The organism is Chitinibacter sp. FCG-7, assembly GCF_040047665.1.
GTDB classification, from domain to species: Bacteria; Pseudomonadota; Gammaproteobacteria; order Burkholderiales; family Chitinibacteraceae; genus Chitinibacter; species Chitinibacter mangrovi.
The window spans coordinates 2,577,890-2,802,393 of sequence record NZ_CP157355.1; the positions used below are offsets into that span (position 1 = coordinate 2,577,890).

The 224,504-nt window shown below is 53.7% G+C and carries 225 protein-coding genes, 2 tRNA genes and 1 riboswitch (2 of these 228 running past the window's edge); of the genes, 138 read left to right on the forward strand and 89 right to left on the reverse strand.

The window, feature by feature from the left end; translation table 11 throughout:
- Together glgP and ABHF33_RS12150 are read left to right on the forward strand one after the other, a co-directional pair.
- Positions 1–609, forward strand: the end of a protein-coding gene (glgP, locus tag ABHF33_RS12145; RefSeq protein ID WP_348944204.1) for a glycogen/starch/alpha-glucan family phosphorylase. 1,845 nt of this gene lie to the left of the window's left edge; 609 of the gene's 2,454 nt are visible here — the last part of the coding sequence; its start codon lies beyond the left edge, outside the window; it ends in the stop codon at positions 607–609.
- A gap of 186 nt (positions 610–795) precedes the next feature.
- Positions 796–1,347 carry an NUDIX hydrolase gene (locus tag ABHF33_RS12150; protein ID WP_348944205.1) on the forward strand — a complete coding sequence of 184 codons (552 nt, stop codon included), beginning with the start codon at positions 796–798 and terminating at the stop codon, positions 1,345–1,347.
- A gap of 82 nt (positions 1,348–1,429) precedes the next feature.
- Here ABHF33_RS12150 and cysB read toward each other — a convergent pair whose 3' ends face one another.
- Positions 1,430–2,374, reverse strand: a complete 945-nt coding sequence (gene cysB / locus ABHF33_RS12155; RefSeq protein WP_348944206.1) for an HTH-type transcriptional regulator CysB — start codon at positions 2,372–2,374, stop codon at positions 1,430–1,432.
- 113 nt (positions 2,375–2,487) lie between these two features.
- Between cysB and ABHF33_RS12160 the strand changes: the two genes are divergently transcribed.
- The 13 genes from ABHF33_RS12160 (at position 2,488) to ispF (ending at position 14,876) form a co-directional block, all read left to right on the forward strand.
- Positions 2,488–3,273, forward strand: coding sequence for a sulfite exporter TauE/SafE family protein (locus ABHF33_RS12160; RefSeq protein ID WP_157669721.1), 786 nt, complete (start codon positions 2,488–2,490; stop codon positions 3,271–3,273).
- A gap of 20 nt (positions 3,274–3,293) precedes the next feature.
- Positions 3,294–3,980: a phosphoadenylyl-sulfate reductase gene (locus ABHF33_RS12165; protein ID WP_348944207.1), complete on the forward strand. Its 687-nt coding sequence runs from the start codon at positions 3,294–3,296 to the stop codon at positions 3,978–3,980.
- Positions 3,981–4,251: 271 nt separating this feature from the next.
- Complete coding sequence (locus ABHF33_RS12170) at positions 4,252–5,130, forward strand: BadF/BadG/BcrA/BcrD ATPase family protein (RefSeq protein ID WP_348944208.1); 879 nt, start codon at positions 4,252–4,254, stop codon at positions 5,128–5,130.
- Positions 5,131–5,161: 31 nt separating this feature from the next.
- Positions 5,162–5,902: a GntR family transcriptional regulator gene (locus ABHF33_RS12175; protein ID WP_198314569.1), complete on the forward strand. Its 741-nt coding sequence runs from the start codon at positions 5,162–5,164 to the stop codon at positions 5,900–5,902.
- Between the two features lie 724 nt (positions 5,903–6,626).
- Positions 6,627–7,874, forward strand: coding sequence for an ABC transporter substrate-binding protein (locus ABHF33_RS12180; RefSeq protein ID WP_348944209.1), 1,248 nt, complete (start codon positions 6,627–6,629; stop codon positions 7,872–7,874).
- Between the two features lie 386 nt (positions 7,875–8,260).
- A complete protein-coding gene (locus ABHF33_RS12185; RefSeq protein WP_232522560.1) occupies positions 8,261–9,136 on the forward strand; it encodes a carbohydrate ABC transporter permease in 876 nt (291 codons plus the stop codon).
- Between the two features lie 24 nt (positions 9,137–9,160).
- A complete protein-coding gene (locus tag ABHF33_RS12190) occupies positions 9,161–10,096 on the forward strand; it encodes a carbohydrate ABC transporter permease (protein WP_348944210.1) in 936 nt (311 codons plus the stop codon).
- 56 nt (positions 10,097–10,152) lie between these two features.
- Positions 10,153–11,259 (forward strand): ABC transporter ATP-binding protein, encoded by a 1,107-nt coding sequence (locus tag ABHF33_RS12195; RefSeq protein WP_348944211.1) that lies wholly within the window; start codon positions 10,153–10,155, stop codon positions 11,257–11,259.
- A 165-nt stretch (positions 11,260–11,424) separates the two neighbouring features.
- On the forward strand, positions 11,425–12,162 hold the full coding sequence (gene dnaQ / locus ABHF33_RS12200) for a DNA polymerase III subunit epsilon (RefSeq protein WP_157669715.1): 738 nt from the start codon (positions 11,425–11,427) through the stop codon (positions 12,160–12,162).
- Between the two features lie 16 nt (positions 12,163–12,178).
- On the forward strand, positions 12,179–13,006 hold the full coding sequence (locus ABHF33_RS12205) for a tetratricopeptide repeat protein (RefSeq protein ID WP_348944212.1): 828 nt from the start codon (positions 12,179–12,181) through the stop codon (positions 13,004–13,006).
- Positions 13,003–13,839, forward strand: a complete 837-nt coding sequence (locus ABHF33_RS12210; protein ID WP_348944213.1) for an IspD/TarI family cytidylyltransferase — start codon at positions 13,003–13,005, stop codon at positions 13,837–13,839. The genes ABHF33_RS12205 and ABHF33_RS12210 overlap by 4 nt, the downstream gene beginning before the upstream one ends.
- A 49-nt stretch (positions 13,840–13,888) precedes the next feature.
- A complete protein-coding gene (locus ABHF33_RS12215) occupies positions 13,889–14,341 on the forward strand; it encodes a hypothetical protein (protein WP_348944214.1) in 453 nt (150 codons plus the stop codon).
- A gap of 49 nt (positions 14,342–14,390) precedes the next feature.
- A complete protein-coding gene (gene ispF, locus ABHF33_RS12220) occupies positions 14,391–14,876 on the forward strand; it encodes a 2-C-methyl-D-erythritol 2,4-cyclodiphosphate synthase (protein ID WP_348944215.1) in 486 nt (161 codons plus the stop codon).
- Between the two features lie 51 nt (positions 14,877–14,927).
- On the opposite strand, the gene ABHF33_RS12225 is transcribed toward ispF, so the two are convergent.
- On the reverse strand, positions 14,928–17,624 hold the full coding sequence (locus tag ABHF33_RS12225) for a cation-translocating P-type ATPase (RefSeq protein WP_348944216.1): 2,697 nt from the start codon (positions 17,622–17,624) through the stop codon (positions 14,928–14,930).
- A 118-nt stretch (positions 17,625–17,742) separates the two neighbouring features.
- Here ABHF33_RS12225 and ABHF33_RS12230 point away from each other — a divergent pair, with 118 nt between their 5' ends.
- Positions 17,743–18,549, forward strand: a complete 807-nt coding sequence (locus ABHF33_RS12230) for a hypothetical protein (RefSeq protein WP_348944217.1) — start codon at positions 17,743–17,745, stop codon at positions 18,547–18,549.
- On the opposite strand, the gene ABHF33_RS12235 is transcribed toward ABHF33_RS12230, so the two are convergent.
- The 3 genes from ABHF33_RS12235 to ABHF33_RS12245 form a co-directional block, all read right to left on the reverse strand.
- Positions 18,527–19,276 carry a UDP-2,3-diacylglucosamine diphosphatase gene (locus tag ABHF33_RS12235; RefSeq protein WP_348944218.1) on the reverse strand — a complete coding sequence of 250 codons (750 nt, stop codon included), beginning with the start codon at positions 19,274–19,276 and terminating at the stop codon, positions 18,527–18,529. The genes ABHF33_RS12230 and ABHF33_RS12235 overlap by 23 nt on opposite strands.
- Before the next feature lie 61 nt (positions 19,277–19,337).
- Positions 19,338–19,841, reverse strand: coding sequence for a peptidylprolyl isomerase (locus ABHF33_RS12240; RefSeq protein ID WP_157669706.1), 504 nt, complete (start codon positions 19,839–19,841; stop codon positions 19,338–19,340).
- Positions 19,842–19,877: 36 nt separating this feature from the next.
- Positions 19,878–20,486, reverse strand: coding sequence for a peptidylprolyl isomerase (locus tag ABHF33_RS12245; protein WP_348944219.1), 609 nt, complete (start codon positions 20,484–20,486; stop codon positions 19,878–19,880).
- Positions 20,487–20,592: 106 nt separating this feature from the next.
- Between ABHF33_RS12245 and coq7 the strand changes: the two genes are divergently transcribed.
- A complete protein-coding gene (coq7, locus tag ABHF33_RS12250; RefSeq protein ID WP_348944220.1) occupies positions 20,593–21,228 on the forward strand; it encodes a 2-polyprenyl-3-methyl-6-methoxy-1,4-benzoquinone monooxygenase in 636 nt (211 codons plus the stop codon).
- Positions 21,229–21,333: 105 nt separating this feature from the next.
- Here coq7 and ABHF33_RS12255 read toward each other — a convergent pair whose 3' ends face one another.
- Positions 21,334–22,290: an IS1595 family transposase gene (locus ABHF33_RS12255; RefSeq protein ID WP_348944221.1), complete on the reverse strand. Its 957-nt coding sequence runs from the start codon at positions 22,288–22,290 to the stop codon at positions 21,334–21,336.
- Positions 22,291–22,512: 222 nt separating this feature from the next.
- On the opposite strand from ABHF33_RS12255, the gene ABHF33_RS12260 reads away from it, so the two are divergent.
- From ABHF33_RS12260 to ABHF33_RS12275, 4 genes are all read left to right on the forward strand, one after another.
- Positions 22,513–23,787: an L-lactate MFS transporter gene (locus ABHF33_RS12260; RefSeq protein WP_348944222.1), complete on the forward strand. Its 1,275-nt coding sequence runs from the start codon at positions 22,513–22,515 to the stop codon at positions 23,785–23,787.
- Between the two features lie 150 nt (positions 23,788–23,937).
- Positions 23,938–24,771 carry a formate/nitrite transporter family protein gene (locus ABHF33_RS12265; RefSeq protein ID WP_348944223.1) on the forward strand — a complete coding sequence of 278 codons (834 nt, stop codon included), beginning with the start codon at positions 23,938–23,940 and terminating at the stop codon, positions 24,769–24,771.
- Positions 24,768–25,382 carry a cytochrome b/b6 domain-containing protein gene (locus ABHF33_RS12270; RefSeq protein WP_348944224.1) on the forward strand — a complete coding sequence of 205 codons (615 nt, stop codon included), beginning with the start codon at positions 24,768–24,770 and terminating at the stop codon, positions 25,380–25,382. The genes ABHF33_RS12265 and ABHF33_RS12270 overlap by 4 nt, the downstream gene beginning before the upstream one ends.
- Positions 25,383–25,390: 8 nt before the next feature.
- Positions 25,391–26,050: an MCP four helix bundle domain-containing protein gene (locus ABHF33_RS12275; protein ID WP_348944225.1), complete on the forward strand. Its 660-nt coding sequence runs from the start codon at positions 25,391–25,393 to the stop codon at positions 26,048–26,050.
- 21 nt (positions 26,051–26,071) lie between these two features.
- Here the strand turns inward: ABHF33_RS12275 and ABHF33_RS12280 are convergent, their stop codons facing one another.
- Positions 26,072–26,491, reverse strand: a complete 420-nt coding sequence (locus tag ABHF33_RS12280; protein ID WP_157669699.1) for an OsmC family protein — start codon at positions 26,489–26,491, stop codon at positions 26,072–26,074.
- Positions 26,492–26,858: 367 nt separating this feature from the next.
- Between ABHF33_RS12280 and rplM the strand changes: the two genes are divergently transcribed.
- The 8 genes from rplM (at position 26,859) to ABHF33_RS12320 (ending at position 31,892) form a co-directional block, all read left to right on the forward strand.
- On the forward strand, positions 26,859–27,287 hold the full coding sequence (gene rplM, locus ABHF33_RS12285) for a 50S ribosomal protein L13 (RefSeq protein WP_157669698.1): 429 nt from the start codon (positions 26,859–26,861) through the stop codon (positions 27,285–27,287).
- A 22-nt stretch (positions 27,288–27,309) separates the two neighbouring features.
- Positions 27,310–27,702 (forward strand): 30S ribosomal protein S9, encoded by a 393-nt coding sequence (rpsI, locus tag ABHF33_RS12290; protein ID WP_157669697.1) that lies wholly within the window; start codon positions 27,310–27,312, stop codon positions 27,700–27,702.
- Positions 27,703–27,866: 164 nt separating this feature from the next.
- Positions 27,867–28,910 (forward strand): N-acetyl-gamma-glutamyl-phosphate reductase, encoded by a 1,044-nt coding sequence (argC, locus tag ABHF33_RS12295; protein ID WP_348944226.1) that lies wholly within the window; start codon positions 27,867–27,869, stop codon positions 28,908–28,910.
- Positions 28,911–29,036: 126 nt separating this feature from the next.
- A complete protein-coding gene (locus tag ABHF33_RS12300; protein ID WP_348944227.1) occupies positions 29,037–29,636 on the forward strand; it encodes a DUF6776 family protein in 600 nt (199 codons plus the stop codon).
- Between the two features lie 9 nt (positions 29,637–29,645).
- Positions 29,646–30,059 (forward strand): bactofilin family protein, encoded by a 414-nt coding sequence (locus ABHF33_RS12305; RefSeq protein ID WP_157669694.1) that lies wholly within the window; start codon positions 29,646–29,648, stop codon positions 30,057–30,059.
- Positions 30,060–30,155: 96 nt separating this feature from the next.
- Positions 30,156–30,506: an iron-sulfur cluster insertion protein ErpA gene (gene erpA, locus ABHF33_RS12310; RefSeq protein ID WP_157669693.1), complete on the forward strand. Its 351-nt coding sequence runs from the start codon at positions 30,156–30,158 to the stop codon at positions 30,504–30,506.
- 70 nt (positions 30,507–30,576) lie between these two features.
- Positions 30,577–31,254, forward strand: a complete 678-nt coding sequence (locus ABHF33_RS12315; protein WP_348944228.1) for a 4'-phosphopantetheinyl transferase superfamily protein — start codon at positions 30,577–30,579, stop codon at positions 31,252–31,254.
- 71 nt (positions 31,255–31,325) lie between these two features.
- Positions 31,326–31,892, forward strand: a complete 567-nt coding sequence (locus ABHF33_RS12320; protein ID WP_348944229.1) for a hypothetical protein — start codon at positions 31,326–31,328, stop codon at positions 31,890–31,892.
- Between the two features lie 61 nt (positions 31,893–31,953).
- Here ABHF33_RS12320 and gntU read toward each other — a convergent pair whose 3' ends face one another.
- The 8 genes from gntU to gpmI form a co-directional block, all read right to left on the reverse strand.
- Entirely contained in the window at positions 31,954–33,291 is a 1,338-nt protein-coding gene (gntU, locus tag ABHF33_RS12325) for a gluconate transporter (protein WP_348944230.1), read from the reverse strand.
- A 4-nt stretch (positions 33,292–33,295) separates the two neighbouring features.
- The gene (gene gntK / locus ABHF33_RS12330; protein WP_348944231.1) at positions 33,296–33,817 is read right to left on the reverse strand and encodes a gluconokinase; all 522 of its coding nucleotides are present in this window, start codon (positions 33,815–33,817) and stop codon (positions 33,296–33,298) included.
- 230 nt (positions 33,818–34,047) lie between these two features.
- Positions 34,048–35,049: a substrate-binding domain-containing protein gene (locus ABHF33_RS12335; protein WP_348944232.1), complete on the reverse strand. Its 1,002-nt coding sequence runs from the start codon at positions 35,047–35,049 to the stop codon at positions 34,048–34,050.
- A 4-nt stretch (positions 35,050–35,053) separates the two neighbouring features.
- Positions 35,054–35,842 carry a HesA/MoeB/ThiF family protein gene (locus ABHF33_RS12340; protein ID WP_348944233.1) on the reverse strand — a complete coding sequence of 263 codons (789 nt, stop codon included), beginning with the start codon at positions 35,840–35,842 and terminating at the stop codon, positions 35,054–35,056.
- Positions 35,843–35,938: 96 nt separating this feature from the next.
- Complete coding sequence (locus ABHF33_RS12345; protein ID WP_348944234.1) at positions 35,939–36,337, reverse strand: hypothetical protein; 399 nt, start codon at positions 36,335–36,337, stop codon at positions 35,939–35,941.
- A gap of 224 nt (positions 36,338–36,561) precedes the next feature.
- Positions 36,562–38,004, reverse strand: a complete 1,443-nt coding sequence (locus ABHF33_RS12350; protein ID WP_348944235.1) for a S41 family peptidase — start codon at positions 38,002–38,004, stop codon at positions 36,562–36,564.
- A 21-nt stretch (positions 38,005–38,025) separates the two neighbouring features.
- Positions 38,026–39,396, reverse strand: coding sequence for a murein hydrolase activator EnvC family protein (locus ABHF33_RS12355; protein ID WP_348944236.1), 1,371 nt, complete (start codon positions 39,394–39,396; stop codon positions 38,026–38,028).
- A gap of 76 nt (positions 39,397–39,472) precedes the next feature.
- The gene (gene gpmI, locus ABHF33_RS12360; protein WP_348944237.1) at positions 39,473–41,005 is read right to left on the reverse strand and encodes a 2,3-bisphosphoglycerate-independent phosphoglycerate mutase; all 1,533 of its coding nucleotides are present in this window, start codon (positions 41,003–41,005) and stop codon (positions 39,473–39,475) included.
- Between the two features lie 442 nt (positions 41,006–41,447).
- Between gpmI and ABHF33_RS12365 the strand changes: the two genes are divergently transcribed.
- A complete protein-coding gene (locus ABHF33_RS12365; protein ID WP_157669682.1) occupies positions 41,448–41,753 on the forward strand; it encodes an ArsR/SmtB family transcription factor in 306 nt (101 codons plus the stop codon).
- A 42-nt stretch (positions 41,754–41,795) separates the two neighbouring features.
- Here ABHF33_RS12365 and ABHF33_RS12370 read toward each other — a convergent pair whose 3' ends face one another.
- The 3 genes from ABHF33_RS12370 to cutA are packed head-to-tail and all read right to left on the reverse strand — an operon-like array spanning position 41,796 to position 44,192.
- Positions 41,796–42,266 carry a TlpA family protein disulfide reductase gene (locus tag ABHF33_RS12370; protein WP_348944238.1) on the reverse strand — a complete coding sequence of 157 codons (471 nt, stop codon included), beginning with the start codon at positions 42,264–42,266 and terminating at the stop codon, positions 41,796–41,798.
- Between the two features lie 13 nt (positions 42,267–42,279).
- Positions 42,280–43,845 (reverse strand): protein-disulfide reductase DsbD, encoded by a 1,566-nt coding sequence (gene dsbD, locus ABHF33_RS12375; protein ID WP_348944239.1) that lies wholly within the window; start codon positions 43,843–43,845, stop codon positions 42,280–42,282.
- A complete protein-coding gene (gene cutA / locus ABHF33_RS12380; protein ID WP_348944240.1) occupies positions 43,842–44,192 on the reverse strand; it encodes a divalent-cation tolerance protein CutA in 351 nt (116 codons plus the stop codon). The genes dsbD and cutA overlap by 4 nt, the downstream gene beginning before the upstream one ends.
- Here cutA and ABHF33_RS12385 point away from each other — a divergent pair.
- Positions 44,191–44,622 carry an FxsA family protein gene (locus ABHF33_RS12385; RefSeq protein ID WP_348944241.1) on the forward strand — a complete coding sequence of 144 codons (432 nt, stop codon included), beginning with the start codon at positions 44,191–44,193 and terminating at the stop codon, positions 44,620–44,622. The two genes, cutA and ABHF33_RS12385, sit on opposite strands and share 2 nt — an antisense overlap.
- Before the next feature lie 135 nt (positions 44,623–44,757).
- On the opposite strand, the gene ABHF33_RS12390 is transcribed toward ABHF33_RS12385, so the two are convergent.
- The 3 genes from ABHF33_RS12390 to ABHF33_RS12400 are packed head-to-tail and all read right to left on the reverse strand — an operon-like array spanning position 44,758 to position 46,892.
- On the reverse strand, positions 44,758–45,345 hold the full coding sequence (locus ABHF33_RS12390) for a YggT family protein (protein WP_348944242.1): 588 nt from the start codon (positions 45,343–45,345) through the stop codon (positions 44,758–44,760).
- 24 nt (positions 45,346–45,369) lie between these two features.
- The gene (proC, locus tag ABHF33_RS12395; RefSeq protein WP_348944243.1) at positions 45,370–46,188 is read right to left on the reverse strand and encodes a pyrroline-5-carboxylate reductase; all 819 of its coding nucleotides are present in this window, start codon (positions 46,186–46,188) and stop codon (positions 45,370–45,372) included.
- Between the two features lie 8 nt (positions 46,189–46,196).
- Positions 46,197–46,892, reverse strand: a complete 696-nt coding sequence (locus ABHF33_RS12400; RefSeq protein WP_348944244.1) for a YggS family pyridoxal phosphate-dependent enzyme — start codon at positions 46,890–46,892, stop codon at positions 46,197–46,199.
- A 92-nt stretch (positions 46,893–46,984) separates the two neighbouring features.
- On the opposite strand from ABHF33_RS12400, the gene ABHF33_RS12405 reads away from it, so the two are divergent.
- The 4 genes from ABHF33_RS12405 (at position 46,985) to ABHF33_RS12420 (ending at position 51,978) form a co-directional block, all read left to right on the forward strand.
- Positions 46,985–48,028 (forward strand): type IV pilus twitching motility protein PilT, encoded by a 1,044-nt coding sequence (locus tag ABHF33_RS12405; RefSeq protein WP_157669675.1) that lies wholly within the window; start codon positions 46,985–46,987, stop codon positions 48,026–48,028.
- 19 nt (positions 48,029–48,047) lie between these two features.
- Positions 48,048–49,184 (forward strand): PilT/PilU family type 4a pilus ATPase, encoded by a 1,137-nt coding sequence (locus ABHF33_RS12410; RefSeq protein WP_348944245.1) that lies wholly within the window; start codon positions 48,048–48,050, stop codon positions 49,182–49,184.
- Between the two features lie 3 nt (positions 49,185–49,187).
- Positions 49,188–51,437, forward strand: a complete 2,250-nt coding sequence (locus ABHF33_RS12415; protein WP_348944246.1) for a type IV pilus assembly protein FimV — start codon at positions 49,188–49,190, stop codon at positions 51,435–51,437.
- Between the two features lie 139 nt (positions 51,438–51,576).
- On the forward strand, positions 51,577–51,978 hold the full coding sequence (locus ABHF33_RS12420; protein WP_348944247.1) for an SMI1/KNR4 family protein: 402 nt from the start codon (positions 51,577–51,579) through the stop codon (positions 51,976–51,978).
- Between the two features lie 912 nt (positions 51,979–52,890).
- Here the strand turns inward: ABHF33_RS12420 and ABHF33_RS12425 are convergent.
- Positions 52,891–53,388, reverse strand: a complete 498-nt coding sequence (locus ABHF33_RS12425) for a hypothetical protein (RefSeq protein WP_348944248.1) — start codon at positions 53,386–53,388, stop codon at positions 52,891–52,893.
- 199 nt (positions 53,389–53,587) lie between these two features.
- Complete coding sequence (uvrA, locus tag ABHF33_RS12430; protein ID WP_348944249.1) at positions 53,588–56,446, reverse strand: excinuclease ABC subunit UvrA; 2,859 nt, start codon at positions 56,444–56,446, stop codon at positions 53,588–53,590.
- Between the two features lie 307 nt (positions 56,447–56,753).
- Between uvrA and ABHF33_RS12435 the strand changes: the two genes are divergently transcribed.
- The 5 genes from ABHF33_RS12435 (at position 56,754) to ABHF33_RS12455 (ending at position 60,996) form a co-directional block, all read left to right on the forward strand.
- On the forward strand, positions 56,754–58,118 hold the full coding sequence (locus ABHF33_RS12435; protein WP_348946635.1) for an MFS transporter: 1,365 nt from the start codon (positions 56,754–56,756) through the stop codon (positions 58,116–58,118).
- Positions 58,119–58,628 carry a single-stranded DNA-binding protein gene (ssb, locus tag ABHF33_RS12440; RefSeq protein ID WP_348944250.1) on the forward strand — a complete coding sequence of 170 codons (510 nt, stop codon included), beginning with the start codon at positions 58,119–58,121 and terminating at the stop codon, positions 58,626–58,628.
- 308 nt (positions 58,629–58,936) lie between these two features.
- Positions 58,937–59,581 carry a hypothetical protein gene (locus ABHF33_RS12445; RefSeq protein ID WP_348944251.1) on the forward strand — a complete coding sequence of 215 codons (645 nt, stop codon included), beginning with the start codon at positions 58,937–58,939 and terminating at the stop codon, positions 59,579–59,581.
- A 3-nt stretch (positions 59,582–59,584) separates the two neighbouring features.
- Positions 59,585–60,295, forward strand: coding sequence for a hypothetical protein (locus ABHF33_RS12450; protein WP_348944252.1), 711 nt, complete (start codon positions 59,585–59,587; stop codon positions 60,293–60,295).
- The gene (locus tag ABHF33_RS12455) at positions 60,292–60,996 is read left to right on the forward strand and encodes a hypothetical protein (RefSeq protein ID WP_348944253.1); all 705 of its coding nucleotides are present in this window, start codon (positions 60,292–60,294) and stop codon (positions 60,994–60,996) included. The genes ABHF33_RS12450 and ABHF33_RS12455 overlap by 4 nt, the downstream gene beginning before the upstream one ends.
- A 289-nt stretch (positions 60,997–61,285) precedes the next feature.
- Here ABHF33_RS12455 and ABHF33_RS12460 read toward each other — a convergent pair whose 3' ends face one another.
- The 5 genes from ABHF33_RS12460 to ABHF33_RS12480 all read right to left on the reverse strand — a co-directional run bounded on the left by ABHF33_RS12460 (position 61,286) and on the right by ABHF33_RS12480 (position 64,049).
- Positions 61,286–61,540, reverse strand: a complete 255-nt coding sequence (locus ABHF33_RS12460; RefSeq protein ID WP_348944254.1) for a hypothetical protein — start codon at positions 61,538–61,540, stop codon at positions 61,286–61,288.
- The gene (locus ABHF33_RS12465; RefSeq protein ID WP_157669663.1) at positions 61,524–62,087 is read right to left on the reverse strand and encodes a sigma-70 family RNA polymerase sigma factor; all 564 of its coding nucleotides are present in this window, start codon (positions 62,085–62,087) and stop codon (positions 61,524–61,526) included. The genes ABHF33_RS12460 and ABHF33_RS12465 overlap by 17 nt, the downstream gene beginning before the upstream one ends.
- 10 nt (positions 62,088–62,097) lie before the next feature.
- Positions 62,098–62,877 (reverse strand): DNA-binding domain-containing protein, encoded by a 780-nt coding sequence (locus ABHF33_RS12470; protein WP_348944255.1) that lies wholly within the window; start codon positions 62,875–62,877, stop codon positions 62,098–62,100.
- Positions 62,877–63,716: an MNIO family bufferin maturase gene (gene bufB / locus ABHF33_RS12475; RefSeq protein ID WP_348944256.1), complete on the reverse strand. Its 840-nt coding sequence runs from the start codon at positions 63,714–63,716 to the stop codon at positions 62,877–62,879. The genes ABHF33_RS12470 and bufB overlap by 1 nt, the downstream gene beginning before the upstream one ends.
- Before the next feature lie 90 nt (positions 63,717–63,806).
- On the reverse strand, positions 63,807–64,049 hold the full coding sequence (locus tag ABHF33_RS12480) for a BufA1 family periplasmic bufferin-type metallophore (protein WP_348944257.1): 243 nt from the start codon (positions 64,047–64,049) through the stop codon (positions 63,807–63,809).
- A 148-nt stretch (positions 64,050–64,197) separates the two neighbouring features.
- Between ABHF33_RS12480 and ABHF33_RS12485 the strand changes: the two genes are divergently transcribed.
- Complete coding sequence (locus ABHF33_RS12485; protein WP_348944258.1) at positions 64,198–64,461, forward strand: TfoX/Sxy family DNA transformation protein; 264 nt, start codon at positions 64,198–64,200, stop codon at positions 64,459–64,461.
- A 6-nt stretch (positions 64,462–64,467) separates the two neighbouring features.
- On the opposite strand, the gene ABHF33_RS12490 is transcribed toward ABHF33_RS12485, so the two are convergent.
- Positions 64,468–65,478 carry a response regulator gene (locus ABHF33_RS12490; protein ID WP_348944259.1) on the reverse strand — a complete coding sequence of 337 codons (1,011 nt, stop codon included), beginning with the start codon at positions 65,476–65,478 and terminating at the stop codon, positions 64,468–64,470.
- Complete coding sequence (locus ABHF33_RS12495) at positions 65,475–68,510, reverse strand: PAS domain S-box protein (RefSeq protein WP_348944260.1); 3,036 nt, start codon at positions 68,508–68,510, stop codon at positions 65,475–65,477. The genes ABHF33_RS12490 and ABHF33_RS12495 overlap by 4 nt, the downstream gene beginning before the upstream one ends.
- Positions 68,511–68,781: 271 nt before the next feature.
- On the opposite strand from ABHF33_RS12495, the gene ABHF33_RS12500 reads away from it, so the two are divergent.
- The 3 genes from ABHF33_RS12500 to ABHF33_RS12510 all read left to right on the forward strand — a co-directional run bounded on the left by ABHF33_RS12500 (position 68,782) and on the right by ABHF33_RS12510 (position 75,622).
- On the forward strand, positions 68,782–71,637 hold the full coding sequence (locus ABHF33_RS12500; RefSeq protein ID WP_348944261.1) for an HD domain-containing phosphohydrolase: 2,856 nt from the start codon (positions 68,782–68,784) through the stop codon (positions 71,635–71,637).
- A 32-nt stretch (positions 71,638–71,669) separates the two neighbouring features.
- A complete protein-coding gene (locus ABHF33_RS12505) occupies positions 71,670–72,215 on the forward strand; it encodes a molybdopterin-dependent oxidoreductase (RefSeq protein WP_348944262.1) in 546 nt (181 codons plus the stop codon).
- 149 nt (positions 72,216–72,364) lie between these two features.
- Positions 72,365–75,622 (forward strand): carbohydrate-binding protein, encoded by a 3,258-nt coding sequence (locus ABHF33_RS12510; protein ID WP_348944263.1) that lies wholly within the window; start codon positions 72,365–72,367, stop codon positions 75,620–75,622.
- Between the two features lie 170 nt (positions 75,623–75,792).
- On the opposite strand, the gene ABHF33_RS12515 is transcribed toward ABHF33_RS12510, so the two are convergent.
- Positions 75,793–76,671 (reverse strand): LysR family transcriptional regulator, encoded by an 879-nt coding sequence (locus ABHF33_RS12515; RefSeq protein ID WP_348944264.1) that lies wholly within the window; start codon positions 76,669–76,671, stop codon positions 75,793–75,795.
- 191 nt (positions 76,672–76,862) lie between these two features.
- On the opposite strand from ABHF33_RS12515, the gene ABHF33_RS12520 reads away from it, so the two are divergent.
- The 7 genes from ABHF33_RS12520 to ABHF33_RS12550 all read left to right on the forward strand — a co-directional run bounded on the left by ABHF33_RS12520 (position 76,863) and on the right by ABHF33_RS12550 (position 84,788).
- Complete coding sequence (locus ABHF33_RS12520) at positions 76,863–77,882, forward strand: putative 2-aminoethylphosphonate ABC transporter substrate-binding protein (protein WP_348944265.1); 1,020 nt, start codon at positions 76,863–76,865, stop codon at positions 77,880–77,882.
- Positions 77,883–77,937: 55 nt separating this feature from the next.
- The gene (locus ABHF33_RS12525) at positions 77,938–78,510 is read left to right on the forward strand and encodes a phosphonate degradation HD-domain oxygenase (protein WP_348944266.1); all 573 of its coding nucleotides are present in this window, start codon (positions 77,938–77,940) and stop codon (positions 78,508–78,510) included.
- A 9-nt stretch (positions 78,511–78,519) separates the two neighbouring features.
- Positions 78,520–79,608: a putative 2-aminoethylphosphonate ABC transporter ATP-binding protein gene (locus ABHF33_RS12530; RefSeq protein ID WP_348944267.1), complete on the forward strand. Its 1,089-nt coding sequence runs from the start codon at positions 78,520–78,522 to the stop codon at positions 79,606–79,608.
- On the forward strand, positions 79,605–81,290 hold the full coding sequence (locus ABHF33_RS12535) for a putative 2-aminoethylphosphonate ABC transporter permease subunit (RefSeq protein ID WP_348944268.1): 1,686 nt from the start codon (positions 79,605–79,607) through the stop codon (positions 81,288–81,290). The genes ABHF33_RS12530 and ABHF33_RS12535 overlap by 4 nt, the downstream gene beginning before the upstream one ends.
- A gap of 122 nt (positions 81,291–81,412) precedes the next feature.
- On the forward strand, positions 81,413–82,513 hold the full coding sequence (locus ABHF33_RS12540; RefSeq protein WP_348944269.1) for a 2-aminoethylphosphonate--pyruvate transaminase: 1,101 nt from the start codon (positions 81,413–81,415) through the stop codon (positions 82,511–82,513).
- A gap of 26 nt (positions 82,514–82,539) precedes the next feature.
- The gene (phnX, locus tag ABHF33_RS12545; protein ID WP_348944270.1) at positions 82,540–83,376 is read left to right on the forward strand and encodes a phosphonoacetaldehyde hydrolase; all 837 of its coding nucleotides are present in this window, start codon (positions 82,540–82,542) and stop codon (positions 83,374–83,376) included.
- On the forward strand, positions 83,373–84,788 hold the full coding sequence (locus ABHF33_RS12550; RefSeq protein WP_348944271.1) for an FAD-dependent oxidoreductase: 1,416 nt from the start codon (positions 83,373–83,375) through the stop codon (positions 84,786–84,788). Before phnX ends, ABHF33_RS12550 begins: the two co-directional genes overlap by 4 nt.
- A gap of 105 nt (positions 84,789–84,893) precedes the next feature.
- Here ABHF33_RS12550 and phnF read toward each other — a convergent pair whose 3' ends face one another.
- The 3 genes from phnF to ABHF33_RS12565 all read right to left on the reverse strand — a co-directional run bounded on the left by phnF (position 84,894) and on the right by ABHF33_RS12565 (position 86,206).
- Positions 84,894–85,604 (reverse strand): phosphonate metabolism transcriptional regulator PhnF, encoded by a 711-nt coding sequence (gene phnF / locus ABHF33_RS12555; RefSeq protein ID WP_348944272.1) that lies wholly within the window; start codon positions 85,602–85,604, stop codon positions 84,894–84,896.
- A 72-nt stretch (positions 85,605–85,676) separates the two neighbouring features.
- Positions 85,677–85,907 (reverse strand): hypothetical protein, encoded by a 231-nt coding sequence (locus ABHF33_RS12560; RefSeq protein ID WP_348944273.1) that lies wholly within the window; start codon positions 85,905–85,907, stop codon positions 85,677–85,679.
- A 222-nt stretch (positions 85,908–86,129) separates the two neighbouring features.
- Positions 86,130–86,206 (reverse strand) — tRNA-Arg (locus ABHF33_RS12565).
- A 144-nt stretch (positions 86,207–86,350) separates the two neighbouring features.
- On the opposite strand from ABHF33_RS12565, the gene ABHF33_RS12570 reads away from it, so the two are divergent.
- Positions 86,351–87,100, forward strand: coding sequence for a c-type cytochrome (locus ABHF33_RS12570; protein WP_348944274.1), 750 nt, complete (start codon positions 86,351–86,353; stop codon positions 87,098–87,100).
- A gap of 83 nt (positions 87,101–87,183) precedes the next feature.
- Here the strand turns inward: ABHF33_RS12570 and glmS are convergent, their stop codons facing one another.
- Positions 87,184–88,923: a glutamine--fructose-6-phosphate transaminase (isomerizing) gene (gene glmS, locus ABHF33_RS12575; RefSeq protein WP_348944275.1), complete on the reverse strand. Its 1,740-nt coding sequence runs from the start codon at positions 88,921–88,923 to the stop codon at positions 87,184–87,186.
- Positions 88,924–89,145: 222 nt separating this feature from the next.
- Here glmS and ABHF33_RS12580 point away from each other — a divergent pair, with 222 nt between their 5' ends.
- The 4 genes from ABHF33_RS12580 to ribB all read left to right on the forward strand — a co-directional run bounded on the left by ABHF33_RS12580 (position 89,146) and on the right by ribB (position 93,191).
- Complete coding sequence (locus ABHF33_RS12580) at positions 89,146–89,382, forward strand: exodeoxyribonuclease VII small subunit (protein WP_348944276.1); 237 nt, start codon at positions 89,146–89,148, stop codon at positions 89,380–89,382.
- Entirely contained in the window at positions 89,383–90,282 is a 900-nt protein-coding gene (locus tag ABHF33_RS12585) for a polyprenyl synthetase family protein (protein WP_348944277.1), read from the forward strand. It begins immediately after the preceding gene.
- 44 nt (positions 90,283–90,326) lie between these two features.
- Entirely contained in the window at positions 90,327–92,228 is a 1,902-nt protein-coding gene (dxs, locus tag ABHF33_RS12590; RefSeq protein WP_348944278.1) for a 1-deoxy-D-xylulose-5-phosphate synthase, read from the forward strand.
- Between the two features lie 45 nt (positions 92,229–92,273).
- A riboswitch (FMN riboswitch) is annotated at positions 92,274–92,421 on the forward strand.
- Positions 92,422–92,516: 95 nt separating this feature from the next.
- Entirely contained in the window at positions 92,517–93,191 is a 675-nt protein-coding gene (ribB, locus tag ABHF33_RS12595) for a 3,4-dihydroxy-2-butanone-4-phosphate synthase (RefSeq protein WP_348944279.1), read from the forward strand.
- 71 nt (positions 93,192–93,262) lie between these two features.
- Here ribB and ABHF33_RS12600 read toward each other — a convergent pair whose 3' ends face one another.
- Positions 93,263–93,538 (reverse strand): cupin domain-containing protein, encoded by a 276-nt coding sequence (locus ABHF33_RS12600; RefSeq protein ID WP_348944280.1) that lies wholly within the window; start codon positions 93,536–93,538, stop codon positions 93,263–93,265.
- Between the two features lie 133 nt (positions 93,539–93,671).
- On the opposite strand from ABHF33_RS12600, the gene ABHF33_RS12605 reads away from it, so the two are divergent.
- Positions 93,672–93,887: a (2Fe-2S)-binding protein gene (locus tag ABHF33_RS12605; RefSeq protein ID WP_157669631.1), complete on the forward strand. Its 216-nt coding sequence runs from the start codon at positions 93,672–93,674 to the stop codon at positions 93,885–93,887.
- Positions 93,888–94,070: 183 nt separating this feature from the next.
- Here ABHF33_RS12605 and bfr (ABHF33_RS12610) read toward each other — a convergent pair whose 3' ends face one another.
- Together bfr (ABHF33_RS12610) and bfr (ABHF33_RS12615) are read right to left on the reverse strand one after the other, a co-directional pair.
- A complete protein-coding gene (bfr, locus tag ABHF33_RS12610) occupies positions 94,071–94,541 on the reverse strand; it encodes a bacterioferritin (protein WP_348944281.1) in 471 nt (156 codons plus the stop codon).
- Positions 94,542–94,568: 27 nt separating this feature from the next.
- Positions 94,569–95,042: a bacterioferritin gene (gene bfr, locus ABHF33_RS12615; RefSeq protein WP_348944282.1), complete on the reverse strand. Its 474-nt coding sequence runs from the start codon at positions 95,040–95,042 to the stop codon at positions 94,569–94,571.
- A 296-nt stretch (positions 95,043–95,338) separates the two neighbouring features.
- On the opposite strand from bfr (ABHF33_RS12615), the gene hisN reads away from it, so the two are divergent.
- The 4 genes from hisN (at position 95,339) to ABHF33_RS12635 (ending at position 99,257) form a co-directional block, all read left to right on the forward strand.
- A complete protein-coding gene (gene hisN / locus ABHF33_RS12620) occupies positions 95,339–96,115 on the forward strand; it encodes a histidinol-phosphatase (RefSeq protein WP_348944283.1) in 777 nt (258 codons plus the stop codon).
- Positions 96,116–96,521: 406 nt separating this feature from the next.
- Positions 96,522–97,355, forward strand: a complete 834-nt coding sequence (locus tag ABHF33_RS12625; protein WP_348944284.1) for a sulfurtransferase — start codon at positions 96,522–96,524, stop codon at positions 97,353–97,355.
- A gap of 117 nt (positions 97,356–97,472) precedes the next feature.
- Positions 97,473–98,195 carry a substrate-binding periplasmic protein gene (locus tag ABHF33_RS12630; protein ID WP_348944285.1) on the forward strand — a complete coding sequence of 241 codons (723 nt, stop codon included), beginning with the start codon at positions 97,473–97,475 and terminating at the stop codon, positions 98,193–98,195.
- Positions 98,196–98,666: 471 nt separating this feature from the next.
- A complete protein-coding gene (locus ABHF33_RS12635) occupies positions 98,667–99,257 on the forward strand; it encodes an acetate uptake transporter (protein WP_348944286.1) in 591 nt (196 codons plus the stop codon).
- A 69-nt stretch (positions 99,258–99,326) separates the two neighbouring features.
- Here the strand turns inward: ABHF33_RS12635 and ABHF33_RS12640 are convergent, their stop codons facing one another.
- Complete coding sequence (locus tag ABHF33_RS12640; protein WP_157669625.1) at positions 99,327–100,208, reverse strand: hypothetical protein; 882 nt, start codon at positions 100,206–100,208, stop codon at positions 99,327–99,329.
- 193 nt (positions 100,209–100,401) lie between these two features.
- Here ABHF33_RS12640 and ABHF33_RS12645 point away from each other — a divergent pair, with 193 nt between their 5' ends.
- From ABHF33_RS12645 to ABHF33_RS12680, 8 genes are all read left to right on the forward strand, one after another.
- Positions 100,402–101,007 (forward strand): peroxiredoxin, encoded by a 606-nt coding sequence (locus ABHF33_RS12645; protein WP_157669624.1) that lies wholly within the window; start codon positions 100,402–100,404, stop codon positions 101,005–101,007.
- 260 nt (positions 101,008–101,267) lie between these two features.
- Positions 101,268–102,419 carry a cell division protein ZapE gene (zapE, locus tag ABHF33_RS12650; RefSeq protein ID WP_348944287.1) on the forward strand — a complete coding sequence of 384 codons (1,152 nt, stop codon included), beginning with the start codon at positions 101,268–101,270 and terminating at the stop codon, positions 102,417–102,419.
- 103 nt (positions 102,420–102,522) lie between these two features.
- Positions 102,523–102,798, forward strand: coding sequence for a DUF1330 domain-containing protein (locus ABHF33_RS12655; RefSeq protein ID WP_348944288.1), 276 nt, complete (start codon positions 102,523–102,525; stop codon positions 102,796–102,798).
- Between the two features lie 132 nt (positions 102,799–102,930).
- Positions 102,931–103,215: a DUF7660 family protein gene (locus ABHF33_RS12660; protein WP_348944289.1), complete on the forward strand. Its 285-nt coding sequence runs from the start codon at positions 102,931–102,933 to the stop codon at positions 103,213–103,215.
- A gap of 187 nt (positions 103,216–103,402) precedes the next feature.
- Positions 103,403–103,915: a GNAT family N-acetyltransferase gene (locus ABHF33_RS12665; RefSeq protein ID WP_348944290.1), complete on the forward strand. Its 513-nt coding sequence runs from the start codon at positions 103,403–103,405 to the stop codon at positions 103,913–103,915.
- Between the two features lie 243 nt (positions 103,916–104,158).
- Positions 104,159–105,394 (forward strand): putative hydroxymethylpyrimidine transporter CytX, encoded by a 1,236-nt coding sequence (gene cytX / locus ABHF33_RS12670; RefSeq protein WP_348944291.1) that lies wholly within the window; start codon positions 104,159–104,161, stop codon positions 105,392–105,394.
- A 783-nt stretch (positions 105,395–106,177) separates the two neighbouring features.
- Positions 106,178–106,564, forward strand: coding sequence for a DUF7668 domain-containing protein (locus ABHF33_RS12675; RefSeq protein ID WP_348944292.1), 387 nt, complete (start codon positions 106,178–106,180; stop codon positions 106,562–106,564).
- A gap of 154 nt (positions 106,565–106,718) precedes the next feature.
- The gene (locus ABHF33_RS12680; RefSeq protein ID WP_348944293.1) at positions 106,719–107,705 is read left to right on the forward strand and encodes an NAD(P)H-quinone oxidoreductase; all 987 of its coding nucleotides are present in this window, start codon (positions 106,719–106,721) and stop codon (positions 107,703–107,705) included.
- A 74-nt stretch (positions 107,706–107,779) separates the two neighbouring features.
- Here the strand turns inward: ABHF33_RS12680 and ABHF33_RS12685 are convergent, their stop codons facing one another.
- The 3 genes from ABHF33_RS12685 to ABHF33_RS12695 form a co-directional block, all read right to left on the reverse strand.
- Positions 107,780–107,971: a hypothetical protein gene (locus ABHF33_RS12685; protein WP_157670116.1), complete on the reverse strand. Its 192-nt coding sequence runs from the start codon at positions 107,969–107,971 to the stop codon at positions 107,780–107,782.
- Between the two features lie 247 nt (positions 107,972–108,218).
- Positions 108,219–108,854 (reverse strand): hypothetical protein, encoded by a 636-nt coding sequence (locus tag ABHF33_RS12690; protein WP_348944294.1) that lies wholly within the window; start codon positions 108,852–108,854, stop codon positions 108,219–108,221.
- A gap of 87 nt (positions 108,855–108,941) precedes the next feature.
- On the reverse strand, positions 108,942–109,778 hold the full coding sequence (locus ABHF33_RS12695) for a substrate-binding periplasmic protein (RefSeq protein ID WP_348944295.1): 837 nt from the start codon (positions 109,776–109,778) through the stop codon (positions 108,942–108,944).
- A 190-nt stretch (positions 109,779–109,968) separates the two neighbouring features.
- Here ABHF33_RS12695 and dinB point away from each other — a divergent pair, with 190 nt between their 5' ends.
- On the forward strand, positions 109,969–111,018 hold the full coding sequence (gene dinB / locus ABHF33_RS12700; RefSeq protein WP_348944296.1) for a DNA polymerase IV: 1,050 nt from the start codon (positions 109,969–109,971) through the stop codon (positions 111,016–111,018).
- On the opposite strand, the gene ABHF33_RS12705 is transcribed toward dinB, so the two are convergent.
- The 4 genes from ABHF33_RS12705 to ABHF33_RS12720 form a co-directional block, all read right to left on the reverse strand.
- A complete protein-coding gene (locus tag ABHF33_RS12705) occupies positions 111,004–111,630 on the reverse strand; it encodes a phosphatase PAP2 family protein (protein WP_348944297.1) in 627 nt (208 codons plus the stop codon). The two genes, dinB and ABHF33_RS12705, sit on opposite strands and share 15 nt — an antisense overlap.
- A 71-nt stretch (positions 111,631–111,701) precedes the next feature.
- On the reverse strand, positions 111,702–112,412 hold the full coding sequence (locus ABHF33_RS12710; protein ID WP_348944298.1) for an SAM-dependent methyltransferase: 711 nt from the start codon (positions 112,410–112,412) through the stop codon (positions 111,702–111,704).
- A gap of 16 nt (positions 112,413–112,428) precedes the next feature.
- A complete protein-coding gene (locus ABHF33_RS12715) occupies positions 112,429–112,740 on the reverse strand; it encodes a hypothetical protein (RefSeq protein WP_348944299.1) in 312 nt (103 codons plus the stop codon).
- 48 nt (positions 112,741–112,788) lie between these two features.
- Entirely contained in the window at positions 112,789–113,391 is a 603-nt protein-coding gene (locus tag ABHF33_RS12720; RefSeq protein WP_348944300.1) for a Maf family protein, read from the reverse strand.
- A 61-nt stretch (positions 113,392–113,452) separates the two neighbouring features.
- Between ABHF33_RS12720 and ABHF33_RS12725 the strand changes: the two genes are divergently transcribed.
- From ABHF33_RS12725 to ABHF33_RS12765, 9 genes are all read left to right on the forward strand, one after another.
- Positions 113,453–113,980 (forward strand): YceD family protein, encoded by a 528-nt coding sequence (locus tag ABHF33_RS12725; RefSeq protein ID WP_348944301.1) that lies wholly within the window; start codon positions 113,453–113,455, stop codon positions 113,978–113,980.
- A gap of 25 nt (positions 113,981–114,005) precedes the next feature.
- A complete protein-coding gene (rpmF, locus tag ABHF33_RS12730) occupies positions 114,006–114,185 on the forward strand; it encodes a 50S ribosomal protein L32 (RefSeq protein WP_157670101.1) in 180 nt (59 codons plus the stop codon).
- A 108-nt stretch (positions 114,186–114,293) separates the two neighbouring features.
- Entirely contained in the window at positions 114,294–115,355 is a 1,062-nt protein-coding gene (plsX, locus tag ABHF33_RS12735) for a phosphate acyltransferase PlsX (RefSeq protein ID WP_348944302.1), read from the forward strand.
- 46 nt (positions 115,356–115,401) lie between these two features.
- Positions 115,402–116,361 carry a beta-ketoacyl-ACP synthase III gene (locus ABHF33_RS12740; protein WP_348946636.1) on the forward strand — a complete coding sequence of 320 codons (960 nt, stop codon included), beginning with the start codon at positions 115,402–115,404 and terminating at the stop codon, positions 116,359–116,361.
- 70 nt (positions 116,362–116,431) lie between these two features.
- Positions 116,432–117,367: an ACP S-malonyltransferase gene (fabD, locus tag ABHF33_RS12745; protein WP_348944303.1), complete on the forward strand. Its 936-nt coding sequence runs from the start codon at positions 116,432–116,434 to the stop codon at positions 117,365–117,367.
- Positions 117,368–117,454: 87 nt separating this feature from the next.
- Positions 117,455–118,198 carry a 3-oxoacyl-ACP reductase FabG gene (gene fabG / locus ABHF33_RS12750; RefSeq protein WP_348944304.1) on the forward strand — a complete coding sequence of 248 codons (744 nt, stop codon included), beginning with the start codon at positions 117,455–117,457 and terminating at the stop codon, positions 118,196–118,198.
- 197 nt (positions 118,199–118,395) lie between these two features.
- Positions 118,396–118,635, forward strand: coding sequence for an acyl carrier protein (acpP, locus tag ABHF33_RS12755; protein ID WP_028449818.1), 240 nt, complete (start codon positions 118,396–118,398; stop codon positions 118,633–118,635).
- A 173-nt stretch (positions 118,636–118,808) separates the two neighbouring features.
- A complete protein-coding gene (gene fabF, locus ABHF33_RS12760; RefSeq protein WP_157670093.1) occupies positions 118,809–120,050 on the forward strand; it encodes a beta-ketoacyl-ACP synthase II in 1,242 nt (413 codons plus the stop codon).
- 246 nt (positions 120,051–120,296) lie between these two features.
- A complete protein-coding gene (locus ABHF33_RS12765) occupies positions 120,297–122,708 on the forward strand; it encodes a DUF1631 family protein (RefSeq protein WP_348944305.1) in 2,412 nt (803 codons plus the stop codon).
- A gap of 351 nt (positions 122,709–123,059) precedes the next feature.
- On the opposite strand, the gene ABHF33_RS12770 is transcribed toward ABHF33_RS12765, so the two are convergent.
- Positions 123,060–123,587 carry a lipocalin family protein gene (locus tag ABHF33_RS12770; protein WP_348944306.1) on the reverse strand — a complete coding sequence of 176 codons (528 nt, stop codon included), beginning with the start codon at positions 123,585–123,587 and terminating at the stop codon, positions 123,060–123,062.
- A gap of 103 nt (positions 123,588–123,690) precedes the next feature.
- On the opposite strand from ABHF33_RS12770, the gene ABHF33_RS12775 reads away from it, so the two are divergent.
- The 8 genes from ABHF33_RS12775 (at position 123,691) to nagZ (ending at position 132,777) form a co-directional block, all read left to right on the forward strand.
- Complete coding sequence (locus ABHF33_RS12775) at positions 123,691–125,073, forward strand: aminodeoxychorismate synthase component I (protein WP_348944307.1); 1,383 nt, start codon at positions 123,691–123,693, stop codon at positions 125,071–125,073.
- On the forward strand, positions 125,070–125,891 hold the full coding sequence (pabC, locus tag ABHF33_RS12780) for an aminodeoxychorismate lyase (RefSeq protein ID WP_348944308.1): 822 nt from the start codon (positions 125,070–125,072) through the stop codon (positions 125,889–125,891). Before ABHF33_RS12775 ends, pabC begins: the two co-directional genes overlap by 4 nt.
- Complete coding sequence (locus ABHF33_RS12785) at positions 125,892–126,140, forward strand: hypothetical protein (protein ID WP_348944309.1); 249 nt, start codon at positions 125,892–125,894, stop codon at positions 126,138–126,140.
- Between the two features lie 120 nt (positions 126,141–126,260).
- Positions 126,261–127,148, forward strand: a complete 888-nt coding sequence (locus tag ABHF33_RS12790) for an ankyrin repeat domain-containing protein (protein ID WP_348944310.1) — start codon at positions 126,261–126,263, stop codon at positions 127,146–127,148.
- 265 nt (positions 127,149–127,413) lie between these two features.
- Positions 127,414–128,871 (forward strand): membrane-bound lytic murein transglycosylase MltF, encoded by a 1,458-nt coding sequence (gene mltF / locus ABHF33_RS12795; RefSeq protein WP_348944311.1) that lies wholly within the window; start codon positions 127,414–127,416, stop codon positions 128,869–128,871.
- Positions 128,872–129,009: 138 nt separating this feature from the next.
- Positions 129,010–130,398: a glutamate--tRNA ligase gene (gene gltX, locus ABHF33_RS12800; protein ID WP_348944312.1), complete on the forward strand. Its 1,389-nt coding sequence runs from the start codon at positions 129,010–129,012 to the stop codon at positions 130,396–130,398.
- Positions 130,399–130,457: 59 nt separating this feature from the next.
- Positions 130,458–131,141: a hypothetical protein gene (locus tag ABHF33_RS12805; RefSeq protein ID WP_348944313.1), complete on the forward strand. Its 684-nt coding sequence runs from the start codon at positions 130,458–130,460 to the stop codon at positions 131,139–131,141.
- Positions 131,142–131,211: 70 nt separating this feature from the next.
- Entirely contained in the window at positions 131,212–132,777 is a 1,566-nt protein-coding gene (nagZ, locus tag ABHF33_RS12810) for a beta-N-acetylhexosaminidase (protein ID WP_348944314.1), read from the forward strand.
- 59 nt (positions 132,778–132,836) lie between these two features.
- Here the strand turns inward: nagZ and ABHF33_RS12815 are convergent, their stop codons facing one another.
- Positions 132,837–133,619, reverse strand: a complete 783-nt coding sequence (locus tag ABHF33_RS12815) for an AraC family transcriptional regulator (protein WP_348944315.1) — start codon at positions 133,617–133,619, stop codon at positions 132,837–132,839.
- A gap of 144 nt (positions 133,620–133,763) precedes the next feature.
- Between ABHF33_RS12815 and ABHF33_RS12820 the strand changes: the two genes are divergently transcribed.
- Positions 133,764–134,648: a DMT family transporter gene (locus tag ABHF33_RS12820; RefSeq protein ID WP_348944316.1), complete on the forward strand. Its 885-nt coding sequence runs from the start codon at positions 133,764–133,766 to the stop codon at positions 134,646–134,648.
- Here the strand turns inward: ABHF33_RS12820 and ABHF33_RS12825 are convergent.
- Both ABHF33_RS12825 and ABHF33_RS12830 read right to left on the reverse strand, forming a co-directional pair.
- Positions 134,645–136,297, reverse strand: a complete 1,653-nt coding sequence (locus ABHF33_RS12825; RefSeq protein WP_348944317.1) for a methyl-accepting chemotaxis protein — start codon at positions 136,295–136,297, stop codon at positions 134,645–134,647. The two genes, ABHF33_RS12820 and ABHF33_RS12825, sit on opposite strands and share 4 nt — an antisense overlap.
- 135 nt (positions 136,298–136,432) lie before the next feature.
- Positions 136,433–138,196, reverse strand: coding sequence for a glycoside hydrolase family 19 protein (locus ABHF33_RS12830; protein ID WP_348944318.1), 1,764 nt, complete (start codon positions 138,194–138,196; stop codon positions 136,433–136,435).
- Positions 138,197–138,579: 383 nt separating this feature from the next.
- On the opposite strand from ABHF33_RS12830, the gene ABHF33_RS12835 reads away from it, so the two are divergent.
- Positions 138,580–139,080 (forward strand): hypothetical protein, encoded by a 501-nt coding sequence (locus tag ABHF33_RS12835; RefSeq protein WP_348944319.1) that lies wholly within the window; start codon positions 138,580–138,582, stop codon positions 139,078–139,080.
- A 121-nt stretch (positions 139,081–139,201) separates the two neighbouring features.
- Here ABHF33_RS12835 and aroA read toward each other — a convergent pair whose 3' ends face one another.
- The 5 genes from aroA to ABHF33_RS12860 form a co-directional block, all read right to left on the reverse strand.
- Positions 139,202–140,503, reverse strand: coding sequence for a 3-phosphoshikimate 1-carboxyvinyltransferase (gene aroA / locus ABHF33_RS12840; protein WP_348944320.1), 1,302 nt, complete (start codon positions 140,501–140,503; stop codon positions 139,202–139,204).
- 5 nt (positions 140,504–140,508) lie between these two features.
- Entirely contained in the window at positions 140,509–141,471 is a 963-nt protein-coding gene (gene waaF, locus ABHF33_RS12845) for a lipopolysaccharide heptosyltransferase II (RefSeq protein WP_432803984.1), read from the reverse strand.
- 133 nt (positions 141,472–141,604) lie between these two features.
- A complete protein-coding gene (locus ABHF33_RS12850; protein ID WP_157670077.1) occupies positions 141,605–141,805 on the reverse strand; it encodes a zinc-finger domain-containing protein in 201 nt (66 codons plus the stop codon).
- 289 nt (positions 141,806–142,094) lie between these two features.
- Positions 142,095–143,015 carry a branched-chain amino acid transaminase gene (locus tag ABHF33_RS12855; RefSeq protein WP_348944322.1) on the reverse strand — a complete coding sequence of 307 codons (921 nt, stop codon included), beginning with the start codon at positions 143,013–143,015 and terminating at the stop codon, positions 142,095–142,097.
- A gap of 141 nt (positions 143,016–143,156) precedes the next feature.
- Positions 143,157–144,050: a LysR family transcriptional regulator gene (locus tag ABHF33_RS12860; protein ID WP_348944323.1), complete on the reverse strand. Its 894-nt coding sequence runs from the start codon at positions 144,048–144,050 to the stop codon at positions 143,157–143,159.
- A 224-nt stretch (positions 144,051–144,274) separates the two neighbouring features.
- Here ABHF33_RS12860 and htpX point away from each other — a divergent pair, with 224 nt between their 5' ends.
- On the forward strand, positions 144,275–145,153 hold the full coding sequence (gene htpX / locus ABHF33_RS12865) for a protease HtpX (RefSeq protein ID WP_348944324.1): 879 nt from the start codon (positions 144,275–144,277) through the stop codon (positions 145,151–145,153).
- A gap of 313 nt (positions 145,154–145,466) precedes the next feature.
- On the forward strand, positions 145,467–147,038 hold the full coding sequence (locus ABHF33_RS12870) for a methyl-accepting chemotaxis protein (protein WP_348944325.1): 1,572 nt from the start codon (positions 145,467–145,469) through the stop codon (positions 147,036–147,038).
- 421 nt (positions 147,039–147,459) lie between these two features.
- Here ABHF33_RS12870 and ABHF33_RS12875 read toward each other — a convergent pair whose 3' ends face one another.
- Positions 147,460–148,623, reverse strand: coding sequence for a glycoside hydrolase family 18 protein (locus ABHF33_RS12875; protein ID WP_348944326.1), 1,164 nt, complete (start codon positions 148,621–148,623; stop codon positions 147,460–147,462).
- Between the two features lie 425 nt (positions 148,624–149,048).
- Between ABHF33_RS12875 and ABHF33_RS12880 the strand changes: the two genes are divergently transcribed.
- Positions 149,049–149,384 carry a hypothetical protein gene (locus ABHF33_RS12880; protein ID WP_348944327.1) on the forward strand — a complete coding sequence of 112 codons (336 nt, stop codon included), beginning with the start codon at positions 149,049–149,051 and terminating at the stop codon, positions 149,382–149,384.
- A gap of 259 nt (positions 149,385–149,643) precedes the next feature.
- Here ABHF33_RS12880 and rlmD read toward each other — a convergent pair whose 3' ends face one another.
- Entirely contained in the window at positions 149,644–150,951 is a 1,308-nt protein-coding gene (rlmD, locus tag ABHF33_RS12885; RefSeq protein ID WP_348944328.1) for a 23S rRNA (uracil(1939)-C(5))-methyltransferase RlmD, read from the reverse strand.
- A gap of 174 nt (positions 150,952–151,125) precedes the next feature.
- On the opposite strand from rlmD, the gene ABHF33_RS12890 reads away from it, so the two are divergent.
- From ABHF33_RS12890 to ABHF33_RS12900, 3 genes are all read left to right on the forward strand, one after another.
- Complete coding sequence (locus ABHF33_RS12890; RefSeq protein ID WP_348944329.1) at positions 151,126–153,732, forward strand: hybrid sensor histidine kinase/response regulator; 2,607 nt, start codon at positions 151,126–151,128, stop codon at positions 153,730–153,732.
- An 86-nt stretch (positions 153,733–153,818) separates the two neighbouring features.
- Entirely contained in the window at positions 153,819–154,721 is a 903-nt protein-coding gene (locus ABHF33_RS12895; protein ID WP_348944330.1) for a DMT family transporter, read from the forward strand.
- Positions 154,722–154,799: 78 nt separating this feature from the next.
- Entirely contained in the window at positions 154,800–155,309 is a 510-nt protein-coding gene (locus ABHF33_RS12900) for a bifunctional adenosylcobinamide kinase/adenosylcobinamide-phosphate guanylyltransferase (RefSeq protein WP_348944331.1), read from the forward strand.
- A gap of 60 nt (positions 155,310–155,369) precedes the next feature.
- Here ABHF33_RS12900 and hisC read toward each other — a convergent pair whose 3' ends face one another.
- The 3 genes from hisC to purB form a co-directional block, all read right to left on the reverse strand.
- Positions 155,370–156,440, reverse strand: coding sequence for a histidinol-phosphate transaminase (gene hisC / locus ABHF33_RS12905; RefSeq protein ID WP_348944332.1), 1,071 nt, complete (start codon positions 156,438–156,440; stop codon positions 155,370–155,372).
- Positions 156,441–156,644: 204 nt separating this feature from the next.
- Complete coding sequence (locus tag ABHF33_RS12910) at positions 156,645–158,105, reverse strand: YdgA family protein (RefSeq protein ID WP_348944333.1); 1,461 nt, start codon at positions 158,103–158,105, stop codon at positions 156,645–156,647.
- A gap of 98 nt (positions 158,106–158,203) precedes the next feature.
- Complete coding sequence (purB, locus tag ABHF33_RS12915; protein ID WP_348944334.1) at positions 158,204–159,574, reverse strand: adenylosuccinate lyase; 1,371 nt, start codon at positions 159,572–159,574, stop codon at positions 158,204–158,206.
- A 337-nt stretch (positions 159,575–159,911) separates the two neighbouring features.
- Between purB and ABHF33_RS12920 the strand changes: the two genes are divergently transcribed.
- Positions 159,912–160,118 (forward strand): hypothetical protein, encoded by a 207-nt coding sequence (locus tag ABHF33_RS12920; RefSeq protein ID WP_157670064.1) that lies wholly within the window; start codon positions 159,912–159,914, stop codon positions 160,116–160,118.
- Between the two features lie 100 nt (positions 160,119–160,218).
- Here the strand turns inward: ABHF33_RS12920 and xseA are convergent, their stop codons facing one another.
- On the reverse strand, positions 160,219–161,544 hold the full coding sequence (xseA, locus tag ABHF33_RS12925; RefSeq protein WP_348944335.1) for an exodeoxyribonuclease VII large subunit: 1,326 nt from the start codon (positions 161,542–161,544) through the stop codon (positions 160,219–160,221).
- Positions 161,545–161,939: 395 nt separating this feature from the next.
- Here xseA and ABHF33_RS12930 point away from each other — a divergent pair, with 395 nt between their 5' ends.
- From ABHF33_RS12930 to ABHF33_RS12975, 10 genes are all read left to right on the forward strand, one after another.
- Positions 161,940–162,551 (forward strand): MotA/TolQ/ExbB proton channel family protein, encoded by a 612-nt coding sequence (locus ABHF33_RS12930; protein WP_348944336.1) that lies wholly within the window; start codon positions 161,940–161,942, stop codon positions 162,549–162,551.
- Between the two features lie 159 nt (positions 162,552–162,710).
- Positions 162,711–163,130 carry an ExbD/TolR family protein gene (locus ABHF33_RS12935; RefSeq protein ID WP_348944337.1) on the forward strand — a complete coding sequence of 140 codons (420 nt, stop codon included), beginning with the start codon at positions 162,711–162,713 and terminating at the stop codon, positions 163,128–163,130.
- A gap of 65 nt (positions 163,131–163,195) precedes the next feature.
- The gene (locus ABHF33_RS12940) at positions 163,196–163,825 is read left to right on the forward strand and encodes a hypothetical protein (protein WP_348944338.1); all 630 of its coding nucleotides are present in this window, start codon (positions 163,196–163,198) and stop codon (positions 163,823–163,825) included.
- A 593-nt stretch (positions 163,826–164,418) separates the two neighbouring features.
- A complete protein-coding gene (gene lpxK, locus ABHF33_RS12945) occupies positions 164,419–165,501 on the forward strand; it encodes a tetraacyldisaccharide 4'-kinase (protein ID WP_348944339.1) in 1,083 nt (360 codons plus the stop codon).
- A gap of 3 nt (positions 165,502–165,504) precedes the next feature.
- Complete coding sequence (locus tag ABHF33_RS12950) at positions 165,505–165,684, forward strand: Trm112 family protein (RefSeq protein WP_157670058.1); 180 nt, start codon at positions 165,505–165,507, stop codon at positions 165,682–165,684.
- Between the two features lie 27 nt (positions 165,685–165,711).
- A complete protein-coding gene (gene kdsB / locus ABHF33_RS12955; protein ID WP_348944340.1) occupies positions 165,712–166,485 on the forward strand; it encodes a 3-deoxy-manno-octulosonate cytidylyltransferase in 774 nt (257 codons plus the stop codon).
- A 139-nt stretch (positions 166,486–166,624) separates the two neighbouring features.
- Positions 166,625–167,281, forward strand: a complete 657-nt coding sequence (gene adk / locus ABHF33_RS12960; protein ID WP_348944341.1) for an adenylate kinase — start codon at positions 166,625–166,627, stop codon at positions 167,279–167,281.
- Positions 167,282–167,419: 138 nt separating this feature from the next.
- Entirely contained in the window at positions 167,420–167,854 is a 435-nt protein-coding gene (locus ABHF33_RS12965) for a BLUF domain-containing protein (RefSeq protein ID WP_348944342.1), read from the forward strand.
- Between the two features lie 116 nt (positions 167,855–167,970).
- Entirely contained in the window at positions 167,971–168,639 is a 669-nt protein-coding gene (locus tag ABHF33_RS12970) for a MarC family NAAT transporter (RefSeq protein ID WP_348944343.1), read from the forward strand.
- A gap of 168 nt (positions 168,640–168,807) precedes the next feature.
- Positions 168,808–169,218 (forward strand): hypothetical protein, encoded by a 411-nt coding sequence (locus tag ABHF33_RS12975; RefSeq protein ID WP_348944344.1) that lies wholly within the window; start codon positions 168,808–168,810, stop codon positions 169,216–169,218.
- Between the two features lie 53 nt (positions 169,219–169,271).
- Here ABHF33_RS12975 and miaA read toward each other — a convergent pair whose 3' ends face one another.
- The 4 genes from miaA to mutL form a co-directional block, all read right to left on the reverse strand.
- Positions 169,272–170,210 carry a tRNA (adenosine(37)-N6)-dimethylallyltransferase MiaA gene (gene miaA, locus ABHF33_RS12980; RefSeq protein ID WP_348944345.1) on the reverse strand — a complete coding sequence of 313 codons (939 nt, stop codon included), beginning with the start codon at positions 170,208–170,210 and terminating at the stop codon, positions 169,272–169,274.
- Entirely contained in the window at positions 170,207–170,920 is a 714-nt protein-coding gene (locus ABHF33_RS12985; protein WP_348944346.1) for an NYN domain-containing protein, read from the reverse strand. The genes miaA and ABHF33_RS12985 overlap by 4 nt, the downstream gene beginning before the upstream one ends.
- A 147-nt stretch (positions 170,921–171,067) precedes the next feature.
- Positions 171,068–171,838 carry a hypothetical protein gene (locus ABHF33_RS12990; RefSeq protein WP_348944347.1) on the reverse strand — a complete coding sequence of 257 codons (771 nt, stop codon included), beginning with the start codon at positions 171,836–171,838 and terminating at the stop codon, positions 171,068–171,070.
- Positions 171,838–173,850 carry a DNA mismatch repair endonuclease MutL gene (gene mutL, locus ABHF33_RS12995; protein ID WP_348944348.1) on the reverse strand — a complete coding sequence of 671 codons (2,013 nt, stop codon included), beginning with the start codon at positions 173,848–173,850 and terminating at the stop codon, positions 171,838–171,840. Before mutL ends, ABHF33_RS12990 begins: the two co-directional genes overlap by 1 nt.
- Before the next feature lie 85 nt (positions 173,851–173,935).
- On the opposite strand from mutL, the gene ABHF33_RS13000 reads away from it, so the two are divergent.
- Entirely contained in the window at positions 173,936–174,316 is a 381-nt protein-coding gene (locus ABHF33_RS13000; RefSeq protein ID WP_348944349.1) for a response regulator, read from the forward strand.
- Positions 174,317–174,601: 285 nt separating this feature from the next.
- Positions 174,602–175,771, forward strand: a complete 1,170-nt coding sequence (locus tag ABHF33_RS13005) for an NAD(P)/FAD-dependent oxidoreductase (protein WP_348944350.1) — start codon at positions 174,602–174,604, stop codon at positions 175,769–175,771.
- Between the two features lie 548 nt (positions 175,772–176,319).
- Here the strand turns inward: ABHF33_RS13005 and dapB are convergent.
- Together dapB and ABHF33_RS13015 are read right to left on the reverse strand one after the other, a co-directional pair.
- Positions 176,320–177,120 (reverse strand): 4-hydroxy-tetrahydrodipicolinate reductase, encoded by an 801-nt coding sequence (gene dapB, locus ABHF33_RS13010; RefSeq protein ID WP_348944351.1) that lies wholly within the window; start codon positions 177,118–177,120, stop codon positions 176,320–176,322.
- On the reverse strand, positions 177,121–177,600 hold the full coding sequence (locus tag ABHF33_RS13015; RefSeq protein WP_348944352.1) for an outer membrane protein assembly factor BamE: 480 nt from the start codon (positions 177,598–177,600) through the stop codon (positions 177,121–177,123).
- A gap of 87 nt (positions 177,601–177,687) precedes the next feature.
- Between ABHF33_RS13015 and fur the strand changes: the two genes are divergently transcribed.
- The 4 genes from fur to ABHF33_RS13035 all read left to right on the forward strand — a co-directional run bounded on the left by fur (position 177,688) and on the right by ABHF33_RS13035 (position 180,685).
- Positions 177,688–178,113: a ferric iron uptake transcriptional regulator gene (gene fur / locus ABHF33_RS13020; protein ID WP_157670049.1), complete on the forward strand. Its 426-nt coding sequence runs from the start codon at positions 177,688–177,690 to the stop codon at positions 178,111–178,113.
- 17 nt (positions 178,114–178,130) lie between these two features.
- On the forward strand, positions 178,131–178,835 hold the full coding sequence (aat, locus tag ABHF33_RS13025) for a leucyl/phenylalanyl-tRNA--protein transferase (RefSeq protein WP_348944353.1): 705 nt from the start codon (positions 178,131–178,133) through the stop codon (positions 178,833–178,835).
- Between the two features lie 24 nt (positions 178,836–178,859).
- The gene (locus tag ABHF33_RS13030; RefSeq protein ID WP_348944354.1) at positions 178,860–179,585 is read left to right on the forward strand and encodes an arginyltransferase; all 726 of its coding nucleotides are present in this window, start codon (positions 178,860–178,862) and stop codon (positions 179,583–179,585) included.
- A 143-nt stretch (positions 179,586–179,728) separates the two neighbouring features.
- A complete protein-coding gene (locus ABHF33_RS13035; RefSeq protein WP_348944221.1) occupies positions 179,729–180,685 on the forward strand; it encodes an IS1595 family transposase in 957 nt (318 codons plus the stop codon).
- Positions 180,686–180,698: 13 nt separating this feature from the next.
- Here the strand turns inward: ABHF33_RS13035 and ABHF33_RS13040 are convergent, their stop codons facing one another.
- From ABHF33_RS13040 to ABHF33_RS13050, 3 genes are all read right to left on the reverse strand, one after another.
- A complete protein-coding gene (locus ABHF33_RS13040) occupies positions 180,699–181,238 on the reverse strand; it encodes an NADPH-dependent FMN reductase (RefSeq protein WP_348944355.1) in 540 nt (179 codons plus the stop codon).
- 86 nt (positions 181,239–181,324) lie between these two features.
- On the reverse strand, positions 181,325–182,068 hold the full coding sequence (locus ABHF33_RS13045; protein WP_348944356.1) for an alpha/beta fold hydrolase: 744 nt from the start codon (positions 182,066–182,068) through the stop codon (positions 181,325–181,327).
- Positions 182,065–183,075 (reverse strand): M14 family zinc carboxypeptidase, encoded by a 1,011-nt coding sequence (locus tag ABHF33_RS13050; protein WP_348944357.1) that lies wholly within the window; start codon positions 183,073–183,075, stop codon positions 182,065–182,067. The genes ABHF33_RS13045 and ABHF33_RS13050 overlap by 4 nt, the downstream gene beginning before the upstream one ends.
- Positions 183,076–183,234: 159 nt before the next feature.
- On the opposite strand from ABHF33_RS13050, the gene ABHF33_RS13055 reads away from it, so the two are divergent.
- Positions 183,235–184,314, forward strand: coding sequence for an enoyl-CoA hydratase/isomerase family protein (locus tag ABHF33_RS13055; RefSeq protein WP_348944358.1), 1,080 nt, complete (start codon positions 183,235–183,237; stop codon positions 184,312–184,314).
- A gap of 112 nt (positions 184,315–184,426) precedes the next feature.
- Positions 184,427–185,107 (forward strand): Bax inhibitor-1/YccA family protein, encoded by a 681-nt coding sequence (locus ABHF33_RS13060; protein WP_348944359.1) that lies wholly within the window; start codon positions 184,427–184,429, stop codon positions 185,105–185,107.
- Between the two features lie 75 nt (positions 185,108–185,182).
- Here the strand turns inward: ABHF33_RS13060 and ABHF33_RS13065 are convergent, their stop codons facing one another.
- Positions 185,183–185,617, reverse strand: coding sequence for a hypothetical protein (locus ABHF33_RS13065; protein WP_348944360.1), 435 nt, complete (start codon positions 185,615–185,617; stop codon positions 185,183–185,185).
- 89 nt (positions 185,618–185,706) lie between these two features.
- Between ABHF33_RS13065 and ABHF33_RS13070 the strand changes: the two genes are divergently transcribed.
- From ABHF33_RS13070 to ABHF33_RS13095, 6 genes are all read left to right on the forward strand, one after another.
- A complete protein-coding gene (locus tag ABHF33_RS13070) occupies positions 185,707–186,651 on the forward strand; it encodes a Nudix family hydrolase (protein WP_348944361.1) in 945 nt (314 codons plus the stop codon).
- Positions 186,645–187,076 (forward strand): hypothetical protein, encoded by a 432-nt coding sequence (locus ABHF33_RS13075; RefSeq protein WP_348944362.1) that lies wholly within the window; start codon positions 186,645–186,647, stop codon positions 187,074–187,076. Before ABHF33_RS13070 ends, ABHF33_RS13075 begins: the two co-directional genes overlap by 7 nt.
- Positions 187,077–187,123: 47 nt before the next feature.
- Positions 187,124–187,597, forward strand: coding sequence for a DUF4124 domain-containing protein (locus tag ABHF33_RS13080; protein ID WP_348944363.1), 474 nt, complete (start codon positions 187,124–187,126; stop codon positions 187,595–187,597).
- 190 nt (positions 187,598–187,787) lie between these two features.
- On the forward strand, positions 187,788–188,555 hold the full coding sequence (gene xth / locus ABHF33_RS13085) for an exodeoxyribonuclease III (protein WP_348944364.1): 768 nt from the start codon (positions 187,788–187,790) through the stop codon (positions 188,553–188,555).
- An 8-nt stretch (positions 188,556–188,563) separates the two neighbouring features.
- Positions 188,564–189,232, forward strand: a complete 669-nt coding sequence (locus ABHF33_RS13090) for a Crp/Fnr family transcriptional regulator (protein ID WP_348944365.1) — start codon at positions 188,564–188,566, stop codon at positions 189,230–189,232.
- A 338-nt stretch (positions 189,233–189,570) separates the two neighbouring features.
- Positions 189,571–190,050, forward strand: coding sequence for a YHS domain-containing (seleno)protein (locus ABHF33_RS13095; RefSeq protein WP_348944366.1), 480 nt, complete (start codon positions 189,571–189,573; stop codon positions 190,048–190,050).
- 111 nt (positions 190,051–190,161) lie between these two features.
- Here ABHF33_RS13095 and ABHF33_RS13100 read toward each other — a convergent pair whose 3' ends face one another.
- The 13 genes from ABHF33_RS13100 to ABHF33_RS13160 all read right to left on the reverse strand — a co-directional run bounded on the left by ABHF33_RS13100 (position 190,162) and on the right by ABHF33_RS13160 (position 202,616).
- Positions 190,162–190,704, reverse strand: coding sequence for a type II secretion system protein (locus tag ABHF33_RS13100; protein WP_348944367.1), 543 nt, complete (start codon positions 190,702–190,704; stop codon positions 190,162–190,164).
- Positions 190,664–191,056, reverse strand: a complete 393-nt coding sequence (locus ABHF33_RS13105) for a type II secretion system protein (protein WP_348944368.1) — start codon at positions 191,054–191,056, stop codon at positions 190,664–190,666. The genes ABHF33_RS13100 and ABHF33_RS13105 overlap by 41 nt, the downstream gene beginning before the upstream one ends.
- Complete coding sequence (locus ABHF33_RS13110; protein WP_157670853.1) at positions 191,031–191,504, reverse strand: type II secretion system protein; 474 nt, start codon at positions 191,502–191,504, stop codon at positions 191,031–191,033. The genes ABHF33_RS13105 and ABHF33_RS13110 overlap by 26 nt, the downstream gene beginning before the upstream one ends.
- 3 nt (positions 191,505–191,507) lie before the next feature.
- Positions 191,508–193,496, reverse strand: coding sequence for a secretin N-terminal domain-containing protein (locus tag ABHF33_RS13115; protein WP_348944369.1), 1,989 nt, complete (start codon positions 193,494–193,496; stop codon positions 191,508–191,510).
- Positions 193,493–194,035 carry a hypothetical protein gene (locus tag ABHF33_RS13120; protein WP_348944370.1) on the reverse strand — a complete coding sequence of 181 codons (543 nt, stop codon included), beginning with the start codon at positions 194,033–194,035 and terminating at the stop codon, positions 193,493–193,495. The genes ABHF33_RS13115 and ABHF33_RS13120 overlap by 4 nt, the downstream gene beginning before the upstream one ends.
- Positions 194,035–194,559: a hypothetical protein gene (locus ABHF33_RS13125; protein ID WP_348944371.1), complete on the reverse strand. Its 525-nt coding sequence runs from the start codon at positions 194,557–194,559 to the stop codon at positions 194,035–194,037. Before ABHF33_RS13125 ends, ABHF33_RS13120 begins: the two co-directional genes overlap by 1 nt.
- Positions 194,556–195,134: a hypothetical protein gene (locus tag ABHF33_RS13130; RefSeq protein ID WP_348944372.1), complete on the reverse strand. Its 579-nt coding sequence runs from the start codon at positions 195,132–195,134 to the stop codon at positions 194,556–194,558. The genes ABHF33_RS13125 and ABHF33_RS13130 overlap by 4 nt, the downstream gene beginning before the upstream one ends.
- Entirely contained in the window at positions 195,131–195,922 is a 792-nt protein-coding gene (locus ABHF33_RS13135) for a hypothetical protein (RefSeq protein WP_348944373.1), read from the reverse strand. The genes ABHF33_RS13130 and ABHF33_RS13135 overlap by 4 nt, the downstream gene beginning before the upstream one ends.
- Positions 195,903–197,561 (reverse strand): GspE/PulE family protein, encoded by a 1,659-nt coding sequence (locus tag ABHF33_RS13140; RefSeq protein WP_348944374.1) that lies wholly within the window; start codon positions 197,559–197,561, stop codon positions 195,903–195,905. Before ABHF33_RS13140 ends, ABHF33_RS13135 begins: the two co-directional genes overlap by 20 nt.
- On the reverse strand, positions 197,558–198,736 hold the full coding sequence (locus ABHF33_RS13145) for a type II secretion system F family protein (protein WP_348944375.1): 1,179 nt from the start codon (positions 198,734–198,736) through the stop codon (positions 197,558–197,560). The genes ABHF33_RS13140 and ABHF33_RS13145 overlap by 4 nt, the downstream gene beginning before the upstream one ends.
- Before the next feature lie 13 nt (positions 198,737–198,749).
- A complete protein-coding gene (gene gspG / locus ABHF33_RS13150; RefSeq protein ID WP_348944376.1) occupies positions 198,750–199,184 on the reverse strand; it encodes a type II secretion system major pseudopilin GspG in 435 nt (144 codons plus the stop codon).
- Between the two features lie 270 nt (positions 199,185–199,454).
- Positions 199,455–201,443 (reverse strand): glycosyl hydrolase family 18 protein, encoded by a 1,989-nt coding sequence (locus tag ABHF33_RS13155; protein WP_348944377.1) that lies wholly within the window; start codon positions 201,441–201,443, stop codon positions 199,455–199,457.
- Between the two features lie 579 nt (positions 201,444–202,022).
- Positions 202,023–202,616, reverse strand: coding sequence for a superoxide dismutase (locus tag ABHF33_RS13160; protein WP_348944378.1), 594 nt, complete (start codon positions 202,614–202,616; stop codon positions 202,023–202,025).
- Positions 202,617–202,811: 195 nt separating this feature from the next.
- On the opposite strand from ABHF33_RS13160, the gene ABHF33_RS13165 reads away from it, so the two are divergent.
- Both ABHF33_RS13165 and ABHF33_RS13170 read left to right on the forward strand, forming a co-directional pair.
- Positions 202,812–203,732: a CobD/CbiB family protein gene (locus ABHF33_RS13165; protein ID WP_348944379.1), complete on the forward strand. Its 921-nt coding sequence runs from the start codon at positions 202,812–202,814 to the stop codon at positions 203,730–203,732.
- Positions 203,733–203,745: 13 nt separating this feature from the next.
- Complete coding sequence (locus ABHF33_RS13170) at positions 203,746–204,393, forward strand: fumarylacetoacetate hydrolase family protein (protein WP_348944380.1); 648 nt, start codon at positions 203,746–203,748, stop codon at positions 204,391–204,393.
- A 52-nt stretch (positions 204,394–204,445) separates the two neighbouring features.
- On the opposite strand, the gene ABHF33_RS13175 is transcribed toward ABHF33_RS13170, so the two are convergent.
- The 3 genes from ABHF33_RS13175 to tsaD all read right to left on the reverse strand — a co-directional run bounded on the left by ABHF33_RS13175 (position 204,446) and on the right by tsaD (position 206,828).
- Positions 204,446–204,697 carry a hypothetical protein gene (locus ABHF33_RS13175; protein WP_348944381.1) on the reverse strand — a complete coding sequence of 84 codons (252 nt, stop codon included), beginning with the start codon at positions 204,695–204,697 and terminating at the stop codon, positions 204,446–204,448.
- Positions 204,698–204,776: 79 nt separating this feature from the next.
- A complete protein-coding gene (locus ABHF33_RS13180) occupies positions 204,777–205,541 on the reverse strand; it encodes an IS4 family transposase (RefSeq protein ID WP_348944382.1) in 765 nt (254 codons plus the stop codon).
- Between the two features lie 261 nt (positions 205,542–205,802).
- Positions 205,803–206,828, reverse strand: coding sequence for a tRNA (adenosine(37)-N6)-threonylcarbamoyltransferase complex transferase subunit TsaD (tsaD, locus tag ABHF33_RS13185; RefSeq protein ID WP_348944383.1), 1,026 nt, complete (start codon positions 206,826–206,828; stop codon positions 205,803–205,805).
- A 175-nt stretch (positions 206,829–207,003) separates the two neighbouring features.
- Between tsaD and rpsU the strand changes: the two genes are divergently transcribed.
- The 6 genes from rpsU (at position 207,004) to ABHF33_RS13215 (ending at position 212,336) form a co-directional block, all read left to right on the forward strand.
- Positions 207,004–207,216 carry a 30S ribosomal protein S21 gene (rpsU, locus tag ABHF33_RS13190; protein WP_157670867.1) on the forward strand — a complete coding sequence of 71 codons (213 nt, stop codon included), beginning with the start codon at positions 207,004–207,006 and terminating at the stop codon, positions 207,214–207,216.
- A 124-nt stretch (positions 207,217–207,340) separates the two neighbouring features.
- On the forward strand, positions 207,341–207,781 hold the full coding sequence (locus ABHF33_RS13195; protein ID WP_348944384.1) for a GatB/YqeY domain-containing protein: 441 nt from the start codon (positions 207,341–207,343) through the stop codon (positions 207,779–207,781).
- A 3-nt stretch (positions 207,782–207,784) separates the two neighbouring features.
- Complete coding sequence (locus tag ABHF33_RS13200; protein ID WP_348944385.1) at positions 207,785–208,219, forward strand: GNAT family N-acetyltransferase; 435 nt, start codon at positions 207,785–207,787, stop codon at positions 208,217–208,219.
- Positions 208,220–208,223: 4 nt separating this feature from the next.
- Positions 208,224–210,158, forward strand: a complete 1,935-nt coding sequence (gene dnaG / locus ABHF33_RS13205) for a DNA primase (RefSeq protein ID WP_348944386.1) — start codon at positions 208,224–208,226, stop codon at positions 210,156–210,158.
- 119 nt (positions 210,159–210,277) lie between these two features.
- A complete protein-coding gene (gene rpoD / locus ABHF33_RS13210; protein ID WP_348944387.1) occupies positions 210,278–212,212 on the forward strand; it encodes an RNA polymerase sigma factor RpoD in 1,935 nt (644 codons plus the stop codon).
- Between the two features lie 47 nt (positions 212,213–212,259).
- Positions 212,260–212,336 (forward strand) — tRNA-Ile (locus ABHF33_RS13215).
- Positions 212,337–212,383: 47 nt separating this feature from the next.
- Here ABHF33_RS13215 and ABHF33_RS13220 read toward each other — a convergent pair.
- Positions 212,384–213,385, reverse strand: coding sequence for a phage integrase (locus tag ABHF33_RS13220; RefSeq protein WP_348944388.1), 1,002 nt, complete (start codon positions 213,383–213,385; stop codon positions 212,384–212,386).
- A complete protein-coding gene (locus ABHF33_RS13225) occupies positions 213,375–213,740 on the reverse strand; it encodes a hypothetical protein (protein WP_348944389.1) in 366 nt (121 codons plus the stop codon). The genes ABHF33_RS13220 and ABHF33_RS13225 overlap by 11 nt, the downstream gene beginning before the upstream one ends.
- Positions 213,741–213,805: 65 nt before the next feature.
- On the opposite strand from ABHF33_RS13225, the gene ABHF33_RS13230 reads away from it, so the two are divergent.
- The 10 genes from ABHF33_RS13230 to ABHF33_RS13275 all read left to right on the forward strand — a co-directional run.
- The gene (locus tag ABHF33_RS13230) at positions 213,806–214,090 is read left to right on the forward strand and encodes a hypothetical protein (protein ID WP_348944390.1); all 285 of its coding nucleotides are present in this window, start codon (positions 213,806–213,808) and stop codon (positions 214,088–214,090) included.
- Positions 214,074–215,012 carry a plasmid replication initiator TrfA gene (trfA, locus tag ABHF33_RS13235; RefSeq protein ID WP_348944391.1) on the forward strand — a complete coding sequence of 313 codons (939 nt, stop codon included), beginning with the start codon at positions 214,074–214,076 and terminating at the stop codon, positions 215,010–215,012. Before ABHF33_RS13230 ends, trfA begins: the two co-directional genes overlap by 17 nt.
- 642 nt (positions 215,013–215,654) lie before the next feature.
- Positions 215,655–216,116, forward strand: coding sequence for a hypothetical protein (locus tag ABHF33_RS13240; RefSeq protein WP_348944392.1), 462 nt, complete (start codon positions 215,655–215,657; stop codon positions 216,114–216,116).
- A gap of 500 nt (positions 216,117–216,616) precedes the next feature.
- A complete protein-coding gene (locus ABHF33_RS13245) occupies positions 216,617–218,071 on the forward strand; it encodes a type I restriction-modification system subunit M (RefSeq protein WP_348944393.1) in 1,455 nt (484 codons plus the stop codon).
- An 11-nt stretch (positions 218,072–218,082) separates the two neighbouring features.
- Positions 218,083–219,219, forward strand: a complete 1,137-nt coding sequence (locus tag ABHF33_RS13250) for a restriction endonuclease subunit S (protein WP_348944394.1) — start codon at positions 218,083–218,085, stop codon at positions 219,217–219,219.
- Between the two features lie 64 nt (positions 219,220–219,283).
- The gene (locus ABHF33_RS13255) at positions 219,284–219,526 is read left to right on the forward strand and encodes a hypothetical protein (RefSeq protein ID WP_348944395.1); all 243 of its coding nucleotides are present in this window, start codon (positions 219,284–219,286) and stop codon (positions 219,524–219,526) included.
- Positions 219,519–220,478, forward strand: coding sequence for a RhuM family protein (gene rhuM, locus ABHF33_RS13260; RefSeq protein WP_348944396.1), 960 nt, complete (start codon positions 219,519–219,521; stop codon positions 220,476–220,478). Before ABHF33_RS13255 ends, rhuM begins: the two co-directional genes overlap by 8 nt.
- 228 nt (positions 220,479–220,706) lie before the next feature.
- The gene (gene hsdR / locus ABHF33_RS13265; RefSeq protein WP_348944397.1) at positions 220,707–223,106 is read left to right on the forward strand and encodes an EcoAI/FtnUII family type I restriction enzme subunit R; all 2,400 of its coding nucleotides are present in this window, start codon (positions 220,707–220,709) and stop codon (positions 223,104–223,106) included.
- Between the two features lie 166 nt (positions 223,107–223,272).
- The gene (locus ABHF33_RS13270; protein WP_348944398.1) at positions 223,273–224,304 is read left to right on the forward strand and encodes a nuclease-related domain-containing protein; all 1,032 of its coding nucleotides are present in this window, start codon (positions 223,273–223,275) and stop codon (positions 224,302–224,304) included.
- A gap of 90 nt (positions 224,305–224,394) precedes the next feature.
- Positions 224,395–224,504: the 5' portion of an ABC-three component system protein gene (locus tag ABHF33_RS13275; protein WP_348944399.1), read on the forward strand. Its footprint extends 856 nt past the window's final position; only the first 110 of its 966 coding nucleotides appear in the window; its start codon is at positions 224,395–224,397; its stop codon lies beyond the right edge, outside the window.

A 224,504-nucleotide genomic window follows, 5' to 3' on the forward strand; every position in this document is an offset into this window, starting at 1 on the left:
AATGACCCGCGTGTTGGCGATAAGCTCAAAGTGGTGTTCCTGCCCAACTACAGCGTGAGTCTGGCCGAGATTATTATTCCGGCGGCGGATTTGTCCGAGCAGATCTCAACGGCGGGTACCGAAGCATCGGGCACCGGCAATATGAAGTTTGCGCTCAATGGCGCATTGACGATTGGTACGCTAGACGGTGCCAATGTTGAAATGCTCGATGCTGTGGGCGAAGAGAATATCTTCATCTTTGGTAATACCACCGAGCAGGTCAATGCTTTGCGTCGCGACGGCTACAATCCGCGCGCCATTTACGAGAGCAATAGCGAATTGCGCGAAGTGCTCAATCAATTGGCGAACGGCTTCTTTAGCCCGAGCGAGCCTGAACGCTATCGCGTGATTTTCGACGTGCTGGTGAACTGGGGCGATCATTATCAGCTGCTGGCTGATTATGAATCCTACGTTGCGACGCAGGATAAAGTCGATGCCTTGTACGCCAAGCCGGAAGAATGGGCCAAGAAAGCGATTCTGAATGTGGCTGGTATGGGGCATTTCTCGTCGGATCGTACGATTGCTGAATACGCTGAGAAGATCTGGCATACGACGCCGGTCAAATTGTAAGAGTTAAAGCAAAAGTCCCCACACTTCGTTGCCTCGCCTTGCTGTACGACTTGTACTATCTGCGGCTCGGCGTCTTGTGTGAGAACTTTTGCAGGAATAGGTGTGAGGTGTTAGGTGTAAAATCTAGCTACCTTATCGCCACTGGCGGCTACCGATGAGGTAGCCGTTTTTTATTGGGAACACCGAATGTCGACTGAAGATCTCCACCTGTTTGAAGCACCAGTAAGCAGCCAGCGCGTTTTTGATGGCAATTTATTACATGTGAACCGCGATACGGTGCGCCTGCCCGATGGCGCCGAGGCGACGCGCGAATATATCCTGCATCCGGGCGCGGTGATGATCATTCCGCAATTACCGGATGGCCGCCTGTTGCTGGAGCGCCAGTACCGCTATCCGCTGCACCGCGTATTTATCGAGTTTCCGGCTGGCAAACTCGAAGCGGGGGAAGACCCGCTTGAATGCGCCCAGCGCGAATTGCTTGAAGAAACCGGCTACACCGCAAGTAGCTGGGAATATCTTGGCGTTCTGCACCCCATCATCAGCTACACCGACGAAGAAATTAAACTCTTTCTGGCACGCGATTTAAGCGCTGGCGAAGCGCAGCTCGATGCCGGTGAGTTTGTTGAGTGCATCAGCATGAGCATCGACGAGATGGTAGCAGGTGTGATCGACGGCTCGATCACCGACGCTAAAACGGTCAGCGGAATTTTCTGGGCGCAGCAGAAGGGTTTGAAGTGATGTTAGGGTATATCCCTGTAGCGCTTCTTGAATAAGCTCTGCAGAGATATACCCTTGGGTTTGAATTGGCTATCGGTTTGGCCTACTCATAACCTTCTTCGCCTTCGCACAGCAGTGCGTCCTGCACGACAGCGCGCGTCAGGTGCGGAGCAAACAGCGCGATAAAGTCGTAGGCGTAGCCGCGCAAATAGGCATCCTTGCGCATACCGATGTGCGTGGTTGATGCTTCAAACAGGTGCGCGGCGTCGATGGCTGTTAGTGCGGTATCGCGCTCGGGCTCGTAAGCCATTCCTGCCAGAATACCGATACCCAGCCCCAGCTCGACATAGGTTTTGATCACGTCCGAGTCGATGGCGGTGAGCACGACATTGGGCGTGAGATTTTGCTCTTCAAAGGCGCGGTTGATTTTGGAGCGGCCGGTAAAGGCAAAATCATAGGTGATCAAGGGCCAAGCAGCGATGTCGGCGATGGTGAGTGGGCGGTTCAGCATGGTTAGCGGATGCGCTTTGGGCACAATAATGCAGCGGTTCCAGTCGTAGCAATTGAGCATGGCCAGCTCGGGGTAGTGATCGATCCCTTCGGTGGCAATGGCTAGATCGGCGCTGCCATCGACGACCATTTCACTGATCTGCAGCGGGCTGCCCTGCTTGATCGATAGGCGTACTTTCGGGTAGCGCTGCAAAAAGGACTGAATCACTTTGGGCAGGGCGTAGCGGGCTTGCGTGTGCGTGGTGGCAATGGTCAGACTGCCGTTTTCGACCTGCACAAATTCTTCGCCAATGCGCTTGAGATTTTGCGATTGCATCAGAATGCGCTCAGAAATGCGTAGAATCTCGCGGCCCGGCGCGGTAATATCGACGACGCGTTTGCCGTTGCGGATAAAAATCTGCACGCCCAGCTCGTCTTCCAGCAGACGGATTTGTTTGGAAATGCCCGGCTGGGAGGTATGCAGCTTTTCTGCGGCTTCCGAGACATTCAGCCCCTGTTTGGCGACTTCAACCAGATAACGCAATTGTTGCAGCTTCATCGTTTGCCCTCCCGACATAACCATTGGTTCTAAAATGATAACAGAATAGTATATAGGGCACTATTGCTGCGCGTTATCATTGGACGCTTAAGAAAAAAGCTTTGGGGTTGGGGATGGATGCAGTCTGGTATGGCTTTGTAATTGCAGGGCTGGTGGTGGGTTTTATTGTCGGCATGACCGGTGTGGGCGGTGGCTCATTGATGACGCCGATTCTGCTGTATTTTGGCATCAACCCGGCCACGGCAGTCGGCACCGACCTGCTGTATGCCGCGATTACCAAGGCCGGTGGCGTGCATGCCCACCAGAAAAACAAGAATATCGACTGGACGATCACCGGCTGGCTGGCCTTGGGTAGCGTACCGGCTGCTGCGTTAACGCTGCTGGTGTTGCATAATCTGCATGCCGATACCGAGGCGCTGAACCGGGTAATCAAGCAGGGCCTTGGCTTTGCGCTGCTGTTTACTGCGGTAGCGATTGTGTTTAAAAAGCAGATGATCGCTTTTTCGCAACGTCATGCGGGCGACGCGTTTCATGTGGCTGGCCCGCGACTGAATCTGCTGACTGTGTTGACGGGTGTGCTGCTGGGCGCGATTGTGACGCTAACTTCAATTGGCGCAGGCGCTTTGGGTACCGTGGCCTTGTTTGTGCTCTATCCGCTGTTGCCGACCAAGCGTCTGGTGGGCACCGAAATTGCGCATGCGGTACCGCTGACCTTAGTGGCTGGCTTGGGGCATGCCGGAATGGGGAATATGGATTGGGGCTTGCTCGGTTATTTGCTGCTGGGCTCTTTGCCTGGTATTTATCTGGGTAGCCATCTGTCAGGGCGGGTGTCGGACACGGTTTTGCGCCCCTGTCTGGCGGTAATGCTGGCGATGATAGGCTGGAAACTGGCTTTTTAAATTGACGATGGATTGTTGCAATGAACTTTGAACAAAAATTAAGCGAATCAATTGCCCTGCTGCAACGCATTGCGGCGGAATATTCGCCTGCAGTATTTGCCAATTCATTTGGCGCCGAAGATATGGTGATTACCCATTTGCTGGCCAAACATCAGGTGGCGATTGATATTTTCAGTCTGGATACCGGCCGCTTGCCTGCCGAGACCTATACTCTGATGCAGGAAGTGGCCTTAGCTTATCCATCACACCCGATCCGGGTATATTTCCCTGATACTGCGGCCGTTGAGCAGTATGTCAACCAGAACGGTATCAATGCTTTCTATGATTCGGTTGAGCTGCGCAAATCTTGCTGCCATATCCGCAAAATCGAGCCGCTGCAGCGTGCACTGAAAGATCGCAAAGCATGGGTAACCGGTTTGCGCCGTGAGCAGTCGCCAACGCGCACAGATCTGGGCTATCAGGAGTTTGATGCTGGCAATGGCCTGGAGAAATTCAACCCGCTGATCGAATGGACCGAAAAAGAAGTCTGGGCGTATATCCGTGCCGAGAATATTCCATACAATAAATTGCACGATCAGCATGTGCCATCGATCGGCTGTGCGCCCTGTACGCGGCCCATTGCAATGGGCGAGGATATTCGCGCCGGACGCTGGTGGTGGGAAAACCCCGAAAACAAGGAATGCGGTCTGCACGTTAAAAAGATTTAATGTTGCGCAGATTTGGCTAAAAACAAAACGCCCACAGATTTGGGCGTTTTTTTATGCCAGCCAATTGACACTACTTGCCAGCATCACTAAATTGGTATGCTTGTATGGCCAATTGCATTGGCTATATTGCAGTTGAATTTTCCCGATTTTGTTAGCGTTGCGCCGGTTTTGCGGATGGAGCATGGTGCAACTGGTCTGATTTTTCCAAACCAAATGGGTTTGAGCCCTGATCGGCCCAGCCTGAATTTAATGCAGTGGAGGGGAGTGAGTAATGAGTCAAATCGAGTTTTTGATTGGTGTTGATGGTGGCGGTACTGGGACGCGTGTAACGATTGCAGGCCTAGATGGCGTGGAAAAAGTCCGCGCCGAAGGTGGCCCATCAGCGCTGGGCCAAGGCGTGGACAAGGCCTGGACCAATATTACGCTGACGATCCGGGAAGCATTCAAAAAACTGGGCATCGACAAATGCGACTTCAGCAAGTGCGCAGTGGGTTTTGGTTTGTCAGGTGTGACGGTAAAAGCCTGGGCGCAGGAATTTGAAAACAAAAATCCCGGCTTTGCCCGCATTATTGTTGAAACCGATGGCTACTCAACGCTGCTGGGCGCGCATAACGGCGCGCATGGGGCCATTATTGCGATTGGTACCGGCTCGATCGGCGAAGCATGGTTGCCAAGTGGTGAACGCCTTGAAGTGGGTGGCTGGGGCTTTCCAACCTCAGACGAAGGCTCGGGCGCTTATCTGGGTCTGAAGGCGATTAATCATGTGCAGCGCATTATGGATGGCCGTCGTCCGCTGACCGACTTTGGTCGCAAATTGCTGACGGTCACTGGTGATACGCGCGAGAAAGTTTTTGAATGGATGGGCGCAATGAAGCAGACCGAATGTGCTTCTCTTTCGCCTATTGTGGTTGAGTTTGGCGCTAGTGATGAAGTGGCACGCAGCTTTTTGAATGACGCAGGCCAGGAAATCGTCAATATCGCCGCTGCTTTGCGCTCAACTGCACCTGATCTGCCGATTGCCATTTGTGGTGGCGGCTTGTCCGAAGCGCTGCGTCCCTATATTCCGGCTGATTTTCTGGCTAGCACTGCCCGACCACAAAAAGATTCATGTGCCGGAGCTTTGATTTTGGTCGCGCGTGAATACAAATAAGTAATACATCAAAGCGGGAAGGTGGTGTGGTATGCAAAACCTGAATAAATTGCTGGTCTTAAAACCGGATAATGATAGTGCGACACCGTTGTATCTGCAGTTCGGCCACAAGCTGGCTGCCGCAATTCATGCCGGTTTCTGGAAAGCAGACGATCCCCTTCCTTCCGAGCGTACATTCTGCGAAGTGCTCGGCATTTCGCGGGTGACGGCACGCAAGGCGCTCGATTTGCTTTTTGATCAGGGGCTTATCCTGCGCCGTCAGGGGTCGGGTACCTATATCACGCCCAAGCTTGAGCAGCCGCTCACGCGCTTGACCAATCTGTCCGAGATGCTTAAGCAGCGCGGTTTCCGCCCGGCATCAAAATGGCTTAAGCGTGAAATCATGCTGGCCGGTTCAGAGGAATTGCTGCGGCTGAATCTGAGCCCGAATAGCCGGGTGGCACATCTGGAGCGTTTGCGTCTGGCCAATGATGTCGTTATGGCGGTCGAGCGAACCTCGCTGCCATATCACTATGTGCCTGAGCCCGAGAAAATCGGCGAGTCTTTGTATGATTTTATGCGTGATGCCAATCTAAGCGTGGTGAGGGCGATCCAGAATATTGGCGCAGTTAATGCCACTCCCGAGCTGGCGGCTTTAACTGGCGTTGAAGTGGGGGCCGCAATGCTGCACCTGACCCGGGTTGGCTATCTGGAGGATGGTGCCGCAGTCGAATTGACTCACTCCTGGTTCAGAAGCGACTACTACGACTTTGTCGTTGAGCTTTATCGTTAAAACAGTGTGAATCTCGTCACCTAAAAGCGTGTGAACTTCGGTTTGCACGCTTTTTTTTTCAAAATGTTGCGTTGATGATACAAAAATACACAGAGGATGTAGCATTTTCTGGGGCTATTTTGGGGAATAAAAACGGTGTTGTTGATCTGGCGCGCTTTGGCCGATTAGGGTTTTTTTGTACTTTGTGCCGGCTCTAAAAAGTAAAAAACAACATTTTTCAAGGTTTGTAGGCTTCTGTTTTGAGTTTATTGTGCTGATTTGAAAGGATAAAAAATGCAGATAAGTTCCATTGCGTGTAGTTTTTGAAAACCATTCGGGTTTTTGCCTACAGATTTTTGATGGAAATGATTTACGGCTCGCCCGGTGCCAAACTTCGCAGCTCGTTTCCGTCTGGCAAAGAGGGGCTTTTTTGACCGAACCGAGGTTCACCCTGCTAATGAATTGCGGTACTCTTGCCGCTATGGTTTCAGACAGCAGATGCTTTACCGCTTGAAATGCAACTGAATGGTTGCCGGTTTCTTGGTGTTGGGCTTCATGCCGCAAATCGATGCATGTTCGAAGTAGTTGTACGCAGATCAGCTGGTTTTTGCGTCATTTTGACAACTTGGAAATTCGTGTTGACTCTGAAATTTGTTGTGATTTAAAGTAGTTTTGCAGTTGTAAATCTTGTGTATTTTTCTGCGACCCAGTGTTGCGCGTATTCATGTCCATGTTAGGAGTTGTTATGAACTTTAAGCGTTCTGTTATCGTTGGTGCTACTTTGTTCGCTGCATCAATCATGTCTGCTCAAGCTGCAACTAAAGTTGAGTTCTGGTCTCACTCTTTGGCTCCAACTTACGATGCATACCACAAAGAAGTTGTTGCTAAATTCAACTCTTCACAAAAAGACGTTGAGCTGGTTCATAAAGATCTCGGCTGGGGCGCAATGAAGCCAGCTATCGTTGCTGCAGTTGCTGAAGGTAACGTTCCAGGCTTGGCACTGGTTCCAACTAACTGGATGGTTGAAATGGCTCCTAAGCTGTTGACTCCAGTTGACAGCATCATCAACAAAGCTCAATTCACTGGCGCTGCTTTGGCTAACGCGACTACTGATGGCAAACTGTACGGTTTCCCTTCATACCAAGTTACTGCCGTAATGGTTTACAACAAAGATTTGTTGGCTAAATCTGGCGTGAAACCAGACTTCAAATCTCTGGACGACGTATTCGCTGCTGCTAAGAAAATCCACGCAGCTACTGGCAAACCAGGCTGGGCTCCTAAACTGCAAGACGGCTTCACTGGCTGGTTCATGTTCGAAGGTCTGCCAGTTATCCAGAACGGCAAAGCTGTTTACAACAGCCCTAAACACGTAGCTCTGGTTCAAAAATTTGCTGATGCTTACAAAGCGGGCACAATCGTTAAAGACACTAACCTGACTTTTGACGAACAAATCGCTATGTTTGCTAACGGCGGCGTAGGCATGTTCGCTGAAGGCGGCCACGCAGTTAAGAAAATTAAAGATGCTAACCCAGCTGCTTACAAGGCTGCTGACGTTACTACCTTCCCATTGGGCGACAACGGCAAATTGGCATTCGGCGGCTGGACTACTATGTATGTAGTTCCAAAAGGCCAGAAAGACATGAAATCTGTAGGCGTTGCTGGTAACTTCATTACTGGTGAGTGGGCTCAAGAGCAATTCGCTAAAGCTTCTTACACATTTGCTTCTACTAAGACCGCAAATGCTGCAGCTTCTAAAGATCCATCTTTGAATGACATGACTGATCCAGGCAAAAAAGCATTCAAAATGGGTGGTCTGGTTATCGACAAAACTCGTCACCTGTTCCTGAAAGACTTGCCAGGTAGCGTTGATGAAGGCGCATTGTCTAAAGCAATGGACGCTAAAATCGAAGCCGCTCTGCAAGGCCGTATTTCTGTAAAACAAGCGTTGGACGAAGCTGTTGCTGATTCTAACAAACGTCTTTCTGCTAAATAATATTAGCTAGCAAGATTGAGGCGGTAAGTGCTTAATTGCACTTACCGCTTTTTGTTTTTATTCTCGGATAATTCAAATTAATTGCCGTCGCCATTTGCACCATTTTTGGGAATCATCGATGATCAGGCTATTAATTAGATTTATCTAATGTTTTGTTTTCTTGTGTCCGAGCTTTGTTGTTTTGTAAGTCATTGGTTGGTATGCCATATCTGCTGATATGCCGGACTGTTTCGCCATAAAAGAAGCAAGCAAATATGTGATTTTTGGATGGCCTCGGTTATAATGCCAGCACTGTAAATGCGGCTGTTTTTGGTTAATATCAAGTCACAAACGCTGTGTATTGAGTTATTATCTATCCTGTCTGTAACGCACCGAAGAGTCGAAACGTGAAAAACTCCAACTTTATGGCCTATTTCTTCTTGGCCCCCGCCTTGATCCTGATGGGTGTTTTTGTATTTTGGCCCGTGGGCTTCAACACCTATTTGGCTTTCAATCATTATGAGATCGCAGGGGGTGCTGTCGAATGGAATAACTTCGAGAACTTCAAACGAATCTGGGAAGAAGATTTATTCCATCAGGCCGTTAAAAACTCTTTATTCTTCTTGCTCGTTGTGCCGGCCATCCAGCTTGGTTCTCTGCTGATTGCCAAACTGGTTAATAACAAAATGCCGGGCATGACTTTCTTCCGTGCGGTTTATTACATTCCGGTTATTACTGCCATTTCGATTGCCGGTATTGTTTGGCAGTTCGTTTTCAAATACGACGGTATGCTCAATTCGTTCCTGACAGAAATTGTGCATTTCCTGCATATTTATCCTAAGGAACAATTGGTTGATATCGACTGGCTGGGCGATCCTGATATTGCCATGTACTCAATCATGATCTTCACCCTGTGGAAAGGTCTGGGTTACTACATGGTTCTTTACCTCGCAGGCCTGCAAGCAATTCCTGCTGAAGTTGAAGAAGCTGCGATTCTGGATGGTGCAAATGCCTGGGATCGTTTCTGGAAAATCACGATTCCAATGGTAAAACCAACCATCTTGCTGTGTACGATGCTGTCAACAATTGGTGCGTTGAAAGTGTTCCTTGAAGTGCTGGTGCTGACTGATGGTAAGGCTGAGACTTACACCGCCTTGTATTATGTTTACGATCAAGCCTTCCGTAACTATGACTTTGGTGTTGCGGCAGCAGCTGGTTTGGTGGTGACATTCTTCTGCATGATCTTGGCAGCCATCCAATTCCGCTTCTTCGGCGAAAAATAATCAGCCTTCTGGGAGAAAATTAGCATGTTTAAAAGTAAGGAATTGAATCGCATCCTTAGCGTGGTGCTCCAATATGCCAGCTTGTCTGCATTTGGTTTGTTTACCATGTTTCCGTTGTTGTGGGCTTTGTCGTTTGGTTTGTCGAGCGATGGCTCTTATGCTTACCTGTTTCCGGACAGCTTCTTGCCGCACGTTACTGATGAAGCCGGTGGCTATGGTATTGGTGCAACGCTGGTCTGGTTTGAGCGCGTTTTCGTTGAAATTCCGTTTTCAACTTATTTTAAAAACTCGGTCATTATCACCACGCTGGCCGTTGTTGGCACTGTAGTGATCTCTGTTCTGGCTGCGTACCCACTGTCGCGGATGCGTTTCTTTGGTCGCAACTTTATCTTCGTTGCGATTATTGCCACGCTGATGCTGCCACAGGAAACCGCGTTGGTACCTAACTACATCACGATTGTGAAGCTGGGTGATTTTGCGAACTGGCTTCAATTGATGCTGACTGGCAGTGACGCAGAAACATGGAAAAAACTCATTGGTATGAATAGCTACTTGGGCGTGGTATTGCCAGGTGTAGCGGGTGCCTTTGGTATTTTCCTGATGAAACAGGCTTTTGAAGCGGTACCACAAGATCTGATCGATGCTGCCCGTGTTGACGGCGCGACCGAGATGCAAATTCTGTGGCGCGTGATGTTGCCAGTAACGACGCCTTCTATTGCAGCTTTGGCGATCTTTACGCTGGTGAATCAGTGGAATGAATACATCTGGTCTTCAATTGTGATGCGTGCCAAAGACATGCAACCATTGGCTGTGGGTGTATTTAACGATTTGACTGGCCCGCTGTCTGGTTCGCAAAACACTTTGATGGCTGCGATTGTGTTGACGGTTATTCCTGTACTGGTCTTCTTCGCCTTCACCCAGCGCTACTTTATCTCCGGCATGGATGGTGCTGTTAAATAAAATGCCCGTGCATTGGCGCTTTACAAAATACCCAATTCAGAATTAAGGAAATCAAAATGGCTAGCGTAACTCTTAAAAATATCAAAAAGAACTACACCAAAGACGTATGTGTCATCAAAGGTGCAGACCTTGAGATTAAAGACGGTGAATTCGTTGTATTCGTAGGCCCATCAGGCTGCGGTAAATCAACCATGATGCGGATGATCGCTGGTCTGGAAGAAATTACCTCAGGCGAGTTGTACATCGGCGACACACTGGCCAATGATGTACACGCGTCAAAACGTGGTATTGCGATGGTGTTCCAGTCTTACGCCCTGTACCCGCACATGACTGTGTACGATAACATGGCTTTCGCGTTGAAACTGGCTGGCACGCCAAAAGCGGAAATCGACCAGCGCGTGAAAAAAGCCGCTGAAATTCTGCAAATGACCCATTTGCTTGAGCGCAAGCCAAAAGCCTTGTCAGGTGGTCAGCGTCAGCGTGTAGCGATTGGTCGCTCTATCGTGCGTAACCCGAAAGTCTTCCTGTTTGACGAGCCATTGTCGAACTTGGATGCTTCATTGCGGATGAATATGCGCGTTGAATTGTCTAAATTGCACCAAGAATTGAAAACCACCATGCTGTACGTAACGCACGATCAGGTTGAGGCGATGACCCTTGCTGACCGTATCGTGGTATTCAATGCCGGCATTATTCAGCAAGTTGGCACGCCGCTGGAAATGTACGAGAACCCATCTAACCTGTTCGTTGCGGGCTTCCTGGGTTCACCGAAAATGAACATTTTCGAAGCGCAAATCGTTGGCGTTGAGCAAAGCGCTGCGGTTGTTCGCTTGCCAAAAGGCATTAGCGTACGTGCTGCTGTGAATGCATCAACGGCTAAAGTGGGCGATAAAGTGACTCTGGGTATTCGTCCTGAACACATCCAATTGTGCGAAGAAAACGATCCGGAGGGCATCCCAGCGCGTGTTGACTTGACCGAACACTTGGGCGACATCGTTCTGGCTTACGTTGAAATTCCTGGCATCAACGAAATCATTTGTGCCAAATTGCCATCGAATATGACTGGCCTGAAATACGGTGATTCAGTACGCATCAAATTCCCGGAAAAACACAGCATGCTGTTTGACGCTGAAGGTCAGGCATTCAAACGCGTACGCAGCTAATTACCGCTGTGTGTTGCAAAAACCCGCACTTCTTATGAAGGCGGGTTTTTTTTATGGCTGCGCAATCTGTGTGCTGCCGACACGCAAACCTGCTGCAGTATGAAACCGTGTCGCGCGGAGCCTGATCCATTACAATACCGCTTCATTGAATTGAGCAGATCGGCTATGGGCAATAGACAAATTTTCCTCGACACTGAAACCACAGGTTTACGCGTCGAAGACGGCAACCGCATTCTGGAGATTGCTGCGGTTGAAATGATAGACCGCAAGTTATCCGCTCCAGATCGCCATTTGCACCGCTATATCAATCCGGGGCGCGATTCGGAAGAGGGCGCGTTGAATGTGCACGGCCTGACCACGCAGTTTCTGGCCGACAAGCCCAAATTTGCCGCCATCGTCGATGAGTTTTTGGAGTTTGTGCGCGGCAGCGAGCTGATTATTCATAATGCGCCGTTTGACGTCGGCTATCTGAATATGGAGCTGGGCAAGCTCGGGCGCGGCAAAATCGAAGATTACGTCGAAAGCGTCACCGACACGCTAAAAATGGCCAAAGACCTGTGGCCGGGCAAGCGCAATAGCCTCGATGCCTTGTGTGACCGCTACGAAGTCGATCGCTCAGGTCGTACTTTGCACGGCGCTTTGATCGACTGTGAGCTGCTCGCCGAAGTCTATATGGCGATGACCCGTGGGCAGGATAGCCTGCTGATCGACTTTGCGCCCACGCAAGAAGAAGCCGCCGCCGACGCCGCTCGCCGCAGCCTGCGCGCGCCGCTGATTCGTACCCAGCCTAGTGCAGAAGATTTGGCGCTGCACCACGCCTATCTGGATGAGCTCGATAAAATCAATAAAGCCGATTGCCTGTGGCGCACTTTAGAACCCAAACCGGCCGCACCTGAGGCTTAACATCATGAGTGTTTGCATGAATACCACCGAATTAAAAACTGCCGCGCACGCCGCCTGGGAAGAGGGCGAGCTGACGCAGGCCGAGCAACATTTTCTGGCCGCTTTGGCGATTGACGAGCAAGACGCACAAACGCATTACGATCTGGCGCTCTTGTATAAAAACAGCGAGCCAAGCAACTGGCCGCTGGCGCAACGCCACAATGCGCGCGCGCTCGAAATCAAACCTGACGACGAAGCAGCATGGTGGAATCTAGGCATTGCCGCCACCGCCAATCAGGATTGGGTCACGGCGGCGCAAGCCTGGGCCAAGTTTGATCAAGCATTCAGTGCCGAGCAATTGGCCGCGCTAACTACCGGCAACGAACGCGTCGCGATTAGGATTCGCGTGGGTAAGCAACAGGAAGTGATCTGGGGCGAGCGGCTAGACCCGGCGCGGGCGCGCATCAATGGCGTGCCACTGCCCGATCTGGAAATCGGCCACGGCGATATTCTGCTGCTCGATGGCGTACCGCGCGGCGCACGCGAGTTGGATGGCGTGAGTTTCCCTGTGCATGAAGTGCTGGAACGTATTTATCAGCATACTGCGGCCACGTATGTGATTGAAGCCGAAGTACCCGATGAGCTTGCACAAGATACCCTCTTTAAAGTCGCCACCGATGCGTGTTTGCCGATTGCCGACTTTGATTTCAATGTCGCCAGCGAAGCACCCAAATGGTTAGTCGTACGCCAATACGGCGTCGCCGCAATTGAAGATCAACCCGTCGCCGACCTGATCGCCGCGTGGCTCACCGCGCGCAGCGACGTGATTATCCGCGATGTGTATGTAGCCTACCCTGAAGAATGAAAAAAATCGCCCTCGTTCCCGCCGCCGGTAGTGGCAGCCGCATGGCCAGCTCCACGCCGAAACAATATATCGATCTGCTCGGCCAGCCGCTGATCGCGCACACGCTACGCGCTTTGCTGGGTGCTGGGCAGATTGATCAGGTTGTCGTTGTGATTTCGCCCGAAGATGAATGGTGGGGTAGCTATGACTGGGCGGCTTTGCTTGGTGAAGCGTTGCGACTGCACGTGCTGCGTGTCGGCGGCGCGAGTCGTGCCGAGTCGGTGATGAATGGTTTGGCCGCGATGGTCGAAATCCCCCCTAGCCCCCCTTTTTCAAAGGGGGGAATTGGTGGCGTTGATTCTGGCGGTCATGCATCAGTCGCCAGCGATCGAGTTCCCCCCTTTGAAAAAGGGGGGCTAGGGGGGATTTCTGCCATTGCTGAAATTGCCGCTGATGAAGATTGCTGGGTGCTCGTCCACGACGCCGCCCGCCCATGCCTGAGCAGCGCGCAAGTTGATAGCATGATTACCCAGCTGAAGTATGACGCTGTAGGCGGCATATTGGCTGTCCCTGTTGCAGATACCCTCAAGATCTCCGCTGCCGATCAACGCATCGCCCGCACCACGCCACGCGATGGCCTGTGGCAAGCTCAGACCCCGCAAATGTTCCGCCGTGGCGAATTACTTGCCGCGCTACAAGATGCCTTGCCCGATCATGTGGCCGACATTACCGACGAAGCGAGCGCGCTCGAACGTTTAGGTAAATCACCCAAACTCATCATGGGCAGCCCGTGGAATTTGAAAGTGACGTATCCGCAGGATTTACACTTGGCAAAGTTATTATTACTTGCTTGATTCTTAAGTTGTTAATGTTTACTTAAAAATTTCTTTTGGGATGATGATTATGATGATGCGTAAATTTTGTGCTGTGATTGGATTTTCTCTTTGTTCCTCGCTGGCGTTTGCAGGTCCATTTGGCGAAGATTTGCAACGCTGTATGATTAATTCGACGACGGAAGAGGAAAAAAGCGAGCTGGTAAAAATGTTGTTTTTCGCTTTTAGCGCTCATCCAACTTTGGCTGATTTACAGGTGGATAACCCTGAACTCAAGATGCAGACAGAGCAAAACGTAGCGAAAATTTTACAGCGATTACTCACGATGCAATGCGCAAAACAGGCGCGAATTGCGCTGGCAAATGAAGGTATGCAAGGATTCCAGCAAGGTTTTGAAGCGCTAGGAAAAGCCGCGGCATTTAGCTTGAACCGAGATCCGAATGTTCATAAAGCGCTAGGTGGTTTTATGCAGTATGTCGATTTGACCAAATTGCAAGAAAGTCTACGGCCAAAAGATAAGTAATATCTAGCACGGAGTTCAGTTAACTCATTCAAACCGGAGTCTAAACCTCATGTCATTACCCTTTCGTATCGGCCAAGGCTGGGATGTTCACCGTATGGTGTTGGAGCGCCCGTTAATATTGGGTGGGGTGCATATACCCTATGAAAAAGGTCTGCTCGGCCATTCGGATGCCGATGCGCTCTTGCATGCGATTACCGACGCGGTGCTGGGCGGGGCGGGGCTGGGTGATATTGGGCGGCATTTTCCTGATACTGCGGTCGAGTTCAAGGGCGCTGATAGTCGCGTGTTACTGCGGGAGGCGGTGGATCGGGTGCGGATCGCTGGTTGGCGCGTCGGTAATGTGGATGCGTCGATTTTGATTCAGCAGCCAAAAATGGCGCCGCATATTCCGGCGATGGTCGCCAATATTGCCGCTGATTTGGGTATTGATCCGACTTGTGTGAATGTCAAAGCCAAAACCTATGAAAAGCTCGGCCCGGTGGGTGAGGGCGATGCGGTTGAAGCGCAAGCCGTAGCTTTGCTGTTGCCGGCATAAAGTTGCGGATGGGTATAGCCTTGTAGCCATTATTTATATTGATCTGCAGGTCTATACCCTTGAGGCGAAAAGCAGCCGGAACAGCCATTTCCGGCCTTCTTCCAGCAGCCAGATGCTGGCGGCAACGGCGATGCAGAGTGGCCAGTCGCTCCACTCCATGCCGTGCGTGGCAAACAGCGCTTGGGCGGGCGGCCAGTGGACGGCGATGATTTGCAGTGCCAGCACGCCCAGCAGCGATAACCACAACATCCGATTGCTGAAAAAATGCTCGTTCAGCGCGCTGTGGCGTTCATTACGCGCGTTAAATACATTAAAAAACTGAAACAGCACAAAAGTGGTAAACGCCATCGTCGCGGCGCTTTCCTCACTGCCACTGTTAAGCCCCCACGCCAAAACGCCGAGCGTGCCGACCATCATCGTGCCGCCATAAGCCAGAATGCGTAGCAGGCGTGGTGGGGTGAGGACGGCTTCGGATTGGCTGCGTGGCGGCTGATTCATAATGTCGGCGCGCGCCGGATCGAGCGCCAGCGAAATGGCCGGTGGGCCATCCATAATGATGGCGATCCATAAAATCTGGATCGGCGTAAACGGCGCGGGCAAGCCCAGCAGTGGGGCGACAAACACCGTGAGCACTGCGCCGATGGTCGTTGAGAGCTGAAAGCGCACAAATTTCAGGATATTTTCATACAGCGTGCGCCCCTGATGAATAGCGCTGACAATGGTGGCGAAATTGTCGTCGGTCAGCACCATCGTCGCGGCTTCCTTGGCGACGGCGCTGCCGTTTTTGCCCATGGCGATGCCGATGTCGGCGGTTTTGAGCGCGGGCGCATCGTTCACACCATCGCCCGTCATCGCCACCACATGCGCTTTGGCTTGCAGCGCGGCGACGATTTTCACCTTGTGCACGGGCGAAACGCGGGCAAAGACGGCGATTTCGTCGACTTTGGCGGCCAGCTCCGCGTCGCTCATGCTGTCCAGCTCGGCGCCGGTGATGCAGTGCCCCCTTAGCCCAAGCTGATTGGCGATGGCCAGCCCCGTGCTTTGGTGATCGCCCGTGATCATTTTGACGGCAATGCCCGCCTGCTTGCAGTGCGCAATGGCGCTACCCGCTTCCTGACGCGGCGGGTCCTGCAGGCCGATCAGGCCGAGCAAAGTGAGATGCTGAACGTGCGCCATCTGTGCGGCTTGTTCATGCTGCGGTGCAAACTGTTCTGGCGTTAGCTGGCGGCAGGCAATCAGCAAACCGCGCAGGCCTTGAGCGGCCAATTGCTGATAATGCTGCAGCGCCGCTGCGCGCCCGGCCAGATCCATTTGCTGCACCTGATCGCCCAGCTGAATGTGGCTGCATAAATCGAGCAGTACATCGGGTGCGCCTTTCACATACAGCAGCACGCCCTGCGCGTTGGCATGAAAGGTCGCCATGTATTTATGCTGGCTATCAAACGGCACTTCGGCCAGCCGTGCCGGGCTGGAGGTGGGGGCGGACAGCTTGCTCGCCAGCACGCGCAAAGCCGCTTCCATCGGGTCGCCAATCACTTGTTCGTCGTTCAGATGGCTGTCGTTGCAGGCGGTAAGCGCGCTGCTCAGCACGGAAAAATCCGGCAGCGGGGCGGTGTCTTGCGCGTTGACTTCGCCTGCGCGCTGATAGCCCTGGCCGCCAATGACAAAATGGCGTTGCTGATACCACAGCGTGCGGGCGGTCATCTGGTTCAGCGTCAGCGTGCCGGTTTTGTCCGAGCAGATCACTGTGGTGCAGCCCAGCGTTTCCACGCTGGCCAGCCGTTTGACGATGGCGTGCCGCTTGGCCATCTGGTGCATGCCCAGCGCCAGCGTCACCGTGACGACCACCGGCAGTCCTTCCGGAATGGCCGCGACGCCCAGCGCGATGGTGTTGATGACGATATGCGCCAGTTGTTCGCCGCGCAGCCATTCGAGCACCGCCAGCATGCCCACCAGCACAATGGCGATCAGGCCGAGTTTTTTGCCCAGCCGGTCGAGCTGCTCCTGCAGTGGCGTCGGCGCTTCCCGGCTATTGGCCAGCGCCAGCGAAATTTGCCCCATTTCGCTCGCCAGCCCCGTGGCGCTCACCATCATTTCGGCCCGGCCACGCGTTAGCAGCGTGTTCATGTAGGCCATATTGTGCCGCTCGGCCAGCGTGGTGTGCAGGTTGAGCGCCGCGCTGGCTTCTTTGCGCGTCGGGATTGATTCGCCGGTGAGTGTTGATTCGTCAATTTCCAGCCCGGCCGCCACGATAATCCGCCCATCGGCAGGGACGCGATCACCCGCCTCCAATAGCACAATATCGCCGGGCACCAGCTCGCTGGCATCGACGCTGCAGCGCAAGCCGTCCCGGCGTACGCAAGCTTGCGGTGGCAGCATGGCCTTGAGCGCCGACAGGCTTTGCTCGGCGCGATATTCCTGATAAAAGCTCACCAGCGCATTGATCAGCACCACGGTCAGGATGATGGCGGCGTCTTTCAGATTGCCGATCAGCGCCGAGAGCAGCGCTGCGCCAAGCAGCACCAGAATCAGCGCGCTGCGAAACTGGCTAATCAGCACCCGCCAGCGGCTGCGGATGGCCGTTTGTGGCAGTGTATTGTCGCCAAATACGCTGCGCTGCTGCCGTACTGCGGCGGCATCCAGCCCTTGCGCGGGCGTGACGCCCAATCGCGTGCTAATCTCATCGACATCCAGCGCATGCGCGTGGCTGAGTGCGGGCGGGTGTGCGGAAACGGATGGAATGGGCATGATGAGCAAGAGCCAAAGCGCAGATGATTCAGTTTAGCCCCCGGCGGCGCTTTGGGCTGCTGAATCTGCTCTGGGCGTGCAGTGATGGTGTAGTCGATAAATTGAGTGGGGTATGTGTATGAAGAGCAAGTTGATTATTGGCTATATGGCAATACTGCTGCTGGGTATCTCAATGTCATTGCGCGCAGAATATGTCGAGACCTTTACGCCCCGGCACCAGCTGGCGACGCAGCTGGCTGCGGCCTTGCAGGACGCTTTTCCGGCAGCGGCGGTGCGCTCATTTTCCGGCCAGATTATTATCACTGCGCCTAACGAAGCCAGCTACCGGAAAATTCGAGCGCTGGCCGCGCAGCTGGATCAGCCAGTGCGCAGTTTAACAATCACCGTCGAGCAGCGCTCGCTGGCCGAGCGGCAGGTGCAGGCGCTTGATGCACAAGGCCAGGTGGTGATCGGTACTCAGGGGAGCGAGGCCCGGCTTGATCTTGGGCTGGAGCAGCAACACAGCCGCACCACGGCTGTTAGTCAGCAGACTTTGCGCACGCTCGATGGTGGTACGGCGATGATTATGCTGGGGCAGCAGCGTTTTGTGCCGCAACTGAGCTTTATCCACCGCCCGGTTTACCAGATACGCCAATACGGCGGCGTCTGGCAGGTGGCGGGCAGCGGCTTTTATGTCGCCCCAGCCTTGCTCGGCGATCAGCGCATCAGCCTGAAAATTGCCCCGCAGGCCAGCAGCTTGCAGCGCGATGGCCGCGTGAATGTGCATGAGGTGTATAGCGAAGTGGAAGGGCGGCTGGGCGAATGGCTGCCGATTGGCGAGACGCAGGCCGAAAGCTCCAGTGATCGACGCCGCCTGGCCGGGGTCGATCAGCGCGCCAGTCAGACGCGTTACAGTGTCTGGGTTAAGGTTGAACTGGCGCAGTAAGCGGATGGCCATCGAGCCGGTGCAGGCTGAGTGTGCTGCCATCCAGTTGCAGATAGCCGCCTTGCCCCTGATGCCAGTCGGGCAAGACATAGCGCGTACCTGATGGGTATATGTGTACAGCTGGCTTGTGTGTATGGCCGTGGATCAATACCCTGCTGGTGTATTTTTGCATTGCGGCCTCAATCGCGGCATCGTTCACATCCATGATCATCATGGCTTTGTGCTGGTTCATCGCTTGCGATTTCTGCCGCAATTTGGCCGCTTCGCGGTCGCGAATCCGGCGTGGCAGATGCAGCCAGATCCATTGCACCAGCCGGTTGCGCGCCAGCTTGCGATAGCGCTGATAGGCCAGATCGTCGGTGCAATACGCATCGCCATGCGCCAGCAGCAACGCTTGCCCGGCAGGATTGATCACGCTCGGGTCGGCAATAATGCGCAGGCGCGCCTCGCGGGCAAAGCGCTGGCCGGGCAGAAAATCGCGGTTGCCTGGCATAAAGTACAGCGCCACCCCGCTGTCGGCCAGTTGCGCCAGCTCGCGCGCTATCTCGCCATAAAAGGTGTCGTCCAGCTGATCGTCGCCCAGCCAGTATTCAAATAGATCGCCCAGGATATACAGCGCTTGCGCCTGCTTGGCGGTGCGCGCCAGAAAATGCCGAAATGCCGCTACGGTGGCCGGGTCTAGCGGGCTCAGGTGTAAATCCGAGATGAAAAGCGTAGGACGGTTCATGGTCTTGGCATGTAAAAAAAGCGCGGTGAACCGCGCTTTGGATCAGATGATGGATCGGTAATTAAGCCAGCACTTCAGCTTTGACGATGATCACGTCTTCTTTGGGTACGTCCTGATGAAAGCCATTGCTACCGGTTTTCACTTTTTCAATTGCATCTACCACGTCCTGGCCTTCAACCACCGCGCCAAATACCGCGTAGCCCCAGCCTTGTGCTGTTTTGCTGCGGAAATTCAGGAAGTCGTTGTCGGCTGCATTGATAAAGAACTGCGCCGAAGCCGAATGTGGATCAGGCGTGCGTGCCATGGCGATGGTGTAAATATCGTTTTTCAGACCGTTGTCCGCTTCATTCTGAATGCTGGCGCGACCGTCTTTTTTCTCTTTCATGCCTGGCGCAAAGCCGCCACCCTGAATCATAAAGCCATCAATCACGCGGTGGAAAATCGTGCCATCGTAATGGCCGTCGTTCACGTATTGCAGAAAGTTGGCCACGGTAATCGGCGCTTTTTCAGCGTTCAATTCCAGAACGATATCGCCTTTGCTGGTGCTCAGTTTTACTTTGCTCATCAGAGTCTCTCCGGTTGGTATGAAGATGGATTTGTATTATTTGCTGTTTGTTTTTGGTGCCGCGACTTTGGACGCTGCTTTGCCCGGTTTGGCGGGTAGCTCGCGTGCGCTGATCAGCTTGACGGCTTCGGCGGGTACATCGCCCGGCAGTGTCGGTACTTTGGCGATCTGGTCGATCACTTCAATCCCGCTGACAATTTTGCCAAAAACGGTGTAGCCCCATTTGTCAAACGAAGGGTAGTTCAGCGAGTCATTATTGACCAGATTGAAATAAAACTGGCTGGTGGCCGAGTGCGGTGCGCCGGTGCGCGCCATGGCAATGCTGCCCCGGTCATTTTTCAGGCCTTTCTCGAACGCCATCTGGGCTTCGTTTTCAATCGCGGCTTTGGTTGGTTTTTGCTCCATTTGCGCGTTAAAACCACCACCCTGGACGACAAAATTATTAATCACACGGTGAAAAACTGTGTCGTCATAATGCTTGGCTTTGACGTATTGCAGAAAGTTGGCCACCGTTTTGGGCGCGGCTTCCGGGTAAAGCTCGACGACGATTTTGCCCTTGGAGGTCACCATTTCGATTTGCGGGTTGGCTGCGAATGCGGCCAGGCTAGAAAGTGCCAGTGCGGCGGCTGCGACAAAGCGTTTCATGGGGCGTCCTGCTGATTGAAATTCCGCAAGGGAATCAAAGATGAAAAATATCAACGAATCATACCACGGCGGCGGTGTAGAATTGTGCGTCTGATGGAGCTCACTCATGTTCAAACTACCCACTCTGGACCAATTTATTGGCGAATTCGACACGGTTTTGCGCACTCTGGCGGCACCAGCGACGAGTGTTCGCCCCCATCCTGATCGCGAGCTGGCCGAGGCCGAGCTGAGCGAGGCAGAAAAAACCCACGCAGCGGGCCTGATGCGGGTGAATCATTGCGGCGAAGTGTGCGCTCAGGCGCTGTATCAGGGGCAGGCACTGACTGCGCGTGAGCCTGCGGCGCGTGAGGCTTTAAAGCAAGCCGCGGCCGAAGAAGTCGAGCATCTGGCCTGGACGCGGCAGCGGCTCGATGAGCTGGGCAGCCATCGCAGCCTGCTCAATCCGCTGTGGTACGCCGGCTCGTTTGCCATGGGCGTCACCGCAGGGCTGATTGGCGATAAATGGAATCTGGGCTTTCTGGCCGAGACCGAGCGCCAGGTGACGGCGCATCTGGAAAGCCATCTGGCGCAGTTGCCCGAGCAGGACGCCAAAAGCCGCGCAATTGTGACGCAAATGGCGATTGATGAAACCAGCCACGCCGAGCAGGCGATCGCCCTAGGCGCAGCGCCACTGCCTATGCCGGTGGTGAAGCTGATGAGCGCCACCTCCAAAGTAATGACCAGTTTGTCCTACCGCATTTAAATCAAGGGCTTGATAGGGGTATTGCTCTGTAGCTATTGTTAGTTAATGGCTGTATGGCAATACCCCTATTTATTTGATTCTCGTCTATCCCATCCGGGTTCCTGATTAGGTAGTCACCTCAGCTTTCTTACGCAGCCAGCGTTCGGTTTTTGGTTCGCAAGTTACGGCCGCCGTGAGTAAGTGCAGGGGCAAGGTGTCCAGTCGAAAGCGGCGATTGAACCGGTAGGCAATCGCTGCTAAATACCGATCCGCATATTTACTAAATGCGAATGCATGATACGTCCCCGATAAGCTGGTTTTTACATTCCCCAGTACCGTATTGATCCAGTGAAACATCGGCAAATCTTTCGGTTTCCTACCGCCAGCCACATACGGCTGGTGAGTACAGCCCACTTCGCTGACCGCTGTGAAGCAATACAAGCCATCAGAAATCACCTGCGTACCCGGCGTTAAACACGCCTTCGCCCATTCGATGATGGCTTGCTGACTAAACCCAGCCACTGGCGTGAGCTTGAGATAGATGGGGTGCTGCTGTTCATCCAGCGAAACCGCCGCCACAAAGGGCACTTTATTTTCCGAACCTCGCCCAACTTTGCCGCCTGAGCGCTCGCCGCCTAGATAGGCGTCATCGATTTGCACCGTGCCACTGAGCGTATAGGCTGAATCTCGTTGTTGCATGGCCTGCATGATTTTATGTTGCATCAACCAAGCAGTGCGGTAATTGATGCCGAGCTGCCGTTTCAGTGCCAAGGCCGACAAACCAGTTTTGGCTTCACCAATCAAATACAGCGCCAGAAACCAGATCCGCAGTGGTAGCAAGGTTTTTTGCAGCAAGGTGCCTGCGGTGAGCGAGGTTTGTTTGCGACAAGCGGCACATTGGAACAGCGGATGAGTGCGGCCCTGAATGCGATAGCAGGCGGTATGCTGGCAATGTGGGCAGCGAAACCCTTGTGGCCATCGGGCCCGTTCCAGCGCGGTACGGCACTGATCTTCGGTAGCAAATTGACGATGAAACTCGGGGAGCGATAAACCGGGTTGGAACTGAATGCGATTCATAGCCATGATGTCGACTCCTGATAGGCGCTACATACTGTCAGTATGATTCAGCAAATCAATGTTTGCTGAGATGGCTACCTAATCAGGTCCGGGTTTGTTGTAGCCTCTGTGTAATAGTGCCTTGTTGATTACAGTCAAGATGTGCTCGTAAGCAAAATGGCAATCTAGTCCTGACGCAAAAATCTTTATCAATAAAGACCCGCGCAATTTCAGTGACTGGAGGTCGTGATGGCTAAGAATCGGTGGTTAATGGCAGCAGCAGGGGTCGGGATTCATATCTCGATTGGCTCCGTGTATGCATGGAGCGTTTTTTCCAAACCTTTGATGGCGCAATTTGGCTGGAGCCTGAAAGAAGTCGGCTTCACCTTTGGTCTGGCCATCTTTATGCTCGGCATGTCGGCGGCCGTGATGGGGCATGTGGTCGAAAAACGCGGCCCGCGCTTTTCCGGCACGATTTCGGCCATCTGCTGGTCGCTCGGTTTGCTCGGCGCGGGTTTTGCCGTCTCGATCGGTAATTTATGGATGCTGTACTTGTGCTACGGCGTACTCGGTGGGGTGGGGCTGGGGACGGGTTATGTCACGCCGGTTTCAACGCTGATGAAATGGTTTCCTGACCGTCGTGGTCTGGCGACCGGGTTGGCGATCATGGGCTTTGGCTTTGCCTCCTTCTTTGGTGCGCCGCTGATGGCTGAGTTGATCCAGACCGTCGGCATTGCCAATACCTTCTACACGCTGGGTATTTTGTACGCGGTGGTGATGTTATCGTCGGCCCGCTATCTGGAGCCGCCACCTGCAGGCTGGAAACCGGCTGGCTTTGAAGAAAGCCAGGCGTCTGGCAAAGCCAAAGTGGCGATGGATCTGATGCCAATGACGGCTAATGAGGCGGTGAAAACCAAACCGTTCTATGGTTTGTGGATCATGATGTTTATTAATATCACTTGCGGGATTGCGGTGATTTCGGTGGCCTCGCCAATGACACAGGAAGTCACTGGCATGAGTCCGTTGGCTGCCGGTGCCGTGGTCGGGATGATTGGTCTGTTTAATGGTGGCGGCCGTCTGGTCTGGGCGACGATGTCCGATTATCTGGGGCGCCCGAATACCTACATCACCTTCTTTACCATTGAAGTAGTGGCATTTTATTTCCTGCCTTCAATGCGCGACGCGCTGGTGTTTCAGGCGGTGCTCTATCTGATCATGACGTGCTACGGCGGCGGCTTCTCTACACTACCTGCGTATATCGGTGACTTGTTTGGTACCAAGCAAGTGAGTGCGATCCACGGCTATGTGCTGACCGCCTGGGCAATGGCAGGGCTGGTGGGCTCGTCATTCGCGTCCTTCCTGCGTGAAGCATCAGGCAGCTACGCGGCGATGACGGTGGTATTTGCAGTGATCTTCCTGTTTGCTTTTGCCGTATCGGTGGCGATGAAGCTCTTTGTCAATCGCGAACTGGCGAAAAAGCAGGCGCAACTGGGCGATGTGGCCCTGAGCGCAGCAGGGCGCTAGTTCCGGGAGCAGAAGTTTCATAAGTTTGATTTGCCGCAAAAAGAGCCGATTGTTCGGCTCTTTTTGCTGGTTTTAGGTAATTGTGGTGATCTTTTGCGCTGGCTAAGCGCCTAGAATATGATCTCTGCATGTCTTTGCTGGTAAGAAAAAATGGCCGCTTCCAATATTTTAAGCCCCGACCATCTGGTCAATTACATCGACGACGCTGCGCTCAGCAAAGCCGCGCTGCGCCCTCCGCGCTTGCTGGTGATGGCCTTTCTGGGCGGGATTTTTATTTCGCTGGGTGCTTTGCTGGCCGTGGTGGTGGCAGGGGGCGCGACCAAACTGCTGGCAGAAAACCCCGGGCTGGATAAATTGCTGTTTGGCGCCGTTTTTCCAATCGGCTTTATTGCGGTTGTGCTCACCGGGGCGGATCTTTTTACCTCCAATTGCGCAACGCAAATGGTGCCCTGGTATCGCCGTAAAGTGCGCCTGCAGGAAGTGGTGCGGGTGTGGGGCGTGTCTTATCTGGGTAATCTGTTTGGCGCATTGTTTGCTGCCTGGGCGTTTGCCTATATGACTGGCCTGCTCAGCGCCCATCAACCCTGGACGGCCTACATTATCAATCTAGCCGAACACAAAGTTCACCAGCCGTTTCAGGTGGTCTTTATGAAAGGCGTGCTGGCCAATATGCTGGTCTGTGTGGCGGCCTGGCAAGGCTATTCGGCCAAGGATACGCTGGGCCGCATGGTGGGTATCTGGGCGCCGGTCATGACTTTTGTTGCACTGGGCATGGAGCACAGTATTGCCAATCTGTTCTTTATTCCAGCGGCGATTCTGGCCGGAGCTGATCTGGCGGTGGCTGATTTTGTGACGCTGAATCTGATTCCGGCCACGCTGGGCAATATTGTGGGCGGCGCTTTGCTGATCGGCTTGCCCTACGCCTGGCTGTATTCCGAAACCGACGGCAAGATTAACAACCCGACGGATATCGACTTGCCATGACCCCGAATATTCGCCCAGAGGCAGAGCAGTATCATCCGTTCTCGGTCCTGATGCACTGGCTGACGGTGCTGCTGGTGCTGGGAATCGTACTGGCGCTGGGGCTGGCGCAATGGTTTGGCCGTGGCAGCAGCGCCCATGCGTTCTGGCTGCAGGCGCATTCTGTGCTGGGGCAAATGACCTTCGGCGTGAGCCTGCTGCGTTTGCTGGTGCTGAACCACTATGGCGCGCCTGCGCCGTGCGGCGAGGATGAAGCGCAGGTGCTGGTGGCTAAAGTGATGCACGCCTTGCTGTATGGTCTGATCGGCTTTCTGGCCTGTAGCGGCGTGTTGCTGAGTGTGGCCTATCTGGCCGGGCAAAGTGTGCTGGGCATGACGGTACCGATGACGCTCAACCCGCAAGCCATGGGTTTTGTGCGCCAACTGCATGTGCTGGTGGCCATGGGGTTTGTGTTTATTGCCCTGGCGCATGGCCTGTATGCCAGTGCCATGCATTACTTTGCCGGGCGCGTGGCTTTGCGTCGCCTTGCTGTGCGTGATTTAACCGTGGTGGATGCAATTGCAGCGCCGCAGATTGATGCGCACTACATCCAGCTAGAGCAGGAGCGGGCCTAGTCGGCGTTATGGCTAAAACGGTCAATCAGCGTTTTCTGGCCATTGTGTTTGGCGCGATTTCAGCGCTGATTCTGATCGGGCTGATTGGCGTGCTCAGCACGCAACGCATGGCCGACGATCTGGAGTTTACTGACGAAAGTATTATCCGCAGTCTGGCCATTCTTTCCGGGATCGAGCGTGATTTTCTGCTAATTCGCGTGAACGCTTTGTATCATCTCTCGTACGCCGAGACGGCAAAAAAAGCGCCGCATGAGGCCACGATCCGGCGCAATATCACCGAAACCCAGAGCTTGCTCGAAGAGTATCAGCGCACTTTGGTGGTTAATCCGCGCGACAAAGAGCTGATCGAGCAGGATATCCGGCTCTTTAAGGTGTATCTGGCTGCGCTGGAAAAAGTGCTGCACCATTCCAATGCCAATCAGCGCGAAGCCGCGGTTGTGGTGGTCGAAAGCGAGTGGAAACCTGCCGGTGAGAGTCTGACCACGGCGCTGGCGCAGCATGCCCACTTCAAAGAGCAATTTGTCGAGCAGGCGGTGCAGCGCTCGATGCAGTCAGGGCGTCGCCAGACCTGGATGATTATCTTGCTAACGCTACTGGGAGTGGCAGGTGTGCTGGTGGCGGCGTATTTCTTTCGCAAGAGTCTGGCCGCCACCGCCCAGCCGCACTGATCGGACGATCAGTCTGGAAGACTAGTTGGCTTCGCGTACTTCAAAATCATGCGTAATCGGTACGACTTGCCCCAGCATGATGGAGGCCGAGCAGTATTTCTCAGCCGAGAGCTTGATGGCCCGCTCAACCACTTCAGGCTTGAGCGCTTTGCCCGTCACGATAAAGTGCAGATGAATCTTGGTAAATACCTTAGGATCGGTCTCTGCACGCTCAGCATCCACTTCGACGACGCAATCGCGCACATCCGCACGGCCTTTTTTCAGGATATGGATCACATCGTAAGTCGAGCAGCCGGTCATGCCCATCAGCAGCATTTCCATCGGTCGCGGCCCCAGATTGCGGCCACCTCCGCTTGGTGGGCCATCCATCAGTACGGCGTGGCCCGATTCCGATGTCGCCAGAAAACTTACTTCCTCTACCCATTTGACACGAACTTTCACGTATTTCTCCTTTTGGCCTTACGCGGCGGTTTGATCGGTGGTTTTCATATTTTAACGGTAAATCAATTCCGATGCCTGTAGATCTGCGCCGACTCTTTTTGGTGCGCCCGTTTATCGCGTTGCACCAAATCCGCTTGCCTTACGTGGATATGTCATAGATAATCGGCGGTGACATCAGGCCTGCTTGGTGTCGTCTCCTCCATCCTCCATTTTTGGTGGATTTCGCGCAATCTGGGTCAAACTGGATTGCGTTTTTTTTGCCCCTGTCCCGTATCTGCACACCAATTGAATAAACTCTTTGACAGGGTGCTCACTTCTTCGTTAGAATTCTCGACTTTCTCAAAATCAAAAACGTGGACTAGCAGTCATGAAAACCTTTTCTGCCAAGCCGCACGAGGTGAAGCGCGAGTGGTTCGTTGTGGACGCCACAGACTTAGTGCTGGGCCGTCTCGCTGCCGAGATCGCCAAACGCCTGCGTGGCAAACATAAAGCTGAATACACCCCGCACGTCGATACTGGCGACTACATCGTTGTGGTAAACGCAGACAAGCTCCGCGTTACTGGCGATAAAGCTACATCGAAAAAATACTACCGTCACACGGGTCACCCAGGTGGTATCTACGAGCGTACCTTCACTGAAATGCAAAACAAATTCCCTGGCCGTGCTTTGGAGTTTGCTGTTAAAGGCATGCTTCCAAAAGGTCCATTGGGCTACGCAATGATCAAGAAGATGAAAGTTTACGCAGGCAGCGAACATCCGCACGCCGCGCAAGAACCTAAATCTCTTGCTATCTAAGCAGAACTAAAGGAATTGCATCATGGTAGGTAAATACAACTACGGTACCGGTCGTCGCAAGAGCTCAGTAGCTCGTGTGTTCATCACCAAAGGTACTGGCAATATCGTGGTAAACGGTAAAGATCTGGATCAGTACTTCGCTCGCGAAACTGGCCGCATGATCGTTCGTCAGCCACTGGAAATCACAAGCAACCTCGAAGCTTTCGATATCATGGTAAACGTAGTCGGCGGCGGTGAATCTGGCCAAGCTGGTGCGGTTCGTCACGGTATTACTCGTGCTTTGATCGAATTCGATGCAGCTCTGAAGCCAGCATTGAAATCAGCAGGTCTGGTTACTCGTGACGCTCGTGAAGTTGAGCGTAAGAAAGTCGGTCTGCGTGGCGCGCGTCGTCGCAAACAGTTCTCAAAACGTTAATTCGTTTTTGGGTTCTGCAGAAAAGCCATCCTTCGGGGTGGCTTTTTTATTGCCTGCTGTTTTTGCATTTCTTTCACCCTTACGCCTCGGTTTTGCGCCTCACACCTCACACCTGACTCCTTTTTTGTTTTATGATCGTGCTGATATTTACTGAGGATAAAGGCATGATCAAAGTAGGGATTGTTGGCGGTACGGGATACACCGGTGTTGAATTATTGCGACTCTTGTCGCGTCACCCTGATGTAGAGCTGCGTGCTGTTACTTCGCGCAAGGAAGCCGGCATGAAAGTCGCGGAGATGTTCCCTAGCTTGCGCGGCCGTGTCGATATTGCCTTTTCTACGCCTGAAGAAGCCTGCCTGACCGAGTGTGATGTGGTGTTCTTTGCCACGCCGCATGGCGTTGCGATGGCGCAGGCGCGCGAATTATTGGAAGCGGGCGTTAAAGTGATTGATCTGGCGGCGGATTTCCGCCTGAAAGATCCGGTCGAATTTGCCAAATGGTACGCGATGGAGCACAGCTGTACCGATTTGCTCGCTGAAGCGGCATATGGTTTGCCAGAAGTGAATCGCGACGCGATCAAACAAGCTCGCCTGATCGGCATGGCCGGCTGCTATCCGACTTCAGTCCAGCTTGGCCTGCTGCCATTGATCGAAAATGGTGCAAAACTCATTGAAACGAGCGGCATTATCGCCGATTGCAAATCCGGCGTTTCCGGCGCGGGCCGTAAAGCCGAAGTCGGCACGCTGTTTGCTGAAAGCGCAGACAATTTCAAAGCCTATGGCGTCAAAGGTCATCGTCACTCACCCGAGATCATGCAAGGCTTGAGCGCCATTCATGGCGCACCAGTTGAGCTGACTTTTGTGCCACACCTGACGCCGATGATTCGCGGTATTCACTCGACGATTTACGCGCGTTTAACCGAGGCGGGCAAAGCGGCCGATATTCAAAAACTGTTTGAAGAGCGCTTTGCAGGCGAGCCTTTTGTCGATGTGATGCCAGCAGGTTCATGCCCGGAAACGCGTTCAGTGCGCGGCAGCAATACCGCACGCATTGCGGTGCACCGCCCCGGTAACGGTGATTTGCTGGTGATTCTGGTGGTGGAAGACAATCTGGTGAAGGGCGCTTCGGGTCAATCAGTGCAAGTGATGAACCTGATGTTTGGCCTGCCAGAGCAGCATGGTCTGGACGTAGTCCCTTTGTTGCCATAATCGGGCATGCCGATCAAGCGTTTATATCGGGCTCACCGGGCGCGGCTTACTGCCGCGCCGCTGGCGCTACGGCCGCAAGACAGCTGGCGACGCATATTGCTTCGGTGGGTATTGCTCGCTAGCCTAATGCTGGCAATGCTTGTAGCCGGATACTGGCTGGGGCAGCGTCAGCTGCTCACCTTGCAGGCGCAGGTGCAATCCGAGCATCACTCCTCGACGCAAAAAACACAGGCGCAGATTGCTTCCCTGGCGGCGCAGTCGGCCTTGCTTGCGCAGCAAGTGACCATTCTAAGCTCCGAACGCGATGCCCTGGTGCGCCAGCAGAATCAGGCGCAGCAGGATCTGTCGGCCATGCGTGAGACGGTCTCGTTTTTTGAATCGCTGCTGCAAAGCAATGATCGCGCGCGTATCGCCAATTTTGTGGCCTGCGACTTGCAAGCCATCGAGCCGGGGAAATACCGCTACCGCTTGCTGTTGGTGCAGGGGACGAATCGTACTGACGAACTGCTTGGCCGCCTGCAGGTAAATTTGCAATATCTGGATGCGGGCAAGAAAGGCCGGATCAGTCAGGGGCTTGATCCGCTGATTCCGGTGAAAGCCAAGCACTACGCCAAGCTGGAAGGCGAGCTAGCTCCGCCCGCTGGCGCAAGCAACTTGCTGATGGATGTGCAGTTTTTTGGTGAAGAAGGGAATCAGGTTCAGGCCAGTTGCCAGAAAAAAATCTAAGGAGACGGTATGTTTAGCAAGAAAAAAGGCAGCACCAAAATTGATAGCCTGATTGGTCACGGCACCACTTTGACTGGCGATGTGCAGTTTGCCGGTGGTTTGCGCGTTGATGGCATTATTGTTGGGAATGTAAGCATGGCTGACGAAAAAAATGGCACGCTGGTGATCAGCGAAAAAGCACGAATCGAAGGCAAGGTGCAGTGCAGCCATCTGATTCTGAATGGCGAAATCCGCGGCCCGATTGAAGTCAGTCACTATGTCGAGCTGCAGGCCAAATCACGCATTGTGGGTGATCTGGCGTACAAGACGCTGGAAATGCACCCGGGCGCGGTGATTGAAGGGCATCTGGTTCATGTACACAATGGCAAGCGCGAAGAAGTATCGCCTGCCGACGTGCCGCGCACCGAGCCGAAAAAAGCGTAAATTTGTCTCGGCGGTGCAAGCTGCAGATTGACCTTGCCCGTGTTCGAGCGGATAATCCATAGTGTTTTAGTCAACTATTATTTCTTCGGAGCTGTAATGACCACCGAAACCGACATGCCCCTACCGTTTGTTTTCACCGATAACGCTGCTGCGAAGGTGAGCGAGCTGATCGCCGAGGAAGGCAACCCAGATCTGAAACTGCGCGTGTTTGTAACGGGCGGTGGCTGTTCAGGCTTCCAGTATGGCTTTACCTTTGACGAAATCGTTAACGAAGACGACACGCCAATCAGCAAAAACGGCGTTACCCTCCTGGTTGACCCGATGAGCTACCAATACCTCGTTGGCGCGGAAATTGATTACGTGGAAAGCCTGGAAGGCTCTCAGTTCACAATCAAAAACCCGAACGCACAATCAACTTGCGGCTGCGGATCGTCGTTCTCGGTATAAACCAGAGCGGGCTTGCCGATAGTAAAAAGCGACCAGAGCTGGTCGCTTTTTTTATGCAGAAAGGAAAACCATGGCGCAATTGGCTTTGATGTCGCTGAGTGAAGCGAGCGAGATTCCCCCGGTGGCTCATTGGCTGGATCAGGCGCAGCAAGAGCGGCTGGTCAGAATCAGCCATCCGGCCCGACAAAGGCAATTTTGCGCTGCGCGGCATCTGGCAATCAGTTTGCTTGAGGGGCAAGGCCTCGAACCTGCGTTGCTGACGCAAGCCAGTGGTCGTCCGCAGGCCGTGAATTGGCCGGCCCCCAATGGTTTGTCATGGTCACATACCGCCGCTTGGGCAGGCGCGGCTTTGGGTAAGGGTAGGGTAGGGATTGATATTGAATCCATCCAGCTCAGACGCAATGCGCTGGCGATTGCCGGGCAATATTTCTCCGTGCGGGAGTGCGCCGCGCTGCACGCGAGGGCTGGCGAGGCGCAGCTGAGTCTCTTTTATCATATGTGGGTGGCCAAAGAGGCCTTGTTAAAAGCGCTGGGGACAGGCCTGGTCGGCGGCCTGAGCCGTTTTGAGCTGTTGCCGGATGAAGGCGGCTGGCGATTATTTAGCGCTGATCCGGTGTGCTGGCACTTGGCCATCTGGCATTTGCCGGGCCAGGCCTTGTGCGCTGTGGCCAGCGATACCGCCCAGAGCTGGAATGTGCCGCATGATTTTGCCCGGCTGCAGTTACAGATTGTGGCAGAGGCGTGCTGATCAGCTTAGCAAGCTCACCGGATGGCTTCTATAACGCTTGTATTGCAGCGTTTTTTGACAAGGCAGACATCATGGTTGAGATACCCAAAGGCGGCTCTGCCGCACAAAATCCGGATTTAAGCTGGAGCCAAGTGCAAGAGACCATATTGATGCTGGGGATTGTGGTGGCCCAGATTCGCCACGCCATGGAGGACAGCAGCAGCTCGCTCAATCAGCTGGCGACCTCGTTCTCCACCACATCCGAACAAATTCACGCTTTAAAAAGTGATTTGATTGAATTTGTCCATCAATTGCCTGATGACTTAAACCTCGAAGAGCGCGTCACACAAATTAGCGAGCAGAATATCAAATCGGTGGTGGCATTCCAGTTTTATGACCGGCTTTCGCAGCGGCTGGAGCATGTCTGCGGCACGTTGAGCGCGCTAGCGGGGCTGGTTTCCGATCGTCAGGCGATGTTTGTGCCCGCCGAGTGGTTAAAACTGCAGGAAAGAATCCGTTCGCAATACACCATGGAGCAGGAAAAAATCCTGTTTGACGCCATCTTGCGCGGCGTTGCGATCAACGAAGCGATCGAGCTGGCTGGCAATGTGAGGCTGCTTGAATCGAGCGAGCTGGACGACGGCATTGAATTTTTTTAAGCCCGTTGGAGAATGTGGCCATCAGTGCCCGGCGGGGCAGCACTGACGGCCAGAGTCCGTTTTAGAGCAGACTAAATGCAATCATTCCGACCGCCGCACCGGTGCTACCCAGAATGGTTTCCATCACCGTCCAGGTTTTCAGTGTTTGTGCTTCGCTGGCACCGGTAAATTTGCCGAATAGCCAGAAGCCCGAATCATTCACATGGCTTAATACAATCGAGCCACCCGCGATACAGATCGACAGTGCCGCCAGTTGCGCTCCCGAGTAGCCTGCCAGCTCGATGACTGGCAAGACTAGCCCCACGGTTGTCAGGCAGGCGACGGTGGCTGATCCCTGAATCACCCGCACCGCTGCCGCCAAGACAAAACACGCCAGAGCAATTGGCAGGCCCGCGCCGATCAGCGCATTCCCTAGCGCTGGGCCGACACCTGAATCAACCAGTACTTGCTTAAACACACCACCAGCACCAGTCACCAGCAGGATAATCCCTGCCGGTTGTAGCGCTGCGCTACAGACTTCCATCACTTTTTCCCGGCTCATGCCACGGCGTAGCGCCAGGCCATAAATGGCCAGCATGCAGGCCGCCAGAATCGCGGTGAAAGGATGGCCGATGAGCTGCAGCCACGGATAGAGCGCGCTATCGCTATCAATAAAACGCGCCACGATGGTTTTGAGCCCCACCAGAATCAGCGGGAACAAGACCAGTGCGATGCTAAAGCCAAACGACGGCATCTGGCCTTTGCCAAGGCTGGGCTCGCTCACATCGGCGGGCAAAGCCAGCGTGACATGCTTGCTGATAAAGTTGCCAAACAGCGGCCCTGCCAGCAGCATGCCGGGAATCGCGGCGGCCAGACCCAGTACAATCATCCAGCCAAAATCGGCCTTCATTTGTGAAGCGAGCAGCATCGCCGTTGGGCCGGGGAGTAAAAAGGCTGCCGAGGCGGCCACACCGGCAAAGAGCGGAATGGCCAGCTTGATCACATTGCCCCCGGTGCGGCGCGCCACAGCAAACACCACGCCGATCAGCAGCACAATCGCCACGTCAAAAAACAGCGGCAGCGTGCAGATTAGACCCGCAATCCCTAGTGCATAATTGGCGCGGCTATGGCCAAATTGGTCGAGCAATTTGACGGCAATCTGATCGAGTGCGCCGGTTTCATGCAGAATTTTGCCAAACATTGCGCCTAGCGCGACGACCACGGCCAGAAAGCCCAGGGTGCCACCCATGCCTTTTTGCATGGTATCGGCAATTTTATCCACTGGCATGCCGGAAAAAATCCCCGCGCCAATCGACACCAGCATCAGCGCGACAAAAGCGTGCAAGCGCGCTTTCATCACCAAAAATAGCAGCAACAGCACCGAACCCAGCGCCGTGAAAATCAGAGTAAAAGTATCCATGATCTTATTCCTGTGACTGAATGGCCAAACGGGCTGCGGCGGCGACATCGGCCAGCGGCGGCGCGATGTCGATGCGAACTACATCGGGTTCGCTCGCATCCGGGCGTTCCAGCGTGACAAATTGTGATTGCAGCATGCCTGCCTTTTGAAAATGTCCTTGTCGGGCTTGCAAACGTGCGGCAATGAGATCGTATTCGCCATCCAAAAACAGGAAGCTCAGATTGGGATTGCCTTGCCGCAGACGATCGCGATAGGCCTTTTTGAGCGCCGAACACACAATCAGCGACACCGGATTGGTGCGCTGCATGGCAAAGGCGGCGTCGTTCAGCGCTGCTAGCCACGGCGCGCGGTCATCGTCATTGAGCGGCTGGCCCGAGGCCATTTTTTCGATATTGGCGCGGGGATGCAAGAAATCGCCATCGAGCAATGCAGCGTTCAGCTCGTGCGCCAGCCGGGTGGCCAGCGCTGATTTGCCGCAGCCCGAGACGCCCATCAGGACATAGATTCTGGATTTTACGGGGTTCATATTCGACTCCAAGCGAAAATGTTACTGGTAACATGTTATGCGTAACATTTTGCGCTATTCCAGTTTGTAGTGGCAATAGCTTTTGCTACATTTTTGACCAAAATCAGACTAGGGGTTGTACTTAGAGCAAATCAGTGTTCTGAATTTTATGGGGTATATTGCTGAAGGTGATATTTTTATTGCCTTGCAAAGCAATACACTGTTGGGTATGTGGTGCGGTCTGAAGAGCGCTAAATGCTGCCGCCGAGAAACAGCTCAAAACCGAGGTCTTGCACGGGCGCGGTGAATGTCTCGCCGTTGATACGGGCAATCAAGCGCTGTGCCGCGCTGCGGCCGATGGCATGCCGCGGCGTGATGACGCTGGCCAGCTGCGGTTGCAGTGCCAAGCCAATATCCAGATGGTTAAAGCCAGCAATGCTGATGTCGTCTGGCACGCGCAAGCCTTGCGCCTGCGCGGCGAGCAAGGCACCGGCGGCAATATCGTCATTGGTGCAGAAAACGCCGTCGAGCTGTGGTACAGCCAGCTGCGCGCGGGCGAGCAATTCGCCGCCCAGACTGAATGTTGAAGCGGCATTGGTGTGAATTACATGGCTGGGTAAACCTGCCGCATCCATGGCCTGCCGATAGCCGCTTTCGCGCATGCGCGTGCGCTGATCCAGCCGTGCTGCCAGATACACAATCTGCCGCTTGCCACGCGAGAGCATGGCGTAGACCATGGCGGCCGCTGCCGCCCGGTGATCTAGACCCACGGCCTGATCAATCGGACTGGCGGGTAGATCCATCATTTCAACCACCGGAATGGCTGCGACACCTAGTATTTTCAGCGCTCGCTCGGTGTGATTCGATTCGGACAGAATTAGGCCGTCGATATGAAACGACAATAATTGCGCAATTTGTTCGGCTTCGCGCTCGGCATCGTAGCCGTAATGGCCGTACAGCACGTGGTATCCCGCTGGCACGGTGACTTCTTCAATGCCTTGTGCCACGGCGGCAAAGACTTGATTGGACATCGAAGGTAGTAGGACGCCGATGGCACGGCTGCGATCATTGGCCAGCATTTCTGGCACGCGGCTGGGGATGTAGCCCAATTGCGCCATTACTTCGGCAATTCGCGTGGCCGTTGCGGGGGCAACCAGTTCCGGGGCGCGCAAATAGCGGCTGATGGTCATTTTGGAGGTGCCGACCAGATCGGCCACGTCCTGCATCGAAGGCCGGCGATGTTTATCGTTCATGCGTTCAGACTCGTGCGCTGCAGACCGGGCAGGCGGGGTCTTTTTTGTAGCGCATTTCGCGCCAGCGCGCCGTACGGGCGTCGTACAGCTGTAGCCTGCCGTGCAGAATATCGCCGCAGCCGGTGATCACTTTCAGCGTTTCTGCGGCCTGTGCCGCACCGATAATGCCCACCAGTGGGGCAAAGACGCCAAAGGTGGCACAGGGGCTGTCGTTGGCTTCGCCTTCGTCGCCAAACAGGCAGTGATAGCACGGGGCATCGGCCATACGCGGATCAAAGGTGGTGATCTGCCCGTCAAAACGCACTGCTGCGCCTGAAACCAGCGGTTTTCTGGCCTGTACGCTGGCGCGATTGACCGCATGACGCGTTTCAAAATTGTCACAGCAATCGACCACCACATCGGCGGCCTGTACCAGATCCAGCAGGCGCTGCTCGTTGGCGCGTTCGCCAAGCGCATGGATGGTAATGTCGGGGTTCAGTGCGCTGAGCGTTGCCTTGGCCGATTCGGCCTTGTTGCTGCCCACGCGTGCCTGAGTGTGGACAATCTGGCGCTGCAGATTGGTTAGATCTACCTCGTCGTCGTCGATGATAGTTAGCGTGCCGATGCCGGCGCTGGCCAGATACAGCGATAGCGGCGAGCCCAGCCCGCCCGCGCCGATAATCAGCACATGCGCGGCGCTGATTTTCTCCTGCCCTTCGATACCCAGCTCGTCGAGCAGAATATGGCGGCTGTAGCGCAGTAATTTGGCGTCATCCAGCTCGATGCGGGCGCTGCGGGTCGGGCAAACTGTCATGGTAGGGCCGCTACAGAAGTTGAAAAAGTTGAAGCCCTGATTATAACCATCAGGGCTTCGCTTGGCTTAAGCCATATCAAGGTGGTGCATGCTCTCTTAAAGATAGCGGCGCAATTCTTCCGGTGTTTCGTCATGATCACCGTGCGGGTGCTTTTCCCAGACTTTGACGTAGATATCGCGGCTTTTGATATTGTGCTCAGGAATCGCGCGGTTGTCGTAATGAACTTCTTCACAATAATGCGCCAGCGCGCGTTTGATTTTTTGCAGGATGCTGTTGTCCAGATGAAAACCAGCTTCTTGCAGGCGGGTTTCTAGCTCAATCAGGGTGTGCTCATCGATATGGTACTGCACCGAGATGCGGTTTTGGCTGGCGAAAACCTGGCTTTCAACGCCGGGGATGCGATTGAGCAGGCGGGCGGCCTGGCTGGCCTGATCCAGAGGCTGGGCACTGAATACAATTTCGCGGTGCTTGATGTCGTCGTGATGTTGTTTCATGTTGCGCCCCCTCGATAAGTCTTATCGTTGTTTTAGATTAAACCTTTTTCGGGCTTTGTGCAGCAGGTTTTTGCTTGGTAATGGTGTTGGCTCGCAGCGATACTTATTTGACGATGGGTAGGGTATTGCCTCGTAGATTAGGTTGGATATGCTCTGCAATGAAATACCCCCTATAGGGCTGCGCCGTATAGGGGGTAGGGGTGAAGCTGCTGGATAATGCCAGACTATTTGCTGGCAGGTTTGCTCAGCAGTAGATGTTGCACTTTGAGCACGTTCAAAGCCTGCTGCAGCTGGTAATCCGATTTGGATGCCAGCTCGCGTGGATTTTCTTCGCTCTCTGCACTGCTAGCGGCTTTGGCTGCCGGTTTGGCGGTGGCTTTTGGTGCTTCGCTTGGTGCCGGGCTGGTTTTGCCGGCCTCTTTGTCGGTCGGGTTATCCAGATGGCGGCCCAGATCGGCTTCGCGCAAACGGAAACCGTTGTCTTCCTTGCCATTGAGTGTTGCTTCTTCGGCTACGATATCCGGTGTAATGCCTTTGGCCTGGATCGAGCGGCCATTTGGCGTGAAGTAGCGGGCTGTGGTGAGTTTCAGCGCGCTCTTGGCGTCAATCGGCAAGATGGTTTGCACCGAGCCTTTACCAAAGGTTTGCGTACCGACAACCAGTGCACGTTTATGGTCTTGCAGCGCGCCCGCGACAATCTCGGAAGCCGATGCTGAGCCGCCATTGACCAGCACCACCACCGGTACGGTTTTCACGTCTTTAGGCGTGTTTTTAAAGTAATCCTTGCCGCTGTCGCGCTGATAATACTGCGGGCTGGCCGTCAGCTTGATTTTGGCATCGGCAGTCCGCCCTTCGGTATAAACAACCAGTGCGTCTTTGGGCAGGAAGGCGGCAGATACGCCGACCGCGCCATCGAGCAAGCCGCCCGGATCGTTACGCAGATCCAGCACCAGCCCTTTCAGGGGCGTTTTGTTTTCCTTGTACAGCGCTTCAATAGCCAATGCCAGGTTTTCCGTGGTTTTTTCCTGGAACTGGGTAATACGGATATAGCCATAGCCCGGCTCGGCCAGTTTGGATTTCACGCTCTGGGTTTTGATAATCGCGCGTTTTAGCGTCATCACCAGTGGTTTTGGTTCGCCTTTGCGCAAGATGGTCAGTGTCACCGTCGTACCTGCTTTGCCACGCATTTTTGACACGGCGTCGTTGAGCGACAGGCCCTGTACTTGCAGATCGTCAATTTTGACAATGTAATCGCCCGTTTTGATGCCGGCGCGATAAGCTGGTGTGTCTTCAATCGGCGAGACAATCCGCACCAGCCCGTCTTCCATATTCACTTCTAGGCCCAGGCCGCCAAATTCGCCTTGGGTATTGACCTTGAGGTCTTTAAACGCTTCTTCGTCCAGATAACTTGAATGTGGATCAAGACCGCTAACCATGCCTTTGATGGCTTCGTTGATCAGCTTTTTATCTTCAACGGGTTCGACATAGCTTTGCTTGATCAGGCCAAATACCGTTGAGAAAGCGCGCAATTCATCAATCGGCAGCGGATTGCTGCTGGCTTCTTTGTCTGCAGTGGCATTGAACGACAAGCTCAAAACGGCGCCGAGACCGGCTCCCGCAGCCAAAAGACTTACTTTTTGCCAGCGGCTATAGGGTTTGTTGGACATCCCGGGATTTTCCTATTTGTGTTATTTGGCCCACTGCAATGGGTCGAGTGGACGACTGTTTTGGCGGATTTCAAAGTATACGCCAGATTCTGCCATGCCACCGCTGTTGCCGACGGTGGCGATGACATCACCCGGTTTGACGGTGTCGCCAACGCGTTTCAAGACACTTTCGTTGGCGCCATAAAGACTCATATAGCCGCCGCCATGGTCAATAATCAGCAAATTACCAAAACCACGCAGCCAGTCGGCAAAGACTATCCGTCCGCTGGCAATGGCATGCACAGACTGGCCGCTGCCAGCCTTGATCATCAGCCCTTTCCAGCTACCACCTTCGCCACGTGGCGCACCAAACCGTCCAATTACCACGCCTTTCACCGGCAAACTTAGCTTGCCTTTGAGTGAGGCAAATTTGGCCCCTGCTTGTGCCGGATCGGGTAGTGCGTCATTGACGCTGGCGACTTCTTCTTTAGGGGCCGGCTCTGGCGTTGGTGCCGGTTTGCCAGCCGCTTTGGCTTTTTGCTCGGCTTTCGCCTGCCGTGCAGCGCGTTCAGCTTTGGCCTTGGCCAACTGCTCGGCCCGTTTTCTGGCTTGTTGTCGCTGTATTTCCAGTTGACGTGCACGCGCTGCTTCTTGCTGACGGATCAGGGCATTAAGGCGCTCGGTGAGCTGGGTCAGGCGTTTCTCATCGGCGGCGAGTTTTTGAATCTGGTTACGCTGCGTGGCGATTTCTTTGGAGAGCTGGTTCACGACCGCTTTCTTTTCCAATTGCTCGCTAAGCAACTGCTGACGCTGGCGTTGCTTGTTATTAGCGATTTCCTGCAGCTCGGCATTTTTTTGCTGGATTTGCTCGGCCAGTACATTAAGTTCGTTCAGCTGACTTTCCAGCTGTTGCGCCAGCTGCTGTTGCGAGCGCGCAAGATGCTTGTAATACGTCAGGTCGCGGCTGAGCTGATTGGGGTCTTTCTGATTCAGTAGCAGTCGCCAGGCTTCAAGCTGGCCTAGCTTGTAGCGGCTTTTAAGTAAATCACCCAGACGCTGCTGGCTGGCACGGATGTTGACCCGGGTACGGGCAATATCGGCCTCCAGTCTGGCCAGCTCATTGCTGGTCAAGGCGCGTTCGTGTGCCAGCTCGTTCAGGACACGGTTGGCTTCGGAGATGGATTGTTCGGATTGTTTTAGCGCGTCGGCAGCTTCATTGCGCGAGGATTCGTTCTGGCTGAGATCTTTTTGTAGCTGCTGAATCTGATTGCGCAGATCTTTGAGCTCTTCCTGTTTGGCGGCTCGCTCAGAAACGGTCGCCTGGGTCACTTTACTGGCCGCAGGGGCCGCAAAGCTGCCCGTGCTGGCGATCAGGCAGGTGAAAAGCAGCGAAGCAAGTAAACGTACACGCACAACTTAGACTCGGGATACCGACAGAGTGCATCACTTTACTTGATTCGCTGCATTCACTAAACCCAAATTATGTCATTTACAGAAAATTGATCAGTGATTGACCGGTCATCTCTGTCGGTTGTTCCAGGCCCATCATGGCCAGCAATGAAGGTGCGATGTCTTTGAGTGCGCCACCCGGTGAGAGGCGGGCAGGGCGACCGATATAGCAGAACGGTACCAGATCGGTGGTGTGTTGCGTATGTGGCTGGCCTGAGTTCTTGTCGAACATCATTTCGCAATTGCCATGATCCGCGGTGATCAGCACCTCGCCACCGATCGCCAGTTGCGCCGCAACGACACGGCCTACGCATTCGTCCAGTGCTTCAACGGCTTTGACGGCCGCATCAAAAATACCACTATGACCCACCATATCACCATTGGCATAGTTACAAATGATGGCCGCGTACTGCTTGCTATTGATTGCAGCGATCATTTTGTCAGTGACTTCGGCGGCTGACATTTCCGGTTTCAAGTCATAGGTCGCGACCTTAGGCGATGGCACCAGAATGCGGTCTTCGCCGGCGAATTCTTTCTCTTCGCCACCCGACAGGAAGTAAGTGACATGCGGGTATTTTTCGGTTTCTGCAATCCGCAGCTGTTTCAAGCCCAAGCTAGCGATGTATTCGCCAAAACCGTTTTTCACTTTTTCTTTGGTGTAGGCTACCGGATGGCTGTAAGCCGAACCGTAGTCTGTCGCAGTGCAGAAATAGGCAAATTTGGGCTGGCGTTGCGGATGCTCAAAGCCGCCAAAGTCCGCTGCGGTCAATGCTGTAGTGAGCTGACGGGCACGGTCGGCACGGAAATTCATAAAGATCACCGCATCGCCATCTTCCATGCGCGTCGGTGTGCCGATCACCGTGGCTGAAACGAATTCATCGTTTTCATCGCGTTTATAGGCGTTTTCTAGTCCGTCAATTGCGCTCTCTGCGCTATAAAGGCCGATACCATCAACGATCAGTTTGTATGCAGGTTCTACACGTTCCCAACGGGTGTCTCTATCCATCGCCCAGTAGCGGCCGACAATCCCGACGATGCGGGCGTTATTTGCATCACAGACAGTTTGCAGGCGCTGCAGGTAGAGTTCGGCGCTGCGCGGCGGCGTATCGCGGCCATCGAGGAAGGCGTGGATGCGAATGTCTTTCACGCCAGCCTGACTTGCTGCTTCGATCAGGCCAAACACGTGATTTTCATGGCAATGAACGCCGCCATCGGACATCAGTCCCATAATGTGCAGCGCTTTGCCACTGGCTTTAACGCTATCAATTGCCTGTTTGAAAACCGGATTGTTGCCTATTGTTTTGTCGGCAACGTCACAGTCGATACGGCTGATGTCCTGTTGCACAATACGCCCCGCACCAATATTGAGGTGACCCACTTCAGAATTGCCAAATTGGCCAGCAGGCAAGCCGACGAACTGCTCGGACGCATTAATCGTTGTAAATGGATATTGCGAGAACAGACGATCAAAATGATGCTTGCGTGCATGCAAGATGGCATTGTCATCGCCGCCAGTGCGGTAACCAAAGCCGTCAAGAATAAGAAGTAATACGGGAGTGATTTGTTGTGGCATGACAAAGTCCTATGGTGATTCGCGCCGAACTTGCTAAAATAGTTGCGGTCCTAGGTTGCGAATAGTTTTCAAACACGGTTAGTATTCTAACTCAAGCTGATGTTGGATCGTCGTAATTTGGCACAAAGCTGATTCGGCTCAAGTCTGAGAGGGTCTGTTGACGTTTGGTTTACGAATCCCGTTTAAGCTGATTTTGGCCTGAAACAAGGCGCGAAAACCGAAGCATAGCCATTCTATGTAAGGTTTTCGCAACGCAGGATCAGGCCAAAAGCAGCTAAACCCTTCGGGCTGGGCGATTTTCGCGGCGACTCTGCGTTGTTTCGTGCTTGTATAGCGGGCTATACGTCGCACAAAACGTCTTGATTCGCCACGAAACTCGCGCCAGCGGGATCGCAAACCAAATGTCATCAGACCCTGAGCATAATAAATAAAAGAATTGAAAATGATTGAATCAATTGAAGAGATGGATGATGAGCACATCGACCAGGCATCACGGGCGATGAAGGCAATGTCGCACCCGCTGCGCCTGAAGATTCTGTGCGTGCTGGCCGATCAGGAAGTGAGCGTGCAGGATATTGTCGAGCGGGTTGGCACGACGCAATCAAATATTTCGCAGCACTTGGCGCTGATGCGGGAGAAAGGCGTTTTGCGCACGCGCAAAGACGCGAACCGGGTTTATTACCGTGTGGGTGATATCCGCACGCTGGTGGTGATTGCGATGCTGCGGGATGTGTTCTGCGGCTTCTAGGCTTTTCGAGTCCCCCACACCCACCAGCACACACATACGCCCTTAGCGGGCGTATTTTTTTATCTGTGCTTCCAGTTGTTCATGGCTGATTTTGCCTAGCTGCTGGGCAACCTGCTTGCCTTTGGCATCAAAAAATACGGTAAAAGGCAAGCCGCCTTGTTGATTGCCCTGTTGCCGCATCATATTCATCGCACTATTGCCGCCGATCAGAATGGGGTAGTTGACGCCCAGCTCTTTGGCAAAACGCGCGGTTGGCACTGGTTCATCAATCGCAATCCCGACAAATTGTACGGTTTTGCCATATTTTTTCTGCAGTGCGATCATCTCGGGCATTTCCTGCCGACATGGTCCGCACCAGGTAGCCCAGTAGTTCACGATCAGCATTTTTCCCTGCCATTGAGCAAGTGCTTGCGTTTTGCCCTGTGGGTCGGGCAAGCTCATGCGCCAGAATGGATCGGCGGCCTGACTTAAGGGTGAACAAAGTAGCGCCAGTAACAAAAGCCATTTTTTCATATTTGATGAAACCTTAACAAAGCTGAGTGGTGCACGATATGGATTGGTTGTTGCTCAAGGTGGCCAGAAATTGTGGCGCATCCTGAAAGCCAATCACCTTGTTTTTGATTTCAAAGCCCTGTGGGCTGTAAAAAATCAGCGCTGGTGGCCCGTACAATTGATAGCGGGCCAGTAGTGCAGCGTCGGCGGCGGTGTTCTGTGTAACATCAACCCGCAAGAGTTTGTGATCTTTCAGCGCGGCTTGGACAGCCGGTTGGCTCAGCGTTTTGCGCTCGAATTCAATACAGCTCACGCACCAGTCTGCATAAAAATCAATCATCACAGCCTGGCCTTTGGCCGCGAGCAAAGCCTGATCAAGCTCGGCATTGCTACGGACTGTTTTAAATGCCAATTGATGAGGTGCTTCTATACCCAGGTGGGGTTCCCATAGTGGACGCGAGACCCAGAGCGCCATAGCGAGCAATACTATGCCAAAAATAATTTTAACGCCTTGCATCACCTTGCCGGACACTTTGGGCAGAATGGTCGAACCGAATGCGCCGATCGCCAGCAGCGGCAGCCCCAGACCCAAAGCCATGCTGTAGAGCGCTGCGCCGCCGAGCCATACATCGCCGGTTTGGCCGATGTATGCCAATGCTGCCGCCAGCGGTGGCGCAATGCAGGGGCCAATAATCAGTGCCGAGAGTAACCCCATGAGTAGCACGGAAGTCCATTTGCCGCCCGGCAGCTTCATGCTGGCGCTATTTAAACGGCTCTGCCAGCTGCTGGGCAGCTGAACGCTGAAAACGCCAAACATGGCCATCGCCATGGCGAGGAAAAACAGCGCAAAAGCTGCAATCACCCACGGTTGCTGTAGCGCTACGACCAGCAAAGTGCCTGTGGCTGCGGCAGCAACGCCGATGGCTGTATATGAAATGGCCATGCCTTGCACATAGACAAAACTAAGGCTTAAAGCGTGCCAGCGTTTTACGGGCTGATGCCCGATGACAATACCTGAGACAATCGGGATCAGCGGATACATGCACGCCGTTAGCGCCAGACCGATGCCGGCCAGGAAGAAAATACCCAGTGTGCCAAAAAAACTACCCCCGAAAAACGCTGACTCGGGGGTATTGCTGCTGGTGTTACTGTCGGAACTGGCGCCAAACAGCGCTTTGAGCGCGGGGGTTTTGCTCTCCCCCAGCTTGAGTATCTGGGTTTGTGGTGGGTAGCAGATGCCGGCTTCCGCACAGCCCTGAAATTTGATGGTGAATGCCTGCTGTTTTGATATTGCCTGTGGGCTAGTGAGTTTGACGATCAACTGATCATGAAAAACGGCAACCTTGCCAAAGCTCGGGTCATCCTTGATTTCGCCTTTGGGTAGCTGGGTTTTGATCGCTAGGGGAGTAGCACTAACCTGAATGCGATCCCGATATAGATAATAGCCGGGGGCAATGGCAAAACGCAGCTCGACCGTATTGGCATCCAGTTGGACGATGCTGGGTTTAAAGGCTTTTTCTGGTGGTAAAAATTCCGTATTGCCCCAGGCAAGCATTGAAAAAAGTGCCATCAGCAGGCAAGTAATAAAACGCGACATCATTGAGTGGAGCCTTGTTCAACACCGTTGCTTTCCTGAGCCAGCCAGGCCAGATAATCCGGCGCTCCCGCAACGATGGGCAGCGCAATAATTTCGGGTACATCGTAAGGGTGATGCTCAAGCAGCCATTGTTCCAGCTGCGGATACATCGCCAGGGTGGTTTTGATCATCAGCGGAACTTCCTGTGCGGATTCGATTCCACCCTGCCAGTGATAAACAGACTGTACCGCGCCCATTTGGTTCACACAAGCGGCCAGCCTTGCGGTAATAATGCCCTTTGCCAGCGTTTGCGCGCTGGTCTGGTCGGGGCAATTGCACCATACTACGAGCGATTGAGAAGGAGTATTCATGCCGTATTTAGTTTTTGCCAGCGTGCTGGCTTATCCGTTTCTTGAAATCATGTCGCTGGTCTGGCTGGCAGACATGGTTGGGGTTGTACCGACCTTGCTCGCCGTTCTGCTCAGCTTTGGCCTGGGTGTCCTGATGCTGCGTCACCAGCGCTTGGGCATAGGCTTAACGTTGATGAATGACATTCGTAGTGGCCGTTTGGGCCTGCATAGCCTGTTTAGCGTGGCGCGTTATTATATTGCCGCTGTGCTATTGATTATTCCCGGGCTGATGGGCGACGTTATCGCGTTGATTTTACTCCTGCCCTGGGGAAAATCAGCGCCAGCGGTCGGATCGGCTAGCCCTTCACAAGAAGGTGTGATCGACGGCGAGTATCGCCGGGTTGATCCGCAAAATCAGAATGACTATACCCAGCGACGTATTGACCGCTAAGACATAGTGTGTAATTGATTTAGAGATATACCCCTGTTTGCGTGGTTGATTGGGTAGCCAGAGCTACCCAATCTGCCTGCGTAATCAATAAGCCCACCGCCTGACTATCTACTACAACCTTCGATTGCCTAAAAACTAGCCGATGAGTTTGACGCCCTGCAGGATATAGGGCTCAAGCTGGGCGATCACCACGCTGAGCACCAGCTGGATAAACAGCAGCAGCAGCATAGGGGAAATATCAATCCTGCCAATCGGCGGAATGATCTTCTGAATCGGGCGTAAAAACGGCGCGGTCAGGCCTGTGAGCATCGGCATCAGCGGATTATACGGCGCCAGCCAGCTCATCAAGACCTGGGCAATCACCGCGGCAAACAGCAGATAGAATGACATTTTGACCAGCTCCAGCGTCGCTGACAAAACCAGTGCCAGCACCGACGAGCCGGAATAAAAATCAAATGGCCAAGGCGTGATAGCCAGCAAAACCGAATGCATCACCAGCGCGGTGATCCAGGCCAGTGCCAGGCTGGTGCTGTCGTAACCTTTGAACGACGGAATCAGCTTGCGCACCGGCAGTACCAGCCAATTGGTCAAGGCCAGCACAAACTGGCCCAGCGGGTGACGAAACGAGACTTTGGCTGCTTGCAGATAAAACCGTGCCAGCAGCAGCAAAATCAGGAACTCAAGCAGATTGCGGATCAGAAAATCCAGAACGCTGGTCAGCATGCTCCACCTCTTTGGGTTGACGGCTTAGGGTTCGATATCACGGCCAAGTTCTTCGCCCAGCTCGCGCGAGCGGGCGGCGGCGGCGGCGGCGGCAGAAATGATCGTGGTACGCACTTCGCTGTATTCCAGCGCCTTGATGGCGCGCTCGGTGGTGCCGCCTTTTGAGGTGACTTTCTGTTGCAATGTACCCGCGTCATCGTCCGAGCTGAGCGCCAGTTTGACTGCGCCAGCAAAGGTTTGATACGCCAGTTTGTGCGCCACATCCGGCGCAAAGCCCTGTGCACGCGCTGCAGCTTGCAGTGCTTCCATGAAATAAAACACGTAAGCGGGGCCGCTGCCGGAGATGGCGGTAATACCATCAATCTGGTGCTCGTCGTCAACCCAGACCTGTTCGCCAATCGACGACAAAATACGATTGGTCAGCTTGCGATCTGCCTCGTTGACCGCTTCGCTGGCGTAGACGCCCGAAATCCCAGCTTGCACTAGGGCAGGGGTATTGGGCATGACGCGAATAATACGTTGGTGTCCATCCAGAAACCGGGAGAGGGTATCGACACGAATCCCGGCAGCAATCGAAATCACTAGCGCATTGCCGATCTGGGGCAACACCTCGGCAGTCACTGCCTTGAATTGCTGGGGCTTGACCGCAAACAGAATGGCCGTGCTGGCCGGAATGGCCTCGCCGGGGGCTGATGTTGAAATGCCGTATTGTGCGGTCAGTTCGGCCCGCTTGGCTTCGTTCGGCTCAACAACATGAATTTCGCTGCCGCTAAATCCTTGCGCCAGCATGCCGCCAATCATGGCGGTGGCCATATTGCCGCCACCAATAAAGGTAATGATCATTGCAATTCCTACTGAGGGTAATGGCGGGCGCCAAAAATGGCACTGCCCACACGTACTAAAGTTGAACCATTCGCGATAGCCAGCTCCAAATCGGCTGACATGCCCATCGACAAAGTATCAAGCTCAAAGCCGTTTTCTTGCAGCTTAAGCTGACATTGTTTCAGGATTTGAAACTGTTTGGCGAGCTTTACCGCATCATCCGTTGCCTCGGGGATGCACATCAGGCCGCGCAATTGCAGCCGCGGCATCCGGGTAATCGCCTCGGCCAGCGTGATTAATTCGTCGGGGCTGATGCCCGACTTACTTTCCTCGCCGGAAACATTGACCTGCAAACACAGATTAAGTGCCGGTAAATGTGCCGGGCGCTGGGCAGAAAGGCGCTCGGCAATTTTGAGGCGGTCTATGGTGTGTACCCAGTGCGCGCATTCGGCAACGATGCGAGTTTTATTGCTTTGCAGCGGTCCGATAAAGTGCCAGACCAGATCGGCGCAATCGCCTAGCTCAGCCTGCTTGCTGCCCAGCTCCTGCGCATAGTTCTCGCCAAAATGGCGCTGACCCAGCTGGTATAATTGCCTTACATCTTGAGCCGGAAAGGTTTTGCTCACCGCCAGTAAGGTGATTTCTGTCGTATTTCTCGCGCAGGCTGTGCATGCAGCAGCTATCCTGCCTTGTACGCCTTGCCATGCTTCAAATAACGTTGCCATAATGAACAAAACTTTGTCAGGATGTTTGCGAGTATTGCCACCGACGGCAGCAAAGTGCAAGCCTGATTCGTGAATAAGAGGAAGAATTATAAATGGAAATCTCGGAACTCTTAGCGTTTTCGGTCAAGAATAAGGCATCGGACTTGCACCTGTCGGCAGGGTTGCCACCGATGATCCGGGTTCATGGCGATGTGCGCCGCATCAATCTGCCTGCAATGGATCATAAAGACGTACACGATATGGTGTACGACATCATGAACGATGGTCAGCGCAAGATTTATGAAGACACGCTGGAATGCGATTTTTCGTTTGAAATTCCCAATTTGGCGCGTTTTCGGGTCAATGCCTTTGTGCAAAACCGGGGTGCTGGCGCAGTATTTCGGACCATTCCGTCCAAGGTGTTGACGCTGGAAGAGCTCAATGCGCCTAAAGTGTTCCAGGATATTGCCATGAATCCGCGCGGGCTGGTGCTGGTGACCGGGCCGACTGGCTCGGGTAAATCCACCACGTTGGCGGCGATGATCAACTTCATCAATGACAATGAATATGGCCATATTCTGACGGTGGAAGACCCGATCGAGTTTGTCCACCAATCCAAAAAATGTCTGGTCAACCAGCGTGAAGTCGGCCCGCACACCCTGTCATTTGCCAACGCCTTGCGCTCTGCCTTGCGTGAAGACCCGGATATTGTACTGGTCGGCGAGATGCGCGATCTGGAAACAATCCGTCTGGCTTTAACTGCGGCGGAAACCGGGCATTTGGTGTTTGGTACTTTGCATACCAGCTCGGCAGCGAAAACGATTGACCGTATCGTCGACGTATTTCCTGCTGCTGAAAAAGAAATGGTTCGCTCGATGTTGTCCGAATCATTGCGCGCTGTTATTTCGCAAACGCTGCTCAAGACCAAGGATGGTACAGGCCGCGTGGCCGCGCATGAAATCATGATCGGGATTCCGGCGATCCGTAACCTGATCCGTGAAAATAAAGTAGCGCAAATGTATTCGTCGATTCAAACCGGCTCTGCACACGGCATGCAAACTTTGGATCAATGTCTGCAGAATCTGGTACAGCGCAATATTGTGTCGGTTGCAGAGGCGCGCAATAAAGCGGCCATTCCGGATAACTTCAAAGGTTAATCGCTGGGGCAGGTGAAAAATGGAAAAAGAACAAGCAGCCAAGTTTATGCATGATTTGCTGCGACATATGCGCAGCAAAAATGCCTCGGATTTATTTATTACGGTGGATTTTCCGCCTGCAATGAAAATTGATGGCCGTGTAACACCGGTGTCGAATCAGATGTTGACTGCGCAGCACACCAAAGAGCTGGCGCGGGCGATTATGAACGACCGACAGTCGGAAGACTTTGAAGCCAATAAGGAATGCAATTTCGCCATCAGCCCGGGCACGATGGGGCGCTTCCGGGTGAATGCCTTTATGCAGCAAGGCCGGGTTGGCATGGTGCTGCGGACGATCAACTCCGAAATTCCCAAACTCAAAGAACTGAATCTGCCGCCGGTACTGGAAGACATTGCGATGACCAAACGTGGTCTGGTAATTTTTGTCGGCGGTACAGGCTCGGGTAAATCGACTTCGCTGGCGGCCATGATCGGCCATCGAAATGAAAATGCATACGATCATATTATTACGATTGAAGACCCGATCGAGTATGTGCACGAGCACAGAAACTCGATCATTACCCAGCGCGAAGTCGGTGTGGACACCGATTCATGGATGGCCGCGCTGAAAAATACGCTGCGGCAAGCCCCGGACGTCATTCTGATCGGTGAGATTCGTGATCGCGAAACAATGGATTACGCGATTGCTTTCGCCGAAACCGGCCACTTGTGCATGGCAACGCTGCACGCCAACTCGTCCAACCAGGCGCTGGACCGGATTATCAACTTTTTCCCCGAAGAGCGTCGCCAGCAATTGCTGATGGATTTGTCACTCAATTTGAAAGCGTTTGTTTCGCAACGCTTGGTGCCGCATGCATCGGGCAAAGGCCGAGTTGCTGCAGTTGAAGTTATGCTCAATTCACCGCTGATTTCCGAGCTGATCTTCAAGGGTGAAGTTCATGAAATCAAAGAAATCATGAAAAAATCCCGCGAGCTGGGGATGCAGACATTTGATCAGTCTCTGTTTGATTTGTTTGAAGCTGGCTGGATCACTTATGAAGATGCATTACGCAATGCCGACTCGGTGAATGATTTGCGTCTGCAGATCAAGCTCAATGGTTCGGATGCGAAACAGCGTGATGTGTTGGCAGGGCTTGACCATTTGGATATCGTTTAGGTGATGGGCGCTGTCTTGACCGTGTTGACGACTGCCAAATCCATTCCTGTTTTCCCGCTGCGGCGTATTGCTGTGGTGCTGATGGCCGGGCTCAGCTTCTCGTCCGTGCAGGCGGCCATGCTGGGCGAGATCAGCGTGCGCTCAGCCTTGGGCGAGCGCTTTAACGCGTCGATTACCGTGGCTGCAGCGGAAGACGAAGACCTGAATGCCAACTGCTTTCGTTTGGTGTCTCCGCAGGATGAAAATGCCAGCGGTGTTTTGCGTCGTGCCCGTCTGGTCTATCAGTATGAAGTAGGCGGCGGTCGTCTGCTTATCCGTGGCGAGGAAAGCACCAGTGAGCCCTTGGTCACGCTGGGCGTTAAAGTCAAATGCCCTGGTGAAGACGAGCGGGTTTTTCAGCGGGACTACCGGATTTTCCTCGATCCGCCTGAGTATCGCTCGGGTATCACGCAGCAAGCCACAGACACGGTGCTGCCCACCGTAAAAAACACCGTCCGGCGCAAACTGCCCGCGCTCGGCGGGAGCTGGCTGAGCGAAGAGGGTGATTCGGTCGCCAAGATTGCGGCCAGCTATTATCCGCGCGATAAAGCGCGCCAGCAGGCAATGATCGAAGCCATTTACGAGCTGAACCCCGATCTGCCACAAAATACCAATGCGCGCTTAAATGGCGATTGGCGTATCCAGCTGCCCATGCCGCAGCAAAAAGCGACTCCGGTCCCCGCGCCGCTGATTCCAGCTCTGCAATTTGATCTGCCTGCCGCTAAACCGCTGGAAAGCCTGCCGCGCTTGAGTTTGGAAAGCGATCCATCCACGCCCGACAGTGCCAATATGGCGCGCGGTTCCGGCGAGTTCAGATTGCGCCTGTCCGAAATCAATCTTGATACGCAAAGACCGAATACGCTGACCCCTGAGCAAACGCTGCAGTTGCGTGAGCGTTTGCTCTCGCTTGAGTCAGACGATCAGGCGGCGCAGATGCTGCAGCTGAAATATCAGGTGACCGAGCTGGAAAAACAGCTGGCCAGTCTGAGAAATAGCGGTAGCACAAATAGCGACAATCAAGCGGATGAGGACGGTAAAAAAGCTACCGATTCCGCTCTGGCAGGCTGGCTATGGCCTTTGCTGGCGCTGTTGCTGATTCCCGTGGCCTATCTGGGCTGGCGTCGCTGGCAGGGCCGAAATAGCGAGCCGGATGAACTCTACACTGTGATCTCGCCATCTACCGCCTATTTGCGTTCTCATTCGCGGCTTGATTCTGATACCGGATACGCCCAGTCGGTGACCTTTGGCGGGCTCGATACCCATCAGATCGGTACGCCTATTCACCGCGATCAGAACGAAGAATGGCATAGCGAAGACATGGACGTGGTTTCTCCGGGCAATGTGACCGAAGAAGCCCAATTGCTGCTTGATCACGGCCTAGTACCGCAGGCGATCAATTTGCTCAGCCATGAAATCCAGCAATACCCGGCCGCCTTGGCCTTATGGATGAAATTGTTCGAGATTTTCCAGCGCAATGGCATGCCAGAGGCTTTCCAGGAAAAAGCGGTGGCATTCCGGCTGCAATTTGCCAGCGATGCCTTATGGAAAAATGTGCAGGAGCTGGGCTTGTCCATCGACCCGGCCAATCCTTTGTACCAGTCGCTTGATCTGAATAATGAGCCTCAGCTCATGCCCGAAGAGCCGCGCTTTGCCAACAATGAAGACCTGGCCTTTGCCAACGCCCTGCACGCTGGAGCTGGGCTGGATATGCCCGATGAAGTCGCCGTTCTGGAGCCGGCTCCGGTGCAATCTACGCCCCAGACCGGCCATGAGTTCGACTTTGACCTCGATAGCCCCGCCACCCAAGTAGAGTACGAAGCGCCGACTTTCGAGCTGGTCGCCGACTCCGCTGAGGATGAGTCGGATGCCAATGACGTGACTCAATATCAAGGCGGTAGCGCACTTGACGCAATCGCCGCCACTGAAGTGGACGAGATTCAAATTGATGCCGTTGAAACGGTCGACGAAATTGAGTTAAGCCCGCTCGCTCCAGCCACGCCAACGCCACTGGAGCCGCCAATGCCGACCTCGGCGGCCGGTATTTTCAAATCGGACGACCCTGCCTTGCAGGAAATCGCCCGCTGCATCGAAAACGGCCAGCGCAAGGAAGCTTTTGCCCAGCTCGAAGAAATGCTCTACAAAGGCACCATGCCGCAACGCCTCACCGCCTCCAAGTGGCTGGACAAATTGCTGGGGATGTTCGGCAGCAATTAATGGATTGGCGGATGGCTTGTAGCAAGTGGTGAAGTTGTGCGATTGCGCTGGCAAGATTGATCACCAGTAAAAAGGCCTTGGATTCGTCCAGGGCCTTTCTGTTATGCATACATTGATTTCAATTTTATGGTTCAAGAATATGTCTTTTAATCTCGATGAAAAATACATCCAGGTGGCCGAGCTGGAGCTGGGAGCCGCGCTCCCAGAGTCTTACCGCCTTGCCATGCAAAAAGAAAATGGCGGCAGTATTAAGGTCTCTGGCGATATATGGCAGCAATATCCAATTGCAGATACATCGGAGCGTAAACGTCTTGTGCGTAGTTGCAATCACATCATTAAAGAAACGGCTTTTTATCGCGACTGTGGTTTTTTCCCTGAGCATGCTATTGCCATCGCAAGCAATGGCTGTGGTGACCAGCTTGTTTTTATTCATACAGATAATGAAGATAATGAATTTTTACCAGCCGTTTATATCTGGGCGCATGAATCGGGTGAGTTAGACATGGTGGCGGATGACTTTTCGAATATCAAGTCGGTATGAGAAGGGAAACGTCTGATTACGCATCACTGATCGGAGCTGCTAGACCAATCAATGGTAGGGTATATCAATGATGGTTAATTAGGCATTGATCTGCAGATGTACACATACGGTATGTATATGCCGCACTGGTTGCTTCGCGTGAATTCCTTTACAGCTGCGCCGAGCGCGATAATTGTGGTTGTTTGACGTTTGTATAGCCTGCTAGCGCAGGCGGTGAACCGGCCGTTTCGCCGGCCTGACGAGCAAGGGACGGGTCTTGCTCCGTCCCTTGCAACCCTCGCGCGCCCGATCGCCGCGAAGCCCCGTCCGTCCGGCAATTGGCAAGGCGCCGCAAAACTCGCTGCGCGCTAGCGTCGCGCAGCTCAAACAGGTTGCGGCTTAAAACCTTGCCAACCGCCTCCCGAACGGCGCGGCTCCACGGGCAAGCCGGTCTAATTGTCATTTGTGTAAATTTGCTAAAGCAAAAGCAAAGTCGCGGCAAATATCTAGCGGATTCATTCGGTGCAATTCGCTACGCTCAGTGCACCCTACAGGGTATGTCGATACAGATCAATTTGAAGCTAGCCTTCAGGGTTACACCGTGGCATGTATATCCTGAAATCGTTGGTCTGCACCAATTCCCCTGCGTCTGCGCCGAGCGAGGAACGGGCGGGGCGGGGTTTCGGCGGGGCCTGTTTTGTTAAGCCCCGCCGCCGCCTTGATCCGTCCGCAGTCGAGGGCATCGGCGTAGCCGACGCAGATGTGGGGTCGCCTTTCTTTGCTTACTTTCTTTAGGCGAAGCAAAGAAAGTCAGTGCCGCGGCGCATAGCCGCCAATCCGTGGTGGATAACAAATTGCAGGCAAATAAAAACCGCCGTGGATGGCGGCCTTGAGCTTTGATTAATCCGGCGTAATGCCTTCGATGAGTACGTCCTACGTGGGGCTTTCCAAATTAATTTGATTCAATTGAATGTGTGAAAGGACGTTGCGCATTTGCTTAGCCATTGCACTGGCCTCAAAACCTGCGGGTTTCCGTTTTGCGGTTGAAATGCGTTCTATACAGTCAATGACTTGTTCCAATAGTAATAAATATTGATACTCAAGGCTTTGGTCTTTTACCACAAGCCAATCGATTTGGGCTACGGAGACAATTGCTCGTATTTTGGGGCGTAAACTGACGTAGTCACGTGTTTTTATAAATGAATTTCCCCATCCTTCAATATCGGCAATTTCCAAACCACAATAAAATTCATCAACGTAACCACCAAAGTGCAAATCCCGCAAGCCATCATTGATCAATTTCTCAAGTGCATTGAGATCAACCCGCCAACGCCCATGCTCTTCTGGTTCGCCATAATAAACAATTTGCGTATGTTCACTGCCTAAAAAAATAACTTCACCACCTGTTCTTATTCTGAAGCTAAATTTCATGCAATACCTCAAGTTGAATGAAGTTGAGTGGTTTTATTAGCCATGTAGGGCGGGTCTTGATCCGCGCCGACCTGCATTTGAATCAATCGCTAAATTGGCGGGTTACGCCTTCGGCTAACCCGCCCTACGCTGGTGCTGATGGGTATATGGTTGTAGTCCAATCTAATAATTGGCTACAACCATATACCCGTCATGAAAATTATTCTCTCGGAATCCCCAACGCCCTCGCCAAATACAGCCCCGTATGACTCGCCTTATTATGCGCGACATCTTCCGGTGTACCGGTAGCGATGATTTGGCCGCCGCCTGCGCCGCCTTCTGGCCCCAGATCAATCACCCAATCCGCCGTTTTAATCACATCCAGATTGTGCTCGATCACCACCACGGTATTGCCGTGGCTAGCTAGTCGCTGAACGACTTTGAGCAGCAGGTCGATGTCGTGGAAATGCAGGCCGGTGGTCGGCTCGTCGAGGATATACAGCGTGCGGCCGGTGTCGCGTTTCGAGAGTTCGAGCGCGAGTTTCACGCGCTGCGCTTCACCACCTGATAGCGTGGTGGCGCTTTGGCCGAGGCGGATGTAGCCAAGGCCGACGTCGAGCAGCGTTTGCAATTTGCGTGCGACGGTGGGTACGGCGTTGAAGAATTCGAGCGCGTCTTCGACGGTCATATTCAGCACTTCGGTGATGCTCTTGCCTTTGTATTGCACTTCCAGCGTTTCGCGGTTGTAGCGCAGGCCGTGGCAGACGTCGCATGGTACGTACACGTCGGGCAGAAAGTGCATTTCCACCTTGATCACGCCATCGCCCTGACACGCTTCGCAGCGCCCGCCTTTGACGTTGAACGAGAAGCGCCCCGGGCCGTAGCCGCGCTCGCGCGCGACTGGTACGCCAGCAAATAGCTCGCGGATTGGTGTAAACAGGCCGGTGTAGGTGGCGGGGTTGGAGCGCGGTGTGCGGCCGATTGGCGATTGATCGACGTTGATGACTTTGTCGAAATGCTCCAAGCCAGTCACTTCGCGATACGGCGCTGGCTCGCATCCAGCGCCATTCAGATCGCGCGCGGCGATGCTGTACAGCGTGTCGTTGATCAGCGTGGATTTGCCCGAGCCCGATACGCCGGTGATACAGACCATCAGACCCACCGGCAATTCGAGCATCACGTCTTTCAGATTATTGCCCGTTGCACCGATCAGGTGCAGCCAGCGTTCTGGGTCAGGCACGCGGCGGCTTTCAGGCTGGGCGATTTTGCGTTTACCGGTCATAAACTGGCCGGTGATCGAATCGGGATTGTTGAAGACTTCTTCCGGCGTGCCGGCGGCGATGACTTGCCCACCGTGCACACCCGCGCCGGGGCCCATATCGACCAGATAATCGGCGGCGCGCATCGCGTCTTCGTCGTGTTCGACGACGATCACGGTGTTATCCAGATCGCGCAAATGCATCAGCGTACCGATCAGGCGGTCGTTATCGCGCTGGTGCAAGCCAATCGATGGCTCGTCGAGGACATACATCACGCCGGTCAAGCCCGAGCCAATCTGGCTGGCGAGGCGAATCCGCTGTGCTTCACCGCCCGATAGCGTATCGGCGCTGCGCTCTAGGCATAGATAATCGAGACCGACATTCACCAAGAAGCCAAGACGTTCGCTGATTTCCTTGACGATTTTTTCGGCAATTTGCGCCTTGTTGCCTTCGAGAACCAGAGTTTGGAAAAAGTGGAGTGTGTCTCGCAACGCCAATCTAGATAAGGCGTGTAGATTATTACCCCCCACCCGTACATGGCGAGCTTCTTTGCGCAGGCGCGCGCCGTCGCAGACTGGGCAGACTTGATTGTTTTGATATTTGGCGAGCTCTTCACGTACCGACATTGAGTCAGTTTCGCGGTAGCGGCGCTCCAGATTTGGGATGATGCCTTCAAAATTATGCACGCGCTCGAACTTGCTGCCGCGCTCGTTCATATAAATAAACGCAATTTCCTCGCGGCCAGAACCGTGCAAAATCACTTGCTGCAAATCACTCGTCAATTCTTCCCAAGGTGTTGCGGTGTCAAAACCATAATGCGTCGCCAGACTGGTGAGCATCTGGAAGTAAAACTGATTGCGCTTGTCCCAGCCCTTGATCGCGCCAGCGGCGAGGCTGATTTCGGGGTGCGCGACGACGCGTTTTGGGTCGAAGAAAGTTTTTTGCCCCAAACCATCGCAGCTTGGGCACGCGCCCATTGGGTTGTTAAACGAGAACAGGCGCGGTTCGAGTTCAGGCAGGCTGTAGCTGCAGACCGGGCAGGCAAATTTGGCCGAGAACCAATGCTCGTTGCCAGAATCCATCTCAACTGCAATCGCGCGGCCATCGGCGTGGCGTAACGCAGTTTCAAATGATTCAGCCAAACGTTGTTGCAAATCGGCGCGCACTTTTAAGCGGTCGATCACCACTTCAATCGTGTGTTTTTTGTTTTTATCGAGTTTGGGCGTTTCATCGAGCTCGAACACTTCGCCATCGACACGAACGCGCACAAAGCCTTGCGCACGCAGCTCTTCAAATAGATCGACGTTTTCACCTTTTTTGCCGATGACCACCGGCGCGAGCACCATCAATTTGGTGTCTTCGGGCAGCGCCAGCACATGATCGACCATCTGGCTGACGGTCTGGCTTTGCAGTGGCTGATCGTGGTCGGGGCAGTAGGGCGTGCCGACGCGCGCGAACAAGAGACGCAGGTAATCGTGAATTTCGGTGACGGTGCCCACGGTTGAACGCGGATTGTGGCTGGTGGCTTTTTGCTCGATCGAGATCGCGGGGGAGAGGCCTTCGATCAAATCAACGTCGGGCTTTTCCATCAATTGTAAGAATTGCCGTGCGTAGGCCGACAGCGATTCCACATAGCGACGCTGGCCTTCGGCGTACAAGGTATCAAACGCCAGCGATGATTTGCCCGAGCCGGACAGACCGGTAATCACGACTAACTTGCCACGCGGCAAGTCGATATTGACGTTCTTCAGGTTGTGCGTCCGCGCGCCGCGAATGCGGATCATCGGCTGGTCTGGCTCTAATGCAGCAGGGCGATACATGGCGTTGTCCGGCGATTAAAAACAATCAAAGATTGTAGCGCTTTATGCTGGCGCAAGATAGTACATAGTACGTTTGTTCACCATGCAAACGCGTGCCTTTGCCGTGCCGGAATAGAGCCTGGAAAATCAAGGCCGGGGTATTGCTCTGTAGCGATTATTGGCTTTTGTTTAGATGGCAATACCCGGTGTCGTTTAAATATAAATTGCGCTAAAAGTGGTGATGCGGCGCAATCGGGTAAAATGGGCGCCTTGATGACGTGGCCCGTGTTTTCGCGGGTTGCGGGCCAGCCGGATGTAATGCGAGATGATGAGTAAACTGGAATTGCGCGCCGCCAGTGGTTTGGCGGGTTTGTATGCCTTGCGGATGCTGGGCATGTTTTTGATTTTGCCGGTGTTTGCCGTGTACGCGGGCAAAATGCCCGGTGGTGAAAACCATGCGCTGGTCGGGCTGGCTTTTGGTGCCTATGGCTTGACGCAAGCCCTGCTGCAATTGCCATTCGGTATGTGGTCTGACCGGGTTGGCCGCAAAAAGGTGATTTATATCGGGCTGGCGCTGTTTGCGCTGGGCTCGATCATGTGCGCGCTGGCCGACCATATTATCTGGCTGATTCTGGGCCGGGCCGTGCAGGGCGCGGGGGCGATCTCGGCGGCGGTCACGGCGCTGCTGGCTGATCTAACGCGCGAAGAAAATCGCACCAAGGCCATGGCGATGGTCGGGGCCAGCATTGCCACTACGTTTGCGGTCTCACTGGTGGCTGCGCCCAAGCTGGCGCAATGGATAGGCCTGCCGGGGATTTTTCTGCTAACCGCTGCGCTGGCTGTGTCGGCGCTGATCGGCGTGTGGAAGGTGATTCCCAATCCGGCCATCAGCCGCTTTCATTCGGATGCCGAGGCCAATACGTCCCGTTTGCCGCTGGTGTTGCGCCATCCGCAATTATTGCGCCTGAACTACGGCGTATTTGCGCTGCATGCCGCGCAAATGGCGATGTTTACCGTAATGCCGCTCTTGCTCAAAGACATTGGCGGCATTGATGTGGCACATCACTGGTATGTGTACCTGCCGGTGGTGCTGGTTGGCTTTGTGCTGATGGTGCCAGCGATTATTTACGGCGAGAAAAAACGCCACCTGAAAGAAGTCTTCGTGTTTGCCATTGCGCTGATGTTGCTGGCGCAGCTGGGCATGACGCTGTGGTTGCCCAGCCTGACGGCGATTGTGCTCTGGCTGGGGATTTATTTTATCGCCTTCAATGTTCTGGAAGCGACGCAGCCTAGCCTGATTTCCAAAATAGCCCCCACCGAGGCCAAAGGCACGGCGATGGGCGTTTACAATACCTGCCAGTCGGCCAGCATGTTTATGGGCTCAGCGCTGGCGGGCTGGCTTTACCAGCATTACCACAGCGCCACGCCGGTGTTTGCGCTGTGTACGGCCTTGATGGCGATCTGGTTGCTGGTGGCCTGGGGCATGCAGCCACCGCTGCCGGTGAAGAGCCAAATGTTTCACATTGGCGAAGATTGGTCGGGCAATGCGGCCGAACTGTCTGCTAAACTAGGCGCCATTCGCGGCGTAAAAGAGGCCGTGGTATTAATTGAAGAACGTGTTGCCCTGCTCAAAGTCTTGCAAGACGGCTGGGATGAAGCGGCAGCACAACAACTGATTGCGGAGACCAACTAAATGGCATCGTTAAACAAAGTGTTGCTGATCGGTAACCTGGGCAAAGACCCTGAATCTCGCTTCCTACCGAGCGGCGGCGCAGTGTGCAATTTCTCAATTGCCACCACCGAGAGCTGGAAAGACAAAAACACCGGTGCCAAACAGGAAAAAACCGAATGGCACAACATCACTATGTACGGCCGTCTGGCTGAAATCGCCGGTGAATACCTGAAAAAAGGCAGCCAGGTTTACATCGAAGGCAAACTGCAAACGCGTAAATGGCAAGATAAGCAAACCGGCGCAGACCGTTACACCACTGAAATTATCGCCGACGAGATGAAAATGCTCGGCGGTCGTGCAGGTGGTGGCATGGGTGGCCAGCAAGGTGGTCAGGGTAGTTACGGCGGTGATGATTTCAATCAGGAATACAGCGCACCAGCAGCCCCACGCCAGGCCCCGCAAGCCGCACCACAGCCAGCAGCACGCCCGGCAAAAAGCTTTGACGACTTTGAAGACGACATCCCGTTTTAATCGTCCAGCTGCAAAATAGTAAAGGCCGCAAAGCATTAGCTTGCGGCCTTTATTATTTCTAGTCTAGACATCAACATCTCGGCCTAAGCGGACAGACAAAACTGCTGCGTAGCTGGCGAAATCAGTAGCGTCACTACAATCGGACTCTAAAATCACGTGCAGCTCAATACCGGGGGGGTCGATAAGGTTGTTTCCCGCTAGAGGCCTATTCATGCAAAGTTCAGCAATAAAAATGTTGACAAATCTCCTTGGTCACTAAAAAATTAGTCCACGGTCCATGGACGGTGGACTAATTGGATTAATGAAAAATGAAAAGTCAAGATATCCTATTGTTACTCAAGTTAGTGTCCCTTGAGCAGCAGGGGACTGTGCACAAGAAGGCAGGCCTCCTTGCGATCCACCAATTGATGGATCTGTCGTGGAAAGATTGGGACGAGGATAGCACCTTAGACTTTGAATCAACGCAAGATCCAACGCCAAGCGGCGACAGCAGCCCATATAGCGTCAGGGGGCTTGCTCAGCTAACCGGGATCGGCAAGTCAGAAATCAGCAATGCCTTGTCACGTTGTTTTTTTAGCGGGCTAGCTAAACAGGGCAGGGGTGACAGTTCGCTAACAGTGAACACCAAGGCGTTGTTGGAGTTTCTTGTTTATGGCATCCGCTACGTCTTCCCTGTCAAATTACAAGAAAATACGCGAGGCATCGCTACCTGCCTGACTGCACCGATCTTTGGAGGAGAGCTACGTTCGACGGAGCAATCCCCAGTTTGGCCATATGCAAAGGGCAACTCATCCGGCCCAGCCATTGAGCCCCTTTACAAAACGGTGCCGGTCGCTGTGAATCAGGACCCTCAGCTTTATGCAATGCTAGCATCGCTTGACTCTATCCGGCTGGGGCTGCCTAGGGAACGCAATCTGGCTGTCAAGAAATTGGAAACACTCCTTCGAGGCTAAGAAATGGCGACCAAAGAAGATCACATAGTGATGATCACCGCAGTGGCTAAGGCAATGGGGCAGGAACTCTGCAATGAAGTCGCTTTTGTCGGAGGGTGCACCACAGCTTTGCTTGTGACAGACTCCTATTCTCAAGGGCAAGTCCGTCACACCGATGACGTTGACCTGATTGTTCATGTCATCAGCACAGCTGGATGGCACAGTTTGTGCGAAAAGTTGCTTACTCGTGGATTTAAGGCGTCTATGGAGACAGATGCTGTTCCGATCTGTGCCATGCTCTTGGGCCAATTGCGCGTAGATTTCATGCCAGACGATGAAAGCATCTTGGGATTTACAAATCAGTGGTACAGAGAAGCCTTCCAGAAGGCTGTGCCATACCGACTTCCAATCGGCATGAACATCCGACTAATCCCTCCAACCTACTTTATCGCCACAAAGCTTGAAGCTTACTTACAGCGCGGTGATGATGATCCGATCGCAAGTCGGGATGTTGAGGATATCTTGACGCTGATTGATGGTCGCACCGAGCTGCTGGAAGAGCTACTGGACGCCCCCGAAATGCTCAAGACATATGTCAGCGTACAAATGGCCGCGCTGCATAAACACCGGGACTTCGAGTATGCCGTGCAGGCGGCGACCAACAATGATCCTTCAAGAGAGGATGTCCTTTTTGAACGTATCAAGCTAATCATTTCACAAGGCATCAGAGCATGAATGCCATTCCCCACTTTGACTGCTCATGGGTCAGTATCAAGGGATTTGATCAAGCCGAAAACCGCGATGCCGGGGGCGTGTTTGCCTGCGGCACTTATACGTTTGCCGTCATCATGGATGCGTCAGGGCATGGCACCAAGGCTATCTCATTCACTGCAATCTGGCTGAAGGCGCTGCTAGCACTGCTACCCGAATCAACTCCCACTGCTGACAGCGTTGTCCAGCTTATGCGGGAAGCCCATCAAAAACTTCGAGAAGCACGATTGTTTCAGGAACGGGCTTGTTTTGCTGCGTTGCTCATCCCACATGATCGTAGTCCCTGCACGGCGTTCATTAGTGGCGATTGTCGAATCGGATCTCAGCCCAAAGTTGAAGAAGTACATTGGCTGACTCCCGTCCACACTCTTGAAGCAGCCTCTGCCAAAGTCTTTAACGATGTGGGTGGGCTCGTAAACCGCCAACTTGTGACTCGGGTCTTGAAAGCCCGTAGGTTTGATCCGCCGGAACTGATGCAACTCAGCCATGACATAGGGCAAGCCTGGATTCTCGCAACAGATGGATTCTGGCGCTCAGATTGTTCTGCAGAAAAGTTGCCATCGGATGATTGTAGTTTCTTGCGCTTGCACCATGAAGGCACCAGCTCTGTCCAGCAGCATCACGATGATGATAACTTGCATCTCGTCGGTATATACGCGACCTAATTTTGTGTCCGTAAGATGTATGGCTGTATTAGTCGCCTCTAGTTTGCTAGATGCCTTTTGTGCTGCTTTGAACATGAAAGCAGCCACCATTTACCTGGTGTCCTAAGGACAGCTTTGGCCGAACTCCAGCCGCTGTGCGGGGTTGATTGAATGGTCGCTGTATTTCGTTAGCTGCTTCAAATAACAAGCAACTTTATCCACCACCCGAGCCCCTCACACTAGGGGCTTTTGTTTGTTTTTAGTGGGGAACATTTTTCGGTCAAACCAAGGCCATCAATTGCCAATCTGATCAGCGCTTGTCTTGGGCGTCCAGCTGTTGTGCAATGCGCTCGCGCATGTCTGCGGGGAGGGGATGGTCGGCGTGTTCGGCTTCGGCGGTGGATTGCTGTGCCAGCCATTGGCGGATGGTTTGTAGTTGCTGCTGGTTGCGGCGGCAGTGTTTGCACATCATCAGGTGCAGGCCCAGGCCGATTTTGCGGTAACGGCTAATCGGCTCTTCGGGGGCGAGCGTGAGCATATAGCTGACTTCACGGCAGTTCAACATGGCGGCCTCCTTCGCTTAGGCACTGGCGCAGGCTTTGGCGTGCGCGGTACAGCAGTTGGTACAGATTGGCGCTACTGATGCCCAGCTGCGCACAAACTTGCTCGGCGGGTTCGTCATTGAGTTCGCGCAGCCAGAATAATTGCGCCATGCGGCGCGGCAACCGAGCCAGACAGGCGTCGATTTGCTGTTTGATCTGCTTGCTGTCGAGTAGCCGCGCCGGGTCGTGCCAGTCTTGCGGTGGCACGGCCCAGTGGCCTTTTTGATCGAACAGATCGTCTTCGCCCACTGTTTGCCACTCCATCTGTTCGTCGTCCAGCTGGGTGACTTTTTGCTGGGCGCGGAATAGATCAATGATTTTGAATTTCAAAATGCCGATCAGCCAGGTGCGCGGGCTGGATGCGCCGCTGAATGCGGCGCTCTGCTCAATGGCGGCCAGCAAGGTGTTCTGCACCGCTTCTTCGGCCAGGTGCGGGTCGCGCAGGCGGCGCAGGGCAAAGCTGTAAAGTACATCGCCGTGTTCGGTCAGCCAGTTCAGTGCTTGCGTCATTGCGCGGCTCTTATGCGTGGTGTGGGCGTGTATCTTCGCAAACTGCGCCGCTGCGGTCTGCTGCGCAGACCAGTTGTTGCTGAAATAGCCACAGCAGCGCCTGATTGATGTCGGTGCGCTCGTCCACCGCCAGCGCTTGCTCCAATGCATCGCCCACGCTGGCCTGCTGTTGCAGCGCGCTAAAAAAAGCCCATTGCCCGTCGCTAACGGTTTGCCACTGGTAGCGGCTGATCATGATTTTCTGCCCGCCAGCGTCCAGATTGGCGCTTGGGCCGCCATCGTGCATGGCCAGAATGTCGGCGATGGGCCAGTTGGCCGAGGCCACCAGTTGCATGGCGGGGTGCAGCTGCAGGCGGTAGCTGGCAAAGTCGTCGCTGGCGACAAAAGCCAGTTGGTCGGCGGCCAGCTCTGGTGCGTCGGGTGCCAGCCAGGCTTGCCAGCGCGCCCAGTCGAGCAGTGCCACATCGGGCAGATAGGGCAGGGCGGCGGCGGGGGTAAATTGCGCAATGAAGCCGGGAAAATCGTCGCCCATGTCGTGCAGATTGGCCGAGGTGGCTGGGGTGACATCGACGTATTCGCGCGCCATGGCGCGAAAAAAATCAGCCCCCAGTAATTGCTCGACGGTGCTGAATGTCGCTTGCAGTGCTGCAATGCGGTTCAGGCGGCAATTGGCACGGTAGTGCCGCATCCTCTGCGCAAAGTGCAGGCCGCTGGCCGCAGGCGGCTGATTAGTGTCGCCTTCATGATTGAGTGCATGGGCAAATGCGCTGATGGCCTGAACGTAGTTCATTAATACACCCCACAGGTATTAGCTTGGGGGCTTTTTATTATTTGTTCTAACTGCATATACTCCTGGTGCAACTCGGCAAAGCTACCTAGCTGGGTGTCGCGTTCGAGCAAAACGGGTTTGTGCCCCCAGCGCTGCAGGGCGCTGCCCAGCAGTTGGCATACTTCGGCGCTGACTGCTGTGCCGTGCGTATCAACGGCGGTGCCTTCAAACCATTCAAAACCGGCAATGTGAATCTCTTCAACCAAGGTGCCGGGTATCCGGGCTAATTCGGCTTCGGCATCCAGCCCCAGGTTGAGCGTATTGACGTAAAAATTGTTCACATCCACCAGCAGACCGCAGCCGGTTCGCCGCGCCAGCTCGACCATCAGCTCGGCCTCGGACATGATTTCATCGGCAAAGCCGACGTAGGCCGAGACATTTTCAATCAGAATGGGGCGCTGCAGCGCATCCTGCACCTGCACAATGTGGCTGGCCAGATGTTCGACCACACCTTGCACACGCGGCACGGGCAGCAAGTCGTTAAAATAGCGGCCAGCAAAATGATTCCACGCCAGATGTTCGGAAATGGCCGCAGGCTCGACGCGCTCGGCCAGCTGTTTAAGCTGCGCCAGATGTCTATCATCCAGTTCACCCAGCCGCCCCAGCCCCAGCCCGACGCCATGCAGGCTGAGCGGGTAATCGCGGCGGATTTGCATCAGCTGCGCCAGCGCTTGCCCGCCGCCAAAATAATTCTCGCTATGCACTTCCCACCAGCCAACGTCCGGGCGGGTTTCCAGTACGGTAGGCAAATGGGGCGAGCGCAAGCCCAGCCCTCTCAGTTGTGGTAGTGTTGTTTTCATGGGGTATATCTTGCAAGGCTAATTATATTCTTGGTTGGGTGGCAATACCCTTGGTTGTATCCCTGGTATTGCCCCCGATCTGCACCGCGCTTACATCGGTTTTAGCGTGCCTTTCATCTCGACGCAAGTGCCTGCCGCGACGTATTTCCATTCTTTGCCATTGTTATCGCTTTTGGCTTGCCCGGCGCAAGCGTGGCCGTTGGCTGCACAATCGTTTTTGCCCGCTTTGGCAACGCCATAGCATTTTTCCTTGTCGGCAGCGAGGGCAGTACCGGAAACCCCGGCAGCCAATACAGCGGTCAGGGCAGTGCTCAGGATGAGTTGTTTATTCATGATCGTTTGCTCCAGAAGTGGTTTAAGCGACACCGTGATTGGCGTCTGATGCTTGGTCGGATAAGGTGATGGCTTTCTGACAGGGGCTGGCAAATTTTTTTGCGCCCCTCATAGATTAGTACGCGAAATGAACATCGTCGGAGGCAAAATGGAGATCACCAACTTGAAAGGCCTGGGGCCAAAAAGCCAGCAGATGCTGGCGCAAATCGGCATAGAAAATGCGGCGCAATTGCTGGCGGCAGATCCGTTCGAGTTGTACGCCCAATTGCGACGCCAGCAGGCTGGTGTATCGCTCAATCTGCTGTATGCCATGATCGGCGCACAAGAAAACTGTGCTTGGCAGCAGATCAAGCGCGATAGAAAAACCGAGATTTTATTGCGGCTGGACGAGATGGGGTGTGCGCCAGATTAAGCGGCTTTATCTTTGCAGCATCTCTTTTTCAAAGGTCAGGCTATCTTGCTCTTCCCATTTGTTTTTCAGCGCAATCAGCGCGTCCAGATTCGCCATAAAGGCCTCCACCAGCCGTGGATCAAAATGCGTACCCGAGCCGCGCTGGATTTCGGTGACTGCGGCGTCTATGCTCCAGGCTTGTTTGTACGGGCGCTTGGTAGTCAGTGCGTCAAACACATCGGCCAGCGCGACAATGCGCCCCGATTCCGGGATTTGCTCACCTGCCAGCCCAGCCGGATAGCCGCTGCCGTCCCATTTTTCGTGGTGGGTCAGCGCGATTTCGGCGGCCAGCGCAAACAGCGGCGAGTGGCCGCGGCTGAGAATCAGATGGCCGATCTGCGCGTGTGTTTTCATAATGTCCCATTCGTCCGGGTCCAGCGGGCGGGGAGCTTTCAAAATGTTATCGGGAATGCCGATCTTGCCGGTGTCGTGCATCGGTGCTGCCAGCTCGATGCGTTCGGCCATGTCTTCGTCCCAGCCAATGGCGCGGGCCAGAAAGCCGCTATACGCCGCCATGCGCCAGATATGCTGGCCCGTATCGTTGTCATTGAAATGCCCGGCCATTCCCATCATGTAAATGGTTTCCCGCTGGCTGTCTTCCAGTGATCTGGCACGCACCAGCGACAGATGCGTTTGAATGCGCCGCAGAACCACGGGGCCGGAAATCGGTTTCTGGATGTAATCAACCGCGCCCACATCAAAGCCGCGTGCTTCGTCCTCGTATTCGCACATGGCCGTGATGAAAATCACCGGTATTTCGCGCGTTTCTTTTTGCTGCTTCAAGCGGCTGCAGACTTCGTAGCCGTCCATCTCGGGCATCATGATGTCGAGCAAAATCAGGTCTGGCCGGTAGCGTAAGGCCGCTTCCAGCGCTTTTTCGCCATCGGTGGTGAAGTAGAGCTGAAAATGGCTGCGCAAGATTTGCCGCAAGACTTGCAGATTATTGGGCTCGTCGTCGACGATCAGGATTTTTTTCATGTTGTCAGCCCCAAAGTTTCGCCCAGTGTAGCCAGGTGGGCTTGTGCGGCATTGAAATCAAACGATTCGAGCATGCGCGATAGCGGTGCCACCTGTTCGGGCGGCAAAAATTTGCGCAAATCTTTTAGCAGTGGCTCGACCGTATCCGGGTTGAGCTGGGCCAGCTCTTCGTGCAGCCGCTTCATTAGCTCGCGAACCTGTTCTGCATCATAGCAAGCGGTTTGTTCTTCGGCCTGCTCGCGCTGCACATGCGTTTCAATCGATGTAATGGCCTGCTGCATGGCCTGTTCCAGCTGAGTTAGCGTGCGCAGATCCAGCGTGTTTTCGCTGCTCTCGCCAGCGGTGAGCAGCGGCTTGACCTGTGCATCCAGCTGGCAAACCAGATTAAAGACCTGGCTCAGGTAGAGATTGCCCGCCATGCCCTTGAGCGCGTGCAGCAAGCGGTAGGCATCGCCATAATCGGGCGGGTTGCGCCCCAGTGCCGATTGCAGCGCGGACATGGTATTGGCCTGCTGACGGGAAAACAGCAGCAAAGCGTCTTCATAGATTTGCGGGTCCTGCCAGACTGACAGCGCTTTTTTCAGATCGACAATGTCGGCCAGCTCGACAAATTCTTTGGCTAGCGGCTCGATGGTCGGCATCATGACCGATGCACTGGTATCACGCACGACGCCCAAGTTGGCTGGGGCGATTTCTTCCATGGCGCGGAACAGCATATTGAAATCAATCGGTTTGCCTTCGACAAAATTCATGCCCGCGCCAAGGCAACGCAAATGGTCTTCGTGCAGCACGCTGGCGGTGAGTGCAATAATCGGGATGGCCGTTTTATTGTGCGTCGCCTCGTAGGTCCGGATGCGACGGGTGGCTTCCAGCCCGTCCATATCCGGCATCATCACATCCATCAGGATGATTTCATAACCGCCCCGCATCATCGCCTGCACCGCTTCGCGGCCATTTTTAACCCAGTCTACCCGGTGGCCTTGTTGTGAAATGCGCAGCAAAGCCAGCGAGGCATTGGTTTCCAGATCTTCGGCCAGCAGCACATTAAACAGGCGCGGCGAGATATAAGCTTCGTTGAGCAGGCTTTCATCCTCATTAAAGCAGTGCTGCTCGGCGCTGATCGCGGGCAGCCTGGCGCTGAAATGAAAGGTCGAGCCCTGTTTCCACACGCTTTCAGCCCAGATGCGGCCTTGCATTTGTTCAACAATCTGCTTGCTGATGGTGGTGCCCAGCCCGGTGCCGCCGAAATTGCGCGTGGTGCTGGCATCGGCCTGGGAAAAAGCGTCAAAAACTTTAGCCAGCTGCTTTTCGGTCATGCCGATGCCGGTGTCGCTGATTGAGAACTGCAGCATATCGGGTTCTGGCCCAGCCATGACCTGCAAGCCGATTTCGCCTTTGTCGGTAAACTTGATCGCGTTGCCCAAGATATTGAGCAAGACCTGCCGCAGCCGAGTTGGGTCGCCCATGACTTTCATCGGCGTATTGCTGGCGACCTGGCACTGGTATTTCAGGCCTTTTTCCTGCACTTGCTGCTCGATGGTATGCTGCAAATCGCGCAGGACATTGGGTAGATGAAAAGGGATGTCTTCCAGCGTAAATTTCCCGCTTTCCAGCTTGGAAATATCCAGCACATCATTAATGATTCCCAACAAGGAGCGCGAGGCACGCAAGATGGTTCGGACATGGCCCTGCGTGGCTTCGCTCAATGCTTCGTCCTGCAGTACGACTTCGGCAAAGCCGATAATTGCATTCATCGGAGTGCGGATTTCATGGCTCATATTGGCCAGAAAAGCCGATTTGGTATGCGCGCCAGCTTCGGCGTCTTCTTTGGCTTGCTGTAGCTCGGCGGTGGCGCTGGCCACCATTTCGGCCAGCCGGTCGCGGTGCTTGAGTAGTTCGGCTTCGGCTTTTTTGCGCTCGCTGATATCGACAATAATGCCGACAAACATCGGTTCTCCGCCCACTTCCATACGCCCAACCGACAGGTGCATTGGAAATGTTGAGCCGTCTTTTTTGCGCCCCATTACCTCACGCCCTTTGCCGATCACGTGTGGATTGCCTTCGCGCAAATAGCGCGATAAATAGCCATCGTGTTCGGACTGATAAGGATCGGGCATCATGATTTTGATGTTTTGTCCCAGTACCTCGTCGCGGGCATACCCAAACAAGTTTTCGGCGGCCGGATTGAACGAACACACCTGGCCGATGGCATCAATGGTGATAATCGGATTGATCGCCGTATTCAGAATGGCGCGGGTGGTTTCCAGGCTATTGGCCAGCTCGGCTTCGGCGGCCTTACGCTCGGTCATATCGACAATAATGCCGACAAACATCGGCTCGCCGCCGATTTCCATGCGGCCTACCGACAGATGCATGGGAAAAGTCGAGCCATCCTTTTTTCTGCCAACGACCTCACGCCCTTTGCCAATCACGTGCGGGTGGCCTTCGCGCAGATAGCGCGCTAGATATTCGTCATGCTCGGAGTGATAGGGCTGCGGCATGATGATTTTGATGTTCTGCCCCAGGATTTCATGGCTTTCATAGGCAAACAGCTTTTCTGCCGCCGGATTGAAAGAGCACACAATTCCTTTGGCATTAATGGTGATAATCGGATTGATCGCCGTGGCCAGAATGGCCCGCGTGGTTTCCTGGCTTTGCAGCAGATCCGACTCGATGCTTTTTTGTTCGGATAGCTCGACAATCGAGCCGACAAAAACCCGCTCGCCACCCAGCCGCACTTCGTTGACCGCCAGCCAGATCGGAAAACTATGTCCATCACGGTGCTGGCCCATCACTTCGCGACCCTGACCAATAATGCGCGGCGCACCTTCCTGCCGATAGCGGCTTAGATACTGATCATGCTCGCCCTGGTAGGGCGCTGGCATCAGCATGGCGATATTGCGACCTAGAACATCTGCCTGGGTGTAGCCAAAAATGCGCTCGGATACGGCATCAAATGAGCAAATCAGTCCCTGCTCGTCAATTGTGATGGTGCCTACTGCGCTAATGCTGGAGCGTGGGGCTGTGGTCATGATCTTTCCTTTTGAAAGTACGCAGCCAAGAGAATTTTGGAATCGGAGTTCTTCATCACAGACAATTTTTCCCATGTTTTCAAGTCTGTAAGCGATGGCTGGTTGTCGGGGGAAGTAGGCAGGCTTGCAGCTGTTGCATCAGAAATCTGCACAGTGCCTTTGTGATATAAGCATGCATCTGTCAGATCAGCTATAAAGTTATGCGTGATTAAATCTTGCTTGCTTTTGCAGGCCTGACTTTTTTTGAAATAAATTACTCAAGGAGCCACAATTGAGTCGCGTTCACCGTGTCTGGCCTGCTCGTTTGGTCATGTCCTGCCTGCTAATGCTGGTGATGATTGTCACCGCCACCGTGTTGCTTTCCATAGGCTGGGTGGGAACGCGCGATATTTTGCTCGATTCGGCCAGCCGTACCGCCAGAGATGCCGGACAAATTGTGTCGGAGCGTGCGCGCCGGATGATCGAGCCTGGCGCGGCCACTTTGCGCATTCTGGCTTTTGATCCGATTGTGTCGGCCAAGGTGCTGGATGAGCGCTTGAGCCGGATTGGCGTGTTTGCCGAAGAGCTGTCGGCCAATCCGCTGGTTTCTGCCATCTATATCGCGTACAGCAATGGTGATTTTTTGCTGGTACGCCCGCTCGATAGTCGCGAGCTTCGTCAGCGCTTTCAGGCGCCTGCCGAAGCCAATTTTCTGGTGCAAACCGTCACGCAGCGCGCCGACGGTAGCAGGGAAGGGGTTTTTTACTATTTCGACGCGGAAAACAAGCTGCAAATGCGTCGCCCGATGGCTGATTATCAGTTTGATCCGCGCGTCCGCCCCTGGTATGTCGCAGCCAAAGATACGATAGATACCGTCGTATCCAATCCCTATGTGTTTTTCTCCACTCGGCAGGTCGGCACCAGTATGTCCAAGCTGGCAAGCAATGGTGAAACCATCGTTGGCCTTGATATGGCGCTGGATGATCTGGCCGAAGGCTTGAGCGGGCTCAATATCACGCCGGGCACCGAGTTGGCGCTGCTCAATGCCGACGGACTGGTGATTGCTTATCAGGATATGAGCAAAGTGCTGGTGCAGCAGCCCAATACCGACACCATCCGCTTCAAAAGCATCAAAGAAATGGATGTGCCAGCCCTGGCCGCGTTGGAAGGTTCGGCGCAGATGGGGCAAGCGATGACCTACCATATCGGGGGCAAGGAATGGCTGGGGGTCTCGCTGCCGTTTGATGCGATTGAAGGCAGTGATCTGCACTTGCTGGTGGCTGCACCTGCCGATGAGTTGCTGGGTGATCTGCAGCGCAGCCGCAATCGCCTGATCCTGATTGCCATTGGTCTGATCGCTTTTTTCCTGCCCTTTGGCTGGCTAGCTGGCAATGCCATTGGCAAAAGTATGGAAAACATCGCCGAGCGGGCAAGGCGGATGATGAGCTTTGACTTTAGCCGCACGCAAAGCCCGCCACCACGGCTCAGGGAGGTAAAAACGCTTGGCGAAGTCATCGACAACGTCGGCAGCACGATAGAAGCCTTTTTGTCGATCAGCCGTGTACTTGGCGCCGAGCCGCGTATTGAAACCATGCTCGCGCAGGTTTTGAGCAAATTCATGACTGCGACGCGGTGCGATGCCGCAGCAGTCTATCTGGTGCAGCAAGACGCTGACACCCTGCTACGTGCTGCCGAGTGTGGCATCCCTGACTCGTTTGCCGATACGCTGGCGCATAGGCCATCGGATACGGGGCAGGATACCTATTGGCATGAAGGGCGGCTGATGCTGCAACTGCGGGGGCGAAGTGGGCGGCTGGAAGGCTTACTGGCACTGCGTTTGCCCGACGATCAGGAGCATGCCGCTGCCGAATTTATGTCATTTGCCAGCCGTTTGAGCGGCATGTTGGCAGTGGCGATTGAGACGCGGCAACTGATCGAGGCGCAAAAGAAATTATTCAACGCGGTGATTCGTGTGCTGGCCGATGCGATTGACGCCAAAAGCCCGTACACCGGCGGACATTGCGAGCGCGTGCCCGAGCTGGCGATGATGCTGGCCGATAAGCTGATCCAGGAAAACACCGGCAACTACGCTGCCTTCAGCCTCAATGAAGAAGAGCGCTATGCCTTCTACCTTGCCGCCTGGCTGCACGATTGCGGCAAAGTCACCAGCCCTGAGCACATTGTCGATAAAGCGACCAAACTTGAAGTAATTTACAACCGCATTCATGAAGTCCGCATGCGCTTTGAAGTGCTGTGGCGCGATGCCGAGCTCGATTGCGCTCGTGCGATTGCGCAAGGGGATGATGCGCTCGCCGCACAGGCGTCTTGTCTGGCCAGACAAGCACAGTTGCAGGCCGATTTTGCTTTTGTTGCCCAGTGCAATCAGGGCGGGGAATTTTTATCCGAGCAGGTGCTGGCGCGTTTGCAGCAGATCGGCTCGCAAACCTGGCTGCGCCACTTTGACGATAGCCTGGGCTTGTCGGCCGAAGAGCTGCAGCGGCTATCGCGTCATCGCCCAGCTTCTGCAGAGCTGCCAGCCAGCGAATACGTGCTGGCTGACAAACCTGAGCATCAGGTGGCTTGGGGCGAGCGCAAACCGCCTGTTGAGCGGGGCGATCCGCACAATGTGTACGGCTTTGACATGAAATTGCCCGCCAACCGGCAACATTTGGGCGAGTTGCACAATCTGGGCGTGCGGCGAGGCACTTTGACCGACGAAGACCGCTTTGCAATCAACGACCATATTGTGCAAACGCTGATCATGCTGAAAAAACTCCCCTGGCCCGCACATCTGGAGCGGGTGCCCGATATTGCTGCCAATCACCATGAAAAAATGGATGGCACGGGCTACCCACGGCGTATTGGCGGCGAGCAGCTGCAGCTGACCGACCGGATTATGGCGATTGCCGATATTTTTGAAGCACTCACGGCGGCAGACCGGCCTTACAAATCGGCCAAAAGCGTATCCGAGTCGCTGCGCATTATGGCTTTGATGGGCAAAGACCAGCATATTGACGCCCAATTGTTTGTCTATTTCCTACGCAGCCGTATCTGGTCTGATTATGCGCAGCGTTTTATGTCGCCCGCCCAGCTCGATGAGGTGGATGTGGAACAGCTGGTTCAGCTGGCCATGCCTCCCACCCATTGAAGCATCAATTTACCGCAAGCAAGGAACGCATAATGAATCAAACGCCGATGATGGAAAAACTGCCTGCCGCCTGCCGTGCGCTGCTCCAGAGGGTGGCACTGGCCTCGCTGCTAGCTTTTTTCGCGGCCAATACGGCCAGTGCGATGGACAAACCCGCAGGCAAAGTGATTTTGACAATCTCGGGCAAGGTGAGTAAACCCAATCAGGGCAAGCTGGCGCAGTTTGATTTGCGCATGCTCGAAGCCTTGCCGCAAGTCTCGCACACCGTCACCACGCCGTGGTATCCGCGCAAAGTGACTTTTCGCGGCCCCTTGCTGCGCGATGTGCTTAACGCTGCAGGTGGTAGCGGAACACGGATCAAGGCCATTGCCATCAATGATTATGCGGTTGAGATCCCGCTGAGCGATGCGCTGCAGCATGAGGTGATTCTGGCGCTGCGCCTCAATGGCAAGCCGATGGCTGCGCGCGACAAAGGCCCGATCTTTGTCATCTACCCCTACGACAAATTTGCGCCGGATGCTGTGCAGCGCTTTTATGATCGCTCGGTCTGGCAGCTCGATACGCTGCAGCTGGACTGAATTGCCTGCGCATTGCAAAACACCCCCAATTGCTGATAGCTCACCCATGCAGGTCGGGGTGAGTTGACATTCTGGCGCAACCGGCGGCTTTTACTATCTCTTTCCATCACCAGACTGGTGTTCAAATTCATGGATGATGGAGAGAGAAAATGCAGCAACTGAAAACGCCAACCCTGCTGGCACAATTAATCTGTCTGGCTTTGGGCGCGGGGCAAGCGATGGCCAGTGAGCCCTGGCAAGAAGGGGTGACGTATCCTGCTGGAAGCGTTGTCAGCTATGGTTCCCGTGAATATACCTCCCTAGTTACACATACCGCTTTTCAGGGCGCGAACTGGAATCCGGCCGCGACCCCCGTGCTGTGGCGCACCCTCGCTGGAACGCCGACCGTCTCGCCGAGCAACCAGCCGACCAGCCAGCCTAGCCTGACCCCTACGCCAACCCAAACTCCCGCAGCGGGCGAGTGCAGCCCACTCTGGCAAGCCGCAGCGGTCTACACCGCAGGCCAGCGCGTGCAGGTGCAAGGGGTGATTTATGAAGCCAAATGGTGGACGCGCGGCGATCAACCAGCCCAATCCGGCGAATGGGGCCCCTGGCGCAAACTGGGCGCGTGCGCAGTAGCGACCGCCACGCCAGCGCCTACACCTGTTATCACTCCAACAGTCTCACCAACAGCATCACCAAGCCCGACCCCGACCCCAAGTCCGATGGTGACTGCCACGCCTACCGCAGAGCCGACGTCGAGCCCAACGCCGAGTGCTACCCCAGCCAGCTTGCCGATGGCTTCGCTCACCCAAGGTCTGGTGCATTACTACCCGCTGGAGCAGAGCGCAAGCGATAGCGTCGCCGGTATTACCTTGCAAGCCGTGGGCCCGCAGCAGCGCGCCACGGGCCGCTTTGCCAATGGCGTGTTACTCGATGCCAAGCAGGGCGCAGCGCTCTTTTTGCCACGCGCTTTGAGTGGCACTTACACCATCGGTTTCTGGCTGCGCATGCCGGAAGACATGGGCAATAAGCTCGCCAGCATTCTGGCCAATAAAGACTGGGAAACCGGCCTCAACCCCGGGGTTTCGATTGGCCGCAATAATGATGGCCGGCTGAAAATCAATATTGGTGATGGCAGCAAGCGACTGGATGGCTATCTGCCGGGTGCGGGCAAAGGCTGGGCGTATATTGCGCTCACCGTCGATGAGCAGGCCAAAGTGCTGACTGCCGCCGCCACCGACGACAAAGGCTTTGTGAATCGCATCAAGCTCAATTTCGCGGCGCTGGGGAATATCTTGCCAAGCTTTAATCGCTGGGCGCTGAATGAAGATGCGCGCGGTGATTATTACAGCCGCTATCCGGCTGAACGTTTTGCGCTGGAATACGACGAGCTGGCGGTGTGGCAGCGCGCATTGTCAGATGCCGAAGTGCAAAGTCTGGCCAAGGCCGAAGCCCCGCTGGCGGTGTTGAAACCGCAGCCGACCACCTTGCCACCAAGCCCAACTCCGAGCGTGACCCCAAGCCCAACGGCCACCCCGCAGCCAAGCGTTACGCCGCAACCGACTGTCACGCCAAGCCCCGATCCACAGCAGCCACCTAGCGGCGCTGGCTTGCCAACCTTTAGCATCGCGCCATCACTGCAAGGCCCCGGCCCCGATCGCATGACGGTGATGTTTGAAAGCGCGCAAGTGCAGGGCGAAGTCTGGGTGCGCCCATTTGGCAGTGGCGAAGTTTTCCGCCGCTTTGCTGCGGTGCCTCATCCCAAAGACGCCACCGTGCAGCATGCGGCGCTCACCGAGCTCAAATCAAATACCCTGTATGAGTATTACGTGCGAACGCATAGCGCGGATGGCCTAACAGCCTATACATCACAGCGCTACGCCTTCAAAACCTGGCCCAAAGCGGGTGATGGCGTCGAGCAGGCCAAGTTTGTCCTGTTTAGCGATACCCAAGATGGCCGTGGCACGATCTTTACCGATATCGTGAACAAAGGCGTGATTCCGCTCGAATGTGAAAGCACCGATCCGGTGCAATGCAGCGAGAAAATCGCCGGCATTATCCACCATGGCGATATTGTGGCCAGTGGCGGTTCGCGCGATCAGTGGCGCAATCAGTTCTTTGGCCGCCTGCAGGCGCTCAGCCCGTATGTGCCGATTATTCCGGCACCGGGTAATCATGAATATTTCGCCGAAGAAATGGGCAACCCGGCCAAGGTCACTCAGCCAGATCTCAATAAGGCCATGCAAAGCTATCGCAAATACTTTGCTGGCGTGCCGGATAATGGCTCGGCGCTGTATCGCGGCTTCTGGTACAGCACCGATTATCTGGGCCTGAAACTGATTAGTCTGGATACCACACCGATTTCTGGCCGCCATGCCCATGGCAACTGGACGCCGATGTCGATGTATTGGGATCAATTCCGTGTGGCACAGCTCGATTGGTTTAAGCAGCAAATCGCCAGCGCCGAGCAGCAAGCCAAGCCGTATGTCTTCAGCATCAACCACGGCCCGTGTCTGTCGGAAAAATGGCGTAATGGCGAAGTGATGGCCACCTGCGAGTTTGTGTCCGAGCTGGAAGACTACAGCCGTCGCACGCAGGCCATCACCGGCAATCTGTTTGGCCACGTGCATAGCTATGCGCGCGGGCATTCGATGGATGTCAAACACCTGTGGCTGAATGCCGCTAGCGCCAGCGGCGGGCTGGAAGGCGGTGGTAATCAGGGCAGTGATGGCAAAGATCTCGATATCTTTACCATTACCCGCGATGAATTTGGCTACAACACGCTCAACTTCCGCTTCGGGCCGCAGCAAAGCCTGGCGGTGGTGCGCCGCTCCAGCGGGATTACCGGCACCAACACCGCCTTCCCGGTGACCGATCAGTTGCAGATTACCCAGCAGCCGCTGGTGGTGCCACCAAGCCTGCCGCAACGTGATCTGGGCGAAGTGGCGCTGGCCGATCTCACGCTGCAATTTGTGCCACCAGCAGGGCTGGATGGGCTGGAAGCGCATTGGCAGCTAGCGAAAAACGCCGACTTTAGCGACGCCTTTGACATCTGGGGCAATCAGACGCGCAGAGAAAACTGGTTCTACACCGGAACCACCGAAGCGAGCTTTGCCAATACCCGTGCCGGGAAGTCGATTAATGAGCTTGCACTTGCGAATGCCCTGCAAGCGCGCGAGATCTTGCAAGACGGCGGCAATGAAGCCTTCGAGCGCTGGTCGCTCTCCAAAGGCGTTAGTTGCACCACACTCACCGGCCCACGTGGCGGGCAGTGTACGCATTTATCGAGCTACGATCGCTTCGCCAGCAAACCAGCCGCCTTGCAGCTGGCCAGTGGTGAAACCTGGTACTACCGTGTGCGCGTGCGCGATAGCGGTCTGAACTGGACCCCGTGGAGCATGACGGGCAGCGTGAAAATCAAATAAGCCCCAGCCCACGGTACTGCCGTGGGCATAAATGGGCACTGCAGTACACCACGCCGGGCAATGCCCGGCGTTTGTTTTTGGGATTTGAGCGGTGTAATTGGGTAGGGCGAATGATGGGCAATACTGCAAGGTCTGCGCCGCGCCGATTGGGGTGCCAGGTGGGTGTGGTTTTAGGCTTTCGCCGTGACAGCGGCCTGTGGGAGCAACTGCAAAAAACTGCGAATTGCGCGCATTTCGGCGCGCTGGCGCAGCAGATATAGATATTCATGCACCGCCACCTGACTATCGCTGAGCTGCAGTGCGCGCAGGCGCGGATGTTCGCCCACTTCGCCGGCGGCCATCAAGGCCCAGCCCAAGCCTTGCGCCACCCCTTCGCGCACCGCTTCGCGGCTACCCAGCTGCAATCGGCGCTGCAGGCTGATTTGATGATCGGTCAGCAAGGCATCCACGGCCTGCTGGGTCACCGAGCCAGCCTCGCGAGTGAGCAGGGTCGCGCCTTGTAGCTGCTGGCAAGGCACTGAGCTCAGGTGAGCGAGCGGATCGCTACTGGGCACCAGCAAGACCAGCGGGCTAGTGGCCAGCGGGCGGCACATTAGCCGTGGATCATCCAGCGTTTGTGAGGTAACGGCCAGATCGACCTGATAGTTGAGTAGGGCATCGAGCATCACGGCCGAATTGCCAAACTGCACATCGACTTGTAGTGCCGGTTGGGCTTGGCGCAGGCGGGCAAGCAGCGGCAACAGATAAAACGGGCCGGTAGCGCCGATGCGTAATTGCCCGGCCTGGCGCTCGCTGTGTTGGCGCAGCTCGAATTCCAGATCGGCTTCCTGTTGCAGCAATTGCTCTACTTTCGGTAATAGGCTGGCGGCAGTGTCGGTAAGAATCAGTCTGCCATTGCGCCGCTCGAATAATTCCAGCTGAAAATGTTCCTCCAGCTTGCGCAACTGGCTGGTGATGCTGGGCTGGCTGATTTGCAAATGTCGCGCCGCCGCCATTACGCCGCCCTGGCGGGTGACTTCCAGAAAAATTCTGAGCCAGCTGGTGAGCATGGTTTCTCCTTGTTGATCGGGGCATCGTCTGTTGAATAGACTCACGCACAGACCTTGGCAGCATACGCAAGGCAAGCTACAGGCCGATTGCAGCCGCGACTTTAAAAATTCGTCTAGACGTAATGCCGCTGTAATGGAGCAATGCACATAATTGCGACGCTTAAATCCACTCCCTCAAGGAAAGCTGCGCAATGAAAAAACTAACTACTCTATCTCTGGCGCTCTCCGCGCTGCTGGCCTCAACGCTGACGCTGGCCAATACCACGCTGACGGTTTATACCGCGCTGGAAGCCGATCAGCTCAAGGCTTATCAAGCCAAGTTTGAAGAAGAAAACCCAGGCATTAAATTGAAATGGGTTCGTGATTCAACTGGCATTATCACTGCCAAATTGCTGGCTGAAAAAAGCAATCCGCAAGCGGATGTGGTGATGGGTCTGGCGGCATCTTCGCTGCTGGTGTTTGAAAAAGAAGGCATGTTGCAGCCTTATGCACCGAAAGGCGTGGAAAAGCTGAGTAAGCAATACGTCGATGACAGCAATCCGCCAGCCTGGGTGGGTATGGACGTGTGGGGCGCTACGGTGTGTTTTAACACCGTTGAAGCGGCCAAACTGGGTTTGAAAAAACCGGAAAGCTGGAAAGATCTGCTCAAGCCGGAATACAAAGGCAAGATCGTGATGCCAAACCCAGCTTCAAGCGGTACGGGTTACTTTGATGTGAGCGCATGGCTGCAGATTTTCGGTGAGAAAGAAGGCTGGGCGTATATGGATAAATTGCACGATAACATCGCGCAATATACCCATTCTGGCTCGAAACCTTGCAAACAGGCCGCAGCGGGTGAATTCCCGATTGGTATTGCGTTTGAATACCGTGCTGCCAAGCTCAAAGCCGAAGGTGCGCCAATTGATCTGGTCTTCCCGAAAGAAGGTTTGGGCTGGGATCTGGAAGCCACCTCGATTATGAAAGGTACCAAAAATCTGGACGCGGCGAAAAAGCTGGCCGATTGGGCGGCTTCCAAATCTGCGAACGAGTTGTATGAGAAAAACTTCGCCATCGTCGCGATGCCCGGCATTGCCAAGCCCAATAACTTTATCCCCGCTGACTACGAAAAACGCCTGATCAAGCAGGATCTGCGTTGGTCTGCGAGCAATCGCGACCGCATTCTGGCTGAATGGACCAAACGCTACGACAGCAAATCAGAAGCTAAAAAGTAATCGACCCACCTGATCGACTCGGTTGGCGATCCTGCTGGCCGAGTCTGGATAAAGCATGTTCCCCACAATTCAAACCCTGCCTGAACTAGAGCGCTGGTATGCCAACGCAGGCACGCAGCTCTATGGCGGCGAAGCGATTAGCCAGCTTGAGCATGCGCTGCAAAGCGCACATTTTGCGCAATTGGCCGGCGCCAGCCCGAGTTTAATCACTGCCGCTTTGCTGCACGACTTGGGGCATCTATTAGCCAATCAGCAAGACCACGATGTCGAGCAGGGGATTGATGATCACCATGAAGCGCTAGCAGTGACTGCGCTCAAGCCGCTATTTGGTCCTGCGGTGCTGATGCCGATTGCCCTGCACGTGGAAGCCAAACGCTATCTATGTGCAATTGAAGCCGATTATTTGGCGAGCTTATCGAGCGCGTCATTGCAATCATTACAGGTGCAAGGCGGCGTGATGAATCAGGCTGAAGTGGCCAAATTTGCCGCTCGCCCTTATGCCGCTGATGCCGTGCAGCTGCGCCGTTTTGACGATCAGGCCAAGGTAGTTGATTTGCCAACCTCTTCGCTCACCGATTACCTCTCTATTGCTGCCGCTGTGTCACTCACAGCGCAGAGCCCACTGTGAAATAGTGATATGCAAACTGAACTAGACCATCGAGAGCTGGACATCCGGCAATTGGGTAAATCTTTTGGTGCCTTTACGGCGCTGAAAAATATCGACCTGAGCGTCAACAAAGGCGAATTTGTCTGCCTGCTGGGCCCCTCGGGCTGCGGCAAAACCACTTTGTTGCGCATGATTGCAGGGCTAGAGCGCTGTGATCAGGGGCAAATTTTGCAAGCGGGCCGCGATATCACGCGTGCCAGCCCTGCGCAGCGCGACTATGGCATTGTGTTTCAGTCGTATGCCCTGTTTCCCAATCTGAATATTCGCGACAACATTGCCTATGGCTTGAAAGGTCGCCAAGAAGACAAACAACGCCGCGTTGATGAGCTACTTGAATTAATCGGCCTGCCCGGCTTAGATCGCAAATATCCGGCGCAAATCTCGGGTGGCCAGCAGCAACGTGTGGCGCTGGCACGTGCGCTGGCGACCTCACCAAGTCTGCTATTGCTTGATGAGCCTTTGTCGGCGCTCGACGCCCAAGTGCGTGAGCATTTACGCTTCGAGATCAAGGCATTGCAGCAACGTCTGAACGTGACCACCATCATGGTGACGCACGATCAGGAAGAGGCGCTGACGATGGCTGACCGCATTGTGGTAATGAATCACGGCGTGATCGAGCAAATCGGCACGCCTGAGCAAATCTACCAGCAGCCTGCCAGCCGCTTTGTCGCCAACTTTGTCGGGCACTGCAATTGGCTCAGCGCCACGGCCAGCGGCACGCGTAGCGTGACATTGGGGCAGGCTGATTTACTCACCGCGCCCGAGCAGAATTTGCGCGCAGGCGAGCCATGCGAGCTTTATATCCGCCCCGAAGACATCGAGCTGCTGCCCAGCTGGGAACCCGAATCGCACACCGCTTTAGGCAAGCTACTGCATCGTGAATTGATCGGCAGCATCTATCGGCTGCGTGTCGCTGTGGCGCAGTGGGGCGGCGTCGAGTTGCACATTGTCGCCACGCATAGGGAGATGGCCAATTTGCGCATCGATGATGGGCAACTGATTCCGGTACGGATTCCACCCGGGCGCTTGCGCAGTTTTGGCAGTGGGGCACGGGTATGAGCGCAGTAATCATCCAAGCGGCGCAACAACGCCCGCGCAGTGAAATCTTCGCCTGGGGTCTAGCTGGGCTGTGTGTACTAGCCTTGGCGATGATGCTGATTGGCCCGCTGGTGGCGATTTTAAGTCAGGCTTTTATTGACCCTGTCTCCGGCCAATGGGGCTGGCAGAGTATTGCTGCCAGTCTGGCTGCGCCGGGGATGTTGCAAAGCACGCTCAACAGCGTGCAGCTCGCCTTGGCCACCACGCTGATCGTGTTACCGCTGGCCTACCTCTATGCCGCCGCTCTGTGCCGTACCGCGATGCCCGGCAAAGGGCTAATGCGGATGCTGGCCTTGCTGCCATTGCTGGCGCCATCCTTATTGCCCGGGATTGCCTTGGTGTATTTGTTTGGCAATCAGGGCATTTTGAAATCGTGGTTTCCCGACGGCAGTATTTATGGCTTTTGGGGCATTGTGATTGCGCAGGTGTTTTACACCTTCCCGCATGCGCTGATGATCTTGCTCACCGCTTTGCGAGTGGCCGATGCGCGGCTGTATGAGGCTGCCACGGTATTGGGCGCGGGCAAAATCCGCCAATGGCTGACGGTCACACTGCCTAGCGTGCGTTACGGTTTGCTCTCGGCCGCCGTGGTGGTGTTTACACTGGTGGTGATTGATTTTGGCGCGGCCAAAGTGATCGGCGGGCAATTTAATGTGCTGGCGCTGGAGGCCTACAAGCAGGTGATTGGCCAGCAAAACTTTAGCCGTGGTGCGGTGATTGGCGTGCTGCTGTTGATCCCTGCATTACTGTCATTTGTGCTCGACCATCTGGCGCAGCGCAAACAGCAGGCCATGCTCGGCGCGCGCGCACAGCCTTTGGTCGTGCAGCGCCAGCCGCTGCGCGATGGCATCGCCTTGCTATTTTGTACGCTGGTCAGCGGCGCTTTGCTGGCGATTCTAGCGATGGCCGTAGCGGCGGCGTTTATCAAGCTGTGGCCGTATCAAATGCAATTCTCGCTCAATCACTTCAACTTTGACGACGTTGATGGTGGTGGCTGGGTAGCGTTTTATAACAGCTTGCTGATGTCGCTGGGCACTGCCGTGTTTGGCACGCTGCTGGTGTTTGTTGGCGCGTGGTTAACCGAAAAAGTGGCAGCGGCGCAGCCGTGGCGGCAGGCTTTGCACTTGCTGGCGATGTTGCCGATGGCGGTGCCCGGCTTGGTCTTGGGTCTAGGTTATGTGTTTTTCTTTAATCACCCGTCCAATCCGCTGCATGGCGTGTATGGCACGCTGGCGATCTTGGTGCTGTGCTCGATTGCGCATTTTTATACCACCGCGCATTTAACCGCAGTGACGGCGCTCAAGCAGCTCGATCGCGAGTTTGAAGCGGTAGCCGCTTCGCTCAAAGTACCGTTCTGGCTGACCGCCTGGCGCGTGACTTTGCCGGTGTGCCTGCCAGCAGTGCTCGACATCGCGCGCTATTTCTTTGTGGGCACGATGACGACGGTATCGGCGGTGGTGTTTATCTACACCCCCGACACGATGCTCGCTTCAGTCTCGGTACTGAATATGGACGACGCCGGTGATACCGCTGCGGCCGCCGCGATGGCCAGCCTGATTGTCGCCAGCTCGGCGCTTGCCTGCGCTGTCTTTGCGGTATTGAGTTGGCTACTGCAGCGCAAGAGCCAGCGCTGGCGTGATTAATACCTTGGTGTGTATATGCCTGCGATCCAGTATTGATATGTTTCCGATGGCAATACCCCTTATCAAGCGCAGCAATGCGCTTTTTAAGGAATTAAAAATTCATCTAGATGTATGAGGTTGATATGTTACAAGCTCCACTATTATTAACGCCCGGCCCATTGACCACGAGCCTGGCCACCCGTACCGCGATGCTGAAAGACTGGGGCTCGTGGGACAGCGATTTTAATGCGCTCACCGCCAGCGTCTGCACCGATCTGCTGGCGATTGCCCATGGTGGCGACAGCCATTGCTGCATTCCGCTACAAGGCTCGGGCACGTTTGCCGTTGAAGCGGCGATTGGCACCTTGCTGCCGCGCGACGGGCATATGCTGGTGCTGGCCAATGGCGCGTATGGCGAGCGCATGGCCAAAATCGTTAGCACGATGGGACGAAAAGTCAGCGTACTGCGCTGGCCCGACGGCACACCCGTTGACCCGATTGCCGTGCGCGCAGCGCTGAGTGCCGACGACAGCATCAGTCATGTTGGCGTGATTCATTGTGAAACGGGTACTGGTTTGCTCAATCCGCTCGATGCCATCGCCCAAACTGTGGCCGAGCTGGGGCGGGCTTTGATTGTCGATGCGATGTCGTCGTTTGGCGCACTTGATATTGATCTGCAATGCCAGCCGATCACCGCGGTGATTGCCGCTTCGGGTAAATGTCTGGAAGGTGTGCCGGGCATGGGTTTTGTCATCGCGCAGCGCGCAGCGATTGCGCTGGCCAAAGGCAATTCAAACTCACTGGCGCTGGATTTGGCTGATCAATATGACTACCTGCAGCGCACTGGCCAATGGCGCTTCACGCCGCCAACGCATGTGGTCGCTGCCCTGCGCGCCGCGCTGGATCAGTACTTGGCCGAAGGCGGCCGCCCGGCGCGGCTGGCACGCTATCAGGCCAATGCTGCAGTGTTGATGGGCCGCTTGCAAGCAGCGGGTTTGCGGCTGTTTTTACAGCCAGAACTACAAGCGCCGATCATCATGACTTTCTATGCCCCAGCGCATCCGGACTACCGTTTTGCGACGTTTTATCAAGCGATGCGCGAACGCGGCTTTTTGCTGTATCCGGGCAAACTCACCGAAGTGGAAACTTTCCGCGTTGGCTGCATTGGGGCGATTGAAGCTGCCGCTTTAGAGCAAGCCGCACACGCGATTATTGACGTGCTCAGCCAGCACGGCTGGTTGTGATGAACTCTTTAAACAGGATAAATACCATGCAAATTAAGCCACAACATCCTCAAAAATGCGGCCCACTTGAGGCGGTGATTTTCGACTGGGCTGGCACTGTACTTGATTTTGGTTCGTTCGCGCCAACGCAGGTTTTGGTTCAGGCCTTTAGCCAGATTGGCGTAGAGATCAGCTTGGCCGAGGCGCGCGTACCGATGGGCATGGCCAAATGGGATCACATCAAAGCGGTTGGGCAAATCCCGTCGGTGGCGGCGCGCTGGCAGGCCAAATTTGGCGGCCCGATGAGCGATGCCGATGTTGATCGCATCTACGCCTTGTTTATGCCATTGCAAATTGAGCAAGTAGGCCATTTTTCGCAACCGATTCGCGGTGCGATCGATACTATCGCGCAGCTTCGCGCTCAGGGTCTAAAAATTGGTAGCTGCACCGGCTACCCACGCGCGGTGATGACGCAGCTGATTCCGCTGGCAGCGCAAGCGGGCTTTAGCCCTGACCATATTGTGGCGGCCGATGATTTGGCAGCGGGCTCGCGCCCCGGGCCGTGGATGGCGCTGGCCAATGTGATTGCGCTGGGCATCGGCCAAGTGGCTGCTTGCGTTAAAGTCGATGACACCATCCCCGGCATTACTGAAGGCCTGAACGCCGGTATGTGGACGGTGGGGCTGGCCATCAGCGGCAATGAAGTTGGGCTAACGCAAGATGAATGGGATGCGCTGGACGCAGGCCAACAAGCGCAACGCCGCAGCGTGGCGAGTGAAAAACTGGCTCAAGCTGGTGCGCATTATGTGATTGATAGCATCGCTGATTTATTGCCGGTGATTGCCGATATCGAGGCACGCTTGGCGCGCGGTGAACGGCCATGAGTTTGCACGACGAGTTTCAGCCGTACTGGATGGCGCAAGCGCTGGCGCAGGAGCGATGCCAAGCCCCCAGCCATCGGGCACCACTGGCTGAAACGATCAACGCTGATGTGTGCATAGTCGGCGGCGGCTACACCGGGCTATGGACCGCGATCCAGCTCAAACAAGCCCAACCCGAATTAAATATTGTGATTCTGGAGAAAAACCTGTGCGGTAGCGGCGCGTCGGGGCGTAATGGCGGTTGCGTGCTGACTTTGGCGCCCAAATACCTGACTTTGCGGCGGCTGTTTGGCGAGGCAGAAGCAGTACGCATCGTCAAAGGATCGGAAGCGGCGGTCTTGGCGATGGCCGATTTTTGCCGCTCGCATCAGCTCGATGCCGAGTTGGAACTGGATGGTGCGGTGTATACCACAACCAATCAAGCCCAATTGGGCGCGATGGATGCGGTGCTGGCCGAGCTGGATGCGCAAGGCATCAATAGCTGGCGCAGCTTATCGGCCGCAGAACTCAAAGCTAAAACCGGCTCGGATGCGCATTTGACTGGCGAGTTTTCGCCGATTGCTGGCAGTGTGCAACCGGCGCTGCTGGTACGCGGCTTGGCGCGGATTGCCGAGCAGATGGGGGTACGGATTTATGAAAATACCCCAATGCTCCGCTTAGATTACGGCCAGCCTGCGCTACTACGAACGCCTGCTGGATCGGTGCGCGCTAGCAAAGTCGTGCTGGCGCTCAATGCGTGGATGGCCAGCCAATTTCGTCAGTTTGCGCGCAGCATCGCGCTGGTGTCATCCGATATGGTGATTACCGAGCCTTGCCCCGATCAATTGGCGCAACAAGGCCTCAACCATGGCGCGGCGGTGTGTGATTCGCGGATTTTTGTCCATTATTATCGCCGCACCCGCGATGGCCGCTTGATGCTGGGCAAAGGCGGCAATACCTTTGCTTTTGGAGGGCGCATGCTGGCGAGCTTTGATCAAGCCAGCCAATATGTACCGATGCTACGGCAAGCCATCCGGCGCTTTTTTCCAAAACTGGCCGATGTGTCCGTCGCTGCATCGTGGACTGGCGCTTCGGATCGTTCGGTGACAGGTTTGCCGTTTTTTGGTTATCTGGATAGGCAGCCGAATATTGTGTATGGCTTTGGTTATTCCGGTAATGGCGTGAGCACCTGCTATCTGGGCGGGCAGATTTTGGCCAGCATGGTGCGCGAGGAAGTCGAGGGCTGGCGCACTTGTGCTCTAGTCAGCGGCCCGCTGGGGCATTTTCCGCCAGAGCCGATTCGTTGGCTGGGCTCTATCCTGGTGCGCAACGCCATTCGTCGCAAAGAGGCCGCTGAGGATGCCGCCCTAGCGCCGCGCAAGCTGGATCAATGGTTGTCACGTTTTGCCGCTGCGGCCGGAAAAGCCGATCATTAGAAGTGTGTGTAGGGTATGTTGTTGCAGCCTATGAATCTATTTGCCTGTGGCGATATACCCTTTAGATTCTGTGAAATCCATTCGCTGTTCTGCCAAGATCTGCGCTTACTCGGGCTCGATCAAGAGTTGAATCGTATTGGCGGCAAAACGCGTAATGCCGTATTCGATCACCTGGCCAGCTTCATCCTGATACACGCTTTCAACGTATAAAATCGGCTGGGTTTTGGGCTGCGCCAGTTGGGCAGCGACTTCGGGGCGGGGCAGGCGGGCGGTGATGCGCGAGAGTTTGCGCGACACACTTTGCACGCCAGCGGCACGCAGCGCTTCGCTCATCACGCCATGTTGTCGCAACAACTCGGCAAACTGCGCAAAGCGCGGTAGCGGCAGATATTCGGTATTCACGCCAACAATTTGCTCGTCGGCATAATCAAGCGCGTCAATTTTCAGCACCTCGCTGCCTTCGGGTACTTCCAGCATTTTGCAGATTTCATCGTGCGCTAGCACCACCGAATGCTGCGTGATTTTGCTTTGCCCAGCCAGGCTTTGCGCCGCCAGACTGTGCGAAAAACGCGCTTTACGCCCCATCCGGTAGGCGATCAGGTCTTCCTGCACAAAAGTGCCGCGCCCTTGCTCGATGCGCACCAGCCCCAGATTTTCCAGCTCTTGCAACGCCCGCCGTACTGTATGGCGGTTCACCCCAAAACGCTCGGCCAGCACCGGCTCAATCGGCAACTGGCCGCAGAGTTGCTTATGGTGGATCTCATCCGCCAGCGTACTGCTGATTTGTTGCCATTTTGCTTGGGGTTTGCCGGACATTCGAGCCTGCCAGAGAAAGAAAGGCGTGATTATAGTGTCAATTGATGACGTCTAGATGATGTTAGAGCCGGGCTAATCGGCCACACGCCGTGCGCGCCACAAAACGCGTGAGCCGATCTTCAGCGTTTCAACTTCACCATTCGCCAGCAATTGCTGGAGCGCCATCTCGGTGATGGCTGCTGGCTCCTGGCTAGCCAGCCACCACGAATGAACACCCTCCAGCGTATCCGCCGCCTGCGGATGGCGCTGCAGATGCAGCCGGATCTGGTTCATCGCCAGCGTAATCATCGCGTTTGAGTCCATGATTTTGTGCCTGTCTGAAACAGTATTTTGCCGCATTTGAATACTACAAATGTGATTTTGTCTTTTTGAGTATTCGCTAGGCAAAATCATATGAGGGGGCGTGGGGTGTTGCAACGATAGCAATTGCTTGAACGGCGATTATGTTTCAATTTCCATGGAGAAGGGGGCTGTCAGCCATATGCAACAAGAGCTTGGTGCTTTGGGTTAGACTCTTGATTTGATTGGCGCACCCAGCAGGAATCGAACCTGCGACCTTCAGCTTCGGAAACTGACACTCTATCCAACTGAGCTATGGGTGCATCCGAGGAGGGCAGATAATAACTGCTTCCGCAGGGTACGTCTAGCTGGCGAATGCTTTGTGGTCGCTGCGATTATCGGTATAATTGCCGCACAGAAGCTGAATTAGGCTCACTTTTATAACGATTTCTACAAGGGATGACAGCATGAGCGGATCCAACGCAACTGCGTCGAAAGGTGTTGCTGGCATGGTGCTGGCGGCTTTGATTGGCGTGCCACTGATTGTTTACTTGCTGATCAAGCTGTTTACATCGGGCATGGATACCAATCTGACGAGTTCCACAATGACGGGTGAGGCGGTTTCGGCGCGCTTGCAGCCGGTTGGCGCTGTTAAAATTGTAGAAGGTGGTGCTCCGGGTTCACGCAGCGGCAAGAGCGTGTACGAAGGCGTGTGTATCTCCTGTCACGGCGCCGGCTTGGCTGGCGCACCTAAGTTTGGCGATGCGGCGGCCTGGACTGCGCGTCTTGCCCAAGGCTTTGAAACACTGAGCAAACACGCGATTGGCGGCTTTAACGCCATGCCAGCCAAAGGTGGCGCGGCTGATCTAACTGATGACGAAGTTAAACGTGCGGTGGCCTTTATGGGCAATGCAGCGGGTGGCAAATTTGAAGAGCCTGCCGTTGCTGGTGCAGCCGCTGGCGGTGCAATTGATCCAAATGTCAAAGGCAAGGAAATCTACGCTTCGGTGTGCATGGCCTGTCATGATTCCGGTGCTGCTGGCGCACCTAAATTTGGTGACAAGGCTGCGTGGGCGCCTCGTCTGAAAAATGGTGTAGACGCTGCGATTGCCAACGGTGTTAAAGGCATCAACGCGATGCCGGCCAAAGGTGGCTACAGCGGTTCTGATGATGAATTCAAAGCTGCTGCACTGTATATAATTAACGCAGCAAAATAATTAGTCGTTTATTTTGTTTGAATGAAAAACGCCACAGATTGTGGCGTTTTTTTATGCCTTGCCGCTGTGAAAGCCTCGGCGTTTTATTCCTTATCGAGTGTTTTGCTCAGATTGCGTGGTGTATCGACCTGGTTGCCACGGGCAATGGCGGTCAGGTAGCTGAGCAGCTGAAATGCAATTGTATACAGCACGGGGTTGAGCAGCGGCAGCTTGCGCGGCATACGGATGCAGTAAAAACCCTCCACCGAGCTTAAACCCACATCGCTTAGGACATAAATTTCACCCTGACGGGCTCGCACTTCCTGCAGATTGGCCAGCATTTTTTCGGCCATCAAGTCCCAGGGCAGGCAGGCCACCACCGGCACGGTGCGGTTGATCAGGGTGACGGGGCCGTGCTTGATTTCTCCGCCCGGATAGCCTTCGGCGTGGATATAGCTGACTTCCTTCATTTTTTGTGCCGCTTCCAGCGCAATCGGGAAATGCAAATTGCGCCCGATCAGAAACAGGTTTTCCACCTTAGCCAGCTGTTGCGCCCATTGTTTGAGCGCCTCTTCCAAATTCAGCACGGCGGCTACCGCATTGGGCAGGAAATTGAGCTCAGCTGCGGCGATACTGATATCAATCCGCTTGCCTGCCGCTAGCTTGAGTGCGACAAAATACAGGCACAGCAGCTGGGTAGAAAATGTTTTGGTCGAGGTTGCGCCCATTTCCTCACCGGCATATTGCATCAGCTGATACTTGGCCAGCTGGCTGAGGGTGCTGGCTGGATGGTTGGTGATGGCCAGCGTATCTTGATGCCCGGCCTGAATCGCGTGCCGCAAGGCCGCAATGGTATCGGCGGTTTCGCCCGATTGCGAAATGGCAATCACCAGCGTGTTGCGCTCGACAATCAGGTTGTGGTACCGATATTCGCTAGCGTATTCAACATGAACGGGTAATTGCGCAATCTGCTCGATCCAGAATCCCGCCGTTGCTGCTGCGTGATGGCTTGAGCCGCTGGCCAGCAATAACACCCGCTGGTACTGGTGTCCGGCCGCGAGCTGCTCCAGAAAGCCGGATAATTGTGCGTTTTGATAATGCTGGATCAGTTGCGCCAGCAGCAAGGGCTGTGCGGCAATATCGGCCTGCATATGGTAGTCAAAATGGCCTGCCGCATGGGCCGGCAGCGGGCTTTTTTTGCGCGGCTTGCCCTCGCTATCAAAGCAGGCAATATGCCGTGGATTGAGCTCGGCCATTTCACCGCATTCAAGCTCGATCAGTAGTGATGAGCGAGTGCGTATCAGTGCTGCGTCGCTGGCAAAGTGGCAGCCATCCTGGTTTTGCCCAATAAACAGGCTAGGGCCCAATGTGGCGCAATATAGATTGTCTGTACTGCTTTTCTTGATTGCGGCCAGCGCAAAATAGCCCCGGCATTCCTTAAGGGCCAGCTGAACGGCCAGCGCAAAATTTTTGTGGATGCGATCGTACCAGTCGATCAGCGCAGCGATGACTTCTTCGCTCTGCCCCAGATTGTGCGAGTAACCCAGCGAGGTCAGCTTGCTCATGATCTGTTCGGTATTTTCCAGATGCCCCAGCAGTGCGACGAGCACGCGCTCGCGAAACAGCGTCAGCCCCGAATCATGCGGGTTAAAACCCAGGCAGACCAAGCCCACAGGGTAAGTCCGGTTGGGGGCTGGATAGCGTTCTGCCTGCTGGATCAGGATTTCATCGTTAAAGGCGCAGACATGGGCAAAATGATACGGTTGATCTGGTAGCTGCGAGCAGCCTTCTTGCAGAAGGGCGTTGGCGTCGCTGCTGGCAATGGCTCCGAGCAAAATATTCATCGTAGTGTGCTTTGTATTCAGGATATCTTTATCCTAGCTGTCAGCGAGCCGACTTGAAAGCTGGCTTTCTGGGCGATGATCTTGCTGCGGCTTATTTTGTGCACGGCCGCATGATAGCCAAGGCCAAAAAATTGCTGCTGAGGTAGAATAGCGGCCTTTAGAATTAGCCCCAAGTGCGCCTGTGGTATTGAAATGGCGGCTGGATAGACTGCGAGATTGTTGATGGCCAAAGCAGCGAAAGCGAATTTACCTGAAAGCTATGAGGCTGGCGTTGCCGAGCTTGATGCGCTGATTTTACAAATGGAAGCGGGCCAGATGCCGCTGGAAGAGAGTCTGGCTGCGTATCAGCGTGGTACCGAGCTGCTGCGCTTTTGCGAGAGCAAGCTGGCTGCCGCTGAGCAACAGGTCAAGATTCTTGAGGCTGGCGAATTGAAAGCTATGCCGGAAGCGGGGGCTTAAATGACAGCAGTGATCGATTTTAAAGATTGGATGACACAGGTGCAGGCGCAAATGGAAGGCGCGCTGGCGCATTATCTGCCTGCCAGCACGCATATTCCGGAGCGTTTGCACGATGCGATGCGCTATAGCGTGCTCGATGGTGGCAAGCGCGTTCGCCCCTTGCTGGTGTTTGCTGCCGGGCAGGTGGTCGATGCCGATCCGCTGCGCCTGCAAGCCGTTGGCGCGGCACTGGAAATGATCCACGCCTACTCGCTGGTGCACGACGATATGCCAGCGATGGACAATGATGTATTGCGCCGTGGCAAACCTACCGTTCACGTGGCTTTTGGCGAAGCCACGGCCTTGCTGGCGGGTGATGCGCTGCAAACTGCAGCGTTTGATGTACTGAGTGCCAGCACTTTGGCCGATCAGCCTGGCGATCAATTGAAAATGGTCAATATCTTGGCGCGCGCTTCAGGTAGTCTGGGCATGTGCGGCGGGCAGGGGATTGATCTGTATAGCGTGGGTCAGGAGTTGACGTTGCCCGAGCTTGAGCGCATGCATATTCTGAAAACCGGCGCGCTGATCCGCGCTGCCGTGCTGCTGGGCTCCTACTGCGGCACAAGCTTGAGCGAGGACGCGCGTAACGGGCTGGATCATTACGCCAAATGCATCGGGCTGGCGTTTCAGGTGGTTGATGATATTCTCGATTGCGAAGCTGACTCTGCCACTTTGGGTAAAACCGCGGGTAAGGATGTGGCCAATAACAAGCCCACATATGTCGCCTTATTGGGTATGAAAGGCGCCAAAGAGAAAGCCGAAGAATTGAAGCAGGCGGCTTTTGCCGCGCTGGCTCCATTTGGCGATAAAGCCCAGTTACTGCATGCCCTTGCTGGGTATATCGTTGATCGCAAATACTGATAATCTCCGCAGGGATATACCCCTGTGGATGGGATGATAGATTCATGACTTGCCCCGTAAAATATCCCTTACTCGACACCATCGACTGTCCTGCCGATTTGCGCCAGATCGAGCGCAAAGATTTGCCGCAAGTGGCGCAGGAAGTACGGCAATTTCTGCTCGACTCGGTGAGCCAGACTGGCGGCCATTTCGCCTCGAATCTGGGCGCAGTCGAGCTGACTGTGGCGCTGCATTATGTGTTCGATACACCGCACGATAGGCTCGTGTGGGACGTGGGCCATCAAAGCTATCCGCATAAAATCCTCACTGGCCGCAAAAACCGCATGCACACCATGCGCCAGAAAGGCGGTTTGGCAGGCTTTCCCAAGCGTGATGAATCGGAATACGACACCTTTGGTGTTGGACACTCGTCAACGTCAATTGGCGCGGCGCTGGGCATGGCCGAAGCGGCGCTGCTCAAAGGCGAGAAACGCAAAGCGATTGCTGTCATTGGCGACGGTGCCATGACAGCAGGGCAGGCGATTGAGGCGCTGTTTAACGCGGGCCACCGTGATCTGACCGATCTGCTGGTGATTTTGAACGACAACGAAATGTCGATCTCACCGAATGTGGGCGCGTTTAATAATTATCTGGCCAAACTCTTGTCGGGTAAATTCTACAACGGTATCCGCAGTGCTTCGGGCAAGGTGCTCGATGCGATGCCGCCGCTCAAAGAGCTGGCGAAAAAAGGCGAAGAAAGCGTCAAAGGCTTTCTAACGCCAGGCACGCTGTTTGAAGAAATCGGCTTTAACTATATCGGCCCGATTGATGGCCACGATATGGAAACGCTGGTTGCAACTTTATCGAATATCAAATCACTACGCGGCCCGCAGTTTTTGCATGTGGTCACCAAGAAAGGCAATGGCTATAAGCTGGCGGTGGCCGACCCGGTGAAATATCACGCTGTGACGCCATTTACGCCGGAAGACGGCATGGCCGCAGGCAAAAGTAGCGGCAAGCCCAGCTTTACTCAGGTGTTTGGCGATTGGCTCTGTGATATGGCCAAAATCGACGACAAACTGGTCGGCATTACGCCCGCAATGCGCGAAGGTAGCGGCATGGTGCGCTTTCATGCCGAGCATCCAGATCGCTATTTCGACGTCGGCATTGCCGAGCAGCACGCGGTGACCTTTGCCGGTGGCTTGGCCTGTGAGGGGCTAAAACCCGTGGTGGCGATTTATTCGACCTTCCTGCAGCGCGCGTATGACCAGCTGATTCACGATGTGGCGCTGCAAAATCTGGACGTGACCTTCGCGATTGACCGCGCGGGTCTGGTGGGTGCCGATGGCCCAACGCACGCGGGCAGCTTTGATCTGTCTTACCTGCGCTGTATTCCGAATGTGGCGATTCTGGCGCCGGGCGACGAAAATGAATGCCGCCAGATGCTGTACACCGCCTACCAGCATGCCGGCCCGGCCTGTGTACGCTACCCGCGCGGTAGCGGGATGGGCGTTGCGGTGGACGCAAGCATGACTTTGCTACCGTGGGGCAAAGGCGAAATTCGCCGCTCTGCGGCCGAGCAGCAAGGCAAACAAGTCGCCATTCTGGCTTTTGGCACGGTGCTTGAACCAGCGCTGAAAGCCGCTGAAGCGTTGAGTGAAACCGATGTCTTGAGCGTGACAGTAGCCAATATGCGCTTTATCAAGCCGCTTGATACTGCGCTGGTGCTGGAGCTGGCCGCAAGCCATGATTTGATGGTCACCGTTGAAGACAATGCCATCATGGGCGGCGCTGGCAGCGCGGTGATCGAAGCCATGATGGCTGCGGGCGTCTGTAAACCGCTGCTGCAGCTGGGGCTGCCCGATAGCTATGTTGAACACGGCGAACAAAAACAGATCCTGGCCGAATGTGGTCTGGATGCTGCGGGCATCAAAGGGAGCATAGCGCTCAAGCTGCAAAGTCTTTAAAAGCCTGCTTGTGGTATGCTGCAAAAGCCAGATTCTTCTGGCTTTTTGCGTCTTCAGGGCGGGGTGAAATTCCCCACCGGCGGTAAATCGTAACGATGAGCCCGCGAGCGCCTGCAAGCTTCCCGCCTGCAGGGTCAGCAGATCAGGTGAAATGCCTGAGCCGACGGTATAGTCCGGATGAGAGAAGACATGCAGCGTATCCATTCTTGCAATGAGTGCGCTGTTTTCGCTTGCGCTTTGCGTAGAGTGCCCTGAACGCTTTCTTGCCCACTACAAGGAGCGTTTTACATGAACGAAATTACCTCAACGTTTACTAGCTTTTCCAGTTCCAGTTCCAGTTCCAGCGCGGAGTTGCGTGTCAATCAGGCCATTCTGGCGTTTCAATCGGCTCGCCCGGTGATTTTGCTCGACGATCTGGATAGGGAAAACGAAGCCGATCTGATATGCCCGGCCAGCACCTTAAGCCATGCGATTATGGCCATGCTGATCCGTGATTGCAGCGGCATCGTGTGTTTATGCCTGACGCCGGAGCGCGCCAGACAACTGGATCTGCCACCAATGGTCAGCCACAACCAGAGCCGCTACGGCACAGCCTTCACTGTTTCAATCGAAGCGCGTGAAGGCGTGACAACGGGGGTATCTGCTGCTGATAGGCTAGCAACCATTGCTGCAGCCATACACCCCGATGCAGTACCTGCGGACCTGGCTCGGCCTGGTCATGTTTTTCCGCTGATTGCCCACCCAGTAGGCGTGCAGGGGCGGCGCGGACATACCGAAGGGGCGATTGAGCTAAGCCGGCTGGCCGGATGTGGCGATGCAGCGGTGCTGTGCGAATTGATGCAGCCTGATGGCACCATGATGCGGGGCGAGGCGTTGCTTGAGTTTGCCCGCCAGCATCAGCTGTGCATGCTGTCGATTGACGATCTGGTGCAGGTCTCTCGCGTTGCCGCGATGAGTATTTAAAGCTAGGCAGCCAGTGCCTGAGGCTGGGCACTGGCTGTTTTTCAAGCCTGTCCGCTTGGTATCAGGTCGGTTTAGCCAAATTGAAAGTGCTTACGCAATGGTGCAGTAATCTGCCATGTGCAGCTCATTCCGGCTGGAAAAGTCGCTAGGTCACCAGCATACATCGTCACCGGCTTGCCACCGTTCGGCGTCACAATTACTTCCCCTTCGATCAGCCAACAGGTTTCGCTGCAGTCATAGGTCCATGGAAAAGTAGACACCTCTTTTTCCCAGACTGGCCAGCGCTTGATGCCCAGCTCGGTTTGGCGCTCGGCGCTGATGGCGCGTTCAATGTGAATACGGTGCATGGCGTAATCCCTATAGTTTTTACCGATGATAGCCATAGTTTACTTTACCGCTTATCGCTGATGGTGAGTTGGCTCTTGTCAGTGCCAATGTTTTTGAAGATAATGAGAACGGATATTAATTAGGTTCTCAGTCATGATTGTTTGTGTTTGCAATAATGTGAGCGATAAAGCGATTCGTAAAGCCGTCGAGCAAGATGGCGTGCGCACTTACATTCAGCTGCAGCGCACCACGCAAACTGGCACTTGCTGCGGTAAATGCAGCAGCTGCGCCAAGCAGGTGCTGAAAGAATCAGTTGAGGCCTACGAAGAGAAAATGCTGGCCGATTTGCAGGATCTGGCTTTTGCCTAAAGCACCTTTTCGCCAAAACCCACCCGCCACGGCGGGTTTTTTTACGTCTGCAGCCAGTGCGACGGTAAACCAAACGTCAACAGGCCATGGCGAGCGGGCAGCAAAAAGCCCGGGCGAACCCGGGCTGGGAGCGACGGTCGGGCCGGGCTTGCCCGGCAAATCGGCCGTGCCTACCTGAAATACTCAGGATGCCTGCGATTGCAGATAGTTGGGCAGGCCAATCGTTTTGATCAAATGCAATTGCTGCTCCAGCCAGTGGGCGTGGTCCTGTTCGGTGTCTTCCAGTAGCGTCATCAGCATTTCGCGGGTCACGTAATCCTGCTCTTTTTCGCAAATGGCGATAACTTTTTTCAGCGCTGCGGCGACTTCATATTCGGTTTGCAGATCGAATTCGAGCATTTCCTTCACATCTTTGCCGACGCGTAATGGCGTGCGGGCGGCGACATTCGGGATGCCTTCCAGAAACAGAATCCGCGCAATCAGCAGCGTTGAATGGCCGATTTCATCCTGGCGCTCGTGGTCGATGCGCTCGTACAGCTTGCTATAGCCCCAGTTGTGATACATCTGGCTATGGACAAAATACTGGTCGACTGACGTTAGCTCTGCCGCGAGCAATTCGGAAAGCGCGGCTATGACTTTATTACTTCCTTTCATGATCGTATCTCCTTGGGCGGAACAGGCTTATGCGGAAAAGGCTTGTGATTGCAGGTAATTGGCCAGGCTCATTTCCTTGATCAGCGTGTGCTGCGTTTCCAGCCAGTCAACGTATTCTTCTTCGTCTTCCAGAATCTCGGCCAGCAGATCGCGGCTGACATAATCTTGCGTGTCTTCGCAGATCTTGATTGCGGCGCGTACTTGATCCAGAAACGAGCTGAATAGTTTCAGATCACAGCCCAGCATTTCCGGCACGTCTTCGCCGATCAGCAATTTACCCAGATCTTGCAGATTGGGCAGGCCTTCCAGAAACAGCACGCGCTCGATCAGCTTGTCGGCGCGTTTCATGGCATCAATCGATTCGTGATACGCCTTGTCGTTCAGGCCTTTAAAGCCCCAGTTGCGGTACATGCGGGCATGCAAAAAGGTCTGGTTAATTGCGATCAGCTCGTTGGCCAGAACGCCATTGAGTGACTTGATGACTTTTTTATCGCCTTGCATCGTGATTTCTCCTTGCTGGTTTGCCCAGTCTTGGGAAGTGGGCGGCTGGTATTGGCCGCAGTAATTGTTTAAAAGTGTACGCTTTTAGTCGGATATTTCAAATGAAAATTTCAAGCTAAGTAATTGAATAGAAATATAAATATAAATAAAAACAATTCTCAAACCCTTCAAGCCTTTGTTTTAAAACGCCGATGGCCAGTTTGAATGCCGTGCAAGCCCGCGTGAAAATAGGGGGCTGCATATTAACTGACATAAAAAGCTCGTAAAATGCGTAAACTATTTTTTGGAGTAATTCCGTGATTGCCAGCCCAGAACACATTGCCTTTGCCAAAAAACTTGCCGATGCCAGCGCGGCGGTGATTCGTCCGTATTATCGCAGCGGTCTGGCGATTGATGACAAATCCGACGATAGCCCGGTGACGCAGGCCGACCGTGAAGCCGAGCTGGCGATGCGCGCACTGATTAACGCCGAGCGGCCACAAGACGGCATTATTGGCGAGGAATTTGGCGCCGAGCGTGACGACGCAGACTGGGTGTGGGTGCTCGATCCAGTTGACGGCACCAAGGCTTTTATCACTGGCCGTCCGCTGTTTGTAACGCTAATCGGCTTGCTGCACAAGGGCGTACCGGTGCTGGGCGTGATCAATCAGCCGATTGCCAACGAGCGCTGGGTGGGTGTTGTGGGGCAGGGTTGCACGTTGAACGATGCGCCGGTGAGCATTAGCCAGATTAGCGATTTTTCCCGCGCACGCATTGGTACGACCGGGCCGCAATATTTTAGCGAGGCAGGGCGCAGCGCCTTTATGCAGCTGCAGCAAGGCGGGCGCTTTACCGTGTACGGCGGCGATGGCTATCAGTATGCGCTGGTGGCCACGGGCGGGCTGGATCTGGTGATTGAAGAAGGCCTGAAGTTGCACGACTTTGCTGCGGTTGCTCCGGTGGTGATTGCCGCAGGCGGCATCATGACCGACTGGCAAGGCGCGGCCTTGACCCGCCAGAGCGCTGGCCGGGTAATTGCGGCAGCTACCCCTCAGGTGTATCAGGCTGCATTGGATGCGATGAGAGCTGTGTAGAACTATACCCCTGCATGTGATGCAATGTTCTGAATTTGTGTTGATCGTTTTTAGCGCCTTCGGCGCGATGTTTTACAGTCGCAATCCGCGACGGGGACTCACTTTTCTTGCCCCGCCAAGAAAAGTAAGCAAAAGAAGGCGGCCCCCGCCTGCGGCCCTCCGGGCTGCCCTCGGTCGGTTGCGAGCCAAACGGTAAAGCTGTTTGTCTCGCTCCACTTCCTCGGCGATGGGCGACAGGAGATTTGAAGCCCTAGATGCACCAGCGAGCCTCGGATCAACACGTATTGAGAACATCGCTGTTTATGATTGGCCGTATTCTGCAACTTTAGTGCTGCTGCCGTGGCTCTGCTCACGCAATAAGACCGGCATCACCACGGCCTGTGAGACTTAAAAAATGGAGAAGGGAATGGGTGTATTGATTGAAGTGGCCCAGGTACAGGCGCTGCTGGGGCAGGCCGATGTGGTACTTATCGATTGTCGACACGAGCTGGCCAACCCCGATGCGGGCCGGGCTGCGTATTTGCAGAGCCATTTGCCCGGCGCGCATTTTGTTTCGCTTGACGATGATCTCTCTGGCCTTAAAACCGGGCGCAATGGCCGCCATCCCTTGCCCAATCCAGCCACTTTGGCGCTGAAACTGGGCGGTTTGGGCATTGGCCCGGCGACGCGCGTGATTGCTTATGACGCCAGTGGCGGCCCGTTTGCCGCCCGGCTGTGGTGGTTGCTGCGCTGGTTGGGGCATGATCAGGTGCAGGTGCTTAATGGCGGCTGGGCCGCGTGGCTGGCCGCAGGTGGTGAGCTGGAGAGCCGCATTGCGGCAATCGAGCCGCAGCACTTGCAGGTGCAATTGCAGTCGCAGCTGGCGGTGGGCGTTGATGAGGTTGAGGCCAATCTGGTGCAGCCGCAGTTTCAGCTGGTCGATGCCCGCTCGGCCGAGCGCTTTGTTGGCATCGGCGAGACGCTGGACCCCGTTGGCGGCCATATTCCGGGCGCAGCCAATCGTTTCTTTATGGATAATCTGAGCGATGGCCGCTTTAAACCTGCCGAACAATTGCAGCAGGAATGGGGGGTATTGCTCGGTGAGCTAAGCTCCGAGCAGCTTGTGCACCAATGCGGGAGTGGAGTAACGGCATGCCATAATCTGCTGGCACTGGAAAGTGCTGGCCTGACCGGCGGGCGGCTCTACCCCGGCTCGTGGAGCGAATGGTGCAGCGATCCGCGCCGCGCGCTGGCGGTGTAAAAGCCTTGCGCGCTTAGCACGTTGCCGAAGATCCACTGCTCGGCCCACATTGATCTGCTTCAAACCCCAATTTGATCGCTATAAATCAGAAAGCGATTAATGCAATCCGGGGTATTTATGTTGCGAATCTGGGCAGGTTTGGGGATCTTGCTGTTCTCGGTGGCGGTGTGGGCCGGGCAGACATTGAACGTAGGCTATTTCGATTTGCCGCCGCATGCCCAGTTCCGTCAGGGGCAGCATACCGGCGCGGCGCTGGCCTATTTTGACTTAATCGCCAAGCAGATGGGCGTGAGCAAAGTGGTTTATACCCAGCTGCCCTTGTCGCGTTTACTGCAAGACCAGAGGATTGATCTGATTCTCTATCTAGGCAAATCCGCCGAGCGCGAAAAACAGCTGCGTTTTAGCCGCCAGCCCTGGCTAAAAATGCAGGGAACGCTGACGGTGAAGGCCTCAGGGCCCATCCAGCGCATTCGCTCCCGTGATGATCTGGCGGGGCTCAGTATCGGTGTTTGGCAAGATGGCTATCGTTCGCTGTTGATTACGCAGTCCAGTGCGCAGCTTGATCTGATGGCGGGTGATGGCATTGTGGCGCGCAGCTTGCAAAAAGTCGCGCTGGGGCGAATGGACGCTTTTTATAGCCCGGAAGCCCTATCAGTCCAGCGCGAAATACAGCGGCTAGGGCTGGGCGAGCAGTTGCGGATAATTAATCTGCCCGAGCCCGCCGTCGAGCTATCCGCGGCATTTCGTCCTGCTGCGGCGCATTATTTGCCGAGCTATGAAGCGGCGGTGGCCAAAATGGCCCGCACGCTGCCGTACTCGCAGTTTCTTCGCACGCAGTAGTGGCGGCTTGACAGTTTTTTAGGCCGCCAGCTGCTTTGCTGCAAGCTTGTGATGCCAAGGGGCTGTTGATGTTTAGTTTACAGTCGCGCTGGCGCGATTTTTCGATGAGGTAAGGCGTAGATCGCGCCGCATAGTGATTCTATGTCAGCTCTCTACAAGGCCGCGTCATCGAAAAAATCGCCCAGCCGGATGTTTTATGTCAAGGCTCGGTTTGGCTGCTTTTGGCCTGATGCTGCGTTACAAAGCGCTCACTTAGAATGACTAAGTCGCGCGCTTCGTGCCTTGCTTCAGGCCCAAATCAGCACAAACGCGATCTGCAAACCAAACATCAACAGACCCTAGCCTTGATATGAAGCAGCTTGCGCGTGTAAATATGCCCTTGCGGCCTTAAATATTGATCCGCGCCAAGTGCGACTAAGGGTTTTGCAGTATAGAATGCCGCTCCTTTTTCAGTTTTGCCAAGGACGCAATATGTCTGCTGCCACCACGCTCACCCTGCAAGATCAATCTGCCAACCCTGCGCCACTGGGCCTGATGGGCTTTGGCATGACCACCGTCTTACTCAATCTGCATAATGCCGGTTTGTTCGAGCTCAATGCCATGATCCTGGCGATGGGGATTTTTTACGGTGGTTTGGCACAGGTGATTGCCGGCGTGCTGGAATCGAAGAAAAACAATACCTTCGGCATGACGGCATTTACGTCGTATGGCATGTTCTGGTTGACGCTGGTGGCCTTGATTGTGATGCCTCAGCTGGGTATTGCCACTAAAGCCAGTGAACATGCGATGGCCTGGTATTTACTGGTATGGGGTATTTTTACGGCCTTTCTGTTTGTTGGCACTTTGCGCATGAATTTCATTACCCAGTTTATTTTTGGCTCGCTCACGCTGCTGTTTGCCTTGCTGGCCATTGGCGATTTCACTGGCAGTGCGGCGATTAAAACGATTGCTGGTTACGAAGGCATTATCTGCGGCGCAGCGGCGATTTATTCGGCGATGGGGCAGATTCTGAACGAGATTTATGGCCGTGAAGTATTGCCGCTGGGTGGTTCTAGCCATTAAGTGAGATTGGCTGCATGGATGTAAAAACCCGCCAGATTGTGGCGGGTTTTTTTCGGCTATAGCGCAGGATTAGTTGAGCCGGTTCCAGGTTTTGGTGGCGTTGTTGAAAAAGCCCGAGTCGCGGTAGGCTTTGTCGATCAGGCCTTTTTCGCGCAGCTTTTCCAGCCCCGCGTTTAATTGCTTAGCCGCTTGCGCGCCGTTCGGATCGGCTTTGCTCACCAGAAAGTGGCGGCTGCCTTGCAGCCCCACTTTCACATTCTGGATGGGAACCAGTTTTTTGCCGCCGACATCCATCGATAAATCCGGCGTTGGCTGAAACGGCGCCAGCAGCACGTCGGCGCGTTTTTTGTTCAGCATCCCGACCATCGAATCCCAGCTTTGGGTTTTGAGTAGATTGGCAAACTTCAGGCTTTCCAGCGTGGCCACATCGGGTTTCCAGCTTTCGGCCACCACGGCGGTGAGCTTTTGCAGATCGGGCAGGGTACGGGTGAGCCGGGCGTCGGCATTATCGGCGGTGGTATAAAAACCGGCTTCAAATTCGCCTTGCCGGATCACCGGCTCGGAAATATGCACTTTGTCGGCCAGCGGTTTCAGATCAATCAGCCAGGCGCTATTGCCGCCCATGGTGGCGCTGCCGGTGGTGATTTCCTTGATAAAGCGGCTGTATGAGTCGCTGCTGTTGTCGACTTTAACAATCTTGATCGGCAATTCATTGCCGCCAGCCTTCAGTGCCTGCTGCACCAGCACCAGCTCGACCACGTCGCGCCGCGAGCCGGGGCCGCCGTACTGGGTGAGCGTGAGCGGATCACGCTGGCCGATAAATTTCTGGTAATCATTAAATACGTCTTGCTGGGTCAGAATGGTAATGACTTTTTCGCTGGCCATGCTGTGACCCGACAGCGCCAATGCGCCAAAGGTCATGGAGAGCGCGAATTGTGAAATGAAGCGCATGGTGGTTTCCTCGAAAAGTCGCAGTGGTTTGATCATGGCAAGTTGTAAGCCAAAAGGCAATGCCTGTTTTACCGCACTCAAAACCTGTGACAAAATCGGCCAATTAGCGCATCAGGCCGACTTGATTTTAAAAGCCCATGCCCTGATATAGAGCAAATCATCCTGTTTTAATTAACCCACTAGGAGCATCTCCATGGCTGTACTCGTTGCTAAACAAGCCCCTGATTTTACCGCTGCTGCCGTACTTGGCTCAGGCGAGATCGTTGATAGCTACAACCTGAAAGCGGCTACCGCTGGCAAATACGCGGTGATTTTCTTCTATCCGCTGGACTTCACTTTTGTTTGCCCATCTGAATTGATCGCTTTTGACAACCGTCTGGCCGAATTCAAAGCGCGCAACGTTGAAGTCATCGGCGTATCAATCGACAGCCAGTTCACGCACGCTGCATGGCGCAACACGCCAGTAGAAAAAGGCGGTATCGGCCAAGTGGGTTACACGCTGGTTGCCGACGTTAAACACGAAATCTGCCAGGCTTACGACGTTGAATTGTCTGATGCAGGCGTTGCGCTGCGCGGCTCTTTCCTGATCGACAAAAACGGCGTGGTACAACACCAAGTGGTGAACAATCTGCCACTGGGTCGTGATATCGACGAAATGCTGCGCGTGATCGATGCGCTGCAATTTACCGAAGAGCACGGCGAAGTGTGCCCGGCTGGCTGGAACAAAGGTAAAAAAGGCATGAAAGCCGACGCATCTGGCGTTGCAAGCTACCTGGCTGAACACGCAGAAGCGCTGTAATTCGCTGGGTTTCACTGGCGTATGAAGGAAAAGCCCCGTTCGCGGGGCTTTTTTACGGCGGTAAGATATGTAAATCCGCCAAGATGTGTAAATCAATATGAACGCAGTGCTGATGGCCGCCTAATATTTTGTTCCCACGCCCCCCGCCCTCTCCCTGAGAGGGAGCCTCGCTGCGTGAGTGATGGATTGCCCTGTGATTCACAGGGCTTTTTTTTCGAGTTAACTTTATAATCGCGCAACTTGAATTACCGGATTGCCCCATGTCGCAACACGTTATCGCCCCGCCACAATCAGGCGTCAGCCCGCTTACCTGGTATCGCTCGCTGCAATCGCAAGATGGATTTATCGCCGATGAATCGCAAGCGGCCGCCATCGGGCAGTTGGAAAACCTGTGGCAGGCGCTGGTGGTGTTCAAGCAAAAACGCAATCGTCTGTTTGGCAAAACACTATTACCCACGCCCGACTTGCCGCGTGGCCTGTATTTCTGGGGCGGTGTCGGTCGGGGCAAAAGTTTTCTGATGGACGCCTTTTACGCCGGGCTGCCGTATAAACGCAAAAAACGCCTGCATTTTCACCATTTCATGCAGGAAGTCCACCGCGAATTGCGCGCGCAGCAGGGCAGCGACGATCCGCTGGCCAAAGTCGCCGACAAATGGGCCAAGGCTGTGCGCGTACTGTGTTTCGACGAATTTCATGTTTCCGACATTGCCGACGCGATGATCCTCGGCCGGCTGATGGAGCAATTGTTCAATCGCGGCGTGGTCCTGGTGACGACGTCGAATTACCCGCCCGACGGGCTGTACCCCAATGGTCTGCAGCGCGCCAACTTCCTGCCGACAATTGAATTGCTCAAAGCCAAGCTTGAGGTGCTCAATGTCGATGGTGGGCAGGATTTCCGCTTGCGCACACTCACCGCCGCGCGCACCTATCTGCAGCCGAATAACGAAGCGACGATGGCCGAAATGGCAGAGCTGTTTGGCAAAATGGCCACCGGCAATGATCAGGATACGCACGTCATCATCGAAGGGCGCAAAGTCAAAGCGCGCCGCCGCGCCGGTGGTGCAATCTGGTTCGATTTTGCCGTGTTGTGCGGCGATGGCCGTGGCCAGGCCGATTATCTGGCGCTGGCGCAGGAATATCACAGCGTTTTCCTCTCCGGCCTGCCCAAGCTTAAACCCGAGCAAAGCAATCTGGCGCGCCGTTTTACCTGGCTGGTCGACGTGTTTTACGATCACCGCGTCAAACTGATTATCGCCGCCGACGTGCCGGTGGAAGAGGTGTATGTCTCCGGCCTGCAAGCGAGCGAATTTTTCCGCACCGCCAGCCGCCTGACCGAGATGCAATCGAAAGAATACCTAGCGCTGGCGCACCAGAGCGTCGAGCAGGAACAGGCCGGGCTGATCGAAACCTGATTGGCCGAGCATCGCTGACTTTGTGGTATGGTTTTGCTTCCAAATCATATCAGGGAGCAGACCATGGCCAAAGGCTACTGGATCGTCCGGCTCGACATCAGCAATGTCGAACCTTTTCAAGCGTATATCGCCGCAGATGTTTGATAAAGGCGCGGCGCTAGCCCAATACGGTGGTAGGTATCTGGCTAGAGCTGGCATCTACACTGTGCCAGAGGGCAATACCCGCTCTAGAAATACCATCGTCGAATTTCCCAGCTACCAAGCCGCCCTCGATTGTTACCACTCCGCCCCATACCAAGCCGCCAAAACGCTGCGCGACGGCGCGTGTGAGATTGATCTGGTGATTGTGGAAGGGTACGACGGCGCGCAGCCGGGGTGATCGTTGCCTCAATTGGCCAATAGCAACGAGTTCTGTTTTGTATACGCAAGAGCTTGCTAACAGTCTGTTCGATAGCTCACGCTTAATCATGCAGCAAATGGATTAGGCTTCACAACCGCTTGGGAGTCAAAAGTGGACGTAAGTGAATTACTTGACCAAGTTACAGATTCAGAAACTTTCTTAGCTTTTGTTCGCGCTCTGGCCGCAGATCGTACCGAGTCCGTGACTAAAGAGAAATCAAGCTGCAGTTATGCACCCGACCCCAACGGTTGGGAAAACACGAATATTGACTCCTTTTTAGAGGGCGCAATATCGTGGGCTGAAGCTTCTAATTTTGGAGTTAAGCAAGGATTGTCGGAGAGCAACCCATGGCGACAATTTGCCGTGTTTCTGTATTGCGGCAAAATTTATGAATAAGGTTCTAAAAATTACTAAACCAGCATCGTAGCTCCGATTAGCGTAGCCTAATCGGAGGAATAACTAGCGTACGGATTACGCTGCGTTCATCGTAGCGACTACCCGCTTCGAGCTCTTAGCGATCCAAACACGCAGGCACACAATTTGCTGGCTCCAAGCTATCTCCTTAGCTCAATCGGACTAACCCATGCGCATCATCGTTGACGATCTCAGCCATCCCAAAGTCGCCGCATTATTGAATGAACACCTTGCGGGCATGTATGCCAGCTCGCCTGCCGAGTGCGTGTATGCGCTCGATTTATCTGCGCTGCAAGCGCCGGAGATTACTTTTCTCACGGCGTGGGATGGCGATGAGCTGCTCGGTTGTGGTGCATTCAAATTGCTCGATGCACACCATGCGGAGATTAAATCGATGCGCACGGCGGCGGGGCATTTGCGCAAGGGGGTGGCCCGGCAAATTCTGCGCGCGATTGAGCTGATGGCGGCCAAGCGGGGTGTGCGTCGGCTCAGTTTGGAGACTGGCACGGGTGATGCCTTTCTGGCCGCCCATCGCCTGTATCTGGATTTTGGCTTTCTGGATTGCGGCCCGTTTGCCGATTACCGGCTAGACCCTTTTAGCCACTTTATGAGCAAACCATTGCCTGCCGTGCACCCTGCGCCTAAACGCCATATCTTGCCATTCCCTGCCGCTGGAGTTTGATCCAGATACAAAGCACTGCAATCAGCTGCAGGCGGGCATTTGGCCCGGTGTATGATGGGCGCTGTGTTGACCGGGATGCCAAAAGCCCGGCAATCCGGGCCGTCTGGCATCCCGCCAGATGGGCGCTAAGTACCCGTACGAAAGTTTTATGGCAAGGCGTCGAAGCCGCAGGCAGTACTGAAGTACGACAAGGCGAGACAACGATGCAAGAAAACTTTTGTCTATCTACTTAAAGGGATTTTTATGAGCAAGCTTGCCGATTCTTCTAACCGATTATCCAGCCCCGCGCTTGCCTTGCTGTGGTTTGGCGCTGCCGTGTCGCTGGCCGAGATTTTGACCGGCACTTTTCTGGCGCCGCTGGGCTTTGAGCAGGGTGTGAAGGCCATTTTGCTGGGGCACGTCATCGGCGGCGTGCTATTCTGGCTGGCCGGTTACATCGGCGCTAAAACGGGCAAACCGGCGATGGAGACCGTGAAACTGTCTTTTGGCCAACGCGGCAGCATGATTTTCTCGCTCGCCAATGTGGTGCAGCTCGTTGGCTGGACGGCGATCATGGTTGCCTCCGGCGCGGTGGCAGCCCAATATCTGGTGCCGCAGCTCGGTCTGGCTGGCTGGTCTTTGACCATCGGCGCGCTGATCGCGCTGTGGATCGTGCTGGAATTGAAAAACATGTCGCGCCTGCAGTCGGCGACGGCGGTGTTGCTGTTTTTGCTGACCATTGCGCTGAGCTTCGTCATTTTCTCGGCACAGGCGACTGCTTTACCTGGACTGCCTACGAATGCCGCACAAACGCTGTCGTTTGGTGCTGCGGTTGAATTATCGGTCGCGATGCCGCTCTCGTGGTTGCCACTGGTCAGCGATTACACCCGCTCGGCGCGCCGTGCTGGCTGGGGAACGACCAGCGCGACGCTGGCGTATTTTGTCGGTAGCTGCTGGATGTTCATTATTGGCCTGGGCGCGGCGCTGTTTGCCGGATCGGGCGACGTGGCGGTGATTATGGCCTCGGCAGGCCTCGGCGTAGCGGCGATTCTGATCGTGGTGTTTTCTACCGTGACGACGACTTTTCTCGATGCCGCATCGGCCGGTATTTCCGCGGCCAGCATCAGCCCCAAACTGAATGAGCGCCACGCTGGCATCACCGCCGTTGCGCTGGGCACCGCGCTGGCGATTTTTGCGCCGGTGAATAACTTCATGGATTTTCTGTTCCTGATCGGCTCGGTCTTCGCGCCAATGATCGCCATTCTGTGCGTGGACTTTTTCCTGCTCAAACAGGACGCCTCGCAGCAAAGCGTGAACTGGCGCAATCTGGCGCTGTGGCTGGGCGGCTTTGCGCTGTATCGCTACTCAATGAGCTGGGATTTTGTACTGGGCAATACCTTGCCAGTCATGCTGATCGTCGCCACCGCCACACTGGCTGTAGGCCTGCTGATGCGTAAATTGCGGCCAGCAGGGGAGGTGGTTTTGGCGGGACAGGATTAATCCATTTTCGCTAAGCCTGCTGCACAGAGCTAAAGACTGGTTTTATGCGGCTGCGCCGCGAGTATTTTGAAGCGCGTTCCGCCGCGCAGACGGGCAGGGGTATTTGCTTCTGCAAATACCCCTGCACCCCAAAGCAGCCCCCGGCATCTGCGCGGGCTACGCCCGTTCCCTCGCTGTGGACAATCGGCAAGGCGGCGGGCTTTAACAAAACAGAGCCCGCCGAATTCCCTTGCCGCTTGTTCCTCGCTCGGCGCAGTTGCAGGGGAGTCCATGCAGACCAAATATTGCGGCATATACCTGCCGTAGTGTGGCTCTATGAAGCAATCATGATCTGGATTTCGACGATATACCCCATGCACATTTAGTCCGCGCTCTGTGGGCTGGGGCTTTAAATTCCCTGTCGCCCATCGCCGAAGGAGTGGAGCGAGACAAATGGCTTTATCATTTGGCTCGCGACCGACTGAGGGTAGCCCGGAGGGCCGCAGGCGGGGGGCTCCTTTGGGGTGTAGGGGGCTTTGGAGAAGCAAAGCCCCCTACCTGCCCGCGCGGCGGAACGCGCATAAAGACATCGTGCCGAAGGCACTGAAAATCATTACAATCATTGAAAAAACCGCTGGCTGCAATCGGTCAGAAGCGGAAGTAATACTCAGCTTATTCATGCCAGAATGAGTGTCAGCAATCCTTCTGATAACAGACGCCATAATAGAATTTCACTTGTAGCATTAGGCCTCAATGAGTGAGGCCTACTTAATAGGTAGGCGACATTACAGGTTAGGAAATACCATGTTTGAAATTGAGATTTTTGTAGAGAAAGATAAGGAAAATCAACTTCCAATCCCTACCGTTTGGCGTCCAATTTTTGTCAAAATTGTCGATGCCTTTGTGAAAAAAGACTATTCCCTTTCCTGCGAAATCGACGGCGTTGCTTTAGTTTCTAAAGAGACGGCCAACCAGATTAAAGAGTACATCGAAGATTATGGGGAAGAGTTAATTCAGCTCCCTAATGAAACATGGGAATCTTCAATATGCATTTTTGTGGGCGGTTACTGGGACATACTTATTGATTTATGGACTGCTGGTGAAGGGCGTAGTGATTTAGTGCTTGGTGCAAGGATTTCAGAAAGCGCAAATGGCTACATAGTTGCTATTGAAATGGTCTATGTGCCATAAGAGGTCTGCAAAAGCGCCTAACAAGGCATTCAACCGGATTGACCGAGACGTGGCAGCTTCACATCCATTACCAGACACTCATGGTGCCGATAATTGAGTATCGGCACTGGGTCGCCCGCGGCCTCGTTCCAATTAACTCCAAAAAGCCCATCCCATGCTCGCCATCACCGCCACCAATCACACACTCCAACTCACCGATCACCCAATCCCAAACCCTGCCGCGACGCAGTTGCTGGTCAAGGTCGCTGCGGCGGGGGTGAATCGTGCTGATTTGATGCAGGCGCAGGGCAAGTATCCGCCGCTGCCGGGGGAGTCGGAGATTCTGGGGCTGGAGATTGCGGGCGAGGTGGTGGCCCTTGGTCAGGGCGTGACGGATTTTAAGGTTGGCGACAAAGTGTTTGGCTTGGTCGCAGGTGGGGCTTATGCGGGGTATTGCCTGCTGGAGCAATCACTATCTATTCTGCAGCCCAATACCCTTGATGCCGTGGCGGCGGCCAGCTTGCCGGAAGCGTGGATGACGGCGTGGCTCAATCTGGTAGAGATTGGTCAGTTACAGCTTGATCACCACCGAGCGGGGCAGCCCACAAAGCGGGTGCTGATTCATGCCGGAGCCAGCGGTGTGGGTGCGGCGGCGATTCAACTGGCCAAATCGCTGGGCGCTTGGGTCGCGGTGACGACGAGTTCGCCGCACAAGCAGGCGTTCTGCCGCGAGCTGGGGGCCGATCTGGTGATTGATTATCGCGCAACGGATTTTGCTGCCGAGATGAGAGCCGCTGGTGGCGCGGATCTGATTCTGGATACCGTGGGCGGCAGTTATCTAGCCGCGAATCAGCGCTGCTTGAATCGTGACGGCCTGATGGTGGTCATCGGCCTGCTCGGCGGCGTTGAGGCGCAGCTTAATTTGGGCGTGCTGCTGGTCAAGCGCCAACGCATTGCCGGATCGACGCTGCGTAGCCAGCCGCTGGCGGTAAAGGCGCAGCTGGCGCGGGCTTTGCGCGAGCACATTGTGCCTCGCATTGTGAAGGGCGAGTATCGCGTTACGCTGGATCGCACCTTTGAGCTGGCGCAGGCGGCGCAGGCGCATGCCTATCTGGCGGATAATCAGAATCTGGGCAAGGTGGTGCTGCGCGTTGCAGAGTGAGGGTTGATCGCTGCCAATGAAAAAAGCCACCCGCTGGTGGGCGGTGTGGCTTGGACTAAGGGTTGCGCTTGCGTTTAGCGCGATTTGCGCAAGGCGGCAATTTGTCGGGCAAACAGCCCTCGGCGGATCAGTTCAAGTTGCATCAAGCTTTTCAGGCGGCGGGCGGTTTGGTAGAGGTAGCTTTGCGGTTGGGCTTGCTGCATGACCGCGGTGCTTTGCTCTTCAATGGTAATCAGCTCGATTGGTTCCAGAGATTTAGGGTTCATCGCGCACTCCAAATTAATGACGGTACGCTTAAGTATATGAATGGATGATGTTTTGTTGGTGTAAGCCGATGTGCGGCTATGCTGCACACCGGCTGTCGGAGACTAGGGGCTAGGAGTGAAAAAAAGCGTCGCTCGGGCAGATAAATCGCCACCATCGACCTTGACGCGGGCTTTATCAGCGTTTAGTCATTCTTCAGCGTCAAATTGCTCGCCATCCACCAGCCTTGCCACCGTTTTCAATGGCCCATCAGGCCGTAGTGCTCAAGCCCACTGTATCGCCAGAAGGCAGGCCTTCTTTTTCCCAGCGATCAAATTCGCCCATGATCGCTTCATAAGTTTTCTGGCTAATCTCCGGCAAAGTGCCGCCCAGAACCTCTTTGGCAGAGTCAAAGCCTTCCTGTACGGCCGCGCGGATTTTTTCCAGATTGGCCGGATCATCGCCAATGGCAAATTTGGCAAAGCTTAAAATCCGTTCGGCCACTTTTTTCACGCCAAACTCGCCGTCTTCGGCAATGGCTGCTTTGGCCGCGTCAATGGTGGATTGATCGGCATTCAATTTTTGCTCGCCGCTGACCACCAGCGTGAAATCCAGCCCTTGCTCTTCAACCAGATTGCGTACCAGATTGATCAGGCTTTCGGCTTGCTTTTGCGATTGCGCCAGCAGGGTTTCCAGATCGGGCGGCACAATGCGCGGATTTTTGCTATTGGCGCTGCCGGGTTTGTCGTAAGTCAGTGCCTCGGCGGGCTCGCCATTGAGCTCCACTTTTTCCTGCTCAACTGGGCTTTCCTTGGTGGCTGCGCTGGTCTGGCTACTGCTGCTGCGCAGCGTGACGGCGCTGCTGCTACTGACATTCACGTTGAGATTGCTGATTGTGCTGCTCATGATGACACCTCATCGAAATGGCTTGGTTTCTCTGTGATTATCGGCAGTTTCAGCGGCAAACTAAGGCTGAAATTGGCTTGGATGGTCTTATTTGCTGCTTTTTGGCGATTTGTTCTGACCAGCGGCAAGCGGGTGGTTCAGAATGCGCTGAACTTCAAAGTCGGGCAGGTAGCGACCCAGAATCCGCTCCAGCGTGCCATCGTCGCGAATCTCGCGCAGTAGCGCGTTCCACGCCTGAATATCCTGCGTGTTGAAATGCTGTTTGGAAAAAATCAGCCTGGCCGCAATGCCCCGATCGGCCGGTGCCCAGTCACGAATCGCTGGGCGGGTTTCAAATGCGATACTGCGCAAATAATAGGTATACGCCGAAGGATGGGCAAAAATGCCCTGCACCTTGCCGCTGCTAAGCCATTCAAACAGCTGCTGGCTGTCCTGCGCTTCATCAATCCGCTGCTGGCTGACCAGCTGGCGGATAAACGGCTCCAGCTGTTCGCCGTGTAAAAAAGACTTCACCTTGCCCCAGCGCAGCTTGGGCGCGGCCAGAAAATCTTTCGGCTCGGGGTATTGCGCTGCAATTGCTGCGGGCAGCACGGCCATGTTTTTCTGGATCAGGTAGGGCTCGCTAAAGTAGACAAATTGCTCACGCTCTGGTGCTTGCAGGCCGGATACGCTCATCATCAGGCTGCCATTTTTAAGCTCTTGCCAGATGTGTGCGCGGATCAGTACCTGAATGTTGAATTCACAACGGCTACGGCGTGCCAGCTCCTGCACCAGATCAGCGTCAATGCCTTTGTTTTTATGAAAAAACAGGCCAAATTCGTGCAGGCCAATGCTGATGGCTTGCGGGCAGCGCGGCTGCGCGCCAAGCAGGCTGGAATACAGCAGGATCATCAGGGGTATATGGATGCAGGCTTTATTCATCATGGCTTTCCTTGATATACATCCCTCTGTATTTGCCGTATACCGCCTAATTATTTCACTATAGATTCAAGACCCTAGCCGGGAAAATGCCGATCCGCTGTAAGGTCGGCACTGCAGCGCATCCGGCTTGCTCAATTGATAGAACGAACGTACACTTTAATGCTCTGGCAGATCGGCTGAGGCAGGAGGGGCGGTGCGCAAAATTATTCATATCGACTGCGATTGCTTTTACGCGGCAGTGGAAATGCGCGATCGCCCCGAGCTGCGCGAGTTGCCGATTGCCATTGGCGGCTCGCCCGAGCAGCGCGGTGTGATTTCAACGTGCAATTATCCGGCGCGTCGTTTCGGTATTCACTCGGCCATGCCGACCAAATGGGCGCTGCGGCAATGTCCGAATCTGATTTTGCTGCCGCATTCATTCGAGCGCTATCGCGATGCTTCGCGCCGCGTGCAGGCGATTTTTGCTGATTACACCGAGCGCATCGAGCCGCTGTCGCTGGATGAAGCTTATCTTGATGTCAGCGATCTGCCGCATTGCCACGGCAGCGCCACGCTGATGGCGCAAGAAATCCGCGCGCGGATTGAAGCTGAAGTTGGCATTACCGCCAGCGCGGGGATTGCGCCCAATAAACTGCTCGCCAAAATCGCCAGCGATTGGCGCAAGCCCAATGGGCAATTTGTGATTACGCCCGATGAGGTTGCCGCATTTATGCCGGCCTTGCCGGTGGGCAAACTGTGGGGCATCGGCAAAGTGACGGCGGGTAAGCTGGCTAGGCTGGGCTTGAATACCTGCGGCGATGTGCAGGCGTGGTCGCATGCCGATTTGCTGCGGGTGTTGGGGCGCTTGGGCGAATCCTTGTATTGGCAAAGCCGGGGCATTGACGAGCGGCCAGTGGCGCGCAGCGACAAGCGTAAATCGCTGTCGGTGGAGCACACTTATAATCAAGATTTACCCGATTTGGCTGCGTGTATGGCCAAATTGCCCTCACTGTATGCCGATTTTAGCCAGCGCCAGAGCCGTTCGCAGCGTGATACCCCACATAAAGCCTTTGTCAAAATCAAGTTTCACGATTTTACCCAGACGACGATGGAGTGCATTTGCCCTACGCCCGATCCGGCGGTGTTTGCCACGCTGCTTAGGCAAGCCTGGCAACGTGGCGCCAAGCCGGTGCGTCTGCTCGGGGTTGGTGTGCGTTTTGCCGAGCAGCGCGCCGCTGCGCCGCAAAATCTAAGCTTGTGGTAAGCGCCGTGTGGCAGGCTGGTAGATCAAACTCAGCGCGCACAGCAGGCTGCTGGCGAGCAGATAGCCCGCGATGACATCGGTAAAGTAATGCACGCCCAGTACCAGTCGGGCAGCGCCGGCTGCCATCGTCCAGCTGGCGGCCAATACCCACCACAGCCAGCGCCGCTGCGGCCAGTGCCGACTCATGATCAATGCCAGCGCGCAAGATAGCGTCAGCGCTGCCATCGCATGCCCGCTGGGCAGCGAATAGCCGCTGGCATACACCAGATGCTCCCACGCCGGGCGGCTGCGCTCGTAATGATTTTTCAGCAGCGAGTTGAGCAGCCAGCTGCCCACCCCGGCAGCCACCAGAAATGCCACGCCGCGCATATCCCGGTATTGGCGGCCAATCAGGGCGCTCGCAGCCAGAATCAGCAAGACACAGCCTACGCCACCGCCAATCTGGCTGAGCCAGCGGCTTAATTGCACGGATGCATCGCTGTGCGCATACGCCCATTGACCCAGCAGGGCGTCGAGATGGGCCAAGGTGGCGTAATGCTGTAGGAGCAGCCAGCAAGCCAGCGCAGTGCTGGCGCTGGCAATCAGGCGGCGGAGTGGGTAGAGCGCTGTCACGGTGGGCGAAGTCTTTTGCTGGGAGTCGGCACAAAACTTAAGCGCTTTTGCGCGATTTGACCCGGTATTTTTCACGCCTGAATAATGAACACGGTAGGGCGCTTGTTGATATTGGGCTCGGCGCGTTTTTTCCACTGGGCGGCTTCCAGCGTCAGGATTTCCTGTGCTGGCAAGGTCATATCGCACGCCACCGTGAGCCGGGTGCTGCCTTTTAGCCCATCACGCAGTGCTTGAAAGAGCGCCAGATTGCGGTACGGCGTTTCAATAAAAATTTCAGCCTGATTTTCTTTGGCCGAGCTCGCTTCCAATTGGCGCAGCGCTTGCAGGCGGCCTGCAGTATCGGAGGGCAGATAGCCATTAAAACGGAATTTTTGCCCGTTTGCGCCCGAGCCCATCAGCGCCAGTAGCAAGGACGAAGGGCCAACCAGGGGCGCGACTTTGATCCCGCGCTGATGCGCCAGCTGCACCAGCCGCGCGCCCGGATCGGCCACGCCAGGGCAGCCCGCTTCGCTCATCAGGCCGACGTCAAAGCCTTCAAGCAGCGGCTTGAGCAGCGCCGACACTTCATGATCCTTGGTGTGCTCGGATAATTCCTGCATCCACAAACTGCGCAGCTCATGCGGCGTGTCGAACATTTTCAAATGCGCACGCGTGGTTTTGGCGTTTTCAACGACAAAGTGCGTCAACTGCCTGGCGGTTTGAATCACGTCAGCGGGCAGAATATTGCTCAAGGTATCGCCGCCCATTGGAACGGGGATTAGATATAGAGTACCAGTCATCATGAAATTCTTTTTGAAATTACAAAGGAATGATTTTGTCGGCTGTGTGCTGGAAAACATAAGGGTCTGAGATTAGCTCAAACTGCTCATCGTCTGGGTAGCACACCGCACGATGGTAGTTTTCTCCCGCAAACGCCTTGATGGCATTTAAATCATCCCAATACGTTGCCAAGAAAAAATGCGCAAACGCGCCTTGAACTTCGTGTCGAATGAACGCGCCTAGATTACCAGCAGTTTGTCGGGCATGTTGCACGCCTGTTAATTCAAGATGCCTTAGAAATCCGTCCGCATGCTGAAGAGGGACGCAACCATGCCATGTTCTAACAATCAATTTATTATCCCTTAACTTTTATGATGAGTTATTGGTTTGGCGTGCGGATTAATTCAGAGCATCAACGCCTTCATTAGCCAGCATCGTCACCAGCTCAATCAATGGCAGGCCGATAATGGCGCTTGGGTCGGTGGATTCGATTCTCTCTATCATCACGATGCCCAGCCCCTCGGTTTTGGCGCTGCCCGCGCAGTTATAGGGCTGTTCGCACTGCAAATAGCGCTCGATCTGTTCGTCGCTGTAGTTGCGCATCGTAACGCGGGTAATATCGACGATGCTCTGGTGTGTGTCGGTGGCGGTGTTGTACAACGCCAATGCAGTATGAAAATCAATGCTCTGGCCGCGCATGGCCTGCAGCTGCCGAACCGCGCGTTCATGATTGCCCGGCTTGCCCAGCTGTTCGCCATTGAGCAGTGCGACCTGGTCCGAGCCGATGATGAGACTATCTGGAAACTGCTCGGCCAGTACGCGGGCTTTGGCAATAGCGAGGCGTTCGCTGGTTTGGGCGGCGCTCTCGCCAGCGAGCGGTGTTTCATCCAGATCAGGTATCGCCACGCTGAACTCAAGCCCCAGCCGGGAGAGCAGTTCTTTGCGATAGGGCGAGCTTGAGGCCAGAACGAGGCTTAAATGGTGAGTGGCTTGTTTTTTCATCAGAAATTAATGCTTCCCGCAGTTGCGCTGCAATTGACACAAGTAGGCGGACGATTATATCATGCGCGGTTTCCGGTTCTACGCCCCAGCCTATATGACTGTGATACATAGCGCGGAATTTGCGCAAGAAGCTAGAGAACTCAAAGGCTCTATACCGCTTGCCCAACTTACCCGGCTTGCCGATCAGTTGGCCGATACGTCAGGCGAAGTATTCTGGCATATCGAAAGTGGTGTAGATCGCTTGCAGCGCCCCTGGCTTTATTTGGAAGTAACGGGAACCCTGCAGCTGGTGTGTCAGCGTTGCCTTCTGGGCGCGCCTTGGCAGCTCCACAGTGAAACCGTGTTGACTCAGTTTGCCAGCGAGGAACAAATCGACGAAGCCGAAGCGCTCGACGAAGACCTTGAAGGCATCTTGATCGATCCGGAGCTGGATATTGAAGCACTGGTTGAAGATGAGATTTTGCTCGCTTTACCCGTAGCGCTGACGCATGAAGTATGTGGTGGCGACGAAGCGCTAGCCAAATTGGCGAGCGATAAACCTAATCCGTTTGCAGTCCTGGCTCAGTTGAAAACCAGGAAAGCGGAATGACAACTGAGTATTAAGGAGTTTTAACATGGCAGTTCAACAGAATAAAAAATCACCTTCGAAACGTGGCATGCACCGCGCTCACGACTTCCTGTCTGCACCAGCTTTGTCTGTAGATGCTGCGACTGGTGAAGTTCATCGCCCGCACCACATTTCTCCAAACGGCTTTTACAAAGGCCGTCGTGTGATTAAGGCCAAGGGCGAGTAATTCAGTCGCGAGTCATTCGCGCTTTGGTGCCTCTCTAAGCTTTTTTGCTTAGTCTTGCGGCGCAAGTGAGAAACCTCGCTTGCGCCGTTCGTCGTTTTAGGATCAGAAATGGATATTACCGTTGCAGTTGATGCCATGGGTGGCGATCACGGCGCGCATGTGACCGTGCCTGCTGCCCTGCGTTTTTTGCGCGATAACCCCGATGTGAATATTGTGCTGGTGGGCTTGACCGATGCGCTGGAGGCTGAATTGAAAGCCCGTCAGACGCAAACCGGGCCGCGCTTGCGTATTCACGCGGCATCCGAAGTAGTGGCGATGGATGAATCGCCGCAACTGGCCATGAAGAATAAAAAAGATTCATCAATGCGCGTGGCCATCAATCTGGTGAAATCCGGCGAGGCCAATGCTTGTGTCTCGGCAGGCAATACCGGCGCGCTGATGGCAACCGCGCGATTTGTGCTCAAGACGATTCCGGGTATCGATCGCCCGGCCATTGCCAGCCTGATGCCAACCATGAAAGGCAGCCAGACGCTGATGCTCGATCTGGGCGCAAATGTCGATTCGACGCCAGAGCAGATTACCCAGTTTGCCATTATGGGCTCGGCCATGTTTGCGGCGATCAAGCAGAAAAACGCGCCGACTGTCGGTCTGCTCAATGTCGGCTCGGAAGACATCAAAGGCAATGAAGTGGTTAAAGCTGCCGCCGAAATGGTGCGCCAGACCCGACTGAATTTTGTCGGCAATGTTGAAGGCAATGACATCTACAAAGGCACGGTTGATGTCGTGGCCTGTGACGGTTTTACCGGCAATATCACGCTCAAGGCCTCGGAAGGCGTGGCGCAGATGTTCAATACGGCGATGAAAGCCGAATTTACCCGCAACTGGTTTACCAAATTGCTGGCGCTGGCGGCGATGCCGGTATTGAAAAGCTTTAAAAACAAACTGGATCCGCGCCGTTTTAATGGGGCGTCGTTTCTGGGTTTGCGCGGCATTGTGGTGAAAAGCCACGGCGGTGCAGATGAAATCGCATTTTACTGGGCGCTGGCCCAGGCCGTTGAGGAAGCTCGCTCCAGCCTGATTCAGCGTATTACCGATCAAGTGCAGCATGAATTGCGGCATTTTGACGCCACAGATGCCGGTGAAAAATCGGCAGCGGAACAGTCCGTCTGATTGGGCGCGCCAAGCGCAGATTAATAATCAGGCCAAGGAGTCGGTTGTGATTTATTCCCGTATTGCAGGCACTGGCTCGTATTTGCCAGAGCGTATTTTAAGCAACCATGAGTTGGCGCAAACCGTTGATACCAGTGACGAATGGATTGTCAGCCGCACCGGTATTTCTTCGCGTCATATCGCCGCCGACGATCAATTAACGTCTGATCTGGCGCTCATCGCAGTTGAGCGCGCGCTCGAAAGTGCTGGTGTCGCTAAAGAAGACGTCGATTTGCTGATCGTTGCCACCACAACGCCGGATAATATTTTCCCGTCAACCGCGTGTTTATTGCAAAACAAACTGGGTGTGCATGGCTTTCCAGCTTTTGACGTACAGGCGGTGTGTGCGGGTTTCGTCTATGCACTCACCACTGCGGATGCGATGGTCAAAAGCGGCGCTGCCAAATGTGCGGTGGTGGTTGGGGCGGAAAAGCTATCCAATCTGATTAATTGGCAAGATCGTGGCACCTGCATTCTGTTTGGCGACGGCGCGGGTGCGGTGGTGCTCACCGCTTCGGACGAGCCGGGCATTCTTGCGACCAAACTCAAAGCGGATGGCCGTTACAACGGTATTTTGAAAACCGCAGCGCGCCCAAAACAAGGCGTACTCGACGGTGAACCGTGGATTTATATGGAAGGCAATGCGGTCTTCAAATTTGCCGTGCGTGCGCTGGCCGAGATTGCCGAAGAAACACTGGCTGAAGCCGGTCTGGAAAAAACCGATATTGACTGGCTGGTGCCGCATCAGGCCAATGTGCGCATTATCGAATCGACCGCCAAGCATCTGGGCATGGCGATGGAGAATGTGATCGTGACGCTGGGTGAGCAGGGCAATACCTCGGCCGCATCGATTCCGCTGGCGCTCGATCATGGTGTGAAATCGGGCAAGATTCAGCGTGGCCAGACCATTCTGATGGAAGGAATTGGTGGTGGCTTTGCGTGGGGTTCTATTCTCGCCAAGTATTAACAGATTTGATCAAAACGGCGCACACAGCGCCGTTTTTATTGCAGTGAAACAAGTGTTTTAGGAGTTTGCGATGTCGTTAGCATTTGTATTTCCCGGTCAAGGTTCACAATCGATTGGCATGATGAATGGCTGGGCTGATTCTGCGCATGCTGCGCTGGTTAAAGCCACTTTTGACGAAGCTTCCAGTGTACTGGGGCAGGATTTGTGGGCCATGGTGAACGACGGTCCGGCCGATGAGCTGAATGCCACCGTGAACACCCAGCCGGTGATGCTGACCGCCGGTGTTGCGGCATGGCGGGCATATCTGGCTAGCGGCGGCGCAATGCCAGTGATGATGGCCGGACATAGTCTGGGCGAATACACCGCGCTGGTGGCGGCTGAAGCCATCAGTTTTGGCGATGCTTTGCAGCTGGTTCGCCTGCGTGCCGAAGCGATGCAGGAAGCCGTGCCAGCAGGTACTGGCGCGATGGCGGCGATTCTGAATCTGGCCGACGACGAAATCATCGCAGCGTGCGCCGAGGCTGCGCAGGGTGAAGTGGTGCAGGCGGTGAATTTCAACTCGCCCGGTCAGGTGGTGATTGCCGGTAGCAAGGCCGCCGTTGAGCGCGCCTGCGAAGCGTGCAGGGCGCGCGGTGCGAAACGTGCCTTGCTGTTGCCCGTGTCAGTGCCATCGCATTGCGATCTGATGAAGCCAGCAGCCGAAAAGCTGGCGGCCAAATTAGCAACATTAACGATCAATGCGCCGATTGTGCCTGTCTTGCACAATGCCGATGTGGCTGCGTATAGTGACGCCGCTGCCGTGCGCGATGCCCTGGTGCGTCAGCTGTATCAGCCGGTGCGCTGGGTAGAAACCGTGCAGAAAATGGTGGCTGATGGTGTCACCGTGGTGGCCGAATGCGGCCCGGGTAAAGTGCTGGTGGGGTTGAATAAACGCATCGCAGCCGATTTGCCTTCGTTTGCGCTGCTGGATGCGTCCTCGCTGGATGCGGTGAAAGCGGCCATTTAATCAGAATGTGTTAATAGGGGTATATGCTTGTAGAGAACGGCTAGACTGTGCTCTGAGCATATACCTGCTAATCATTGAGAGGTATTTATGAGTTTGCAAGGTAAAGTGGCACTGGTAACTGGCGCATCACGCGGGATTGGTCAGGCGATTGCACTGGAGCTGGCCAGCATGGGCGCAACGGTGATTGGTACGGCAACCAGCGACAGTGGCGCTGCAGCGATTGGCGACTATCTGAAAGCGGCTGGCGCAACTGGCGCTGGCTTGCGTCTGAACGTGACCGAAGACGGCGCGTGTGACGCCACCGTGGCGCAGATCGAGAAAGAATTCGGCGCAATTGCGATCCTGGTCAATAACGCCGGTATTACGCGTGATAACCTGTTGATGCGCATGAAGGACGAAGAATGGGACGCCATTATGGATACCAATCTGAAACCGGTTTACAAGCTGTCCAAAGCCGTGATGCGCAATATGATGAAAGCGCGCTGGGGCCGGATTATTAATATCGCCTCCGTGGTTGGCGCCACCGGTAATGCCGGTCAAACCAATTACTCGGCAGCTAAAGCGGCGCTGTTTGGCTTTACCAAGTCATTGGCCAAAGAAATTGGCAGCCGTGGCGTGACGGTCAACGCCGTAGCACCGGGCTTTATCGACACCGATATGACCAAAGGTCTGCCGGACGAGCAAAAAGCGCATCTGGTGGCCAATATTGCGCTGGGCCGCCTGGGCGACCCACAAGATATCGCCGATGCAGTGGGCTTTTTGGCTTCCGATAAGGCGGCGTACATCACAGGCAACACCATCCATGTAAATGGTGGGATGTTTATGAATTAATCGGGTAAAATCGCCAGCGATTGTGATTTTGCCGGATCGGTGCAGTAAAAAAAACCGCTCGCGCGGTAGCAAAATTACTCAAAAACAAGTAAATTTGCGCTTTATTGCACCATGTAACTGTTTGCATCGCCAAATTATTGGTAGAATGCGAACGCATTTTTCAGAAATTAAGCTAACAAGGCTTGGGAACTAAATCCATGGAAAACATCGAACAGCGCGTGAAGAAGATTGTTGCTGAGCAACTGGGCGTGCCAGAAACTGACGTTAAGATTGATTCTTCGTTTGTTAACGACCTCGGCGCCGACTCACTCGACACCGTTGAACTCGTTATGGCCCTCGAAGAAGAATTCGAGTGCGAAATCCCTGACGAGGACGCTGAAAAAATCACTACCGTTCAACAAGCAGTTGACTACGTTAACGCTCACCTGAACAAGTAATCTCGGTGATTCCAGACCTCCGCTATGGCTTGCTGTAGCGGGGGTTTTATTTTATCTGGCGCAGCTAAAACATCTGTTTGAAATGCCGCTTTGCACACTGGCAAGGCTGGGTTTCAGCGTCATTTTTGCTGTGCTGCCGGCTAGACGCCGGTTTTGAAGCGGAGTACCCCCACGTGTCTAAACGCAGAGTAGTTGTTACCGGTTTGGGTCAAGTGTCCCCCGTCGGCAATGATGTTGCCACTGGCTGGGCCAACCTGCTTGCTGGCAAGTCTGGCATTGGCATGATTACCCGATTTGACGCGAGCGATCTGGCTTGCCAAATCGCCGGTGAAGTAAAAGATTTCGATATTGCTCAGTACATCAGCCCGAAAGATGCGCGCCGTATGGATGTATTTATCCATTACGGGATTGCTGCAGCGTTGCAAGCGGTGGCCGATTCTGGCCTGGACGACGTGGCCAATCTGGATAAAACCCGCGTTGGCGTGAATATCGGTTCAGGGATTGGCGGTTTGCCACTGATCGAAAACACCGGCGTTGACGTTGTTCACGGTGGCCCGCGCAAGATTGGCCCGTTCTTTATTCCTGGCTCATTGGTTAATCTGATTGCTGGTCATGTGTCGATTATCAAAGGCTATCAAGGCCCGAGTTACGGCATCGTGTCGGCGTGTACGACTGGCGCGCATTGTATTGGCGACTCGGCACGGATGATTCAGTACGGTGATGCCGATATTATGGTTGCTGGTGGTGCTGAAGGTGCAATCTCCAAACTGGGTATTGGTGGTTTTGCCGCGATGAAGGCGCTGTCGACACGCAACGACGATCCTGCAACGTCTTCACGTCCATGGGACAAAGGCCGTGATGGCTTTGTGATGGGCGAGGGCGCAGGCGTACTGGTACTCGAAGAATACGAGCACGCGAAAAAACGCGGCGCGAAAATCTACGCTGAGCTGGTTGGTTTCGGTATGAGCTCGGACGCGCACCATATTACCGCACCGAATGCAGACGGTCCGGCACGCGGCGTGCAAAATGCTTTGCGCGATGCGGGCTTGAACGCCGATGCGGTGGATTATGTGAATGCACACGGTACATCAACGCCACTGGGCGACGCGAACGAAACCAATGCGCTGAAAATCGCTTTGGGCGATCACGCCAAGAAAGTTGTAGTCAATTCAACCAAATCGATGACCGGCCACTTGCTGGGCGGTGCGGGTGGTGTTGAAGCGATTTACTCGATTCTGGCGCTGCATAATCAGGTATCGCCACCAACGATCAATCTGTTCGAGCAAGACATCGAAGCCGGTTGCGATCTGGATTACTGCGCCAATACTGCGCGCGATATGAAGATTGACGTGGCAATCTCGAATAGCTTCGGTTTTGGCGGCACGAACGGTACTCTGGTGTTCAAGCGCGTATAAAGTATGCAGTGCTTTTGATGCCAAAAAGCCACGTCGTTTAAGGCGTGGCTTTTTTACGTCTTCAAATCGCCTATTTGCTGAGAAAACGGGCATCTGTAGCTAAAAATATGCCATTGGTCGGCTTGCACTGATCTTGATCGCGTCTTTGTCAGGAACTCCTTACAATATGTTCCACTAAAAATAGAAACAAGTTCGCCATATCTGCTTAAATGATGTGAGCCGAACTTTGCGCAAAATTGGATGGTTATGGATCGGAATGACTTGCTCACGGCGACACGTGGGGCGTTTTTACGCGCTTTTAATGCTGTATTGCCAAAACTGGTTTCACACAGTGCAGATACGCTGTTTCTGCGCGCCGACCGCGCGGCCAGCCTGAGCGAACAAAGGCAGATGCTCGACGCCCGTGCCGCGCTGATGACCCGCGAGCAGGGCTGGCTGCAAGAGCTGGCCGATGGCATGGACAGGCTGCTCAATCGTAGCTACCAAACCGCCTACAGCACTTTCCGCCCCTCATTTAGCGAATCTTTCTCCGCCGACAGTCTGTCGCTGGTTGACGCCAGCGAATTTGACGGTGAGCTGAAAATCGACGAGTTGACCGCCAGACTCAGAAATGCGGCTGAAGAGCAATTGCGTGATCTGAATATCCGCATGGCCATTCTGTTTGATCAGGACGATATCAACGAGCGGGAAAACCCTTTCCGGCCTTATCTGATGTCGCGCTGCCTGAGCATGGCCGCCGAGCGCTTGAATATCGAGCCCGAATTGCACGAAGTATTGTGCGAAACGCTGGCTGAGCAATTGCAGAAGCATGTGATCGGCATTTATCAGTCTTTAAATCAGCTACTGGCGCAGCACGGCATCGCAGCGCAGCTGCAATTGCGGGTCAGACAATTGCCCGACCCGAGCACGCTGCGGCATATGGCGGCCGATCCGATGGAGGAAATCCAGAATTCGGCACAGGCGCACAGCGACTACATCGACACCAGCGCTGCAATGGCCGCAGCGCCAGCCAACGAAGTTATTCATCCGCTTGGGCGACTAGGGCAGTGGTCCGCCCTGATTCGCCAGCAAGCCGCTCAGGGGAGTGATGAAGCCTGGGATGCTGAAGAGTCCGCCGGATTAGCCGCCCCCAACGCTGCAGCACAGGCGGGCTGGCTGGGCACGGTCAAACAGGTCGGGTCGGCGATTCGCCAGCTGTTTCGCGGTCAGGCCAGCGTACAGATTCAGCCGCAAGTGCTCAGCCAAGGTTTGTCGCAATCGATTGATCTGATGAGTCAGGCACATCTGCAGGGCGTTCAGCTTGATGAGCGCGGCCAAGTGCGTAATCTGATTCTGGAGCAAAGGGCTGAGCTCAATGCCGCCAGCAACGACATCAACGAGCAGATGATTGTCGATATTGTCGGCATGCTGTTCGAGTTTATTCTGCGCGATGGCCAGGTGCCGGCCGAGATTCGCGCCCAGCTCGGCCGTTTGCAATGGATAGTGCTCAAAACCGCGCTGCAAGACCCGGCGTTGTTTTCACAAAAACATCATCCTGCGCGCATGCTGGTGAACCGCATCGGCTCCATCGCTCAGGGTTTGCAACAGCTGGACCCCAAGGCCGAGCGCGTAACGGCGGAAATTCGCCGGATTATCGAAGCCTTGTTGCAAGAAGAGGAAGAAAGTGCCGCGCTGTTTTCCCGCATGCTCGACGAGCTGGATCGCTTTATCGCACGCGAGCTGCGCGCCGCCGACGAGCAATCCGAGCTGGCCTCGCAAGCGATGGAAAACGCCGAAAGTCGCACCCTGCGCTTTGCCCGGATTACCGCGCAGACGGCGCAGGCGCTCGCCGAATTCACGCTCGATGATCTGTTGCATGATTTTTTCATCAATACCTGGCCGTACGCGATTGAGTGCGCCGAGCGCCAGGATCAGGTGCAAGCGTTACGTTTTCGCATATTTGTGCCCGAGCTGATCTGGAGCATTGCGCCCAAAGCCGAGCGCGCTGATCGCCAGCAATTGCTGGGCATGATTCCGCGCCTGATTGCCGTGCTGAACGAAGGGCTGAAATTCACCCCTTGGGACGCCGCCCAGCAGCAGCAATTCAAAAGCTATATGATCGATGCACACCGCACGGCGATTGCCGGTTTGGCGGCCAGCCAGATCGAAGTGCCCAGCATGGAAATGCTGCGCGCGCAGCTGGCCGAGTTTATCGGTGCCGTCGCGGCCGACCCCGATGCCAGCCAGCTGGCAGAGCTGGATGAAATCAACCCGGTGCTGCTCGATCGGGCCATTAGCGAATTGAAAGTTGAAATTGGCTTTATTGATCGCCAGGTGGAAGCCGAGCTGGCGCAGCCAGGCGCAGCCGCGCTGCATGACGATACTGCTGCGCCAATGAGTAATGAGGTTCTGTTTGAACGGCTGCGCAGCGGTGTGCCGATTGAAGTGAACCTAACCGGCGAATTGCGCCCGGCACGCCTGTGCTGGATGAGCCCGAATGAAACGCGGCTGATGCTCAAACTGGAAGAAGATGCCGCGCCATCGGTGATTAGCGTCAGCGTCTTCAAGCGTCTGCTGCAGAGCGGGCGCGCACGCTGGCTGGAGCAGGCCTTGCTGTTTGAGCGGGCGATGGAATCGCTGCTCAATTCGGCTGACATCATGGATGCTCAGACTGCCTGATGGGTATTTCGCTGTAGGCTAATTGCAGTATGGCTTGTAGCGCTATACCTTCCTGTTGCTGGTATGTTCTCAATACCTGTTGATCCGAGCCCCGCTGGTGGGTCTAGGGCTTGAAATCCCCTGTCGCCCATCGCCGAGGGAGTGGAGCGAGACAAACAGCTTTACCGTTTGGCTCTCGACCGACCGAGGGAAGCCCGGAGGGCCGCAGGCGGGGGCGCCGCTCGATGCTTACTTTCTTTGGGAACCAAATATATAAAATCCCAAAGAAAGTGAGTCCTCGTCGCTGATTGCGACCGTAAAACATCGCGCCGAAGGCGCTAAAAACGATCAACACAAATTAAGAACATTGCCTTATTGCTGCCGGGTGTAATCAAGCTGGCGCAAATCATAGCCCTGATCAATTGCGGCTTTTTGTGCTGCTTGCAAGGCGCTCTCGGGCAGTTTGGGTGTGCGCGACAAAATCCACAGATACTTGCGCTCAGGATTACCCACCACCGCCCATTGATAGTCACTATCTAGCCCGATAATCCAGTAGTCCGATTTAAACGGCCAGAAAAAGCTCACTTTCAATTGCGAGTTTTGCGTGTTGTCCACAACGGTGGCCTTGCCTTCGGCTTGATCAAATTCGCCCGACTCCTTGCGGCAGCGATTGACGACTTTAATGCTGCCATCGGGATTTTTGCTGTAATTGGCCGTGGTATCGGCCACGCAATTACGCTGGAAATACATAGCAAATTTGGCGATTTCGTACCATTGCCCCAGATAGCGGTTCAGGTCGACTTCCGCCACGGTGCGTACCGGTGCTGCAGGTGGCGCATCAGCCGCCCAGCTGGCGCTGCTGATGAGCAGTGCGCTGCATACAGTGATTGTTTTGAGCATTAATTGATCGTCCTTTTATGTCCAAGCATGAATCAATCCAGGCCCGCAAGCTGCGGGATCAAGCCATATCGTGTTTGCACCCGATTGCCATTACAATGCGCAAATGCCTAAGTATCTTACCTCGACTCTCGATTTTGTTCCCGACTTGATTGCGCTCGCTGCGACGCAGCCGCAGGTTTTTCCTAGCTTGCTGCAATCTGCCCGCACGCAAGGCTGGGATATTTTATTTGCCTTGCCGCAAACCCAGCGCATCTATCGTGCCGATGAAGGTGCCACCTTTGTTGCTGACTTGGCCGCGCTGCCTGTTGAGTCAGTTTCGCTTGAATCTGTCTCCAGCGATGTGCCGAGTCCGGTTGAATTTCCCTTCCATGGCGGCTGGTTGCTGTATGCCGGTTATGAGCTACTGGAAACTTTCGAGCCCACGGTGCCGCAACGCTTTGATCACACTGCGGCGACGCAGGTCACTGGTGCAATCCGTGATTTTCCGCTGGCGGCTTTAATTCGTTGCCCAGCAGCGGTGTTGTTGCAACGTGAAACTCAGCAAGCCACGCTGATCGCCGAAACCGCCGAACAACTGGCGAAACTGCAAGCTTTGGTGAGCGCCGATGTGGCCTGGTCGCCAGCTGCCTTGAAAATCGCCGAAATTTCCGAAGATGAGCCACAGGCTTTTCTCGTGGGCGCTGAGCGCGCGAAACAGTACATTTATGACGGCGACGTGTTTCAGGTGAATTTGTCGCGCGGCTGGGATGTGACGCTGTCGCAAGCCCCTGGAGTCGAATTGTCTCCGCTCGATGTGTTTGCTCATCTGCGTGCCGCCAACCCGGCACCGTTTTCGGCTTACCTCAATTTAGGCGATGACGTCGGCCAGATTGTCAGCAGCTCGCCCGAACGACTGGTGAGTGTGCGCGATGGCGTGGTGCAAACCCGCCCGATTGCTGGGACGTTTGCCCGCTCGCTCGATCCGGTGGAGGACGCCGCGCTCAAAGAGCGCTTGCTCAATACGCCCAAAGAGCGAGCCGAGCATATTATGCTGGTCGATCTGGAGCGCAACGATCTGGGGCGCATTGCCGTGCCCGGCACGGTGAAAGTCGACGAGCTGATGGCCGTTGAGACGTATGCCTTTGTACACCATATTGAATCTAATATCCGGGCGCATACCCGTGAGGGTATCAACGCCGCCGATGTGCTGCGAGCACTATTCCCCGGCGGGACGATTACCGGCTGCCCGAAAGTGCGCTGCATGCAGATTATCCGCGAGCTGGAAGATCGAGCGCGGCTGGCCTACACCGGCTCGCTGGGCTACATCAACCGTGATGGCAGTATGGATACCAATATTCTAATTCGCACTTTTGTGCAGCAAGGATCGCAGCTGTATTTCCGCGCTGGCGCTGGGATTGTGGCTGACTCAGATCCCGAACGCGAATTGCAAGAAACGCGGCATAAAGCGCGTGGCCTGCTGCGCGCCTTGGGAGACCAATTGGCATGAGTGTCGTCACCAAACTCGTCAATGGTCAGCCCGCCGAGACGATCAATCTGGCCGACCGTGGCTTGCAATTTGGCGACGGGGTGTTTCGCACCATTAAAGTGATGAATGGCGAGCCGATCTGGTGGGCGCGGCATTACGCCAAGCTCGCGCGCGATTGCGCACAAATCGGCATCGTCGCGCCGAGCGAGGCGACTTTGCTGGCTGATATTGAGCAGCTCAAACCCAACAATCACACGCTGAAAATCATGGTGACGCGCGGCGAAACGGCGCGCGGCTATGTCGCGCCCGCTGATTTACCGCCCAATCGCATCGTGCAGATTGCACCATTGCCGGCGTACTCACCCGATTTAGCGACGCAGGGCGTGACGCTCAGAACAAGTTCAACCCGAGCCAGTTGGCAACCCGCGCTGGCGGGGATCAAGCATCTGAATCGACTAGAAAATATCCTCGCGCGGCGAGAATGGTCTGACCCAGGTATTTTTGACGGGCTGATGTTTGATCGCGACGACCATCTGATCGAAGGTGTGATGAGCAATGTGCTGGTGCTGATCGATGGTGTGCTGTGTACGCCGGATTTATCCGAGTCCGGCGTGGCAGGGGTATGTCGTGATATGACTTTGCTGGCAGCGGCTCGGCTGGGTATACCAACGGCAGTATGTCAAATTAGACGCGAACAATTATCCACAGCTACGGCGCTGTGGGTATGTAATAGTCTCGCTGGCCTGCTGCCGGTGGTGGCGCTTGATGACTGGCGCTGGCCGGTGTCGGCGCTGCAGCGTGATTTGCGCACTACATTATTTGCAATGAAGGATGAATAGATGAAAATCGGTCTTGGAATGGCCATGCTACTACTGGCAGCTGCGGTGAGTGCCGAGCAATATTATCAACCCGATCCGGCCAAGCTGGCCCGGCTGGAAGCTGAGCGCTGCGCCAAGCTGCAAAAAGAAGACAGCCTGATCACCCGTCGTCTTGGCGGCGGCAGCAACAAATCCTACGACATTGAAAAAATGAAGGCGCGGCAGAAAGCCGTGCAGGGAGATTACCAGCGATTCTGTAGCAAAAAATAAGGCGTACTGGCGGCTTTGCGCCGCTGGTGCTGCCGTCTGGATTGTCGTGATGCAATCCGGGCTTGAAGCATACGGGTGCGTATCTACACTGAAACCTTCTGAAAGGGGGTGGAGATGGCTATGACTACAGATACGGATAATGTCGCTCAACGTTTGCTCGAACTGCTCGGACCCACCGATTTGCCCTTGCATCTGGCGGAAAAATACCCGCATCTGGCCGAAAGGCTGCTCAATAGCTGGGGAACGCCAGCACTCAATATTTTTTTGAACGATTTGTTTTTTGATCGCCGGGGTGGCCGGCAGGGCTTTGAGCCCGAAGTCATGCACGAACTGTTCATTGTTCAAAACCGACATAACCATCTTTTCCCACAAAATGAACGCAGCGAAATCTGGACCGAAAATGATCTGGGTACCGAGGAGTTGCGTGCCGATCAGCGTGTTTTTGACGCCCCCACGCTCATGGAAGCGGCCAAGGTCGGCAATTTGGCGCTGATCAGCGATGCGCTGGCATCGGGTATCCCGATTGACAGGCTCGATAGTGACGGACTGTCGATGCTCTGGTGGGCTTGCCGTTACGGACATCGCGAGCTGATTCTGACCCTGCTCAGGGCGCGGGCCTCGCTCGAGGTGGCCGATGAATTTGCCTGCCGTCCGCTGCACTGGTTGGCAGCGCAGGATTTGGTGAGTAGCATCGAAGAATTGCACCGCTATGGCGCAAAAATCGATGTGCAGGACATCGATGGCATGAGTCCGTTGATGTACGCCGCGAGGCGAAACAGGGTCGCTGCGGCGGGGTGTTTACTGCAATTGGGGGCCCAAGTGAACCTGCAAGACGCGAAAGGTTGGTCAACATTACACTATGCGGCCGAAGCGGGATCAGGACGTATCCTGGAATTATTGACCGCCTATCACGCTGACAAAAGCTTACGAGATCATCAGCAAAGAACAGCCGAAGACATTTTGCGCCACAAGCCCGGAGCCGAGCGTTTGATCGCCTATTTAAACTGAGATCAGGATCTTGCCCAGTAAAAAACCCCTGCTTGTACAGGGGTTTTTTACTGGGTCGGCAGAGTGCTTATTTTGCTGCTTTTTATTTTATTCTTTGAAAGTATTTTCTACTTAAATTCTTTCCTTTTGCTGTCTATTTATGGTGGTTTTGCTGGTATTTTTGCTTAAATATTAGACAATTCTGATGCCGAAAAAGCATTTTTTGTTTGTAGTTTCAATGAGATGCAGGCACAATGCGCCCATTCTTACAAAACACTAGGTCGGCATGAAGAGATTTTTGGTCGCGCTTTCTACGCTCTTATTATTTGCTTGTGGCGAGTCGGATCAGACCCGCGCACAGCAGGTATTGCCGTGGGCAGAAACCAAAGAACTGGTGGTGCTGGTGCAAAATGGCCCGACGGCTTTGTATGTGAATGCCGCCGGTGATTACGCAGGTCTGGAATACGATCTGATCACGCAATTTGCCCAGCGCAACAATCTGAAAGTCAGATTTCTGGTGAGCAGCAACTACACCGAGATGCTGGCCCGTCTGAAGCGTCGCGAGGCGCATCTGGCCGTGGGCGGCCCGCGCGATGATGTGGCTGGCCTGATTTACGGTGCTAGCTATCAGGATGTGGATGCGCGGCTGGTTTTCTCGGCCAAAACCAGCGAAGCCACTGCACTGAAGGCGCTTAAGGAAGGCCTATCGACGCTTAATACCTTGCCGCAATATGTTTCGGCATTGCACAAATTGCAGCAGGCTTCGCCAGCGTTGAGCTGGCAGGTGGTTGACAATGGCGATAGCGAGTCGCTGATCGAGCAGGTCTCGCAAGGCAAGCTTGAATTTGCACTGGTTGACTCGCACGCCGCCGAAGTCGCGCAAAACTACTACCCGAATATCGCCACTTCCAGCGTGATTTCCAGCCAGCAGCAGCTGGCTTGGGCCATGCCGGACAACGATATCCAGCTGCAAATCCTGATTGGCGCTTTTTTCCAGCAACAGGTGGCCGATGGCTCGCTGCGTCGTTTGCTCGACCGCTACTACGGCCATGTGAACCGCGTTGACCAGCTCGATGCGCTGGCTTATCTGGGGCGCATTCAATCGACTTTGCCACGTTATAAAGAGTGGTTTCAGGAAGCCGAGCAGCGCACCGGGCTCGATTGGCGGCTGATTGCAGCGCTGTCGTATCAGGAGTCGCACTGGAATCCAGAAGCCGTTTCGCCCACTGGCGTGCGCGGCATGATGATGCTGACCAATGAAACGGCGCAGCGCATGAATGTAGATCGCACCAATCCATACCAGAGCATTATCGGCGGTGCCAAATATATCCAGCTACTAAAAGACACGCTGGCTGATCGCGCCCCCGAGCCTGATCGCACCTGGCTGGCGCTGGCCGCGTACAACGTTGGCATGGGCCATCTGATCGACGCGCGTACTTTGGCGGTGCGGATGAAAAAAGATCCGAACAGCTGGGCCGATGTGAAATCGGTGCTGCCTTTGCTGCGCAAGCCCGAATACTTCAGCACGCTCAAATATGGCTACGCCCGCGGTGGCGAGCCGGTGATTTTTGTTGAAAGCCTGCAATCGTATTACGACATTCTGGCGCGCTTTCAGCCGCCGAGCAAAACGGTGCTGCCAATGACGTCCGATTCAGTGATTGTGCATAATCCGGAAAATCTGCAGCTGGAAATCAATAGTGTGCTCAACCCAATGGCGGTTGAGAAGCTGGCAGCTGCCTGGTAGGTATATTCCGCCGGCCCAATTTTGTTCTACTCTAGCGGCAAATACATGGCCTATGTATTTGCCGTTTTTGCTGGATGGTCTGCGTTTTCAGGCATTTACGGTACAATGGCGCTTTCGCTATTTAGCCGGATTTGCTCGATGACTGTTCGTACCCGCTTCGCCCCTTCACCTACTGGTTTGCTGCACATTGGCGGCGTTCGCACCGCGCTGTTTTCCTGGGCCTACGCCAAGAAACATGGCGGCCAATTTATCTTGCGGATTGAAGACACTGATCTGGAGCGCTCGACGCCTGAATCAGTTGCGGCGATTCTGGATGGAATGCACTGGGTGAATATGGGCTACGACGAAGGCCCGTTCTACCAAATGCAACGCATGGAACGTTACAAAGAAGTCATCGCGCAATTGCTCGCCAATGGCACTGCTTACTACTGCTATTGCAGCAAGGAAGAGCTCGAAGCGCAACGTGCAGCGGCTGAAAGCCGTGGCGAAAAACCGCGTTACGATCGCACCTGGCGCCCGGAAGAAGGCAAAACCTTGCCAGCGATTCCGGCTGATATCAAACCCGTCGTGCGTTTCAAAACGCCAATCGGTGGCTCGGTGGTGTGGGAAGATCAGGTTAAAGGCCGCATCGAAATCAGCCATAACGAACTCGACGACCTAATCATCGCGCGCCCTGATGGCACACCAACGTATAACTTCTGTGTGGTGGTCGACGATGCCGACATGCGCATTAGCCATGTGATTCGCGGTGACGACCATGTGAATAACACGCCACGCCAGATCGTGATTTACGAAGCGATGGGCGTGCCGGTGCCGGTATTTGCCCACCTGCCAATGATTAACAACGATCAGGGTGTGAAGCTCTCCAAACGCCGCGATGCGGTATCGGTGGTGGATTACGACACCCAAGGTTTCCTGCCTGAAGCGCTACTCAATTATCTGGCGCGTCTGGGTTGGGGTCATGGCGATGATGAGATTTTCTCGCTGGAACAATTTGTTGAATGGTTCGACCTGAAAGACGTCAGCGGCAGCCCAAGCCGCATGGATCGCGATAAATTGCTGTGGACCAATTCGCAATACATCAAGGCCGCAGATCCAGCGCGCCTTGCGGCACGCGTGGCCGGTTTCTTGGCTGATAAAGGCGTAAAAACTGAGGGCGGCCCAGCGCTGGCCGATGTGTGCGCTTTGCTGAAAGATCGTTGCCAGACTCTGGTTGAAATGGCCGATCAGGCTGAGTATTTCTACCAGCCACTGACGCCAAGCGCCGAGATCGTCGAAAAGCACCTTGATCCGGAATCGGAAGAGCGCCTGAAAGTGTTTGCAGCAGAAGCGGCGAAGTTGGAGAGCTGGGATGCAGCGACGATTGGTGCCTTCATCAAAGACTTCGTTAAAGAGCAGGGCGTCAAAATGCCACAAGTGGGCATGCCATTGCGCGCCAAAGTCTGCGGCATTACCAACACGCCATCGGTCGATGCGGTGCTGGCCTTGATTGGCCGCGAAGAAGTATTGCGTCGTTTGACGGCATAATTTTTCGAGGTGGATTGAATAATCCACCTTTCTTTTTTTCATAATAGGCATCCTTCTATATGGAAACCGCTCTTGAATATTTGCAAGGGACTAAGGTTGCAGCAGAAAGCTTATTTCAGGTATTAGATCAGTATCAGAATTCGTGGATGAGATCATTTGTTGATTGCGTCAATTCAGAGAATATCACTGAGTTGCGAAGTCATAAAGAAATGCTTTTTAGTATTGATTTGTCTCGGGAGGTCATTGCAGGTTCAATTTTGCAAATTGCACATGCTGCAATTGAAACATATCCCCCATTTAATTGCGAAAAAGCTGGCATTGTTGTTGATATTGAAAGAACAGTTAATGCTTATATTAAATCTGGTGAACTAAAGAAGCTAGGGAAGTCATCTAAGTTGAACGGTGATAGGTTTAGTTTTCCAAAGAAGTTTTGTTGTGGGCGTTTAGTTGCAGATTTGCCAGTTGGACTAATTATTTATGCAGGAAGAAATCAGTATAATCATTTTGGCGAAGTGAATAGAAAATTATCGCCACAGAATGAAGCTATATTTCGCCATTTAAATTTATCTTATCCCGCGCTCCCTAATGGGATTTGTTTTGATCTTGATAGTGGCAGAACTGAGGGCCGGAAGCGTCAATTTTTCTCATGGTCGATTTTATGTGCTCTAGGCTGGGTCCGTCAGAATGAATTGTCGGGCTTTGATGTGTATTTGAAAGACTTGAGAAGTATATTATGTGAATGAAGTAAAATATGACTTTGCTATATTGGTATGCTTTTCTCTATTTTGATATCTAAATTCAAAAGAAATATAAATGAGTAATTTGAAGGCGCAGATCGGCCAGCTTGTGATGGTTGGTTTCGATGGTTTTGTTCCCAATGCCCATATCGAGCAACTGATTCGCGAGCAGCGTGTGGGCGGGGTGATTCTGTTTCGCCGCAATATCGAATCGCCCGCGCAGGTGGCGGCGCTGTGTCGTCGCTTGCAGGAAATCAACGCCGAAGTCTCGGATATTCCGCTGCTGATCGGCATTGATCAGGAAGGCGGGATGGTGATGCGGATTGAAGAGGGCGTCACGCCGTTGCCCTCCGCAATGGCCTACGCGTCGGGCTATGCCTCGCACGCGGTGGCCGGTTGCAGCCCAGCAGACTGTGAAGAGTTGCACCGCATTGGCGCGGATGAACTGCGCCAGATGGGCATCAATATCAATTTCGCGCCCAGTCTGGACATCAACAATAACCGTAATAATCCGGTGATTGGCGTGCGTTCGTTTGGCGAAAATTCGCCCACCGTTACCGTGTATGGTCTGGCGGCGATGCGCGGTATTCAGGCGGCGGGGATTGCGGCGACGGCCAAGCATTTTCCGGGGCACGGCGATACGGCCAGCGATTCGCACTATGCCTTGCCGGTGATTGCTCACGATAAATCGCGGCTCGACGCGGTTGAACTCGCACCGTTCAAGGCGGCGATTGCCGCTGGCGTTGATGCGATTATGACGGCGCATGTGGTTTTTCCGGCGATTGAGTCCGATACCGCCACGCCCGCCACTTTGTCGCGCAAAGTGCTGAGTGGCCTGTTGCGCGAGGAGCTGGGTTTTAGCGGCGTGATTGTCACCGATTGCCTGGAAATGGACGCGATTTCCGACGTGGCCAAAGGCGGAGCCGGTACGGCGCAAGGCGCGGTGCTGGCGATTCGGGCGGGCGCGGATATTGCACTGGTTTCGCACCGGCTCGACCGCCAGCGCGAGGCGGTGCAGGCGATTGTTGATGCGCTTGAGCAGGGGTATTTACCGCTGGAGCAGGTGCAGGCTGCCGCTGAAAGAATTACCCAGATGAAGTATGCCCGAGCCATGCAGCACTGGCGTGATTTACCAGTTGTGCCGCAAAACCTGCAGGCCGAGAGTGCAATGGCGCTGGCCAGACAGGTGCAGTCACTGGCGATTCGCCATCAGGGCGCGCCGCTCGATTGCACACAGCCGGTATTGCTGGTGACGGTCGAAGTGCTGGCCCGCACCGAAATTGATGAAGTGGCGTTGGGCGCGTCGATCAGCGCGCGCGGCACTTTACTGCCGCTCTTGCAGGCGGCAGGTCTGGCGGTGACCGAAATGATCATTCCGCCCCAAGTGGGCGAGGCTGATTTTGCGGCGGTGCTCGCGGCGGCCAATGCCGCGCCGCAAGTGGTGTTCCAGAGCTATAACGCAACGCGTTTTGCGCGCCAGAGCGAGCTGATTGCTGCGATTGATCCGACCAAACTAACTTTGATCGCCGGTCGCAACCCCTATGATTTTGACCTGGTACCCAAAGCGCGTGCGCGCCTAGCCGCGTGCAGCAACCGCCCGCCGGTCTTGCAATTGATGATGAAGTATTTGCTGGGTAATTAAGGGTATATGGCTGAAGCTTAATTTAGCATTGATCTCTGTGCTTATACCCATGGGTGTATTTAGCTGCTCTTCAATTGACGGCGATACCGTTCGGGCGATACGCCGGTGTGTTGGCGAAACATCGCGATAAACGCCGACGGGTTGCCATAGCCCAGCTGCCACGCAATATCCTGAATGCTGCCGCCGTCTTTGAGCGCGGCTTGCGCGTGCAAGAGGCGCAGGCGGTTGCGCCATTGCACAAAGCTGAGCCCCATCTCGCGCTGGAAGTGCCGCGCCAGAGTGCGCTCGGTGGTGTGCACTTGCGCCGCCCATTGCGTTAGCGTCGTCGTGTCGCCCGGATTGCGCCGCAGTGCGTCCAGAATCGGGCGCAATTGTTTGTGCTCAGTTTCAGGTAGATAGCAGCGCTGATGGTCGGCGGCGAGCAGCAATTCAAGCAATAAACGCGCTTGCGTTTGCTCGCCATCGCTGCATGCGTGGATTTGCCGCGCGGCAAAATCGTCAAACAGCGCACGGATTAGCGGCGTTTGTGCAATCAGGCAAGCGTAATCGGGCAGACGCTGCGCCCATGTTTCGCTGACATAGGCCGAGGTGTAGGCCAGCGCCTGCCGGATATAGGCTGCGTGCGCGAGCTCCGCCGGCACCCAGACGATGTAATCGGCCGGCGCAACCAGATTAAGCTCGCCCGCGCTGATTTCCAGTAGCCCCAGATTGATCCGGTTCAGTTGCCCCCACGGATGGCGGTGCGGCGCATAGCCGGTGTGCGCGTCAACTTGTTCGTAGCGAAAATACAGTGGTGCCGGTTCGGGCAGCTGTGCGTCCTGCGCGCTGTAGGGAACGTTCATCGGGGCTCCAGTCGGGAGAAAAGGTTTGCTCAAACTGCCTGCAGCAATCTGTCCGGATTTCGTGATTGATTTGTCTGCTTTGCATTATAAGCATCGAATCGGACGGCGATACACTGCTAGTGTCGAATTTACTCCCCGGAGGCCATGATGAACTGGCTTTTTCCTGTACTGGCCGTGCTGATCTGGGCGGCCAATACCGTGGTGTCCAAGGCGGCCGCAGCGGTGATCGATCCGGCAGCGATTTCGCTGTATCGCTGGCTGATTGCCGCACTGGTGCTCAGCCCGGTGATGGCGCCGCAATTGCGGCGGCAATGGCCGCAGCTTCGGCCTTATCTAGCCAAATTTGCGGTGCTGGCTTTGCTGGGCATGGTGTTGTATCAGTGCCTGGCTTATTTTGCCGCGCACAGCACCAGCGCGACCAATATGGGCGTGATTTGTGCGCTGATTCCGCTGCTGGGTGTGCTGCTCAATAGCCTGCTCTTCAATTTCAAACCTGCGCCAGCGGCGGTGCTCGGTGTGCTGGTTTCGCTGGCGGGCGTGCTGTATTTGCTCGGGCAGGGGCATCCGGCGAGCTTACTGGCCAATGGGGTTAATCGTGGCGATGCGCTGATGCTGGTCGGCTCAAGCGCTTACGCGCTGTATGGGATTTTGCTGCGCCGCTGGGCGCTGCCTTTTGCGCCGTGGCTGATTTTATATGTGCAGGTTTTGCTCGGTGTGCTGATGTTGATTCCGGTGGCGGCCAGCGCGCACAGTCTGGCCATTGTGCCCTCCGCAATCGGGCTGGTTTTGTTTGCCGGGATAGCCTCATCCGTGTTGGCGGCGTATTGCTGGATGATCGGCGTGCAGCAACTGGGCAGCGAGCAGGCGGCGATTTTCATGAATATGCTGCCGCTATTTACCGCCCTGATTGCCTCGCTGGTGCTGGGTGAAACCATTCATGCCTATCACTGGCTGGGCGGTGGCCTGATTCTGTTCGGCGTCGTGCTGGCGCAGGGCAGAGGGTGGCTGTTGCGGCGGCAAGCGGCTTAGAGCTTGAAGCGCCCGATCATCTGCCGCAATTGTTCGGCCAGCTGGTTCAGATTGCCGATCACATCGCGCGCGGCCTGCAGTGATTGATTGCCATCCTGCGCCATGTTGCTGATGCGCTCGGCTGATTTGGCCATATCGGTGGTGGCGCTCGATTGTTCGTGCGTGGCTTCGGCAATATCCTGAATTCGCGCCACAACTTCCTGCATTTGTTGCTCGATCTGGCTGATGTCACTAGCGGCTTGCTGCGCCTTGTGTACGCTATTGTGCACGGCGTCGTGCGTATTGCCCATATCATGGCTGGCGCGGTGCGATTGCTCGCGCATCGCGCCGATTTTGGCGCTGATTTCCACCGCCGCTTGGCCCGAGCGTTCGGCCAGTTTGCGCACTTCATCGGCGACAATGGCAAAACCCCGGCCTTGCTCGCCAGCGCGCGCCGCTTCAATCGCCGCATTGAGCGCCAGCAGATTGGTCTGATCGGCGATTTCCTTGATGACGCTGACAATGCTGCTGATCTGCACCGAATGTTGCTCCAGCTCGTCCATCGCCGCAGAGAGCTGGCTCACCTGCCGGGCAATATCGTTGACCTCATTGGCCGCATTGATGACCGATTCGGCGGCGGCCTGCGATTGTCGGCCGGTGTTTTGCACGACGTTTTCCGCGTCCTGTGTATTCTGGGCGATGTGATTGATGCTGACGGTAATTTCTTCGATGGTGGCCGCAGTGGCGGTGGCCATTTCACTTTGCTGCTGGGCGTCGTGACTCAGGCGCTGGGTCATCTGGTCAATGGTGTGGACGCCGCTGGTCAGTTTGACCGTTTCATTGTGGACCGTTAAAAACATCTGCCTGAGCTGGCTCATAAAGGTGTTGACGTGCGTGGCAATCTGGCCGATTTCGTCGGCCGATTGCACAGGCAACTGTATGGTCAGATCGCCCTGGCCGGTGGTCAGCGAGTGCATCATATCGCGCAGGCGGCGTAGCGGTTGCGCAATCATATTGCCCAGCAGCAGCGAGACTACAATTGCAACGATCAGCATCACCAGGCCGGTGGCGGCGGCGGCCCACATGGCGGCGTTTACTTCCTGACGTACAACATTGGCGTCAACATCCACGCCGACGACATACACCTCGCCACTCGGGCTGGTCACCGGCAGCAGGATGGAGCGCAAAAAGCCATATTCCGGGCTATCGTTTTCACTGTACTGTGCCTGCCCACTTTGTTTGGCCAGCCGGGTGGCCGGATCGGTTTCCGGTACATCGCTGGGCTTAAGGTAGAAATCAACCGTTGGGTCGCGCAATTGCTCGTCGGACAGCGACGCGGTGGTATAGATTACCTGCTGTTCACGCACAATAAACGAATAAAGGTAATTCACGCCCATCTGCCGTGCGGCCTGCGTCAGTCTTTCGGCTTCGCGGCGCTTTTCGCGCAGATCAACCTGATCGCGTGCTGGCAGCCGGTCGTGATACTGGCTGCCGATGATATGAATATAAGCGCGCGCGGCGGTTTCCAGCTTGGCGTTGACGGTAGCCAGTGCGTGCTGCCTGGCGCTGAGGATGGATTGCGTGGTGAAAACGGCGATGGTGAGCAGCGAGACTAGCAGAAAGGCGCTCTGCAATTTGAGTCTGATATTGAGGCCTTGAATGAAAGTCATGACAGATTCCGGGTGGGCTGATTTCTTACTTATTGTATGTTATTCGTCGGGCATCACAAGCTTGACCTTCCCGCGCAAAAAAAACGCCACATGGTTACCCATGTGGCGTATGTCTTTGCAGATCAGACTGGATAATTACTTCAGAGTAATACCCCAGTTAGCTTCCACACACTTGGTGTATTGGCCGTCGATCAGCGCATTGTATGGCGTCTGGTAGCTGACGAGTTGACACTTGTTGTCGCCGCCCACTTTCCAGTCTTTTTCCCAGTAGATGTTAAATGCTGCAGACGAGCCACCATCGAAGCGACCCATGCCTGAGCATTTCATCGATTCTTTGTTGATGTCCCAACCCAGATCACGCGAAAACTCGGTGTAGTAGTTGATGCGGTTTTGCGCAGCCGGTTTGGTTGGCGTGTCTTGGCATTCAGCATTGATAATCTGGATCGTCGTTGGGAAGTCGTTACCCAATTGACGCGATTTATCAAACTCGTTCGGTACCCAAGTGCCGTCAATTACGTGCAGCATTGAGGGTTTTGGTGGCTGTGGGTAAACGAAGAAGAACACCGCTGACGCGAGGTTCAACCAACTTTCAGCTACCAAGTCTGGGTTTTTCAGCAACACAGATTGGTCGCCATCGAACATCGCCTGGCTAAATGGGCCGTAGTTGTAGTTGTAAGACAACTGTTTCGCGCCACGACCGAAGTATTTCAGGTAGCCGCCTTTCGCGTCGGTGCCGCAAGTCCAGACTTTGTTAAATACCGGGTCAGCACATTCGCCGTTATAACCGCAATTGGTGCCTGAGTCGGTACAACCCATTTCACGTACATGCACCAAAGCTTGCAGCCATTCCGGGTTGCCGTATTGCTCAACGCTATGACCACCAGTTTCTTGGGCGAAGTGGGCAAAAGAAGCAGCCAATGAGCGGCGGCAGATTTCGTCGGCATTGCGACCGTCGGTGTAGTCACCACAGAACGCTGGGAACTTGGCTGTAGCTTGCAGGAAGCGGGTGTAGGTGTAGCTTGGGTGAGCTTTGGAGAAGTAGTAATCCCACTTCGCTTTTGGCAAGATCGCTTCAACGCGTTTCACGTTGCTTGGATTCGTCATCAGGCCAGGGGCGACGGCTTCAACCACCGAGTTTGGCATGGTGCGAACCGAAGCTTTCACTTTACGGAAAATATCGCTATTGGTCAGCGTCGCTGCGTAGGCATCAGCTTCGGCTTTGGTCGGTACGCCACCCGTGCTGCCGCCACCGCCCGGAGGTGGGGTGGTCATGCCTGCTGAGTCACAAGCACCTGCTGCATTCCATGCGCCGTCTTTGCCTGGCTCGGCACCGGCATTGGCCCACCATTTGGCCGTGTAGTTGACTGCGTTAAAGCTGACTTTCGCGCCGCCAGCGTACGAGCTGCCTGCATTCCATGCGGTATCACATTTTGGCAGGCCAGAACCTGGTGTGGTGGTGACGTTTGGTGTAGGAGTCGGTGTCGGTGCTGTTGTTGGAGCGGCGGTCACCACGGGCGTCGCGCTTGGTTTGGCTGTAGGTGTCGCCGTCGGTGCTGCAGTCACCACTGGCGTTGCAGTCGGCTTGGCAGTTGGTGCTACTGTTGGAGCCACTGTTGGCGTGATGGTAGGAGCGACAGTAGGTGCTGCGGTCGGCGCTGTTGTTGGTTTGACTGTTGGTGCAGGGGTAGCACCGCTAGCGCCAAGCAATTGCCACGGGCCCCACTGGCTGGCACCTGGCGCTTCGCCGGTGGTCCACCATTTGGCTTTGTAATCTTTACCCTGATAAGTAACGACGTCGTTAGCCAGATAAACAGATGAGGCATTCCAGTCTGCGGCCCATACGCCTGCGCTCAGACATAAAGCTGCCACCAAAGCCGAGATTTGAAACTTGGTATTCATAGTCCCACTCCATCGAGGATTTTGGCCGGTCAAGAGCTGCGCTTTCCCCATTAACGCCGCTGGCACTTTTATGTCCACTGATAGCTAAACGGTCTCAGTGGTTGTCTTGAATCCTGAAACTGGTATTAAAGGATTTCCGTAATCCTACCATTCGTAGTCTGGGCGTCAATCACTACAAGCTAGGGAAATCACGTATTTATGACAAATAATTTTTAGGGAAAGAAAGCTTTGATTTAATTGTAAATATTCTTTCTTTTGTCTGACTTTTTTCTTCTTTTTACTCTGTTTTTAAGCGTTTTCTAATGTTTAAATATCCATTTGACGCTGGCAGGGCGGGGTATAATGTGTGGCGCAGTTTTGATGATGAAAAAGGTTGAATCGGGATGCAGAATTTTTTGCGAAGTATGGTCGTTTTTGTGAGCTCAGTGGTATTAGCAACCAGCACAGTGTGGGCTGAAGATGCCCCGTTGCCATTTGATAGCCCTGACGCCGCGCCACCAATTGCCAAGCGTGTGCCTGCTGCCAGCTCGCAAAATACGACCAGCTCGCAACGTACGAATGTACAATCTGCGCCCAAAGCCAAGACGGCTAAGGTCGGCAAGTACAAAAAAACCAGATACAAGAAAACGGCTCAAACCGTGAAGCGTGGCAAAACAGTGAGCAGCAAAAAGGCCCGTACGCAAAGCGTGCAAAAAGGGAAAAAAGGCAAAATCAGAGCCGTATCGTCCGCCAAGGCCAAAAAGTCCCGCGTGAACACCGTGAGTAAGCAGCGTAATCTGAAAAAATCCAGCCAGAAGCGGCCGAGGGCGGGGGCGGTGAAATCCGGCAAAGCAGGAAAAGCCGGAAAAGTAGCGAAGTCACGCCATACAGCGCGGGCAAAATAAGCCAAGCCGCCCTGACTACTCGACTTTTTAAGCTAACTTAAAGAGTTTCAAGCAGGGGCGGTCTAGTTATCATTGTGCGCAATGCCGGGCAGCCGCTAGGCAGCCCGGTCTATTCGATCACTCAGGCCTTGTTGATGCGCGAGAGTTCTTCAAAGTAAGTCGGGAAAGTTTTGGCCGTGCATTTCGGATCATTAATCCGCACCGGCACGCCGCCCAGTGCCACCAGTGAGAAGCACATTGCCATGCGATGATCGTCGTAGGTGTCGATTTCGGCGTTAGCGATCAACTGCTCAGGTGGCGTCACCGAAATCCAGTCCTGACCTTCCTCGACCATCGCGCCTACTTTGCGCAATTCGGTCGCCATTGCGGAGAGGCGATCGGTTTCTTTTACCCGCCAGCTTTCAATATTACGAATGGTCGTTTTGCCGTTGGTAAACAGCGCGGCAATCGCAATGGTCATCGCCGCATCCGGGATGTGATTCAGGTCAACGTCGATGGCTTGCAGCTGACCATTGCTTGGGCGAGCTGCCTCAATCCAGTTTGGTCCCCAGGTGATTTGCGCGCCCATTTGTTCCAGTGTTTCGGCAAAGCGTTTGTCGCCTTGGATTGATTCGCTGCCAACGCCGGTGACGCGAACTGCGGCACCATTCATCGCGCCAATCGCGCCAGCGGCAAGGAAGTAAGACGCGCTGGATGCATCGCCTTCAACGAAAATCTCGCCCGGTGATTGGTACACTTGGCCCGCAGGGATAAAGAATTCGTTCCAGCTCTTTTTCTCGACTTTCAGACCAAACTTGGCCATCAAATTGAGCGTGATTTCGATATACGGTTTGGAGATCAGCTCACCAACCACTTCAATCGTCATATCACGATTAGAGAGTGGCAAGGCCATCAAGAGGCCGGTCAGAAACTGGCTGGATACATTGCCTTTGACTTGCACCTTGTCTGCAGCTACCACGCCCGGCTTGATTTGCAGCGGCGGGAAACCTTCATTGCCCAGATAATCAATCTGGCAGCCCGCCTGACGCAGTGCATCGACCAGATCGCCAATCGGGCGCTCATGCATGCGTGCCACGCCGTGCAGATGATAGCTGCCGTTCGATAGCGCCAGCGCTGCAGTGAGTGGGCGGAAAGCCGTACCGGCATTGCCCAGAAACAGATCGGCCTCTTTATTCGGAAAATTACCCGCGCAGCCATGCACGATAAAATCGCGGCTGTCGCCGATCTGCTCAACTTTGACGCCGAGTGTCGCGAGCGCTTCAAGCATGCGTTGTGTATCGTCCGACGCCAACAGGCCACGCACCGTGGTTTGACCCGCGCATAATGCAGCCAGTAACAGCGTGCGGTTAGAAATACTTTTTGAGCCGGGCAGTGCAACAGTGCCAGCGACTTTGGCGATCGGGGCGAGGTCTAAAAATTCCATGCTGATTATTCCTTGGTGATTTCTTTTAGCGCCTTCATCACATAATCCGGCGTCAATTTATTGAGGCAATCCATATGGCCAAGCGGGCAAACCCGTTCAAAGCACGGGCTGCATTCCAGATCGAGCGTGACAATTTTGGCTTTTAAGGTCAATGGTGGCGTAAACGATGGCGAGCTGGAGCCAAAAACGGCCACCAGCGGCCGACCGAGCGCGGCCACCACATGCATCAGCCCCGAATCATTGCAAACAGCCACGTGCGACAAGGACAGCAAGTCAATCGCCTCGGCGAGGCTGGTTTTGCCCGCCAGATTGATTACCTGCGGTGCCAGGGCTGCAATTTCGGCGCAGATTTCATTGTCCTTGCCCGAGCCAAACAGCCACACCTGCGCGCCATCTGCGATCAGTTGGCTGGCCAGCTCGGCAGCGTGTTTGGCTGGCCAGCGCTTGGCCGGGCCATATTCGGCGCCGGGGCAGATGGCGATGATGGGCTTATCGGTGCTCAAACCCAATTTGGCTAAGGCTGCTGCGCGTGATGCTTCGCTGATGGTTAATACCGGATGAGGAATTACGCTGATCCGTGGGGCATCTTTTTCGTCCGCGAGTGAATAAAACCGCTGCACCATTTGCGGCAGTTTGATCGGGTCGAGCGTGCGAATATCGTTAAGCAGGCCGTAACGCATTTCACCTACCCAGCCAGTCCGCACCGCAATACCAGCAAAGGCGGGCAGCAATGCTGACTTGATCGAGTTGGGTAGCACAATCACTTGATCGTAGCCACGGGCTTTCAGCTGCCGCGCCAGCTTCCAGCGCTCGCGCAATTTGAGCTCGCCATGGCCGAACGGCGCATCAATCGCTTCGCTGATTTCGCTCATGCGCGCATGCAAAGGGCGAGTCCACGCTGGAGCGAGTACGTCGATCTGTGCAGATGGGTAGCGCTGCTTGAGGCGCGCGTACATCGGCTGCGCCATGATGGCATCCCCCACCCAGGCCGGGGCGACAATCAGAATTTTGTTCAAGAAATACGTCCTGATAATTACACCGAAAAAGCAGAAAAGCGGCGACCAAGATATTCTGGTTCGCCGCTTCTTGTGTTTGGCTCAATTAATGGCCTTTAATCACTTCGCCTTCTTTCAATTTGTACTGCGTGCCACAGTATGGGCATTGTGCTTTGCCAGTTTTCGCGATGTCGAGGAAAACGCGTGGGTGCGAATTCCATTTCAACATATTCGGCATCGGACAGTGCAGAGGCACGTCGTGCGCGGTCACTTCGATTTCTTTTTGTGTGTTGTCGATCAAGCTCATGGTGCTCTCCAATTTGATATTGGGTACTCTATGGGGTATGCCCGTCTTATCATTTAATGGCAATGATTGTAGATGTATACCCTTTGTTTTGGTGGGTTACGCCTTCGGCTAACCCACCCTACGATACTATGCTGCTGATTAAAAAAGCTTTCAGCAAGGTAAAGAAACGAGCGAGAGGCGGGAAGACCAGGCATAAAATTGGCGAATGCCTCGACGTTTACTGAAGTAAACGAAGTAAACGAGAGGCTTGAGCCAATTTTATAACGCAGTATTCACGCGTCGCAGCCGTTTATACCAGTGTCAGCCAGTCTTCGTGTTTTGGGTCTAGCCCCTTCACGCAATCAAAGTAGCGTTTTTGCAAACGCTCGGTGATCGGGCCGCGTGTACCAGCACCGATTGGGCGGTTGTCCAGCTCGCGAATCGGCGTGACTTCAGCAGCCGTGCCGGTGAAGAATGCTTCGTCGGCGGTGTAGATTTCATCGCGCGTGATGCGTTTTTGCACCACGGTAAAGCCTTCTTCAGCGGCCAAAGTGAGTACCGTATTGCGCGTGATGCCATCCAGACATGAAGCCACGTCCGGCGTGTAGATGATGCCTTTCTTAACGATAAACAAATTCTCGCCCGCACCTTCAGACGCGTAGCCTTCGGTATCAAGCAACAGCGCTTCGTCGTAGCCATCGGCTGCGGCTTCCTGGTGCGCCATGATCGAGTTGATGTAATAACCGCTGGCTTTGGCGCGAACCATTGATACATTCACGTGGTGACGGGTGAAGCTTGAGGTTTTAACGCGGATGCCTTTGGTCAGGCCGTCTTCGCCCAGGTAAGCGCCCCAAGGCCACGCAGCCACGATGGTGTGGATGGTGTTGTTGGTGGCGGCAATGCCGAGCTTTTCGCTGCCGATAAACGACAATGGGCGCAGATAGCAAGATTTAAGCTTGTTCTCGCGCACTACGGTTTTTTGTGCTTCGTTCAGCTCTTCTGCGCTGTAGCCAAGATTCATCTGGAAAATTTTGGCTGAGTTGAGCAGACGCTCGGTGTGGTCTTGCAGACGGAAAATCGCAGTGCCTTTGGGCGTTTCGTACGCACGTACGCCTTCAAATACGCCCATACCGTAATGAAGGGTGTGCGTGAGGACGTGGGTCGTCGCGTCGCGCCAATCTACCAGTTTGCCATCGTACCAAATGACGCCGTCGCGATCTGCCATTGACATGCTGAAGTCTCCTGCTGCTGTATTCGGGAAAACGACGATTGTAACCGAAGTTCTGCGTTTTCTGTTGGACTTAGTGCAGGCACTACAGCGCCGCTGGTGCGGGGAGTGCAGCGGCTTGCAGCAGTATTACGAGTGTATTTTTCAGACCGTTTCGGGCAATGGGTTGAGCAGCTTTTCCAGCGCCGGGTGCAGGATTTTTTTCGGGCTGTAAATAGCGTGATACTGCGCATCAACGCCGCTGAGCTCGCCGATGATATGTAGATCATTAACAGGTATTGCTCTGGAGGGAATGATAGGTGCTGGCTGCAGGCCAATACCCGCTTTGGCAAAGGTGTGCATTAACTCGCTGTCGGAAAATTCGCCCACAATATCAGGGTAGATTTGCCGCTCGGCAAACCAGGCGTCCAGCTGCAAGCGTAGCGCGGTATTGCGCGTCGGTAGCAATAGCGGCGCACCGCTCAGGCTGTGCGGGAAGTGTGGCTGGTATTGTTCAAGCAGTTCGCGCGTGCCCTGCAGCATAATGGGCGCGGTGGTCAGCGGCTGGCTGCGCAGCTGCAGCGCTTCGGCGTTCAGCAAGGGGCGGTCGGCCAGAATCAGGTCAAACTGGTGCAAAGTTAGTTTGGCTAGTAGCTCGTTCAGGTCGCCATCGACCTGGCACACCAGCTTGATCGTGCTGTGCGACGACTGAAGTAGCGGGCTTAAGAGCTGCAGCGCATTGCTTTTGGGAATCATATCGACGATGCCGATATTCAGTCGCGCCCGCAAGCTGTCGCCGCGCTCCATCGCTTGCTGCAATTCTTGGCCGAGCAGAAAAATCTGGTCGGCATAGTGCAGCATGGTGCGGCCCGCTTCGGTGAGCTGTAGATTGCGCCCAACCTGGCTAAACAGGCTCTGGCCCATGTCCTGCTCGAGCAAACTGACCTGGCCGCTAATCGTTTGCGCCGTAATCCCCAGCTTGCGCGCCGCCGCACTAATGCCGCCTTCTTTGGCAACGACCCAGAAATAATGCAGATGTTTGTAATTGAGCGCTTGCATGACCATCTTTCGAGAAAAACTGAAGGTTTGTCAATGTAAGCCTGATGTTTGATGCAGTAAAGTTTTTTATACTACGAGTTACGTTGCCTGCGATCAGTGCGGTGGAACTGATCAGTATGAGATTGCTCTAAGCAGTCAACGGCATTGCCTGTACACGCTGCAAAAGCATACTGTGGCGTCAAGCGCCTCACTTATAATGACCGCAAATTAACAAGGAGTGACAAGTGAAACGGACAATTCTATTAATTGCCACCAATATCGCCATTATGGTGGTGTTGGGGATTGTGGTTAGCGTGTTAGGGCTGAACCGCTTTATGAGCGCCAACGGGCTTAATTTGCCGATGTTGCTGATGTTTGCCGGCGTGATGGGTTTTGGTGGCGCTTTCTTGTCGCTGGCCATGTCCAAAACGATGGCCAAATGGAGCACTGGCGCGCAAGTCATCGAGCGCCCGCGCAATCAGGACGAGCAATGGCTGTTTGATACTGTGGCGCGGCTGGCGCAGCGCGCGCAAATTGCGATGCCTGAAGTGGCCATTTACGAAGGCGAGCCCAATGCGTTTGCCACTGGTCCTTCCAAAAACAACTCGCTGGTTGCTGTGTCAACGGGCTTGCTCTACACCATGACGCACCGCGAAATCGAGGCTGTACTGGCGCACGAAGTCGCACACGTGAAAAACGGCGATATGGTGACGCTGACGCTGATTCAGGGCGTGGTGAATACTTTTGTCTTCTTCCTAGCCCGCGTGGTGGGTTATCTGGTCGATTCATTCCTGAGAAAAGACAATGAAGAATCGTCCGGCCCCGGCATTGCCTATATGGTGACGGTGATTATCTGTGACATTCTGTTTGGTATTCTGGCCAGCGTGATCGTGATGTATTTCTCGCGCCAGCGCGAATTCCGCGCCGACGCAGGCGCTGCGCAACTGATGGGCGATACTGCACCGATGGTGGACGCGCTGCGCCGCTTGGGCGGGATGGAGCCGAGCGCCTTGCCAAGCAATATGGCGGCCTCGGGTATTGCCAATAAATCGGGCTGGATGTCTTTATTCAGCTCGCACCCATCAATGGAAGAGCGCATTGCCGCCTTGCAAGCGATGCGTTAATCGCTAGGGGTATTGCTCTGCAAAGCAGAAAGGGTATTGCCTGCCGGGCAATACCCTTTTTATTGGGCGATGTTCAGAGTTTATCGCTAAATCATCCTATTCGTCCATCTCAACACTTCATCTGAATATTGCACTTTCACCATGGGTATGTGCTTGAAGCAATTGCTGATATTGATTTTCGGGTCAATACATTGGGGGTGTATTAGCAGCTGATTTTAATCGGCGGCCAAAGTGAGCCCCAAGACTTGTCATCCAATTGTAACCAAGCCAGTCTACAGTCCTTGCCATCGATGGTTTTTCCGATGGTATCCGTATGAAAATTGCAGCACAGCTCAAGCTGGGTAGTGTGCTCACTGGTCTGGCTCTGGGTCTGGCCGTTTTGCTGGCTGCGGGCAATCTGCAGCGGCTCAAGCACAGTTTTGACAGCTATCGCGACGCGCAGCGCTCGGCCGAGCAGCTGGTGCGGCTGAAGGTCGATATGCTGACCCTGTCGCGGCTGGATGTGATGCAGCCCGATATTGGCAATCAGCTGACGCAGTACGAGCAAAGCATCAAACAATCCGCAGCTGCCGTGCAGCTACCTGCGGCGCAGCAAACGCAGTTTAATCAGGCGATGGCCGAGCACTGGGCGCGTTATCTGACGCAATTTCGCAATGCGGTGCTGATTGCCGAAACTTCACCCGAAGACGCCCTGGCGATACCCGAGCAGATTTACCGCAACGACCTTTCCCCCTTGTTGCTGGTGCTGGAAAAACTGATGGTCAGTGAGAGTGCGCGCGCTAGCGACGCCGAATCGGTGTTTGGGCAGCAGTTGGCGCAAACATTCTGGCTGGTGCTGATACCGCTCTTGCTGGCGGCGGCGATGATTATTGGTTTGTCGCTGTTTTTCTCGCGCCGTCTGCAAGCCAGTCTGGCCGAAATGGCCGCAGTGGCGCAGCGCCTCTATGCGGGCGATCTGACCATGCGCATGCCGGAAGGGCAGGACGAGCTGGGCGGGCTGGGCAAGGCGATTAATCACTTTTTGCTGCAATTGATGCAGATTCTGGCGCAGGCCAAATCGGCGGCCCAGCACACGCGCCGAGACGCGGTGCATATTACCGAGCTGGCCAATCAGGCCTCGCACAATATGGGCGAACAATCCAATCGCGTGGGCGAAATCAGCCTGGCCATGCATGAAATGACCGAAACCGTACATTACGTCGGCGAATTGGCGCAAATTGCCGCCATTGCCGCCGGGCAAGCCAAGGCCGCGACCAAGGAGGCTGATCAGGCCGGGGCGACCACGGTGCAGAATCTGCAGGCGCTGTCAGTGCATTTTGCGTCGGTAGAGCACGCGATGAACGAGCTGGGGCTGTCGTTTGGCAAAATCGTGACGGTGAGCGGCACGATCAAGGACATTGCCGATCAGACCAATCTGCTGGCGCTCAATGCCGCCATCGAGGCGGCCAGAGCGGGCGAACATGGCCGTGGTTTTGCGGTGGTGGCCGACGAAGTGCGCAAGCTGGCGCAAAGCACCAGCGATTCAACGCGGATGATTGCCAATATTCTGGATGGCACGCGGCAATCGACCGAACAAACCGGCAAGGCCGTACTGGCCGCCGGGCAGTATCTGTCGGCGTGCAATCGCGACGGTGAAGTGGTGGCGCTGGCGCTCAACCGCATTCACGGCATTAGCGAGACAGTGGCCGAGAAAATGAACGGGATTGCCACGACGGTGGACGAGCAAAGCCGCTCGGCCAGCGCCATCAACCAGCAACTGGCCGATATTGCCCAAGGCCTGAATCAGACTTCGCAAGGCAGCAACAGTATTACGCAGGACATGCGCCAATTGCAGGATGTGGCCAACCGGCTGGAAAGCAGCATGGCTACACTGCGCACGGCTTGATCTGCTTGCTGGGGTATTACTCTGAAGTGCTTGCTGGATATTGAGTGCAGGCCAATACCCCAATATCTGCACACCTTCAGAGTAATTGCACACGCTTTTCGCATTCGTTCCCCCTTTGTAAAAGGGGGACTAAGGGGGATTTGGCACTATTTCAGCAGTTAAAATCACTCAAATAGTGCAGAAATCCTCCCTAAGCCCCCCTTTTACAAAGGGGGAACAAATGCGGAAAACTTGTGTAGCATACTTATGCTGTGACAAAGGGGGAAACGACTGCGCTAGCTCAACTTGCTCTGTGTGACGCCAGCAGTGGCGCTGTGGAGATATTCATACCCTTAAGAGCGAAGAAGTGGCTGCGGCGATCCATTAACCCTAGCAACACAAATTGCGAACATAGCCAAAAATGAAGCGGGCTATTTCCCGACTATTTACCCTTTAGCGCTTTGCCTAAGCTGCCCAGCAACGTGAAGTCGGCGTCGTCCTGCGTGATTTCCCAGATCATGATGCCGCCGAGTTTTTTCTCTTTCACGTATTTCACTTTTTCAGCCAGCGAAACAGGGTCGTCAAAGCTAATCAGCTCTTTCTTGTCGGCGTGATACAGATACGGTGACTGGCCTGATTCCTTGTTGCGGTAGGCTTTCCAGCCCGGCGCTTTGGCGTATTTGCCTTGCAGATCGGCCCAGCTCACCACGCCCGGCTCGGTTTCGCCTTTCAGCCCCGGCCCGGACATGCTTTGCGCCAGCCCATCGCCTTTGGGGCCGGCGGCCACATTGCCCAGCCCGCGCGCGTAAAATGGCACGCCCAGTACCAGTTGGGCGGGCTTGGCGCCCAGCGACAGGAAATAATCCACCGCCTTGCTGCTCGATAAAATCTGCCCGTCCGGATCGTTGGGCACGCTATGCAGGCTGGCGTGCAGCGTGGCCGTTTTGCTCCAGCCGCCAGCTCGGTCGTAGGCCATCAGATTGACCCAATCAAGCAGTGGAAAGGCGTTTTTCATATCGTAGCCCTGCATCACCCAGCCACCGTTATTGGCCGGAACGGCAACGCTGAGCCGGTATTGTTTCTTATCGCTTTTGCCCGCCGCATCGAGTGCCTGGCGATAGTCGCGCAGCAAGCTGACCCAGTTTTGCAGATCGGCCGCGCTGGCATCGGCGGCGTATTCGCCACCCGTCACCGGGTGTTCCCAGTCCAGATCCAGGCCGACGCAGCCTGAGTCGCGCATAATCGCGACCGAAGTTTTTACCAGCTTGGCGCGACCTGCTTCGGTTTGTGCCGTTTTGGCGATATTGCGCGAGCCCGTCCAGCCGCCAATCGCCCACATGCACGCAAAGTTCGGATTGTTCTTTTTGGCGGTTTTAAATTGCGCCTGCCACAAATCGGCGCCAGCCTTGGTCGCTGCCGGTAAATACGCTTCACCGCTGGCGTTGACTTCGATAAACGACAAAATACCGTAATCGAGCTTGGCCAGCTGCGGCCCGGTTTTACTGACCACGCTGGCGTCGCGCCAGGTGGGCAGGTAGGAAATCAATTTGTCATTCGCAAAGCTGGTCGCCGACAATGCCAACAGAGCGTAAGGCCAAAGTTTCATTTTTGCATCCTTTGTATTGATCAAATTGATCCGGTGTTGGCCAGTATACGGGCGGGCGAAAAGACAGGGAATGATTGTGTTCACCGTGTCGGTATCGTGTTTGAATGAGCGGATGTCATTGCCGCGTCTGATCTTGTGTCCCAGCACAGTGCAGCGAAAGCTGCCATTCGCGGATCAATTTCACCACGGGCTAACGATGCTTAATGCACTGCTGAAGTTGATCGGTTTAAACTAGTGCGGGGGCTGCAGTCGGCCAGAAGCGGAAGTAATGCCGCGTTTGTTCATGCCCGAATGAGTATCAGCAGCCCTACTGATAGCAGACGCAGTAGCTCAATTAATGCGTTAGACAGACAATTAGACTTAAGTAAAAATGAAAATTACTCAATTGTTAGGCTTGTCATGATTGCAGTGGAGTTAAGTCCGTCATGAGTAAAAAAGAACAGAAGGAAGAGTATAAAAAACTACTCCATTTCCTAGCTTACACATTGCATGAATTGCCCTCAGGGGTTCTTTATGATGCAAATGGCGCAGATGCGAGTAAATGTGCAGAGTTAATGAAAGATACATATCGTCTCGAAGAACTTTCAGCAGAGTTAGGCTTAGATAATTCGGGCTTTATTGAACAGTGCAGGTGGCACTATGAGCGTTATCCACATTATTTAAGTAGGCATCGGCATTTTGGCAGCTACGAAAATTACATGGCAAAATACAACGCCCCGAAAGAGTCTGAGGCTAACGAGTTATTCAACCGGACAGGCTGAGTCGCGGCAGCTTCACATCTATTACCCGTCATTCATTGCGCTGAAGACTGACTGTCGGCAGTGGATCGAGAGCTGGCACTTAGCTTGTGCTTAGAAACCCGCCATGATGAAAGGCGAAGCACCAGAATTGACTGGTTGCGAGATATACAACGGTAGGTATGTCAATTAGGCTTAATCAGGGTAAGGCTTTGAGCGATATACTCCTGCAAATAAAATTGCCCGCATTCGCGGGCAATTTTATTTCAGCGACTCGGTCGGTTTATTCTTTCTCAAACCACGCGATGCTTTCTACGTGCGCGGTGTGCGGGAACATATTGATAATGCCCGCGGATTTGAGCGTATAGCCTTTGACGTTGACCAGAATATCGGCGTCGCGCGCCAGCGTGGACGGGCTACAGGAGACGTACACAATCCGTTTCGGGCCGTTTTCCGCCGAAATGGCGTTGCACAGCGAGATCGCGCCATCGCGCGGCGGATCGATCAGCATTTTGTCAAAATGCCCCAGTTTTTCCAGCCATTCAGGGTTCATATCAAACAGATTGGCCATCGTGAAATCGGTCAGGTGATCCAGGCCATTGTGTTTGGCGCTCTCGAACGCGCGCTCAACCAGCTGCTGGCTGCCTTCCATGCCGAGCACCTGCGCGCCGCTGCGCGCGATTGGCAGTGTAAAGTTGCCCAGACCACAGAACATATCGGCAATGCGCTCGCCCGGCTGGGGGTCCAGCATTTTGATCGCGCGCTCGACCATGACGCGATTGATGCCGTGGTTCACCTGGGTAAATTCGGTGGGCTTGAACGGCATTTCAATATTGAACTCGGGCATCAGATAGCTGAGTTGCGGCGCGTCCAGTGGGTAGAGTGGGTAGGCGCTATCCGGGCCTTTGGGTTGCAGCCAGATCTGCACTTTCCACTCGTCGGCGTAGGTTTTGAACAGCGCAAAATCAGCGTCGTTGATGTCTTCCATATTGCGAAACACCAGCACGGTGATATTCGCGCCCACGGCCAGCTCGATTTGCGGCATCCGGTCGAAAATCGACAGGCTTTTCACCAGCTCCCGCAGCGCAGGCAATTGCGCTGATACATGCGGCACCAGCACATGGCATTCGCGCATATCGGCAATAAAGCTGCTGCGCTTTTCATGAAAACCAACCAGCACCGTGCCTTTCTTGGCGACATTTTTGGCCGATAGGCGCGCACGGTGGCGGTAGCCCCAAGCCGGGCCGTAAATGGCGGGCAGGATGGATTGGGCTTTAACGTGGCCAATGCGCTCCAGATTGTCTTCCAGCACGCGTTGTTTGGCGGCGACCTGCGCGCCAAATTCCATGTGTTGTAATGAACAGCCACCACAGACGCCGTAATGCGGGCATTTTGGTTTTACGCGCATAAAGCTGTCATTATGCACACTGATCGCTTGCGCATTTTCAAAGTTTGGTTTTTTGCGAAAGCTACTGTAAGTTACGGTTTCGAAAGGCAGCGCGCCGTCGATAAAAATCGTTTTTCCATCGACATGCGCAATGCCATGGCCTTCGTGACTGAGTGATTCGATCTGGGCGGTAGGATTGTTCATCTTGAGTCAATCAATATATATAAGCAATTGGGCGCAATTATAACCGAGCTGGACAGTGTTGACGCTGTGTTTGCAACCGGGCAAGCAAACGAAAGCAAACGATGCTCAGCCTGCACGCTGGCCGCGCCCATGCTCCACTTTGCCATTTAGGTTTTTGTCCATTTAGGTTTTTTTATGAAGCTCGAATCAGTACTGCACCTTTCTACTTTGCTCGAGGCGCAGACGTGGGACGCGTTTGCCGAGGCGCTGGTTGGCGCTGTGCGCGATTCGTTTGACGCCAAGCGCACTTTTCTGGTGCTGCCCGACGATGACAAAGGCCTGCTGATTCACGCCCAGGCGGTCGTTGGGCTGCGCTCGCTGTGTTTTGCCGAGCCACAAAACCCCGATGCCTTTTTTGGTCTGGCGGTGGAAGAGCTGCACTGGCAGCTGCGTGAGCCTGCTTTGTCGGTACGCCCGGTGGATTTTCAAGTTGAAGACATCTGGGAAGTCGAGGGCGATAGCATTCCGCAACTGGTGCGCTGGATTTTGCCGCTGGAGTACCACGGCAAGCTGATTGCCTTGCTGTACGTTGAGCTGGCTGACGTGCCACGTTTGAAATCCTATCTGGAAACCGCGTCATTCCGGGTTGAGTGCGAGGCACTTGCGGGCATGCTGGCCGACCGGATCGAAGCCTTGCTGACCGGTGGCGTGGTTGAGCGCGACGAAATGACCCGCCGCTTGCAAAGCAGCTTGCAGCGTGCCGAAGAATACCGCGAGCTGCTGCAAAAATTGCACGAAGTCACTTTGCGCCTGACGCAAACCGCCGATCTGGACACCTTGCAGCGCGAGGCGGTGAACGCGGCGATTACCGATCTGGGAATCGACCGGCTGGGCTTGTTTGCAGTCGATCACGACAAAGGGCTGATGCTGGGCACCTATGGTACCGACAACGATGGCCGCCTGACCGATGAGCACTGGTACAGCACGTCCATTCCGCAGCACCAGATTTTTGCTGCCGCAGCCGAGCAGCCGGGCGAGGTGATCGTCAAGGAAGACGCGCCCATTTATTACAATAAAGTCGTCGTTGGCCGGGGCTGGAATTCACTGGTGGGGTTGTACGCCGACGGCATTCATCTGGGCTGGATGGCGGCCGATAATTTCCTGCGCCGCCGTACCCTGATGCCGTATCAGCGCGAGGTAATGAAGCTGTTTGCCGCGATTGTGGCGCAGTTGATCCGCGCCAAACAGGTACAGCAGCAAATGCATTTGCTCAATGCGCGGCTATCGCAGCAAACGGCTGCGCTGGCGCATGCCAAAGATCAGGCCGAGGCCGCCAGCCGCGCCAAATCGGATTTTCTGGCCACTATCAGCCATGAAATCCGCACCCCGCTCAATGGCGTGCTGGGCTTTGCCCAGTTGCTCGCCGATACGCCGCTGAATAAAGAACAGAGCGAATACGTTGGCAATATTCGCAAGTCGGGCGATTCGCTGGTGCTGCTGGTGAATGATTTGCTGGATTATTCGAAAATCGAAGCGGGCAAATTCGAGCTGACGCCGGATTTTTTCAATCTGCAGGAAGTGCTGGAAGACTCGTGCAGCATGCTCGCCTCACGCGCTGTCGAGCGCCGGATCGAGCTGGTGCTCGATATCGCGCCGGTGTTTCCTGTGCGCTACTTTGGCGATGGTCTGCGTTTAAAGCAGGTCATCACCAATCTGGTGTCCAATGCGCTGAAATTTACCGAACAAGGCGGGGTTTATCTGAGCGCCAGCGTGCAGGGTGGCGCGATTGAATTGCGGGTGAAAGACAGCGGCATCGGGATAAGCAAAGCGCAGCAGGCGCTGCTGTTTCAGCGTTTTTATCAGGCCGATTCGGGCTCGACACGCCGCTACGGCGGCACCGGGCTGGGGCTGGCCATTTGCAAACTGCTGCTTGAATTGATGGGCGGCACGATTACCGTTGAATCGGCGCTGGGGCAGGGCTCGTGTTTTATCGTCCGCTTGCCGCTAGGGACTGATGACACGGTACGCCAGCGTGTGTTGCCGACGCTGGCCAGCCTGCAAGGGAAAAAAGTCGCCTGGCTGGGCGATGGTAGCTGGAGCCAATCGTGGATCAAGCGCCTGCTTACCGCTTCCGAGGTCTGCTGGCTTGATGCCAGCCCGGCGGCATTGCGCGAGGCCGAGCTGCTGATTGTTGATGAAGAGGCAAGCAATCTGGCCGCGCTGAACATTGATTGCCCCGCGCTCTTGCTCGGCTGGCATTCGGCGCAGCAGGAGCTGCGCGGCGGTGGCGCGCGAGGTTTTCTGGGCAAACCGGCCTTGAGCGAAGTGGGGCTGATCCGTGGCCTGCGCAAATTGCTGGATGTACGCAGCACTTTGCTACCGCAGCAAGCTGGCTGTGTGCGTTTTCACGGGCATATTCTGGTCGCCGAAGACAACCCGATGAATCAGCGAGTGGTCAGCGCCTTTCTGGCCAAGCTCGGCTGCACGGTGCGAATTGCCCACTCGGGGCAGGAAGCCGTGACGCTAGCGCAACAGGAGGCGTTTGATCTGGTGTTGATGGATTGGCAAATGCCCGAAATGGATGGCATTGAGGCCACCCGTCTATTGCGCAGCCAGCCGCAATTTCAGAATCTGCCGATTATTGCGCTAACGGCGAATGCCTTCGAGAGCAGTGAAGAGCAGTGCCTCAGTGCCGGAATGGATGGATTCTTGCCCAAACCGCTGGAGTTCGCCCGTCTGCAGGATATGCTGGCCTACTATCTGGTCGAGCGCATCGACGAAAGCTCCTGCCAGCCGGGCTAGTTGCGTGCATTGGGGAAATCAGCGGGCGGCAAGCTTGCCATTTTCCCGTATCCTGAAACGCCCCGTATTGCGATTGGTTGAAAAGCATGACTTCGAAGTTCAAAGACGCCCGCTTGCTGGGCCATTTGCTGGTGCTGTTCTGTGTGCTGGTTTGGGGCATTACCTTTGTATCGACCAAAATCCTGCTGCAATGGCGCAGCCCGGTGGAAATTGCCCTTGATCGCTTTGTGCTGGCCTATCTGCTCTTGTTGCTGATGCAGCCGGTTTTCAAACGGCCAAACTGGCGTGAAGAGCTGTATTTTTTCGGCCTTGGCCTGTTTGGCGTCACGCTGTATTTCCTGACCGAAAACATCGCATTGCAATATACGCAAGCCTCCAGCGTGGGCTTGCTGGTTTCGTCCGCGCCTTTGCTGACGGCCTTTTTTGCCCATTTCACCACGCACGACGAAAAGCTCAGCCAGCGCCTGATTATTGGCTCGCTGATTGCGCTGGCAGGCGTAGCGTTGGTGATGTTCAACGGCAGCGTGATTTTGCAGCTCAATCCGCTGGGCGATATTCTGGCGCTGTCTGCCGGGGCGGCCTGGGCGGTGTACTGCCTGCTGCTCAAACGGGCAGGGCAACGCTATGGTTATCTGTATCTGACGCGGCAAATCTTTTTCTACGGCATTCTCACCTTGTTGCCCGCCGCTTGGCTGATGCACTATCGCCTCGATTTATCCCTGTGGCTCGATCCGCTGCAAGGCGGCAATATGCTGTTTTTGGGCATCGTCGCCTCGGCCCTGTGTTATGTGGCCTGGAATAAAGCCGTCGGCATTATTGGCGCGGTCAAAGCCAGCAACTACATCTACCTGATTCCGATGGTGACCATGCTCACCGCCGTGGTGATTCTGGACGAGCGTATTACCCTGGTCGGCGCATCGGGTGCAGCGATGATCTTGCTTGGGGTATACTTCGCTGAGCACGGCCTGGGCTTGCCTAGCAGGAAATAGAGGGGTAGGGTATTTGAGCTGTTTTGTCGCCGCGTGTGAGAGATTACAGGTCAAAATGCACTGGAAGGAATTAATAATATGAAGCTGATTGTCGTCACCGGCGCACAAAAAAGCGGCAAAAGCCGCTACGCCGAAAACTGGGCGCTGGCCCTGTCCGCTCGTCCGGCCTATCTGGCCACCTCGCGGGTGTGGGATGACGATTTTGCCGAGCGAATCGCGCGGCATAAAAGCGCGCGTGACGAGCGCTGGATCAATCTTGAGCAAGACACCGATCTGGCCGCGCACGGTTTTGATGGTGAGGTGATCGTGCTCGACTGCATTACCTTGTGGCTGACCAATCTGTTTACCGATTGCAACTACAACAGAGACGCCACGCTGATCGAGGCCAAAAAACGCTGGGCAGAATTGACCGCTGTCACCGCCCAGACTGTCATCGCTGTGGGCAATGAAATCGGCTGGAGCCTGCACGCCGAAACCCAAATGGGCCGCCATTTTGTCGACCTGCACGGCAGCTTTATGCAGCACATCGCCGCTGAGGCAGAAGAAGTGGTGCTGATGGTGGCAGGCTTACCGCTGAAGGTGAAGTAGGGGGTATTGCTCTGTAGCTATTGATTCAATTGAGCTATAGGGCAATACCTGCCGACTTTATTAAATCAGTTCTTTTAAAGCAACAACCAGCGCCGCGCATTCCGCGTCTGTGCCGATCGAAATGCGCAGGAATTGCTCGATCCGTGGCGCTTTAAAGTGGCGAACCAGTATGGCGCGTTCGCGCAGACCTTGCGCCAGAGTGGCGGCATCGTGCTGCGGGTGGCGGGCGAAAATGAAATTGGCTTTGGATGGCAAGACTTCAAAGCCCAGTTCAACGAGATGCCCGGTCAGGGTATCGCGGCTGGTGTTAATTGCTGCGCAGGTTTGCGAGAAATACCCCTCATCTTCAAAGGCAGCTACTGCACCGGCCAGCGCTACGCGATCAAGCGGGTAGGAATTGAAGCTGTTTTTAACGCGCTCCAAGCCCGCGATCAGGTCGGGATGACCCACGGCAAAGCCAACGCGCAGGCCAGCGAGCGAGCGTGATTTGGACAGCGTTTGCACGACCAACAGATTGTCGTAGCGCTGGATCAGGCTGATGGCGCTGTCCCCGCGACTGTCGCTGAAGTCGACATACGCTTCATCGACCACCAGCACCTGATCGGGATGCGCTTGCAGTAGCGCTTCAATCTGCGCGAGCGGCAGCAAAATGCCGGTGGGTGCGTTGGGATTAGGGAAAATAATCGCGCCACCGCCGATGTAATCGGCCGTGTTGATTTCAAACGCGGCGTTCAGCGGCACCGTGCGATAGTCAATGCCGTATAGGCCGCAGTAAACCGGGTAAAAGCTGTAGCTGATGTCTGGGAATAGCAGGGGTTTTTCGTGCTTAAGCAGCGCCTGGAAAGTGTGCGCCAGCACTTCATCCGAGCTATTGCCAACAAAAACATGAGCGCGGGTCAGCGCATGCTCGCGGTGATAGTGCGCAATCGCGTCCTTGAGTACGTCGCCATTTGGATCGGGGTAGAGGCGCAAATGATCATTCACCGCCGCCTGCATGGCCGCAATCGCTTTGGGCGATGGGCCGTACGGGTTTTCATTGGTGTTGAGTTTGATCAGATTGGTGATCTTGGGCTGCTCACCCGGGGTGTACGGGGTGAGTGTGTGTACGACAGGGCTCCAGAAACGGCTCATGGCAATGATCTTTGGTGAGTTGATCGGGGCAAAGACCGATTTTATCAAGAGCGCCTGTCTTATGGGGAGATTGGGCGAAAAATAGCCGCTTTAAGTGCTGAAGCAAAAGTTCTCATGCATCGCTACTTCGCCTTGTCGTACTCCTTATGTACCGATGTACCGTCTTTAGCTCAGCACCTTGTCTGAAGACTATTGGCCACCCACTTACTCTGCTGCCGCGGGTAGATCCTGCTCCTGATCCCAAGGCAGCGGTACGGCGATGTCGTTCAGAATAAATTTGCCGCCTTTCAATGAGGCCTTGGCCGACAGCAGATCACCCTCTACACGGATCAGGTTCTGATCGGACAGTTTATTAATCTGGCCTTCGACAAACTGGCTGGCCAGAAAATCAATGTCTTCATGATTGATCTGGCCTTCCTCGGCACCAGCAAACATATTGCGCGCCTGCCACATCACCAGCGTTTCGACGACTTTGCGCGGAATGGCAAAATCGGCTTGCGCATCGAGCTTGCTCACCAGAGAAACCGGTTTGTCCAGATCGGCCTCGACAAAACCTTTTAGCCCCACCGAGCCGGCAAAGTGGATTTTGCCGTCCGGCAGCTTCACTTCGAGCTTTTTGATGGCAAATTCAGGGTCATTTTGCAGCAAAGGCAAGCCATGCTCCTTGGCCAGCTTGCTCAGCGCCTCGGTTAGCTGCTCGCGGTTGAGCTTCTGTTTTTGCAGCAGCGTAATTTCATCGCTGATTTTGGCCAGCGTTTTGCCATGCAGGTGGTTGGCTTCGGCAATCATGACCGCCGGGCCGTAAGGTTTGTCATTGAGCAGCAGCTTGCTCAGATCCAGCTGGGCGCTGCCGTTGATAAACTGGCCATCTTCATTCACTTTACCTTGATAAACCAGATTTTCCAGTTTGAGCTTCAGCGGATTGCCTTCCTGCATATCCAGGTCAAACTGCGCAACTTTGGCCGTATTGGTGCCGATCATAATGCCATTGGCCCCTTTGCTCTGATTCAGGCTGACGCTTAGCCCCTGCAGAGCAAACGAACCTTTTTCCTTGGCCTGACCCGACAGACCGGGCACGCTGGCTTCAAACTGGACGCGGTTAAAATCGCCGCCATACGAGAGCGTGGCGTCCAGCCCTTGCCATTTGGCTTTTACGCCAGAAAGCGCTTCTTCGTAATCAAAGCTGGGTACGTTGATTTTCATCACGCCATCGTCGTTAAACGCGATGCGGTTTTCAATGGTGATCGGTTTTTGCTCACCAAAGAATTTGGCCAGAAACTTCTCGGTATCGGCCGAATATTTGAATTCGGTACTCACCACTGCTTTGTACGGCAGCGGATTAAAGCGCAGCAACAAAGGCAGCGGCCCGTGCTGGATATGATTGGTGTAGGTGACTTCAAACGTCTGCAGCTTTTCGCCTTCTTTTTCCAGCAAAAAGCGATACAGCTCGGGGTTGACCTGCAGCGTGGTCACTTCGGTCGAGCTCAGCCAGTTGCGCTGGTAGCTGTGCGATTTAACGATAAAGTAGGGCAGCTTGCTAATCCACTCGTGCTGCTTGAGCATAGTTTGCTCAACGGCTTGCCCGGCATAATAGCTGCCACCCAAGTAGCCTGTAGCCAGAACAATCAGGCCGAGTGCGCTGCCAGCGATTACTTTACGTTTCACCGTGAAACTCCAAATTGAATAGTCGTTTTACCGTCGTTGATTATATCTGATCGACGTAAAAACAGGCGCCGAAGCGCCTGTGATTATTTGCTCGGGACTCAGATCCGGCGAGCAAGTTCCTCTGCGGTGCCAAGGTAGCTGCTTGGCGTCAATGCTTTGAGGCGATCTTTCGCGTCTTGTGGGATTTCCAAGCCATCGATAAACACCGCCAGCGCTTCTTTGCTGATGCCGGTTTTACCGCGCGTCAATTCTTTCAATTGCTCGTACGGATTAGGCACGCCGTAACGACGCATCACGGTCTGGATCGGCTCGGCCAATACTTCCCAGTTATTGTTCAGATCCGCCATCATCGCGTCGCGATTGGCCATCAGTTTGTTCAGGCCTTTGAGCGCCGCTACAAACCCAAGCAATGAGTAACCCAAGCCAACGCCCATATTGCGCAGTACGGTTGAATCGGTCAGGTCACGCTGCCAGCGCGATACCGGCAGTTTCTGGCTCAAGTGGAACAATACTGCGTTAGCAATACCCAAGTTGCCTTCGGAATTTTCGAAGTCGATCGGGTTTACTTTGTGTGGCATCGTTGAAGAGCCCACTTCGTTTTTGTTTACTTTCTGTTTGAAGAAGCCCAGAGAGATATAACCCCAGATATCGCGATTCATGTCGATCAGAATCGTGTTTGCACGCGCGAAGTCGTCGTACAGCTCGCTCATGTAGTCATGCGGCTCGATCTGGATCGTGTATGGATTAAAGGTAATGCCGAGGCTTTCAACAAAGCGGCGGCAGAAGCCTTCCCAATCGAGTTCCGGATACGCCGACAAGTGCGCGTTGTAGTTACCTACGGCGCCGTTGATTTTGCCGAGCAATTCAACATTGGCGATACGGCTCAGCTGGCGCTCCAGACGGAAAGCGACGTTGGCCATTTCCTTGCCCATCGTCGTTGGCGTGGCTGGCTGGCCGTGCGTGCGGCTCATCATTGGCGCGTCGGCCAATTCGTGCGCGAGTTCTTTCAGTTTGGTGATGATTTCAGCCAGTTTTGGCAGCATCACGCCTTCACGCGCGCCTTTGAGCATCAGGGCGTGCGACAGATTGTTGATGTCTTCGGATGTACAAGCGAAGTGGATAAATTCACTCGCAGCAGAGACTTCGGCATTGCCCGACAGACGTTCTTTCAGCCAGTATTCAACCGCTTTCACGTCGTGGTTGGTCGTGCGCTCAATGGTTTTCACTTCCAGCGCGTGTTCGGTACTGAATTGCGCAACCACGGCGTCCAGCTCGGCAATCGTCGCGGCCGAGAATGGTTTGATTTCACCCAGCGCAGCTTCGCTGGCCAGCGCTTTGAGCCAGGCCACTTCGACGGTAACGCGATTTTTAATCAGCGCGTATTCACTGAAATGGGCGCGCAAATCGGCCAATTGTTTTTCGTAGCGGCCGTCTAGCGGCGAAAGCGCGGTCAGTGCTGAAAGTTCCATAATGCCAACCCGTCCGTAGGTCTTAAATCAATCAAAGGCGAGATTCTAGCACAGCCGTTTGTGACTGACTTGGCTGATTGCCTATCACGATCACCACAGATCGACTAGTCTTTTTAGCATTGTGGCAAAAGGCTTGTGACGTTCGTGACGAATCTGGGCTTTTGCGTGTAAGAAAGAGTGACAAGGGCTCTTTTCACATGAATAATGTGGACACCTTACAAAGTGCTCGCGACCCGGATCAACAGGGCGACGAGGCGAACACGCCCGGTTCTGTTGGCCTTGAGTCGATAATGTACCGTGGTGATCCGCAAGACAATGGATGGAGAGGCGTATTGCAATGAGCGGTTTTACCCAAATCACCCCCGAATGGCAGGACTGGATTATCGAAAACCTGCAGCGCGGCTGTCAGGCGCAATCGATTGTGGAAATCATGATCGAAAAAGGTTTCGATCCGATGTTTGCCAATGCGGTGGTCTTTCACTTCTCGAGTAGCCCAACCGAGCGCTATGCCGAATCAGCCAAAGGGGCCGATTCGGCAGTGTGAATAGCCAGCAGCAGTGAAGGCCAGTCAAGGCGATATACCCAGCAAGGTATGTCGCCTTTTTCTTTGGCCGATCTATTTTAGCGGGCAATACCCCCTTCTTTTACAAGCCCAGCTCGGGCTGCTGGATAATCCCCTGGCGCACTTCAACGCTAATCTTCTCGTCGGCAAAACGGATGTTCAGCGCATCGCCTGCGCGCACGTCCAGCGCGCTGCGTACTAGCTCGCCATTGGGGCGGCTCACCAGCGCGTAGCCGCGCGATAGCACCTGTTGTGGGTCCCACGGGCTGAGCTGTAGCTGCGCCTGTTTGAGGTATTGCTGCTCTTGCTCTAGCTTGCGCTGCATGGCTCTGTGCAAACACTGCTGCTTTTGCTGCAGCAAGGGCAATAGTTGCGCCACTTGTGGGCGCACATGCTGCAGTTGCAGCGCTCGTCGCGACAAAGCCTGCGCACGTTGCTGCTGGCTAAAGCGCAGACATTGCTGCAAACGGCGCGCCTGATTGCCCAGCTCGATTTTTTGCTGGCTCAATCTTTGTCCCGGATGAATCAGCCGCCGCGCCAGCTGGTCCAGCTGCTGCATGCGTTGTTGCAACTGCTGCTGCAATACCCGGCTTTGCCGCTGTTTTAGCTGCTGCAGGCGCTGCAATAATTCGCTGCGATTGGGGCTAACCAGCTCGGCTGCCGCCGTTGGCGTTGGCGCGCGAACGTCAGCGACAAAATCGGCCATCGTAAAATCGGTTTCGTGGCCAACACCACTCACGGTTGGAATCGGGCAGGCGGCAATTGCACGGGCGACGATTTCTTCGTTAAACGACCACAAATCTTCTAGGCTGCCGCCGCCACGGCAAATAATCAGCGCGTCTACCTCATTGCGGCTGGCCGCTTGCACAATCGCACGCACAATCTGCTTGGCCGCATCGGCGCCTTGCACGGCGGTGGGATACAGAATGACTTCGATATTAGGCATGCGGCGGGCCAGCGTGGTGAGCACATCGCGCAGCGCAGCCGCAGCGGGCGAGGTGACAATGCCGATCCGGCGCGGAAAATGCGGCAGCGCCTGCTTGCGCTCGGCGGCAAACAGCCCCTCGGCGGCCAGCTGCTTTTTCAATGCTTCAAAACGCTCGAACAAAGCCCCTTGGCCAGCCAAACGCATCGCCTCAATGGTCAGCTGAAAATCGCCGCGCGCTTCGTACAGCGACACCACAGCGCGCACTTCCACCTGCAAGCCTTCGCGCGGCGCAAAATCGAGCAGCGCCGCCCGGCCACGAAACATCACGCAGCGCACCTGTGCATTGGCGTCCTTCAGGCTGAAGTAGCAGTGACCCGACTCATAACGCTTGAAATTGGAGATTTCCCCGGCCACCCACAAGCTGGGAAAGCCGGTTTCCAGCAACAATCTCACATCACGATTCAGTTGTGTGACAGACACTACAGCTTTTGAGGGGCTTGACAAATCAAGATTCACGCCGAAAACACCTTGAGTAATCCACAAAATCCAGCTTCTAAGCCCTGCGTGGGCATGATTGAAAGTTGTAGTTGATAAAAACGATTTAAGTTGTTGAAAGTAATAGATAATATATTTTCGCTATAAGCCGGTAAAAACTGATTATATGCAGCATTTATGCCGTCTTTAGCCGGGTTTTACGCACTTGCTCACAAAGTTATCCACAGTTGTATGACCGAAAACATTTTGTGGCTGCCAATCTGTTGCTTGGCCTGTCCGGCGTAATCATAACCTCTTCCCCCGGCTGCAAATAGCGGCTAAAGTTACGCGGTTTTCGCGAAAGACTTCAGATTCACTTTTCACCTAAGGTTCAAACCACTATGTACGCCATCATCCAGGCTGCTGGCTGGCCGATTTGGCTGATTATCGCCGCCTCTGTCGCCACTGTAACCATCATCATCGAGCGCTTGCTGTCGCTGCGTAAATCCCAAGTGTTGCCGACCGGCCTGCTCGCCAAAGTGGTACAGGAATATCGCGCCCAGGGCGTCAATGCCGAGGGACTGAACAAACTGGCGGCTAATAGCCCGCTGGGCCGCGTACTGGCTGCGGGCCTGAAAAACGTGAAAAGCTCACGCGAAATCATGAAAGAGTCAATCGAAGAAACCGGCAGCGCAGTCGCACACGATCTGAACCGCTATCTGTCTACCCTGGGTACGCTGGCCGCAGTGACGCCGCTGCTGGGGCTGTTTGGTACCGTGATCGGGATGATCGAAATTTTCGGCTCGCAATCGCCCACTGGCGGCGGCAACCCGGCCGCGCTGGCGCATGGTATCTCGATTGCGCTGTACAACACCGCCTTTGGCATTATCGTGGCTGTGCCTGCACTGATGTTCTACCGCTACTTTGCCAGCCGCGTTGATGATTTTGTGGTGGAGATGGAGCAGCAGGCGATTAAACTCGTCGAAGTCGTTCACGGCGAGCGCCACCACTGAGAAAACGGCTGCAAAGGCCAAATACTGCGTCACAAAACAGGCTCGACATCCTCATTTACTTCAGTAAATTCCGGTGTCTCGCCTATTTTGTTCCTTGTCTTTGGTCTTTTCGCTCGTTTTCTGCTTCGAATAAGAAGGCAATGAGAAGGCAAAATAGCAATGAAATTTCGTAAAGGGCGCGAACGCGTCGAACCCGAAATCAACTTTATCCCGCTGATCGACGTTTTGCTGGTGATTTTGATTTTTCTGATGGCCACCACCACGTATTCCAAATTTGCCGAGCTGAAAATCAATCTGCCAACGGCCGACGCGGAAAAACAGGTCGAGCAGCCACAGACCATTCAGGTTGCCATTTCGGCCAATGGCCAATATGCGATCAACGGCGAAACCACTGTTTTCTCCAGCCCGGATGATTTTTCCGTCCAGCTACGCCGCGCTGCGGGAAATAACGCTGAGCCGATGATTGTGATTAACGCCGACGCACAGTCTAGCCATCAGGCGGTGGTGAATGTGATGGAAGCGGCCAGAACGGCAGGGTATGGGAAGTTGACGTTTGCGACGCAGACGACTGGGAAGTGATTGGATTGATGTGAAAACGGCGCTTAGGCGCCGTTTTCATTTGCTAAGAGTATTCAGAAAATGTCATGAAAGGCCTCAATGTGAATGAACATCAAACAAATCTTGAGCAGTTAGAGTTGCTTCAATTGGTTATTACAGGCGCAGGGCCTCTCAGCCTCGGTGCAGAAATTCGCACATTTCCGAAGCAAGCAAAAAAATGCATGGATAATCATCTGTATTTAGCGGCATGCCTTTGTTTTATTACTGGCGTTGAATCTGGGTTGAGGTATCTTCTTAATGATTTCGATGATGATGGAACTATTGCTAAATTAAGTAAAGGGAATATTAATAACTTCCTAATAAGAAAAGTCGGTGAGCTTGGTGTCGATATTACAGTTTTGAAACTCGTTGGGAATGACTATTTTGATTTGCATTGTAATGATGCAATCGAGTTTGATAAAAATATCAATGATGCTACTGGAAAAAAACTTAATTCAAATGATAAGCCCGTTGGTATTGTTAAATTAAGAAACGATCTATGTCATGGCAATTTAGAGTTTGCACATAAGTTTCATTTTCATGATGATTCGAGTGGTAGGAGTAGTGCGAAAACAATTGAGATGCAGAGCTTGGAGGCTATGGCCAACCTTTTAAATAACATATCTGACGCCTTTATTTCCGAGATAGAGAAGCTACGCCGCCCTGATTACTTTTAATCGCATGCACGCAGCCCAACGTGAGTCGAGGCAATGAGCCGGGATTGGCGGCTATGCGCCGCGGCACTCACTTTCTTTGCTTCGCCAAAGAAAGTCAGCAAAGAAAGGCGACCCCGCATCTGCGTCCCGCTACGCGGGATGCCCTCGCTGCGGATAATCGGCAAGGCGGCGGGCTTTAACAAAACAGAGCCCGCCGCAACCCCTTGCCGCTTCTTCCTCGCTCGGCGCTGACGCAGGGGGAACGGTGCAGACCGACGATGGTGGTATATACATGCCTTGGTGTTGCTCTGTATGCCATTATGATGCTGTGCTTTAACGATATACCCATGCTTATTTAGGTCGCTCTTTGTGGTCTGGGGCTTTTAATCCCCTGTCGCCCATCGCCGAGGGAGTGGAGTGAGACAAACAGTGTTTCGTTTGGCTCGCGACCGACTGAGGGAAGCCCGGAGGGCCGCAGGCGGGGGTCGCCTTTCTTTGCTTACTTTCTTTGGCGAAGCAAAGAAAGTGAGTCCTCGTCGCGGATTGCGACTGTAAATCAACGTGCCGAAGGCACTAAAAACATGAAGATCGCTTAAGCGAAAACACAAACAGCTATGAACCTCGAATCCCTCATCCACCGTATCTGGTATCGCCGCCGCCTTTCGCTGGGGGCGCTGCTGCTCTGGCCGCTGTCCTTCATTTTCACCGCGCTGGCCGCGCTCAATGCCGCGCTATTCAAACTTGGAATTAAAAAATCCAGCCGATTGTCAGTACCAGTGATCGTGGTGGGCAACATCACGGCGGGTGGCACCGGCAAAACGCCGTTGACGATTGCGCTGGCGCGGCGCTTGAGCGAGCTCGGCTGGCGGGTGGGGATTATTTCGCGCGGGTATGGGCGTGTGGATGATAACGGTGCGGCGCGCGCGGTTGAGATAGATAGTTTGCCGCGCGAGGTGGGCGATGAGCCGCTGTTGATGCGCCGCTCACTGGCTGATCTGGATGTGCCGGTATTTGTCGCCCGCCGCCGTGCCGAGGCGGGTAGGGCGCTGCTGACGGCGTATCCGGCGGTGGATGTGTTGCTGTGTGATGATGGTTTGCAGCACTATGCGCTAGCGCGCGATTTTGAGATTTGTGTCGTCGATGCAACGCGTGGCCTCGGCAATGGCTTGCGTTTGCCCGCCGGGCCATTGCGCGAAGGTGTGGCGCGGCTGGCTACGGTGAATGCGGTGGTGATTAATGGGGTATTGCCCGCTGGGTTAGATAATGATTTGCCTGTGGCGCAATACAGTGGTGAGTATGTGTCACACCATCAAATGCAGCTACTGGCCGAGCGCTGCTATCGGCTCGACGATGTGCACGATACCCGCACTGCGGCTGATTTTGCCGCATCCTTGCATGCGGTGGTCGGCATCGGCAATCCGCAACGCTTTTTCAACACATTATCGGAGTTAGGTTTTAGCTATCTTGAGCATGTTTTCCCCGATCATCATGCGTTTACGTTGGCCGATTTGCCCGCCGTTGGCGAGATCATTGTCACTGAAAAAGACGCGGTGAAAATTGCTGCGCTGCTCAGCGCGGCTGACACTGAGCGCGCATGGGGTGGTAGAATCTGGGTTTTGCCGGTTCAGGCGGTGATTTCACCCGACCTGGCGCAGCGCATTGATATTCATTTGAAAGCATTGAACTCAAAAAGGTAAATCATGGACGCCAAATTGCTCGAGATTTTAGTCTGCCCGGTATGCAAAGGCCCCCTGGTCTACAACAAGGCGACGCAAGAGCTGATTAGCAAAGGTGCCCGTCTGGCGTATCCGATCAAGGACGGTATTCCGGTGATGTTGGAAAGCGAAGCGCGCCAACTGGCTGCCGATGAAGAAGTTTAACTCTACCCGCCCCCGAGATCGCCGCCCATGAGTTTCATCGCCATTATCCCCGCCCGCCTTAAATCGACCCGCTTACCGAATAAACCGCTGGCTGATATTGGCGGCCAGCCTATGGTGGTGCGCGTCGTTGAGCAGGCGCTGAAATCGCAGGCCGCGCAGGTGGTGGTGGCAACCGATGAGCAGGCCGTGCTCGATGCCGTGACGCAAGCGGGCTACCAAGGCCAGTTGACGCGTGCCGACCATCCATCGGGCACCGATCGTTTGGCCGAAATGGTTGAATTGCTGCAATTACCCGACGAGGCGATTGTGGTCAATGTGCAAGGCGACGAGCCGCTGATTGACCCGGCGCTGATTGATGCCGTTGCGGCGCAACTGGCGGCCAATCCAGCGCTGGCGATGGCGACCGCTAGCCACTCTATTGATAACGCCGAAGACTTCTTTAACCCCAATGTGGTTAAAGTGGTATGCAATGCCGCCGCCGAGGCGATGTATTTTAGCCGCGCGCCGATTCCGTGGGATCGCGATTCTTTTGCCGATGACAATAGCGATGAAGACTGGGTATTGCCCGCCCAGCTAGATGCACAAAGGCATATCGGCCTATACGCCTATAGGGCAGGCTTTTTGCGCGCCTACGCCCAGCTGGCAGCATCCAGATTAGAAGACATTGAAAAGCTTGAGCAGCTACGGGTGCTCTGGCATGGCTATAAAATCGGCGTTTACCGCGCGGCACAAGCACCCGCGGCGGGCGTCGATACGCCCGAAGATTTAGCGCGCGTGCGTGCGGTATTTGCGCAGGCGTGATGAAGCAAAAATACAATTAAAACAGCAGCAGATCACGGTTTTAAGTAGATAGACAAAAGTTTTCAGGCAAGGCGAGGCCGCCAAGCAGGGGAACTTTGGGTTTTAAACTTATTTTTTATGACACGATGGGGAACAAGCAATGCGATTAATCCTTCTGGGCGCACCAGGCGCTGGTAAAGGCACTCAAGCTAACTACATCCGCGAAAAATTCAATATTCCACAAATCTCGACGGGTGACATGCTGCGCGCAGCAGTGAAAGCAGGCACGCCGCTGGGTCTGGAAGCGAAAGCGATTATGGATGCGGGCGGTTTGGTGCGCGATGACATCATCATCGGCCTGGTGAAAGAGCGCATTGCTCAGCCGGATGCGGCCAATGGTTTCCTGTTTGACGGTTTCCCGCGCACGATTCCACAAGCTGAAGCGATGATCGCAGCGGGTGTGGACATCGACTACGTGGTTGAAATTGACGTACCGGACGCGAACATCGTTGATCGCATGGCAGGCCGCCGTGTGCACGTGGCTTCAGGCCGTACTTACCACGTCAAATACAATCCGCCGAAAGTAGAAGGTAAAGACGACGAAACCGGTGAAGACTTGATCCAGCGCGACGACGACAAAGAAGAAGTGGTACTGAAACGCCTGGGCGTTTACCATGAGCAAACCGAAGTACTGGTGGGCTTCTACGGCAAAATGGCCGCGTCTGGCGCTGCAAATGCACCGAAATACATCAAAATCGACGGTACCCAAGCTGTTGAAGCCGTACGCGACGAAACACTGAAAGCGCTGGGCGCTTAATCGTTTTTGTCGGCAGTGCTCAAAAAACCGCATCCAGTGATGCGGTTTTTTTTATTCGCACAACTGAGGGCGCAGGCCGTAGAAATAGCTGATTTTTAGTGCTTTTCTGGCTAAAAAGGAGAAACAGCGGAGGTCGCCATGTACCTGGGTCTTACTTATATCAGCCATTCAAAAAAGCACCTGACCGAAGACATGCGCATGCAATTAATGCGCGAGTGTCAGGTGCGCAATGCCCACAACAACATCACCGGCTTGCTGCTGTATCAGCAAGGGTTTTTCCTGCAATACATCGAAGGTGAGCCCGAGATGGTGCGCGCCGTATTTGGCCGCATCGAGCGCGATCAGCGCCATGAAAATGTTGAGCTCATCAGTGAAGACGTGCTGATGGCGCGGCGCTTTCCCAATTGGACGATGTTTTTTCGCGATTATGATTTTATCTACCCGCATATTCGCCAGGATTTTGCCGAGCTGACCACGCTGGCGCTGATGGTTGAAGCGCTGGACGACAACCCGGAGCTGCAAAACACCATGTTTGCTTTTTTGCAGATCAGCCATGATCAGGCGCTTGAATAAAGCGCCCGTGATCATCCGCCAGCAAAAGCAATCGTTAATTTCAGCATTGAGCCCTTCATACCCCTTGCCGTATGATGCTGTAGCTCAATCCAGTCAAATCTAGTGGGGCAATACCCATGGAAAAAGTCATCTTTGAAATCTTCGCCACCGTGTTGGCGACCATCTCGGCTTTGCTACCGATTACCAATCCATTGATCACCGTCTCGATCTTGCCCGGCATGGCGGCGCATTTATCCGCTGCCGAGCGCGACAGCCAGGTGAAACGCGCGTGTATTTATATGGCGGGAATCTTGGTGACTTTCCTGCTCGCTGGCGCCTTGATTATGGATTTTTTCAATATCTCGATTCCTGGCCTGCGTATCGCCGGTGGTCTTATCGTGAGCTATTTTGGTTTTGATATGTTGTTTGGCGAGCCGCACGACGCGAGTAATGCGCCGAACAATAGCAAGCGCGATATTTCATTTACCCCGCTGGCGATGCCATCGCTTTCCGGCCCCGGCTCGATTGCCGTGGTGATTTCAATGTCGACAGGGGTGCACACACAAACGGCTTTGCCCGTGTGGCTGGGCTATATCACCGTGGTGTGCGGCATTTTGCTGGTGGCGTATATTTCATGGTTGACGCTACGCGCTTCGACCAAGCTGTACCGCTTGCTCGGCGAAGACGGCATTAACGCCATCTCGCGCATTATGGGCTTTTTGCTGATCTGCATTGGCGTACAGTTTGTGATTAACGGCATCGGCAATCTGCTACACGACCCTGCCTTCTGGCCCCTGGCAAAGTGATCAATCAATCATAGCGAAATTGGCTGTCAAAGCTCAATTGGGTAGTGTATCTTTTTAGTTGCTTGTTTTTGATGGGCAATGTAATTTACAGTGGTTGTTAGGTACAATAAAATTTATTTTATTATTTTGGATGTTTTTATGTGGTCTCTGAGAATTATGGTTTATATCATGGTTGCATTTTTATTGAGTGTTGCGGTAAATGCAATTTTAGATAATGCTAAATTCGAAAAAACCGGGAGGCTTGCTCGGATAGAGCCGATTGGCTCATATGAGGATAGGATCGTAACTAAGGAAAGAATGGGTCTAAAGACTTCAGAGCAACATACATATTCAGCTGAAGTTGAATTTAAAACTCAAGATGATCAAATTATAAAAATGAATAAGATAATTCCTGAAGAAGTTCTTGAGGAGATGAAGTCGGGAAAGTCTATATATATTCGATATTTATCTGAAGAGCCAAAGCGTGCTCGTTTTGATGTGGAAAAAAGAAATCCTTTTCTTTGGATATTTCTTTGCTTCGTGTTGATATTTGTTGAATGGAAAGTGTTTAAACGCCTGTCGAAAACACAGGAAGACTAAGAATAACATGAAAAAAATGGCACTGTGTGAGTGCCATTTTTTTTATTGTCGATTCAAATGTTGAGAAAGCGTTGACTCAGCGCCAGCGATTCAGCTGAAATATTGATGCCGCTGCAATCGATGGTCTGCAATTGTTCCATGCTGCGCAGCCAGGTCATCTGGCGTTTGGCCAGCTGCCGGGTCGCGGCGATGCCTTTCTCCCGACTGGTTTTCAAGTCGACTTCGCCATCCAGATATTCCCAGGTCTGACGGTAGCCGACACAGCGCATCGAGGGCAGATCGAGATTGAGTGCGTATTTTTCGCGCAGCGTTTTCACTTCATCAATCAATCCGCCAGCGAGCATCGTGTCATAACGTGCTTCGATCCGACGGTGCAAAACGGCGCGATCTGAGGGCAGCAGGGCGATTTTGAGCAGATTGTAGGCCAGCGTGTCTTGTGCCGGTTCAGCCAGAATCGCCGACATCGGTCTGCCCGCCAGCATGCAGATTTCAATCGCGCGCTCGATGCGTTGCGAATCATTCGGCGAGAGTCGCGCGGCGGTAATCGGATCAAGCGCAGCCAACTTTTCGTGCATTTTCGGCCAGCCAATCGCCAGCGCTTCGGCGTGTATCGTTTCACGCAATGCCGCATCGGCTTCGGGCAAATCGTGGATGCCTTGTTCCAGTGTATTGAAATACAACATCGTGCCGCCGACCAGCACCGGAATCTTGCCGCGTGCGGTGATGTCATCCATCAGCGCTCGCGCATCAGAGCGAAATTGCGCCGCCGAATACACTTCGGTTGGGTCAATAATGTCGATCAGATGATGCGGCGCACGCTGCAATTCTTCGTGAGTCGGCTTGGCCGTACCGACATCCATATCGCGAAAGACCAGCGCCGAATCGACCGAAATCAGCTCAACAGGCAAGCCCGACTCAAGCAAATGCATTGCCGCTGCGGTTTTACCGCTGGCGGTTGGGCCCATGATGAAGATGGCGGGGGGAAGTTTCATTCTGTGGTCGGGATGTTTGGAGCGGCTGTAACTGAAGCCGCTTTTAGTGTGATTGGGTTGGGGCAAGTTGAGCGTAGCCCGTCAATATGCTCATTCAGGCCTGACGGGATTCTTTGCCACATTGGGTCAAGAATAAAATCAATTCCTTCACGGCGAGCGAGTTTGGCTGCAGGTACAAAATCAGCATCGCCTGCAATCAGTACGATTTGATCGACCTGTTTTTTTAGTGCCAGTGAGGTGATGTCAATACCGATGCGCATATCCACGCCTTTTTGACTGAAGCTCGGCGTTACATGCTCATGTGTGATTTCATCCCAGCTCATTTGCTGCTTTAGCAATCTCTGAATGGAGTCGGGTTTGATTGTCCAATTAATATTGCCTGCTAGATGCCCTAGTCGTAATGCAACTTTGCGTTTATTTCGTAATTGTTCGTGAAGTTGATGACGAAAAATCGCTTCATCTGATTTTGAATAATCAATCGCTCGCCCAGAAATAGGATTGTGCAGTTTCTTTTCTAGAGGTGGGCAGTCATAGAAAAAAATGCGGTAAAGCTCATTTCGATGACGAGGGTTTGCAGAAGAGCTTAAGTGAGCAAGTGCCCAACGAAATGCAAGATCGGCAGCTCGTTGATGATCCAGACGATTATGAGGCTCAATCTGGCGGAAGCGTTTTATGAAGAAAGCCCCGTCTATCAGTATCGCTGTACTCATTTTGAATCCCGAAATGAAAAAGCCCCAAGGTTCGGCTCATCCTCGATGATTTGGATGGCTTACTGCTAGGGGCTGGATGACTCGATTATCGAGTATTTGATCAATTGCTTCAAGAAAAACTTTGCATTGACTCTCTTGTTCATTGCCTTAACAAGCGCGGCGTTGCGAAAGAAAGTGCAGGCTCGCGGTACATAGCACCGCAGCCAGCAAGGCGGGGATCAGGGCGGCAAACCCTAGGTGAGGGATGCCCAGTGGCCAGAGTAGGAAACACAGGGCAAAACCCATTAAACCCAGCACAAAGCCACGCAATTGATGTAGCAGTGCAGTGCGTCCATACAGAGCGAAGGTAAAGGCTGGTAAAATCAATGAGGCCACCGGAAAACCAGTGAAGATGCCACTATAGCCAGTACCCAAAACCGGAGCCGTCAAACTCAGAACCATAATCAGTGAGGCCGCCAGTGCCATGCGGGCAAAAAGCTCAACCTTGGGCAGACTGCTGGTGATGGGAAGCTTGTTTTGTTTGGGTATTGCTTTGTAGGCTATGCCCAAAAAGGCAATAGAATAAATACCTCCATACTGTATCTGCTGTGCATCGATTTTAACGAGCACGACCGCCATCAGAAAATACCCGAGTAGGGCGAGCAAAATCGTGCCGCTGACCTTGAAAAATCGACTGGCGCAGGCGAGTAGCAGAATGTAAACCGTGTTGGCAAACAAGCCGATTGGTGCATATTCAATGACGTCTTGGATGAAGTCTGCGCCCTGCTCGAGCCAAATCACGCCAATAATCAGCAAGGCCAAACTTGGCAAGCCTGCCAGCACCCCCGCCATTTGTTGCCCCCAGCGCTGCCCAGCTAGGCTGGTTGCAGCAATGACAACTGGCCCTGCGATCAGCTTGGCGATCAGGATGCTGATCATCACTGCCCCCGCATAAACAGCTTATCCAGATCATTCATGCTCAGGCGGAACCAAGTCGGTCTGCCGTGGTTGCATTGTCCTGACCGCTCGGTGACTTCCATTTCGCGCAGTAGCGCGTTCATCTCGGGAATGGTGAGGCTGCGGTTGGCGCGCACTGAGCCGTGGCAGGCCATGGTTGCCAATAATTCATTCCTGCGGCCAGCCAGGACTTGCGAGACGCCGACCTGACGAATGTCTCGCAGCATCGCTTGCGCGAGCTCAACCGGATTACTGTTTTTCAGCAGCATCGGCACGGCGCGAACGGCGAGTTGTGTTGGTGACGACACCGAGATTTCGAGGCCAAGGCCTGCCAGTTCTTCGGCGTGATCTTCAACAGTGGCAACATCGAGTTTGTCGGCGGCAAAAACGTGCGGGATCAGCAGCGGCTGCATTGGCATTGCTTGCAAATCGAGCGCGGTTTTGAGCTTTTCGTAGACGACGCGTTCATGCGCAGCGTGCATATCGACGACGATCATGCCGTCCTGCGCCTGGCTCAGAATATAAACGCCGTGCAATTGCGCCATTGCAAAGCCCAGCGGCGGAATCGCGCTGTCGTCGGCTTCCGGTAGCGAGGTGTTGGCGGCGCTGCCCGAAGGGAGAAAACCGGTTGGAACAAAATCATTGCTGGTCGATGAGTTAGCTGTTGGGCGAATGGCTTCGAGCTGTTTCATCCATGCTGGCTGCGCCGTGTTATTGCGGCTCGTGCCTGATTGCGAGTGATCCGAGCGCGAATCGCTATACCGCAAGTCGCCGTACATTTTGTCGTATAGCGCCAATGGTTCGCTCGAGACTGTTCCATAGCTGGCGAACGGTTCGTTCGCCATCGGCAGCGGCATTGCTTGCTGATGGCGGTAGGCTAGCTGGGCGTAGTCTTGTGGTTTCAATTCGCCACTAGGGGGTATTGCCGTGGGGGCTAATACTTCTCCTGTCTCTGGGTCAATACTTGCAGGTGTATCCTGAGTTGAAGCTCCGGCCGTCGTTTTCGCCAGCGCCTTGGACAAGCTGGTAATCAGAAAACGATAAATTGCCTGGCTTTCACGGAAGCGCACTTCGATTTTGGTCGGGTGCACATTGACGTCAACGCCTTCGGGGTCAAGCTCGAGAAATAGGCAAAAGGCCGCGTGCATATTGTGGTGCAGCACGTCGCGGTAGGCTTCGCGCAAGGCGTGCTGGACGACTTTATCGCGTACAAAGCGGCCATTTACAAAGAAAAATTGCGATTCGCGGCTCGATTTTCCCAGCGTTGGCGATCCGGCAATGCCGTAGAGCTTGAGCGAGCCAAAGCCTTCATCCACCGGAATACCAGTTTTAACAAATTCATCGCCAATAATCGCCGCTGCGCGTTTATTCAAATCGCCAGCCTGCCAGCGATTTTTGGCGCTCCCGTTATGAATCACAGTAAACGCAACGTCCGGGTTGGCCAGCGCGATGCGTTCGATCATCGCCGCGCAATGCGCGTATTCGGTGCTGTCCGACTTCATAAATTTCTTGCGCGCGGGTACCTGATGATAGAGCTCGTGCACTTCAATCGTCGTCCCAGCGGCGAGCGCAGCAGGCTCGGGATCAAGCAGGCGGCCATGATCGGCTTCAACGCGCCAGGCGTGGGGTGAGAGCTCGCCATTGTCTTTGAAGCGGCTGGTCAGCGTCAGGCGCGACACCGACGCAATCGACGCCAGCCCTTCGCCGCGAAAGCCCAGCGTGCCGACGCGCGCCAGATCGTCCATGCTGGCGATTTTGCTCGTCGCGTGGCGGTGCAGCGCGAGTTCGAGTTCATCCTTGGCAATGCCGCAGCCGTCGTCGATGACTTTGAGTAATTTGGTGCCGCCCGCTTGCAGTTCGATCTGCAGATTTTTGCTTCCCGCGTCGATGCTGTTTTCCAGCAATTCCTTGAGCGCCGACGCCGGGCGCTCAACCACTTCACCGGCAGCGATTTGATTAACCAGATGATCAGATAGCAATTGAATACGTGGCATGGGGCAGGCTTGGTCTAAGATAAAGCACGGTAGGTTCGCCAGTATAACAGCCAGCCTTGTTTCCTTCAGAGCTTGGATAAATTTGATGCCGACTAAAAAAATCAGCTGTGTGATTATTGATGATGATTCAATTATTCGTAATCTGATGTCCGCAATGTTACGGCAATTGAATATCGAGGTACTGGCTCAGGTGGGGCATGCGCACGAAGGTTTGAAGTCGTGTATGGATCTTTCACCTCGTGTGGTGTTGCTCGATATTCATCTGCCCGAGTCGGATGGCATGGAGTTACTGCCACAGCTGCTCAAGCTGACCCCGCAACCGAAAGTGATTATGGTCAGCAGCGAAGCTACCGGCGAGATCGTGCGTGAAGCCATCGGCCTTGGTGCCAGTGGCTTTGTCGTCAAGCCCTTCACGCCAGCGCGCCTGCTCGATGCCATCGGTAAAGCGTTAGGAGTGAAACTTTAAGCAGCGTGGCTCTGCTTGAGCGCTGTAGCCTGTGCCAATGTCGGGCTGAGCCGAGGTAAACCACGTGCTCTCGGGTCTCGCTGTCAACTACATGCGGTAGTGTTTTTTATTGATCAGCAAAGTATTGTAGGGCGCATATTGAAGTTGAATGGAGGGCAATTTGCGCCTGGCTTCATCGAAAATTCGCATCAGCACGACGGCAATCCATACCTCAAATAGGCCGTGATCCTCGGGTGCATATCAGCCCTGAACAGGTACAATGCGGGCTTGATATGGGGTCTAAATATGTTTGAAACTGATGTAGTGATTATTGGCGCTGGCGCAGCGGGGCTGATGTGTGCGGCAACGGCTGGGCAACGCGGGCGGCGAGTGGTGCTGATTGACCATAGCACCAAGCTGGCAGAAAAAATCCGCATTTCTGGCGGCGGGCGCTGCAATTTCACCAATCTAAATATTCACCCAGATTGCTACATTTCGAATAATCCTCATTTTGTTAAATCGGCACTCAAGCAATATACCCAGCATGATTTTATTGCGATGGTGTATAAGCACGGCCTGAGCTTTCACGAAAAAACGCTGGGCCAGTTATTTTGCGATCAAAATTCCGAGGGCATTATTCAGATGCTCAAAGATGAAGTGATGCAAGGTGACGTGACCTGGCGTATGGGCACAAGTATTCACAGCGTGAGGCGCGCAGAGTCTGGCGCTTTTCTTGTTGAAACCAGCCAGGAAGCGTGGCAGTGCCAATCCGTGGTGATCGCCAGTGGTGGGCTGTCGATTCCGCAAATTGGTGCCACCGCATTTGGGTATGAAGTGGCCAAGCAATTTGGCCTCAATATCGTGCCGCAAAGCGCAGCCTTGGTGCCATTAACCTTTCAGCCGGAAGATTTATGGCCAGAATTGGCTGGCGTGGCGATCGAAGAAGCGGTGGTTTCGTGCCAAAACCAACAGTTTCGCGAGGCGATTTTGTTTACGCACAAAGGCGTATCCGGCCCGGCGATTTTGCAGATTTCCAGCTATTGGCAGCCTGGCGAAGTGATTGAAATTGATCTGATTCCGGATCTGGATTTACAGGCTATTTTTGCCCATGCCAGCCGCGATGCGCTGCTGTCAACCGTGTTATCCGAGATTTTGCCCAAGCGATTTGTGCAGGTATGGCTCCAGACTCAAGGTGAAATAAAGCCTTTGAAGCAATACTCTCCTAAAGTATTGCAAGAGCTGGAGCGTCAGCTGCACCACTGGCAAGTCAAGCCATCCGGGACCGTTGGCTATAAAAAAGCCGAGGTGACCCGTGGCGGGGTTGATACTGATGAGCTTTTATCCAAAACCATGATGGCGCGCAAAGTACCCGGTTTATACTTTATTGGCGAGGTGGTCGATGTGACCGGCTGGCTGGGCGGATACAATTTTCAATGGGCTTGGTCGTCTGGATATGTTGCAGGATTGAATATTTAGGACTAGAGTAACACTACAGCAACAAAACAGGAGGCCAGTTTGGGATTCGATGAGTTGTTGTTAAAAACTGAAGCACAGGAGGCCAATTTGAAGAATTGTTTTCTGGATGTTTTAGTACCCAGCCGCAAAGGCTAGCCCTGATCAATACATTGATCGAGAAGCAAGTGGTTTTCGGTATAAGGCAGTCAAGGTACTCGCCTCAATCAATAAAATGCCGAGCCAGCCACGGGGTGTCGATCTGGCAGCCCGTTGATCTTTAGATGACGTTCTTTCGTAGTGGCATGTGTCGTAGATCGTGTTGTGCAGCATCTTTGCTGTGATTGCAGTACTGTTTAGATCCAAGTTAATCACTAACTTTTAACAGTTTTAAATGCATTATTGGTAGTTTGATCTACGAGAAATAGCAGGTATGTTGTAGGAAAGAGCGAATAATCAGAAGTTGAATTTCCAAGCTGATTATTCATTTCATCGAAGGGGAAATAAAAAGCGAGGCCGTTTCCGACCTCGCTTTTTTACATTTGTCATGGCTATCGCAGGTCTTGGAAAATTCAATTTAAACCCAAGACGTCCTGCATATTGAATTGCCCTGCCGTTTTTCCCGCCAAAAAGCGCGCCGCCCGCAAGCTGCCTTGGGCATAAATAGTGCGGTTGCTTGCTTTGTGGGTGACTTCTACACGCTCGCCTGCGCCGGCAAATACCACCGTATGATCACCGATTACATCGCCACCGCGTAGTGCTGCAAAACCAATCGTGCCATCCTGGCGCTCGCCAGTGATCCCTTCGCGCGACCAAACGGCTACATCTTTGAGTGCTTTATCCCACGCTTTGGTGACCGCTTCGCCCATGGCAATGGCCGTGCCCGAGGGCGCATCAACCTTGTGCTTATGGTGCATTTCGACGATTTCAACGTCGTAACCCTGATTCAGTACGCCAGCGGCTATTTCCAGCAATTTAAATACCAGATTAACACCAACGCTCATATTGTAAGCCGATACAATCGCGATTTTTTCACTTGCGCTAGCAATGGTTGCGCGGCCTGCTTCATCAAAGCCAGTGGTACCAATAATCATGTTGACGCCGTATTCTAGGCAGGCTTTGAGGTGTTCCAGCGTGCCTTCGGGGCGGGTGAAGTCGATAATCACATCTGCGCCATTGAGCGCAGCGAGATCGCTTGAAATCAGCACCCCGCTGTTTTTACCCAAAAAAGCTGCAGCATCATTACCGATACTGCCGCTGCCAGCACGATCAAGTGCGGCAAATAATTGGGCGTCGGGTGCATTGATTACCGCTTCGATGAGCATTTGCCCCATGCGCCCGCTGGCACCGGCAATGGCGATTTTCATCGTCATTTAAAATCCTTTATCTATCAGTGGTTTGACTTCAATGTCTTTGCTGCCTGGATTTGCCGGGTCAGCCTGAGTGCGCATCAAATTCTCTGCGACTGGCGCACTGGCTTTACTTCTCAGCGCTTTGCGTGCCGCAGGTTCAGGCAGCACATCGCCTTCCCATTTAGTGACCATATTCTTTTCAAAGAAAACCGTAAATCGTTTCTGCTCTTTGACTTGGCCGCCACGCTGCTCGCGATAAATGTATTCCCAATTATTTTGATGGAATGGATCAACCAGTAGCGGTGTGCCTAAAATAAAACGAACCTGCGTTTGCGTCATCCCGACTTTCAAATTTTCAATCTGATCTGCTGTCACTTCATTGCCTTGCGGGATATCCAGCTTATAAGGCGTGATGACATTGACAACGCTGCAACCTGCCAAAAACAGGCTGCTACTGATGATTACAGTTAAGATTCTAGCCTTCATGCTCGTACGCTTCACTGTGAGGGTCGGTGCGCGGCACCGAAAAACGCTATATGATAACCGTATTGCGCCGACACCGCACATCTGGAAAGTGGGAAAATTAAAATGAGCAAAGCCGCTGAATTAAAAGGCATGGGTTTAAAGGCCACAGGCCCGCGTTTAAAAATTCTGAATTTGTTTGAAACCAGTGTTGAACGCCATCTGACTGCTGAAGATGTTTACCGTTTATTGCTGGCTGAAGAAATTGATGTGGGTTTGGCCACGGTGTATCGGGTGCTGACTCAGTTTGAGCAGGCTGGTATTTTGGTTCGTCACCATTTTGAAACCGGCAAATCGGTTTTTGAGCTCAATCACGGGGATCACCACGATCATCTGGTTTGTGTAAAGTGTGGCAAGGTAGACGAATTCTTTGATCCGGAAATTGAAGCGCGTCAGGATGCGATTGCCGAAAAACACGGGTTCCAGATTCAAGAGCACGAGATGTACCTGTACGGTATTTGTTCTGACTGCCAGCTCAAGCTCAAAAAATAATCGAGCGCTGCCCCAGCATGATTCCGTGGCTTGATCACCGCCATCAATTTCCGCCTTTATCGCAAGCATTAACCGAGCCAAACGGCCTGCTGGCAGCAGGTGGGGATCTTGCGCCAGGCCGGATTCTGGCGGCCTACCGTCAGGGCATTTTTCCCTGGTTTATGCCGGGTGAACCGATTTTGTGGTGGAGCCCGGACCCGCGCATGGTGTTGTATCCGGCGCAATTGCATATCCATCGCTCTCTTGCCAAAACACTGCGCAACAAATCCTACCGGGTTACTTTTGATACTGAATTTGCTCTGGTGATGAGCCTGTGCGCTGCGCCTAGAGGCGAGCAGCCAGGCACCTGGATATCTGCTGACATGCTCGCTGCATATATTGCTTTGCATGAGGCTGGTTTTGCGCACAGTATCGAGTGCTGGATGGATGACGAGCTAGTTGGCGGGCTTTACGGCATGGGGATCGGAAAAATGTTCTATGGTGAATCCATGTTCGCCAAGCGCGCCGACGCATCCAAAATTGCCTTTGTTCACGCCGTGCAATGGCTGCAGGCGCAAGGCTTTGGGCTGATTGATTGCCAGATGTATACCGATCATTTGGCCCGGTTTGGTGCGCAGGAAATTGACCGCGCTGAGTTTATGCGGCAATTGCAACAACTGACCGCCCAGTTTGATGTGTTGGGCCCTTGGTCTTATCACTATGAATCACGAGGCTCTGGCTAGATTAAGCCTTTATCCGAGGTTGCTATGAACGATACGTTTCGCAAGCACACGGTGCAACTTCAGTTTTATGCCACGGCACCTTATCCCTGTAGTTATCTGGATGGTCAGTTAGCCCGCTCGCAGGTGGCGGTGCCTTCCGATCTGATTGATTCCGATATTTACAGCCAGCTGGTCGAACAAGGCTTCCGGCGAAGCGGGTTGTTTGTCTACCGTCCCTGGTGTGACCACTGTCAGGCCTGTGTGCCAGTTCGATTGCCCGTGAATCAATTTGTGCCTAATCGCACTCAGCGGCGTGTGGCGCAACGAAATCAGATTTTGCGGGTGCGGCTGATGGAGCTGGCTTTTCGCGAAGAGCACTTTAGCCTCTATCAGCGCTATCAGCAGTCGCGCCATCCCGGGGGCGGCATGGATCAGGATAATCGTGAGCAATACGAGAGTTTTGTCTTGAAAAGTAATGTCGCCAGCTTTCTGGCCGAATTTCTGGAAGACGGCGTCGTACGCATGGTGAGTTTGATTGATCAGCTGGAAGACGGCATTTCTTCGGTTTATACCTTCTTTGACCCGGATTTGGCGCCGCGTAGCCTGGGGGTATACAACGTGCTCTGGCAGATCGGGCTGGCCAAACAGCTGGGTTTGCCTTATGTCTATCTTGGTTACTGGATCAAGAACTGTCGCAAAATGTCGTATAAAACCCAGTATCAGCCTATTGAGGGGCGGATCAAAGGGCTGTGGCAGTTGCTGCAAGAATAGATTGGGTATATTGATGGAGGTCAATCAGCTATTGCTCTCTATCAATATACCCTTTGTTTTTACCTGATTAGGTAGCCATCTCAGCAAACATTGATTTGCTGAATCATACTGACAGTATGTAGCGCCTATCAGGAGTCGACATCATGGCTATGAATCGCATTCAGTTCCAACCCGGTTTATCGCTCCCCGAGTTTCATCGTCAATTTGCTACCGAAGATCAGTGCCGTACCGCGCTGGAACGGGCCCGATGGCCACAAGGGTTTCGCTGCCCACATTGCCAGCATACCGCCTGCTATCGCATTCAGGGCCGCACTCATCCGCTGTTCCAATGTGCCGCTTGTCGCAAACAAACCTCGCTCACCGCAGGCACCTTGCTGCAAAAAACCTTGCTACCACTGCGGATCTGGTTTCTGGCGCTGTATTTGATTGGTGAAGCCAAAACTGGTTTGTCGGCCTTGGCACTGAAACGGCAGCTCGGCATCAATTACCGCACTGCTTGGTTGATGCAACATAAAATCATGCAGGCCATGCAACAACGAGATTCAGCCTATACGCTCAGTGGCACGGTGCAAATCGATGACGCCTATCTAGGCGGCGAGCGCTCAGGCGGCAAAGTTGGGCGAGGTTCGGAAAATAAAGTGCCCTTTGTGGCGGCGGTTTCGCTGGATGAACAGCAGCACCCCATCTATCTCAAGCTCACGCCAGTGGCTGGGTTTAGTCAGCAAGCCATCATCGAATGGGCGAAGGCGTGTTTAACGCCGGGTACGCAGGTGATTTCTGATGGCTTGTATTGCTTCACAGCGGTCAGCGAAGTGGGCTGTACTCACCAGCCGTATGTGGCTGGCGGTAGGAAACCGAAAGATTTGCCGATGTTTCACTGGATCAATACGGTACTGGGGAATGTAAAAACCAGCTTATCGGGGACGTATCATGCATTCGCATTTAGTAAATATGCGGATCGGTATTTAGCAGCGATTGCCTACCGGTTCAATCGCCGCTTTCGACTGGACACCTTGCCCCTGCACTTACTCACGGCGGCCGTAACTTGCGAACCAAAAACCGAACGCTGGCTGCGTAAGAAAGCTGAGGTGACTACCTAATCAGGTGTTTTTATTAAGCCTTGATTTTGTTTGACCAGGCAGCCAGCGCAATCAATTGGGCGCGAATATTGTCGCGGATTTTCTCGTCAGTCACATTGCCATCACCATCAAAGCCACCGGCAAATGCATTGGCAAAAACCTCGGGTTTGTTCAAGGGGTGAAGGTCGACAAATACACACACCTGCCGTAAATGATACTGCGCTCTTGATGTTCCCATTCCACCGCCAGAGCCCATCAATGCGGCGGCCTTGCCGCCTAGAATATGATTGTTTTCTGCACGTGACGCCCAGTCGATGGCGTTTTTCAGTGCCGGTGAAATCGAGTAATTATATTCAGGGCCGCCCAGGATAAACGCATCAGCAGCGGCCATCTGTGTGAGCAAAGTCTTGACTGCCGCAGGTGGCTCGGTGATATCGGCATTGTAAAAAGGGATAGCTGACAAATCGGCAATCTCAATCTCCATGCCTTCAGGCGCATTGGCTTGCGCGCAGCGCAGCATGCCTTTGTTCGTCGATTTCTCACGCAGGCTACCGCAGATGGCCAGAACTTTCATGATGTGTGTTTCCTGTTGGGTTAAAAGCCTGTTTAGCTTAGCTTCAAGTGCTGCCGCAGCAAAGTGCAATTCTTTGCCCGACTTGTTCAGTTTTTCTGCGCAAGCCAGGCGGTCAATTGATCCAGTACCCACTCTGGCGCGTCCAGCGGCAGATCATGTCCGGCATAAGGATGGGTTTTCAGCGGGCATTGCCAAGCCCGAGCGATGCTGGCAGAGCAAGCAGGATCGACAAGCCGGTCTTGCGCGCTATTGAGCAGTAATGTCGGGACTGAGGGAGGGGAGCGATCGCCGCGGTACTGGCTGGCGGCCCATAATTGCCGAAGCACATTGGTAAAGTAAGCTGGGCATTCTTTGGCGTATTGCTGCCACGCACTTAATGCCGCTGCGTCGCGCTGATTACTGCATAAATCAAAAATGACGCGTTCGCGCTCAGTCGGCCCCAGCAAGGCCAGCGCCACCAGCCGGTGCCAGTTGCGCGCTCGCAAGCGTTGATGAGCAGGGTTAAAGGCCGCCAGGCTGGTGTTGATGAGCGTGCAGCTGGCCACATCCACAGGGCGCAATCGTACCCATTCCAGTGCGGCCATAGCGCCCATCGAAATCGCGATCACATGGTATGGCTGGCTAGCCCTTTGCTGAATGAGGGTTTGCTGGCAATACCCTGCCATTTCTTTGATGCTGTTCAGGCTTTTTTGCCGATAGAGTGAGCCATTGCCCGGCCATTCAAGGCCGATCACCCGATCATCCGGGAAGCGTGTTTGCAATTGCTGCGGAAAATCGCCCCAGTGGCGAGTTTCCCGCATGAGCCCGCGTAGCAAGATCCATGTACTCATTGGCGATACCAGTGTTGAAGTGCCTGTTGCTGCAATTGTGCCCGGTTTGCCTGCTGCGGTAGCCAGCGGCCTGCATCATGGACGGCCCGCATCATGAATTCAAACAGCAGCAGATGTTTGCGCAGCACCCTTTGTTCCCGATGTGGAACGACCGGATTAAACAGCCCACCGAGCGAGAAAAGCTGGCGCGGATTTTTTTTGATCCAGAGCCAGGAGCCGAGTTCGAGAGTGAGCGGCAAAAACACCCGCTCGCTGTGCAGTAATTGCTGCTGATACAGATGATCCCAGATATCGCCGTGCGTAATGTATTGCCTAGATTGTGGCTCAATTAGATACGGATGATGGGGGTAGCTTTCCTGAAACAGCTGGCTGAGCGCATAAATTTCCGCCAGATGCGGAATCGGTTGCTGGGTATGGGCATAGGGAAACCATAATCGGTCCCGCAAGCCAAAGCCGGAATGGCAATCGAGGGCGATACTGAGCGGGCTTTGGAATAATTGCTCGGCCACAAATTGGCATAAAGCTTGGTTTTCCTTGGCCATCGGGGCATTTATCTCGCCACGATACCAGGGCAGGTGTCGGCTGATGCGGTGCCCGCCCAACAGAAACGGAACACGCTGACCAGCCTCAACAGGTGCGTTCCGCATTAGATCAACGCCGTGCGCGTTGCTGCGCCAGCCTTTGGCCATACCAGCTGGATTGAGTAGCGGCATAAATACGAGACGCATGTTTTGCAGTTTGTAATGCAAGCTGCTATCCCAGCGCATACGCACAAACAGGCTGCCCAGCAGTGCCAGTAAAATTTGGCAGCCTATCCGTTCCAGCCCATGGATGCCGCCAAAAAAGCCTAAGACGGCAGCGTTGCTGGATGGATTACCCATGCTCAGGCTGTAGATCGGATATGTCCCTTGTGTCGCCTGAACCTGCCCGTGGGTCTGCACGGTGACTTCTGCCGGAGCTTGCGCTATCAGCTCTTCCAGCTGTTGTAATTCTGGTAGCGTGTGCATACCTTGCCCTTGATGCCATTTGCCAAACTATAGGTGAGGCATGTCAGACTTATGTTACAAGTTATCGCTGCAGTGCTATTGCCTATGCGGATTTTACCGATTGCATTCGGGGGATAGAGCAGGCTGAATGGGAGGCAATTAACCAAGGGTTTTTAATCAATGACGGTCCATGTTTCTCTGTTAAAGACGGCGGCAGATCGACAAATCGGATGTTTGGCTTTGAGTGCGCCAGAGCGGATTAATGCCCAGAATCTGGCCATGGTCAGGCAAATGGCGGCCGCCTTGGTGGCATGGGAGCAAGACGAGCGGGTGGTTGCCGTGGTTTTACTCGGCGCGGGGGAGCGCGGATTTTGTGCTGGTGGTGATTTGAAGTCTTTGCACCAGGCCATGAGTGAGCCAGCGCAGATTGCACAGGGTGATGCTTTTTTTGCCGAAGAATACCGCTTATGCCAAACGATCAGGGAATGGCGCAAGCCGATTCTGGCTTGGGGGCACGGCATTGTGATGGGCGGTGGCTGGGGTTTATTTGCTGCAGCCAGCCACCGGGTGCTCACTGAATCGAGCCGCTTGGCAATGCCGGAAACCGGTATTGGCCTGTTTCCCGATGTGGCCGCCAGTTGGTGGTTGCCACAATTGCAGGGCGTTGGGCGCTTTCTGGCGCTGAGCGGTGCAGCGCTCAATGCGGCAGATGCGTTGCACTTGGGGGCAGCCGACTGGGTTTGCCACGATGCGCAGCGCCATACTATCTTGCTGGCTATGGCCAATTTGCCCTGGTCTGCAGAGGCTGATAGGGATGCATTGCTGCTAAGCGACTTTCTGGACCAGCAGTTGTCCCCCGATTTACCGCAAGCCAATCTGATTCCGTATCAAGAGCAGATTAGCCGTTTTTGCGAGGGCAGTTTTGCTGCTGCGATTGACGGCTTGCTCGCCTTGGCTAATACCGGACAGAGCAGTTATTTGCAACATGCCGCACAACGTTTGGCTGCCGCCTCGCCAACGTCGCTCTATCTGAGCTGGGTTCTGCAGCAGCGTTGCGAAACATTGAGTTTGGCGCAAACTGTTGAGCTGGAAACCAGAATGGCTGCGTGCGCTTTACGCTACGGCGATTTTAAAGAAGGGATTTATTGCACCCTGTTTGACCGTCAGCAACAGCCCCGCTGGCGTGAAGCTTCCTATGCAAATTTGGATATAACGGTGATTGAAGCCCATTTTGTGCCGTTATCTGAACAACCGGGTTGAGAAAAGCACATGACTTGCAAACTTTACTTGAAACTTTTTGTGTTTCACCGCATCTTATCGCGTACGGATAGACGCATTAGCGTCGATTGAATAAGACTAGGAGAGCCTGATCATGCAATACAATACTGCAACGTACGGGAGCGCGACACTGTCGGCGGAACGCAACCGCGTGCTGCGCAATACTTATTTCTTGCTGGCACTATCAATGCTGCCCACTGCAGCTGGCGCGATGCTTGGTATTTCAATGAAATTTGCGATGGGCTCATGGATGGGGCTGATCGTTTTTCTGGGCGTCAGCTTTGGTGCTTTTTACGCCATTGAGAAAACCAAAGAATCGGGTGCAGGTGTGGCTATTTTGCTGGCTTACACCGGTTTTATGGGTTTATGGCTAAGCCAGATTTTGCAATCAGCACTGAAGTTCAGTAATGGTGCGCAATTAATCGGGATTGCAGCGGTAGGCACTGCGGCCATTTTCTTTACGCTGGCAAGTATTGCGACGGTGACCAAGAAAGATTTTTCTTTCATGGGTAAATTTTTGATGATTGGTCTGGTGCTGGTGCTGCTGGCGGCTGTTGCAAATGTCTTTTTTGCCATTCCAGCACTGTCATTAACGATCTCTGCAGTTGCGATTTTGCTCTTTTCAGGCTTTATCCTGTACGACGTGAGTCGTATTGTGAATGGCGGTGAAACCAACTATATCTCTGCCACTTTGAGCCTGTATTTGAACATTTATAATCTGTTTACCAGCTTGCTACATTTGCTGATGGCATTCTCTGGCAATAGCCGTGATTGATTAAAAATCACTGTTGTAATAAAAAAACCGCAGTTCTTGAATGACTGCGGTTTTTTTATTTCCTCTCTGCCTGCTTTAAACCCTGACAGCAGGTGGCGCTAGAGTGCAGCTCACTCCTTGCAAAGGTGCAGCCATCATGTCCAGCTGCTCCCATGTGTGTTTGCATAGCAGGCAGGGTTGCAGATTCACCAGATACTGCGCAGCTTCTTCTACCGAGCAGTGCCCCAGAGGCTGGATGAACTGTTGAATGAAAAAAATGCGGTTGATGCCTTCAATCTGCGGCAGCAAGGACCTGAGCAGCTCGATCGGGATGTCCCGCGCTAGATACCAGTGATGATCATGTACAATCAGCGCATTGAAATGTGAGCCCCAGGCGAGGCCTTTTACAATGTTTTGCGGCGAAACGGCCAGTATGCTGCAGACCATTTCCGGCTCATGGATCAAGGCATTGAGTTGCACCAATGTGCGCGCTATCTGGCTGTGCTGTAGTTCAATCAGATTGGGTTTCACGGCAGGGCTTAGTGATGAAATCAGACCTTTGAATTCTTATTGAAAGCAATGGTAAAGCAAGTAATAAACTGTGGATTAATTGACAAACGATGAATGAAAGAAAAGTAACCCGGGTGGCTGCAGGTATTTTGCAGCAAGCAGACGGACAGTTTTTGCTTGCCAGCCGACCCGCTGGCAAGCCGTATGCCGGTTATTGGGAGTTTCCCGGCGGCAAGCTGGAGCAGGGTGAAACCCCCTTGGCCGCGCTGCAGCGTGAGCTATTTGAAGAATTGGGCATCGAGGTACTGCAAGCCAGGCCTTGGTTATGCCAGCGCTTTGACTATCCGCATGCACTGGTTGAGTTGTATTTTTATCGCGTTACCGCATGGTCTGGGGAGATTGTCTCGCATGAGGGGCAGGAGTTTGCCTGGCAAAGTGCAGGCCAACTGAATGTATCGCCGATTTTGCCGGCCAATGGCCCTATTTTGCGCGGATTAAGCCTGAACGACACGTTAATCTTCTCGCCTGCTGGCCTGATTGATGATGCAGAGCTGATTCGCAAAATGGCGGCTTACTGGCAAGCTGGCCCAGCCTGGTTGGTGCTGCGCGAACCTCAACGCACTATGGATGACTATGCCCAGCTGTGTCAGCAACTGGCGCAGTTGCCACGCCCGCATGGTGGCAAATTGGTCGGTCATGGTGATCTTAGCCATTTGTGCACTTTGGCGCTCGATGGTGTCCACCTGACTTCACGCCAGTTAATGGCACTGAATGGGCGCCCAGATGGTTTTGATTGGGTCGGTGCGTCTACTCATCACCTTGAAGAGCTGCGATATGCCAATGCCTTGGGACTAGATTACACCGTTCTAGGGCACGTGGCGGCGAGCAATAGCCATCCGGCAGAGCCACCTTTGGGTTGGGCGCAGTTTGCCCAGTTACTTGAGCAAGGATGGTCCAGCCCGTGTTATGCGATTGGTGGTCAAAGTTTGGCCACTTTGGCTCAGGCTCAGGCGTTGGGAGCGCAAGGGGTCGCCATCTTGAGTGCGGCATGGTGAGCAAAAAAAAACATCTGCTCGCCGGATTCGTGCTGTTAATTTTGCTTGGATTAGGGCTTTGGGCTGCAAACTGGCAGGGTGCAAAACCTCACTTAATACACCAAGTGGCGTGTCCAAATCTGCAGCAAGCCTGCCAGTTTGTGATTGGCAATGAAACCTATGTCATTCGCGCCAATCAAGCCATTAGTACAACCAAGCCATTTCAGGTATTGCTCAGTGCCAAGGCTGGGCGGGTACGCGGACGCTGGGAAATGCTAGGGATGGCAATGGGGCCAAATGAATATCGCTTTCAATCGGCCGATGGCCTCAACTGGCAAGCCAATATGGCATTACCGCTGTGCACCGAGGCCAGGCATGACTGGTTGCTTGTGTTAGAGATTGATCAAAGCACCGTGCAGATCAAGACCTCATCAAAAATCAACTAAGATACTGATACGGTTTAAATCTGCGGTGTTGAAACGGAATAGTCAGAATGAAAAAAATATCCTTGAGTTTGCTGCTGCTTGCACTTGCAATTAATCCGGCTTTGGCGACCAAAGTTTATCAATGGCGCGATGCCGAAGGCCGCGTTTTTTATTCTGATCAGCCGCCGCCAGTCTCCGGGGTTAAGGAGCGAAGCATTCGGCCCAATACCATCGGCAATGCCAGTCAGGTACAGGCCAAGCCCGCAGTCGCCAAAGATGAGGTTGTCCTGTGGGTGAGTGCCAGCTGTGAGCCTGCGTGTAGCCAGGCTTTGGCGATTCTGGATTTGCGCCAAGTGCAGTATGAAGTGCGCAATGTCGATCCTACCAACGAAAAAACCATGCTGGCTTTTTTTACCGCCGTCGGCACCATGCAGGCAAGGCCGCCAGTACTAATTATTGGTAAAGAAGTCCTTAAGGAATGGAATAGCCCGGTTTGGCAGGCCGCATTGAGCAAGGCTGGCTATCCTTTGCCAAGAAAATAGCAGCAATTTCCACTGGCGTTCGTGGTGTTTTGAGCGTGCAGCCAATCCCTGCATTGAGCTCTGTGGATTAGCAATATTCAGCCTGTCTTTATCTTCTGTTTATCGAGCTTGCCGCAGGCAGATTTAAGTTCTCTTGCAAGCGCAATCCTGCTGTTACAATTTGCCTCCGGATGACTGTCGAGCGACAACGATGAAAATTGCAACCTGGAATGTGAACTCCCTGAAAGTACGCTTGGATCAGGTGCTGGAGTGGATGAACAATAACCCGGATCTGACGGCTTTGTGCCTGCAGGAAACCAAAATGGACGACCCGGTTTTTCCTGCCGAGGCGATTCGTGCCGCCGGTTTTGAAGTGGCCTTTGCCGGACAGAAAACCTATAACGGTGTGGCCATTATTGCCCGCTCGGCGATTGAAGATGTGGTGATCAATATCCCCGGTTTTGAAGATCCGCAAAAACGCGTGATCTCGGCGACGATTGATGGCGTGCGGCTGATTGGCGCTTACATTCCGAATGGTCAGGATCTGGAGTCAGATAAATACCAGTACAAGCTGGCCTGGCTTGCTGCCCTGCATGGCTGGTTGGTGCAGGAGCTAGAAAGCTATCCGCAGCTGGCATTGCTGGGTGATTACAATATTGCACCCGAAGATCGTGATGTACATGACATCCGAAAATGGCAAGGTGGTGTATTAGTATCCCCGCCAGAACGCGCGGCATTTCAGGGCTTGCAGGCTTTGGGGCTGATCGATGTGTTCCGGCAATTTGAGCAACCCGAGAAATCATTCAGCTGGTGGGATTACCGCGGCTTTTCTTTCAAGAAAAATGCCGGTCTGCGGATTGATCATATCCTGATGTCACCCGCACTGGCGGTACGCTGTAGCAGCTGCCAGATCGACGTTGAACCACGCAAGCATGAGCGTCCATCGGATCATACCCCTGTGATTGCTACTTTAGATTGAGCTAGAAAATGGATAAAGCGAAATTACTTTCAGGCAGCAGCCTGTTTTGCCAACTCAGCTATCAAGAGCTGGCCGAACTGGCATTACATGCCCAATCGCGTCTGGTGCGCGCCAAGCAGGTGGTGCTGGCACAAGGCGAATTGAGTGACGAGATGTATGCCGTCATTCATGGGCGGCTGAAGGTAATGCGCAGCAATTCGGAAGGGCGCGAGCTTACTCTGGCTATCCTGGAGGCCGGGGAAGTCTTTGGCGAGCTGGCCATGCTCGACGGCGGCCCCAGAACGGCGACCATTGAAGCGCTGGAAGATTGTGAATTGCTGGTGCTGCAACGCGCCATGGTCGATCAGTACCTGAATGCGCACCCGCTGGTGATGCGCTCAATGATTCAAACGCTGTGCGAGCGTTTACGCAGCGCCGATGAGCTGGTACAAGACACGCTGTTTTTGCCTTTACCGCAGCGTCTGGCCAAAGTGCTGCGGCAGTTGGCACAAAACCATGGTGATGAAACCGCTGAAGGCATTCGTATTGACCTGAAGTTGACCCAGCAGGAGTTGGCCAACTTTGTCGGGGCGACGCGGGAAAGTGTCAATAAGCAGCTCAGCGCATGGGAATCTCAGCAGTGGTTGAGCATGCGCGGGGGGTATATCCTGATAAGTCACTTGAATAGCTTGCCATAAGCCAATACCCGCTGTGGTATCTGGAGTTGTTGATTTGGGCAAACATTGATCATTATTGATTGCAAACTACAACGCACCTTTTCTCTTATCTGCAAACCCGGCATCCAGTGCCGGGTTTTTTTGCATCTGGATCGGTGCTCGATTGCAATGATTTGCCGATATTTTGCCGTTTGTCTGGAAAAATGATTGATTTTTACGCTGAATTATTCAATGTGTTGTAGTGCTGCAATTGATTGGCATTTGTATTTTCATCGAGTTGACTACATAAAAGTAAATCATGCCTAATGACGTTAGTAAGTTAATGTACTAACCCAATTCAGGAATATAAGGAAATTATAATGTTTCGTAAGAGTATGCTTGCTTCGTGCTTGGCATTGAGCTGCCTGTTGGCGGTCCCTGCGATGACTTTTGCATTTAATCCCAGCTCCAATTTGCCGGTGAATGTAGATGACAAAGGCATTGCTTTGCGCGGCTATGATCCGATTTCTTACTTTTCCGGCAAACCGGCACAAGGCGACTCGGATTACAAATTCAGTTACGAGGGCGGCACGTATTACTTTGTTTCTAAAGCCAATTTGGAAAAATTCAAATCTAATCCAGCTCAGTATGCCCCGCGTTTTGGTGGTTTCTGCGCCCAAGCGGTAGCCAAGGAAAAGAAAGTTGATAGCGACCCGCTGTCGTACAAAATCGTTGATGGTTATCTGTTTCTGACGGCGAAAAGCGCTTACAAAGATTGGACTGTGAATGTGGATGGCTACGTCAAACAAGCCTACGTTCGCTGGCCAGACATTAAGAATGTGCCACCAAAAGGGCTATAATTGTCGCGGCTGTGACTAGGTTTTGTGCTTGCTGAATAAAAACTGGGTGATTTCAGTGTAGAAATCACCCAGTTTTTTTGTGAACTACATCACGCTGTATGCTTTGAGGGATTAGCGACGCCCGCCACCCCGGTTGGGCCAGTGCGCAAAACGCCAATCCTGATACGATTTGGCATCGACAAAGCCGGGGGTGTCTTCGGGGAAATTGGCGTTCTTGAGCGGCTTTAAGCCCGATTTGCTGGCAACACCAACAAACCCTCCACCGGGCGCGCCGATATATTGCCAGTCATCCCCCGTAATCGGGTCTTTGTAGGCCTTGCGCAAATAGCGTTTGGGAAAAGCGACTCGCGGGTCTTGTACCAAGTCTTGCAAGGTTTTGGGGTAGGCCGTTTGCGGGTTGTCGCCAATATTGTTTTCGTTGTAGCGTTTGACTGCCATTTTGATTTCAGCACCCATGCGCAGCAGCTCTTCTTCCTTGGCGCGCTGGATGCGGTTCTGCCACGCTTCGCCGACTTGGCCCAGATAAATACTCATCACCAGCACCATCATCAAGGCCCACATATAGGCAAAGCCTTGTTGCGTGCGCTTGAGTCGGCTGCGGCTTGCCGGTTGATTACCAGGTGTTGTAAAGCGTGCCATCTTTGGCCGTTGCATCAGAGCCGCTGCGGATATCATAAACGCCAGGCGAGCCTTCGGCATTGATAATGACCCAGCTGTCACGGCGGTTGGTGATTGGATCAAGCGGCACTTCACGCAGGTATTTGCGCTCTACCATTTCCTCCAGGCTATTTGGATAGCGGCCAGTATCGGCAAAAAATTTGTCGATCCCTTCACGAACGGCAACCAGATTGTGTTTAAGCACAGTTTCCTGTGCCCGATCAGTTTGCTGGAAATAGCGAGGAACCACCAAAGTGAGCAGGCTGGCCATAATTGCCAGCACCACCAGCAGTTCAATCAGGGTGAAACCAAATCGACGGGACTTACCAATCACGGTAGCTAACACCATTTAATCCAATATTGCGGGATAAAGAATAGACATCATACACGTCACGACCTTCGGCAGGGGCTTCAGGCGGGCTGGCATAGCTGCGTAAGCCCCAAGTTTGCGCATTGCTCTTGCTGGGGCAATCGCAAAATGGGTCACGCGGCATGCGGCGCAGGAAGTAAATCTTGCGTCCTCCCGGATCTTTCAGATCTTTGCTACCCTCGACCAGAATATCCAGCGTTGGCGGATAGCCTGAATCTTCCAGCGATTTACTGATTTTGCCTGCATCACTGGCCAGCTTGTATTGATCAATGGCGCTGCGGATTTGCCAGAGGGAGCGGCGCAGCTCTTCTTCCCGGTTCCGGGTCGAGGCGACTTGCGACAGTGGTAAAGCCACTGTCGCAAGTACAGCCAAAATGGTCAGTGTGACCATCAGTTCAATCAGGGTAAAGCCGCGTTGCAATTTCACCGCTTAGCGTCCTCGCGATCCACGCGTAAAAGGCTGTGTAGGCTGACTGCTATTGCCATCGGTTGGAGCCTGGGGCTGGGGAGCTACAGGCTGAACTTCAGGTGCCGGAGCAGGGGCGGGTGGGATATAGGTACCACCTTGTCCACCCTGATTATTAATATTAAACGTTGACGATGGGCGCAGGCGCAGTGGATCGGTACTGATCATGCCTTCTGTACCGCTGTCAAAGCTGGTGATATGCGATGATGGCAGTGGCAGCGTACGGACAACGCGTGGCGTGATCAGCATAATAATCTCGGATTTGTTGTTTTCGGTTTTCTTAGTGCCAAAAATACGATCCAAGACTGGCAAGCTACTCAGGAAAGGCAGCCCTTGACCGGTGTCAGTTTCGTTGCGTGAGAGCAAGCCTGCCAGTACCTGAGTTTCGCCGTCGCGTGCGGTCATATTGGTTTCTGCGCGGCGAGTACCGATCTGGTAAGCAATCAGACCGCTTTTGCTCGTAATTGATTTAACAATATTCGAGACTTCCAGATTGACCTTGACGCTGATTTCATTATCTACTGTCAGAATCGGTTCAACATTGAGCGTTAAGCCGACATCTTGGTAGTTTACACTTTCACTACTCACGCCATTCGATGTGGTTGTCGTCACAACTGGCACTCGGTCACCAATCAGGAATTTGGCTTTGTCACGATTTTTTACCCGAATTTTTGGATTGGCCAAGACGTTGGTATTGCCTTTCGATTGCAATAGGTTGGCTGTGACCGTTGGGGAGCCTAGGTTGACCAGAATATCGCTTTTATTGATATTGCTGATTTGATCCAGCGTGATTTGTCCGGCCACTTTAGTGGGCGTTGTTGTTGTTTTGCTGCCGTCAGTGTTGGTCACTGTAACTGGCGTGCTTCCGATGGTATTGCCATAGACAGTACCACTGACACTGCCTGGATAGAGTATACCTAGGTCGAGTACATCATTATTGCTGACCTCGAGGATTTCCACTTCCATCAGCACTTCAGATTGCGGCAAATCCTGTGCGGCAATCAGACGCTCGGCCACGGCAATGGCATCCGGCGTGTCGCGCATCACCAGCATCGACAATCGCTCGTCAATGTAAACGTCACGGGTTTTGACCATCTGTTTGATCATGGCCAGAACCTGTTTCGGGTCGGCATTCGATAAATAGAATGTCCGCATCACCATGTCTTTGTAATCACGATCTTTATCCGGGCGACGTGGATAAATTAGAATGGTGTTGTCGTTGAGGATTTTTTTGTCGAGCTGATTGGTTGCCAGAATCAGATTGATGACGTCTTCCACTGTGGTATCACGGGCGTAAATCGTCGTTTTCAGATTTGGCGGAATATCCTTGTCAAAAATGAAGTTGACTTTGCCAATTCTGGAGATGATGTCAAAGACACTCATCATACTCTGATCGCGAAACTGCAAAGAAATCGGGCTCTTTAGCGCTTGAGCTAGTGCTGGCCGCAGGCTGACTTCGCGTGATTTACGATTTTCAATTTCATTTTTAATCGTTTGTGCTTGCACATTGCGCGGATTATCCAGCAAAACCTGGCTGACAATTCCGAGGACTTCATCAGGCTTGCTATCCTTGTTTTCGCGGGCGTAACGCAGAATGGAATCGTGACGTATCCCGATTTCAATATAACGAATCCCTTCCTGTGCGCGGATATTGCTGCTGTCCCACTGTAAAACCTGCTGGTAGCTGCTCATGGCCAACGCAGTATTGCCTTGTTGACGAGCCTGATCGCCTTGCGCCAGCAAGTTCAGAACGAACTTATAAACGTTGTTTTGATAAGCCCCGCGCAGCTTCAGATCATTGGGCGAGCTGGCAAGCTGCGCTTTCAATGTTTTAAGTGCAGCTTCGGGGTTGCCCGCATCGAGCTGATTTTCTGCTTCATAGCGTGCCATGTCTGCTGCACAGCCGCCCAGAAAGGCCAGAGAAATAATTGAGGTCATTAACGCACGTTTCACGGCGTTCCTCCTGTCGGCAGCGATTGCTGCTGATTAAGTGGTAAATAGGTAATCGTTAGAACATCACGGCTTAGTTTATCCAGCCGATAGACCCCCATGAAGGAGTCTCCTGGCTGGATGCGGCCCAGAGTGTCGCAACGCGAACAAAAAACCAGAGATTGGCCTTGACCTTCCAGCACATAGTAATCACTGACTTTATCGTGCCAGGTCGATGTGATTTGTAATGGAAATGGCGGCGCCACGGGTACTGGCGTCGGGGTCGGTTTTGGAACCGCAGTCGGTTTTGGCGGCGGCGGGGCCCAGTTTTGTTTTGGAAATAAGTCGGAAAGGCTCATCGCCTCGCTGGCACTGCTTGCAATGCTGCTGGCTGCGCTTGCTTCCGATGCGATGGTACTTTGCTTGATCGCACTGGCGATACTGCGCGGCACAGGTCTGGCGGTCGATTCCAGCTCGGCCTCATGCTGCGAATCGCTCCAGAATGTGTAAGCCGTTAAAGCCAGCGTGCCCCCCAGCACAAACTGCATAGGACGGGATAACATCAACGTACCTCCGTCAGATAGGAGAGCTGGATTTGGATGGACAATTGTTCGTCACCAATCGACTGACGTTGCATATTGATTGCTTCGATTCGCACACCCGGGATCTGTTCCATGGCTGCAGTAAAACGGCGGAATTGAATATACCGTGCGGTTGCCGGAAACTGCAGGCTAAAGCGTTTGAGTTTGCCATCGGCTTCAACTTGAGATTTGTAATCGACCTGATTGATGTCAACCTGATTTTTCTGGGCAACTTCATTGAGTCGACGCAAAAAGAAAGTGAAGGTATCGGCCTGATTGAGTTTGGGTAACTCTGCTGCGACGCTACTGGCTTCAATGGGCGTACGCAAAGAGCGGAATTTTCGCTCCAGCTCGACTTCACGCTCGACCAGATCTTGCTCGAACGGCTTCAGATCCTGTGTATAGAGCAACAAAGCAAAACCGAGTAAACCCAGACCAGCCAGACCCAGCACCCCAGCGTACTTGGGAATTAGCCGCAAGTAATAGAGCATTTGCGATTTTTTCATCGTACTGCTCCTGTAGATATGCTGGTGATGGCCGAGGCTTTGGTTTCGCTGGGGCGGTCATCGCGCCAAAAAATTTCAATCGATGCGACAGCTGGTTTGAACGGATCGCCAACCTTGCTGGAATTGCGCGCTAAAGAGACTTGTTTGACTGCTGGGTGCTGATTGAGTCGATCCACAAAGAGCAGAACATCATTCAGTGTTTTGGCTTCCAGTTCCAGCTTGATATCGCGCTCCAGATTGGCCACTTCCAATCTGGTCAGTGCTATTTCTGGTAACCAGACTTCTTCCAGTACGGCAATGCCAGCTTCAGGGCTGAATGTTTGCGACAGCACAATTTTGCCCACTTTTTCCGATACAGGTGAGGCTTGTTGCGCAGCAAGGCGCTTGCTTTCCAGCTGCTTGATTCGCAAGGCGACTTCATCTTCGCGAATCTCGATTTGTGCCTTGTTTTCTTTGGCGACATCCAGTTGAGTCATCACCCACAGCACCGCAACAATGCCAAGCACAGTGAGGAGCAAACCAAGCCAAGGAACGACGCTGGGATTGCGATTAAAATCAAGTTGCAAGGTTTTCATGCGTGAACCTCGCCAGCTATAAACTGCGGATGCGCCGCGCCTAGCCATTCAAAATCAAAGTCTGCAGCCTTGATACTCGATAGCGCCAGATCGGACGAAGTCAGATAAATATGTTCCGGCAAAAATTGACCCGATAACACAGCCGCTTCGCGCACAATGGCTGACAATGAGCCTGCCATTTCGGCATTGTCGATCTGGATTGGCAGTGCAATAACGCCTTGCCAGGCATTTTCACGGTAAAAACCAACAATCGCATGTGATGTTTCCACCACCATCAACGCGTGTTCGCGATCTTTCATCGCGCGTCGATGCTGATTGGATGCGGTGGTAAACAGCGGTTCAACTTCGGCTAGTTTCAGCTTGCTGGCGCGGCAGAGCTCGACGATAGTTTGATACAGCCCTTCTTCAATCGCTGCGGCAACGCGTGGTTTGCCATAGGCACCCGCTGAGACACGAACCCGCCAGTTCTCAGCGCTGACGCCATACTGCTGAGCCAGAATAATGCGGGCATAATTTTCCCAGTCCGCATCTTTATTGAGCGAGTCCTGCCATGGCAGGCACGCGTAACGCACCCAGGGTGAACCAAAAATCAGCTTGATCTGGTCCAGCCCCAGCTTGCCGCGCGGCGTATTGCTCAGCAAATCCTGCAATCGTGATACCAGCACATCCGGTGATGGATCAATTGTGCCACGGCGGCGGCTGAGTACCTCCCCTGACAGGGACAGGCTGCTAAGCCGGACGCGTTGCTTGCCAAAGCAGGCGTGATGTTTAATCAACAAAGGTGACACGGTTGATTTCCTGCAAGGTGGTTTCTCCACGAGAAACCGCGTTCACCGCGATTTGTCGCATCGAGACAAAGCCTTTTGCCAAGGCGATTTTTTTCAGTTCAACGGCGGGTGCATGATTGGCAATGGCCTGCTTCATGTCATCGTCCAGACGCAAGACCTCGGCAATGGCTTTGCGGCCCAGATAGCCAGTATTGCGGCACGCGGGGCAGCCTGCGCCTTTACGGAATTTCCAGCCCTTGACCTGTTCTGTGCTTAAGCCCGAACTGATCAGTAAACTCTCTTCGGGTTGATCATCGCCCACGCAGTGCGGGCAGACTTTACGGATCAGTCGTTGGGCAACAACGCCAATCAAGGCATCGACAAAGCTGTTTGGCTCAACGCCCATATGAATAAAACGATCAATCACCGAGAAGGCATTATTCGCATGCACCGAAGTGAGTACCAAGTGACCGGTCAATGCCGCTTGCACCGCAATATTGGCGGTTTCTCCGTCACGAATCTCGCCGACCAGGATTTTGTCCGGATCGTGCCGCAAAATCGAGCGCAAACCACGGGCAAAAGTCAGGCCCTTTTTATCGTTGACCGGAATCTGCAAGACGCCAGGTAGCTGATACTCGACTGGGTCTTCAATGGTGATGATTTTTTCTTCACCATTATTAATTTCGGATAGTGTGGCATACAGCGTCGTTGATTTACCCGAGCCAGTCGGGCCGGTAACTAGCAGTAGGCCATAGGGCTCGTGCGATAGGCCGCGGATGGCGGCCATGGTTTGCTCTTCGTGGCCCAGCGTTTCCAGGCGCAATTGCTTGAACGTATCGCCGCCGCCTTGTTTGTCCAGAATCCGCAATACGGCATCTTCGCCGTGGATGGACGGCATGATAGAGACACGAAAGTCGATATCGCGATTATTGATCAGTGCTTTAAAGCGCCCATCTTGAGGAATACGGTGTTCAGAAATATCCAGCTCAGCCAGTACTTTCAGTCGCGAAATAATCTGTTCGGCCTTATCGGCACCATTGGTGCCGCCCGCATGCAGCAGTACTCCATCAATCCGGTATTTAATGGTCATACCCGATGGCGTGGTTTCCATGTGAATGTCGGACGCTTTGGCCTTCAGTGCGTCATACAGCGTCGAGTTAACCAGTTTGACGACCGGATTCGCGTCTTGTGAGAGCGTCGAGAGCGAAATCTCGGTAACGCCATCATTGCTGATTTCTGCGTTTTCTCCGCCGCCGAGTTGCTCCATCGCCCGGTGCGAGGTTTCGTATTCGTTGAAGTAAGTTTGCAGTACTTCGTAATGCGCGAACGCCGAGCGGAAGGCGACAGTAATTCGCTGCTGCGCCCAGTTGCGCACCACTGGGCTGAATGGGTCCGACATGACCAGCACGGTGCCATGCTGTGAGCTTTCGGCTAGAAAGCAGTGGTGTGCGGCAGCATCGCCGAATGACAGCAAATCATAACGCGGTTTGAGTTGATATAACTCCTCCCGGGTAATGGCTGGAATGCCAAGGTAGCTGCTGACTTCAGAGCAATACCCCTCATCGGTTAAGCCAAGTGACTGCTGAACCAGCATCGGCAGCGGCTGATTGCCGCCTGTCGTGCGCAGATGCTGGATAAGATCAAGCGTGAGTTCGCTCATTGCATATTCCCGGCCAACTCAAAAATCGGCATATAAAGCAAAAATACGATGCCACCAATCAAAATACCGATAATCAACATCAGAATCGGCTCGAACAGGCGGGTGAACATTTCAATGGCCCGATCCAGCTCCTCATCGCAAAACTGCGCGGCGCGCTCCATCATGGTGGCCAATTCGCCACTTTGCTCGCCTACGCGCAGCAAGCGCTCGGCTACTGGCGTGGTCAGCCCGTATTTGGGCAAGGTCGCTGAGACCTGCTGGCCGGATTTGATATCAACCAGTGCTTGCGAGAGGGCCAGCCGCATCTGGGCGGGTAGCAGCTGTGCCGCCAGTTCCAGTGCAGCAACAATCGACAGACCACCTGACAGTAGCAAGCCAAGGGTTCGGTAAAACCGGGTTAACGAAAACAGTCGGCGATAGCTATCGAGCTTGGGTAGCTTCCAGAAGATTTCGCGCAACATTGTTTGCGCGGCATCGGTTTTAAACAGTAAATAGCTGCCGACCAGCGTAGCGATGATGCTAGCAAAAATCACTTGCCCGTGTTGGTGAACCAGATCACCCCACCACAACATCACTTGGGCGGCAAAGGGCAGATTGCGCATCGAGGCGTAAATCTGGCTGAATTTTGGAATCACGTAAAACAGCAGGAACAGCATAATGCTGCCACCAATGCCGATCACCACCAAAGGATATACCAGCGAGGCAACGATCTTTTTCTTTACCGCAGCCAGCCGCGTTTCATAGTGGTGATAGCGTTTAAGCGCATCGGCCAGATGGCCGGTTTTTTCTGCTGAACCCACGGTGGCGATATACAGCGGTGGAAACAGATTGGGCATTTGCGCCAGTACTTTGGACAAAGGCAGGCCCTGATACAGACCTTCAATCATGCGGGTGAGCACGGTGCGGTTCTGATCATGGCCGCTTTTCTCTTTTAGCGTTTCCATGGCCTCGACCAGCGTCAAACCAGCCTCGAGCAGGGCAATCAGCTCCTGAGTGAAGAGAGAAACCTGGAATTCATTTTTACCGAATGAAAATCCCAGCTGACGCTCCGCCTGAAAGCTGACAAGCTGCAGGCCTTTGCTGGCTAGCTGGCTGCGTAACTCGTCCGGGTTGGCAGCGTCCAGCTCCAGTTCCTGCAGCACGCCTGCCGCGAGGGCTTTAACCTTGTAGTGCATATCGCGCTAACCGTTATTGCCAGTAGCTAACATCAGCGTCTTCACCTGTGCCGCCTGCTTTGCCATCCAGACCGTAGGTCAGCAAATCATAGTCGCGGCCATTCTCACCAGGAATACGGTATTCGTACGGTTTGTCCCAAGGATCATTTGGCACGTCTTTCATCAGATAAGGGCCATTCCATTTGCTCTCGTCAGCGGGCTTTTTAACCAGCGCATTGAGGCCTTGTTCGGTGCTTGGATAGCGGCCGGTATCAAGACGGTAATGGTCGAGGGCATCGGCAATCGATTTCATCTGGCTGGCGGCAGTTTTGGTTTTGGCCTTGCCAACCTCACCAAACAATTTCGGGCCAACATAGCCGGCCAGCAAAGCGATAATCAACAGCACGACCAGCAGCTCCAGCAGGGTGAAGCCAGATTGAGCCAAACGCGGAAAACGAAGCTTTTTCATAATGAATCTCGTGTGGGTATCTTTATTGTCGAGATGTAATTTGTTGCCATCCTCAAGCTGACATCCTAACTGCCAAGCAGTCTGAAAATCAAGGCTTTTTCGTCGGTTGTGCAACTGAAAAACCCAGTATTTATGCGGCTTTGCCCGTTTACTTGGCCTTGGTGGTGGGCTTGGGATGTACAATATGCTGATGCAAAGATCCTGTCAGGATTTAAATAAAAAAACCCCAACCGAAGTTGGGGTTTTCAAGGTGGTTTGTAACTTGATTAATTACTTGTTGATGTGAGTCATTGCTTCAACCAGCTCGCCGTTGGCCGTGTCGCCATCTGCTTCCCAGCTGAAGATACCGCCCATGCCCATTGATTTGGCGTAGTCAGCTTTCAGTTTGATGTCACGTGGTGTGTCATAAGACCAGAAAGTTGAACCGTCAAACTTGTAGGTTTGCTGAGTCACTGGGTGGATGTACTCAGTGCCTGGTGCAGTTTTCAGTACTTTGTAGTCTTCAATGCCTGACTCGTAAGTGCCTTTCGCTGCGCCGGTGGCTTTTTGGTACAGACCGTTGTTGACATTAGTCACGCCAGTCCAGCCGCGGCCGTAGAATGGAACGCCGATGTGCAATTTAACAGCTGGTACGCCGCGTGCGATCAAATCTTTCACAGCAGCGTCAGTGTAGTACTTGCTCACTTTGCCGGTTTTCGGATCTACAGTGCGTGGGCTTGCAGGATCTTGGTACAGGTTAGACTGGAAGTCTGTTGGACCTGCAGCATCCCAGCCGCCGTTGTAGTCGTAAGACATGATGTTGATCCAGTCGAGGTATTTGCTGTATTCGCCTGGTACGGTTGCAGCAATTTTCTCGTCGCCAGCACCGATTGCAACGGTCAGCAAGTAGCGTTTGCCAGTTTGCGCAGTGATTGCATCCAGTTGTGCACGGAATTCTTTCATCAGCAAGGTGTTGTTTTCTTTGTCAGCAGCTGAAACAGTGTTGGTGCCGATGCCTTGAACGCCTGGGTATTCCCAGTCGATATCGATACCGTCAAATACGCCAGCGCCAGTGCCTGCGCCACCTGCGTTCGATGCAGCATCAAACGGCAAGTTGCCTTTGATCCACACGTCGATACAAGAAGCTACCAGAGTCTTACGTAGTGCATCAGTTGATGCAGCAGCAGAGAACCACTTAGACCAAGTCCAGCCACCCAGAGAAATCAACACTTTCATGTTCGGGTTTTTGGCTTTGAGTTTTTTCAGCTGGTTCCAGTTACCTTTCAGGCTGCCTGTGCCGTCGGCGCCCCAAGCATCAGCTACGCCGTCAACAGACTCGTTGGCAGCAAAACCTTTCTGATACAGAGCCCAAGCGTCGCCGCCGTCTTGGTTACCTGTTTCAGCTTTGTTGATGTTGGCTTGACACTTGTAAGTGCCGTCTGCTTGTTTGTAAACGTTACCGAATGAGTAGTTCAGGAAGGTTAGTTTGGCTGCTTGGCCGCTGTCCTGTACGTTTTTCAGGAAGAATTTACGGCCGTAGATTGACCATTCAGCAAAGTAAGTACCAACTTGTTTTGCGCCAGTGCTTGGTGGCACGGTTGGCGTTACTGCTGGTGTTGGCGTTGGGCCAACTGGTGTTGCTGTTGGTGTTGGTGTAGCAGTTACAACTGGTGTTGCCGTTGGTGTTGGCGTAGCAGTTACAACTGGTGTAGCCGTTGGTTTTGGTGTTGCAGTTACCACTGGCGTTGCGGTTGGGGCAACAGTAGCGGTTGGTGTTGGTGTTGCAACGACTGGGCCGCAAGCGCCTAGATCTTTCCAAGGTTTGCCTGAGCCAGTGTTCAGATCTGGCTGATCACCACTAGTCCACCATTGTGCTTGGTAAGTGCGGCCGTTGTAGCTAACTTTCTGGCTGCCAGTGTATGCAGTTGAGCTGTTCCATACTGCGTCAACACAAGTGCCAGTAGCTGGCGTTGCGGTTGCAGTTGGTTTTGGTGTTGCAGTTGGGGCGCTAGTTGCAGTGGTAGCTGGTGTAGCAGTTGGTGCCGTTGTCGCTGTTGGAACTGGTGTTGCGCTTACAGGACCTTGTGCTTCCCAAGGGCCCCATTGTTCTGCGCCGGGTACATTGCCTTGTGTCCACCATTTAGCTTTGTAGTCGGTACCTTGGTAGGTCACGATTTCGCCGCCAGTGTAAACGGTGGTGCTGTTCCAAGCGGTAGCAGCGAAAGAAGCTGATGAAGCGAATGCAACAACAGCAGAAATTGCGGTTAAACGAAAGTTCATTGTGTTTCCTCTCATCCTTAGAATGGGCGTCGTTTTGTTTACTCACTGCAAACAAGGTGGCAAAAGCCTCTTGCGACTTACAATCGGTAGGAACACATCACTTGATCGTCGTTTTGCGCACGAGCGAGAGATTTGCCGATTGTAAACATTCGGTGCTGGCGGTTTTTTTAGATACCAGTCACCTCAACATTCAAATCTGAAAACACTTGGGTTAGGTGTCGATCTGATCGTTGTGTAGCGGTAATTTTGCAGACTACGGAAATGTTGTCAATAGTGCGGCTTCACAGACGAACCCAATAAAACCTTGGTCTTTTGTATGTTGTAAGTTTTTGTTGGGGTGTACAAAGTGTGAATAGTACCAGTTGGGGGAAGGGGTGCTGGAGTGTATTCGACTGCAGAACGGTGATTGCTTTGGAGACCTTATGATTTGCTTGGCTAATACCACTTTTCAGCTTGGCTGTTCAAATGCGCGGTGGTATTTTTTGCGGTGAAACAAAAAACAAAAGAGCGCCAGTTGGCGCTCTTTTTATTTTTTATTCAGGTAAATTTATTTACCGTTTTGTGTAACTGCTGTGGAAATTAGGCCGCAAAACGGTTAGCGACGACGTTCCAGTCAACCAGTTTCCAGAAACCTTCCAGGTAGTTCGGGCGGCTGTTGCGGTAGTCGATGTAGTAAGCGTGCTCCCAAACGTCACAGGTCAGCAGAGCGGTATCGGCTGTGGTTAGTGGTGTGCCCGCTGCGCCGGTGTTAACGATGTCAACGCTGCCGTCAGCTTTTTTTACCAACCAAGTCCAGCCCGAACCGAAGTTGCCAGCTGCAGATGCGTTAAACGCCTTCTTGAATTCGTCGAAAGAACCCCATTTGGCGTTGATGGCATCAGCCAGTGCGCCAGCAGGTGCGCGGTCTTCGCCGGCTGGGTTAGGTGCAAAACCGAACCAGAAGAAGGTGTGGTTCCAAGTTTGCGCTGCGTTATTGTACAAGCCGCCTGCTGGGGCAGTTTTTACGATTTCTTCGAGCGATTTGCTCTCGTTGTCGGTGCCCTTGATCAGGTTGTTCAGATTGGTGATGTAGGTCTGATGATGTTTGCCGTAGTGAAATGACAAAGTCTCAGCCGACATGAATGGCGCTAGGGCGTCTTGTGCGTACGGCAGTTCGGGTAGTTTATGTTCCATGAGATTTTTCTCCGGTTGGGTGGTCATCGTTTGAGATATGGCGCTGTGGCGACATTTTTCAAGAGGCGTTGTTCTGTTTGGTTTGCTCTCGTGCGCTATGGTATCGTGAAAGTATTCGTGTCGCAGCAAGCTGGGCGCAAAAAGTAGTTGGCTATTTGCTGTATGTTGGCGGATGGCCCTTCATCATGGTGAGCTATGAGTATTTTATCGTTGATTTTGGCTTTGGCCCTGGAGCAGTTGCGTCCGATCAGTAACCGCAATCCCGTCTATTTGCTGTTTGTGCGTATTGCCAATCAAATGGCGCGTAATCTGAATGCGGGCGAGTATCGCAATGGGGTATATGCCTGGCTGCTCGCTGTGATCCCGTTGTTGCTGGGTGCGGTGGGGGGGTATGTGCTGCTTGCCGAGCTGGGTTTTGTGGCGGCCATGTTGTGGAATGTGCTGGTTCTGTATCTACTAATGGGTTTTCGCCAGTTCAGCTATGCCTTTACCGGAATTTCCAAGGCCTTGCAGCGCAATGATCTGGATGGTGCGCGCCAGATGCTGGCCGATTGGACTGGCCAATCAACATCCGAGTTGAGCGAGCCGGAAATTGCCCGTTTGACGATAGAGCAAGGGGTGATTGATTCGCACCGTTATGTATTTGGCACGATTTTCTGGTTTGTCGCCTTGTCGTGGTTTGCCGGCCCTGCTGGGGCGGTGCTGTATCGTGCGGCAAGCTTGCTACAGCAAAAGTGGGGCGGTCATGGCGATGCTTTTGGCCGTTTTGCCGATACGGCAATGGATGTGCTTGATTTTATTCCGGTACGCCTGGCTGCGGTCAGCTTTGCGATTGTTGGCAACTTTGAAGATGCTGTGTATTGCTGGCGCGAACAGGCAGCCCAATGGATGGATCAGGATTACGGCATTTTGCTGGCCTCTGCTGCGGGCGCGCTGGGTGTGCGCCTTGGTGAGGCGCTGCATCAGGATCACACGGTGAAATTCCGTCCCGAGTTGGGGGTGGGCGCGCAAGCCAGTACCGATGATCTGGTGAGTGCGGTGGCGCTGGTGTGGCGGGCAGCCATTTTGTGGTTGGCGGTGATCTTGCTGTTCTCGATTGCGCAGTGGTTGTCTTAGGGGGTATGTCGCTATGGCTATTATTCGGCTTGGTGTGCAGCAATATACTGTCAATAATATTTTCTGCGTCGCGCGTAATTATTTGGCGCACGCCAAAGAAATGGATTCTGTCATCGCTGACGAGCCGATGTTCTTTATCAAGCCCAATTCCGCCGTGTTGCAAAGTGGTGAGACGATTGTCCTGCCATCGTGGTCGCGTGATGTGCACCATGAGCTGGAACTACTGGTGTTGATTGGCCGAGGCGGTAAGCAGATTGCCGAGGCTGATGCGCTTCATCATGTGGCTGGCTATGCGCTGGGGCTGGATCTGACTGCGCGTGATGTGCAGGCGCAAGCCAAAAAAGCGGGTAATCCATGGACTTTGGCCAAAGGTTTTGACGGTGCCGCCGTGATGACCCGCTTTGTGGCTGCAGAAGGCCTCGATCCGGCGAATCAGGCGTTTACGCTCACCATTAATGGTCAGTTGCGGCAGTCTGCGCACACGCAGGATATGGCTTTTTCGGTGGCGCAGCTGATTGCCTGGCTGTCGGATAAATTCACCCTGCAACCGGGTGACTTGATTTATACCGGCACGCCCGAGGGGGTTGGCCCGATTGTGGTGGGGGATGTGCTCACGTTGGATTGGCCGGGCTTTGTGCAGGAAAGTTTTGCGGTCGTCTGAATTGGTTTGATTTGTACTGAATTAAAAAAACCGCCTGTGTGGCTAATGCCGTTCACTTAAGGTCTGTTTTCATGATTTTTCGTGTCGGATAGCGTTTGGGTAGGGCTTTGACCACACGGGGGCATTCACGCCCCCGTCGTTGTTTGGGTAGTAATAATTCCCTCAGACGTTCACGAAGATGGTGCAATTGTTTCGGAATCTTGCCGGGGCTATTGGTCGCCAGCCAACTCCATTCATACTGCAAATAGCCCAGTGCCATTTGGAAGCTCAGATCGGTCGCTGCAGCGCCTACTTCTTTCGCCACCTCGACCATTTCTAATCGAACCAAATTGTAGGCGAGTAAGGCGCCCCAAACCTCTTGTCGCACCGTCGCTGGCGTGCCGCTACGTAGTGTGATTCTTCACGCGATAGTCTCGTTCGTTCGACTCGAGGCGCTCCCATTTGGTATTGCTTTTGGCGGGGATCAGCCAATGCCGCTGCTGACCATTGAGCTGGAGTGGCAGTAAGATTTCGGCACTCAGAAATCCTTTGTCGAGGACGGTGAGTGAATAATCGGGAATCAATTCAATCACTTCCTGTGCATACAACATTTCATTCTTACCATACTCGCCAAACACCACCTCGCGGACGAGGTGAGTTGCCAGAGCGGTTAAGGTAACCATCCGCAGCTGCGGGTAACTGGAGACCACCTCCGATGCATAGGCCTGTGCGCCAAAGTGCTGGCGATTCTCTGGAGTGTCACTGGTGCGCAACGTCGTCCCATCAATGGCATAACGTGCCAAGCCTCGCCAGCTTTGACCACGCTGATGGCGTGTATCCCAAGCGCGGGCGCAAAGCGAAAAAAGTTGCGCTAGGGGTTCTTCCCCTAACCGTTGCCGAGCTTGCGTCAGTGCGCTATTGGCAATGTCGGGATCGTGCTCATTGGGGAGTAGCAAATCGAGATGAACAACGACTTCTGCAATGGATTGGCGGCGAAACAAGGCCAGAGCGATGACCAGCCAGATGACTTGCTCGGCGGGCATTTTACGCTTGCGGATACTGGCAGTTCCCGTTGCTGCTGGCGCCTGTGCAATCCACTGCGGATCAATCGCAGCAGAGAGAGTGGCAAAGTCGTAGTCAAGCTCAGAGCGAACGCGTTGGGTCGGCATAAAAAGCCGTGATGGTACGTGGAATAGGGTTGCGATGAGCAGAAAAATGCCGTTCACTTGGCTTAAGTGAACGGCATTAGCCTGTGTGGCGGTTTTTTTAATGTCGTCATCATATTGTGCAAGCTCAAAGCGCCTAGGTTGTTCCGGAATGGTTTAGCATGGGCCTTGGCATTGTACTGCGAGCAGAAAACTTGCCATCGACCTATCAAGGTGGGGTATTGGCTGGAAAAGCTCGTCAGTATTAGACTTTATGGTTATACCCTAGCTGACCTTGTCTAGGCTGGCCAAATCCCAGCGTGGCTGAATCGCGAATGATCCTGCGGTCTGCTGAAATTGCAGGCGTTGAGCGCCTGCATAGGCAATCATTGCGCCGTTGTCGGTACACAGCGCCATCGGCGGATAAAACACTTCTAGTTTGCGTTTTTTTGCCGCATCGTCCAGTGCTGCGCGCAATTGGCGATTGGCACCAACCCCGCCGGCAATGACCAGCCGCTTCATCCCGGTCTGTTTGAGAGCTGCGAGCGACTTTTTGACCAATACCTCAACGATTGCTTCCTGAAAAGCCGCGCAAATATCGGCACGTGTGTCGTCGTCGAGTGGTTTTTCCTGTGTTTGTTGTGTCACTAAATTCAGTACCGCCGTTTTAAGCCCGGAAAAACTCATATCCAGCGTGCCCGAATGTAGCATCGGGCGGGGCAGGGTGAAGCGGCTTGCGTCGCCGGTATCGGCCAGTTTTGAAAGCGCCGGTCCGCCCGGGTAGCCCAAGCCCAGTAGTTTGGCTGATTTATCAAACGCTTCGCCAGCCGCATCATCGACCGTTTCGCCGAGCAATTCATAATGGCCTACGCCATGCACGGCCATCAGTTGGGTGTGTCCGCCGGAAACCAGCAGTGCGACAAAAGGAAATGGTGGTGCTGGATCGGCCAAGCAGGGTGAGAGCAAGTGCCCTTCCAGGTGGTGAACGGCAATCGTGGGTTTATTGAGCGCAAACGCCATGGCATTGGCCACGGATGCGCCCACCAGCAATGCACCGGCAAGGCCGGGGCCAGCGGTGTAGGCAATCGCATCAATATCGGCCAGCTGGCGCTGGGCGTCTTTCAGGCATGCGGTTGTTAAGGGCAGTACGCGCCGGATATGGTCGCGCGACGCCAGCTCGGGTACCACCCCGCCGTATTCGCTGTGCATGGCGATCTGGGTATGCAGTTGGTGCGCAAGTAAACCGCGCTCGGTATCGTATAATGCAACGCCTGTTTCGTCGCAAGATGATTCAATTCCCAAAACCAGCATGTGTTGCCAACCTGCAGAAGCCACAAAAACAATATGGTAGCTGGCGTGGACGCAACAATAAAGCACAAGATGGTTTTCTGGCTTTGACAAGTGTGGAGAAATTGGGGATAATGCCACACTTTACTAGTTTCTCTAGCCGTTTTTGGCTATAGCTTTTTATTACAGGACTCGATTAATGCCTTCAGTTCGCGTTAAAGAAAACGAACCGTTCGAAGTAGCAATGCGCCGCTTCAAGCGTTCTGTTGAAAAAACTGGCCTGCTCACCGAACTTCGTGCTCGCGAGTTCTACGAGAAGCCAACTGCTGAACGTAAACGTAAATTGGCTGCTGCTGTTAAGCGCCAGCACAAACGTCTGCGTAGCCAGCAATTGCCAGCAAAACTCTACTAAGCTCATCCTTAGCTAAAGTTTGCAGCAATAAGCAAAAGGTCGCCATGTGCGACCTTTTGTTGTTTATACCCTTTGTGTTTGCTACTGTTGCACCTCGTTGATGCACGCTAGATGGGAGTCAAAAATGAGTTTGAAAGCGCAAATTACCGCTGATATGAAAACAGCGATGAAAGAAAAGCAGGTCGAGCGTTTGGGGACGATTCGCTTGTTGCTGGCCGCGATGAAGCAGCGCGAAGTGGATGAGCGTATTGAATTGACCGATGCTGACGTGGCGGCAATCGTTGAGAAAATGATCAAGCAGCGCAAAGACAGTATTTCGCAATTTGAAGCCGCGCAGCGCCAGGATTTGGCGGACAAGGAAAAGAGCGAAGTTGAAGTATTGATGGGTTATATGCCGCAACAATTAAGCGCCGAAGAAATTGCAGTCTTCCTTGATGAAGCAATTGCAACGCATGGCAACACGCCAGCGAGCATGGGCAAAATCATGGGCGATCTAAAGCCCAAGCTGGCTGGCCGCGCTGATATGGCTGAGGTGAGCAAGCTGATTAAAGCGCGACTGGCTTAAGGCGTGACGGTCCACTTGGCTGGGCAGGCAGATTTGCCTGCCTATTTGCGTCTTATGCGCGAATTGAATCCGGAAGACCCAGTTTTGGATCCGGTGGCTGTCGAATCGACGTGGGCACAAATGCGTTCAGGCTCTTTGGTGTGGGTTAAAGAGCGGGATGGAGTGTTGGTGGCCACGTGCACGCTGCTTGTTGTGCCCAATTTAAGTCGAAATGCGCGGCCGTATGGACTGATCGAGAATGTGGTGACTTTGGCTGCCTTTCGTGGGCAGGGTTATGGCCGTGCAGTTTTGCAAGCCGCTTTGGCTGAGGCCTGGCAGCGCTCTTGCTACAAGGTGATGCTCTCAACGAGTGCGCGTACTGCTGGTGTGGTGGATTTTTATCGCCGATGCGGTTTTCAAGATGGTGTCAAAATTGGTTTTGTTGCGACTCCGGATTAGCTAAATGGCGCGTATTCCAGAGGATTTTATTCAGGATTTGCTCAACCGCGTAGATATTATTGACGTGGTTGAGCGCTATTTGCCGCTCAAAAAAGCGGGCCAGAATTACATGGCTTGCTGTCCGTTTCATAAAGAAAAATCCCCTTCCTTTACCGTGAGTCAAACCAAGCAGTTTTATCACTGCTTTGGCTGTGGTGCGCATGGCTCGGCCTTGAGCTTTGTGATGGAGCATCAGGCCTTGAGTTTTCCCGATGCCGTACGCCAGTTGGCCGAGTCGGTGGGTATGCAGGTGCCGGTGGAAGATAAACCGCAAACCGAAGAGCAGAAAAAAGCGCCAGGTATTTACGATGTACTCAAAATTGCGTTTGATTTTTATCGCGCCCAGTTAAAAACCGCGCCACAGGCGATTGAGTATTTCAAAAAACGCGGCGTGACGGGTAAAACCGCGGCGCGATTTGGTCTGGGATTTGCAGGTGGTGAATTTGGCAAGCCTGCCTTGAAGGCTGTGTTTGCAGATTACGACTGGAATGCAGTCTTGGTTGAGGCCGGGCTGGTGATTCAGAATGAAGAAACTCGTCAGCGCTATGATCGGTTTCGTGATCGGGTGATGTTTCCGATTATGAATCAGCGCAGCCAGATTATCGGCTTTGGCGGGCGAATTATGGGGCAGGGCGAGCCGAAATACCTGAATTCGCCCGAGACGCCGGTGTTTGTCAAAGGTCATGAATTGTATGGTCTGCCGCAGGCGCGCGCAGCGATTCGCGATCATGGCCGCGTGCTGGTCGCGGAAGGCTATATGGATGTGGTGATGCTGCATCAGCACGGCATTGAATACGCGGTGGCCTCACTGGGGACGGCGTGTACGCCGGAGCATATCCGCAAATTATTGAAGCTGGCCGATGAGGTGGTGTTCGGCTTTGATGGTGATAAGGCCGGTCGGCGTGCCGCGTGGCGGGCGCTGGAAAACAGCATGCCCGAAGTGCGTGATGGCAAGGAGTTGCGCTTTCTGTTTTTGCCCGCCGAGCATGACCCCGATTCGTATGTGCAGGAATATGGTAAGGCGCAATTCGAGCAATTGATCGCGCAGGAGGCGCTGCCCTTGTCGCAATATTTATTGAAAGAATTGTCCGCCCAGGTGGATTTGACAATGGAAGAGGGGCGGGCAAAATTATTGCGTATCACCCAGCCCTATCTTGAACAGCTCACGCTTGCCCCCATCTTGAAACTCATGCTGAGTAAACGTCTGGCAGAGTTATGTCAGCTAACCATGGAAGAGATGAGCTTATTGTTATCTGGGGTATCTTCCGCTAAATCAGGTGGGTCTTATCCTATAGAGCAATACTCCAGTGATGTACCTGCTGATTTCGCGATGGATCATACTGCTCAGCATGCTGGATTTCAGCGCCAGAGGCGATCGTTTCAGCAAAAGCCATGGCAACCCAAAGGGAGTTATTCGGGCGGGCAGGGTAAACGCTGGCGCAATGATGAGCCGCAGCGAGTGCCTTTGCCGCCGCGACCACGACAAGATCCATTGCTGCGGGTTTTGCAGCTCATCCTGTTTCGGCCGGCTTTGCTCGCGAAGTGCGAGCCGTTGGAAAATGATTGGCCGCAGCAAGGATTTGCCGGGCTGGTGCGTACAGTTCTGCAGTATGTGCGTAGTCAGCCGGAAGTTTTGCCACAAGTTTTGCTCGAGCATTGGCGCGATGAGCCACTGTACGCGCGCTTATTGCAAGTGCAGGCCGAATCTCAGAGCATGTTTGATCGTTTTGACGAGGCTGAGCTCTTGGCCGAATTGCAAGATACCTTGCAAACAGCAGCGCAAAGTCAGGATCGGAGTTCTACACTGGATCGCAAGGCGCAGCTGGAATATCGCGATGCCAATGGCGGTTTGACTGATGAGGAGCGCGAGGAATATCTGGCGCTCTTGCTGCGAAAGTGATGCAGTGATTGTTTTTGGTAGGAACGGCAAAATTTTTGCCAAACGGATCAGAGCTTCGGGACAAGAGTGCCCCGGTTCTGGTATAATTTTCGGTTTTGCTAGACACACCAAGTAGAGTCATGGCAGCAGATAAAAAATACGACAAAGAAAATCCTGAATTGAGCGGCAAATCAGAGCCAGAAAAGCTGGACCCTGAGGCGCGTAAGGCCAAGTTCAAAACGCTGATTGTGCTCGGTAAAGAGCGCGGCTACCTCACGTACGCCGAAATCAACGACCACCTCCCTGAAGACATGTTGGATGCCGAGCAGATCGAAGGCATTATCAGCATGATCTCGAATATGGGCATTCAGGTCTACGACGAAGCGCCTGACGCTGAAGACCTGCTGATGTCGGATGCGCCAGCAGCGGTGGCCGATGAAGATGCCGCCGAGGAAGCTGAAGCAGCGCTGTCATCGGTGGACGCCGAGTTCGGCCGCACAACCGACCCGGTGCGTATGTATATGCGCGAAATGGGTACGGTGGAGCTGTTGACACGCGAGGGCGAGATTGAGATTGCCAAGCGGATCGAGGACGGCTTGCGTCACATGATTACCGCTATTTCTGCATGCCCGACGACCATTGGCCAGATTATCGATCTGGTTGATCAGGGTTTGAACGATGAAATCCGCATCGACGATGTGATTGATGGCTTTATTGACCCGAACGCCGTTGAAGAAGAAGAGCAAGAGCCGGATCTACCCGATCCTGATGCCATTGCTGATGAGGCTGATGACGACGAAGACGAAGATGAAGACGATGGTGGCGCAGCAGCAGCCAGCGCTAATCTGGAATTGCTGAAAACTCAGGCGCGTGAGTGCTTCGAGCGCGTGCGTGATTTGTACGCCAAAATGCTGGCGGCGCTGGATAAAGACGGTACCAATAGCCCGAAATATCAGGAATACCAGCAAGCCATCGCTGCAGAATTCCAGACGATCCGCTTCTCGGCACGCCAAGTTGAATCGCTGTGCGATGTGATGCGCGGCATGGTCGACGATATCCGTACGCACGAGCGTCAGATCATGGATCTGTGTACACGTCGTGTCGGCATGCCGCGTGAGCACTTTATTAAAGTGTTCCCGGGTCGTGAAACCGATCTGACGTGGGTGCCGGAAGAAATTGCTGCTGAGCATAGCTACTCAGGCGTCATGTATCGCTACAAGCACGCGATCATGGAAAAGCAGCAAAAACTCAACGAGCTGCAAGACGATTCGCGCATCAGCATCAAAGAGTTGAAAGAAATTTCACGCCAAATGAGTACCGGTGAGGCCAAAGCACGCCGTGCGAAACGTGAAATGATCGAGGCCAACTTGCGTTTGGTGATCTCGATTGCCAAGAAATACACCAACCGTGGTTTGCAATTCCTTGATCTGATTCAGGAAGGCAATATCGGCTTGATGAAAGCGGTGGATAAATTTGAATATCGCCGTGGTTATAAGTTCTCGACTTACGCCACTTGGTGGATTCGTCAGGCGATTACCCGCTCGATTGCCGACCAAGCCCGGACGATCAGGATTCCGGTGCATATGATCGAAACGATCAACAAAATGAACCGTATTCAACGTCAAATCCTGCAAGAAACTGGTTTGGAAGCGACGCCGGAAGAATTGGCTGAACGCATGGAAATGCCGGAAGACAAAATCCGCAAGATTTTGAAAATCGCCAAAGAACCGATTTCGATGGAAACACCGATTGGTGATGACGACGACTCGCACTTGGGCGACTTTATCGAGGACCAGAATAATATGGCCCCAGCTGATGCTGCGGTCTATGCCGGTCTGCGTGAAGCCACCAAGGAAGTACTCGATACGCTAACGCCACGCGAAGCCAAAGTGCTGCGCATGCGCTTCGGTATTGATATGAGTACGGATCATACTTTGGAAGAAGTGGGTAAACAGTTTGACGTCACGCGCGAGCGTATCCGTCAGATCGAAGCCAAGGCGCTGCGTAAGCTGCGTCACCCAACGCGTTCAGAAAGATTGAAATCTTTCATTGAAAATGCGGCAAGTGAGCAGTAAAATAGCCCCTCTGTAGAACTTGGTGTACGCCAAGTTCAAACGATTACGGGCCTATAGCTCAGTTGGTTAGAGCAGAGGACTCATAATCCTTTGGTCCACGGTTCAAGTCCGTGTGGGCCCACCAAAAATCAAGGACTTAGCTTCGGCTAAGTCCTTTTTTCTTGTCTACTGTCAACCAAGTGTCAACCGCGCCAGCGGATTCAAATTTCTAACCTCTTGCAAATGTTCTGGCGACAAGTGCGCGTAGCGCATAGTCATCTTCAAGTCGCTATGGCCGAGTACACGTTGCAGCGTCAGAATATTGCCCCCATTCATCATGAAATGGCTGGCAAAGGTGTGGCGCAGTACGTGAGTGAGTTGCCCGTCTGGTAGCTTTAATCCCGAACGATCTACCGCTTCCCTAAACGCTGAATAGCAGCTAGCAAAAAGCCGATGACGGCCATCTTTCGCTATCGTCTTTAGCTGCGCTTCTAATTCCGTTGAAATCGGTATGGTGCGATTGCGCCCGCTTTTAGTCATGGCGTATTCGATTGCACCTTGCCTGAGCTGTGTAGAGCGTAGCTCTTCAGCTTCGCTCCACCGTGCGCCAGTCGATAGGCAAATCTGGCTAACGATCAGCGCATCGGGATTACTGCTTGCCTCTAGTGCCGCAAAGAGGATTTTTATCTGTTCATTGGTGAGAAAACTCAGCTCTTTCTCAACAATCTTGAAGCTGCGTATTTCCGATAGCGGATTGTCGCCGCTCCAGTGATTGAGACGCTTCAGTTCATTAAACATGGCGCGCAAGTAGGCGTGTTCACGGTTGATGGCATTTGCTGAAATCCCGGCCACCAGACGCTTAGCGCGGTAGGCCGCAAAATCATCGGCGGAAAACTGATCAGCCACCGGGTTCCCGATTGCGTTAATTAATAGCTGCAGGCGAGAGTGAGTGTTTTTACCCGCACGAAGCTGCTGGCCATGATTGACCCACCACAGTTCTAGCAATTCGCTTAGCTTGCGCGTATCGCGCTTCTTGGGTTGCCAGTCAGGTTCTTGTTGAATCTGACCTTTAACCCACGTTTCCCAAGCCAATGCTTCAGCTTTGGTGGCAAAGCTCTTGCGATAGCGTTTGAAACCGCGCCCACCGGGTTGGATGTCCACGAGCCATCCTGAGCTAGCTTTCTTAATCGCCATATTTAAGGCCCTGTTCCGCATTTATGGAGTCGGCCAGTTTTTTGATTTTTTCGGCTATCACTGGTTGTTCCTCATGCCACACTAAGCGTATCGCTGCATTCAGTGGGTCTTGAGGCTGAAGCTGCAGCTCATTTGAGAGTCGCCCGCACACGATCCATTCACTGAACTGAGGGTTTATGTTGCAGAGCGCTTCAATTAGCTCACTAGTTGGATTCTGTTTGCGATTACATAATTTTTTCCATTTCTCTTGAGCCACGCCCGTATGTGACTCCAGCCAAATGTATCTAAGCCTTGAGCTAGTCACCGTCTCATTTATGACGAGAATCATTCTTTCCCGTAAGTCAGTGTTGTCCATGTGCTATCCGGCGATAAATGGTTTGAGGGGCATTTTGATCATATCGTAACTCAAAAAGCCACGATATGTTGATTATTGCAGTGCAATGGGTTATCGTGGCTTTATGTGCCACGATAAATCTGTGCGAAGGAAATGAAATGGAAACAGGCAATCTACCTTTAAGTGTCAATTCACAAAATGTTCCACTGATGACCCGTCAGCGTTTTGCACAGCTGATTGGTTTACCAGAAGGGGTATTGAATGCTCAGGCTGATAAGGGGTACTGGCCAATGGTCAAAATTGGCAAATATAGCTTCGTAAATATTGCTTTATTGAATAAGCAGCTGCTAGAGCGTGAATTCAAGCTTTAATGCTATTCCTGAGCTATATGTTTCACTTAAGCCAGAAGGGTGTGGTGTGAGTGCAAAGCAGGAATTGCTGGGGCTTGTCGAAGATATTCGTGCGCGCCAGATGCTTCAGCTGCAAAAGCACATAGACCAAGTTCCGCATGAAAAACTCTATCTACCGTTGTGGGCGGAGATTGCGCGTGCTATCCCAAACGTGCTGTTACGAAGTGCGCTATTTGGTATTCAGTATCGACGTCAGCCCGAATATTTGGAACGCAAATTAATTTTCGCACTGTCCGGCACATCCGTTTTCTATACTGGCCCGAGCTTGGATCAATTTGATCTGACCGTATGGGAGTCGGTTTTGCATGCCACGCGGGCGCGACATTTGGGCGATGAATGCAGTGTCACAGCTTATCAGTTGCTGAAGTTGATCAGATTGGAAGATACGGGCCCGAATCGCAAGTTGCTGAATCGCCGTCTCAGTAGACTCAATGCGACTGCACTAGACATTCAAAATGGCGCATTGGCCTACGAAGGCAGCCTGATTGATTCGGTTACGCGTGACCATGCCACACGACACTATGTAATTAAGCTAAATCCAAAGCTGCGTTACTTATTTGAAAAAGACCAATGGACTGCACTCGATTGGGAATTGCGGCAACAATTAGCAGGGCATCCTTTGGCGCTTTGGCTGCATGGGTTTTACTCAACCCATGCCAAGCCCTATGCCTATTCAGTTGATACGCTCCATAGTTTGTGTGGGAGTGAAAACCGTGATCCTTATGGGTTTAAGCGGGATTTGCGTTCTGCATTCGCTTTAATTACCACGGTTGCAGCCAGCCACAGCCAAGTGTTTCAAGCCACGTTCGAGGGCAATCTGGTGCATGTGACCAGAACGCCAACACCTTCCCAGAAAAAATACTTACAGCGCCACAAGACGTAGTTGCGGCCTATTGCCTGCTGCCCTAGATATCCGATAAGTCAGGGCTGCTCACATTTTCTTACCCAACTATTTGCAATGCATAGCCTGTCTAGCAGGCATATGACTGTGGGCGTTCGCCAGTCATGATGCAGAATTTACGCAGTAATTTCGTGGATAACTTCGATGGTTACGACTCGGCAACAGACAAAATCGACCAAATGCGTACCGTTATGGCACACAGAAAATACCGTTATACGGCACAGGAAATGCCGTTATGAGACACAGAAAATACCGTTATAGCGCACATGACATACCGTTATCTGGCACAGGTAGTGCCGTTATATGGCACAGACAATACCGTTATAGAACACAGGAAAATAATGCTTAAAAACAATGTATCATCATGAATATAAAGGGAATAATCTGAATGGTGTGCGAGCCCTAATCTTCTTTAATCTTTTAATAATCAGTAGACCAGCAGTTGCCCTATGGACAGCAACTATTGCAGCACTTTGTAGAGCTGATTGATGATTTTGCATCAATAATGGTATTGGTACTTTTGTAAACACTCATCAGCTTGATGGGGGCTTGCCGATTGATGATTCTGAGTGGAGTAGCTAATCAAATAATCGTCGGCTAAATAACCACAGGAGAAACTAAACAATGAGCACACGAAGATGGGCAACTGATGACGAAGAACTTTTTTATGATGTTGCACGGGCTATGATTGGCACGCGTGTAGCGGAATGTTCAGAGCTACTTTACGCTGAAGAAACCAAAGTTGAGGCAAAACAGGATAAAGCCTTTATCGCTGAAATTACGGCCATGCAGTGGCGGTTTGTACAGCAAAGCCGGAGTTTGGATATTCTTGATATGGCTGGAAACAAGGCACTGATTGATGCTATGTCGAAAGATGTCGAGCATAAAACTTGGTTTTTGCTTCAGCAACTCATGCACCCCATGCATGCAGACATCATCGACATGGCCAACTTACCCGACCCCGACGACATCCCCAATATGGGTCGTGATCTTGCTCTTGCCCATATCAATCTAATGCGGGAAAAAGGCGAGCTAATTTACCCATCGCTGCTGGCACTCGAACAGCGCTTGAAGGGAAGTAAGTAGCTGCAAACTTGCGTATCCGACAGTCCCTGGGGATGTTAAAGCTAGCTGATACAGGATAGGGAATTTGTTAGCAATTTATATCTAAGTCTCCCCACTCTCATTATTCACCATTTCCACGCGCAGACCTGTTGACCAATACAGTCACTTTCGCATGCGAAAGCGTTTGGCAAGGGGGTTGGGGCTAACGCAGGATAGGGTTTCAGATAGCAATATTAATATCCCGCTATCCCCTTGCTACAAATCGTGTCGTCCTGCTATTCGACTTTCTCATGTGAAAGTTGCTCTGAGTGGGGCTGAGCTAACGCAGGATAGGGAATTTGATAGCAATGTATATCTGGCCCCTAAAAGTTTCGTCAAATTGAAGATTTCTGACTGGTTTCGTCATTTATTGATCGGCTGATTTGTACTGTTTCCTGTAAGTCGGTAAATTACGCCTTTAGGCTGCTTTGCCCTTCAATCCGGCGCAAAGCATTCGCCATCTAGTTAAAGTGATCCATCCCATGTTTGAACAAGCTTTTAAAAATATCGACGACATCTTGCACAAGGAATCTGGCTGCACCACCGAGCTGGACTACACCGAGCAAACCTCTTGGCTGTTGTTTCTGAAGTATCTGGACGCGCTGGAAGAGGGCAAGGCGATGGAGGCCGAGCTGGAAGGCCGTGAGTACACCTACATTTTGGCCGAGCCGTTCCGCTGGGGTTATTGGGCCGCGCCGAAAGATGCTGACGGCAATATCGACCACAACGCTGCGATGACAGGCGACGACTTGCGCCAGTTCGTTGATATTCGCCTGTTTCCCTACCTGCAAGGCTTCAAGCAAAAAGCCGCAGGCCCGAACACCATTGAATACAAAATCGGCGAAATTTTCGGCGAGATCAAAAACAAGATTCAAAGTGGCTACACGCTGCGCGATGTCATCGACCATATCGACGAACTGAAATTCGGCTCGCAGGTGGAAAAGCACGAGCTATCGCACCTGTACGAAGCCAAAATCAAGAACATGGGCAATGCCGGGCGTAACGGCGGCGAATACTACACGCCACGCCCGCTGATTCGGGCCATGATTGCCGTCACCAAGCCGAAAATCGGCGAGCGCATTTATGACGGCGCATGCGGCTCGGCGGGCTTTTTGTGCGAAGCCTTTGATTACCTCAATCAAACGCCCAATCGCACCACCGACGACCTGAAAACGCTGCAAGAGCGCACTTTCTACGGCAAAGAGAAAAAATCGCTCGCCTACGTGATTGCGATCATGAATATGATCCTGCACGGCATCGAAGCGCCGAATATTCAGCACACCAACACGCTGGCTGAAAACCTTGCCGACATCCAAGACAAAGACCGCATGGATGTCATTCTGGCCAATCCGCCGTTTGGCGGCAAAGAGCGCAAGGAAGTGCAGCAAAACTTCCCGATCCGCACGGGCGAAACTGCATTTCTGTTTATGCAACATTTCATCAAAATGCTCAAAGCAGGTGGCCGGGCTGCGGTGGTGATCAAAAATACTTTCCTATCCAATACCGATAATGCTTCGGTCAGTTTGCGCAAGCTACTACTGGAAAGCTGCAATCTGTACGCCGTGCTCGATTGCCCGAGCGGTACGTTCCAAGGTGCTGGCGTTAAAACCGTGGTGCTGTTTTTTGAAAAAGGCTCGCCCACGCGCAAGGTCTGGTTTTACCAGCTTGATCCGGGCCGCAATATGGGCAAAACCAACCCGCTGAACGACGACGACCTAGCCGAATTTATTGCGCTGCAAGCCAGCAGCGCCGATTCAGCGAAAAGCTGGAGCCTCGATGTCGCCGATCTTGATACTGCCACCTACGATTTGTCGGTTAAAAATCCGAATGGCGGCGAAGAGGTGATTCACCGTAGCCCGCAAGACATCATGGATGAAATCGCCGAGCTGGATGCTGAAAGTGCCGAAGTGCTGGCTGCGATTCGGGGTTTGTTATGAAGGCGGGGTGGGTGACGAAAACACTGGGCGAGGTTTGTTCTTTCGATAAAGTGCAGAGTATTCATTGTGGCTTGCCTTATGTCGGACTAGAGCACATTGAGTCGCACACGGCCCGCTTTATCGGCTCAAGCGAGCCGCAGCCAGTCAAAAGCTCGACTTTTCGTTTTTCCAATGAGCACGTCCTTTATGGACGACTTAGGCCTTATCTGAATAAGGTGCTCGCGCCAGATTTCGACGGCCATTGTTCAACGGAAATCTTCCCGTTAAAGCCGTGCTCAGAACTATCACGGTCGTATCTTTTGTTTTGGCTTCTTGCTGATACGACGTGTGAGCGAATCAATGCAACCTGTACTGGTGCACGAATGCCACGTGCACAGATGAATGACGTGCTCGGCTTCGAAATTCCAATTCCCCCGCTGGCCGAGCAGCAGCGCATTGTTGCCATTCTGGATGAGGCGTTTGAAGGGATTGCCACGGCCAAAGCCAATGCCGAAAAAAACCTACAAAACGCCCGTGCTTTATTTGAAAGCAATTTGCAATTGATTTTCACGTCTAAAGGTGAAGGCTGGACTGAGAAAACGATTGGCGAATTAGCGAAGCATTCACTTGGTAAAATGCTTGATAAAGCAAAAAATCAGGGTGAAATGCAGCCCTATCTACGAAATATAAATGTCCGATGGTTTGATTTTGACCTTTCAGATGTACTTGAAATGCGTTTTCTTGAGACTGAAGTTGAAAAGTACACTGCGGTTAAAGGTGATGTTTTAATTTGTGAAGGTGGGTATCCGGGGCGCTGTGCGATTTGGGAAAAGGATGAGCCCATATTTTTTCAAAAAGCACTCCATCGGGTTCGCTTTCATGAGCAAAACCTAAATCAGTGGTTTGTTTATTACCTGTTCTTGCTGGATAAAACTGGCGGTCTTAAGCAATATTTTACTGGCTCGGGTATTCAGCATTTGACTGGCGAGGCTTTGAAACGCTTTAAGTTGCCAGCTCCACCATTGGCGCAGCTACCAGCGTTGCTTGAGCACATTGACCAATTAGCCGTCGAAACCCAACGCCTCGAAGCTATTTACCAGCAAAAACTCGCTGCGCTTGACGAGTTAAAAAAAGCCTTGCTGCAGCAAGCATTTAGTGGTGAATTGTAATGGGGTATTTGCTTGTAGCCATTATTGATATTGTCCTATATGGCAATACTGCTAAGGGTATGCCATGAGCGAAATCACGATCTATCAGGCCGACAACGACACGGTTGAAGTGCGCGTAGCGCAAGAGATGGTACGGCTGTCGCAAGAGCAGATAGCCAATGTGTTTGGCGTACAGAAAGCGGCGATCTCCAAACACCTAAAAAACATCTTTGCCGGCGGCGAGCTGGAGCGCGAGGTGATGGGTTGCCAAAATCCAAGCGTTTCCAAAATGGAAACAGTTGCCATTGAGGGCGTTTGTAATGGATGAGCTGATTATTTTTCAAGCTGAAAACGGCGTTGTGGAAGTCCGTTTGGCGCAAGAAACGGTGTGGCTGACGCAGGCGCAAATGGTCGCTTTGTTTGCGCGTGATCAGTCGGTGGTTTCCCGGCATATCGGCAATATTTTCAAAGAGGGTGAGCTGGACAAGGAAAGCAGTATGCAAAAAATGCATATTGCAAACTCAGACAAACCCGTCGAGGTTTACAACCTTGATGTGATTATTTCGGTGGGTTATCGCGTCAAATCTATACAGGGCACCCGTTTTCGCCAATGGGCCACACAACGCCTGCGCGAGCATTTAACCCAAGGCTATACGATCAACCGCGAGCGCTTTGAAGCTAACGCCCGCGAGCTGGAAGCCGCGCTGTCTTTGGTGAAAAAGGCATCGCAAAGCCCCGAACTATTGGCCGATACCGGGCGCGGCTTGGTGGATATTGTGACCCGCTACGCGCAAACCTTTTTGCTGCTGCAGCGATACGACGAAGGGCTGCTGACCGACCCGCCGACCATCGCGGGCGGTGCGCTGCCTAGTGTGGATGAGGCGCGGCAAGCACTGGCACGGCTGAAGGCTGATTTGATGACCAAAGGCGAGGCCGCCGAGCTATTCGCCCGCGAGCGCGGCGATGGCTTTAGCGCCTTGTTGGGTAATCTGGATCAAAGCGTGTTTGGTGAGCCTGCTTATCCAAGCGTAGAAGCCAAGGCAGCGCATTTACTGTACTTCGTTATCAAAAATCACCCGTTCGCTGATGGCAACAAGCGCAGCGGCGCGTTTTTGTTTGTTGATTTTCTGCACCGCAATGGCCGTTTGCTTGATGCGGTAGGCCAGCCCGTAATTAACGACATCGGCTTGGCTGCGTTGGCGCTACTGGTCGCTGAATCAGACCCCGCGCAGAAAGAAACCTTGATTCGATTGATTATGAACATGCTGGCCAAGGCTTGAGTTTCTTGATCGTGTTTTGATTGTGGTAGGTGTGTAGATGGTTTTTTGAGCCGTAGACCGATGAAAATCAAAGGTTTATGGCTGGTTGGTAGTGCGATTTTTTCTTGATTGGGTTTTGATCGACGCCGTTTTTGCTGATGTTTTAGCCAGCAGCGGCGAGCGATGAAGCCATGTTAGTCCGTGTAAAACTGATTGCTGTGTGCCGTGAAAAAATAACAGGAATGTTTCATGAACGAAGCCGAAACCCGTGCCGAACATATTGACCCCATGCTAGTAGCCGCTGGCTGGGGTGTGGTCGATGAAAGCCGTATTCGTCGGGAATACCCGATTACGCTGGGGCGGCTGGAAGGGCATGGCAAACGCGGCAAGGCATTGAGCGCCGATTATGTACTGATCTACCGCAATACCAAGCTAGCTGTTGTGGAAGCCAAAGCTTGGGATAAACCGCTGAGCGAAGGTGTAGGGCAGGCCAAGGATTACGCTGGCAAGTTGTCGATTCGCTTCACCTATGCCAGTAACGGGCAGGGCGTGTATGCGATTGATATGGAGCAGGGTACGGAAGGCGAGCGGGTTGGTTTCCCAAGCCCGGATGAGCTGTGGAATCTAACCTTTGCCACGCAAAATGCTTGGCGTGATCGTTTTGCGGCGATTCCGTTTGAAGACCGAGGCGGCTATTTCCAAGGCCGTTACTATCAGGATATTGCCGTTGAGCGCGTATTAGCTGCAGTGGCCGAGCAGCGCAGCCGCATTTTGCTGACGTTGGCAACGGGTACAGGCAAAACCTTTGTTGGCTTTCAACTGGCGTGGAAGCTGTTTCAATCGCGCTGGAATCTAACCGACTGGAAAACCAGTAACGAGCCACAACGCCGCCCACGCATTCTGTTTTTGGCTGACCGTAATGTATTGGCCGATCAAGCCTATAACTCTTTTTCTGCCTTCCCTGAAGATGCACTGGTGCGGATCGAACCGGACGACATCAAGAAAAAAGGCAAAGTCCCGAAAAACGGCAGCATCTTTTTCACCATCTTTCAGACGTTTATGAGCGGTAAGGGCAAGGATGGCCAGCCTTTACCTTATTTTGGTGAATACCCCGCTGACTTTTTCGATTTCATCATCATTGACGAGTGCCACCGTGGAGGCGCGAAAGACGAAGGCAACTGGCGCGGTATCTTGGAATACTTTTCGCCCGCCGTGCAGCTGGGTCTAACAGCCACGCCAAAGCGGAAAGATAACGTCGATACCTACGCCTATTTTGGCGAGCCTGTGTATAGCTATTCGCTGAAAGACGGCATCAACGATGGCTTTTTGACCCCGTTCCGCGTGAAGCAAATATCGACCACACTGGATGAATACGTTTACACCCCGGATGATGCGGTGATCGAGGGTGAAGTCGAGAAGGGCAAACGCTACGAAGAAAAAGACTTCAACAAAATTATCGAAATCAAAGAGCGTGAGCAGCATCGGGTGAAGCTGTTTATGTCGAAAATTAACCAGAACGAAAAAACGCTGGTTTTTTGTGCCAACCAGATTCATGCGCTAGCGGTACGGGATTTGATCAACCAGATCAAAACCAGTAGCAACCCGAATTACTGCCACCGCGTTACCGCCAATGATGGTGCTTTGGGTGAGCAGCATTTGCGCGATTTTCAGGATAACGAAAAGTCGATACCGACGATTTTGACGACCTCACAAAAGCTATCTACGGGCGTGGATGCGCGCAATGTGCGTAATGTGGTGTTGATGCGGCCAGTGACTTCAATGATCGAATTTAAGCAGATCATCGGGCGCGGTACGCGGCTTTACGATGGTAAAGACTATTTCACGATTTATGACTTTGTGAAGGCGCACCACCTGTTTAGCGACCCGGATTGGGATGGTGAGCCTGTTGACCCGGCGACTTGCCCAACGTGCGGGCTATACCCCTGCAAATGCGAGAAAACTCCGCCAAAGCCATGCAAAACGTGTGGCCAGCAGCCGTGCGTATGCCCACCTGAAATCTGCAAAGAATGTGGGCAAGAACCTTGCGTATGCAAGAAAAAACCTAAAGCCAAAGTGAAGCTGTCCGATGGCAAAGTGCGAGCCATTCAGCACATGACTTGCACTAGCTTTTGGCATCCAGACGGCACACCAATGGCCGCGCAAGAATTCATGGAAATGCTGTTTGGCCAATTGCCGGACTTTTTCAAAAACGAAGAAGAGCTGCGTACTTTGTGGATGTCACCCGATACGCGCAAGAAGCTACTGGAAGGCTTGGCTGAAAAAGGCTTTGGCAAGGATCAGTTGCAGGAAATGCAGAAAATTATTGAGGCCGAGAATAGCGATTTATTCGATGTGCTAGCGCATGTGGCCTACGCAATGAGCCCGTTGACGCGAGAAGAGCGCGCAGCCAAGGCGATGGCGTTGATCAGTACCAACTTCAACAGTAAGCAGCAGGTGTTCTTGGATTTTGTGTTGTCGCATTACGTGAATTTGGGCGTGGAAGAGCTGGATCAAACTAAACTCACGCCATTGCTGAAACTGAAATACCACGACTCGCTAGCAGATGCCGCAGCTGATCTTGGCAAGCCCGCTGAAATCAACAAGGTTTTTACCGGGTTTCAAAAGTACCTGTATCTGGAAACGGTTTGATTTTCGATCAATATTAAATCGCAGTTTGGCGAGCCGACCAGCAGGTAGGCTGCCAGCCAGTACGGCCCAGCAGGGCGGTGCTGGCGGTTTTTAATGGGCGAGAAGATGAGCTTAAGCGCAAGATGCTTCTCGGTGTTGAATCTATTAAGGTTTAGTCGATTTCTAGATGATTATTAAAAATCCAGACTCAAAACAAGCCCAGCTTGATGAACTTAATCAACTACTGGTTTTACCAAATGTGAGCACCAAGCAGCGTGAGCTAATCACCAAAGAAATACATGCTCTCAAGCAAGGGGTTCAGGGCGAGCAAAACAGTGAGTATGAAATCAACTTCTACCTGAAGGATTCAAAAAACTGGGCGGTGATTCATGACCTGCGTATCGAGCACAATGGACGAGTGGCGCAGATTGATCATTTGCTGATCAATCGCCTGCTTGATGTATTTGTGATCGAAACTAAGAACTTCAGCGCAGACTTGCAAATTAACGAGCAGGGCGAGTTCACCGCTTGGTACAACAAGAAGCCCATCGGTATTCCCAGTCCATTAGCGCAGAATGAAAAGCACATTGAAGTGCTAAAGGCCCTTAGCAAGACGCTGCCGCTACCTACACGCCTTGGTGTAACGCTGATGCCGTCCTTTACTAGCGTGGTGATGGTTAGCAACAAACAACGCATTACGCGTCCTAAAAATTTCGACACCAAAAACGTCATCAAGGCTGAACAGGTATTGGAATGGGTTACGAAGACCAATGCTGATGATGCAAGCTTTGGACGTATGTTTGGTAGCTTGGCCAAGATCGTCAGCGGCGAAACTGTAATGGAAGTTGCTGAGATATTCACGAGACACCATCGCCCAATAAAGCCCGACTACAAAGCCAAGTTTGGGATCAATGAGCTTGCAACTTTAGCTCAAGCAGAAGTAGCAAAAGAGGCGAACACGGCGCAGCCACCTGTTGAGGTTGCACCTACCACTGAAGTTGTGGATGAGGTATCAAAACTCACCAGCTCCAAGCTCGCAGCCAAGCTAGGGCTCAAAAATACCCAAGAACTGATTGATAAATTGGCTGAAAAGGGCTTTGTCGAGATCGTTGATGGCAAGCCCAAACTTACCGTGCAGGGCAAGGCTGCGGGTGGTGAGGCGAAGTTTAGCCCGAAATTTGGGGCTTATTTTATTTGGCCTGAAAGCTTGCTGATTTAGCTTGGTAGAAGCAGACGTTGAGTTGCTCTGTACTGCACGCTTAGGTTGCAGTACAGTCGCTATTTTGCCCCTTTTTTAGAGAAAACCTTTATGAAGCTCTGCTACCATGATTTGTATGACAGCCAATTTGAGCTTTTGGTTGTTGAAGTTTGTAAAGGGATTTTGGGGCGCGCTATTCAAGGGTTTGCTACAGGTCCAGA

What these genes read in the sequence shown, in the direction of transcription:
- ABHF33_RS12150 (WP_348944205.1), top strand. Translation starts at nt 796, where the DNA reads ATGTCGACTGAAGATCTCCACCTGTTTGAAGCACCAGTAAGCAGCCAG.
- cysB (WP_348944206.1), bottom strand. Translation starts at nt 2,374, where the DNA reads ATGAAGCTGCAACAATTGCGTTATCTGGTTGAAGTCGCCAAACAGGGG.
- ABHF33_RS12160 (WP_157669721.1), top strand. Translation starts at nt 2,488, where the DNA reads ATGGATGCAGTCTGGTATGGCTTTGTAATTGCAGGGCTGGTGGTGGGT.
- ABHF33_RS12165 (WP_348944207.1), top strand. Translation starts at nt 3,294, where the DNA reads ATGAACTTTGAACAAAAATTAAGCGAATCAATTGCCCTGCTGCAACGC.
- ABHF33_RS12170 (WP_348944208.1), top strand. Translation starts at nt 4,252, where the DNA reads ATGAGTCAAATCGAGTTTTTGATTGGTGTTGATGGTGGCGGTACTGGG.
- ABHF33_RS12175 (WP_198314569.1), top strand. Translation starts at nt 5,162, where the DNA reads ATGCAAAACCTGAATAAATTGCTGGTCTTAAAACCGGATAATGATAGT.
- ABHF33_RS12180 (WP_348944209.1), top strand. Translation starts at nt 6,627, where the DNA reads ATGAACTTTAAGCGTTCTGTTATCGTTGGTGCTACTTTGTTCGCTGCA.
- ABHF33_RS12190 (WP_348944210.1), top strand. Translation starts at nt 9,161, where the DNA reads ATGTTTAAAAGTAAGGAATTGAATCGCATCCTTAGCGTGGTGCTCCAA.
- ABHF33_RS12195 (WP_348944211.1), top strand. Translation starts at nt 10,153, where the DNA reads ATGGCTAGCGTAACTCTTAAAAATATCAAAAAGAACTACACCAAAGAC.
- dnaQ (WP_157669715.1), top strand. Translation starts at nt 11,425, where the DNA reads ATGGGCAATAGACAAATTTTCCTCGACACTGAAACCACAGGTTTACGC.
- ABHF33_RS12205 (WP_348944212.1), top strand. Translation starts at nt 12,179, where the DNA reads ATGAATACCACCGAATTAAAAACTGCCGCGCACGCCGCCTGGGAAGAG.
- ABHF33_RS12210 (WP_348944213.1), top strand. Translation starts at nt 13,003, where the DNA reads ATGAAAAAAATCGCCCTCGTTCCCGCCGCCGGTAGTGGCAGCCGCATG.
- ABHF33_RS12215 (WP_348944214.1), top strand. Translation starts at nt 13,889, where the DNA reads ATGATGATGCGTAAATTTTGTGCTGTGATTGGATTTTCTCTTTGTTCC.
- ispF (WP_348944215.1), top strand. Translation starts at nt 14,391, where the DNA reads ATGTCATTACCCTTTCGTATCGGCCAAGGCTGGGATGTTCACCGTATG.
- ABHF33_RS12225 (WP_348944216.1), bottom strand. Translation starts at nt 17,624, where the DNA reads ATGCCCATTCCATCCGTTTCCGCACACCCGCCCGCACTCAGCCACGCG.
- ABHF33_RS12230 (WP_348944217.1), top strand. Translation starts at nt 17,743, where the DNA reads ATGAAGAGCAAGTTGATTATTGGCTATATGGCAATACTGCTGCTGGGT.
- ABHF33_RS12235 (WP_348944218.1), bottom strand. Translation starts at nt 19,276, where the DNA reads ATGAACCGTCCTACGCTTTTCATCTCGGATTTACACCTGAGCCCGCTA.
- ABHF33_RS12240 (WP_157669706.1), bottom strand. Translation starts at nt 19,841, where the DNA reads ATGAGCAAAGTAAAACTGAGCACCAGCAAAGGCGATATCGTTCTGGAA.
- ABHF33_RS12245 (WP_348944219.1), bottom strand. Translation starts at nt 20,486, where the DNA reads ATGAAACGCTTTGTCGCAGCCGCCGCACTGGCACTTTCTAGCCTGGCC.
- coq7 (WP_348944220.1), top strand. Translation starts at nt 20,593, where the DNA reads ATGTTCAAACTACCCACTCTGGACCAATTTATTGGCGAATTCGACACG.
- ABHF33_RS12255 (WP_348944221.1), bottom strand. Translation starts at nt 22,290, where the DNA reads ATGGCTATGAATCGCATTCAGTTCCAACCCGGTTTATCGCTCCCCGAG.
- ABHF33_RS12260 (WP_348944222.1), top strand. Translation starts at nt 22,513, where the DNA reads ATGGCTAAGAATCGGTGGTTAATGGCAGCAGCAGGGGTCGGGATTCAT.
- ABHF33_RS12265 (WP_348944223.1), top strand. Translation starts at nt 23,938, where the DNA reads ATGGCCGCTTCCAATATTTTAAGCCCCGACCATCTGGTCAATTACATC.
- ABHF33_RS12270 (WP_348944224.1), top strand. Translation starts at nt 24,768, where the DNA reads ATGACCCCGAATATTCGCCCAGAGGCAGAGCAGTATCATCCGTTCTCG.
- ABHF33_RS12275 (WP_348944225.1), top strand. Translation starts at nt 25,391, where the DNA reads ATGGCTAAAACGGTCAATCAGCGTTTTCTGGCCATTGTGTTTGGCGCG.
- rplM (WP_157669698.1), top strand. Translation starts at nt 26,859, where the DNA reads ATGAAAACCTTTTCTGCCAAGCCGCACGAGGTGAAGCGCGAGTGGTTC.
- rpsI (WP_157669697.1), top strand. Translation starts at nt 27,310, where the DNA reads ATGGTAGGTAAATACAACTACGGTACCGGTCGTCGCAAGAGCTCAGTA.
- argC (WP_348944226.1), top strand. Translation starts at nt 27,867, where the DNA reads ATGATCAAAGTAGGGATTGTTGGCGGTACGGGATACACCGGTGTTGAA.
- ABHF33_RS12300 (WP_348944227.1), top strand. Translation starts at nt 29,037, where the DNA reads ATGCTGGCAATGCTTGTAGCCGGATACTGGCTGGGGCAGCGTCAGCTG.
- ABHF33_RS12305 (WP_157669694.1), top strand. Translation starts at nt 29,646, where the DNA reads ATGTTTAGCAAGAAAAAAGGCAGCACCAAAATTGATAGCCTGATTGGT.
- erpA (WP_157669693.1), top strand. Translation starts at nt 30,156, where the DNA reads ATGACCACCGAAACCGACATGCCCCTACCGTTTGTTTTCACCGATAAC.
- ABHF33_RS12315 (WP_348944228.1), top strand. Translation starts at nt 30,577, where the DNA reads ATGGCGCAATTGGCTTTGATGTCGCTGAGTGAAGCGAGCGAGATTCCC.
- ABHF33_RS12320 (WP_348944229.1), top strand. Translation starts at nt 31,326, where the DNA reads ATGGTTGAGATACCCAAAGGCGGCTCTGCCGCACAAAATCCGGATTTA.
- gntU (WP_348944230.1), bottom strand. Translation starts at nt 33,291, where the DNA reads ATGGATACTTTTACTCTGATTTTCACGGCGCTGGGTTCGGTGCTGTTG.
- gntK (WP_348944231.1), bottom strand. Translation starts at nt 33,817, where the DNA reads ATGAACCCCGTAAAATCCAGAATCTATGTCCTGATGGGCGTCTCGGGC.
- ABHF33_RS12335 (WP_348944232.1), bottom strand. Translation starts at nt 35,049, where the DNA reads ATGAACGATAAACATCGCCGGCCTTCGATGCAGGACGTGGCCGATCTG.
- ABHF33_RS12340 (WP_348944233.1), bottom strand. Translation starts at nt 35,842, where the DNA reads ATGACAGTTTGCCCGACCCGCAGCGCCCGCATCGAGCTGGATGACGCC.
- ABHF33_RS12345 (WP_348944234.1), bottom strand. Translation starts at nt 36,337, where the DNA reads ATGAAACAACATCACGACGACATCAAGCACCGCGAAATTGTATTCAGT.
- ABHF33_RS12350 (WP_348944235.1), bottom strand. Translation starts at nt 38,004, where the DNA reads ATGTCCAACAAACCCTATAGCCGCTGGCAAAAAGTAAGTCTTTTGGCT.
- gpmI (WP_348944237.1), bottom strand. Translation starts at nt 41,005, where the DNA reads ATGCCACAACAAATCACTCCCGTATTACTTCTTATTCTTGACGGCTTT.
- ABHF33_RS12365 (WP_157669682.1), top strand. Translation starts at nt 41,448, where the DNA reads ATGATTGAATCAATTGAAGAGATGGATGATGAGCACATCGACCAGGCA.
- ABHF33_RS12370 (WP_348944238.1), bottom strand. Translation starts at nt 42,266, where the DNA reads ATGAAAAAATGGCTTTTGTTACTGGCGCTACTTTGTTCACCCTTAAGT.
- dsbD (WP_348944239.1), bottom strand. Translation starts at nt 43,845, where the DNA reads ATGATGTCGCGTTTTATTACTTGCCTGCTGATGGCACTTTTTTCAATG.
- ABHF33_RS12385 (WP_348944241.1), top strand. Translation starts at nt 44,191, where the DNA reads ATGCCGTATTTAGTTTTTGCCAGCGTGCTGGCTTATCCGTTTCTTGAA.
- cutA (WP_348944240.1), bottom strand. Translation starts at nt 44,192, where the DNA reads ATGAATACTCCTTCTCAATCGCTCGTAGTATGGTGCAATTGCCCCGAC.
- ABHF33_RS12390 (WP_348944242.1), bottom strand. Translation starts at nt 45,345, where the DNA reads ATGCTGACCAGCGTTCTGGATTTTCTGATCCGCAATCTGCTTGAGTTC.
- proC (WP_348944243.1), bottom strand. Translation starts at nt 46,188, where the DNA reads ATGATCATTACCTTTATTGGTGGCGGCAATATGGCCACCGCCATGATT.
- ABHF33_RS12400 (WP_348944244.1), bottom strand. Translation starts at nt 46,892, where the DNA reads ATGGCAACGTTATTTGAAGCATGGCAAGGCGTACAAGGCAGGATAGCT.
- ABHF33_RS12405 (WP_157669675.1), top strand. Translation starts at nt 46,985, where the DNA reads ATGGAAATCTCGGAACTCTTAGCGTTTTCGGTCAAGAATAAGGCATCG.
- ABHF33_RS12410 (WP_348944245.1), top strand. Translation starts at nt 48,048, where the DNA reads ATGGAAAAAGAACAAGCAGCCAAGTTTATGCATGATTTGCTGCGACAT.
- ABHF33_RS12415 (WP_348944246.1), top strand. Translation starts at nt 49,188, where the DNA reads ATGGGCGCTGTCTTGACCGTGTTGACGACTGCCAAATCCATTCCTGTT.
- ABHF33_RS12420 (WP_348944247.1), top strand. Translation starts at nt 51,577, where the DNA reads ATGTCTTTTAATCTCGATGAAAAATACATCCAGGTGGCCGAGCTGGAG.
- ABHF33_RS12425 (WP_348944248.1), bottom strand. Translation starts at nt 53,388, where the DNA reads ATGAAATTTAGCTTCAGAATAAGAACAGGTGGTGAAGTTATTTTTTTA.
- uvrA (WP_348944249.1), bottom strand. Translation starts at nt 56,446, where the DNA reads ATGTATCGCCCTGCTGCATTAGAGCCAGACCAGCCGATGATCCGCATT.
- ABHF33_RS12435 (WP_348946635.1), top strand. Translation starts at nt 56,754, where the DNA reads ATGAGTAAACTGGAATTGCGCGCCGCCAGTGGTTTGGCGGGTTTGTAT.
- ssb (WP_348944250.1), top strand. Translation starts at nt 58,119, where the DNA reads ATGGCATCGTTAAACAAAGTGTTGCTGATCGGTAACCTGGGCAAAGAC.
- ABHF33_RS12445 (WP_348944251.1), top strand. Translation starts at nt 58,937, where the DNA reads ATGAAAAGTCAAGATATCCTATTGTTACTCAAGTTAGTGTCCCTTGAG.
- ABHF33_RS12450 (WP_348944252.1), top strand. Translation starts at nt 59,585, where the DNA reads ATGGCGACCAAAGAAGATCACATAGTGATGATCACCGCAGTGGCTAAG.
- ABHF33_RS12455 (WP_348944253.1), top strand. Translation starts at nt 60,292, where the DNA reads ATGAATGCCATTCCCCACTTTGACTGCTCATGGGTCAGTATCAAGGGA.
- ABHF33_RS12460 (WP_348944254.1), bottom strand. Translation starts at nt 61,540, where the DNA reads ATGTTGAACTGCCGTGAAGTCAGCTATATGCTCACGCTCGCCCCCGAA.
- ABHF33_RS12465 (WP_157669663.1), bottom strand. Translation starts at nt 62,087, where the DNA reads ATGACGCAAGCACTGAACTGGCTGACCGAACACGGCGATGTACTTTAC.
- ABHF33_RS12470 (WP_348944255.1), bottom strand. Translation starts at nt 62,877, where the DNA reads ATGAACTACGTTCAGGCCATCAGCGCATTTGCCCATGCACTCAATCAT.
- bufB (WP_348944256.1), bottom strand. Translation starts at nt 63,716, where the DNA reads ATGAAAACAACACTACCACAACTGAGAGGGCTGGGCTTGCGCTCGCCC.
- ABHF33_RS12480 (WP_348944257.1), bottom strand. Translation starts at nt 64,049, where the DNA reads ATGAATAAACAACTCATCCTGAGCACTGCCCTGACCGCTGTATTGGCT.
- ABHF33_RS12485 (WP_348944258.1), top strand. Translation starts at nt 64,198, where the DNA reads ATGGAGATCACCAACTTGAAAGGCCTGGGGCCAAAAAGCCAGCAGATG.
- ABHF33_RS12490 (WP_348944259.1), bottom strand. Translation starts at nt 65,478, where the DNA reads ATGAAAAAAATCCTGATCGTCGACGACGAGCCCAATAATCTGCAAGTC.
- ABHF33_RS12495 (WP_348944260.1), bottom strand. Translation starts at nt 68,510, where the DNA reads ATGACCACAGCCCCACGCTCCAGCATTAGCGCAGTAGGCACCATCACA.
- ABHF33_RS12505 (WP_348944262.1), top strand. Translation starts at nt 71,670, where the DNA reads ATGAATCAAACGCCGATGATGGAAAAACTGCCTGCCGCCTGCCGTGCG.
- ABHF33_RS12510 (WP_348944263.1), top strand. Translation starts at nt 72,365, where the DNA reads ATGCAGCAACTGAAAACGCCAACCCTGCTGGCACAATTAATCTGTCTG.
- ABHF33_RS12515 (WP_348944264.1), bottom strand. Translation starts at nt 76,671, where the DNA reads ATGCTCACCAGCTGGCTCAGAATTTTTCTGGAAGTCACCCGCCAGGGC.
- ABHF33_RS12520 (WP_348944265.1), top strand. Translation starts at nt 76,863, where the DNA reads ATGAAAAAACTAACTACTCTATCTCTGGCGCTCTCCGCGCTGCTGGCC.
- ABHF33_RS12525 (WP_348944266.1), top strand. Translation starts at nt 77,938, where the DNA reads ATGTTCCCCACAATTCAAACCCTGCCTGAACTAGAGCGCTGGTATGCC.
- ABHF33_RS12530 (WP_348944267.1), top strand. Translation starts at nt 78,520, where the DNA reads ATGCAAACTGAACTAGACCATCGAGAGCTGGACATCCGGCAATTGGGT.
- ABHF33_RS12535 (WP_348944268.1), top strand. Translation starts at nt 79,605, where the DNA reads ATGAGCGCAGTAATCATCCAAGCGGCGCAACAACGCCCGCGCAGTGAA.
- ABHF33_RS12540 (WP_348944269.1), top strand. Translation starts at nt 81,413, where the DNA reads ATGTTACAAGCTCCACTATTATTAACGCCCGGCCCATTGACCACGAGC.
- phnX (WP_348944270.1), top strand. Translation starts at nt 82,540, where the DNA reads ATGCAAATTAAGCCACAACATCCTCAAAAATGCGGCCCACTTGAGGCG.
- ABHF33_RS12550 (WP_348944271.1), top strand. Translation starts at nt 83,373, where the DNA reads ATGAGTTTGCACGACGAGTTTCAGCCGTACTGGATGGCGCAAGCGCTG.
- phnF (WP_348944272.1), bottom strand. Translation starts at nt 85,604, where the DNA reads ATGTCCGGCAAACCCCAAGCAAAATGGCAACAAATCAGCAGTACGCTG.
- ABHF33_RS12560 (WP_348944273.1), bottom strand. Translation starts at nt 85,907, where the DNA reads ATGGACTCAAACGCGATGATTACGCTGGCGATGAACCAGATCCGGCTG.
- ABHF33_RS12570 (WP_348944274.1), top strand. Translation starts at nt 86,351, where the DNA reads ATGAGCGGATCCAACGCAACTGCGTCGAAAGGTGTTGCTGGCATGGTG.
- glmS (WP_348944275.1), bottom strand. Translation starts at nt 88,923, where the DNA reads ATGAATATTTTGCTCGGAGCCATTGCCAGCAGCGACGCCAACGCCCTT.
- ABHF33_RS12580 (WP_348944276.1), top strand. Translation starts at nt 89,146, where the DNA reads ATGGCCAAAGCAGCGAAAGCGAATTTACCTGAAAGCTATGAGGCTGGC.
- ABHF33_RS12585 (WP_348944277.1), top strand. Translation starts at nt 89,383, where the DNA reads ATGACAGCAGTGATCGATTTTAAAGATTGGATGACACAGGTGCAGGCG.
- dxs (WP_348944278.1), top strand. Translation starts at nt 90,327, where the DNA reads ATGACTTGCCCCGTAAAATATCCCTTACTCGACACCATCGACTGTCCT.
- ribB (WP_348944279.1), top strand. Translation starts at nt 92,517, where the DNA reads ATGAACGAAATTACCTCAACGTTTACTAGCTTTTCCAGTTCCAGTTCC.
- ABHF33_RS12600 (WP_348944280.1), bottom strand. Translation starts at nt 93,538, where the DNA reads ATGCACCGTATTCACATTGAACGCGCCATCAGCGCCGAGCGCCAAACC.
- ABHF33_RS12605 (WP_157669631.1), top strand. Translation starts at nt 93,672, where the DNA reads ATGATTGTTTGTGTTTGCAATAATGTGAGCGATAAAGCGATTCGTAAA.
- bfr (WP_348944281.1), bottom strand. Translation starts at nt 94,541, where the DNA reads ATGAAAGGAAGTAATAAAGTCATAGCCGCGCTTTCCGAATTGCTCGCG.
- bfr (WP_348944282.1), bottom strand. Translation starts at nt 95,042, where the DNA reads ATGCAAGGCGATAAAAAAGTCATCAAGTCACTCAATGGCGTTCTGGCC.
- ABHF33_RS12625 (WP_348944284.1), top strand. Translation starts at nt 96,522, where the DNA reads ATGGGTGTATTGATTGAAGTGGCCCAGGTACAGGCGCTGCTGGGGCAG.
- ABHF33_RS12630 (WP_348944285.1), top strand. Translation starts at nt 97,473, where the DNA reads ATGTTGCGAATCTGGGCAGGTTTGGGGATCTTGCTGTTCTCGGTGGCG.
- ABHF33_RS12635 (WP_348944286.1), top strand. Translation starts at nt 98,667, where the DNA reads ATGTCTGCTGCCACCACGCTCACCCTGCAAGATCAATCTGCCAACCCT.
- ABHF33_RS12640 (WP_157669625.1), bottom strand. Translation starts at nt 100,208, where the DNA reads ATGCGCTTCATTTCACAATTCGCGCTCTCCATGACCTTTGGCGCATTG.
- ABHF33_RS12645 (WP_157669624.1), top strand. Translation starts at nt 100,402, where the DNA reads ATGGCTGTACTCGTTGCTAAACAAGCCCCTGATTTTACCGCTGCTGCC.
- zapE (WP_348944287.1), top strand. Translation starts at nt 101,268, where the DNA reads ATGTCGCAACACGTTATCGCCCCGCCACAATCAGGCGTCAGCCCGCTT.
- ABHF33_RS12655 (WP_348944288.1), top strand. Translation starts at nt 102,523, where the DNA reads ATGTCGAACCTTTTCAAGCGTATATCGCCGCAGATGTTTGATAAAGGC.
- ABHF33_RS12665 (WP_348944290.1), top strand. Translation starts at nt 103,403, where the DNA reads ATGCGCATCATCGTTGACGATCTCAGCCATCCCAAAGTCGCCGCATTA.
- cytX (WP_348944291.1), top strand. Translation starts at nt 104,159, where the DNA reads ATGAGCAAGCTTGCCGATTCTTCTAACCGATTATCCAGCCCCGCGCTT.
- ABHF33_RS12675 (WP_348944292.1), top strand. Translation starts at nt 106,178, where the DNA reads ATGTTTGAAATTGAGATTTTTGTAGAGAAAGATAAGGAAAATCAACTT.
- ABHF33_RS12680 (WP_348944293.1), top strand. Translation starts at nt 106,719, where the DNA reads ATGCTCGCCATCACCGCCACCAATCACACACTCCAACTCACCGATCAC.
- ABHF33_RS12685 (WP_157670116.1), bottom strand. Translation starts at nt 107,971, where the DNA reads ATGAACCCTAAATCTCTGGAACCAATCGAGCTGATTACCATTGAAGAG.
- ABHF33_RS12690 (WP_348944294.1), bottom strand. Translation starts at nt 108,854, where the DNA reads ATGAGCAGCACAATCAGCAATCTCAACGTGAATGTCAGTAGCAGCAGC.
- ABHF33_RS12695 (WP_348944295.1), bottom strand. Translation starts at nt 109,778, where the DNA reads ATGATGAATAAAGCCTGCATCCATATACCCCTGATGATCCTGCTGTAT.
- ABHF33_RS12710 (WP_348944298.1), bottom strand. Translation starts at nt 112,412, where the DNA reads ATGATGACTGGTACTCTATATCTAATCCCCGTTCCAATGGGCGGCGAT.
- ABHF33_RS12720 (WP_348944300.1), bottom strand. Translation starts at nt 113,391, where the DNA reads ATGAAAAAACAAGCCACTCACCATTTAAGCCTCGTTCTGGCCTCAAGC.
- ABHF33_RS12725 (WP_348944301.1), top strand. Translation starts at nt 113,453, where the DNA reads ATGCGCGGTTTCCGGTTCTACGCCCCAGCCTATATGACTGTGATACAT.
- rpmF (WP_157670101.1), top strand. Translation starts at nt 114,006, where the DNA reads ATGGCAGTTCAACAGAATAAAAAATCACCTTCGAAACGTGGCATGCAC.
- plsX (WP_348944302.1), top strand. Translation starts at nt 114,294, where the DNA reads ATGGATATTACCGTTGCAGTTGATGCCATGGGTGGCGATCACGGCGCG.
- fabD (WP_348944303.1), top strand. Translation starts at nt 116,432, where the DNA reads ATGTCGTTAGCATTTGTATTTCCCGGTCAAGGTTCACAATCGATTGGC.
- fabG (WP_348944304.1), top strand. Translation starts at nt 117,455, where the DNA reads ATGAGTTTGCAAGGTAAAGTGGCACTGGTAACTGGCGCATCACGCGGG.
- acpP (WP_028449818.1), top strand. Translation starts at nt 118,396, where the DNA reads ATGGAAAACATCGAACAGCGCGTGAAGAAGATTGTTGCTGAGCAACTG.
- ABHF33_RS12765 (WP_348944305.1), top strand. Translation starts at nt 120,297, where the DNA reads ATGGATCGGAATGACTTGCTCACGGCGACACGTGGGGCGTTTTTACGC.
- ABHF33_RS12770 (WP_348944306.1), bottom strand. Translation starts at nt 123,587, where the DNA reads ATGCTCAAAACAATCACTGTATGCAGCGCACTGCTCATCAGCAGCGCC.
- ABHF33_RS12775 (WP_348944307.1), top strand. Translation starts at nt 123,691, where the DNA reads ATGCCTAAGTATCTTACCTCGACTCTCGATTTTGTTCCCGACTTGATT.
- pabC (WP_348944308.1), top strand. Translation starts at nt 125,070, where the DNA reads ATGAGTGTCGTCACCAAACTCGTCAATGGTCAGCCCGCCGAGACGATC.
- ABHF33_RS12785 (WP_348944309.1), top strand. Translation starts at nt 125,892, where the DNA reads ATGAAAATCGGTCTTGGAATGGCCATGCTACTACTGGCAGCTGCGGTG.
- ABHF33_RS12790 (WP_348944310.1), top strand. Translation starts at nt 126,261, where the DNA reads ATGACTACAGATACGGATAATGTCGCTCAACGTTTGCTCGAACTGCTC.
- mltF (WP_348944311.1), top strand. Translation starts at nt 127,414, where the DNA reads ATGAAGAGATTTTTGGTCGCGCTTTCTACGCTCTTATTATTTGCTTGT.
- gltX (WP_348944312.1), top strand. Translation starts at nt 129,010, where the DNA reads ATGACTGTTCGTACCCGCTTCGCCCCTTCACCTACTGGTTTGCTGCAC.
- ABHF33_RS12805 (WP_348944313.1), top strand. Translation starts at nt 130,458, where the DNA reads ATGGAAACCGCTCTTGAATATTTGCAAGGGACTAAGGTTGCAGCAGAA.
- nagZ (WP_348944314.1), top strand. Translation starts at nt 131,212, where the DNA reads ATGAGTAATTTGAAGGCGCAGATCGGCCAGCTTGTGATGGTTGGTTTC.
- ABHF33_RS12815 (WP_348944315.1), bottom strand. Translation starts at nt 133,619, where the DNA reads ATGAACGTTCCCTACAGCGCGCAGGACGCACAGCTGCCCGAACCGGCA.
- ABHF33_RS12820 (WP_348944316.1), top strand. Translation starts at nt 133,764, where the DNA reads ATGATGAACTGGCTTTTTCCTGTACTGGCCGTGCTGATCTGGGCGGCC.
- ABHF33_RS12825 (WP_348944317.1), bottom strand. Translation starts at nt 136,297, where the DNA reads ATGACTTTCATTCAAGGCCTCAATATCAGACTCAAATTGCAGAGCGCC.
- ABHF33_RS12830 (WP_348944318.1), bottom strand. Translation starts at nt 138,196, where the DNA reads ATGAATACCAAGTTTCAAATCTCGGCTTTGGTGGCAGCTTTATGTCTG.
- ABHF33_RS12835 (WP_348944319.1), top strand. Translation starts at nt 138,580, where the DNA reads ATGCAGAATTTTTTGCGAAGTATGGTCGTTTTTGTGAGCTCAGTGGTA.
- aroA (WP_348944320.1), bottom strand. Translation starts at nt 140,503, where the DNA reads ATGGAATTTTTAGACCTCGCCCCGATCGCCAAAGTCGCTGGCACTGTT.
- waaF (WP_432803984.1), bottom strand. Translation starts at nt 141,471, where the DNA reads ATGGCGCAGCCGATGTACGCGCGCCTCAAGCAGCGCTACCCATCTGCA.
- ABHF33_RS12850 (WP_157670077.1), bottom strand. Translation starts at nt 141,805, where the DNA reads ATGAGCTTGATCGACAACACACAAAAAGAAATCGAAGTGACCGCGCAC.
- ABHF33_RS12855 (WP_348944322.1), bottom strand. Translation starts at nt 143,015, where the DNA reads ATGTCAATGGCAGATCGCGACGGCGTCATTTGGTACGATGGCAAACTG.
- ABHF33_RS12860 (WP_348944323.1), bottom strand. Translation starts at nt 144,050, where the DNA reads ATGCAAGCGCTCAATTACAAACATCTGCATTATTTCTGGGTCGTTGCC.
- ABHF33_RS12870 (WP_348944325.1), top strand. Translation starts at nt 145,467, where the DNA reads ATGAAAATTGCAGCACAGCTCAAGCTGGGTAGTGTGCTCACTGGTCTG.
- ABHF33_RS12875 (WP_348944326.1), bottom strand. Translation starts at nt 148,623, where the DNA reads ATGAAACTTTGGCCTTACGCTCTGTTGGCATTGTCGGCGACCAGCTTT.
- ABHF33_RS12880 (WP_348944327.1), top strand. Translation starts at nt 149,049, where the DNA reads ATGAGTAAAAAAGAACAGAAGGAAGAGTATAAAAAACTACTCCATTTC.
- rlmD (WP_348944328.1), bottom strand. Translation starts at nt 150,951, where the DNA reads ATGAACAATCCTACCGCCCAGATCGAATCACTCAGTCACGAAGGCCAT.
- ABHF33_RS12890 (WP_348944329.1), top strand. Translation starts at nt 151,126, where the DNA reads ATGAAGCTCGAATCAGTACTGCACCTTTCTACTTTGCTCGAGGCGCAG.
- ABHF33_RS12895 (WP_348944330.1), top strand. Translation starts at nt 153,819, where the DNA reads ATGACTTCGAAGTTCAAAGACGCCCGCTTGCTGGGCCATTTGCTGGTG.
- ABHF33_RS12900 (WP_348944331.1), top strand. Translation starts at nt 154,800, where the DNA reads ATGAAGCTGATTGTCGTCACCGGCGCACAAAAAAGCGGCAAAAGCCGC.
- hisC (WP_348944332.1), bottom strand. Translation starts at nt 156,440, where the DNA reads ATGAGCCGTTTCTGGAGCCCTGTCGTACACACACTCACCCCGTACACC.
- purB (WP_348944334.1), bottom strand. Translation starts at nt 159,574, where the DNA reads ATGGAACTTTCAGCACTGACCGCGCTTTCGCCGCTAGACGGCCGCTAC.
- ABHF33_RS12920 (WP_157670064.1), top strand. Translation starts at nt 159,912, where the DNA reads ATGAGCGGTTTTACCCAAATCACCCCCGAATGGCAGGACTGGATTATC.
- ABHF33_RS12930 (WP_348944336.1), top strand. Translation starts at nt 161,940, where the DNA reads ATGTACGCCATCATCCAGGCTGCTGGCTGGCCGATTTGGCTGATTATC.
- ABHF33_RS12935 (WP_348944337.1), top strand. Translation starts at nt 162,711, where the DNA reads ATGAAATTTCGTAAAGGGCGCGAACGCGTCGAACCCGAAATCAACTTT.
- ABHF33_RS12940 (WP_348944338.1), top strand. Translation starts at nt 163,196, where the DNA reads ATGAAAGGCCTCAATGTGAATGAACATCAAACAAATCTTGAGCAGTTA.
- lpxK (WP_348944339.1), top strand. Translation starts at nt 164,419, where the DNA reads ATGAACCTCGAATCCCTCATCCACCGTATCTGGTATCGCCGCCGCCTT.
- ABHF33_RS12950 (WP_157670058.1), top strand. Translation starts at nt 165,505, where the DNA reads ATGGACGCCAAATTGCTCGAGATTTTAGTCTGCCCGGTATGCAAAGGC.
- kdsB (WP_348944340.1), top strand. Translation starts at nt 165,712, where the DNA reads ATGAGTTTCATCGCCATTATCCCCGCCCGCCTTAAATCGACCCGCTTA.
- adk (WP_348944341.1), top strand. Translation starts at nt 166,625, where the DNA reads ATGCGATTAATCCTTCTGGGCGCACCAGGCGCTGGTAAAGGCACTCAA.
- ABHF33_RS12965 (WP_348944342.1), top strand. Translation starts at nt 167,420, where the DNA reads ATGTACCTGGGTCTTACTTATATCAGCCATTCAAAAAAGCACCTGACC.
- ABHF33_RS12970 (WP_348944343.1), top strand. Translation starts at nt 167,971, where the DNA reads ATGGAAAAAGTCATCTTTGAAATCTTCGCCACCGTGTTGGCGACCATC.
- ABHF33_RS12975 (WP_348944344.1), top strand. Translation starts at nt 168,808, where the DNA reads ATGGTTGCATTTTTATTGAGTGTTGCGGTAAATGCAATTTTAGATAAT.
- miaA (WP_348944345.1), bottom strand. Translation starts at nt 170,210, where the DNA reads ATGAAACTTCCCCCCGCCATCTTCATCATGGGCCCAACCGCCAGCGGT.
- ABHF33_RS12985 (WP_348944346.1), bottom strand. Translation starts at nt 170,920, where the DNA reads ATGAGTACAGCGATACTGATAGACGGGGCTTTCTTCATAAAACGCTTC.
- ABHF33_RS12990 (WP_348944347.1), bottom strand. Translation starts at nt 171,838, where the DNA reads ATGATCAGCATCCTGATCGCCAAGCTGATCGCAGGGCCAGTTGTCATT.
- mutL (WP_348944348.1), bottom strand. Translation starts at nt 173,850, where the DNA reads ATGCCACGTATTCAATTGCTATCTGATCATCTGGTTAATCAAATCGCT.
- ABHF33_RS13000 (WP_348944349.1), top strand. Translation starts at nt 173,936, where the DNA reads ATGCCGACTAAAAAAATCAGCTGTGTGATTATTGATGATGATTCAATT.
- ABHF33_RS13005 (WP_348944350.1), top strand. Translation starts at nt 174,602, where the DNA reads ATGTTTGAAACTGATGTAGTGATTATTGGCGCTGGCGCAGCGGGGCTG.
- dapB (WP_348944351.1), bottom strand. Translation starts at nt 177,120, where the DNA reads ATGACGATGAAAATCGCCATTGCCGGTGCCAGCGGGCGCATGGGGCAA.
- fur (WP_157670049.1), top strand. Translation starts at nt 177,688, where the DNA reads ATGAGCAAAGCCGCTGAATTAAAAGGCATGGGTTTAAAGGCCACAGGC.
- aat (WP_348944353.1), top strand. Translation starts at nt 178,131, where the DNA reads ATGATTCCGTGGCTTGATCACCGCCATCAATTTCCGCCTTTATCGCAA.
- ABHF33_RS13030 (WP_348944354.1), top strand. Translation starts at nt 178,860, where the DNA reads ATGAACGATACGTTTCGCAAGCACACGGTGCAACTTCAGTTTTATGCC.
- ABHF33_RS13035 (WP_348944221.1), top strand. Translation starts at nt 179,729, where the DNA reads ATGGCTATGAATCGCATTCAGTTCCAACCCGGTTTATCGCTCCCCGAG.
- ABHF33_RS13040 (WP_348944355.1), bottom strand. Translation starts at nt 181,238, where the DNA reads ATGAAAGTTCTGGCCATCTGCGGTAGCCTGCGTGAGAAATCGACGAAC.
- ABHF33_RS13045 (WP_348944356.1), bottom strand. Translation starts at nt 182,068, where the DNA reads ATGAGTACATGGATCTTGCTACGCGGGCTCATGCGGGAAACTCGCCAC.
- ABHF33_RS13050 (WP_348944357.1), bottom strand. Translation starts at nt 183,075, where the DNA reads ATGCACACGCTACCAGAATTACAACAGCTGGAAGAGCTGATAGCGCAA.
- ABHF33_RS13055 (WP_348944358.1), top strand. Translation starts at nt 183,235, where the DNA reads ATGACGGTCCATGTTTCTCTGTTAAAGACGGCGGCAGATCGACAAATC.
- ABHF33_RS13060 (WP_348944359.1), top strand. Translation starts at nt 184,427, where the DNA reads ATGCAATACAATACTGCAACGTACGGGAGCGCGACACTGTCGGCGGAA.
- ABHF33_RS13070 (WP_348944361.1), top strand. Translation starts at nt 185,707, where the DNA reads ATGAATGAAAGAAAAGTAACCCGGGTGGCTGCAGGTATTTTGCAGCAA.
- ABHF33_RS13075 (WP_348944362.1), top strand. Translation starts at nt 186,645, where the DNA reads ATGGTGAGCAAAAAAAAACATCTGCTCGCCGGATTCGTGCTGTTAATT.
- ABHF33_RS13080 (WP_348944363.1), top strand. Translation starts at nt 187,124, where the DNA reads ATGAAAAAAATATCCTTGAGTTTGCTGCTGCTTGCACTTGCAATTAAT.
- xth (WP_348944364.1), top strand. Translation starts at nt 187,788, where the DNA reads ATGAAAATTGCAACCTGGAATGTGAACTCCCTGAAAGTACGCTTGGAT.
- ABHF33_RS13090 (WP_348944365.1), top strand. Translation starts at nt 188,564, where the DNA reads ATGGATAAAGCGAAATTACTTTCAGGCAGCAGCCTGTTTTGCCAACTC.
- ABHF33_RS13095 (WP_348944366.1), top strand. Translation starts at nt 189,571, where the DNA reads ATGTTTCGTAAGAGTATGCTTGCTTCGTGCTTGGCATTGAGCTGCCTG.
- ABHF33_RS13100 (WP_348944367.1), bottom strand. Translation starts at nt 190,704, where the DNA reads ATGCAACGGCCAAAGATGGCACGCTTTACAACACCTGGTAATCAACCG.
- ABHF33_RS13105 (WP_348944368.1), bottom strand. Translation starts at nt 191,056, where the DNA reads ATGGTGTTAGCTACCGTGATTGGTAAGTCCCGTCGATTTGGTTTCACC.
- ABHF33_RS13120 (WP_348944370.1), bottom strand. Translation starts at nt 194,035, where the DNA reads ATGTTATCCCGTCCTATGCAGTTTGTGCTGGGGGGCACGCTGGCTTTA.
- ABHF33_RS13125 (WP_348944371.1), bottom strand. Translation starts at nt 194,559, where the DNA reads ATGAAAAAATCGCAAATGCTCTATTACTTGCGGCTAATTCCCAAGTAC.
- ABHF33_RS13130 (WP_348944372.1), bottom strand. Translation starts at nt 195,134, where the DNA reads ATGAAAACCTTGCAACTTGATTTTAATCGCAATCCCAGCGTCGTTCCT.
- ABHF33_RS13140 (WP_348944374.1), bottom strand. Translation starts at nt 197,561, where the DNA reads ATGAGCGAACTCACGCTTGATCTTATCCAGCATCTGCGCACGACAGGC.
- ABHF33_RS13145 (WP_348944375.1), bottom strand. Translation starts at nt 198,736, where the DNA reads ATGCACTACAAGGTTAAAGCCCTCGCGGCAGGCGTGCTGCAGGAACTG.
- gspG (WP_348944376.1), bottom strand. Translation starts at nt 199,184, where the DNA reads ATGAAAAAGCTTCGTTTTCCGCGTTTGGCTCAATCTGGCTTCACCCTG.
- ABHF33_RS13155 (WP_348944377.1), bottom strand. Translation starts at nt 201,443, where the DNA reads ATGAACTTTCGTTTAACCGCAATTTCTGCTGTTGTTGCATTCGCTTCA.
- ABHF33_RS13160 (WP_348944378.1), bottom strand. Translation starts at nt 202,616, where the DNA reads ATGGAACATAAACTACCCGAACTGCCGTACGCACAAGACGCCCTAGCG.
- ABHF33_RS13165 (WP_348944379.1), top strand. Translation starts at nt 202,812, where the DNA reads ATGAGTATTTTATCGTTGATTTTGGCTTTGGCCCTGGAGCAGTTGCGT.
- ABHF33_RS13170 (WP_348944380.1), top strand. Translation starts at nt 203,746, where the DNA reads ATGGCTATTATTCGGCTTGGTGTGCAGCAATATACTGTCAATAATATT.
- ABHF33_RS13180 (WP_348944382.1), bottom strand. Translation starts at nt 205,541, where the DNA reads ATGCCGACCCAACGCGTTCGCTCTGAGCTTGACTACGACTTTGCCACT.
- tsaD (WP_348944383.1), bottom strand. Translation starts at nt 206,828, where the DNA reads ATGCTGGTTTTGGGAATTGAATCATCTTGCGACGAAACAGGCGTTGCA.
- rpsU (WP_157670867.1), top strand. Translation starts at nt 207,004, where the DNA reads ATGCCTTCAGTTCGCGTTAAAGAAAACGAACCGTTCGAAGTAGCAATG.
- ABHF33_RS13195 (WP_348944384.1), top strand. Translation starts at nt 207,341, where the DNA reads ATGAGTTTGAAAGCGCAAATTACCGCTGATATGAAAACAGCGATGAAA.
- dnaG (WP_348944386.1), top strand. Translation starts at nt 208,224, where the DNA reads ATGGCGCGTATTCCAGAGGATTTTATTCAGGATTTGCTCAACCGCGTA.
- rpoD (WP_348944387.1), top strand. Translation starts at nt 210,278, where the DNA reads ATGGCAGCAGATAAAAAATACGACAAAGAAAATCCTGAATTGAGCGGC.
- ABHF33_RS13220 (WP_348944388.1), bottom strand. Translation starts at nt 213,385, where the DNA reads ATGGCGATTAAGAAAGCTAGCTCAGGATGGCTCGTGGACATCCAACCC.
- ABHF33_RS13225 (WP_348944389.1), bottom strand. Translation starts at nt 213,740, where the DNA reads ATGGACAACACTGACTTACGGGAAAGAATGATTCTCGTCATAAATGAG.
- ABHF33_RS13230 (WP_348944390.1), top strand. Translation starts at nt 213,806, where the DNA reads ATGTTGATTATTGCAGTGCAATGGGTTATCGTGGCTTTATGTGCCACG.
- ABHF33_RS13240 (WP_348944392.1), top strand. Translation starts at nt 215,655, where the DNA reads ATGAGCACACGAAGATGGGCAACTGATGACGAAGAACTTTTTTATGAT.
- ABHF33_RS13245 (WP_348944393.1), top strand. Translation starts at nt 216,617, where the DNA reads ATGTTTGAACAAGCTTTTAAAAATATCGACGACATCTTGCACAAGGAA.
- ABHF33_RS13255 (WP_348944395.1), top strand. Translation starts at nt 219,284, where the DNA reads ATGAGCGAAATCACGATCTATCAGGCCGACAACGACACGGTTGAAGTG.
- rhuM (WP_348944396.1), top strand. Translation starts at nt 219,519, where the DNA reads ATGGATGAGCTGATTATTTTTCAAGCTGAAAACGGCGTTGTGGAAGTC.
- hsdR (WP_348944397.1), top strand. Translation starts at nt 220,707, where the DNA reads ATGAACGAAGCCGAAACCCGTGCCGAACATATTGACCCCATGCTAGTA.
- ABHF33_RS13270 (WP_348944398.1), top strand. Translation starts at nt 223,273, where the DNA reads ATGATTATTAAAAATCCAGACTCAAAACAAGCCCAGCTTGATGAACTT.